We start from the raw sequence: 230,686 nt of genomic DNA on the forward strand, positions 1-230,686 counted from the left end.
TCCTCTAAATCTGCTTCATTCTCAAGTTCAATAACAATCATCCATGCTTTTTCATGCGGTGATTCATTCACAAGCTCTGGGCTGTCTTCCAGTTCTTCATTTACTTCTACCACTTTTCCGCTGACTGGAGCATACAGCTCGGATACCGTTTTAACAGATTCCACACTTCCAAATGGCTCTTCCAGCTCTAAAGAATCGCCGACTTCCGGTAATTCTACGAAAACAATATCGCCAAGCTCATCCTGTGCAAAGTCTGTAATTCCTATACGAACTTTTCCATCTTCTTTTTTTACCCATTCATGTTCTTTTGAATATAAATAATCATTTGGCAAGCTCATTTCGTATCCCTCCAACAAAACTTTATTCTCTTCAACTATACATGGAAGTCAGTTACATTTCTAGCACTATTTCCAGACAGATTCATAGGTTTCTTCTTTAAATCCGACAGTTACTTTCTTGCCGTCGGTTAAGACCGGTCTTTTGATGAGCATACCATCAGAAGCTAAAATCTCCGCCATTTCCTGCGGGGATAAATCATTTATTCTTTCTTTCAAATTTAATTCCCGATATTTTTTACCGCTGGTATTAAAGAATTTTTTAGGCGGCAGGTCGCTTGTTTCCATCCAAGACAGCAGTTCATTCGCACTTGGAGGCTCTTCAGCAATCGGAATCGCCTTATAATCAATTTGGTTTGCATCCAGCCATTTTTTTGCATTTCGACAGGTGCCGCATTTCGAATACCAATAAAAAGATAATGTCATTATTCTTCCTCCGCTTCTTCTATTGATCCTCTTTCGTTGGTCCCATAACGCCGGGCACCTCTAGGCCAGCCTGTCTAAGCAGCACAGTCATCTGACCGCGATGATGGATTTGATGACTGACCAGCATACGTAAAATACTTCCTTTCGGAGCAGGTCCGCCGAAATCACCTACTTCATTTACTAATGCTTCATCCGTCAGCTGCTCTTTTGCTTTCTCTGCAACGCTAGTTGAGATATCCTCATATGCTTCCAGTATGTCACTTGCTTTTGTTGGAACGGCGTCTGGATCATAAGAAGAGTCTAAATCAATTCCGACCAGGCTCATAAAGAAAACAGGACTATTCACCAAATGCCAGCCCAGCCAGCCAAGGCTGTTATGTCCTTCTACTATTGACTGATTTAATTTGTCATCCTCTAAAGCTTTTAATACAGATTTTGTACCATCAGCAGACTGTGACCATTCTGTTAAAAAATCATTTAAATTTCGATACATGCTAGTCCCTCCTAAGATAATGTTTCTTTTTTATTAGCGTACCACGAAACTTCTGCTTTAATCCAATATATTGAATCCATATCTGCTGGCCGTAAATGTAATCAGAAGTGACAAAATAAAAAAGTATTCGTACAATAATAGTTGTGGAAAAAAGAGGTCTTTTAAATTGTAATTCAAATTATTTTACATATCGGATGAACACTTAATAGAGAGAGGATATTTATTATGATAAAAAATTCTTTTCAAGCAAAATGTGCTGCGATTGCAGAAAACAAAATATTTACGAACACGATTATCGGATTAATTATCTTTAATGCTATTATTGTAGGCTTTGAAACGTACCCTGCTATTTCCAATCAATTCCCTTCTATCATTTATTGGCTGGATACTTTATTATTAGCTGTATTTACAATTGAAATTATTATTAGATTAATAGGAAGCTCTTCTCTTACAGCTTTTTTTAAGAGCCCGTGGAATGTGTTCGATTTCATCATTATATCGGCCAGTTTCGTATTCCTCGGCTCAAGTTACATCATGGTATTACGTATCCTGAGAGTTCTTCGTGTATTAAGAGCGATATCGATTATTCCGTCCTTAAGAAAAATGGTTAATGCGTTACTGCTGACGATACCTTCGATGGGAACAATCATGATTCTTTTAGGGCTGTTCTTCTATGTCTATGCCGTTATTGGTACCACTCTTTTTGCATCCATTTCTCCTGAATACTTCGGTTCTTTGCATCGAACCCTGCTCACCTTATTTCAGGTAATTACATTAGAGTCATGGGCAAGTGGTGTGATGTACCCTATTTTAGAACAAGATCCTTCCTCCTGGTGGTATTTTGTAACCTTTATTTTAATTGGCGCATTCGTTATTATTAATTTATTTGTCGGGGTTGTTGTCAATAATGTGGAAGAAGCAAGCCGGGAAGAGACACCATCGCCAACTGATTTAAAGTTGGAAGAAATGGAAAAAGAGCTGAAAGAAATTAAAGCTTTATTAAAAGAAAAATCCACGAGGGATTAGAACACGGGAGCTGTCATCAAATGCATCCTATGCATTTTGCGACAGCTCCTTTGTGTTAGTTAAACAATATATTTTTCTTCCTCAATAATCTTCGCAGCAATGTCACGTTTCTTCTTAACTACATTGATTGGTGTATGCCTTGTCAGCTTACGTAAAGAAGATAGCATGACGCGCAGTGAATCCCCTTCTTCCGCAGTAATCAGAATTTCTTTTGCTGCTGCTTCCATTCTGTTAAATGCTTCCTGTACATACACTTCCGTATATAGTAATTTCAGCTGTGCTTTTTCTGAACCGGCATTGGAAATGGCTTTTTCCGTACGAAGGATAGCAGATTCCATATTAAATACCTCTGCTGTCATGTCTGCTAATTTAACAAGGATTTCCTGCTCCCGGTCTAATTTTTTGCCGTATTTCTGTGCTGCCAATCCAGCTCCGAGCAAGATGAGCTTTTTCGCGTTCCTCAATAAATATTTTTCCTGCTCTAAGGCTTCTGTGCCGACTTCCTCCGGCATCATCATCATTAATTCTTCCTGCAGTCCCTGTGCCTTTTCCAATAATGGCAGCTCACCTTTCATTGCTTTTTTCAGCAATGTTCCCGGCACAAGCAGGCGATTGATTTCATTCGTTCCTTCAAAAATACGGTTAATACGGGAATCGCGATAAATTCTTTCTACTTCGTATTCCTGCATAAATCCGTATCCGCCATGGAGCTGAACGGCTTCGTCCACTGCATAATCCAACAATTCAGAAACCATGTATTTTGCCATCGAGCATTCAATTTGATACTCCGCGATTGCCCTGGCAACCTCACGTCCATCCTGCAGCTGCTCTTCAGATAATGCGCCCATCCGCTGTTCAAATAATCCGACAATCCGGTAAACGGCACTTTCATTGGCATACAGTTTGGAAGCAATCGTTGCTAATTTTTCCTGAGTCAGCGAAAAGCTTGAAATCGGTGTTTGGAACTGCTTGCGCTCACTTGCATATTTTACAGCTAATTCCAGAGTACGCTTCGATGCTCCGATACCGCCGACAGCCAATTTATAGCGGCCGACATTCAAAATATTAAAAGCAATCACGTGTCCGCGGCCTTTTTCACCAAGCAGATTTTCTACTGGAACCTCGGCATCCTCTAAGACCAGTGTTCTTGTAGAAGAGCTCTTGATTCCCATTTTCTTTTCTTCCGGCCCTGTAGATACACCCGGATATTCTCTTTCCACAATAAAGGCACTGAAATGCTCGCCGTCAATTTTAGCGTAGACGATAAAGACATCTGCAAAAGCAGAGTTGGTAATCCACTGCTTCTCGCCATTTAAAATATAATGCGTGCCGGCATCATTTAGTTTGGCTGTTGCTTTTGCACCAAGCGCATCAGAACCTGAACTTGGCTCAGTCAGTGCATACGCAGCAATTAACTCACCAGTGGCTAATTTAGGAAGATATTTTTCCTTCTGTGCATCGTTCCCAAAGAAGACGATTGGCAGCGAGCCGATTCCGACATGTGCGCCATGCGTAATAGAGAAACCGCCGGCGCGGGAGAACTTCTCTGCAATCAAGGAAGAACTGATTTTATCTAATGCGAGTCCTCCATATGCCTCCGGAACATCAGCACCTAATAAGCCTAATTCCCCGGCTTTTTTCAGCAAATCCACGGAATGCTCAAATTCTTGATTTTCCAGATTATCGATTTTAGGAACGACCTCTCCTAATACAAAATCCTCCGTTGTTTTCGCAATCATCTTGTGCTCATCGGTAAAATCTTCCGGTGTGATAATGTCTTCTGCCGTAATATCCTCTACTAAAAAACCGCCGCCTTTAAATAGTCTTTCTTTTGTTTCACTCATCGCAATTTCCCCTTTTCAAATAGATTATAGAAGTTCAAATACACCGGCTGCTCCCATCCCGCCGCCAATACACATCGTTACAATTCCGAATTGCTCGTTTCTCCGCTTCATTTCATGCATTAAACTGACTGTCAGCTTGGTTCCTGTACAGCCCAGCGGATGCCCTAATGCAATGGCACCGCCATTTACATTCACTTTAGCCGTATCTAGATCTAACGCCCGGATAACTCGAAGTGCCTGGGAAGCAAAAGCTTCATTTAATTCAAATAAACCGATATCCGATAATTCCAACCCTGCCATTTTCACTGCTTTCGGAATCGCCTCCACCGGTCCGACTCCCATGATTTCCGGTGCTACGCCAGCTACTGCAAAGGAGCGGAATTTTAAAATCGGTGTGAGTCCTTCCGCTTCTGCTTTCTCTTTATCCATCAATAAAACAGAGGCTGCTCCGTCACTCATTTGAGAAGCATTCCCGGCCGTGACACTGCCTTTTATATGGAAGGCTGGACGCAGGGAACGGAGTGTCTCTGCATTCGTTCCTGCCCGGACGCCCTCATCCATTTCAAAGGAAAATGATTTCTCTTCAATCTTATTGTTCTTCCCGACATAGCGCTCCTTCACCTCTACTGGAACGATCTCCTCTTGAAATAAACCGTCCTCTATGGCTTTAGCAGCACGTGCATGACTCTGTACTGCAAAAGCATCCTGATCGCTTCTTGAAATCTCGAAACGGTTGGCTACTTCTTCGGCAGTATGCCCCATGTTCATATAATATTCTGGTGCATGTTCCACCAAGGCCGGATTAGGCTTAATCACATGTCCGCCCATTGGGATCATCGACATCGATTCAGCCCCGCCAGCGATAATCGTATCTGCAGCGCCAACCATAATTCGTTCCGCACCGTAAGCAATCGTCTGTAATCCGGAAGCACAGTAACGATTTACTGTGATGCCCGGTACATCCTGGCTTAATCCGGCAAGTCCGGCAATATTCCGGGCCATATTCATTCCCTGCTCTGCTTCCGGCATCGCACAGCCAATAATCACATCATCGATCGAACCCTGATAATCGCCAGCTCGTTTTAACGTTTCTTTCACCGTAAGCGCTGCCAAATCATCTGGTCTGACATTCCGCAATGAACCTTTATTTGCTTTTCCTACTGGTGTTCTTGCACCAGCTACAATCACTGCTTCTTTCACGGATGTATCCTCCTTTGAACTTTCTTTAATTCCGTAATGGCTTTCCTTTCACAAGCATATGCTGCATCCTCTGCTGAGTCAGCGGTTCGGCAATAAGACTTAAGAAGGCCTCTCTTTCTAAATCCAGCATGACCTGTTCATCAATCTCCGTACCTTCTTTTATTCTTCCGCCAGATAAGACATAGGCCAGTTTTTCAGCAATTTTTAAATCATGCTCCGAAGCATAGCCGCTGTAATGCAGCGATTTAGCTCCCATGACCATGGCTGCATAGCCCGCCTCTCCGACAACTGGAATTTTCTCACGCGCAGGTTTCTCATATCCCTCATCGGCTAAAGCTAATACACGTTTTTTCGCATCATGGAGAACATGATCCGGATTCCTGCTGATACGGTCATTTTTATTGAGATAGCCATTCTCCATTGCTTCTCTTGCAGAAGTAGAAACTTTTGCTGTTGCTACTTTTTCAAATACATCATTCGCTACCTTGGTTAAATCAATATCTACACCTTCTGGGATATTACGAAGCTCTTTTAAATAAAGCTCTTTCGTTCCTCCCCCTCCAGGAATAAGACCGACACCAAATTCAACCAGCCCCATATATGTTTCCGGAGAAGCCTGAATCGCAGCAGCCGGCAAGGATACTTCTGCCCCTCCGCCTAATGTCATATTAAATGGAGCAGCCACCACAGGTTTATCAGCATATTTAATATTCATCGCCATGTTTTGAAATTGACGGACAACGAGATCTAATTCAAATATATTATCATCCTGTGCCTCCATCAGCATCATTGCTAAATTGGCGCCAACACAGAAATTCTTGCCCTGGTTTCCAATCACCAGCCCTCTGTAATTTTTATTTACTTCCTCAATGGATTCATTGACCATCTGGATAATATCAAGACCGATCGCATTACTTCTGGAATGAAATTCTAATAAAGCAACATCATCCCCGATATCGATTAGACTGGCGCCGGTATTTTTCTTGATGACACCTTTTTGCTCCTTGATTGCCGCTAAGGAGATTTCTTTCTTATTGACGTCCTTTTGTTTATAGGCATCTTCATGAAAGAAGTAAATAGCTCCATTTTCTTTTTTATAGAAGGTTTCGTCCCCTTCCTCCAGCATATCCAGCACCCAGCTTGGCACCGCTGTCTCTTCATCCTGTATTCGTTCCACTGCAGCCCTTACGCCAATTGCATCCCATATTTCAAATGGTCCTGACTCCCAGCCAAATCCCCATTTCATCGCATCATCAATGGAGACGACATCATCGGCAATCTCTCCGACTAAATCAGCAGAATATAATAATACCGGCTTGATAATAGACCAAATAAAATCGGAAGCTTTATCTCCCTTTTGATTAATAAGCGCTTTCATTTTTCTGTTTAATCCTTTTTCCTGCTTAGCTAATTCAACAGCAGCTGTTTTCAGCTTCTTTCTTTCCTGATACTCCAGCGTGCTTGGATTTATTTCTACAATGCTTTTATCCCTCTTCTTTTCATAGAATCCCTTCCCGCTTTTCGCACCAATCCATCCTTTTTCAATCATTTGCTTTAAAAAGTCCGGAACCGTAAAAATGGCTTTCTCTTTCGGGTCGGATACATGGTGGTAAACATTATTCGCAACATGGTAAAAGGTATCAATTCCAACGACATCCAGCGTCCGGAACGTAGCGCTTTTGGGTCTGCCAATAAGCGGGCCGGTAACCGAATCTACTTCACCGACACTTAATCCCTGCTTCTCCATTTCCTGGACAGTTACTAACAGTCCGTAAGTTCCAATCCGGTTTGCAATAAAGTTTGGCGTATCCTTCGCTTCGACAACACCCTTGCCTAATACATCCTCTCCAAATGTTTTCATGAAGGAAAGCACTTCTGCCTTCGTTTTTTCTGTCGGTATAACTTCTAACAGCTTTAAGTATCGCGGCGGATTAAAAAAGTGCGTCCCTAAAAAATGCTCCTGCATATCTTCTGAGGAATCTGCAATCATGGCGTCCACAGAAATCCCGGATGTATTAGAGGTAACCAGGCTACCTTCCCTGCGATGTGCATCCACCTTTTTAAACAGCTCTTTTTTCGCCTCTAAATTCTCAACAATCACCTCGACGATCCAATCTGCTTCAGATAATAATGCCAAATCATCCTCCAAATTGGCAATCCGAATCAAATCTAAGCTTTTTTTTGATGTAATCGGTGACGGCTTTTGTTTTAATAATTTCTTTTTACTCTCACTCACAAGCCGATTCCTGACCTGCCTGTCTTCTAAGGTAAAGCCCTGCTTCTTTTCCTTGTCTGTCAAGGAATCTGGTACTCTGTCAAACATTGTTACAGATATTCCCGCATTTGCTAAATGAGCGGCAATTCCAGAACCCATCACACCTGAACCTATTACTGCTGCATGTTTAATCGAATAAGTCATTTCACAATCCTCCAGCCTCTCTTGAATGAATGCTCATTCATTTTTAAGCCAAAAAATAAAGATATTGGCAAATCGCATATCTCACATTACTTATACTATAACGGATTATTAATTTTTTGGCAATATATTTAGCAATTTTTTGTAAGGGGTTTCAAAGTGAAAGTTTATTATTTTCTTTTTCAAAATAAGGCCTACTCCTGAAAACTGCTGACATGCTCTTCCTTTCATACAGCTTTTATATAAAACCGTTATTCAAAATAAGCGTGAAAAGAATTCCATTGCTATTCCAGCAGTAATAATCGCAGCTAAACATAACGTGTTCCTTCTATATTAATATGCATTTTCATTCAGGTGTTTCTAAAAATCGTAATCGTTCCTATTTACAAACAGAAATCCTTACGATATCATAGGTAGAGTACGAACTTGAAAGTACGTTCCATTATTATTTTAAAATGAATGGGGGAATACGATGACAACACCAGTTGTGTCTATGTCAAATATTAACTTCCATTATGAATCTCGTAAAGTCTTAGATAATATAAACTTTGAAATCCCTCAAGGAGCTTTCATGGGATTAGTCGGACCGAATGGCGGCGGAAAAACAACATTGATCCGGCTCATTCTCGGCCTGGAAAGACCGGAAACGGGAGAAATAATGGTTTTCGGACAATCGATTCAAAAGCTTAAAAATAGAGATCGAATCGGCTTTGTCTCGCAAAAAGCAAATGCATTTAATAAAGGATTTCCTGCAACCGTATATGAAGTAGTTGCTTCCGGGCTTACTGCACAGCTTGGTTATTTAAAATTCTTAACCAAAAAAGATAAGCAAAAAATTCATGGAGCAATTGCCCAGGTTGGTATGACAGAGTATACCAAACAGAACATCGGGAATCTATCAGGTGGTCAGCAGCAGCGCATCTTTATCGCACGCGCTCTGGTCAGCGACCCTGAGCTGATTATTTTGGACGAACCTACTGTAGGAATCGACTATGAAAATGTAAAAATTTTTTATGAGCTGCTTTATAAGCTTAATACAGAATTCAAGAAAACATTACTGCTGGTAACACATGATACAGGCACAATGACCCAATATGCGACAGATATTGTTTGTTTAAATAAAACACTGCATTTTCACGGAAATCCGGATGAATATGCATCACTTACAGAAGCAGACTTTTCTCAAATATATGGTCATCCAGTCAGCCTGGTTACGCATTAATTATCGTTGGAGGAAAGACAATGCTTTTGGATTTTTTAACTTACCCCTTTTTAAGATATACGTTTCTCACAGGTATCTTAATCGGTATCATCGCACCATTACTAGGAACTTTTATTGTTGTCAGAAGACAATCATTAATAGCAGATGCTTTATCGCACGTTACTTTAGCCGGAATTTCATTTGGGCTGATGACTGAGAAGGTATACGGCTGGGTTATCTCACCGATATACAGCGGCATGTTTTTTTCCGTACTCGGCTCTATCTTTATTGAAAAGCTGCGTACCGTGTATAAAGCGTATCAGGAAATTTCCATTCCTATCATTTTGTCGGCCGGCGTCGGCTTGAGTGTTATCTTCATTTCCGTTGCAGACGGGTTTAATACGGATTTATTCAACTATCTATTCGGATCTGTATCTGCCGTAACGGTTAATGATTTTTACGTCATTTCTGGAGTCGCCGCCTTTGTACTTGTCATTATCTGGCTTTTCTTTAAAGAACTATTTACCATGTCCTTTGATGAAGAGCAAGCAACGATTGCCGGACTGCATGTCAAATGGATCAATATGCTGTTTATTGTATTAACAGCGCTTGTCATTGCTGCTTCCATTCGTATCGTCGGCGTGCTGCTGGTTTCCGCTTTGATGACACTCCCTGTTGCAGCAAGCATGCGAATCGCTAAAGGATTTAAACAAATGATATTCCTGTCAATTCTCTTTGGTGAAATTGCCGTGATATTTGGAATTATTTCAGGCTATTATTTAGATATTCCACCTGGCGGAACAATTGTCATGACGTCGTTAATTTTATTATTAATTGCTATAGGAATGAAAAAACTACGAAAGTAAACGGAGGTTTTTTCGATGAATCTTCAAGATGCCATCACTGTTTTAAAAGAAAAAGGATATAAAACTACCGGAAAACGGAAGGATATCTTAGAATTTTTTGCATCCGAGGATGGATATCGTCCTGCTAAGGATTTAATTGTCCATCTCGAAAAAAAATATGGGACAATCAGCTTCGATACCATTTATCGGAACCTGCACCTATATTATGATTTAGGGATATTAGAAAAAACAGATTTAGAAGGTGAAAAGCATTTCCGCCTAAGCTGCAGCCATCATCATCATCACCATTTTATCTGCAAGGATTGCGGTAAAACAAAAGAAATTGAAGTATGTCCAATGGATTCTGCTTCTGCGGAGCTGTCAAATTATGAAATTGAAGATCATAAATTTGAGATTTATGGCAAATGCCCGGAATGCCTTCACGCTTAACATGTTTCAATTAATATAAGAATAAAACATCAGAAAAAAACTGCGGATTCGCTATTGTACGAGCAAACCCGCAGTTTTTCTCATGATTTACACATTTTTTTTGGAAATTCTATTTCTTTATGTCGAAAAGTTATGTATACTACTTTTAGAACAATTATATTAGGAGCAGAGTAGTATGCGTAAAAGTAGTAAATTTCGATTATTGTTATTATTCATCGCAGGAATTATCTTTATTGTATTTGTTTTAGTGATGCAAAGACAATTTAACAATCCAGATTTCGACTTTCAAAATGAAGCATCTGAAGTAAACGAATTGGAAAATGATGAAGAAACGGAAAAAGCAGATGCAGCAGATGAGGATGCAGATACAGATGAGGAATCGGGGGATTCTGAATCGGAGGAGGAATCTGAAGAAACGGATGCGGACACTGGCGACTCCAATGAAGAGGAGTATGAGGTTACTGCAGAGGTATTAAATATCCGAAGCAGCCCCAACGCAGACAGTGAGGTTGTAGAAACGCTGGTTAACGGGGATATTGTCCAGCTTATCGGTGAAGAAGACGAGTATGAATGGGTTGAGATTTCTTATCAAGACGTCACTGGCTATGCAAATGCCGGATACCTGGAAGCTGTTGAGTGATTAAAAAGATTTTTTCTCTTGACTGAAATTATTAAATGGATTATCTAAGCTTCCTATCCTCATAAAAAAAACGAACTTAAATCTCCTTTTCATTTATGGAATGGATAGAGATTTAAGTTCGTTTTTTTATTTATAGAGAAGATAGTTTAAGAGATTTTGCATCATTATCTATTTAATCGAGTACAGTATCTAAAACCTTACTCTCCTCGTGATCCAGCATATTCTTTAAGATGACCTCTTCTATCTCTTTATTCATTTCTGTTTCCAGTGTTTTGGAAGCAGGTGCCTCGCCGACAATGAAAATACGTTTCCATTCTCTGTCTTTTGCCTGCTTATCCAGTTTAGGCGCAATACTTTTATACCATCGATATTGGTTCGCTTCATAGCGGTCATTGAATAGATCTTTTTGTACACTGCTTGCTCCAAGTCCCTGCTTCGCTCTGCCATGACGAGGGCCTTGTTTCATCTTCCATGTATCCTCCTCCACATCCAGTTCATATTCTGCTGTATCCTTTACCTGATTTAGATTGGTGTCCATCAGTTTGACCTGATTTTGCTGCACTAGAATAATTCCTGTTTTCGGATACTTTTCAGACAGTGTCTTTAATTGATCTAATACAGGTGTCTCCTGCCACTCAAATTCATTTTGCAGATGCATTTGTACACGCTCAGCAAACCAGACCTCGCCGTCAGCTGAAGCAATAATGATAACTCCGCGCATGAGATCTCTTTCTATTTCTCCCATAAAATCTTTCACACGCTGTTTTATTTGCCTAAAATTTTTGAGTTCTTCCTGATCATCTGCTTCTTTTAAATAATGCTCAAAATTATTCAAACCATTTTTCAGATGAATCTTCCACTCCCCGCTTTGCTGATCCGGGTCGCTTAAATCTGTATTTAGGTACATGGTAAATATCTTATTTGCTCCTGTTCCTCTCACATTCTCTAACTCTTTCACAATATCTTGAATATCCTTCATGATAAGCCTCCTCGAAAATCAGTATCTATTTAGTGTGTAACCAAAATAAAAGGAGTTTAAACTTTAATATCTGAATAAAGGATATGATAGAGTTATTTTAAGCTATAAAAAAGGAAAGAGCTTCATCACTCTTTCCTTCTTCACCATCAAACTTTATTGTTTCAACTTTTTTTATTTACGTTCTAATCTTGTTCCATTTCTTCTTCTGATAAGGTTTTAGTGATTCTCACTCTTTTAATCTGATACCCGTCTTTTTCAATCAGAGTAAATTCATACCCCTCAACCTCCATCACCGTTCCTACATCCGCTTCAAGGTTATGGGTGAAGAACCAGCCGCCGATGGTGTCCACTTCATCATCTTCCAAAGTAATACCCAGCTTTTGATTGATATCATCCAAGCTGACACGGCCTGCTACTAAATAAGTAGTATCATCAATCGTTTCAAAATCAGGTACTTCGTCTTCATCAAATTCATCCCGGATATCGCCAACGATTTCTTCCAGTATATCCTCAACCGTTACTAACCCGGCCGTACCGCCATATTCATCATTGACAATCGCCATATGGATGCGCTCCTTTTGCATTTTTAAAAGGAGATGACGAATTGGGGTAGCTTCGGATACATGAATAATTGGCCGAATATAATCTTCAATCGTCGCAGGTTCATCCTTGCTCAGCTTTCCAGTAAACACTTCTTTTAAATTTACCAGACCGATAATATTGTCCTTATCCTGATCAGCAACCGGGTACCGGGTAAACTGGCCTTGATGAATCGTTTCTAAGTTTTCTTCAAAACTGGCTTCTGTCGAGAAATAAATCATTTCTGTTCTCGGTGTCATAATTTCTCTGGCTACCCGTTCATCAAATTCAAATATATTGTTTACATACATCATTTCAGATTGATTGATTTCACCACTTTTATAGCTGTCAGCCAGAATTAAACGCAGCTCCTCTTCTGTATGTGTTTCCTCATGCCCGCTCATTGGCTGTAAGCCAACTGCTTTGGTTAATAATCGTGCGGATCCATTTAATAACCAGATAAACGGAAACAACAGGCGATAGAACCAGGTCAGCGGTCTGGCTACAGCCAATGTGACCTGTTCTGCTTTTTGAATTGCTAATGTTTTCGGCGCAAGCTCCCCGACAACCACGTGCAAGAACGTTGCAATCAGGAAGGAAATAAAAATGGAAAGGGTTGTAACAAGACCTGCTCCAAGATTAAATTCCTCCAAAAGGGGATGTAACATTCTCTCAAATGTCGGTTCGGCTAAGCGCCCAATTCCAAGTGCTGTAATTGTAATCCCCAATTGACAGGCAGATAAATACTCATCAAGATGGGTAATGACTTTCTTAGCTGAAGCAGCTGAACCTCTTCCCGCTGCAATATGAGGCTCCAGCTGAGTACTTCGAATTTTTACTATAGCAAATTCTGACATAACAAAAAAAGCAGTTAATGCGATTAAAATAGCAACCGCAAATAAATTAATCATGGTCGATATGTCCAATTAAGATCCTTGTGTAACATTACACAAGGATTTCACCTCCTGAAATTTTAAAAATTATTATAAGTTCATGTTCAAAAATATCCAATTGTGTTTGAAAATCAAGAAGCTTCTTAATACAGGACGGCGATTGCAATTATTCGTCTCACTGAAAATTAATTTACTCCTTCCGCAATTCCATTGGATAAAAACTTTTTGAACATCCTCTTATTATCTTTTCTGCACGCAGATAATCCAAATGATTAGGCGCAATGGATAGTCCTGCATGATAAACATATATAAAGTTCCATATTACCTTCCCATCGAATCACCCTTTCTCTTATTCTTTATTATAATGGAAAGGGGCACACTGTGTCTACTTGACTATGAAAGTGCTGCAGATAAATATTAATACAATAAAATAAACCGGCTGTTATCAAAAAACAGCCGGTTTATTTTATTTCACAGATTATTTTTTTAGCTTGTCGTTCTCTTCTCTCTGCAATATTTTAATAAAGGAAATCATCAGCATGATAATAATTATGACAAAAGGAAGCGCTGATGTGAGAGATGCTGTCTGCAGCGCTTCTAACCCTCCAGCAACTAAAAGGACGACTGCAATAGCTGTAATGAGTCCTCCCCAGATAAATTTTGTAATCAATGCCGGATTCAAACTTCCTCTTGATGTCATGCTTCCTAAAATATACGTTGCAGAATCTGCTGAAGTAACTAGGAACGTAAAAATCAATACTATCGCCATCAACGAAGTGATGGTACTTAATGGCAAGGTACCAAACGTTTCAAATAAGGCGACAGCTAAATCTTGATCAACAGCTTCAGCAATCATCGTTCCATTTTTCAAATCACTATATAAGCTGGTTCCTCCAAAGACAGCGATCCAAATACAGGCAATGGCAGGAGAGGTGACAAGTACGCCAAAGATATACTGACGGATAGTACGCCCTCTCGATACACGAGCGACAAAAGCTCCCACAAATGGCGACCATGAAATTGCCCAAGCCCAATAGAAAATAGTCCAATCTACTACCCAGGTGTCTCCAGTATACGGAGTTAAACGTAAGCTGTATTCGACAAAGTTAGTTAAATAATCTCCTAATCCCAGCACAATGGTTTCTAATATAAATACAGTTGGTCCCATCAGAAAAACAAAGACAAGCAGAATTAAACAAAAGGATAAGTTAATGCTGCTTAACCATTTCATTCCGCGGTTTAAACCACTGACAGATGAACCTAAATAAACAAGAAGCATAGCTAATGCAATTGCAATTTGCATCCATACCCCGTCTGGCAGCCCAAAAACAGATGACAGACCGCCGCTCATTTGCATAATTCCTAATCCTAGAGAAGTCGCTACTCCCATAACAGTAGCAATTACAGCAAGCGAGTTGATAGAAGTGGCCGTAATAGGGTTATTTCCGACAACGGGCTTTACTGCTGTTGAAATTAACCCGTCTTTTCCTTTGCGAAATTGTAAGTATGCAATAACCAGTCCGACTAACGCAAAAACAGACCATTGGCTAATGCCCCAGTTAAAGAAAGCATATCCCATAGCCACCCTCGCAGCTTCTTCTGTTTGCGGTTCCAAGCCTGGAAATGGTGTATTAAAAAAGTGACTCATTGGCTCTGCTACGCCCCAGAATACCAGTCCAGAGCCGAAGCCTGTGGAAAATAGCATTCCAATCCAAGGAAAGAAACCGAATTCTGGTTTCGAATTTTTTGGACCTAATTTTATTTTACCGTATTTACTAATCGATAAGCCAATTAGAAAGAGGACAAACACAAAAACGGATATTAAATAGAGCCATCCAAAATTCTGTGTCGTCAAATCAAATAATAGAGTTGCTACACTTTGAAAGCCTGTAGAATTAAACGCACCAATTATAACGAATGCTAAAATTACTGATGCAGAAATAAAAAATACAGGATTTAAAAAACGTTTATTTCTTTTTTTCATACCTCCATCCTTTCTATGTTTATTTACTGCGAAAATGGGATATATAATTCTATACCCATTAGCCGAGATAGTAAACGATTTAAATGAAGTGGTTAGATTGGTTATTGAAATAGTCTCTTATGAAGGAAGATTATTACCGCATTCATTCAGATAAAATTCAATAACCGCTTGAAATAAATAAATAGATTTAAGGGAGTTTATTTCCATTCATACAGGGAATGGATACATAAAAGAGCCACTTGTCATTAGTTTTTAATTTATTATATAAAAAAGCCCTCACATGAAGCTTATCTTCATGCAAGGACCCTTGGGATTAAATATTTATTGTACGCGACGTACTGTTCCGCTAAATTCTCCGCCCCAGTAGCTTCCTGGTGACATATCAGCAACAGCAACTCCTGTACTGCTTTGTGAACCGATAAATTTATTTCCGCCAAGATAAATACCAACATGGCCATTTGTTCCATTCGTATTGAAGAATACTAAGTCTCCAGGCTGCATATTACTTGCAGATACAGATGTACCTGTATTAACTAATGCACCTGTGTAAGACGGGATGGAATATCCAGCTTGAGCGAATGCCCAAGATACAAATCCGGAGCAGTCAAAACCAGTGCTAGGGCTTTTTCCTCCCCAAACATACGTGTTTTGGTGTGTTTGGCTCTGTGCAGCACTAAGCACTCCACTGATTCCAGAACCGGTTGATGGTGCAGGCTCTTCTGCTTTTTCTTCTTTAGGTTCTGATTTATTTTGATCAGAATTGCTGGAACTACTGTTGGACCCGCTATTAGAGCTTGTATTAGAGCTTGTATTAGAGCTTGATTCATTTGAGCTCGCAGTGCTACTACTGCTTTCAGAATTGTTATTGCTGCTATTATTACTGCTGCTATTATTGCTTTCGCTATTTGAAGAAGTTTCTTCTTGGTCTTCATTGGAAGAAGTTTCTTGCTGTTCTGGTTCACTTGCTTCTTCTTCAGCTTCATTTGCAGATTCAGTTTCTTCTTCAACCTCTGCTTCTGCTTCTTCATTGCTGCTTTCATCGCTAGAGCCTACGCTGACACTTGCTACCAATGTTTCTGGTGCTGGAGCAGTTGCTACTTCCAAACGATCTGCTACATCCTGCTCAATAGCAGCCAAACGGGAATCTTCAATTTCTAAATCTTCAATAAGTGCTGTTAAATCTGCTTCTTTATCTTTTAATGAAGCTTCTTTATCCTCAGCAGCATCTTTTTGCTCTGTAATTGTATTATTAATTCCTGTTAAATCTGTTTTCAATTGTGTTAATTCATCCAATTTTGTTTCAACTGCTTCTTGTTTATCTGCAACTTCTTGTTTATCTGCTTCTTGCTGTTCAAGTAAAGCTAAATCTGAATCAGTAATTTTATTCACTGCAGAAACACGATTTACAAAATCACTGAAATCCTGTGCTCCGAACAATACCTCAATATAGCTAATATCTCCGCCATTTTGCTGTAAAGCAACCGCACGTTCTTTTAAGATATCCGTACGTTTTTCAATTGCTTCTTCTAATTCTTTGATTGCATCTTCCAATTCACTAACTTCATCTTCCGTAGTTGAAATATTTTCTTCTGTTTCATCTAATTTCTGTTCATTTTGTTGAAGAGCAGAATTTAAATCATCAATTTCTTTCTGTAAATCTTGTAAATCAACTAAAACATCTGCTACTTGATTTTCAGCATCTGATAGATTAGATTGAACAGAATCACGATCATCCTGTACTTCAGTCTGTCTGTTTTCCAGGTCTTCTACTGATTCTGCTTTTACCGGCCCTGCAAAAAATACACTGCTCAAACCTACTACGGAAGCCGCAGTCAATGTCATTACTGTCTTTTTCAACTTCTATTCCCCGCTTTCAAATTTTGCACCGCAAATATATTATCTATGTATTTGAGTTCCCGAACATTTGCGATTAGTTTTTTATATTAATATTTTTTATATTCTTCTTCTAATTTGTAACTTTGTAAAGCTTAACATAAGAAAATGTCATGCATATTATAGAAATATTACATTTATGTTTCAATAACGACAAAACTCTTTCAAAATCGTCATAGAATACGCAATAACACCCGTCTGACAATGTTTTTCATTTTAGTAGATTTGTCTGGTGCTCCCCAATAAATATACCTAATCTAATTTTTTTCGTCATTTAATTTACGCAATAAATGATACAATACAATATAATAAATGAAAATATCTTATTAAATTTATTTGTTACAAATTATTTAACATGAGGAAAAGTAGGGATTGACGTGAAGGTTCAAACTATCATTGGAAATAGAGTGATTAAAACGGGGATTGCTGTATTTTTCACAGCGCTTATTTGTAAATGGGTCAATTTCCCGCCGACATTTGCCGTTATTACAGCTATCGTTACAATTGAACCAACTGTGACAGATTCTATTAAGAAAGGACTTGTCCGTTTTCCTGCCTCGGCGATTGGCGCTGCCTATGCCGTTATATTTCTGGCTATATTCGGTAATTCACCGTTTACTTATATGTTAGCTGCAATACTTACTATTTTCACTTGCTTTCGCTTAAACCTTCATGCAGGGTTACTGGTTGCAACCTTAACAGCAATTGCAATGATTGAATTAGTGGACGACAGTTATTTTCTTAGCTTTCTTATTCGACTGGCAACAACAACAATTGGATTGTCTGTCTCCACACTGGTAAATATGTTTGTTTTTCCGCCAAATTACCATCGTTCGATTGATAAACAGATTGTACCTATCCGCAAGCAATTAAGTAATCATATGAAGCGATGTTATTATGAATTGATTTTCACAAAAACACCTCTAGATTTTGGTGTAAATGAAAAAGTCGGCAGTGTATACAAAGAACTTGAAAGAGTAGAGTTGCTTTCACTCTACCAAAAGAAGGATTTGAAATTCCATCATATTTTAGAAAAACGCGAGGATGAATTAACACAATTAAGACAGCAGATTCATTATCTGCGAATGATTCAATATCATGTTACTAATATAGCAGAGCAGCCTACAATGAAATTTGAATGGGATGCACTGAAACAAAAACACGCTTTTGAAACAGTATGTTATTTTGCAAATGTGCTGGCTGGCAAAATCGACTTTGAGAAAGAAGAATGGATTGCTAAACGCGGACAGCTCAATCAGCTATTTCAAGAAATGTTAAAATCCAATCAAATGAGCAGTACAGAAAAATTGCCGATAGAATTAGTTGCTATCTATGAGTTGATTTCTATTGTGGAAATTATAGAAGATTATTTCTCATTGGATGAATAATTTATGAAAAAGAAACAAAATTTTTCAGATAACTTTGTTTCTTTTTCTAATACTTTACCCAAAGATAAAGAGCATAATAATGTTTCTACTCTCTGTCTAATTCTTCTTTTATCATCGCTGTTTCCTTATCTGACATTCCAGTTATATTTTTTACAAATAAATTATCCATCCCTTGTTCAAATAAGTTACGTGCAACGACTTTTCCATAACGGATAACCACCTTCGCCGCTTCCCGATTAGCAAGCACTGCATTTTCTTCTGCTTTTATTCTTTTCTCTCTCTCCTCTATCAGTTTAATTTTTTGCTGTTTATATTGATTTTTCATTTGATTATAATTCAGCTCTGCAACTGCTGCTCTTTCTTCTGCTTCCTGTCTTTTTTCTTCTGATTTTTCTATCTCTTTTAAAAAGTGCTGTTCTATCATATGTCGATACCTGTCCTGATAGGTCAATTGATTTTTTTCCGTATTGCTGATATCTCCCCAGTATTTCATAGCGATATTTAAATCTTGATCAACCATTGCCAGTTTCTCCAGTTCTTTATAGATATCCAGATGAAAATAATTATTACCTGCATCCACCGCAGCTAAAAGCAATAACCATCTCGCTAAAGTATCTTTCTCCAGATTTAACTTTCCTTGTTTCCAGCTGCGGATCAGCTTAGGTATCTCAACAAATTGATTTTCCTGCAGATTGGTCAGCGGGATATTTTTATCTTTATCTGACAATCTGAATACGCTATGGAATTCATCACTTTCATGGAATATTTCAAAATTCATGATGCTTATGGTTACCACGGAATGCTGGCTTTCCAAATCTGAATCTGCTTCAAATTGCCGGCGGTACATTTTTGACCAAAAATATAAAGATTGATTTTCCGGGGTATCTTGATCCGGGAAAAGTATTTCTACAAAAACCGCTTCTTTATCTTCTGTCTCAACAAACAATGATAAAGAAGTGTTCTCGCCTTCGTCAGCTGCATTCTTATTTTGAAATTCAAGATTCTGGATTTGTGCTCTGTCGGAATTGGTAAAAAAAGCATTTAAAAAGGCTATTATAATCTTCTTATTGCGCTCATCACCAAACAGCATTTTAAAGGCATAATCAATTTTTAAGTCCATCAGTCGATTTGGACCATTTTTAGGAATAGCATTTTTGTATACTTCGCCATTTTCGCATATCTGAGGGAATAATAGTGTTGCGTTGCGAGGATAAATCATGGAAACACATCCTTATGTTTTAGTAGAGGACTTACCAAGAAGAGGTTCTAAATACAGTTAACCAAACATATGTTCTTTTGTCAACAAAAAACTTAAAAAAACTGCAGGAACATCCCTACAGTTTTTCTTTCTTTCTTTTCCTGATATACCAGGCAATGAAAATGAATATTCCTGCAATGATAAAGGTATAGACAACATTAGAATAGATATCCATAAAAGCTGCTACACGATGCCAATTCTCTCCCAAAATGGTTCCAATACCGATGAGGATACTGTTCCAAATAATAGAACCTGCTGCTGTTAATAGCATAAACATCCAGAAGTTCATTCTTGCCATCCCTGCTGGAATAGAGATTAAGCTCCGCAGCAGCGGCACCATCCGGCAAAAAAATACAGTCCAATAGCCATACTTTCCGAACCATTCATCTGCCTTATAAATATCTGTTTTTTTCAAACGCAATAGATGCCCGCACCGGTCAACAATTTTCTCCAGCCGCTCCACATCGAGTATCATCCCAATACAATATAAAAGCATGGCGCCAATCAGCGCTCCTAATGTGGCTGCTGTTAATACACCGGTATAGGTTAATGTACTGCCTATTGTCATGAATCCTCCAAAAGGCAGGATGATTTCAGATGGTATCGGCGGGAATAAATTCTCTAACGTCATCATCAGAAAAATTCCAAAATACCCAAATTGCTCCATCATGGCTGTAACCCATTGTCCCATAATATCCTCCATTTACGCTTGTCCTCTTTATTAAGGTATATTCTATCATGCTGCAGCCTATGATTTTTATTTCATTTTGAAAACAAGTGTTAAGAATTTAAGGGATGGCAGCTTTATTTGGTCTGGTTCATTATTTCTGCCAGCTGACGGTAAGAATATTCTCTTGCTTTATACGTTGGCGCCATCGTGAGCACCATTATTTCATCACATTGATATGCTTCCTGCAGTTTCGTGAGTTTTTCTTGTACGAGGGCTTTATCTCCAATAATTTGTTTATCGGCAAATTGGGCTTGCTCCTCCTGATCTGCCTGCGGAGATGGATCCTGCTCTTCTCTTTTGCGCTTTGCTTCTTCTGCTAATTCCAAAGCTTCCTTTTCTGTTTCAGCGCACAGAACAGATACCGCAACGATAGCGGAGGGACTCTCAGCTTGTCTCAGGTAGCCGGCCATAATTTCCGGTCCATTATCAGCGCCCATAAAGTGACCAAAAACATAAGGCAGTTTTTTAGTTACGGCCAGCTGAGCACTCCGCTGGCTTGTCCCCAACAGCCAAGGCACAGGCTGAACAGGAGGTACGGGGGCAGCGGTCACACGTGAATAAAGATGCTCCGGCGAAAAGTCATCCTGAAGGAAATGAAGCAATTCATCTATATAATCCGGCATTGCTTTCACCTTTTCCAAAAAGTTTCCAGCAAGGGCTATAGAAGCTTCTGCGGAACCGCCCGGCGCCCGGCCGATTCCTAAATCTACCCGGTTCGGATACAATGCAGCCAGCATCCGGTAGCGCTCAGCAATATTAAACGGCCGGTAATTCGGCAATAGCACTGCTCCTGAACCGATTCGGATTCTTTCTGTTCTGCTGCCGATAATCCCCAGCAATATATCCGGAGCAGGGCTCGCCAAGCCTTGCATGTCATGATGCTCCGCAACCCAATAACGTTCATAACCTAATTGGTCGGCCAGGACTGCCAGATCCATACTTGCTTCCAGCGCCTGCTTTGCGTCCGCATCTGCAAATAATGGAGATTGATCCAAGATACTTAATTTCATTCTTCGTGCTCCCCTTTCTGCTCTAATTGATCTACCAGGTTTTCCGCTGCCCTGCGGTAAAAGTTACTCATCCCTGTCAGACTGGTAATCAGTAATACTTGTTTTAGATATTCATCATCTACAATATCTTTGTCCAATTCTGTCTCAAATATTTCTTCCTGGTTCTTCATATGTTCTTCAAAACTCGCTGCGTTTCTATCCATTAACTGAATGTAATTGGTATAAAAATTCGCCAGGTCAAAATCATCATCCTGCACTCTCTGATTCATCTCTTCAAATGTTTTCCCGATATCCTTTATAGATAACACACTTTTCATTTGATAAATCATACTAATCAGCAGCAAATGCTCTTTCGAATATTTTTTATTATTGATAGGGAAGAATAACTTAGCCTTCGCATAATTGTTAATCATGGTTTTCGTTAACACTTTATCTTCTTCATACCGCTTGGAAGAAGCAAATTTACTTTCAAAAAGTTGAATAACCTGATCCATATATAAATCTAAATCGGGTATTTCTTCCGATTTCAACTGGTTCTCTAAATGAAGTCCTTCTAATTGCTTTTGTATATCCACGAAATGACCTCTCTCTCATAATATAAAGATAGTAAGCAAAGCAAGAAATTTAATTATTTATCGTTCAGCTATCTACTTTTCATTATAGACGTAATTCGTTAAATTTCAAACATTGACTACTTGATGAAACAGGTATATAGTTATTACATAGTATTTGAAACTACATAACGGATTGGAGATGTTTTTTTGAATAAATTTATTCGGGAACCAATGAATGCTTTTACTCATTTTATTGGGATTGTTTTATCTATCGTCGGACTGATATTACTTGTTGTCAAAGCAGCACGGGTCGGAACGCCATTAGACGTCGGTGCTGTCGCAGCTTTTGGTATTAGTTTAATTCTATTATATACTGCTTCAACGGTTTATCATTCTGTGATTGCCGGTCCAAAAACAATTGCTTTTTTGAGAAGAATGGATCATTCCATGATTTATGTACTGATTGCCGGCACGTATATTCCACTATGTCTGATTGCTCTCGAGGGAACGGTTGGCTGGGTACTATTCTGGGTAGTTACGGGATTGGCAGTCCTTGGCGTTCTATTTAAATTAATATGGTTTCATTCCCCGAGATGGCTGTCTACCCTTCTCTATGTTTTAATGGGATGGATTGCCATATTTTATACAGGCCCGCTTGCTCCAATTATCGGGACTGGCGGAATAACCTGCTTAATTGTGGGAGGAATATTTTATACGATTGGGGCATTTATTTACTGGTTAAAGCCGGAGTTTCTGCGTTCCCGCTATTTCGGCTTCCATGAGATATTTCATATTTTTATCCTGCTTGGCAGTATTTCACACTTCTTGTGTATTTATCTGTACGTCATTTAAATAGGCTAAAACCTCGAATTCATTCTTGGAGAATTCGAGGTTTTTTTCGAGTTTATTCGAATATATTTATTCAAGCACTCTTACTTTATAATACAACTTCTACTTTACTATTTTCGTAACCATTTTAATTAATTCCTGCTGATAATTCTTTATATCAAAGCTTTCACTTTGCAGCAGCATACTCTCACTCGCAGCGCCATTTATCAGTATAGCCGTTGCTTTGGGGTCAAAGTCAGCTGAAAAGATACGTTTCTCCTGTCCTTCTGACAAAATGGTTTCTAATCGCAGGTAAAGCGGATCTTCTTCCTCTTCATTCAATTTATAGTAAGGAATATTATCCTCCGTCCGGGCATTAAAGATGATTTCAATCAGTGCTACATTATTTTCAACATATTCATTTTGGTACGTGAGCGTTGCTGTTATATAAGCCAGCAGCTGCTCAAAGATATCTGTCTCTGCCTTCATCCGTTCTTCAATAAATTCGAGCTGGGCACCAATTAAGTAATTTAAGGTATGCTGGATCAGCTCTTCTTTATCGGCAAAATGATAGGAAATCAATCCCGTGCTGATTTTCGCTTGTTTTGCTATTTTAGCAAGACTTAATTTGACATAGCCAATATCATTCAACACATCAATCGTCGCTTTTAAAATTTGTTCTCTCCGCGCTTCAGAGATAAATGTTTTTTCCTTCGTCACTTCATATCACCCTCTTATCATTCGGACATACTGCCGCTTGTCCTCATCACGAATCACAGCTCCCTTAGCCGCTAAATCCTTCCGCAGCACCGCTGCTTCTTTTACATTATCTTCCCTCAGCACCTTTTCTCTCGCAGCAAGCAAACTGTTCACAGAAGCAGGAAAATCAGGATGCTCCGGAATCCAGCGCTGGTAATCCGCTTGATAAGGATCCTGAGACTTCCAGGGAAAATAGTGTTCCAAAAAAGCTGCTTTTATTTTCGGCTGCTTTACATCTGTTTGCGACCGATACAGCTCCTCTCCTTTTTGGCCTAAAACGACAATATCCTTTCTATCCATATAAATTGCTGAAATATCATTTTTTTGCAAGGTAACTTCTTGATCATACCTTTTCATTGTAACTTCTTGATCTGCAATCGTCATTTTTAATGATTCACTGAAGGCATACACCGCAAAGAGAATTCCTGCAATCAAACCAACAATTACTCCGATAATCGATACCCAGGAGCTATTCCAGGATACAATCCATTCAAAAAACGGACCAAACGGGACAAATGGAATTTTAATCAGCCAGCTCGAAATAATTTGAATAAACCAGCCAATAATTGCTCCAAGAAGCGGACCTCCTATAATAATAATCGCTTTATCCATTTTTGATAAACCAAGTACGGTTTCATTTTGCATATTTTATATTCTCCTCTGGATATAGTTTATTTTTTGATTGGTTAATCAAATTCTAACATAAATAATTAAATTTCACTAGTTAAGAGGAAGCAATCCGTATTTTAAAATAGAATAAAAGGTTAAATTGATTTCAGCCATAAATGGATATGTTTTAATTCACTTAAACCGGGAAAACACATGATAGAACAAACATTAACAGGAAGGATGATTATTCATGAGAAATACACAATATCAGCCAGCAAAAAAGAGAGACATTGCTGACGCTCAAGAGGTCCATTACTCTAAAGAATTTAAGCAGGCAGATATTGCTGGCGGCTATCGGAAACCTCGTGTTAATGAGGCAAAATCCGAGAACCCTAAATTAAAACAATAACTAGTTACCTTTTTGACAATATAAAATTTTTAAAAGGAGCTGCAGCACAATCAGTAACTGATTGTGCTGCAGCTCCTTGATTTTTATCTTAAACTCTGAATTCTTGCATCCCCTTCATGCACCACTATATTTTCGCGAGAATGATAAAGAAAAACCAGAATACCGCTTGGTCTTTAAATCACAGGTGTCCTCGCCAAAGCGATGTCCGCTGCGGGAAGTCGCTTTCCGCGGGCAACGCTTCAGTCTCCTCGGAAGAAAACCGCTTCCTGCGGGGCATAAGTGCGACTATGCTTGTGTCTGTTCCTGCCGGCTTGCCAATCAGCAAGTCTTCTTTAAAGGAGATGAGCTCGGGGCCTATGGAAAGCGTAGTATTTTTCCGCAGCGGCTATATTCAGCTTTTTTTATATACTTTCTTATTCTTTGAAAAAAACAATATTCACGATCAGATTGATCTTTTCTTCATTCTTCCTATCGATTCATTCTTACAATTGCCAAAAAGCTGCCTTTTGCGTTGAACAAAAGACAGCTTCCTGCTTCTTAACGTCTATTAACAATAGTGATTTTCCGCATAAACGGAAAACCTATCAAGTAAAAAACAATACCGATGAAAAACATGCTTACAAAGGTCATTATAGTCACATCAGAGAACAGATTGACAACGGCATCAACCAGCCAGCCTTCAAAAGCACCATATAGGGTAACAACCATCAGGACTCCCAGCACAGTTCCTCCACCGACTAATCCCGTCCGGTAAAATAGTAATGCAATGTAATACAATACAGCCATAATTAGGAACATGACAAGGGCATCCACGACAATCCGCATAATCCAGTTATCTGTCAAAAACATAGCCGGATGAACATAAATATAGTTTGTCACACCAACTGCCTGGAATAACCATTCTGTTACCTGCTGCAGGGTGCTTCCAATAAAAGCTATCGCCAAGGAGTATGCAAACATAAAATACAGCTGCATGACATACATGTTTTTACGGGTAGCTCCCATTTTTAATCCAAACGGAACATTGCCTTTCACTAATTGAAACCCGACAATACCAACGTTAAAGTATGTTGCAAACGGGATGGCGAAATACATTTTAAATTCATCGACTCCCAATAATAAATAACAAATAATAGCTGATGCAATGATGATACCTGTTAATATGGAAAAAAATATTTTAGCGGTTCGAACCACATCAACCGTATAATAATAAAACATGCCTTTTATTTGATTGTTCATGGATTAAGCCCCTTTCTTCTTCTCTGTTAAATGAATCATCAGCTCCTGCACCGGAACACCTTCCACTTCTAGACCGGCTTCTTCTGCTTCTTTCCTGCTGCCGAAAGCATATGCCATGGAGCTGCCTGCTAAATCCGTACGCTGGATAATATCCTTATCCACTAAATAAGCATCCACTTTATCCTTTGGTCCAGAAACAGCGACTGTCTTTGCCCGCAATTCTTCCGAGCTTTCCTGGAGCACGACAGCACCCTTTTTAAGAATAATAACCTCTTCAAACATTAAACTGACTTCATCAATCAAATGCGTAGAAAAAATGATTGTCCGGGGGTTTTCCTGATAATCATCCAATAGGATGTCATAAAACATTTTACGGGAAGGAGCATCCATACCGATATAGGGCTCATCAAATACAGTGATAGGTGCTCTGCTTGCCAGACCGGTTGTAATTCCTAACGCAGACTCCATTCCTTTTGATAACGTCTTTACTTTTGCAGATTGCTTCAAATTAAACGTCTCTAATAATTCTTCCGCCATTTCCTGGTCCCAGTTCGGGTAAAAATAAGCAAAAATCTTCAATACTTGCTTTATCTTTAACTCTGGACTGAAATTATTCGCTTCTTTGATCAGACAGATGGATTCTGTGAGCCGCTGATTTTCAAATGGGTTCTCTCCATCAATGGTGATATCTCCCGAAGATGCTAACATTTGACCACTTAAAATATCCATGAAAGTCGTCTTTCCTGCTCCATTTCTGCCAAGCAGACCATAGATTTTATTTCCTTCCAAAGTAAAGGAAACTTGATCCAAAGCATGATTGTCACCATAGGTTTTACTTAATTGATTCACTTTAATTTCCATGTGCCTCATCCTCTCGATTAAGCATATTAATTAGTTCCTGTCTATCCATTTCCAGCTTCTCCGCTTCCCTTTTCATTGGAAGCAGGTAATTCTCATAAAATGTCTGCTTTCTTTTTTCAATCACAATGCTTTTCGCTTCCTCTGTCACAAACATGCCAACGCCCCGTTTCTTGATTAAAATACCTTCCAGGACAAGCTCATTGATTCCCTTGCCTGCTGTAGCCGGATTAATCTGATAAAATTTCGCAAATTCGTTGGTGGAAGGCGCCCTTTCTCCGCCATTCAATGAGCCATCGATAATGGAATCTTCAATTTGCTCTTTTATCTGCAGGAAAATCGGTTTGTTTTCATCTAATTCTTTTTTCATTAGCCTCATTCCTTAATTGGTTAATTACTTATGTAACTAACCCTATAACATAATCAGTATAAAGTCAACTTGTTTATTTAAAAATAATCTGCTTATATTCGTAGTGAAACCTTGTGTACAAAGGGGGATTTACACACTTTTATTTTTCATTTTGAATTGTACAGTTTTGTTAGAGAGGTCTATTTTTCACGCAAAAAAATAAGACCAGGTAAGGTACCCGGTCTTATTCTTCATTCCATTATTCCTCTGCCATTTCCGACTGCACATAATGATAAACCAAATTCTCCGTATGTTTAAGAGATAATTCGTGTGTGCGTTCGAACGCATGCGATGCATCAATTCCCGGTCCAATTAAGCCATGAACGACATCATATCCAGCTCGGATAGCTGCTGATGCATCGGATTGATAGTACGGATAAATATCTAATTGATATTCGATGCCGTTCGCCTTAGCAATTTCTGTAAGATAATTGCGCAGACCGTAATGGTACGGCCCGGAAGCATCCTTCACACAAATCGATACTGTATATTCATCGGTTCTCTGTCCGTCTCCGATAGCCCCCATATCAACCGCTAGGTATTCTACCGTTTCCGGCGGGATATTCGAATTGCCGCCATAGCCGATTTCTTCATTATTGGAAAAGAGAAAATGTGTTGTGTAAGGCAGCTCTGTCAGATCTGCTGCCAGCTTTTCAATCACGTTAATTAAGATTGCTGCACTTGCTTTATCATCCAAATGACGCGATTTAATAAAGCCGGATTCTGTTAATTCTACTCGCGGGTCAAAGGAAATAAAATCGCCTACTTCTATTCCCAATTTACGGGTGTCTTCTTCATTCTTCACCACTTCGTCAATACGCACTTCCATATTTTCCGTATCTCTTTTCAGTTCGCCTGCTTTTCGATACACATGGACAGCGGTTTGATGCATTAAAATCGTTCCCGTATATTTTTCTCCGCTCACGGTATGGATGGTACAATATTCCCCTTCCACAAAATTTAGCGGGAAGCCGCCGATGACTTGTATTTTCAGGCGGCCGTCTGCTTTGATTTCTTTAACAATGGCTCCTAGTGTGTCTACATGCGCTGTCAAGAAGCGATGTTTTGAAGTATCCTTCCCTGGCAGCGTTACAATCAGACCGCCTTTATTGTTGCGTTTGGTTTGTACGTTACTTTTCGCTAATCGGTTTTCAATAAATAGAATGGCATCTTTAGTATAGCCGCTTGGACTTGCTATTTTCACTAAATCTTTAATTAGTGTTTTTGTTTCCTCTACATTGGGAAAACTACTCATTATATTACCTCCTCCAGGTTTTGAAATGAAGGTGAACTTGTCTATTACAGTTTATCAGAAAACGCAGCGTTCGATAAAGCGCATCTCAACAGCTCATTTCACTTTCTTAGCGGCCTTACGCACAAGTCTTCAGGTGCGCACAAAATTACATTTATACCAAAATAGAAAAGCCTTCCTTTTATGTTTGCCTGGAAATTGCATTGTCATGAATTGTTCATAGTTCAAGGAAATGTTACTTTTTTGATTTGACTATACTTGTCTTACACTTTATTCTGCTATAAGCTTAAATCTGGAGAAATTATACTGAATTCAATAAATAGAAGGAGGAAAAACGATGAAAAAACTTACAGGGGCGTTCGCTTTTGTTGTCTTACTTTTCGCATTTAGTGCAAGTCCTGTCTTTGCACATACACATCTTGATACGTCTGATCCAGAGGAAGGCTCAACGGTAACAGATACGTTAGACGATATTACGCTATATTTTGAAACAGTGATTGAAGATAGTGCTGTGATGGAGCTTCATGCTGAGGACGGCACAGAAATCGCGCTTGATAATCTGACTGTCAATGAAGATGAGTTTTCTGCTGATGTCACGGAGCCTTTAGAAAATGGAACATATACCCTCAGCTGGGATATTATCGGTGTAGATGGTCATCCAATGGAAGACTCTATTTCATTCGAAGTGGACATAGAGGAATCTGCCGTTGAGGAAGAGGAAGACACCAATACTGCGGAAGATGAAGAGAATACAGCGGATACACCCGAAGAGCAGGCTGATGAAAATGAAGCAGCCGCAGAAAATAATGTGCAGGAAGAAGCTGCAGATGATACGAATTCCAATACCTTGCTAATTACTGTGCTGGTTATTGCTATTGTCGCTGTCATCGCCATTGTACTACTAAAAAGGAAGAAATAATGTATGTTTTATGTAACCATTTTTACAGAAACGTTCTTATATCTTTGCCTTGCATTTTTAGCGGGAAGCTTTCTGATTCGACTGCTTCCTGCCACTTCTCATATCAGGGTTAACATATCTTCCAATCTGCAGCTTGCTGCAGTCTGGGGGATTGCTTTATTTGCATTTGTCCCTCTTATCCAGTTAATAACTCATATCGCAGGCCGTTCTACCTTAGGCTCCGCGTTTGAAGATGTTCTATTATCCTTTCGAATTGGAAATGCATGGCTATTCTTATTTATTATTTGTATTCTTTTCAGTGTTTATATTGCTTATATCAAAAATACAGACAGTAAACAGGCAGCTTGGGTCGGAATGGTGTTCACAGGCTTTGCGGCATTTGGAGTCGGCTGGGCAAGCCACGCAGGTTCTTTCGAGGGATTTCTTGGCGTCTTCACACATGGCGTACACATGCTGGCAGTCAGCGCGTGGATTGGAACGCTGTTGATGGCCTCGTGGTTTGTACCAAAGTCTATGGATTGGCAGCGTTTTGTCACCAGCTACCATCCCTTTGCACTTATCTGTTTTGTCATTGTTGTCTTAAGCGGTATTTTATTAGCCCAATTCACCGTGGATTTCAGACAGTATGATGAAGCCCTGCTCGTTTCTTACGGCCAAAGTTTATTCTTAAAACAATTATTTATCATTCCATTAGTCATATACGCTATCTTTAACGGGATTTGGATGAAACGGCGTTTACAGGCCGATGCAAGCCTTCAGGCAAGACCTTGGATACGTGTAGAGTTCTTTATTATTTTATTTATCCTGCTGCTGACAGGCATCATGAATGAGCAATCACCGCCGCTTTACATGGAAAGCCTTATCGAACATAGCGGTTACGCTCCTATTTTAAATATGTTTTATGATGGAACCATGGATGGCGCAGCAATTAGCTTAGCTTTAGACGGCTCTGTTTTCTTCTTTATTGCCTTAGCACTTGCTTGTATTGCCGGCAGTATCTATATTTTTAAAGCTAAAAAACACCCGGCGCTTTCTTGGCTGACCTCGCTGCTCTTTGTCGTCATGGGATACTTTGCTTTTATTCAAAGCATTGTAATCAACTGATTGTCTTTTATTAAACTGAAAAAAGTCTCAAAATGGATAGAAGTGCATTTTGCGACTTTTTTTGATGATAAAAATTTACCTAGATGCAGGTTCTTATTAAAAGTACTCTGACTGCTGATATATCCCTAACAAAAACGCATGTGTTCCAAATAGTATTCAGAACACATGCGTTATATTTACATTATCTCAGTATCGTAACTTTTACATCTTTTCTTCCCCAGCTGAGTGCTTGAGATTGATCCGATACGAATACATCAATTTTATTTCCATTGATTGCTCCGCCGGTATCACGTGCTACAGCTACACCATAGCCTTCCACCTCTACCACACTGCCAAGCGGAATAACGCTAGGGTCAACAGCGATTACTTTTGCACCTGGATTGTTCTTTAAATTAAATCCAGTTGTTGTAATGCCGGTACATCCGCTGCAATCAGCTGTATAAGCTGTTGATGAAACGGTAAATGTTTTACCTGAGCTTTCTTCCTTACTTGAACTCTCTTCTTTTTCTGCAGAATCTTCTTTCGGCTTAGAAGTCTCTTCCTTCGATTCTTCTTTCTTTTCAGGCTCTTCTTTTTCTGCAGGAGCCTCTTCTTCTTCCGGGTCATTTGTGATTGTTTTTGATGCTACACTTGTCTCTTTTTCTTGATGGACTTTAGTTTCTTCTTCCTCTGCTGCTTCCGCTTCTTTAGCTGCTTTTTCTTCTGCGGCTGCGAGCTTAGCCGCTTCCTCTTCTTTTGCTTTTTCTTCCGCCGCAGCAATTTCTGCTTGCGTATCCGCTTCTAAAGAGGCTAATTGGGAATCTGTGATTTCCAGTTCATCTACAAGCGCTTCTAGGTCTGCCTGCTTCGTTTCCAGTTCATCCTTTTGTGCATTGCTGTCAGCAAGTGCAACTTCTACGTTATCTTTTGCAGCGCTTTGCTCTTCTTTTAAGTCATTCAAAGCATTCATTTTTTCAGTTTCTTCTTTTTGCTTGTCTTCTAAAGAAGCAATATCTGTTTCCTGCTGTTCAATTAACTTCGCATCGGAATCTGCTATTTTATTCACTGCATTTGCGCGTGAAATAAAATCTTCAAAGCTCTGTGCGCCGAAGAGAACTTCCAGATAATTGATGTCTCCGCCGGATTGCTGAACAGATACCATCCGCTCTTGTAATAGTTCAAAACGTTCCTCTATCTTTTGTTCAAGCTCTTGCATTTCATCTTCTAAAACAACAATATCGTCTAATAAAGCATCAATCTGTTGATCTGTTTCATCAATCTCCTGCTGCTTTGCTTCTAATTCATTTTCAGTACTTGCGATCTCACTCTTTAACTGCTCCAGTTCTTCTAATACGGAAGCAATCTGTTGTTCAGAATCAGATAACTCTGTTTTAACATCTGAACGCTGATCGCGAATTTCTTCAAGATCATCAGCAGTTTCTGCTTGAACTGGTATAATACTTGAACTCATGAAACCAACTATCATTACTATCGCTAGCAAAAATGATTTCTTCAATTCTACTCCCCCTGTTCCTGCATCACTACTACATAGCTCTCTCTCTGTAAAAGGACATTGATCCTTTTGCTATTATGCAGCTTTGTGAATCATAGGATAAATTTAACACTATATAAATTCCTAATGAAGTGTAACATCTACAGATTGCAGAAAGGTTATAGAAATATTACAGTTTTGTATCGCCGGAAGCTGGTTTTCACCTTAAAGCCTGTCATACGAATGCTTATGGGTGTAATATTACATTCTAATTACAATACAGAATATAAATGAATTTCCCATGGTGAATCCTGGTCTTCAAATGTTTCCTCCAACGATAATCCAATATCTTCCGCATTTTCAATCGGGACAGCAGACAGGATGTAATCTCCTCCCAGATCCTTCATTGCGTCTGTATCAATAGCCAAGTCCTGAATCGGTTCATTTTTGTTTCTAGTATACATATAATCCTTTCCATGCTCGGCTACATACATGTACAGCCTTCCGCCCCATGTATCAAAATAGTGTTCTAATGTCGGACTCTTATCCAGCTCTCCGGCAATTACTTCGCGAAAACGATGCTTATAATCCAGCGGGAAGCTATTGTTATACGTATCCAACGTGTAGAAGCCATTAAATTGAGCGATGGTCGGATGTAATCCGATGCTGACCACGCGGTAATCACTCGGATCTTCTCCAATATAATCTTGAATCGATGTAAACAGGTCCTCTGAATAAAACTCTTTAAAGGTCGGTGTGTTTACTTCCCGGTACTTAAACTCTTCTGACTGCCCGAAAAGCAGTATACTCTGCCAGATAATCAGGACGGCAACAAGAACCTTCCCGACTTTTTTCAGCTGCCACAAAATAAGTAAGGCTAGTGCAAAGGCAATATACCAGATTGGCGGATCCATAAAATGAATCCGTGCAAAATTAAATGTATTCAAAACAGAAATGCTCTCTTTTAATGGCTGCCAGCCTTCCCAATACCAGAAAGCGTACCAGAAGGAGAGGGCTAAATTAATCAAAAACAGGGTGAAGAGCCATTTTGGCTGCCTGTTTTTAAATAAGGCAAGCAAGATAGCTATTAAAATAACCGGAATAATAATATAAGCCTGTACGGCCTCGTCATGGGTGTGCCCATATAAAAAATTCTCCCATGCTAATTCATAGCTTCGTTCAAAGGTATTTCCGCTTAACTCCAGCTCCTCCCGGTGAGAAGTAAAGCTGTCATCGAAAAACATGGAGGTAATCAATAAATAATCCTTCATCACAAAGATACCTGCCATGATGGCAATGGCAGCAAAAAAAGCACCATTCCATTTTTTATTGCGAATCCAGTCAATCAGCCACAGCAAGCCAATAACTGCTAAAAAGAAAACAAAGCTGAGGACAAAATTAGCAAAAAACGGAATCAGGCATAGCAGTATCCATGTATGCTTCGGCGCCTCTGTCCGGTATTTGCGAATCATTAAAAAGACATATAAAGCAAGCGGCATCCCTGCAATGGAAAGAACTCCCGAAGGCCAGTAAGGAAGCATCGCAAAAGCAAGCGAAACGCCTACCGTTATCCAAGGTGTTGTCTCTTTTTTCACAATAAAACGCGTTAATAATAAATACATGCCAAAAAACGCTGCAAAGCGCATAATAGTCTGGCTGATGGTATAGGCTGTAATTGGTTCAAACAGTACATAGAGCCAAAGCGCCGCATCAAAAGCAGACGGCAATGCACTTCTCGGCAATCCGTCAATCGCATACGGCAGCGGCACGTCTGTTAACGTGAAAATAGACCCGCTCTCTGCAAGTACTTTATACCAGACAATATTAGAGTCCATGTTGTCATGGACTCTAATATGTACATCTTCTCCATAAATCACATAAGGAGATAAGTAGGCAAGCAAAACAAGGCAGCCCACCCATATCCATTTATTGTGCATAAAATTGCTGAATGCTTTGAATGACATATGCTACATCCCCTTTACTTATCCCATAGTAAAGTGGTAATCGTATCAAACGTTCACTTTCTATCGTTGTATATCTGTCTTCTCCAGAGAAGACGCCGCATGCTTTTCCTGCGACAGATGAATGCAGCGGGACATAGTGCGTTGCTGTCATAATACCAAGCTGCTTTAAATAACGGATCAATTGACTCCGCACTTCTATATTTCTTGTTTTAATAAAGAATATGTGTCCATTGAAGGCTCTACCTTCTGGAATATAAGGAAGCTCTATCTTTCCTGCATCTGCAAGATCAGCCAATCCTTCTTTATACATTTGCCAGGTTCCGAGACGATTATCATTTATTTCCTTCGCATGCTCCAGCTGTACAGACAGATAAGCTGCATTCAGCTCGCTGAGCAGATACGAGGAACCAATGTCTCTCCAAGAATATTTATCCACTTCTCCACGGATAAACTGTGAACGGTCCGTCCCTTTCTCTTGAATCATCTCCGCACGCTCAACGAGAGAAGGATCATTAATATATAATGCCCCTCCCTCCCCGCAAACATAATTTTTGGTTTCATGAAAGCTGATCGTTCCCATGTGGCCAATCGTTCCCAATGCTTTTCCTTTATAAAAGCTCATTAATCCTTGTGCAGCATCTTCGACCACCCATAGGTTATGTTTCTCTGCAAGCTCCATAATCCGGTCCATATCACAGGATACGCCGGCGTAATGAACGACCACGATGACTTTTGTCTTTTCGGTAATTGCCGCTGCAATTTGTTCCGGGTCGACATTCATTGTCCTTGGTTCGACATCTGCAAAGACAATGTTCGCGCCTCGGAGGGCAAATGCATTTGCTGTCGAAACAAAGGTGTATGAAGGCATAATGACTTCATCTCCTTCTCCAACCTCTGTGAGCAGCGCAGTCATTTCCAGTGCCGCTGTGCAGGATGGAGTAAGCATGACTTTTTTCACGCCCATATTTTCTTCCATCCATTGCACACACTTTTTCCCGTAAGGGCCGTTTCCTGATAATTTCTTTCCTGCGATGGCATCTTTGATTGCTGTATTTTCTTTTCCTATATAACATGGTACATTGAATGGTATCATGGTATCACCTCATTATCAGAATACCTGCTACTACAAAAGCAAAGCCGATGATTTTCTGTGTACTGATTGGTTCTCCAAATAAAAAAACCGAGAATATAAAAACAAGAATAAAAGAAAGACTCATAAATGGATAGGCATAGCTGATATCAAATTTAGTCATCGCAGCCATCCAGCTTAATGCCGCTAAGAAAGCAGCAATAAAACCGGAGAGTATCCAGGGGTTCCAGACAAGCTGAAATAAAAATAGAAATTTATCAAAGAGCCCATCCGGCAATTCCCCTTGCCGATCCATTGTCCACTTAATAATTAATTGTCCATAAACGGTAAACAAAACGGTTCCAGCAATATAAAAATAACCCAAACCTCTCTCCCCCTGACATTCCTTTGTATACTTCTACCGCGATACAAAATAAATGGATATGTGTTTAATAGTATCTGTTTAATAGAAGGAACCGTTCACCTTATGATAAATATCCTTCCCAGCCCGCAACCGGAATCCTAAGCCGATGAAAACATTTAATGACGCCGGATTGCTGGGTGAAATCGATGTAACCAGCTGCTCCCTGCCAGTACGCTCAAATTGCTCTTTGACGCATGCAGAAGTAAAAGGTTTAGCAAATCCCTGTCCGCGAATGTCCTTATGCATTGCTAAAAGCAATACATTTTCTTCCTGATAAGCAAAGAATCCTTTCACACGGCCATCCTGCTTATAAGCAAGAATCAGCTCCTGATCAATCAAGTCCTTTACCCAATTTCGGTAGCGGAGATCGGCCATTTCATTCGGAACATGAAAATCACGGTGATACCTGCCGCCTTGAAATGCTTCTTCGGCAATCGTTAAAATGTCAGCTGCATCATAATTTTCATGGAAGGTAACATCTCCAGCTTCTTCTTCTAAAAATTTATTGCGGTAACAATAGGGCTCCATTAATGTATCTGCATAATAAAAACCATATTTGTGAAGCAATGCCTTATCAGCCAGCGGATCTACTTTAACGGTAAAATGCCCCTCGACATCTGCTGCAGCCTGCAGCGCAGCTTCACTATATTCGGTTAATTGAAAGGTATCAAGCGGGAAATTCCGGCTGTCCCAAGGCGTCGGCTTTAAATATTCACTCATTTTCCTCTTCCTCCCTGTTTCACTTCTAACGTTTCATTTTTTTGGATTTCCCCTTTTATGTCCTTAATTAAATAAATAGGACGGTTCTTCGCTTCGTTGAAAATTTTCCCAAGGTAGAGACCAATAATTCCAAGCTGGAAGAATAGTAAACCGCCAATAAAAAAGATGGACACCATCACACTGGTCCAGCCTTGAACAGGCTCATCCAAAAAGAAATAGCGGGAAAATAAATACAGCGCATAGATAAACGAAGCGAATGCCATCAGAAAGCCTACACCAATCGAAAGCCGGAGCGGTTTATTCGATTGGGAGACAATCGCATCTGTTGCTAAAGCGAATAATTTTTTCAATTGATAGGAGGACTTTCCTTCTTTTCTGGCATCATGCTGTACTTCTATTTTTGTCTGCTGATATCCCATCCATTGAATAAAGAAAGGAAAATAACGATTTTGCTCGCGCAGCTTACGAAAGCTCTCCACTACTTTTTTTCGGGATATACTGAAATTGGCGATTGTTGCATCTGTCTTCTTCCCGGTAAAATAATCATAGACTTTATAGAAGGCTTTTGATGTGAGTTTTTTTACATTCTTATCCTGCCTTTGCATGCGCTGTGCAAAGACAACATCATAGCCGTCCTGGGCCCGTTCGTACAGCGAAGCAATTTCTTCCGGCCGGTCCTGCAAATCACAATCCATCACAACCACCCAGTCTCCTGAGGTAAAGTCAAGACCTGCCGTGATGGCATGATGCTGTCCAAAATTACGGGACAAATTAATTCCTTTTATTTTTTTATCTTTCTGATGAAGCTTAAGCATTGTTTCCCAGGCATGGTCCGGGCTCGCATCATTTACCATAATGATTTCATAATCTGCCGGAATGGACTGGATAGTTTGAATAATGCGTTCTGCGAGCTCGACAAGGCAGCGTTCACAGCCATAGACCGGGACAACAACTGAAATCAAATCGGTATGTTTGTTTTCCATTTTGCTACATACCATTCCACAGTTTTTCTCAGTCCATCCTCTAAATCAACTTGCGGCTGCCAGCCTAGTTCCCTTTGAATTTTACTTGCATCGATGGCGTATCTCTTATCATGTCCTTTTCGATCCGTCACAAAGGTAATCAAATCAGAAAAATGCGCTAAACGATACTTTTGCAGTAAATCTGGTCTTTGCTCGTCTAATAAATAACAAACGGCATTGGTGATGGTGATATTTTCCTGTTCATTATTTCCGCCGACATTATAGGTTTCCATCGTTTTACCCTGATGATAAACCATATCGATTGCTCGGCAGTGGTCCTCAACAAACAGCCAGTCACGGATATTCTTCCCATCCCCGTAAATCGGTATCGGCTCATTTGCCAAAGCCTGCCGGATAATCGTAGGCAGAAGCTTCTCATCATGCTGTCTTGGTCCATAATTATTCGAGCAGGAGGAAATAATCACATTCATCCCATACGTATGACCAAAGCTTTTTACTAAAAAGTTCGCTCCAGCTTTCGATGCGCTGTATGGATTTCTTGGGTCATAGGGCGTGTCCTCTGTAAATTTTCCAGATTCACCTAATGAGCCATAAATTTCATCCGTGGATATGTGATGAAATCTGCGCTCACCAAGCTCTCCTTTTTCCTCCCAATCTGCTCTCGCCGCCTGCAAAAGATTCAACGTACCAACGACATTTGTATCGATGAACGGGCTCGCATCATGAATCGAACGGTCTACATGGGATTCTGCAGCAAAATGAATAACCCCTTCAATATCATACTCTTTGAAAATCGCTGCTACGGTTTTCATATCTGCAATATCGCCATGAATAAATTGATAATTCCCGTTATTCTCGACTTCAGTTAAATTAGCTAAAGAGCCGGCATAGGTTAGCTTATCTACATTAATCAATTGCTGATCAGGATATTTCTGCTGGTAATAGTCGATGAAGTTGGAGCCGATAAAGCCAGCTCCGCCAGTAATTAAGATAGCCCTACTCATTTTCAACCAGTCCTAACATCGGATGATGGTCGATGGTATCCCAGTATTGCTGGCTATGCTTGCGATTGGCAATTTCTATTAAATATTGCCCATAATCGGTTTTTTCCATCGACTTTCCTTTTTCATATAATACATCTCTTGATATATATCCCAGATAGAAAGCAATCTCTTCCAGGCAGGCAATTTTAAATCCTTGGCGCTGCTGGGTCGTTTTGATAAATTCCGCTGCATCAAACAACGACTCCTGGGTGCCTGTATCCATCCACGCAAAGCCTCTGCCTAACAGCTCTACATGAAGCTGATTCCATTTTAAATATTCTTTATTTAAGTCGGTAATTTCTAATTCCCCTCGTTCTGAAGGTTTGAGCTTTTTAGCAATCTTCACTGCTCTGGAATCATATATATACAGCCCTGTTACGGCAAAGTCTGATTTTGGATCATCTGGTTTTTCCTCAATCGAAATTGCTTTTTGATGATGATCAAATTCAACCACACCAAAGCGCTCGGGGTCTTTAACCCGATATCCAAATACAGTCGCATGCTGATGGTTCTTTATCGCATTCCGCAATAAGGTGGTAAACCCTTGGCCATAGAAAATATTATCCGCAAGAATCAGCGTAACATTATCCTTTCCGATGAATTCTTCAGCAAGAATAAAGGCTTCAGGAATTCCTTTTGGTTCAGCCTGTTCTTTATAGACAATTTGAATACCTAATGCCGATCCGTCTCCCAGTAATGTCTCGAAACGAGCAATATCTTCTGGTGTACTAATAATCATCACTTCTTTAATACCACCCAGCATCAAGACAGATAGCGGATAATAAATCATCGGCTTGTCATAAACAGGCAGCAGGTGCTTATTCATACTATCTGTACTCGGAGACAGACGTGTTCCACTTCCTCCAGCCAGAATAATTCCTTTCATGATACACACCCTCCATCAAAATATATTTTTATTGTTTTTAAAACATAGGTCTTGTTATTATCTACATTATTCCTTTAAAGACCGTTTTGTAAACTTACATTCTTGTTTCAAATTTATTTCGTGAATAGAAAAGCTGTTGCAGATTTACCATGAAATTGCCACAATTGTATAGAAACAGGAAATGATGCGGATTTATTTTATCGCAGGTGCCTGTTTTTAATATAATAAACCATCTCTATGTTTGCTAAAAATGTGTATGCGAATAATTTAAAACGCACTATTACAAACAGAAATCTGTTAGAGTAATAGCTAAAATAGAAATAGATTAAGTAAGGAAGATTTTAAATGAACAGACAGCAATTAGAGAAAAACATATACAAATATGCCTCTGAGTTACTTACGGAGAAAGGTTATGTCAGTCCAATCGATGTTTTGATGAAAATGGAGAAATTATCAAAGAAGCAAGCTGAGGATTGGCACTTTAAACGGATTCCTTATTTGGAAAAATGCGGCTATCCCATGCCAAAAAAGCGATATCCTGCTTTAAGAAACTCACAAACGATGAGAGAAAAACAATCGAATTATAGATGGATAGAAAATGACGCAGCCTATGGATTGTACACATAAGCTGCGTCTCTTTGTATTACATTTACCTGCCTATCGTTGAACGCTATCTTTCTCTTTTGCGATACATTTCCTAATATCCATCATCGCCTGCAAATGCATGCCTTCATGAAAAATCGTCCGTATTAAAACCTGCTCGATCGTATATATCCCCATTTCAATCGGTTCAAATTCCTCTGCTAATCGATGCTGATACTGCTTTCTAATGACATTGGGCTGTTCTCTTAATAAATTCTTTAACGCTTCAAAGGTTGGCGTTTCTGAAGTAAAGTGATTAGGTGATGTTCCAAAACCAAACCACTGGTTAAAATATCTCGTTGCTTCGGAGGTCTCCTTTGTCAAAGTCTCTATCCACAAGAATTGGTCTAAATAAATATGTCCGAGATTCCAGCGGATATTATTATTAAAATTCGCCGGCACCATTTCTGCCTGCTCTGCCGTGATGCCCTCTACTGCCATCAACACATCTGTCCGATAAGCTGCAAGCTGGTTAAATAGTACTTCCTGTTCACTGGTCATTATTTTCTCCTCCCTCTTCTATCGTTTTCTGATCCGTTGTTTTTTCCTCGTTATATATTATTTCTACATTATTGAGAGAACTCCTGCCGCGAAGATAAATAAAAGGCATGACGCTCATCTCTTAAAGAGCACCATACCTTTTATTCAACATCTATGCTTCCCTCTTATATTTCTTATCCGCAGCTGACTGCAAAGTTGATTTTTTCTCTGTTATTCCATACCAATACGCTGCACCAATGAAAACTGCCCCGCCGACAAGATTTCCAAGGGATACCGGAATCAAGTTAGCAGCAAGACCTGCAAAAGTAATTGTTTCCGGATGCGGGATCATTAAAGCAGTTGACAGCACAGTCATATTTGCCACACTATGCTCAAAGCCAGATGTGATAAAAGCGAATAAACACCAGAAAATCATGATGAGCTTTGCTGTTTCATCCTTTAATTTAACAGAGCACCAGACGGCCAGACAGACCAGAATATTACAGAGAATCCCGCGAACAAACAGCTCCATAAATGGTCCGCTCATCTTGGCGCTTGCAGAGGAAATAATGAAATCTGCCGTTCCTCCCGTAGCCAATCCCGAATAAAAGAATAATCCAGCTACAACAATAGACCCGGCAAAGTTGCCAAAATAACTGAATACCCATATCCGCAGCACATCTAAAACCCTTGTTTTCTTTGTTAAAAAGCCAATTGTCATTATCATATTATTTCCCGTAAACAAGTCAGATCCAGCCATAATGACCAGACTCAAAGCAATCCCAAAGGAAACACCCATGACAATCGATGTTCCGGCAAACTCTGTCGGAGCAAGCATCCCGCCGATAGTAAAAATTAAAATAATTCCTAGACCGACAAAAAATCCTGCCAGCATCGTCATGATGAGATATTTGCTTTTACTATGATTCAATTGTTTTACCTTGGAAACAGCTGTGTTACTGAAAGTGGTTATGGTCTCCATCATTTTTTGTTCCTCCTCTTTGCATCCCATTCTATCGCATTCTCAGTCCTACTTCTATCCTGTTTTTCCAGCTTCTCTTTCAACTCTTTGGTAAGTACCAGGCCGGCGTCAGATGTTGAAAGTGCCACTGTCAATTTTTCCTGACTGAGTCCTGCTAAAGCAATAAAATTAGATAGCTCATTTTGACTTGTATCATGGACCCACTGGTTATCTGCCGCACATCGGCAAACATACGCGTTGACTGCTTGATTATCCGTTGCCGCAAAAATGAGATGTGCATTTTTTATGTCTTGTGCTTCAAATTTTTTCTGCTTCCAGACCACATCATGCATTTTAAATAGCTCCTCCCGTATCCCCGGACTGATTACGGTGATTTTGGCTCCTGTTCCTGCCAGTTCTTTTGCCTTACGCAGAGCTGTCTCCCCGCCCCCGATAATTGCCACCCTTTTTCTGTCGAGGTTCATCATCACCGGATACATCTTCTCCATCACACGCTTCCTCCATTCGCTTGATTAACGTTTTTTTCATCAGCTCATCAAATTCTAAGTTTGGGCAAATAACAAAAGTATCCTTTGAAGAGAAAACAATCTGTTCTATTTTTTCAAGCTGCAGACCAGTAAATAACAAATATGGCATCACATAAACTTTTTTATATCGATAAGGAAGAAATTCCAATGTTTCTTCCAGGCTGGGTTTCCCCAGCTGCAGGAATGCTGTATACACCGGAATATCCAATTTCTGCTCAACGCTCTTTCCAATCTGCTGCAGCTCTTGAATAGGCCTGAGATGACTGCTCCCGCCGCCAACAAGCATAATTGCTGTATCCTTTTCATTTTTTTCAGCTCCGATACGTTTCACCACAAGATCAACCATATATGGATGTGCTCCAAACGGCTCCGAGATTTCAAACGAAATAAAGGGATATTTCCTTTGAACCGCACGCAGCTCCTCCGGAATATCCAATTGGTGTTGAATTGCTGAAAAAAGAAGAACAGGCACAATCAAAAACCGCTTTGCCCCATCAGCAATTAACTTTTCCATTGTCTCTGCAATGGTCGGAGCGGTTAATTCCAAAAAAGCTATTTCCTGGTTTGGAGAAGCAACCTCCTCCTTCACAGATTCAATAAATCTCTTAAACTGAGCTTCTCCTTCTTCACAACGGCTTCCATGACCAATATAAACCACTGCATCAAACATGTGTATCCCTCCCATTTATTCGATTTATTTTTGGCTGTATCCGCTTCTCCAGTTTTATAGAATCTTTGTTACATCATGTATTCTAATATTCTCACATTTATCAACCTGCTTTTTAGCAGCGATTACACGTCCCGCCAAGATCATTTCGCTTATTCCTTACATTCTTTATACATTATTAAATCTGTAAAATTATTTGTGAATAAATTCACAAATGTAGTTAAAAAAAAAGATACCTTCCAGTTTTTCTTTCCAGAGAATAACTCCCTCACTGTTAGTGTAGCACATTCTATTTTTGAATTGCGTTGATTTTTTGAACAGTTTGTGTCTGGTTTAGTAATGTTGGGTGAATCAGCGGAAAATGCCAGCTGCCAAACAAGCAAGATGCTTCATTCTGATTTCCGGGACACAGATATGTTTAACATCGTGTTTCATATATTCGGCAGGAAAGAAGCATTTCTTCCCTGTCGAAATACAATGCAAATCATCTATTTGCGGATAATAAATACATTCTCATACAGGAACATTTAAGGCCAAAACCCCAGCCATTTCCACCACGTAAAAGCAACAAAAAGCGTTATGAGCGTGCTGGCAAGCGTGGATAATAAACCAGGCAGGTAAAAGTCCTGTTGATTTATCATTCCGGTTCCGTGAACGACAACGTTGGGCATCGTTTCTACAATTAACACATATCCGAATAAAATGGTTAGTGCAGAAGTAAAAGCAATCACTACCGGATCAAGATTTGCCTGAAACGACAGACTGATAAGCACAGGAAGTAATGTAACTACCGCTGTTGATACATTCGTAACCCCTAAATGGTAAAGCTGCGATATTAAAATAACGATAAGTATCGCGAGCCATGGATTCGCAAATATATTTACGATTTGTTCCGAGGTAATCAGCACCTCCAGGATTTCAATGGCTCCGGATTCAATTAAGGCGAAACCTAAAGAGAGCGTTGCTCCAATTAATAGAACTAAATCAAAATTGACACCGACCAGCTTCCGCCATTCTACAAAACCTATTTTAGGCATTGCCATTAAAACGACCGCCATTAAAGCCGGGACGGTGGGGTGATAGCCATGGAGCGGCTCTGTCATCCAGAGAATAACTGTTACCAACAGGATAATCATACATTTCAGTTCTGCACCGTTTATCCTCCCTAATTCTTTCTTTTTCTGTTTCATTTCGTTCGATAAGGTTTCAAAAGAAAAATTTTCAGGCGGGTAGCATTTCCAAACAATATACGGAATAACGATAATTAATAAAGTCCATATTGGAAAAGCATATAACAGCCAGTCTAAATACGATAGGGTGCGCCCTGTATATAATTGTAAAATTTCGATGGTCAAAATATTCCCGATAGCTGCTGTTAAAATGGCTGTCCCGCTGACATTCCCTGCATAAGCTGTTCCTACCAGCATCAGCTTGCTAAAGTTGCTCCCCTTTTTCGCACCTACGGATTTCAAAATAGACAGAACAACTGGAACCATCAGCGAGGCGCGCACTGCAGTTGCAGGTATAAAAAAAGCCTGGATTTGCATAAGTAAAAACAAGCCCATAAAAATCCCTTTAGCTGAAGCTCCCCACTTAGCCAGCAATATGTAAGTAATCCTGTCCATCAAAGAAGTTTCGTTTACTCCTTTGGCAATCATCATGCCAGCCACAATTAAAAATACCGCCGGAGACCCGAAGCCGCTTAAGACAACATCAATGGAGACAGCGTGTAAAAATAGTAATAATACCATGGTAAGAACAGATGTCATTCCAAGCGGAAGGGACTCAAAAGCCCATAACAAAATTCCATACACCATGATGCTGATTGTAGCTTTTGCAGACCAGGGAATCTCTGCCGGCAAAAAAATCAATAAGCCGATAAAAATAATCGTAGATATCAAAAACGTTATAATTTTTCCATTTACATGGATTCGACCTCTTGGTTGGTTCGTTTTTTTCCTGAATAACATAAGAGCAGCCTTCTTTTTATCATTTTAATTTTTCCTATCTCAATGAGCTAAAAACTATTTTAACAGGAAATCCATACCATAACAGTACGGATTTCCAATTTACTAGTCAAGATGAGGCACTGATATCTTCATGTGTCACAGCTTGCCGAGGGTCAGACTTATTAATAAACTTTTGAATACCTATTAATGCAATTGTAAGAATAATCCCAATCACATCTGTCTGAATCCCGGAAAGCATAAACATAATTGCTGCACCTAAAAGAATGATTCGGCTATACCAGCTGGCCGTTTTTCCAAAAAACCATCCCTGAACAGCAGCAGATAATAAATATACTCCTATCAATGCTGTAATAACCGCCAGGATAATGGAGCCGGTTGTCCCGCTTTCCAGCAATAATTCTGGGCTGAAGAAAAACATAAACGGCACAATAAAGGCAGCAAGTCCAATTTTAAATGCTTCTACACTTGTTTTCATAGGATCTGTCCCTGATATACCAGCCGCTGCAAATGCTGCCAGCGCAACTGGCGGTGTAATGGCAGAAATAACAGCATAATAGAAGACAAACATATGTGCAATAATCGGTTCTATTCCTAGATTCACTAATCCCGGGGCAATTACAGAAGCGGCGACAGCATAAGCCGCTGTTGTCGGCATCCCCATGCCTAGAATAATAGAAATGGCCATGGCAAAAATTAAAGCGATAAGAAGATTATTATCTGCTATCGTAAGCAGCATCGAACTAAATCGTTGACCAACCCCCGTTAACGCGATGACACCCACAATAATCCCGGCTGTAGCTACAATGGCAATCAGTTGAATGGCATTTTTCATGCCTAATTCTAGTGCTTCTAAGATCTTCATCAGACCCATTCTATTTTCTTTACTAAATAGACTTAAAATAAAACAAGCCACGATTCCAACAGTACCTGCAAAGATTACAGAAAATCCATTTACTAACAGATAGATTAATAAAACTACTGGCGTAAATAGATAGAATTTCTTCATTAATTTTTTTAAGTTAGGCAGCCGGTCCCGAGATAAACCAACCATTCCACTTTTCACAGCCTGGAAATCTACCATAAAATAAACGGACACAAAATATAAAATCGCTGGAATGGTTGCCGCTATAATAATACTTGAGTAAGGCATTCCAGTAATTTCCGCCATCAAAAATGCGCCAGCTCCCATAATCGGCGGCAGCAGCTGACCCCCTGAGGAGGCAGTTGCTTCTGTTGCTGCGGCAAACATGGGGCGGTATCCAGTCTTTCTCATCAGAGGTATTGTCAAAGATCCAGTCGCAACAACATTACCTGCTGAAGTTCCGTTTATCATCCCCATGAGGCCCGAAGAAACCACAGCAACCTTTGCCGGCCCGCCTCTGAGTCCGCCTGCTATCCTGAAGGCTACATCAATAAAATACTGGCCGACACCAGACATTTGCAAGAATGCGCCAAAGATGATAAAAAGAATAATATATTTGGAGGAGACATCTGTCGTTACCCCAAATACCCCATCTAAACCATATACATATGTTGCGAACCTCTCCAATGAATAACCATTATGATTTAAAATCCCTGGCAAATACGGTCCTGCAAAAGAATACAGAATAAACACAAACGCCAATATAGGTAAAATCCAGCCGCTCGCCCGACGAGTTATTTCTAAAACTAACAATAAACCAAGAGCTGCAACAATAAAGTCCATCGTAGTAGGCGCTACTCCAAACCGAAAGACAAGCTGACTCAAATTGATATAAATATATAAAGCAACGAAAATAGCAACTGCAATAAGCAGCCAATCTATAATAGACACTTTATTTGACTTTGTCTTCCAGCCTTTGTAAAGCATTAAGGCAAGTACTGTGCCAAAAGCCAGATGCGTACTTCGGAATACCCAAGGGTCAATTGGATTAAAATTAAGTATATACAAATGATAGAGTGCTCCAATAACAGCAATAGCTAAAAACAGGTAGCGTACAAATCCAGATAGATTTCGTATCTGCTCTGAAGTTTCTATCTCATCTTCTCCAAGCGTGGTATCTATTTTTTTATTTTCGTTTTCCTCTTTTCTTTCTACCTGCTTTTCACCTTCTTTATTCCAATTTTTTTGTTTTTTCTCTTTTGACATATATTGCCCTCCTTGTTAACACGCCGAAATGATAATATTGAAACTTTATGATAGCTTTTTATTCAAATGGATATTATCTATTGAGCAGGGATATAGGTGGGACTTGGAGGCCCCACCATCCCTTCATGTATATGAAGTACCCTTCTCCCGCTGTTTTATTTAAGCGAATTAACCCTTCCGATAAAACGCTTTCATCCAATTCATCATTGTTTTAAACCTTATTACAATAAAAGCGTGTTTAAGATTTGCTATAACAAAGGCTAGTTATCATTGTGTCAATAAATAAAATTCATATTTTCCTTTTCCTCGCCCGCATTTATTCCCACTCGGGCGGATAAACAGCTTCTGGAAGTTCAATACCAATCTCCTCATAATAGCGAATTGCTCCAGGATGCATCGGATACTCTTCATTTCTCAGAATTGTTTCCGGATCTTCAGATTCTTGAGCTGATGCGTGGGTAGAAATCATTTGATCAATATTCTCATGATATGCTTTCACCAAATCATAGACAAATTCCTCATTCGCATCTTTTTGAACAACACCAAAATTAAACTGAGCTATGGTCTCCTCATCACTATCCAAGGAATCATACGTACCGGCCGGAATGACAAAATCCTCGAAATAAGGCAGTGCTTCTTTTACTGTTTCACGTTCTTCCCCATCGATACCATAAATGTTAATATCCATCTGTGTTTCTACCTCTGTTACCGCAGCAATTGGCATTCCTGCTGAAAAACCAATATGATCTAACTGCCCGTCAAGCATTTGAGATGCTAAATCACTTGCTCCTGCTGCAACCTGTTCACCTGTTTCAATACCAAGCGCATCATAAATCAATGGATTATATGTGCCCGGTGTACCGCCGGAAGGGCCTATACCAACCCGCTCTCCTTCATGTTCTGTAATGCTTGTGACGTCAGAATCTGCGCTGGACCACCAATGGAACGGTGTATCATACATTGGGAAGATAACACGAATATCATCATATTCTTTTTCAGCCCAATCCCCCTCATTATAATATCCTTCAAACAATGGTCCGGTTGTAACCATGCCAAGTTGAACATCGTCCACATCCAAAAGTTGAATATTGTGTACTGGTCCGCCTGTTACTTCTACATTTGACGTAACATCCAGATGATTTTCCAGCAATGTAGCTAAGCCGCCTCCCCAAATGTAATAGGTTCCGCCTTGTGAAGCTGTCCCAATAGTTACCGTAGATGGATAATCTTTTTCTTCAAACTCTCCATTATCTTCTCCACTTGCTTCTTCATCCCCACATGCCGCTAAAAATATAAGTCCTAATATAAATGCGAATAGATATAGCTTTTTTAAACCTTTCATAAGAAATCCCCCTTATATTTTTAAATATTCTGTCAAAAAAACTCAAAAATCTGGCTGTCGTACTTCTTCATTATCAGCTAACTCCAAGGTACTACGAAATAAATTTTCCAACTTAATTTTATTCCGCTTTGAAATCCAGTTCTAGAAAATCTAAGGATCAGATGGCGGTCTCTAAGAAGGCGTCCTTTACTTAAACTGCATGTTCAAAAAACTGCCCGCAGGTAATAGGTCTTTTTGATTAATTTCTTCAAACATTTCGACATTCTTCATCATGCAAATGGTATTCTATTAACTTCCCCCTTTATTCATACCTAAAATAGAATTGATGATATAAAGCGCTTACATTATTATAGGAAATATTTTCGGGATATTGTAGAACTGGATACAATTAATTGTAGAGCATAATAACTATTTTGTAAACTATTTTTAGAATTATTTGTTTTTATTAACTTAACTTGAAAATCTTATTATAGCACCGTTTGATATGCCTTCATCCTTTCATGAAATTAAAATCAATTTCTTTTACATATCAATTCATGGACCATTTCAATCATTCGGTTATATAATTCGAAATCTCTATTAAATTATTATCCGGATCTCGAATGTAAGAAGAAGTTATCGCTCCTAAAGCTCCTGTTCTTTTTACCGGACCTTCTTCAACTATCACTTCATAACTCTTCAAATGCTCTATCACATCTGAAATCGGCACATCGGTGATAAAACATAAATCAGCCGAGCCAGGCATAGGGGTTTTTGCTTTTGGTTCAAATTCTTTACCAGCTTCATGCAGATTTATTTTCTGTCCCCCAAAACGCAGTGCTTTTCTTCCCTCTCCAAATGTAATAACTTCCATTCCTAGAACCTGGCTGTAAAATGCACAGGTTTTATCCATATTCTTTACAGTCAGCACTAAATGATCTAATTTAGAAATTTTCATTGCATCCTTCTTTTTTTCTATTTAAATACATGCTTCAAGAGCAGCTAAAGATTTCCTGGCCAATTAAACCGACTAACGCCAAATCATTCGGCACTGCTTTTAAATGCAGCTTGTGATTCCTTATACCAATCCCTTCCCTCTGCATCATTAATAACCATACAAGGGAAATCTTCTACTTCTAATTTCCGGATTGCTTCCGTACCTAAGTCTTCATATGCTACTAATTCAACAGCTCGGATGCGCTTGGCTAATAAAGCTCCTGATCCGCCTATTGCGGCAAAGTAAACAGCCTGTTTAGCAGAAATCGCATCTATCACTTCCTGACTGCGGTAACCCTTTCCAACCATTCCTTTTAATCCTTTTTCAAGCAAAAATGGTGTATACTTATCCATCCTGCTGCTAGTTGTCGGTCCGGCCGCCCCAATAACTTCTCCCTCTCGTGCCGGAGTCGGGCCAACATAGTAAATAACCTGATTGGTTAAATCTACAGGAAGTTTTTCTCCCTTCTCCAATTGCTCTGCCATCCGTTTATGTGCAGCATCTCTCGCAGTAAAAATGGTGCCGGTCAGCAATACCTGATCGCCGGCCTGCAGTGATTGGATGATTGTTTCATCTTGAAATGGCACACGTATTTTTTTCGGAACCATACGCTCCCTCCTAAGTAAAAATAACGAATCAGATAACCAAATGCTTATGTCTGCTTGCATGACAATTTAAATTAACAGCGACTGGCAAAGCAGCAATATGGCAGGGGGCTGTTTCAATCTTTACATCTAATGTCGTTGTATTGCCGCCTAACCCCTGAGGTCCAATTCCTAATGCATTAATCGATTGAATTAATTCTTCTTCCAATTGAGCAATTTCTCTCTCCCTATGCCGTTCTCCAACTGGTTTAAATAAAGACTTTTTAGCCAGATACGCACAGCTTTCAAAATTTCCGCCGATGCCAATCCCTACCACTAAAGGCGGGCAAGCATTCGGCCCGGCATGCTTTACCGTATCCAGGATAAAGTTTTTTACTCCCTCCAGCCCATCACTTGGTGTAAGCATTTTAAGTGCACTCATATTTTCTGCTCCGCCGCCTTTCGCAGTCATTTGAATTTCTAATTTGTCTCCTTCTGTTAATTCAATATGAATCACAGCAGGTGTATTGTCTCCCGTATTTTTTCTGCTTAAAGGGTCATCCACAATCGAATACCGCAAGTACCCCTCTTCATACCCTTGTTTAACCCCTTCATTAATTGCCTGATATAAGCTGCCGCCTGCAATATGACAATCCTGTCCAAGCTTTACAATAAATACGGAAACGCCCGTGTCCTGACACATTGGAACACGATTTTCACTGGCAATATTGGCATTTTCAATTAATTGTGTCAGCACACCTTTACCTATATCTGAGGATTCTGTTTGAACTGCTTGCTCAAACGCCTGGATAACATCCTGCCCTAAATCATAATTCGCTTCCTGACAGAGCTCTTTTACACGATCAACAATCTCTTGGTAATGAATTTGTCTCAAGAGCAAGCCACTCCTTTTTATTTTCAATCCGGTTTCGCATCATTTCGCTGTCCTTTTTAATGGATTTATTTCACTTTTGCGAATTCAAATAGATGCTCTATCGATTCAGCATTCTCTAATTGTAATAGGTTAGTGGATAGAACATGCTGCTCGTTCTCTGTTAAATCCGTTGTCAGGGACCGAAATTTCTCTAGAATCTCATCTACAGATAATTTATTCTCCGGATCTCCTTTTGGAAAGTCGATTTCCTTTTGAATCTTTTCTCCAGAGGTTAAATTCACTTCTGCGATAGCTCCCCATTTTTCAGGATAATGATTTTGAATATCCTCATCTACGCTTACCTCAATACGTTGCATCAGAGCACGAATCACTTCATCCCAAAGGGCGTCTTCATTAAACGTATCAACACTTCCCTTGCCTTTCAGCAAACTTACAGCTGTACAGAATTGCATGCTGAATTTAGAAGCATATATCGTATCTGGTTCAGGATTATCTGTAATATCGATGGCTACCTGATATGTTTTGACACGGATACTCTCTACATCCTCCAAACGAATATGCCGTTCTTTAGCCAAATCTATCATTAAATCCATCACATGATGTGTGTGCCTGCAGGAAGCATGGACCTTAAAGGAATTTTCTAAGATTTTAAATTCCTCTCCCAGCCTCTCTGTTACGTTTGAAAGGGTATATACCTCACTCATCGCTTCAAAAAAACCACGTTTGCCTTCTAAAATCTGACTAGCTCCAGTAAAGTTTTTTTCTGCCAAAAGCGCACTAATGACACCATTCATTGCAGCTTTTCCTGGATGCAGCTGCTTTGACATCGCTCCATCCTCTATAAATTCCCATAAACCGGCAGCCTGTGTTCCTGCACTTCCAAGCGCATGAATAATTTGCTTTTTATCTAATCCCAGTAATTTGGCTGCCGCCGCTGCTGCGCCAAATGTCCCGCACGTTGCGGTATTATGCCAATAATAGTAATGAGACGGAGTGACAGCTTCACCGATCCGGTAGCATACTTCATAGCCGATCACGATAGATTCAATAACATCTTTGCCAGAAAGGTTTTTCCATTCCGCTACTGCTAATGCAGACGGGATGACAACTGTAGCTGCATGAATAATAGAGGCTTTATGAATATCGTCCTGCTCCATGATGTGACTTGCCGCTCCGTTCAATAATGCTGCATGCGTTACTGATGTTTCTCCACCTGTTATTAAAGAAGCCTGAGGCGTTCCTCCAAGTTCTTTTACCAATTCATCGATTTTTTGCACGGGATATTGGCTTGCTCCTGCAATCGCAGACGAAAAGTAATCTATGATGCATAGCTTGGTAAATTCAACCACTTCCTTTGGCAAATCCTCATAATCTGTATCAATAATATAGTCTGCAAGTTTTTCGCTTAATCCCACAGGAATAACCTCCTACTTTTTTATTTATCACACTTACTATTCAAAAAAAGGGGTTAATATGACCTCGGCATTCCAAGCACATGCTGTCCAAGGTAAGCGAGAATCAGATTATTGTTCACCGGGGCTACCTGATACATCCGCGTCTCCCTGAATTTACGCTCGACATCATATTCATCAACAAAACCGTTTCCTCCGAATGTATTGATGCAAACATTTGCTGCTTCCCAGCTTGCTTCACTGGACAAGAGCTTTGCCATATTGGCTTCTTCTCCGCAGACTTCGCCGGAATCAAATTTTTCTGCAGCTTCATAACGCAGGAGATCAGCTGCTTTAATAGATGCATAGGCACGTGCAATCGGAAATTGAACACCCTGATTCTGGCCGATTTTTCTGTCAAAGACTTCCCGTTCGTTTGCATAATCTACCGCTTTATCAATGAAAAAGTAACCGTCTCCAATCGTTTCTGCAGCAAGCAGAATTCGTTCTGCATTCATCCCGTCAAGTACGTATTTAAAACCTTTTCCTTCTTCCCCGATAATACAGTCATGCGGAACCTTCATCTCCTTATACCATACCTTATTGGTGGCGTAGTTGAACATGGTACGCACAGGTTCAACGACAAAGGAATCGGGCTGATTTTCTCTGACTTCACGTAAATCGACTAAAAAGAGGCTGATTCCATTTGATTTTTTATCTACCTGCCCGAATGGCGTTGTTCTGGCTAATACGAGTATTAAATCAGATTGTAAAACACGGCTGGTCCAGTTTTTATGGCCCGTAATCACGTAGCCGTCCTCTGTTTTTTCAGCGAAGGTTTTGATTCCGGTCGTATTCGATCCTGCTTCCGGCTCGGTTATGGAAAAAGCCTGTAACCGAAGTTCTCCTTTGGCAATCCCAGGCAAGTATCTTTCCTTCTGATCCGGGCTTCCATGTCTTAATAATGCTCCCATCGTATACATCTGCGCATGACAAGCAGCTGCATGCCCGCCGGCCCGATGGATTTCTTCCAAAATAATGGTTGCTTCAGCAATCCCATATCCTTTTCCGCCATACTCCTGAGGAATCAATACGGATAAATAGCCTTCTTTGGTTAAGGCATCTACAAATTCATGCGGGTATTCATGAGGGACATCTAATTTTCTCCAATAAGCGTTTCCGAAAGATTCGCATAATTCACGTACAGATTCTCTTAATTCTTGTCGTTCTGTTTCATTCAATTGAATCGGCTTATCTGTTTGTTTTGCATCAATCATTCCGAACATCTCCTTTATACTTTTACACACTATCGAAACGCAGCTGTTCTATTTCTCCATACTTACTATTTGTTTTGCAGTTCTTTTTCCAGTACCTGTTCCAATAATTTATTCTCCCTTATCGGGGCAGAATCCTTTTTATAAATCATAAATGTTCGTTTAAATGTAATCACAACTTCTCCCCTTTGGTTATAACCGCTTGTTTTAACATTGACAATGCCAACATTGGGCCGGGATTTCGATTCACGTTTATCCTGCACTTCCGAATAGGAATAAATCGTATCTCCCTCAAACACCGGATTAGGCAGACGAACTTCATCCCAGCCTAAGTTTGCCATGGCATTCTGGGAGAGATCCGTCACAGACTGTCCTGTTACCAAAGCTATGGTAAATGTAGAATCGACTAGCGGTTTTCCAAATTCAGTCTGCTCCGAATAATAATCATCAAAATGAATCGGGTTTGTATTCTGTGTCAATAAGGTCATATAAATATTATCTGTTTTTGTTACCGTTCTTCCTAATGGATGCGAATAAATATCTCCTACTTCAAAATCCTCATAAAATCTGCCTTTCCAGCCTTCCTTTATACTCATTGTTATTCCTCCATTTTATTATATTTTTGATTGTGCCAATCCCAGCTCTTCTAAAATAGCTTCGGTATGCTCGCCAAGGTCTGGTATCGGATTCATCACATAATCTATTCCAGCCATAGTCACCGGCGGTTTTAGTGCAGCAATTTCTCCTTGCGGTGTCTGGACCTGCTTCCAACGCTTACGTGCTGTCAGCTGTGGATGCGCGAAGAAATCCTTCATCGTATTTAACCGTGCATTGGCTATTTTGGCCTCTTCTACCCTTTCAATAATTTGATCGGATGTAAATGCTTCAAACTTTGCTTCAATAATCTGTTTTAATTCGTCTTTGTTTGTTGACCGATCCGTATTTGTAATAAATCTAGCGTCTTCACTTAAAGCGGAATCTTCTAAAACAAACTCGCAAAAGCGCTTCCATTCTCTTTCATTTTGTAATCCGATAAATACAGTTTTGTTATCTCCGCATAGAAATGGTCCATACGGATAAATCGTTGCGTGGCTGGCTCCGGACCGTTGAGGCTCTTTTCCGCCATATGCCGCATAATAAGCAGGATAGCCCATCCACTCGCCAAGTGCTTCAAGCATCGATACCTCCATAACAGTTCCTTTTCCTGTTTTCATCCGATTAAATAAAGCAGTCAGAACGCCCGTATAGGCATACATTCCAGCAGCAATATCCGCGATTGAAATCCCCGCTTTTGACGGTGTTTCTTCACTGCCAGTTATTGAAACAAGTCCCGCCTCACATTGAACCAAGAGGTCATATGCTTTCTTCTGCTCATAAGTACCGCCTTTTCCATATCCTGATATACTGCACACAATCAATTCGGGATGCTTCGCAGTTAACTCTTCCGGTGCAAAGCCCATTCTTTCAATTGCTCCAGGAGCTAAATTTTGAATCAATACATCCGCTTTTTCTATTAAACTGCCAAGTATCTCTTTTCCTTCATCTGATTTCAAATCAAGCTCCATTGACTCTTTTGAACGGTTGCACCAAACAAAATGGCTGGACATTCCATTCACCGTAGAATCATAGCCCCTGGCAAAGTCCCCGACATCCGGTCTTTCTATTTTAATGACTCTCGCTCCTAAATCTGCCAATTGCCTCGTAGCAAATGGAGCGGCGATTGCCTGCTCTAAAGCAACAACGGTGATTCCTTCTAATGGCAACATATCCTTCTCCCCCATTTCAAAAACATTCGTTCATTACATGTCAGCATGTGATAGTACCTTTCTTGCCCGTTCAACCACGGGAGCGTCAATCATCTTTCCATCTATCTCAAGCGCACCTTTTCCATTTTTTAAAGATTCTCCATACAAAGCAATAATTTTTTCTGCTTCTTTCACCTGCTCACGTGTAGGTGAAAAAGCATGATGTACAGGCGCAATTTGTTTTGGATGAATAAGCAGCTTCCCTTGGAATCCAGCACACTTTGCACGTTCCGTTTCCTTTTCTAATCCTGCTTCATCTTTAAAATCGACAAAAACAGAATCAACCGGCGGTTCTTTTCCCGCCGCTTTGGAAGCAATCACCAGCTGTGTTCGGGCATACATTAAATTTTCTCCCATTTCCCCTGCATCGATATGAAGGTCAAGCATAAAATCCTCCGCTCCGAAACAGAGACATAAAATCCGATTACTCGCACAGACGATTTCTTGGACATTCTGAATTCCGGAAGCGGTTTCAATTAATGGTACGATAGCAAGCGAGCCTTGTTCTAAACCATACTTTTCCTCCATTTGTCCAAGCAAATAAGCTGCGATGATAATATCGTGTTGATTATTCACTTTAGGCAGAACGATTCCAGAAAGATTCTCTGCGATAATTCCATCTAAGTCTTCTATAAAATAGGGTGTAGTTAAATCATTCACACGTACAAAATTCACTTGGTGACTTATCTTACAAATTGCTTCTTTCACTTTTTGTCTGGCTATTACTTTTTCATTCACTGGTACAGCATCTTCCAAATCATAAATAATCACATCGGCCTGCAAATCCTTTACTTTATTCAGATTTTTTTCTTGATTCCCCGGAACAAATAGCCAAGATCTGTACATCAGAATCTCTCCTTTCCACGTATGTTTCATGGAAACTAATAAATAAGCATTTTCCAGATTGGATATTGGATACAATTTAATAATAATATATACAATGCTTTCTGTAAATGTATTTTTTGATTTTTTTAAAATTTAAGTCTATGTTAACGACTCCCTATACTCTCTTATTCAAGCATACCTGTAATTTTCAGCAATAAGAAATTCAAGTCTGATTATGTATACGGGACAGAACAGAGTTAAACTTTTTCGTTCATCTATCCTTTAACGCTGCTTCTGTCCCTGCTTTTATCATGATATATGCGATAAACTAAATAGATTTTTTTAATGACAACCTTTTTACCACGGAGAAGAACAAAAACTCCCACTGAATGAAGTTTCGTTTTATGGAAACTTCATTATATCTTAATAATAATTCTGGATGACTCCCCTTTCGCCAGCTTATCAAATCCTTCATTTATCTCTTCCAGCTTAATAATATCAGTAAGCAATTTATCAACCGGCAGCCTCCCTTGATTAAATAAGCGAATATAATTCGGAATATCCCGATCTGGAACACAGCTTCCTACATAGGATCCTTTAATACTTTTTTCTTCTGCAGTTAAACTCACATACGGAAAGGAAAAATGATGGTCCGGATGCGGTAATCCTGTTGTAACTGTCGTTCCGCCGCGTTTTGTTATTCCATAAGCCACCTCCATCGCCGGAACGGCTCCAGCAGTTTCAAATGCAAAATCCAGTCCACCATTCGTTGCTTCACGGATCTGTTCGATGACATCAGGGTCCTTCGAATTAAATGTATCCGTTGCACCCAGCTCCTTCGCTTGTTTTAATTTGGATTCATTGATATCTACAGCAACCACTCTGCTCGCACCTGCAGAGATTGCTCCCAGCAAAGCACTTAATCCAATTCCTCCAAGACCAATAATCGCAACAGTACTCCCTAATTTAATATTAGCCGTATTGACAACAGCACCCACGCCGGTAATCACAGCACAACCAAATAGTGCTAGTTTCTCAAAAGGAATCTCTTTAGGGACTTTAATTAATGAATTTCTTGATACGACGGCATATTCGGCAAAAGCGGATACGCCAACATGATGATGGATGGTTTCTTCCTTTTCGTGCATGCGAATTCCTCCGCCAATCAAGGTTCCTGCTGTATTGGATTCCGCTCCAGGTTCACATAATGCCGGACGGCCTTCCTTACAAGGGATACAGTGGCCACAGCTGGGGACGAAGACACAGACGATATGATCCCCTGCTTCTAAATCTGTTACCCCTTCTCCTGCTTCTACAACAACACCGGACGCTTCATGCCCCAGCGCCATCGGCAATGGTCTTGGTCTGCTGCCGTTAATAACCGATAAATCAGAGTGACAAAGGCTGGCCGCTTTTATTTGAATCAATACTTCTCCTAATTCTGGAGCATCTAATTCGACCGTTTCAATTTTAATTGGTTTGCTTTCTGCATAGGGTGTTTCAGCTCCAGAGGTTCGTAACACTGCTGTTTTCACATTCATGATTATCTACCCCTCATTCTATTTTTGTAAATTAGAACATTATATAGTTGTTCGATGCATCCGCGGGTATTGATAAGCCAATCATAAATACTAAAATCAATAGAGCTTTATACCAACAAATTTTGTATCCAGCATGTCTTCTATCGCATATTTAATTCCTTCTTTTCCAATCCCGCTATCTTTGATGCCTCCGTATGGCATATGGTCATAACGCCTGACGGATACTTCATTAATCCAGACTCCTCCTGTTTCAATGGCATCCGCCATACGCATGGCACGGTTGATATCACGTGTAAATACGCCGGCATGCAGCCCTAAATCTGTATCATTTGCATAGGCAACGACTTCTTCTTCCGTAGAAAAGGGAATGACACTTACAATTGGAGCAAAGACTTCCATGCAAACGACCTTCATATTGGGAGTAGTGCTTCCAATGATTGTCGGCTCTAAAACTGCTCCTTTTCGATGTCCTCCGGTTAATAATGCCGCGCCTTGTGCCACAGCTTCTTCTATCCACGACTGTGCCCGTTCTGCTGCTTCTTCTGTAATCATCGGGCCTAATTCTGTCGACTCTTCACGTGGATCGCCAAGCTTTAGAGCTTCTGCTGCTGCAACTAATTTTTCTGTAAATGCCTGATAGACACTGTCGTGGACATACACCCTCTGTGCAGAAACACATGCCTGGCCGGCAAAGGTATAACCGCCTTGCAGGATGGATTGGACAGCAATATCTAAATCCCCATCCTCAAAAATAATATTGGGAGCATTGGATCCTAATTCAAGTGTTACTTTTTTCTTTTTCGCCATTTCGTGAATTTTCCAGCCGACTGCTCCGCTTCCCGTAAACGTCACTTTTTTTACATCTTTATGGGTTACCAGCGGTTCTACAAGCTGCTGTCCCGGCCCCATCACAATATTCAACGCCCCTTTCGGCAGCCCTGCCTCTTCCAATACGTGATAAAGCATCATCGAAGATAACGGTGTTTTTTCTGCTGGTTTAAGAACGACTGTATTCCCGGCTGCTATGGCAGGTGCAATCTTATGAAGCGCAAGATTTAATGGAAAGTTAAAGGGAGTAATTGCTGCAACTACCCCTAGCGGTACACGCTTTGTGATCCCGATTTGATGTTCTCCGCCGATGGCACTATCCATTGGAATCTGTTCACCATAAATCGACTTTGCCCCTTCTGATGCAAAGCGCAGCACTTGAATCGCCCGAATAACCTCCCCGCGGCTTTCGTTGATTGGTTTCCCAGCCTCCAGCGTCAATATATCAGCAAATGCTCCTTCTTGTTCTTCCAAGCGGTCAGCAGCTTTCCGCAAAATAGCAGAGCGTTCATGTGCCGGCATCTTCTTCATAATTTGAACAAAAGTCTGCTGTGCAGTATCAATGGCGTCATGCACATCCTCTGTGGTTGCACATGCTATTTTTCCAATAACCTCCCCATTATATGGATTGGTTACAGCCAGTTCTTCTCTTTCTCCATTTCTTTCTTCTCCATTAATGATGGACCCGGTAATATTTTCATGGATATCAATCATCGTCGTCCCCTCCTTGCCATGCTTTCATAAACAAGCCTCATGACGTTGCTGCATACAGGTCATAAGGCTGTTTATTCTGATTATCGATTACTCATAAAATCCTTCTGTCGATTTTACAAACTCCCTAAATTGCTTGGCATCATGCCCAAACCAGACCTGAGAATTTGTCCTTTCCGCATATTTTCTAATTTTTTCTACCGCATTTAAATATCCGACTGAATCATAAATAATTCCTGGCGGCTTTACAGGAGGACCAAAGCTTTCCGAGGTATAGACTGCATCGGAAGCTAAAATAATTCCTCCCTCACCCGGTAATTCTACATGCAGGCCAAGCAAGCCCCATGCATGTCCGGGACCAAAGTTCAGAATTTTAACCCCTTTCGCCAGCTCCAGTTCATCTTCATTCGGCATAACCGTTTTCCATTTTAAATCATTGGTAATCCAGGCATTGATATCTGCCCAAATGTAAGCTCCCATGTCTTTGGTCATCGCATACTGCTTCATGGTTTTCGAGAGCTCTGTGTCATGGACGATAATGGTTGCATTTGTAAATAATTCCAAACACCCTGCATGGTCTAAATGTAAATGCGAAGCAACTACATATTTAATATCCTCCGGGCGGGTGTTCAATTGTTCTAACCGGTTGATTAAATAGCAGGATTCATCCTGAAAGGACGGAAACATTTTTTGCACGCCCTCCGGCCAGCGCCCCTCTTCTCCCATACCGTCCGGATTACATCCCGTGTCAAACAGGATTTTACCTTCCGGATGATCAATTAACACTGCATATACTGGAAATTCCACAAACTCGGCTGGCGGACTGGGATTATCCACGCTTGCCGGATTGTGCATGGCAATCATATAATTTTTATCCATTTTCATGGTGCCTGTGTCCAAAACAAATAACTTTGGTTTACTCATAAGTCACCCTCCATGTGTTAAATAGATTTTTATTTCTCACCTGATTCTGTTGACTGTTAAAACCAAAATCCAGACGCATAACCCAGCAGTACATTTATATTTAGCCGCTATCACCACCCATAATAATGGTTCCTCTCGTTACCTCTCTTGCTGCCGATTTATCCAATGCTGTTTTAATATCTTCTAATGTAAACGCGGCATCCAGCAATTCATCAAAAGGATATATATCCTTTGTCTGTGAAAGAAATAGCAGAGCCTTACTTAAATACCAAGGGTTATACCTGACAACAGGGATAATCTGAATCGATTTTCTGGTTAGCAGACCTGGATCAAACTCGACCAGCTTTCCAGGTGTTATATTTCCAATCGTGACATATTTACCTCCTGGTCTGATAAAGTGGATACCTTCTGCAAAGGCGGCAGGAACGCCGGCGACTTCTAAAGCAACATCAGCTCCTATTCCATTGGTTAAATCTAAAATAGCATTCGTTCGGTCTTCCACCGTCTCATAGTCATTTATATTTATTGTATAATCCGCTCCAAATTTCTTTGCCTGCTGTAATCTGCTCTCTACTCCATCTATCACAATCACCGTTGCTCCCCGTTCTTTTGCAACAGCTGCCGCATTTAAACCAAGTCCTCCAGCCCCTTGAATGACAATCGATTGATTAAAGGAAATACCAGACTTATCTAAGCCAAAATAAACCTGCGATAAGGCACAGTTGGCACTTGCAGCTGCGGCATCGGATACATCGTCAGGGACTTTATAAAAATACTGATTCGGATGAATATAATAATGGGACGCGAATGTACCATGGAAATGCGGCATTGCCTCTGGCTGCATATTCCAGAAATCATAGGCATGCTCACATAAATGAAAGTGTCCCTCCCGGCAGGCAGCGCATTTTAGACACGTAATATAATAGGCGGAAACAATACGGTCACCTATTTTTACGGGACTGCCTGCATAATCCGTTTCCACGCCTTCTCCAAGCGCATATACTTCCCCAACCATTTCATGCCCGAGCACGCCCCGTTTCTTCGTCGGATGCAGCCCTTTCCATATATGCAATTCAGAACCACAGATATTGGACCGCCGTACCTTTAATAAAACCGCTCCTTTCTCTACCTTTGGAAGCTTATATTCCTTATAGCTTAACTTTTCCGGCTCTTCCATCACAGCTACTCTTCCGTATTGCTCCTCCGATTCCTGTCCCATTATTCATATCCTCCTTTGTAATAGATGAATTTACTTCATAACTGCTAATAAAACAGGTATTCCATTTTTGAAGCGCTTTCATTTACAAACAACAAAACTTTTTGGATATTGTAACTTTGGATACAATTAAATTCTATGATATATTATTTGATTTGTAAACTATCTTTTGAATTTTTTGTTTTTATTTTACTCTATGGCAAACGATTCTCTTTGAATACAAAAAAAGTGAAGTTTATCCTCTCTGATATTCTCCACTCTTTGAATCTATTAATGGCTCTGATTTCATGCTTTTATAAATGTTGTTATTTTATTTCTCCAATATAGCAAGCAGCTCTTCCCCAGTCCGTTGAATGTGCTTTGCAAGTGCGTCCGAAGCCTTTTCAGCATCTCCGTTTTCAATTGCTTCTAAAATCGTCGCATGTTCTTTATTTGATTTTTGAATTTGACCGGGAATGATTTGCGGCGTATCCAATGCAAAGCCCATGGAAATGGTATCAATAAAGCTTACTAAGCGGGAGCTGTCACAACGGCTGATCAACACTTTATGAAATTTCGCATTATTTTCGACATAGGCTTCATTGGATGCAGTATTCAGCATCGATTGATGAAATTCCGATAAGGTTTTGAGATCTGCTTGGGTAAAATGCTCCATACTTTTCTTTAATGCCAACGCTTCTAGAACGGAGCGTAATTCATATATCTCTTGAATATCCGCTTTCTTTATCTCCCGGACGACCGCTCCCTTATGCGGCTCCATGGTAATAAGTCCCTCCAGCTCTAATGTTCGAAGCGCCTCTCTAATTGGCATACGACTTACCCCAATAAGTGAAGCAAGCTCGGTTTGCACCAAACGTTCTCCCGGTTTAAAGTCTCCTTTAAGGATTGCTTGCCGTAACACACTGCATACACGATTATGCAGCATTTCTCTATCACCGATTTCTAAATTTATATGATCAGGCATAAGCTTATCTCCTATTCTCCATTTTGAATATTGTATCCACATATTATAGCAAATGAAGAATCTAAATAAAAGATTTTACTTTTTTAAAAATTTACTAAACTAAAATTAAATAAAAGAAATGAAACAACGATTAAGTTTTCCACTGTGAAATCTTCGTTCTCGTACATATCAGAAAATCTTAACAGAGCATCTTAATCTCCAATAATACTCAACGAAAAGTTCCCACACTTTCCCAAATACCAAGGAAATTTATGTTATGATTAGTAGATTATTATAGTTACAGAAAGAGAGGCGGAGATATGGGCGAAATACCAACTAATTCTAAAAGTATTTTTGTTTTGATCACATTTCTTTTCATAACAATCGGTTTTACATGGCTGTATATCCATTTCAGCAGCACTATTAAAGATGAACCAGTGGAAGAAACGATTGAATTAAAATACAGCAAAAAAGGATTGTATTTATACCCGCGTTATGAAATCCTTGTCTCCAATTCAGATCGGCCAAGCACCGTATCTAAAGAGCAATTTGAATCGATTGAAGCAGGAGATACGATTTCTGGATACATGAAAAACAAAGATACCTTTGTAACAGAAAAAGACATTCAGTTTGAAAAACTATTAGGGATTCCGATTCTTATTGCTTTATATCTAGTTGTGTTCATCTTTGGTGCTGGCTTACTGAAAAATACAACATTTATTAAAAATAAGCTGGCCTATAAAAACATCGTGCAAAAAATATTTATGACAAGCCTTTTAACGCTTTTAGGGCTCTATCTTCTGACAGGGTTAATTCTCATTGCACTAATAACAACAAATATTTTTCATAAAATAAATCCATGGAATCAAACAGAAGTAACAGCGACTGTTTTAGGCGGAGACTATAATGAAACACGATCACAAAGAGGTGCTTCTTACACAACATATGAGCTATTCCTTCATTTTCAAGATCAAGAAGGGAACGATTACATAACCAAAAAAGCAGTCACCGGTACGACATATAATAAATATGATTTGGGCGAAAGCATTCCACTGATTTATCGTAATAATAACGCAGATGATACCTTTATCGCTACGAAAAGTGCCAACGAAATCTGGCCTGCCTTTTTGAATTTATATACTTTTTTTATCGGCTTTTATTTATTTTCCGTATTTGCCATGATTAGAGGATGGCGTAAAAAGAAAAAACGGCAGCAAAAGAAGGATACTGCGCTTCATAATACGATTTGAGACTTGCATGGAATAACTTGACAAGGCTGGTTAGCCAGCTTTATCAAGTCATTCTGCAAATACTTCTCCCTTTGATTTTTTTATTGTATAATAAAGCGTAATCCTATCTATACTCAACTGCCAGGACAGTAGTTTTAATCAATTTACGCTTATATCAATAAATTCGTATTTATTTGTGAATCACGTCACAAATAAATGGAAGGGGAGAAGATAAGTGCAACGACAAATGAAAATGGGGACGATGATTCATGGTGTAGGAGAAAAAATGTCTGATTGGAGACATCCTGAGCTACCGTCAGATGCAAGTGTCAGCCTTAAATTTTATATAGAACAGGCGCAAAAGGCTGAAGAAGGTAAATTTGATTTTGTTTTTATTGCGGATGCGTTACACATTAATGAGCATTCTAATCCACATTATTTGAATCGTTTCGAGCCGCTTACGATTTTATCTGCGCTGGCAGCTGTTACCTCACATATTGGATTGGTTGGCACATTATCAACAACCTATAGCGAGCCTTTTTCAGCAGCACGCCAGTTTGCCTCTCTGGATATGATCAGCGGTGGCAGAGCGGGCTGGAATGTGGTCACATCAGGCCTTGAAAAAACAGCCTTGAATTTTAGCCAAGAGGTAAAAGATCATCCTGATCATGCGGCGCGTTATAGAAAGGCATCAGAATATATCGATGTGATGCAAGGGTTATGGAAAAGCTGGGAAGATGACGCATTTATAAGGGATAAAGAAACAGGAATATTTATGTATAAGGAAAAAATGCATGAATTAAACCATGCTGGAGAGTTTTTCTCGGTTAAAGGGCCGTTGAATATCGGCCGCTCTAGACAAGGTGAACCAGTGATTTTTCAGGCAGGCTCTTCTGCTGATGGGAAGGATTTAGCAGCGAAAAAAGCGGATACCGTATTTGCAATCATCCCATCTATAACAAAAGCTCAAAACTATTACCATGATTTGAAACAGCGCGTCGAACAATATGGAAGAAATCCAGAAGATGTGTTTGTCATGCAAGGAATCTCACCTATTATTGGCAAAACAGATAAGGAAGCTGAGGCAAAATATCAAGAACTCGCTCGTTTAGTAGAGATAGACCAGGCACTGGCATTTCTAAGCAGACTGTTTGAATTTCATGATTTTTCAACATATCCGCTAGACGAACTCTTCCCTGATGTCGGAGATCTAGGGAAGAACAGTTTTAGAAGTGATACAGACCGAATCAAGCGGGAGGCAATCGAGGAAAGCCTTACGCTGCGTGAAGTAGCTTTACGTGAAGCAACACCTCGGCCGCTTTTTATGGGAACGCCTGAAAAAGTAGCGGACCTGATGGAAGAATGGTTTGAATCACGTGCGACTGATGGATTTATCATTATTGCTAATTTGCCAAGTTATCTGGGAGACTTTATTGATGCGGTTGTGCCTATTCTGCAGGAACGGGGCCTTTTTCGAAAGAACTATGAAGCAAATACATTGCGTGAAAATCTTGGACTACGTATTCCAAGACACTGTTCTATGACAGATATTTCCATATAAGGGTAGATTTATATTCGATGCTTCATTTGTAACACTGCTTTTTTACGCGTTTAATAAATGAAGAAGCAAAACAGATTTATAAATAAATTGGAATAAAGAGGAAGATATAGGCAGATACACTGTGCTTGTCTTCCCCTTTATATACTTCACGCTCATAGAGGGCAATTTAAAGAAAATGACTGTGGATAGAATTCAGCATGCTCACTGTTTATTATTAAAATAAAAAGTGCCAAAACCCTATTATCAAGGATTTTGACACTTCATGAAACTAGTCGATAAAACTAAAATGGAGACGGAGGGAGTCGAACCCTCGTCCAGAGATATCGCCACTCAAGTATCTACACGCTTAGTTGGTATATTATCATTCGCTCACATGTCGGCCTGCCAACAGGCTTCCATGGAGCTAGTCTGATTCAGTTCTTCTGCCCATCCTCAGACGGTGGATAGCAGTATAGCCCGCTTCATTTGAGACCCTTCAATCTGCCACACGGGCGATGGCAGGAAGGATCGTTTTAGGCTACTTACGCAGCTGCTAAAACAGGTTGATTGTTTTCTTTGCCAGTTATATTTAGGCGTAACGTTTTACGAGCCGTAACCTCGACGTGCAACTTGAGCTCAATCTATCCCTGTCGAATCCGTAACGTCCCCGTATCATAAAAAACACAGGGAATAATTAAGCAAACTTAAATTATTCAACTGTACCCTGCTATCCTGATAGCAGCTGTTTTCTTCACAGCATACCACGAATAGGGTACCTTTCATTATAACAAACCATACCTAATTGTCAAGTATGCTCCGGATTACCGCATATGATCTTTAATGGCCCTGTCCACATCCCGTTTCATTTGTTTACGTTTCAGGTCTTCACGCTTGTCGTATTTCTTTTTCCCTCTTCCAAGACCAATTAATACTTTTGCATAGCCATTTTTAATATAAATCTTTAATGGAACTAATGCATAGCCCTGCTGCTGGGTTAAGCCGATTAATTTATCAATTTCCTTCCGATGAAGCAGCAGCTTTCTTGAACGGGTCGGGTCGTGATTATACCGGTTCCCCTGCTCATATTCGGCAATATGCAGGTTCACTAATTGCACTTCCCCTTTTCTGTCGATTCGCGCATGGGCGTCCTTAATATTTACTCTGCCATTCCGAATAGACTTGATTTCTGTCCCCTGCAGGACAATGCCTGCCTCGTAGGTTTCTTCAATAAAATAATCGTGGGAAGCTTTTTTATTTTGTGCAATGGTTTTTCCATTTCCTTTTGGCATTTGAAATCATCCTCTTCCATCGAACTTTGAAAAGTTCTTATTCACTCAAAAAGAAATTCATTTCTCCATGAATGAATCCTCATTATAGTTTACCAAAAAATACGCCTTATCTCAAAGCTTTCACATAATTAAAACGTTTCTATCGCTGTGCGAAAAAAACGATAAAATCTCCTGAAAGAGATTCTATCGTTTCGGTTTATTCTTTTTCTTGTTTTTGGGTTTTGCTTTGCCTTTGCCTTTTGGCTTGCTTTTGGATTTTTCGTTGTTCTTTCCAGGAGATTGGATAACTCTTCCTGCGGGCTTCTGCTTTCTTTCCTTCCGGCGCGGAGAACCTAAGGATGTCAATTCGAAGTCGACCGTGTATTCTTCTAAGTTTACATCAGCCACTTTAATATCGACCTCATCGCCGACGCGGAATACTTTGGCCGTCCGCTCGCCGATCATCGCCTGACTGCGTTCATCATAATGATAATAATCATCTGTCAAATAGCTGACATGAACCAGTCCTTCTACCGTATTTTCCAGTTCCACAAACATGCCAAAATTCGTTACCGAGCTGATAATACCAGTAAATTCTTCGCCGATTTTATCTTTCATAAATTCTGCTTTCTTCATATTATCGGTATCACGCTCTGCATCGACTGCCCGGCGTTCCATTTCAGAAGTATGACGGGCGATTTCCGGCATTCTGTCCTTCCAGTGCATCATCGTTTTCTTATCGATTTTCTTCTCAATCAAATAAGTGCGGATTAACCGGTGCACAATCAAATCTGGGTAACGACGGATTGGCGACGTGAAATGGGTATAAAAATCCGTTGCCAGGCCAAAGTGACCCACACTTTGCGGAGAATATTTTGCCTGCTGCATCGAACGCAGCATTAATTTAGATACAATCATTTCCTCAGGGTCATCTTTAATTGATTCTAATACCTTTTGCAGCTGCTGCGGATGAACCTCGTTAGCCGTTCCTTTGACAGAAATGCCCAGACCAGCTAAGAATTCATAGAATTTCTCCAGCTTCCCTTCATCCGGCTCCTCATGGATACGGTGGATAAATGGGACATCCATCCAATGGAAATGCTCTGCAATTGTTTCATTCGCTGCCAGCATAAATTCTTCAATTAATTTTTCTCCGACAGAGCGCTCACGAATAAACACATCGGTTGGATGGCCTTTTTCATCGACAAGCACCTTTGCTTCTTTAAAATCAAAGTCAATGGCGCCGCGTCCAAAGCGTTTCCCGCGTAAAATAGCTGCCAGCTCTTCCATATTCTCAAACATTGGAACAAGCGGCTCATATTTTTGGCGCAGCTCTTCGTCCTTGTCGACTAAAATCTTGTTCACATCCGAATAAGTCATTCGTTCATTTGAATTAATCACACTTTGGAAAATTTCATGGTTAACGACTTGTCCGCTCGTATTGATTTCCATCTGACAGCCAAGTGTCAGTCTGTCCACCTGGGGATTAAGCGAGCATATCCCATTTGATAAGCGGTGAGGAATCATCGGAATCACACGGTCAACTAAATAAACACTTGTTCCCCGCTCAAAGGCTTCCTTATCCAGTGGCGTACCTTCTTCCACATAATGACTGACATCAGCAATATAGACTCCAAGCTGGTAATTTCCATTCTCAAGACGTTTGACGCTTACCGCATCATCTAAGTCCTTGGCATCTGCGCCGTCAATCGTAACGACGACCTCATCACGCAGATCCTTTCTCCCTTGGATATCATCTGGGTCAATTTCTTCAGGAACTTTATTTGCCTGTTCGATAACTTCTTCTGGAAAATCAATCGGGATTCCATGCTTATAAATAATGGAGAGAATATCAATTCCCGGATCATTTTTATGACCAAGAATCTGGATAATTTCTCCTTCTGCACTTTTTCTTCCCTCCGGATATTTGGTAATGCGGGCGAGTACTTTATGACCGTCAATCGCTCCATGGGTATGTCCTTTAGAAATAAAAATATCATTTGGAATCCGCTTGTCATCCGCGATAACAAATCCAAAGGAACGATTATCTTCAAATGTACCGACTACGGTGACGACTGCACGTTCCAGAATACGAATAACCTTTCCTTCTGGGCGCGTGTCCTCCGTATCCTTTTTTTCCAGGCGGACGAGCACTTTATCCTTATTCATGGCAGAGCCCATATCATTTGCATGGATATACACATCTGTTTGGTCTTCATCTTCCGGAATCAGAAAAGCAAAGCCCTTGGCATGCATTTGGAGAGTTCCTTTGACCAAATTCATTTTATCCGGCAGTCCAAATCGATTTTTTCTGGTACGGACAAGGTCTCCCTCTAATTCCAGTTCATTTAAAGCGACAACCAGCTCCTTAAACGCCTCTGCGTTTTCTAAAGCCAGCGCCTCTTCTAATTCTTGGACAGACAAGGGTTTCGTGCTGTTCTCTTTAATATAATCTAAAATGCGTTCTTTCATAACGTTCACCTTCTTTCTGTTTATCTTTCCATCTTTCTACTTTATACTTCCCAATCCAGGCTCTCTAAAAACGCATAAATATCTTCGTGAAGCTGATCTTTTTCTTTATCCATTGTAATCACGTGGCCTGAATTAGCATACCATTTGATTTCTTTTTGTGTGGATTCGACATTGTCATAAATATAATTCGCACTGTCTGTATTAATCATTTGATCTTTTTCAGCCTGTACGACTAAGGTAGGTGTGTAAATCATATCAATATTTGATTTTACTTCCTTCACTGTGTCCCTGACACCGATAAAGAGGTTCTTGGAATTATCCATAATCGTATCAACTTCTTCTTTTATAACCGCTTCGTCCTTTTGTTCCAGCTGTTTAAACTCTTTAGAGAATTCCCGGAATCCTTTGGTCAGTTCTTCCTCATTATCAAAAAACATTGGAGCACACATGGATACCATACCTTTAATTTTCTCCGAATAGGCAAGTTTTAAACCTAATACGCCTCCAAGAGACAGACCGGCAACTGCAATTTCCTGATATCCAAGTTCCTTCAGATGGTTAAAAGCAGCTTTCACATCTGCCCACCATTGATCCGGATTACTTTTGATCAATTCCTCCGGCGGCAGTCCATGTCCGCGATAAATCGGCGCATGGCTTGTGTAGCCTTTCTTTTCTAGAAAACGCCCAAGCATGCGGACATCTGCAGAGTGTCCGGTAAATCCATGCAGTAATAATACAGCACGTTCTCCTGCTTCAAATGTAAACGGCTGTGGTAACTTTATTTTCACAATCATCCATTCCTTTCATCTTCTTGAAAAATAAAACTGTCCGTTAAATTGTGGGAAATCATTTTTCCCAATTCATTTCTAGTATACCCTGTATTATGAAAAGCGAAAATAAAAAAACCTTACCACACTACTGTGATAAGGAATATCATTTATTGTAATACGTACGCTGCCAAGAAAGCTAATAAAAAGAACAGCACCGCTGTAACAATTGTCATACGATGAAGCACCAAATCAATTCCGCGTGCTTTCTGTTTTCCAAATAACTGCTCTGCACCGCCGGAAATCGCTCCTGAAAGACCAGCGCTTTTTCCAGACTGCAATAAGACAAGTGCAATCATCACGATAACGTCAATTACTAATATCACATTAACCACAGTTAACAACATGTTTTCATACTCCTCCTATGTTCCGACAATCCCTATCTTATACTTTATCATACTTTGAATTTGTTGTGCAAGATTGATTTGTGAAATACTTCTTTACTATACACCCCTCGTGATTCATCCCTTATTTGAATTTGTCCAACAACCCGTCTTCAACGTATAATGAATGTAGCAGTCCCGCGTAAATAAAAAAGCATCGTGATTAATGATACCAAGGGGGAAGAAAACATGGAGATGAAAACAGATTGGCTGACAGTGTCTGACGGAACCCGCATCTATATCAAACAATGGCTTCCGGAAAGAAGACCTGTTGGCATCCTGCAGATTGCCCACGGCATGGTGGAACATATTGAACGCTATCATGATTTCGCTTCCTGCTGCACTTCTTTAGGTTACATCGTGATCGGCAATGACCATCGCGGACATGGGAAAACAGGTGATTTAGGAATACAAGGCTACTTTACAGAGAAAAATGGTTTTCAGCGCGTCGTGACAGATTTGTATGAAATCATGCAATATGGAAAAAAAGCTTTTCCTCATCTTCCCTATTACTTCTTGGGGCATAGCATGGGTTCTTTTTTAATGCGGAATTTCATTCAGCATTATAGTAATGAAATGGATGGATTAATATTAACCGGTACAGGACATTATTCCAGACTTCTTGCCACCGCAGGAAAAACAGCAGCATCCCTCCTGCCGTCAAGGAAACCTTCTCCTCTCATGAATCAGCTCGTTTTAGGGAACAGTATGAAACAGGATAAGCATTACAAACACGAATGGCTTACAAGAGAAAAAGCATATGCAGACGCTTATGAAGCAGACTCCTATACCGGCTTTATTCCGACAGCCCGTTTCTTCTATGATTTATTGGAAGGTATCTATCAGACCAGAAAGCAAAGTCTCAATCAAAACATACGTAAAAATCTTCCGCTTCTCCTTATCAGCGGTGACGAGGATCCTATTGGTCAATATGGAAAGGGAGTATGGAAAACAGCTTCTCTCTTTCAAAAAAATGGCCTGGAGAATATTGTCGTTCAGGTTTACGAGGGTGGAAAGCATGAATTATTAAATGATACCTGCCGGGAGGAAGTATATGCGTTTATCGGAGATTGGCTGAAGAATGCTGGTAAAAAATAACGGATTATATTGATTTTAACAATTGAAGAAAACCCTTTAAACTTGCACGTCAGCCCACGCTAATTTAGTATAGATATGTTATAATTAATAAGATAGTTTTATTAAAGAAAGGATGCTCTCATAATGAAAAAATTGAATGGAATTGCTGCATCTAGTGGAATTGCCATTGCGAAAGTATACGAACTGAAAGACCCGGATTTAAATTTTGAAAAAACGTCTATTGATAATCCAGGACAAGAGATTGAGCGTCTTGAAAGCGCATTAGAAGTTTCTAGACAGGAACTGGAAAAAATCAAAGCACATACATTAAAAGAACTCGGGGAAGAGCATGCAGAAATTTTCTCTGCGCATTTGCTTGTATTAGGAGACCCAGAGCTGATTAATCCGATTAAAGATAAAATCAACGATGATAAAGTAAACGCAGAAGCTGCCTTGGACGAAGTTGCTACGATGTTTATCGACATGTTTAAAGCCATGGATAACGAATATATGCGCGAACGTGCAGCAGATATCCATGATGTAACCAAACGTGTCATGTCTCACCTGCTTCAGGTTACCTTCCCGGACCCTGCTTTAATTGATGAGCAAGTGATTGTTATCGCAAGAGATTTAACACCATCTGACACCGCTCAGTTAAACCGTGAATTTGTAAAAGGGTTTGCAACCGATATCGGCGGCAGAACTTCTCACTCTGCTATCATGGCCCGCTCCTTAGAAATTCCTGCTGTGGTAGGTACAAAAGAAATTACCGGCGCTGTGAAAAAGGACGACCAGATTATTGTCGATGGCATTGAAGGTACAGTTATCATCAATCCGACAGAAGAAGAGATTAAAGTATATGAAGCGAAACAAGCTGCATTTGCTAAGCAGCAGGAAGAATGGGCAAAATTAAAGGATGAGCCTACTTTCTCTGCAGACGGTGAACAAGTTGAGCTTGCTGCAAACATCGGTACACCGAATGATGTAGAAGGTGTTCTTAATAATGGCGGCGAGGGCGTCGGACTTTATCGTACCGAATTCCTTTATATGGGTAACTCTGAATTGCCTTCCGAAGATGTTCAATTTGAAGCTTATAAAGCTGTATTAGAAAAAATGGGAGACAAGCCTGTCGTTGTAAGAACACTTGATGTCGGCGGCGATAAGGAAATCAGCTACTTAGATATGCCGCATGAAATGAACCCGTTCTTAGGATTCCGTGCAATTCGTTTCTGTCTGGAAAATGAACATGTCTTCCGCCCGCAATTACGTGCATTACTGCGTGCGAGTGCTTACGGCAACCTGAAAATCATGTTCCCGATGATTGCTACATTGGAAGAATTCCGTCAGGCAAAAGCGTTATTGCTAGAAGAAACAGACAATCTTAAAAAAGATGGCGTTAAAGTTTCCGACAACATTGAAGTAGGAATCATGGTAGAAATTCCATCTACTGCAGTGATTGCAAAACAATTTGCGAAGGAAGTCGATTTCTTCAGTATCGGAACAAATGACTTAATCCAATATACGATGGCTGCTGACCGTATGAATGAACAGGTTTCTTATCTGTATCAGCCATATCACCCAGCTATCCTGAATCTGGTAAACAATGTCATCGAAGCTGCTCACGCAGAAGGCAAATGGGCAGGCATGTGCGGTGAAATGGCAGGAGATTCTACTGCTATTCCATTGCTTCTTGCTCTTGGACTGGATGAATTCAGCATGAGCGCAACTTCTATCTTACCGGCAAGAACTCAGATTCTTAGCTTGAACAAAAAAGAGCTTGCAGCACTTAAAGATGAATTCCTTTCCTTAAGCACTGCAGAAGAAGTGGTTGCATTAGCGGAGAAGACGATTAATAAATAAGTATACTGAAAAACCCTGATTATTGTTTGCACAACAATAATCAGGGTTTTTTATTAATACATCCGCGCCATTCCCGCAGAATTCGGGGCCGTATGACGAAAGCCGAACTGTTCATATAATTTATCAGCGGGAATATCTGCAATCAAGCTGACATAAGAGCCTTTGTAGGTATGGTTATCTAAATAAGCCATAATCTCCTGCATAATGACCTTTCCAAGCCCTTGTCCCTGATAGCTTGGTTTGACCACGATATCTACTACGTGAAAAACAATTCCCCCATCTCCCACTACTCTGCCCATCCCAATCAACGTATCACCGTCATAGATGGATACAGCAAATAACGTATTAGGAAGCCCAATTTCAATCGCTGCTTTTTCTTTATTGCTTAATCCAGCCTCGACACGAAGCTCATTAAATGCTTCGACTGCTGGTGTTTGATGACTGATCTGATAACGTTCATTCATTGATTCCCATCCTTTTCATCCTATTTATTTCTTCTATTTTACCATCTAAGTCTATTTCCTATCATATTTTCTTATCTCCTTTGATTAAAAAACACGATTATCCACAGATAACAAAGAAGACTATAATGAATGATAACAACACCATTCAAGGAGGGAATGCTTTGGATTTTCACAGTAAAGATAATATGTACAGCTATACTGGCCGGGACGCGGATGCAGCGTGGAAAGAAAAAATCAGAGAACTCATTGATATTTCATCCATTCACCATGCTGCGGACATAGGCTGCGGAGGCGGAATTTATTCAAGAGCTTTAGCTGCTATCGGGATACCATCTATCCTAGCCATCGATTCTTCCAAGCCAATATTAGAAGGTGCGAAGAAAGACTGCAGCAGGTACCCGAATATTTCTTTTCAGCTTGGGCTGGCAGACAAAACCGGCCTGGAATCGGAAAGTGTTGATTTGATACTAAGCAGAGCATTGGTCCATCATCTTAAAAATCTTGATTCCGTATTTGCAGAAGCATACAGGGTATTAAACAGCAATGGCTATTATCTTATTCAAGACCGGACATTGGACGATTGTTTACTGGAAGGGAGTAAAGAGCACATCCGCGGATACTTTTTTGAAGCTTTTCCGAAATTAAGAGAATTTGAAAAGAAACGGAGATACTCCAGTGATGATATAAAAATAAGTCTTCAACAGGCTGGTTTTAAAGAGATAACAGCGCATCGCCTCTGGGAGATTAGAAAAACATATCCAAACAAACGAGCACTTCTCGCTGATATTCAATCCAGAACGGGACGAAGTATTTTACATGAATTATCAGATGAGGAGCTGCAGTATTTAAGCGATTATATCGATTATTCGATTGGGGATGATATGGAAGAAGTTGTTGAAAAAGACAGATGGACATTGATTAAAGCAGTGAAATAACTATACTGAATCGTTGAATCTCTATTACTCGAATGCCCGACATAATATCCCCTTTATTCTCTTTCAAAAAACCATTAAATACGTATTGTATATTTATACAATACGTATTATAATTAACCGAAGCTATTTTTCATCTAACCTTAAAAATAACTATAAACAGCTTAGATAAATTATATTTTATGTCTTTTATAATAATGTATATTTATCATACATCTTATGCAATAATTGTTTTATCACGGAGAACCGCCCGTAAAACTCCCGCCTCAAAATAAAGAGCGAAAATAAATTTATTTAGGCGGGAGATAACGGGCGCTAACTCCCTGAATCACTTAACTAATCATTCAGCGGGAGAAGGGCGAAAACTCCCACTGAATGAAGTTTCGTTTTATCGCAATGTAATGAAATGGAGGATTTAAAATGGAAAGAAACCAAAAAGATTGGGAGCATTTAGTTGATTCGATTGGAAACTTCCTTGCTCCGAGTATGGCAAAAGACCATCCTAACTTGCCTGTTGTAAAGGCAGAGGGCTGTTATTACTATGGGACAGACGGCAAAAAATACTTAGATTTCACTTCAGGGATCGCTGTTGAAAATGTTGGACACCGTCACCCCAAAGTCGTGCAGGCTATCAAAGACAGCGCGGATCATTTGATTCATGGACCATCCGGCGTGATTATCTATGAATCTATTTTAAAATTGGCAGAAGAGCTTCAGGAAATACTTCCGCCCAAGCTGGATAATTTCTTTTTTGGAAATAGCGGAACAGAAGCAATTGAGGGAGCCCTAAAACTCGCAAAGCATGTATCTAATCGTCCTTATGTAATTTCTTTCACAGGCGGATTCCACGGACGGACCATCGGCTCACTCAGTGTTTCTACCTCTAAAAGTAAATATAGAAAACACCTTCAGCCTTCCTGGTTAACTTACCAGCTTCCATACGCACATTCGGAAGACTGTCCGGCCGGGGAAGATCCGGAGGTATTTTTTGCAGAAAAGCTTGAAAAAGAAGCAGCGAATTTATTCCGTCATCAGGTTGACCCGGAAGAAGTTGCCTGTATGATTGTAGAGCCTGTGTTAGGTGAAGGCGGCTATGTTATCCCGCCTAAATCATGGCTGAAGAAAATGCGGGAGATTTGTGACCGGCATGGGATTTTATTAATTTTTGATGAAGTACAGACCGGGTTTGGCAGGACAGGAAACTGGTTTGCAGCCCAAACCTTTGACGTGACACCAGATATCATGGCTGTTGCAAAAGGAATTGCAGCAGGGATGCCGCTTGGCGTAACAATTGCTTCCAAGGAATTAATGGACCAATGGCCAATGGGGTCCCACGCAACGACTTTCGGCGGAAATCCTATCGCCTGCGCAGCAGCACGGGCATCCATTGAAGTCATCAAGGAAGAAAAACTTCTTGAAAATGCACGTACTGTCGGGGATTACGCCCTTAACCAGCTGATACAGTTAAAAGATAAATTTTCGATTATTCATGATGTTCGCGGTGTTGGATTAATGATTGGAATTGCGCTAAAAGATGCAGAAACCGGTGAACCTGACGGAGAAGCCGTGATGAATGTATTAAACAGCTGTCTAGAGAAAGGTGTTCTCTTCTATTTATGCGGAAATGCCGGGGAAATTATCCGGATGATTCCTCCATTAACGGTAACAAAAGCACAAGTAGATGAAGGAATAAAAGTACTTGAAGAGGCATTGACTGCTGTTCAAAACGAAAAATAAGCTCACGTTTTTATAAGGAGGTAGACCATTGAACCATAATAGTGAACAAACAGAAGAACATACCGTGTCCGAAAAACATTCCAAAAAAGATTTCCTGAAATTTTTGCTGCCCTCCTTATTTGGTATTTTTATATTTCTTTTTCCCATCGTCGATGGAGATACGTTTAATATACCGCTGGGCATTATAACTGAATTTCTTATTGAACAGCTGGAGAACCTCCTGCCTGGTATCATTACATTTACAATGGTTATTTCTACTGTTCTTACGCTCATTGCAATGCTGCTAAAGCCAGCATTTATCGTAAATTCAGAGTTTCTTTCATCCTTATTTAATGTATCTTTTTTCTGGATGGTTGTCCGAGTGCTCGGAACTATTTTCGCTGTGATGACATTCTTCGGAGCCGGGATTACATTTATCCATTCCGAAATTACCGGGCAAGTGATGTTCGGATTATTGACAACCTTGATTGTCTGGTTTTTTGTAGCCTCCTATCTCTTGCCTTATCTCATTAATTTTGGGGCGATGGAATTTGTGGGGACATTACTTCGGAAAGTCATTAAACCATTATTTACACTGCCGGGCCGTTCTGCCATTGATTTATTGGCGTCATGGGTCGGAAATGTCAATGTTGGAGTTGTTCTTACAAGAGAGCAATATCAGGATGGATTTTATACAGGACGTGAAGCAGCAGCAATTACAACCTGCTTCTCAACCGTCTCTCTGCCATTCTGTCTCGTCATCGCGAATATGCTGAATGTTGGACATATGTTTCCTGTCTTTTATTTAACGATTGTCATTGCAGGAGTCGTAAGTGCCATCATTATTCCGAGAATTCCGCCTGTTTCCAGAATTCCGGATACGTATTATAAAGAAAGTCATTTCCAAGAAGAAATTCCAGCAAACACTTCCCCGCTTAAATGGGGAGTTGATCAGGCTGTCAGAAGAGCAAAAAAAGCAGGCACGTTAACAGATCAATTAAAGCAGGGCTCTGAAATATTTCTGGGAATTATTTTCGTTTTATTGCCGCAAGTCATGGCGATTGGAACCATAGCTCTTATTATTGCTGAATTCACACCTGTTTTCCATTGGATTTCCCAGCCGATGATTCCGCTTTTATATCTATTGCAGATTCCTGAAGCGGCAGCTGCTGCACCAGCATCCATTATTGGCTTTATTGATATGTTTTTACCAGCTGTGCTGGCCTCTGGAATTGAAGCCGAGATAACACGATTTGTGATTGGTGCTTTATCGTTAGTTCAAATCATTTATTTAACAGAGATGGGCACCCTGTTGCTGATTTCAAAAATACCGGTTAAATTATGGCACTTACTCGTTATTTTTATTGAACGTACCCTTATTTCATTACCGATTATTGCTTTAATCGCACATATGATTTATTAATTTTTAGTGAACAACTGGCAGGTGGATAGATTTTGTTATATGTTGAAAAACTTTACGAACAATTAGGCAGGGAAAAAGTAACGCAGCAGGAATCCGAATTAAAAAAGCACAGCAAGGATGAATCGATTCATGAAGCAGTGACCCCGGATGTGGTATGTTTTCCGGAATCAAAGAAAGATATACAAATGATCCTTCGTATCGCTTCCAAATATCAGATAGCTGTGACCGCCTATGGGGCAGGCTCCGGTTTGGAAGGACAGGCTATTCCTGTACAAAAAGGAATCAGTCTCGATTTTCGAAACATGAATCAGATTTTGGACTTTTCTCCAGAGGATATGCGTATTACCGTACAGCCGGGATTGATGAAAAGTGAATTGAATCAGTTTGTCCGTCAGCAAGGATTATTTTTTGCAGGAGGTCCTGATTACGATGCAACCATCGGCGGCATGGCAGCTACAAATGCGAGCGGAACCAGAGCTGTACGATACGGGGTAATGAGAGATCAATTACTGGATTTAGAGGTGGTACTGGCTGATGGAATGACCTTTCATACCGGAACAAAAGCAAAAAAATCCTCTTCCGGGTATCATTTAACCAGCCTTTTTGCCGGCTCAGAAGGCACATTGGGGATTATTACAGAAATCACCTTAAAACTCTATGGCATCCCGGAATATTCAACCGTAGCAAGATGTACCTTTGAAACACCGGAGCTATGTACGATTGCAGCGCAAACCATACAATTAAAAGGCATCCCGGTTATGCGGATGGAATTGATAGATTCTGTCAGCATCGGTATCATCAATGAGCAATGCGGACTTGATTTCCCTGTAAACCATTCTTTATTTTTAGAGTTTGCCGGGCCAAAAAATACGGTTGCGGAAGAGGTAAAGCTCGCTTCCGAAATCATGCATGAGCTTGGCTGCGAGGACTGGGCAGCAGCAAGTGATCCGATCGAGAAAGAGAAGCTTTGGGAAGCGCGGGTAAAATTAGCTGTTTCCTTTCAACATTTAAAAGAATTAAAGGAAATTGGCGGAGATGTATGTGTTCCTATTTCTCAGCTCCCAAAGCTTGTTTCTTTCACCCGTCACAGCATGGATACAAGCGGATTAAAAGGAGCAATCTGGGGGCATATTGGAGATGGTAATTTCCATACCAGCATTATGTTTAATCCAAATGCAGATGGAGAACAAGCATTGGCAGAGCAAACCAATGATGCCATTGTCAAGCTGGCCATTGAATCAGGCGGAACCTGTACTGGTGAACATGGAGTTGGTCTTGGCAAGAAGAAATTTCAGGAAGCGGAGCACGGCACCGCTTTAGAAATGATGCGGCGCACGAAGCAGCTTTATGACTCTAAAGGGATTTTAAATCCAGGGAAGATTTTTTCTTAAACATAAACCTTTTCCCCGTAAATGACTAAAATAAGGCAGTTATTCTTTTGAACCCTTTTAGAGAATAGCTGCTTTTATTCGTGATAACCGTGCTGATTCCTATAAGTTTTTAGTGTTCAAATAACGATATTACGTTTCTGTATAATGCATTTTTATCATCTAAAACCTCATAAGGAACGCCTTCATTGTCAATCACATAGCCTTTTCCTACTGTATAGGATAAACTGTCCCCATTTCTTAATTCTACCTCTATCAGATACTCGTTTTCTTTGTCATCTTTCACCCTATCTACACTATTTATCTGATAAATCCTGTAATCGCTATTAATATATTTGCTTATTTGCTCAGACCCTTCCATCACAAATCTTCTCTCATCCTCTGGAGGGATATAATCCGATAGATTATTAAAATCTTCTGGTATTTTACCAGTCATTTCAATCTCTATTTTTTCAATGTCATTTACGGTAGTTCCCGCGTTATCCTCAACCACCTTATCGAAGGTAGTCGGTAAAGAAAAAGATAAATTAAATATCCACATAATGACTGTTACAACGATTGCCAGTAATAAGATAATGTCAAATAACTTATTTAACCTGGACTTTGGTTCGCGCAAGTTATACCTCCTTTGTTTTCAAATTTTAAATAAATTCATTTATACGAAACGCTAACTTCATACCCTTGTTACTCTATGTATACCCGAATTTTCAACACAATAAAAACCCCCTGCCTACAATGAATTTATCATCGTAAACAGAGGGTTCTGCATGTAAACTGATTTATTATTTATCAGCCAAGTTATAGAAAGAAGTCAATCCGCCATACTCGCCCATGCCAGCTAGTTCATCTTCAATGCGAAGTAACTGGTTGTATTTTGCTACGCGGTCTGTACGGGATGGAGCTCCGGTTTTGATTTGACCGGCATTTGTTGCAACTGCGATATCAGCGATGGTTGTATCTTCTGTTTCACCAGAGCGGTGAGAGATAACAGCTGTGTAGCCAGCGCGTTTCGCCATTTCGATTGCTTCAAATGTTTCCGTAAGTGTACCGATTTGGTTCACTTTAACAAGGATTGAGTTGCCGATGCCTTGCTCGATACCTCTGGAAAGTTTAGCAGTGTTTGTAACAAATAGGTCGTCACCTACAAGCTGTACTTTATCACCAAGACGGTCTGTTAATACTTTGAAGCCGTCCCAGTCGTTTTCATCTAAACCATCTTCAATTGAGATGATTGGGTATTTTGAAATCATTTCTTCATACCAGTCAACCATTTCTTCCGAAGTACGTACCACGCCTTCTCCTTTAAGGTTGTATTTACCATCGTTGTAGATTTCAGAAGCAGCTACGTCCATTGCAAGTTTCACTTCTTCGCCTGGTTTGTAGCCGGCAGCTTCAATTGCTTCTACAATGGTTTGAAGTGCTTCTTCGTTGGAACCAAGGTTTGGAGCAAATCCGCCTTCGTCCCCAACAGCTGTATTGTAGCCTTTAGATCCTAATACTTTTTTCAATGCGTGGAAGATTTCAGCACCAGTGCGCAATGCTTCTTTGAAAGAATCAGCGCCTACAGGCATAATCATGAATTCTTGGATATCCACGTTGTTATCCGCATGCTCTCCACCGTTTAAGATGTTCATCATTGGTGTTGGAAGCGTTTTGGCATTGAATCCGCCAAGATAGTTGTATAAAGGCACTTCCAGGTGATTCGCTGCTGCACGAGCTGCTGCCATCGATACGCCCAGGATAGCATTTGCACCTAATTTCCCTTTATTTTCTGTACCATCTAAATCGATCATTAATGCATCAATGATGTTTTGACGTGTTGCATCTAAACCGATTAATTCAGGAGCGATGATTTCATTAACGTTTTCAACCGCTTTTTCAACGCCTTTTCCTAAATAACGATCTTTATCGCCATCGCGAAGTTCTACCGCTTCATATTCCCCTGTAGAAGCACCGCTTGGTACGATTGCAGAGCCAAAAGCTCCAGATTCTGTGAAAATTTCTACCTCAATAGTCGGGTTACCTCTTGAGTCTAATACTTCTCTTGCGTATACGTCAGTAATATATGGCATTATTTTCTCTCCTTTAATAACATTTATTTTTATTTTTTAATTAAGGATGAACCAGTCATTTCTTCCGGTTTCTCTACATCAAGTAAATCTAATAAGGTTGGTGCTAAATCGGCAAGAATACCGCCATCCCGCAATGTTACGTCATCTTTTGTCACGATAACAGGAACCGGGTTGGTTGTGTGGGCAGTCATCGGTTGATCTTCCAAGGTGATAACCTCATCAGAGTTCCCGTGGTCAGCGGTAATAATCGCATGTCCGCCTAACTCTGTAATTTTATCAACGATTTTACCCAGACATTCGTCTACTGCTTCAATCGCATCGATGGTTGGCTGCAGCATTCCGGAATGTCCAACCATATCCGGGTTTGCAAAGTTTAAAAGAATGGCGTTTTGGGTTCCAGCATCCAGTTCTTTTAATAAAGCATCTGTTACTTCATAAGCGCTCATTTCTGGCTGCAAATCATAGGTTGCTACTTTGGGCGAATCAATCAGAATCCGTTTTTCGCCTTCAAATTCTTTTTCACGTCCGCCGCTCATAAAGAAGGTAACATGCGGATATTTTTCTGTTTCGGCAATACGTAATTGGTTAAGCTTATTCTGTTCCAGAACCTCCCCAACGGTATTGTCGAGATTAACTGGTTTATATGCAACATGGCCATCTACCGTTTCACTGAAGTTGGTCATCATGACGAATTCAAGATTTTTCGGAGCGCTCTCGCCGCGGTCGAAATCTCGGAAATCCTCATTCGCAAACGTTCTGGAAACTTGAATTGCACGGTCAGGACGGAAATTGTAAAAGACAATCGCGTCTTCGTCCTGAATTGTTGCCACAGGCTTGTCATTTTCATCTGTAATCACAGACGGAATAACAAATTCATCATAGATTTCGTTCTTGTAGCTGTCTTCAACCACTTCTGCAGCACTATGATAAGAAGGTCCTTCGCCATAAACCATAGCATCATATGCTTTTTTCACACGATCCCAGCGCTTATCACGGTCCATGGAATAATAACGACCGGATACCGTTGCAATTTTACCTACGCCAAGCTCTTTCATTTTATCCTCTGTCTGCTGCAGATATTCACCGGCAGTTTGCGGACCAACATCACGTCCGTCTAAAAATGCATGTACATATACTTCTTCTAAATCATACTGTTTTGCCATTTTTAATAACGCAAACAGGTGGTTGATGTGGCTGTGTACACCGCCATCAGATAACAGACCGAAAAGATGCAATGCTTTGCCCTTTTCTTTCGCATGTTTTACAGCATTCACAAGCTCTTCCACCTCGAAAAAGTCGCCTTCTTCAATCGACAGATTCACACGTGTCAAGCTTTGATAAACAATGCGGCCTGCTCCAATATTTAAGTGACCCACTTCAGAATTACCCATTTGCCCCTCTGGCAGGCCAACAGCATTTCCAGACGCTGTCAACTGGTTATGGGCATAAGCATTCCAATAGCGATCAAAATTCGGTGTGTTTGCTTGCTTGACTGCATTTCCTTTTTCTTCATCGCGGATCGCAAAGCCATCCAGAATAATTAATGCAGCTAATTTATCTTGACTCATTTTGTACCTGCCTCCACTAATTGAACAAATGATTCAGGCTCTAAGCTTGCGCCGCCGACTAGTGCGCCGTCAATATCTGATTGAGAAAGCAACTCATCAATGTTCGCCGGCTTAACGCTTCCGCCGTATTGAATAACAACTTGATCAGCAATGTCTCCGGAAGTAACTTCTGCAATTACCTTACGTGTTTTTGCACAAACTTCATTGGCATCTTCACTGGAAGCTGTTTTCCCTGTTCCGATTGCCCAAATTGGTTCATAAGCAATAATCGTCTGTGTTACCTGTTCATCCGATAATCCTGCTAATGCTTTTTTCACCTGGCCGCCGACAACATTCATTGTTTCGTTTGCTTCGCGCTGTTCTAACGTTTCACCTACACAAACAATTGGAGTTAAGCCATGTGCAAAGGCAGCTTTTGTTTTTTGGTTAACAGATTCGTCTGTTTCTGCATAATACTCACGACGCTCGGAGTGTCCAATAACGACATGCGTTACACCGATATCTGTTAACATAACTGGGCTCACTTCCCCAGTAAAAGCACCTGATTCTTCAAAGTGCATGTTTTGAGCAGCAACTTTTACATTGGACCCTTTTGCTTTTTCAACAAGAGCAGGTAAATGTACGAAAGGTGCACAAACAATTGCTTCTGTATTCCCGCCTGGAGCTTTTGGAATCACAGCATCCATAAAATCAGTTGCTTCTGCTAATGTTTTATTCATTTTCCAGTTTCCCGCAATAACTACTTTCCGCATGCGCTCACCTCATCCATTCTAAATTTATTATTTATCGTTAAGTGCGTCTACTCCCGGCAGAACTTTTCCTTCCATAAATTCCAAGGAAGCTCCTCCGCCTGTAGATACATGATTCATTTCACTTGCCAGACCGAATTTTTCTACTGCTGCTGCAGAGTCTCCTCCGCCGATAACAGAGAATCCTTCTGTTTCTGCTACTGCATCAGCAACAGCTTTTGTACCGCCGGCAAATGCATTTAATTCAAATACACCCATTGGTCCATTCCAAATAACCAGTTTAGATTCTTTGATAATCGAAGCATATTCTTCGCGTGTTTGAATGCCGATATCCAACGCTTCCCAATCAGCAGGGATTTGATCAATACCTACATTTTTTGTATTTGCATCTTCTGAGAAATCATCAGCTACGACAACATCTGTCGGCAATACAAAGTTAACGCCTTTGTCTTTCGCTTTTTGCATGAATTCTTTTGCTAAATCCATTTTATCTTCTTCTAATAATGACTTCCCAATTTCATGGCCTAACGCTTTTACAAACGTATAAGCTAATCCGCCGCCAATAATCAAATTATCCACTTTATCAAGCAAGTTATCAATCACATTGATTTTATCTTTTACTTTTGCTCCGCCGATAATGGCTGTAAATGGCCGTGCCGGATCTTCCAATGCTTGTCCAAGAACTTCAATTTCTTTTTCCATTAATAGTCCTGCCGCGGCTGGAAGCTTTGTAGCAATACCTGTTGTGGAAGCATGTGCACGATGTGCCGCTCCGAATGCATCATTGACATATACGTCTGCCATTTTAGCGAAGGCATCAACAAGCTCTGGATCGTTCTTCTCTTCACCAGCTTCAAAACGAACATTTTCAATTAATAACACATCGCCATTGTTCAATTGGTCGATGGCTTTATTCACTTCTTCTCCGTAGACTTCATCCGTTTTAAGAACCTCTTTGTTTAAGAGTTCACTTAAACGTTTTGCTACCGGGTCTAAACGAAGTTCATCCACAGCAGTTCCTTTTGGACGCCCTAAATGGCTCGCTAAAATAAGTTTTGCTCCTTTATCCGTCAGCTCACGGATCGTTGGCAATGCAGCACGAATACGCGTATCGTCCGTAATTTCACCGTCTTTTAAAGGCACGTTAAAATCGACACGGCAAAATACGCGTTTCCCTTCTACTTGTAAATCAGCAATGGTTTTCTTGTTCAACGGAATCCCTCCTAGTTTGGTATATGCAACTCTTGTTATTATACCATTTTATCTTGCATTCCTGCTAATTCTACAAAAATGAATGTTCTAAAATGAAAATAGAGGAGGAATTGCTCCCTCCTCTATTTCATACCGTTCGGAGAGGCTTGCCTTACAACGAACGTCAATTATTATTTTACAGTCCTTTTTCAGCCATGAATACAGCTAAGTCTACACAACGGCTGGAGTAACCCATTTCGTTATCATACCAAGAAACAACTTTAACCAGGTTGCCTTCCATTACGATTGTAGATAGAGAATCGAAAATAGAAGAGTGGTTGTTTCCTACGATATCAGAAGAAACGATTGGATCTTCTGTATACTCAAGAATTCCTTTAAGCGGTCCTTGAGCAGCTTCTTTCATTGCATTGTTTACATCTTCAACAGTTACTTCTTTATCAAGCTCTGCAACTAAGTCAGTTAATGAACCATCTGGAGTTGGAACGCGTACTGCGTTACCATTTAATTTACCATTAAGTTCCGGTAATACTAAACCTACTGCTTTTGCAGCTCCAGTTGAAGTAGGGATGATGTTTTGAGCAGCTGCACGCGCACGACGATAGTCTTTATGCGGTAAATCAAGGATTTGCTGGTCATTTGTATAAGAGTGGATAGTAGTCATTAATCCACGTTTGATGCCAAAGTTATCATTTAATACTTTAGCGAATGGCGCTAAGCAGTTTGTTGTACAAGATGCGTTAGATACAACATGGTGCTGAGCTGGATCATATTTATCATCGTTAACACCCATAACGATTGTTAAGTCTTCACCTTTAGCTGGTGCAGAGATGATAACTTTTTTCGCTCCTGCTTTAATATGCTTTTCAGCAGCTTCTTTTTCTGTGAAGATACCAGTAGATTCGATAACGATTTCTACGCCAAGGTCTCCCCATCCAAGGTTTTCTGGATCACGTTCAGAAAGTACGTTGATTTCTTTTCCGTCAACAACAAGATTAGAACCATTTACACTGATTTCTTCTTCTAGTTTGCCGTGAACAGAATCATATTTCAATAAGTGTGCAAGCATGTTAGCATCTGTTAAGTCATTGATTGCCACGATTTCCACTTGGTCATTTTTTAAAGATTGACGAAATACGTTACGTCCAATTCTTCCAAAGCCGTTAATACCAACTTTTACAGTCATATTAAATTCCTCCTAAGAATTTCTTGTTTTTTTATTTATATAAAGAGGTTATCCTCTTAATATCTTTTCTGCAGCACCTTGATCGGTTATCAGCAAATTGCTCTTCCCTTGTTTAAAGTAAGAATGAATGGCATGTCCCTTTGATGAGCCTCCGGCAACCGTAATGATATGCTTGGATTCATCCATATCCTCCAGCTGCAGTCCCACTGTTTTTACTTTGTAAACGACGCGTCCATCTGCGTCAAAGTAATAACCAAACGCTTCTGAAACAGCATTTTCTGACTCCAATACATCAATTACTTTTTCGGAAGACCTTCTTCGTTCTGCCATGCGCAGCGCATCACCAACACCGTGTAAAACAATGTCAGCATTTTTTATGACAGCTAACGCATCAATCACATGTGGTTCCTGAATAATTAATTCATATGTGGAATCACTGATTGGATCTGGTACATAAAGCATTCTATACTGGCCATTTGACCTTCTTGCCATCTCTGAAACAATACGTGATGCTTGATTCTCCACCTTTTCGCCAATGCCGCCTCTTGCTGGAACAAATAATACATCCGTTCCCTCTGGCAATGGTTTCATTGCATCAGCTACTGCCGCTATGGTGCTTCCGCCTGTCACGGCAACGGTATTGTTTTTCTGCAGAGTAGATTGCAAATGCGTCACACATGCTTTTCCCATCTCTGCCTTGATTTGAGGGTTATGATCACTATCACCAGGCACTACAATCACATTATCAATAGACAAGGTGCGTTTTAACTGATCCTCCAGATTTTCTAACCGGGACATATCTCCAATCAAAGCAGCTAACTGATCTAGAACTACTTTTCCCTCATTGGTAATAAACATACCTTTGGAGGTCACTTCGACTAAACCTTGTTCATGCAGAAAATCAATCTCTCCGCGAACATGCCGCTCTGTTAAATTTGTACTTTCTGCTAATGCCCGTCTTCCAATCGGCTGATGTAAATGCACATGCTGTAATAACGTGTACCTTTCCTGCATCAAACTTACCAATTCAGGTACGATTTTTCTCTGTAGGGCCATGATGGATTCCATATTAACCATTCTCCTCCATACGGGATTGAAAACGTCCCATGTGGTTGTTTAGTGTCCCGATTCATTTGTATTATAACATACCTCTTATCAAAAGCAAAGAAAAACTCTTGAAAATAACGCTGTTTCGCACCCCTTTTGTCTAAAAACAAGGAACCTGTCCTGCCGCCAGTTAAATGCGAAAAAGCATAGGAGTGTTTTCGTTATACTTTTGTGATGAAGAGCAATTATGTCCCGGGGTGTGGTTACCTCCTTACCAAAACATCTGCTAAATCTTATAGCATAAAAAGGCATACAGTTTACTATTCCCATTGCATATGAACTTAAACACAGAATCGAATGTTTACAAAATTTTAATGTTTATATGCGTGAAACATTTCTTCCGGGTCAATAATGTCCCGAAATACATGATAAGCGTTTAACCATACACATTCTGTTCTTCCATCCAGACAGGGGTACTTCTATATAACTCAACATTCGCACCTAAGAATAAGCATATATATCTTGCTATTCCAGGATGAGCATGTTCTCCATTACCATGCTTGCTTTTTGGTTAAATATCCGTCCATTTGGGAATTAGTGATGATGCATAGCTCCGCTCCGGCCAACCACTCTCGCTTTCCGACGCAGCGGCGCTCTACACTTCACCTTCTATATCTTTATCAAGGGTGTTAGCGAAGGAACAATCAACTCCTGTTTCTATGGAAATAAAGTTACTTTTTAATGTGTGAAAGTTGAGTATATAATAAAAAGGCATTCTCTAAAGCACTTACATTTGCTTTAGAGAATGCCTTTTCCTTTATTCAGCTAACAGTCTGCTGATATTTTCTATGCTGATATCATTTCCATATAATTCATTATTCTTATAAACGATGACAGGAATCATTAATTGATACGTTTCCAGTAAATCATCTGATTGATAAATATCTATTTCCTCGACAGGAATAGGAGCTGTGTTCAGTAAATCTAATAACCCCTTCGCTTCTTCACATAGCGGACAATTCGTTTTTGTATAAAATTTAATCATTATTTCTGCTCGTTCTCCTTTTGCGCTTGGAGGAAGAGGGAATACCCAGCTCTTCCCGGTATTTCATCACCGTTCTTCTTGCTACATGCACCTGATACAGCTCTTCCAGTTTCCTGCGGATTTTTTCATCAGAAAGCGGGCGGGTCTGGTCTTCCTCCGCAATTATTTGCTGTACATATTGCTTCGCAACCACACGGGCGACTCCTCCCCCTTTCCGGGATTCACGCTGCAATAAATATTTGACTCGGAGGATACCAAAACTTGTCTGCAGATATTTATTGCTGATGGTCCGGCTGATCGTTGAAACATGCAGATCCAATACATCCGCTATCTCCTGAAGGGTTAACGGTTTTAATGCCGTTATCCCTTCTTCAAAAAAGGATAATTGTTTATTGACAATAATATGCAAAACCTGCTCCAAGGTCTTCCCACGGTATTGGATCGCCTGCTCCAGCATCTCTATCTCCTTCTTCTTCTCCTTCAAAAAGTCTGCTCCCTCTTTCGGCATATCAGCCTGCAGGATATCATCCCGAAGCTGAATAGTAGGGCTTGACCAATTGAAAAAGGACAGCTGCCACTCTCCCTTTTCCTTCAACACTGCCGCTTCCGGAATAATATATTCTGTCTCTTCTTCCTCCAATAATTTACCCGGATTCGGATGACAAAGTTTCATATTCGAAATTAATCTGCCAGCTTCCTCTTCTGTAATCCCGTAGGCTTCAGCTAAAGCCTGGGCATCCTCCTCGGCTATCAGGACCAAATCATTTTCAAAAAGCTCCTCTAAAAAGGGATAATCACAATCCATTTCTTTTAATTGCAGCTGGATACACTCCTGTAAGCTCCGGGCTCCAATTCCCGGCGGCTCAAGGGATTGTAAATAGGATAGAGCCTGTTCTATTTCTTCCATGGATAACTGACAGCCGGAAGCCCACTCTTCCATAGTAATATCCAGATAGCCATTTTCATTTAAGGAATCAATTCCAAAAAGAACCGCCTTTTTTAAATTTTCCTCCGAAATAGAAAGCATGTACACATTCTCTTTTAATTGCTCGTACATATTTTTTTTCGAAGCATTCATATTTTCAAATGCGTTTGTCTCTCCATGAAATTGACTGAGCACCTGCTGATCAATGGGACGGATATCCTCAATCAAAGGATTCTCTTCAGCAATTCTTTGTACATGATCATATAATTCAATACCAGAGAGCTGCAGGATTTCAATGGATTGATGAAGCGATTGATTCATTTTCCAAGCTAATGCTTGCTTTAACACCAGACTCTGCTGCATGCTTTAACCTCCATGCATTTCAGTAGGAAATCATTTTTTTCGTATTGCTGCCGTTCCCTGTATTACCCTATACAGATATTATACTTTCTTCACCTGGTTTTCCATAGTTCCAATTCCTTCTACTTCTAACTTCACCCGGTCTCCTTCCTGAAGCAGGCCGGATGGCTCCATTGCTAAACCGACACCATGCGGCGTTCCGGTTAAAATAATATCTCCCGGCTCCAGCGTCATGATTTCAGAAATAAAATTTATAAGGAAAGGGATATCAAAAATAAGATGCGCTGTATTAGAAGACTGGCGCACCTCCCCATTTACATAGGAGCGGATAGCTAATTCATGCGGATTATCCACTTCCTCCTTTGTCACAACCCATGGCCCTACCGGCGTGGTATGATCCAGTGATTTCCCCTGCAGCCATTGCGGCGTCCGTTTTTGCAAATCACGTGCGGAGGTATCATTGGCAAGGGTATAGCCGGCAATATAATCAAAAGCATCTTCTTTTTTCACTTTAGAAGCTGTTTTTCCAATGACAATGGTTAATTCTGCTTCATAATCTAATTTTTCAGTTATTGAAGGATAATAAATATCATCCTCCGGCCCAATAATAGCATTATCAAATTTCGCAAATAAAACAGGAAAATCAGGTATATCTGATTTCATTTCATGAACATGCTCTTGATAGTTTTTTCCAACGCAAATAACCTTTCTCGCTTCTCCGAGCGGCATTCCCAATTGCACATCCTGAAGGGAAAGGTTTTCATATCTGCCCGTTTCTGGAAGTATTTTCTGCAACGCTTCTATGTATTCGGATGCATGTGCATAAAATTCACTAGGATTCGCAGGAAGTGATTTTCCTCCAAATTGCTGCGACAGGCTTTCCACATCTGCAATGGATTCCGCATCTGTTAAAACACCAACACGATAATTTTCATCTTTGTTTTTCCGATAAGCTACTAGTTTCATGTCTATTCCTCCCTTTCCCTCATTATAGTAGAGTTAGAGTTGGAAAGGAATAAATATGTCATAATTTATTCAACCTCTCCTTTGGCTGGTCATGCTATACTAGGTGTCGGGAGACAATAATAGAGAGGGGTATACATAATAATGAAGAAAAAAATATTTTTTATCCTCATCGTTTTGATGGCTGCTTTAGCTGCTTGCTCAAATAATGAAGCGGATACAGCAGAGGAAGATGACACGGATTCCATGGAACTGCCTGTTCTGGAAGTAGATTTCGATGTGCCGGAGCATGTTGAAGTCGGAGAAACCATTGATTTAACAGCTCATGTCACCTTTGACGACGAGCCTGTAGAAGATGCTCGTGAAGTGTTATTTGAGGTATGGACACAGGGGCATGCGGATGACAGTGTGGAAATCGAAGGCGTTCATCAAGAAGACGGCACCTATACAGCCAGCTTTACCTTTGAAGAAGAAGCAGTTTATGAAATGTATGCTCATACTACCGCAAGGGAGCTGCATGTCATGCCATTGAAAACGGTTATTGCCGGTGATGCAGAGCCATCGGAAGAAGAAGCCCATGATGAGATGGATCATGAGCACCATGAACACGGTCATGATGCAGACGAACATAATCAGGAAGAGGAATAATTTAGCATCATTTTTCAAGCCATTCCTGGCCCGCACGCATTCCTTTTTGATTTAAAATTCGTTATAATATGAATATAGAAAAGAACGATTTGGCGGGGGGATATGCTTTGATTCAGGTTTATACAGACGGCGCTACAAACGTGAATACAGAAAAAAGCGGAGCCGGCATTTATATAAAGGCTGGGGAAAAGAAGCTGGAATATACTGTCCCCTTACCTTATATGTCCAATCATGAAGCCGAGTTTCACGCTATCATAGAAGCATTAAAAATTTGTAAGATGAACTTCCCTGAAGAAATCTTATCTTTTCGAACTGACTCTAAAGTAGCCGCAGACGTGATTGATAAAGGACGAACCAAAAACAAACAATTTCTTCCTTTGCTTGAAATCATCCAGGCTGAAGCAGCAGACTTTCCATTCTTATTTATTAAATGGATACCGGAAAAAGAAAATAGCAGAGCAGACCAATTGGCAAGAAAAGCAATCCATCAGCAATCATCGTAACGTGCTGGATGACGAGGGGGAATGTCATATGAGAGAAATACCATTAAAGGAACAAAGTATTGTACTAATTGGATTTATGGGTGTTGGAAAAACAACCATTGGTCAAGCTGTTGCCAAAAAACTGTATCGTGATTTTATTGATATCGATGAAGAAATTGAGCGCAGATTCGGAATGCCTCCGAAAGAGATTTTTGCGAAATATGGAGAAGCCGTCTTCCGTCAGCATGAAAAAGAAATTATTTCTGAAATATGCCATAAGAAATTAAAGGTTATCTCTTTAGGCGGCGGCGCTTTTCTTCAAAAAGAAGTACAGGATGTCTGTCTCGCAACCACTACAATATTCTTTCTCGACCTGTCTTGGGACAGCTGGAAGGATCGAATCAGCCTGCTGATTGACAGCCGCCCCGTTCTACAGGGGAAGAATATGGAGGAAATCAAACAGCTTTTTGATGATAGGCAGCCAATTTATGGACAGCATCACTCCCGTGTAGTGACAGATAATCAAGAAATTGAAGAAATTGCAGATTATATTGCCGATTCCTTAAAATTAGCATGGGAGCTTTACGCTTAAAAACAAGAAATTGCACGTAAAAAACAGGCTAAGGTCACCCTAGCCTGTTTTTTTCGATTTCATGATTTATTAATGTTTACGCTTTGCGCTCAAAGATATCATCTATGATGCCATATTCTTTAGACTGTTCTGCACTCATGAATTTATCACGCTCTGTATCACGTTCAATAACTTCTAAAGGCTGACCAGTATTTTCAGACATGATGCGGTTCATACGTTTTTTAATCTCGATAATTCGATTTGCATGAATCTCAATATCTGTTGCCTGTCCCTGCGTACCGCCTAAAGGCTGGTGAATCATAATCTCACTGTTTGGCAATGCAAAACGTTTGCCTTTCTCTCCGGCATTAAGCAGGAAAGCACCCATAGAAGCTGCCATACCGATGCAGATGGTAGATACATCTGACTTAATAAAGTTCATGGTATCAAAAATAGCCATACCAGCTGTGATAGAACCACCAGGAGAATTAATATATAAAGAGATATCTTTTCCTGGATCTTCTGCTTCTAAGAATAAAAGCTGTGCTACAATAGAGTTGGCTACATTGTCATCAATGCCGCTGCCAAGTAAAATAATCCGGTCTTTTAATAAGCGAGAGTAAATATCATATGCGCGTTCACCACGATTTGTTTGTTCAATAACTGTAGGTACTAAATTCATTTAAAAATCCTCCTTAAGTTGCCAACGTTAATGGCTGATGATTTTTTCTATACTTTATATGATAGCTCATTGGTCAATGAAGGTCAAACAAAAAGTTTCACCAAATTTCTACTTTAACCATCCTTCCCGATTTTATGTTTGTTAAACATGAACCATTTAAACTTATTGAAAGACGCATAAAATAATTTTTCATCTAAATTATATAAAAAGGACTTGTCTCAAAGGAACTTCCTATGTATAATTAAGATTGTGTTTTTAATTCAATGAGATGCGCCCATAGCTCAGCTGGATAGAGCACTGGTTTCCGGTACCAGGTTTGCCGGGGGTTCGAATCCCTCTGGGCGCGCTAGATAAAGTTAATAAAAAGACAAGGGATAAAGATGTTTGCTTCCCTTGTCTTTTTTTCTGTCTTCCAGAAGTTTGGTGCTATCTTTCCTCAAACACCGCCAGGCTTTTCCACTCGGTTGCGAATGAATACTCTATTTTCCTATATGTGATACCGTGATACCCCTTGCCTAATTAAAAAGAGGGACTGCCAGTTGTCGTACCTGACTCTGGCCGGTTAGAATCATTACTTGATTTATAGTTGGACTCAATAGCAGATTTAGCTTTAGCAGGCGCTGATGTCAGTCCCGTTGCCCAGCTTTCTATCGCTCTATCTGTTGATTGTTGAAATGTTTCGCTCCAGTTTACTGAACAAGTTTTTTCATCGCAATGAACACCATTTCCATAATCTGTCGAGGCTGCTTGAACTCCTGAGGTTGAAATAGCGGATAATCCTAACGTTAAGGCTGCTAACCCTAATTTCATTCTCTTTTTCATCACAGGCACTCCCTTTATATAATGATTTGTCTCTCAACCTAACATAACTTTTGCGAAGATTCAACAAGTTACCATGAAGAATGGAAAGCAAAATAGTCCGCCGCAGCGGCGCTTTACACTTCACCTTCTATTATTTAGATAGGGATTTATCCAAGATACGGTCAACTCCTGTTTCTATGGAAATGAAGTCACTTTTTAATAACAGAAAATTAAGTTTATTTATATTTGAAGCAGTCAAATTGTAATACTTATAGGTGCACCAGAAATTATATAATGCTATATAAATAAAAGCCCCCTTAAAATTGAGCAATGTAACTCGCCTTTAAGAAGGACTTTTTTAGCTGAGGTTTTACTATTTAGTGCTTTGTTTATCTGTTAAATAAAGCAAAGTTCGTTATACGGATAGCTTTAAACTTTTTCACGTACAAGGCTTGTTAAATATTCCAGCGCCTCTTCTTCATCTTCTCCTTCGATAATAAGCTTGATTTCTTCTCCTTTTGTCAGAGCCAGGCTCATTAATCCCATAATGCTTTTGGCATTAACCTTTTTATGATCATTCTCTAAAAATATGTGTGAATCAAATCGATTGGCCTCTTGTACAAAATAGGCAGCTGGCCTCGCTTGTAGTCCTGAATCTAATTCGATTTTCACTGTTTTCTCAACCAATAAATTCACTCTCCTGTCTTAAGTAAACGCCTCCATTTTTTTAGGAAGCAGAAAAAATTCTGCGTCTTTCTTTCGGCGATGTTCCATGATATTTACTGCATTATATCATATTCTTCGGATACTAGCATTAATTACCAAGCTGCAGTTCACCACGTTTGATTTTCTCTGCAAATTCATCAATTTTTTTCAAACGATGATTCACGCCTGATTTAGAAATCGTCCCGCTGGTAACAAGTTCCCCTAATTCTTTTAAGGAAACTTCTTCATATTGAATACGGAGCTTAGCTATTTCCTGTAATTTTTCCGGCAGCTGATCCAATCCAACTGTCCGTTCAATCAATTTAATGTTTTCAATTTGACGGAATGCTGCGCCGATGGTTTTATTTAAGTTCGCGGTTTCACAATTCACCAGTCTATTGACAGAATTACGCATATCACGGACAATGCGTACATCTTCAAATTTTAATAATGCTTGATGTGCTCCAATGACACTTAAAAACGTAGTAATTTTTTCGGCTTCTTTGATGTAGACGATATAACCATTTTTGCGCTCTAAGGTTCTTGCATGTAAATCATATGCATTAAACAATGTTTTTAATGCTTCTGCATGCTCCTCATAATAATTAAAAATCTCCAAATGATAGGAGGAGGTTTCCGGGTTATTCATTGACCCGCCAGCTAAAAACGCTCCGCGTAAATATGCTTTTCGGCAGCATTCTTTTCTTAAGTATTTCTCTGAAATGGTCCGGACAATCTGGTATTGATTTTCCATTAGATTCAAATCCTCTAATAAAGATTGAACACCATTTTTCATACGGACGATATATACATTATTTTTCTTCAGCTTCATTTTTTTACGGACAAGCAGCTCCACCGGCAACGTATAATTTTGTTTGATTAATGTGTAAATACGCCTTGCAATTGCTGCATTCTCTGTTTGAACATCCAGTACATAACCTTGCTTTGATATAGAAATAACGCCATTCATTCGAACTAATGCAGCTAGTTCAGCAAACTGACAGCAAGAATCCGATTGAATAGCGGTTAGTTCTTTCTTAATATCTGATGCGAAGGACATTGTATCACGCTCCTTCCCCTTTTCGAACACGCCTTGATACGTTTATTCAATGAAACTGTATTCAGCGGAATAATCCTGCATACTCCGCTGAATCTGACTTCCTTGTCTTTTTCATCGTACTTTTTGAACACTCACTACTATAAAAATTTATAAAGCATTTTAGCTATTTTATCATTATTATGACGGAGAGTTCCATCTTTATGCTTCACGACAATATTACCAGGAAAAACCTGGACATTCATCGCTTCTAAACGGGAACTATCTGCTACTACCGGAAACGCCTGCTCTTCTTTATAAATCTCCTGCGTTTCTGCATCGATTGGCTGATCATGAACAATCACATAATCAACACAATCATCGCCGACATGATCATGAATCGCTTGGACATGATCTGCTGCAGAATAATTCGTTGTTTCTCCATATTGTGTCATGATATTACAAACGTACACAATCTTTGCTTTTGTATTTAATAATGCTTCCTTCACTTCTGGAACAATTAAATTCGGCATAATTGAGGTATAAAGGCTCCCTGGAGAAATTACGATTAAATCTGCTTTTTGAATTGATTCCACAGCGTTAGGTAATGGCTGCAGCGGCTGCGGCTCTAGAAAGACCCGTTTAATCCGTTTGCCGGACAGAGGAATATTGGATTCCCCATGAATAATCTCTCCATCCTCCATAATCGCATGCAAAGACATGTTATCGTTTGAAATCGGATAGATATTTCCTTTTACATTAAGCACCCGGGAAATTTCTTTTATTCCTTGATTAAAATTACCAGTCATGGAAGTCATTGCTGCCAATAATAGATTACCTAATGAATGCCCTGTCAACCCGTTTCCCTGCTGAAACCGATGTTGAAAAAGCTCTAAAAGCATCGGCTCTGCATCAGACAGAGCTGCAATCACATTCCGGATATCTCCTGGTGCCGGCATTTCCATCTCGGAACGAATTCTTCCTGTACTTCCCCCGTCATCTGCTACCGTCACAACAGCAGTCAGATCTACGGGCAAATCCTTCAACCCGCGAAGCAAAACCGGCATTCCTGTCCCTCCGCCAATCGCTGTTATTTTCGGGATATCGCTCATGAGGTTTTGGCCTTTCTCTTTTCAATATCTCTGTGGCTGACATGGGTAATATAATCATCGCTGAATTGCTTGGAGAAGTATTCGGCTAAAGCAACAGAACGGTGCTGTCCGCCCGTACAGCCAATGGCAATAACTAACTGTGACTTCCCCTCTTTTTTATACTGCGGGAGCATAAAACGGAATAAATCATTTAATTTCTCTACAAACAATTTCGTATCTGACCATTTAAACACATAGGAATTTACTTCCTGATTTAGTCCGGTCAATGGCTGCAGTGCAGATACATAATGCGGATTCGGCAGAAAACGTACATCGAAAACTAAATCCGCATCAATTGGAATGCCATATTTAAACCCAAAGGATACAAAATGAGTGGAAAATACTTCTTGTTTTTCTTCCTTGTACAATTGAAGAATCTTTTCACGCAAATCTCTCGGCTTGAGTTTTGACGTATCAATAATCCGCTGGGAACGGCCGCGCAGCTCATCGATAATAATTCGCTCTTGATGGATGCCGTTTAAAGGAAGTCCGCCGACAGCTAATGGATGAGAGCGTCTGGTTTCTTTATATCTTGTCACCAGCGTTTCATCCTCCGCATCTAAAAACAGGATATGGCTTTGAATCCATGGTGTATGGCTGATTGCATCCAATGCCTTGTATAAGGAATCAAAAAATTCTCTTCCCCGCAGGTCCATGACGAGCGCCACTTTTTGAATGGTGTTCGAAGCATCCTTCATTAATTCTAGAAATTTGGGAAGAAGCGCAGGAGGTAAATTATCTACACAATAATAACCTAAATCTTCAAAGCTTTGCACTGCAACTGTTTTTCCGGCTCCTGACATCCCCGTAATAATAACGAGCTTTGTTTCTTTTTCCTGATTCACTAAACTCTCCCCTTTCAGTCCTCTTCCAACACACAATTGCTTTTTACAGGTATAGGTACTGCAGCCCCAAAGAAGTTATCTGAGGTTTTAGCAGCCCGCCCCTTGTTATCGTGCTTCTTACATCTTAGTTCAATTATATTAGAAAACCTGACATTCGCCAAGCCTTTGAGTGAATGCCTTCGTTTGGGCTGCGAACACCGGTACGAAGATATCCCTTCTCTTATATAGCTGACCTGTGAAACTTCGCCGCAGCTGAGACACTCTCCCTTTTTCCATTTAAACAAAAAAATGGACAGGTGAGTCACCTGTCCCAAAACTAATCTATCTATTAAAAGGGGGTCAATTAGTTAACTCTATAATACCCTTTCATTGTTTCATGCGTGTTACAGCAACGTTAAGATGCAGTTACCATAGATTAATTTTTTTATACAAATCCTAACCAAAGATGGATATGATTTGTATTTTCGACAATTTCCAATAACTATCGTATTATGCATCTCCTAAAATACGACAATTTTGCTAATTAATCTTCTAATGTTTCTACATATTTAATTGCTGTTTCCGCTGCGATACTTCCATCGCCTGTAGCTGTAACAATTTGTCTGAGGTCTTTTGCACGGATATCTCCAGCTGCAAAAATACCAGGTATTTTCGTTTCCATATTTTCAGATGTAGGAATATATCCTTCTTCATCCGTAATCCCTAAATCCGTAAATGGATCATTTAAAGGAAGCATACCGACATAAACAAATACACCGCTTGTTGGGAAGTCATATACTTCATCCGTTTTTACATTTTTTAATGAAATGCTGCTGACTTTTCCCTCTGGACCGTTAATTTTTTCAGCTATCGTATCCCAAATAAATTCAATTTTATCGTTGTTAAATGCGCGATCCTGAAGAATGCGCTGTGCCCGCAATTCATCACGGCGGTGTACAATGGTTACTTTGCTTGCGAATCTTGTCAGATACACGCCTTCTTCTACTGCAGAGTCTCCCCCGCCGACAACAACCAGTTCTTTCTCTTTAAAGAAAGCACCGTCACAAACGGCACAATAAGACACACCGCGTCCGCCAAGCTCTTCTTCGCCCGGAATCCCGAGTTTCTTATATTGTGCTCCAGTTGCAATAATCAAAGCTTTAGTATGATAAACTTTTTTTCCTGCATAAATGGTTTTATATTTGCCATGATCTTCAATCGACTTAATATCACCGTATGCATATTCTGCGCCAAACTTTTTAGCATGATCGAACATTTTATTCGACAAGTCCGGTCCTAAAATATGGTCAAATCCAGGATAGTTCTCTACATCTTCTGTATTTGCCACCTGGCCTCCCGGAATTCCGCGTTCCAGCATCAGTGTATCTAAATTTGCCCGTGAAGCATACACAGCAGCTGTCATCCCTGCTGGTCCAGCTCCGGCAATAATCACATCATATATTCTCTCTTCGGACATTCAATCCCGCCCCTTTATCCTTATAATATTCTTATTCCACCGTATAGTGTAATGAAATTAAGATTTAACGTCTATCTTTTTGCTCATTTTTTTATCGCCCAAGGCCCTTCTTCTTCTGACAGCTTGGGATGCCGCTTCAAACCCTCTTCCCATAAACGCAATGCCTTGCTTGGGTTCCCCGATTGATAAGCTGTGATGCTATACCATTTATAATAGGATGCTCTTCTTTTAGCTTGCTCCCCAGAAATATTTTGATACCGTTCATAAGCTAAACCATAATTTGCTGTTTTCGCAAAGACTTCCGCAATCCGCAGCTTTTGTTCTTCATGCATCGGATAAATATTGTTTATAATGTCGATATGCGTCTGATAATCTGCCTCTCCCGTTTCATAATAAAACAGGGCTAAATTCAAATGGCTGTGCAAATTGTTGGGATAGTCCACGAGCATATCTTCTTCAATATGCATCGCCTGTTCTTTTCTTCCTGTATAGAATAAGGCCTGGGCATAATCATGGACAGCCAGCTTCTGCTCCGGAAAGTTTTCCATGAGCTCCTCAATAAACGGAATTGCTTTTTCCCATTCATCATGCTCCATATGATAAAATGCAGTCTCCTGCAGGACAATCAGTTCATCCTCATCCTCCAGAGAAAAATTTTCTTCCTCTTCATCCTCTATTTCAATGAAGTCAAGAAGCTGCGCAGCATCATTACTGAAGTCGCCTTCTGGTTTTTTATCTAAATACATCTGCGCATACTTTTTGGCATCTTGAAGCAATCCAAGATGCGCATAGTTGTTGGCAGCTAAATAATAACAATCAATATACTCTCCAGTCTGCAGCACTTCTGTCAGCAGCTGATTGGCTTTATGATAAGCACCGGTTTCTGTATAAATAATGGATAACTGACATTTATATAAAGGAAAATGAGGCTTGTCCTCAATTGCTTTTTGAATCCATTTAATCGCAATATCAAACTTCCTTTTCTTAAATGCTTCGACACCCTTTGTATAGTAAAAGTCGCCTTCAGGAATAAATGGGGTTACGTTATTTGCAGTTGTCTTCTTATTTTTCCTTCTTAGCATGAATCAATCCCCCGTTCTTAAAGACAGTCGAGAAAAGTATACCATAGAATATAGCAGATTCCCATAAAAAATAAGACGCACGATCTGGCGTGCATCTTATTTTTTGTTTCCTTCATTTATTTATCTGGATGCGTTGTTTCGTATAATAGCTGCTCGAGTTCTTTTCGATAGACTGCTGCTTCTTCCCTGGTCCAGCCGAGCTCTTTTTCCATAAATGGCAGGACAGTATCCATATGCGTCTCCACCCATGGACGGTTGAAGAATAATGCACCGGAGCGGCGAATGAAGAAGTCTACTGCTTTATATGCCATTTCTTCATTTATTGCATATATTACCTGTGCAAATACTGCCGGTTCGATGTTTTCTTTTGCAGCTGCTTCTTTATTCTCTTTATATAGTGTAAAAATTTTATCTACATTTGCGCCATAACGCTGTGTCAGCTCTGCTGCTTCATTTTCTGATAACCCAAGGCTGCTGCCTTCTTTGACTTTTTCTGCTTTAAAATTCTTGAAGCCTTTGGATCCGCCGACTTCTCCGCCGGAAATAGGCAGGTGCTTCGTTTGGCTCTCTGTATATAGGATGCCTTCTTCTTCTTTTAACTGTTTTGCTACCATATTGACAACATGCTCGCCCATTTTGCGGTAACCAGTTAATTTACCGCCTGCCATAGAAAGTAACCCGGAATCTGATTGGAAAATCTCATCCTTACGGGAAATTTCACTTGGACTGCTTGCCCCTTCTTCCGCAATTAACGGACGGATGCCGGCCCAGCTTGATTCGACTTTACTTGCATCAATACCAACAGATGGGAACATATAATTAATGGCATCTAAAATATAATCCCGGTCCTTCTCTGTCATCGTCGGATGCGCAATATCCCCTTTATAATCGGTATCGGTTGTACCTACATATGTTTTGCCGTCACGCGGAATAGCAAAAACCATCCGGCCATCCGGTGTATCGAAATACACTGCTTGCTTCAACGGGAAGACCGATTCATCGAATACAAGATGGACACCTTTTGTTAAATGAAGGGTTTTTCCTTTTTTGGAACCATCTAATTCACGGACATCATCCACCCAAGGCCCGCCAGCGTTAATAATTTTCTTTGCATAGATTGGATGCTTTTCTTTGCTGATTTGATCCTCGGCTACAACGCCGACTACTTTGCCTTCTTCATAGATGAATTCAACTGCTTTGGTGTAGTTGACTGCTTTCACGCCGTTTTCCACAGCTTTTTTAAGCACTTCAATCGTTAAACGTGCATCATCGGTTTTATATTCTACATAAAAGCCTCCGCCGCGAAGCTCCTCTTTTTTTACAAGCGGCTCACGTTCTAATACCTCTGCCGGCTTTAACATCTCCCGACGCTCTGATTTTTTTACCCCTGCTAAAAAGTCATATACACGCAAACCAATACTTGATGTAAACGGTCCTAAATTACTTCCTTTATGGAATGGCAGCAGCATCCATTCTGGTGTCGTCACATGCGGGCCATTTTCATAAACAACCGCACGTTCTTTTCCTACCTCTGCTACCATCTTCACTTCAAATTGCTGCAGATAGCGCAGGCCGCCATGCACCAATTTGGTAGAACGGCTTGAAGTACCGGCTGCAAAATCCTGCATTTCAATCAGGCCCGTACGCAGGCCTCTTGTCGCAGCATCCAGAGAAATTCCTGATCCGGTAATACCGCCGCCGATAACTAATAAATCCAGTTGATTACTTTCTAAGGCCCCTAGTGTTTCTTTACGTTCTTTACTTGAAAAATTATGCATTATTTCCACTCCCACTCCCAGTAATGATCTATTGTTTTTATTCCCTTTATTGAAGACGGTTATTCATCAAATACAGATGAAAAGCATGAATCTGCCCGACGAACATTGGCGGGCGGCTTCATTTCCAGCACAATAAAAAAGACCACAAATGCACTGGTGTCTATACACCAGATACTTTGCGGTCTCTCCTGCTTCTCCGTCCTTTATATTAACTTGATTATATCTTAACACAGATGACTTTTATTGTATAGTCACTTGCTCGATTCGGATTTTATCTATTGCACAGCCGGTATATTACTACGTTGCCGATCAATCCTCTAATTTAAATACACGCGTCGCTTCCACCGCTTTCTTCCAGCCTTTATATAAGCGCTCACTTTCTTCTTTATCCATTGCCTCTTTAAATGTTTTCTCATTTTGCCACTGCTGTGAAATCTCTTCCTGGCTCTCCCAGAACCCAATTGCTAATCCCGCTAAGTAAGCAGAACCAAGCGCCGTTGTTTCCTGAACAACCGGTCGCTCCACGGTCACATCCAGGATATCACTCTGGAACTGCATCAAAAAGTCATTTTTTACGGCGCCGCCATCCACACGAAGCGTTTTCAAATCAATATTAGAGTCGGCAGCCATCGCCTCCATCACATCTCTTGTCTGATAAGCCAGTGATTCCAACGTTGCCCGGATAAAATGCTCCTTTTTTGTTCCTCTGGTTAATCCAAATACAGCACCGCGGGCTGCACTGTCCCAATAAGGCGTTCCTAAACCGACAAATGCCGGCACCACATAAACACCGTCTGTGGTATCAATTCTGCCTGCAAAGTCCTCACTCTCCGGACTCGATTCAATCATTCTTAAACCATCACGGAGCCACTGGATTGCTGAACCGGCAACAAAAATACTTCCTTCCAGGGCATAGGTTACCTTTCCGCCCAAGCCCCATGCAATCGTAGTAAGCAAACCATTTTCTGAACTAACCGGTTTTTCTCCTGTATTCATTAATAAGAAGCCCCCGGTACCGTACGTATTTTTAGCCATTCCCTTTTCAAAGCAGGCTTGCCCAAACAAAGCAGCTTGCTGATCACCAGCAATACCGGCAATCGGAATCTCTTCCCCAAAGAAATGATACGCCACTGTGTTGGTATAAATTTCAGATGACGGGCGCACCTCCGGAAGCATGGATTTCGGTACATCAAAAATGTCCAGAAGCTCCTCATCCCATTTTAAATCATAAATATTAAACATCAGTGTTCTGGAAGCATTGGAATAATCAGTAACATGTGTTTTTCCAGCTGAAAACTTATAAATCAGCCACGAGTCCACTGTTCCAAATAAAAGGTCTCCCGCTTCTGCTTTTTCTCTGGCACCTTCGACATGATCCAAAATCCATTTCACTTTGGTTCCTGAAAAATAAGGATCAATCAGCAGCCCCGTTTTATTACGAACGGTGTCCTCATACCCCTGCTCCCTGAGCTCTTTACAGATACCTTCTGTTTGACGTGATTGCCAGACGATTGCCCTGTAAATTGGTCTTCCTGTATGCTTATCCCATACAATCGCCGTTTCCCGCTGATTGGTGATACCGATTCCTTCTACACTGCTCGGCTCAATCCCTGTTTTATTGATTACTTGAGCTATGCATCCCAATACGGACGTCCAAATTTCATTGGCATCATGCTCCACCCAGCCCGGTTTATCAAAAAATTGCTTAAATTCGTTTTGTGCCGTTTCTACAATATCGCCTTTTTGGTTAAATAAAATCGCACGAGAACTTGTGGTACCTTGGTCAATGGATAGGATATATTTTTCGGTCATGGTAAATTCCTCCTTTTCTAATGTAGCTTCCTAAACTAAAATAAAACAGGGATCAAAAAAAGTTCACAAAGACAAAACCATAATCTTTTAAAAGATATTCTGGCACATGATGAAGGCGCTTTACTTATGCACATGCTTTATCCTATTTATTTATACATTATAATAAATTGAAAGCGGTGTAAATAATTTCAAACCTTCTTATTAATCTGTTATAAAGTTAAGATTAATTAGGTCATTAGATAAATGACAACAGGAACAGTAACCAGACTCAGCACTGTTGATATCAAGGTTGCAGCAGACACATTATTCTCTTGTACTCGAAACTGGATAGCATACATTGTCGTATTTGCAGCAGTTGGTGTAGCAGCTACAATAACCATTATTTGCTTCGTCAATTCATCAAGCGGCAACTGCCATACGATAAATAATGCTAATAAAGGAGACAGCATCAGCCGCATAGAAAGACTGAATGAAAGTAATTTCCAATCCACTTTTCTGATTGTCATGTTTGCTAGTTGCATTCCTAAGGCAATCATAATCACTGGAATTGCAGCATCTGCCATAAAATCAATCCCTTTCATTAAAGTTCCCAAGGGAATATTCAACCAGTTAAATACGATTCCAAGTGTTGCCCCGTAAATCATCGGCATGCGCAAAATCTGTCCTGCTGCATCTATGCTCCCTACATTAAATGGACTCCCTTTCGCCGCATAATAGACTCCTAATGTGCTCATTAGTAATTGCTGTAAAACCATTAATACAATGGCTACCTTCATCCCTTCTGGCCCAAACAAAAAGAGAACTAGCGGCGTACCATAATTCCCATTATTCATAAACGCACTGGATAATATTAATCCACAACGTTGTTCCTCAGAATATTTCAAGACCTTTGTAAATAAAGTAATGAATAAAATACTCAAAAAGCAAAGTCCAAGTAAAAAAATAATAAAATACATAAAGGAACTATCAATCGTCTGTAAATAAAAGGTACGAAAAACTAAAAAGGGAACAAGTATGTAAATCGCCAATCTCGATATCATGACAGTTTCTAACTTGAGAAAGGACTGCGCAATGTAGCCGACAACAAACACAAAGAAAATAGGTAGCATAATTGATAGAATAAACACTTGATCACCTTGCTTATTTTATTTATTGATGGATAACAGGGCTATCCGCTTAGAATAGCCCTGTTATCCGTCTTGCGTTAACGTAATTATTGAAATACGATTAATTTTTCCTCTGTCATTTCTTCCATCGCATACTTCGGACCTTCTTTACCGGTGCCGCTCTTTTTCACACCGCCATAAGGCATGTGGTCTACTCTGTAACCAGAAGTATCATTAATAATCAATCCGCCTACTTCAATCTTCTCGGCTGCTTTCATCACAAAGCTTAAATCATTTGTAAATAACCCTGCCTGCAGTCCATACTCGGAATCATTTACTTTTTCAATCACTTCATCTTCATCATGATACGTATCTACCGCAACTACTGGTCCAAAGACTTCATTTCTGCATACTTTCATTTCCTGATTTACATTTGTCAAAATAGTCGGCTGATAAAAAACCCCGTCGCGTTTCCCGCCAACCTGCAGCTTAGCACCTTGGCTTATCGCTTCATCCACCCAATTTTCAACACGGACAGCTTCTTTTTCGGCAATCATTGGACCAATATTTGTTGAAGCATCCGCAGGGTCACCTACCTTGAGAGCTTTTGTTGTTTCAATCATTTTCTCCAAAAAGGATTCATAAATGGCTTCATGCACAAAAACACGTTGAACCGAAATACAAACCTGACCGGCATTATTAAAGCTTTTTTGCGCAGCCGCTGCTGCACTGATCTCAATATCAGCATCTCGATGAACAATCGTTGCTGAATTATTCCCCAGTTCTAATGCTACTTTTCTTATTCCAGTATTTTCACGTATAATTTGACCTACGCTCGGGCTGCCGGTAAAGGTGTACATGTTTATTTCTTGATTGGAGGTCAGGTACTCACCGATTTCTGCTCCCTCTCCAGTTAACACGTTTAAACGTCCGACAGGAAGACCAGCCTCTTCAAATATTTCCGCCAGCAACAGCGCGGATATAGATGTTTCTTCAGCTGGTTTTAATATCACACTATTTCCCGCAGCAAGACCTGGCCCAACTTTATGACAAACTAGATTTAAAGGAACGTTAAATGGTGTGATGGCAGCTACGACCCCAACTGGTGCTTTTATTGTCAAAGCTTTCCTATTTTCCGAACCCGGTGCTGACTCTATTGGCACTCCCTCTCCATGGATACGCTTTGCTTCTTCTGCCGAAACTTCCAATGTTAACGCCGCTCTTTCCACTTCACCAATTGATTCTGTTAAAGGCTTCCCAACTTCTTGAACAAGGACATTAGCAACGCTCTCTTTTCGTTCCAATAATAATTCAGAAGCTTTTTTTAAAACATGAAAGCGCTCGTAAGGTGGAAATGGTGTTTTTAAAGCCTTTTTAGCTGCTGCAACACTTGCAGTTACATCGCTTTCTTCCGCTACAGAAATTTCAGCAATCACTTCTTGTGAATATTTATTGAAAACCGGAAGCTTTCTATCCCTCTCTGTCCATTTTCCATCAATGAAAAGACCATAGATATTTTTTAACAATACATTATTCATCATAACATCATCCTTTCATAACATAAGGTTACTATCTTTTGTTTTCTTATAAATCCTTTGCTTTTCCTTTGCTTCCAAATACCTTTATTTTTTCCTGAACTTTTTTCTTTAAATAATCTTTTCCGTTTCCTAATGAATTGGCTAAAACAATTTCATCCGGATTCTGTTTAAAAGTTTCTTTTACACCATTTGTAAACGCCTGACGCAATTCTGTATCTACATTAATTTTGGCAACACCTAATTGGATTGCTTTTTGAACCTGTTCATCAGGAACATCTGAGCCTCCATGGAGCACTACGGGACGTTGAACAGCCTTTGAAATAGCATCTAATCTCTCAAATCGTAATTGAGGTGTTTGTTTATACAGCCCATGAGCAGTACCAATAGAAACAGCTAAATAATCTACGTCTGTTGCTTCTACAAAGGCAACTGCTTCTTCTGTCGTTGTAATAAGGGCATCTTTTTCATCGACAGAAATATCATCTTCTGTTCCGCCTATTTTGCCAATTTCTCCTTCAGAACCGATATGAAGCGCTTTTGCTACCTGAACGACATCACGTGTAATGCTGCTGTTTTCTTCAAAAGATCTTGCAGAACCATCAAACATGACAGATTGAAAGCCAAGCTGAACAGCCTGCATTGTTTGCTCAAAACTCCTGCTGTGATCCAAGTGGATAGCGACCGGAATTGTAAATTGTTTTGCATAGATATCTATCAATGCTTTCATTGATTCCATTCCTAATGTCTGAATAACCTTTTGCCCCACTTGGATCATAATTGGCGCCTGTTCTTCTTCTGCCGCCTCTAAAATCCCTAAAATGGTTTCTGCATTATGCGCACTGAAAGCTCCAACGCCATATCCATTCTCATAAGCATGCTGAAGCATTACCTTTCCGTTTATAAATGACATGCTGTGTCCACTCCCTATCTTTTTAATTCAATACTATATTGATATTTATCGCTTCGATATCTTGTTTTGGTATATTCAATTGGACGATCGTCCATTCCATAGCTGACTTTTGTCATTTCTAACAGAGCTTCCCCCGGACGAATCCCTAAATAATCCGCTTCATCCATTGTTGCGTTAATTGCTCTGATGGTTTCTTTTGCACGCTTCAAATAAATATTATGCTGCTCTAAAATTTCATAGTAATGCGCTTCATTCAGATTATGTGTCTGCAATAATTCTCCAATGTCCTTTGGCCAGCAGGATCTTTCAATCGCTATTGGAATATCATCTGCCAGCCTGATTCTTTCCACCAGCAGGATAGGATCTTTTTCAGAAACCTCTAATATATCCTTTTCGAAAAAAAACGTTGATTTAAATTCGCTTCGTAAAACCTTTGCTCTAGGGATTTGTCCTCTTTCTCTTGCTTCTTCTGTAAACCCTTTTAGCTTGCCCAAGTGTCCTACCAGATTTTGCGGCCGGACAACAGTCCCTCGTCCCTGTTTCTTTTCAAGTAAATTATCCTGAACAAGCAAGTTTATTGCTTGTCTTATGGTCGTTCGGCTGACATCAAATTCTGAAATTAATTCTTGCTCTGTAGGAATAAGCGTATCCGCCTTCCAGATACCTTCCTGAATACGTTTATATAATTCTTTCTTCACTTGTAAATACAATGCCTCGCCTTTTTTAGGCTCAAAACGGCTCCCTGACATAACTATCTCTCCTAGGAATCGGTGAAGGATAAGAAGGAAGGTCTTCTCCAATTAATGGAGTCAACCACTCATAATATGCCTGATGATTATCAATAAAATAATCCGGCAGCAACCTTTCTCCCTCTTGAACTACTTCCTTCAAATCGACTGGTATTTTATTTATATTATAGTCGAATTGTTTCGTTCTTTGTAGGGAAACCATGATTTTATTTTTGCCTTCTCTTAACCATTTGCCCCCACAGATTCCAGCTTGAGATGCTTCCTTATAGTCCACTGGTGAAACAGACATGGAAGAACTGCGCTGGTTCATCCCCAGCAGCTCTGCTCTTGCCATTATCTTTAATTCCTTTTTTATTAAAAACTCGATTTCTGAGGAAATCCCGCCAAGTATCTTTCTGCCATCAACAACTTCCTTCTCAATTTGATCTGCTCCTTCCCATTTCACCCCCTCACTCACTACGATTACAGCACAACCATTCTTCTGAATTATTTTATCAACTTCTTTTAAGAATATTTCTTTTTTTACAGGTCTTTCCGGAATTAAGATGATATGCGGACCGTCCTCTTCATATCTGCGAAGAAATCCAGTAGCCAGCGCCAGCCAGCCGGCATTTCTACCCATCGTTTCTAAGATTCGGACCTGTTCAAAATTTCTCATGGAATAAAGATCTCTGCTGATATCTAAGGTTGATTGAGCAACATACCTTACCGCACTGCCAAAACCCGGCGCATGATCCGTTCCTCCCAAATCATTATCCACTGTTTTCGGTAACCCGATAACTTGTAATTCATACCCTGTATTTGCCGCTTCCTGTTCAATTTTACTTAAAGCTTCCATTGTGCCGTTACCACCGATTACGACAAGCGCATCTGCCTGTATGTTTCTTAATTGCTGAACACATTGTTCGATATGCTCAGCTTCCAAAGGAAATCGTCCAGACCCAAGGCAGGCTCCCGGCACATGTTTGTTTTCTACAATCCAGCTGTTTATTTCATCTGTTCCATCCAAAAAATTTCCGTAAACCAGGCCTTCGTAGCCGTTTTGTAAAAAGGTAAGGTTGTATTCATCCATCACTTCCTCTACAAAACCCGCTAATGTTGCATTGATAACAGAAGTTGGACCGCCTGCCTGTCCTATAACAACCTTTTTCATGAAAGAACTTCTTCCGAACGACTGTTATATACCACAGTTTCAATATTCAGCTGTTTGCCCAACTCGATTAATTCATCCGTTATATCTGCATATACAAGGGCGTAATGTGGTTCAAATCCTTCATCCATTAAATCATAAAGCGTATCTGTTACGTTTGTTCCCAATTCTACTTCTACAGAGGTTCCATTAAAACGCTGCGGTGTATCCAATGCTTCTCCTGACATGATAAGCATGCGGTATCCTTCCGGTGTATAGCTTACTCTGAAAATAGTTACTTTTCCCGGTTTTAAACCAAATTCCATGGTAAATCCCAGTTTTCTATTTGGATGGACCCCGGGACGTGCTCCAGTTTTTGGATTTGCTAAAGAATATGCACCTGCCCCGCAATGCCAAAATACCACAGAATTGCTTTCTTCATTAACATGTACCATATCTCCTAAATAAGGAGCACTTCCTCCTGACAGCTGCTGCAGAATTGACATCGAGATAGCCCCATGAATATCCGATTCACAAGCTGAAACGATACCGTCTTCAGTAAATTGTGATAGTGTTGAGCAGGCTGCAGCACCTAATTTATTGAAAAATTCCGGGTAACAACGTACTGCTGTTCCTGTAAGTTCCTCTTGATCAATTTGCTCTTTGACATAGGTGGTGAATTGTGCAAATCGTTCTACTGTTTCATCAGATCTGTTTAATCCAATCACCTGCTTCTCAGCTCTCTCAATGGCTCCAATCCATTTTTCCTTCGGGAGCTCCACACATTTCTCAAACGCTTCATTTAAATCAAAAAATTTCACCGAAACTCCCAGCTGTTCTCCAAGTTTTTCTTCATTTGTACCAGAGAAAAAGAATCCTGGTGGATGATCTCCAAAAACGCCAATTTTAATATTTTGAAGGTCTTTAATAACTTTTTCTACTTCTGATTTTTGTTTCGTATTTACCTCAATCAGGGTATTAATTGTTTTTACGTTTCTTTCCTTTTCTTCTTGAACCCCATTTAGATAGTTCGATAATATTTCTTTGACTCTTGATTCTCCTGCATTGCCAAATACAAAGACATACGGATGTTTCGCAGCTTTTAGGTGATGGCTGGTTGCATTTCCTCCAGTTAGAGAATTTAACCGTAATCTTCCGCCAACACTAGGCTCTCTGACACTCCAGACTATAATCGGAGCTTTCACTACTTGAATCAGTTCTTCCACAGCAGCAGCATCAGCAAAAGTTGCATGTTGATAGACAACGTAGGATATATCATTTAAATCCTCTGTATTCAGAAAATCCATTACATCTTCAGTAGACGTAATAATCTCATTTGGTTCTATTAACGTATCAGCCAATTCATGTAAGAGTTTTGAGCTTTGTTCCCTCTGCTCTTCAGCAGCTTTTAAATCAAACGTTTTTCTTCCAATTGGAATATATACTATTTTATTAACCATGTAACTTCCCCTCTTTCCAAAAACATTTTATAAACACTGAATTAGAAATTGAATTTCAAAGTAACTCAGCTTTTTGAACACCTTCTTTATAGAAGGATTCTTTCTATCAGATTCTTCTTAGTTATTCACCACCGTGTCTTTCGGATTTGCAGCTAAAAAATCATTTATAATTACTTTTTCACCGGTTCTTAATGATTCTTCTGCCGCCAATCCTACAACGATAGACCAGAAACCTTCCTCTACAGTGGCAGTCGAAGTTGTTTTTCCTAAAATATTATCTACAAAGTAAACATGTTCATAATAAGTTGCTCCGCCATGTCCACTTTTTTGAATCTCTGTCGGATAAACCGGCGTAGAAGTTTTTGAAGGACTTCCTCCTGCACGAATAACCTCCAAATAGTTATCTGGTCCTTCTAATGGTACAAACCGTTCTGTTTCAGTAGCTTTCAGACGTCCTTCATTTCCACAAAGCACTAATTCTTCATAAAACATAGGTGAAAACATAGATAAATTAAAATTACATTGAATACCATTTTCATATTTTACAATGACAAAGCCGCTATCAATAATATCTGAACTTTCCCCCTCATATTGGAAGGTTTGAAAGTTTACTGCCTGGCTTCCTGTTGCATATACTTCTACAGGCTTCGATTGCGCAAATAAATTAAATAAATCGAAGTAATGACAGCATTTCTCTACAAATGTTCCCCCTGATTTTTCGGAGAATTTATTCCATTGCCCTACTTTATCAAGGAAAGGTACACGATGCTCCATAATGGAAATCGTTTTAATGTCACCAACTGATTTTCTTTCCAGTGCTTCATGAATTGCTTCTACATAGATTGGTTTATAACGGTATTGCAAACCTATTTGAAAAATACTTGGGTAATCTTTAGCAATCTCCATGATTTCGTATGCATCTTCCAGATTTGTGGTCATTGGTTTTTCTAAAAAAATATGTTTTTTCGATTTCGCCGCTACCCGCACAACATCTATATGCGTATAGTTTGGCGTACAGATTAACAATGCATCCGCTTCCGGATCATTACATGCTTCTTCTAACGATTCAAATACGTTTATATCTCCAGCCTGCAATTCATTAACAAATACGTCTTTCGCCTGCTCAATACTTTTTTCATTTGGATCATATAATCCATTAATGGTTGCCCGGCCTTCCAGTATGGTTACTTTCATATGTTCCTGCCCAATATTCCCTGTACCTATTAAATTGAATTTTAATTTAGGCTGATTCTCTGCGGTCAGATAACGATCTTCCCCTGGTAAATAATCAAATTTTGATTTATCGAAACCCGCTAAAATATCTAATTCCTGTCTTTCTACTGTCATTTCTCCATCTCTCCTTTAAATTTAGTAAATCTTATATCGTTTCTAATTTAAAATTTTCTCCAATAATTCCAGGATAGGCACCTTTAGAAATAAGCGGTGTTCTATCTGGATGTGCAAGCAGCCATTTATTTTTCATAAATAGCAGTTTGTCCTCTTCGGTTATCACTGATTTGCTGAAATCAATAGGTTCATTGGTTCCTTTAGGTAAGATAACCATACACTTAAAACCTTCCTCATTCACTTTACAAGGTGCAAAATGCAATGTAGTCTGATAAATTTCTATCATTGTTCCTTTAGGCAAATAGAAAATATCCAGATTTTCCGTTTTATACTTATTTTTGTGAATATCTCCGGTGTGTCCTAAAATAAGAATTAAATCGGTAACAGCAATGTTGATTTCACTGCCTTTATGATATTCTAACCCATTCAAATGACTATTGGGACCATTACAATATCCAACCTGTATCTCCATTCCTCCAAACAGGGTTGTTTGGATTTTTTCTGTCAGCTTTGCTTTTTCTAAAGCTGTATCAGAAGCAATATATTGATTTACATCCTGAGGAATCTCTATCTGCTTCATGGTTTCATTCCATTCGCTCCAATCAAATCCCGTTAGGATCCTGCCATATTTTTTAAATTTATCCGCTGTAATAGAGTGAATCGTCTTATTTGAATTATTTTCTTGCAATTTCTTTAGTAGATTATTCATCCTCTACCTCCCTCATATATAATGCTAAGCTTCTTTCTTTAGTTGCTCTTCATGACTGCTTAACAGTTTGTCTGCATATTTTTTATTCCACGATTTAAGTGCAATAAGATAAAGAATGATCGTTACAACGATAAGAGCAATCGTTGCCGGCCAGAACCAGCCTGAGATAATATTTTCCGGCGAAGCCACGCCAATTGGCGAGAATAAAATATAACTGAATACCATTGCACTTAATAACAGAATCGTTACTGGCAATGCATATTTCCAAGGAACCATGCTAACCTGCGCGTTAACTTTAAATACAAATGGCTCTTCTAAAGGCTTTACCATTCCAATCACAAGCATAAGCGCAACTTCAATTACAAACATTAACCCTTGAATGTGAATGAAGTTGATAGCTAATTCCACATTAAAGAATGTTGGCAACCCCCAAATCAAGAAATAATATGCTATTACATGGAGTATAATCGTAACTTTCGGCGCTATGGAAGGAACACGTTTAGAAAAAATCCCCACTAACACAATTGCAATAATTGGAATATTGAAAAATCCAGTAAACTGACGAATCAGAGTCCATAACCCGTCAGGAGCATTGATTAACAACGGAGAAATAAAAAACGTTATTAATGCCAAAATCGTTCCAAACCACTGACTGACACGTATCATTTTTCTATCACTGGCATCTTTGTTAATAACTACCTTATAGACATCATATACAAACAACGTAGAAGCACTATTTAATAAGGAGTTAAAGCTGGAAAAAACAGCTCCTAATAATACAGCTAAGAAAAATCCATTTAAAAATGTAGGGAAGATATCACTGATTAATGTTGGATATGCCAGATCCATTGTCTCTAACCCCGGTCCATATAAATGGAAAGCAATAATACCTGGAATCATCATCAAGAATGGAACTAAAATTTTTAGGAAACCTGTAAATAACGCTCCTTTTTGACCTTCTGCCAAACTTTTTGCACCCAGTGTTCTTTGAATAACATACTGATTTGTGCCCCAATAAAATAAATTAGCAAATAGCATTCCTGTAAAAATAGCTCCAAAGGGAACTCCATCATCACTTGATCCGATAGCATTCATTTTTTCCGGATGTTCTGTCGTAATCGTTTTCATTCCTTCGAATAAATTACCATCACCTAGAGCAATGAAACCCAGAACTGGTACAAGCAAACCAACAATCAATAATCCAATTCCATTGATTGTATCCGAAATAGCTACAGCTTTTAAACCGCCAAAAATAGCATAGATAGAACCAATAATACCGATAACCCAAACTACTACCCACATCGATTGCTCAAAACTAATCCCAAGCATATTAGGTATATCGAATAATTGTAATACCGCAATAGATCCCGAATAAAGTACAGAAGGGATTGTAATCAATCCATATCCCAGCATAAACAATAACACAATCAACAATCTCGTACCCTGGTCAAATCGGTTATTGATAAACCCAGGAAGTGTTGTGAAGGCTCCGCCCAAATATCTTGGAAGTAACACAAGAGCCAGCATAATAACAGAGAATCCAGCTGTAACTTCCCAGGCCATATTTGATAAGTTTGCACTATATCCTTGTCCATTTAAACCAATTAATTGTTCGGCAGATAGGTTTGTTAAAATTAATGATCCGGCTATAAACCCGCCGGTCAATCCTCTGCCAGCTAAAAAATAACCTGTTGAATCACTTACTGTATTCTTTGTTTTATGATAAGAATACCAAGCCACCAGTCCCATAAAGAAAGCACATGTTATTAATGTAAATGCAATACTCCCCATCCTTGCTCCTCCTTTTAGATAACACGTTATTTCGTATTTTTAAACGTCCTGCCCCTCGACTGTTTTATTTGTTATCCATTTTTAATTACTCAAATTTAAATCTACCCCCTAGTTAACATCATTATGTTTTAAAAAACATCACTATCTTTAAACATATTATATTGGAAACGTATTCAAAAATGCAAGCTTTTTTTTAATTTTTTTAATGAATTATAGTTTAACAGGGCATATTTATATAGAAAACTGTTGCAGATTCAGACAAAGGTCAGATAAAGAACTGCATTTCGATTATTATTTTTTCTTTATTACTCAACTTTCGCAGCTAGAAACAACGTTCAAATTAATTAGCTGTAAAGCTTATATCTGTTCCATTACGGCCATTGACAAATGAAATAAAGAATACGGTTTATCGACTTTTAAACAAGTCCACCTTTGCCGGGAGAAGATTTTTATTGTACCTGAGCAATCATACCATCAAAAAGTTAACAAACCTAACCGATCATAATTGGCCGAAAACATTGATTGTAGACGATTGTTCGCATAACCGTAACCACAGTAAATTGGTTGAATTATTGGCTCGCTATTTTAACCATTCATCCCAAAAAATGCGCTTTTATAAAGGATTTCGCATGCTTACTCTTGGGTGGCCCGATGGCGCCACTTTCATTCCAGTAGACTTTTCTTTATTAAGCTCGAAGAAAAGCCAAATTAACGACATTTCATCAAAGATTGACAAGCGTAGTTCAGGCTATAAACGCAGAGTAGAAGCACTTCAAACTACAGCCGAACAAATACCTGGTAAGATTGAGCGTGCCATGAAAACAAGCGTGGATGCCTCTTATGTGCTGATGGATTATTGATTCACGTACCAGCCTCTCGGATAGAGATAAAGACCAAGGGCTTGATGTTATTGGCATGGTGAAAACTTGAAACAACGTTACCCCTTTCAAGATAAGCACGTAAGCCTACTTATCAAGATTATTAAATCAGAACTTAGAAGTAGTCAAATAATTAACAAAAGATACATATGGAATAATATACGTAACAATAATATGATAAGATTTACAAGGAATAATAAGCATTTTGGATTTTAAACGTTATATACTTTTATAATGGATGAGTTAAAATGAAGGAGATTTTTCTTTGAAAATTTTCAAAAGAACTATGTTAATCGTTGGAGGACTAGTCTCTCTAGCAGCTATATGTTTTTTTATCTGGTCACAAATCACATATAAGCCTACTAATGAACTTAAAGAGCTTGTTAATCTTTCCGAGGTAACTAATAATGAGGAAGGCTCTACTTATGTTTTTACACCAGAAGAACCATCCAAAGTTGGAATTATATTATATCCTGGTGCTAAAGTAGAAACACTGGCATATAGCTATCTCGCGGAACAACTAGCAAACGAAGGCTATAATGTGTTCATACCATCAATGCCATTAAATTTTGCCATATTCGGGATAGATAGAGCGGATGAAGTCATGCAACTTGATGAATCAATTACAACTTGGTATATTGGCGGACATTCATTAGGTGGATCAATGGCAGCGGCTTATACAAAAAAAAATCCTGACAACGTTGATGGATTATTCTTTCTGGGATCGTATACAAACGATAGCAATAATTTATCAGAGCTAACTATTCCTTCTCTTTCTATCTATGCAGAATTTGATGGATTAAGTACCTTGAATAAAATCGAAAAAAATCGTATCTATAATCCGAAATCAACTGAGTACTTTGAAATTAAAGGTGGAAATCATGCGCAATTTGGTATGTATGGTGAGCAAAAAAATGATTTAGATGCATCTATATCTCCGAAGAAACAGCAGGATTTGGTCATTGAAAAAATCATTAATTGGCTAGAGCAGTTATGATTCTTAATTTAGCTAAATGAAAAATGAGGAGGTAGCACACCGTTTATTTGTGAAGAACTGTTGCTACCTCCTTCTTTAAAAATGCTTCCATTATTTAAACTCATGTTTATAAAATTGACTTTAATAAAGCCGTCTATATATTGAGTTAAGTTTTCCTCTGAAAGTAAGCTGTTCCAAGTAATGAAATGATTAATATCAACTCAAAAAGATTGGTAATAGCACCGCTCTTTATAGGCCACTGAATAGCACTTCCAATTATCATTAATAAAGAGCCAATAAAAAAACAAGCCCATTTCTGTTTAATCCATATGAGGATAGAAACTACAACTAATACGAATGAGACAACCAATATCATGAATGGGGGACCGCTTGAAGGATCTAAGCTCCTATAACTCAGCACTCCAAATTCCCATTTTGCTTCGATGTTAAGATTAAATACTTCAGTAAATAATTCCAAAAACACGAGTAATGCAGTTAAACCTATAGCCAAAATTCGGATAGAAGTCTTTCTTGCCCATTGCATGTTTGCTTGCTCAAGTGTTTTCCAAGCGAATAATACAAGCAATGGCGTAAAGAAAGCATGTATCCAATACCTTGCAATATTTAGGTTTTCTAAGAAATCTCCTTCACCAATAATACGGCCTATAGTAAGGAAGGTATTATCATAGAATAGACCTGCGATAACAGGTAATAAGTATATGGAGCTTTCAACATAAGGTTTCTTTAATAACCTTATGACTAATAGGAGTAATATGAAATAACTGATCGAAAAAATAGCAAAGAAAATAGTATCCATTGGGTTTTCCTTTTGTTCCTAAGTTTTTAGCCAATATATCTTGCTTATATTAACTGTATCCATTTACAGTATACAATAAACCACCTAACACATTTATTTTAATAGCATATGCAAAAATGGTTGAAACAATTCTTTTATTATCATCTGTATTTTCTCGATTTGTTTATGTGTTGGAATTATTGCATATGGAAACCGCAGTAAAAGAATATGAAGGGAACAAAGCAGAAGAAGAGAAAGGAGCATAAATTTCGTAAACTAATTTTAAAACAGGTTCTATAAATAGAAACAATTGGCATTTTTTATTTACACTCCGATACAAATTAACTATATATTCCTCCATTAGGAAGGGTTTTATGTTTCTGTTTCACCGAGTATTGCGTACGCAGAGTGGCAATTCTCCTTAAATGATTAAGCCTTCCCAGATATTATAGAAGCATCTTGTACTACGGCCCCCGGCTGACTTCTGATAGTTCAGTGAACATTCGCATGTTCAGTTACGACTGTGTACCGCATTTCTATCAGGCCTCCCAGGGTAATTACACACTCTTCTTCTTCATGTCCCCACTTCATTTACTCTATGCACCCTTTCGCAGTAAGGCTTGTTTTGCAGTCTTACCCAAGCACCTCTAGCCTTCTATGAAGTTCGTGTTCCTAAGGTTAACCACTACTACTCCCTTCGCAGATCGGGACTTTAACCCTACAGAGTATACGCATGCCTCGTACACAAAAAGGGTGTTGTAACTTCTTCCAACCCGCCCATCTAAATCGCCGCCGCTACCTTTAATCCCAAAGCTTCCGGCTTGAAGTAGAAACAGCAACCGCTCCAGTATCTAATGCTGCTTTCACCTGCTCTTCCTCTTTAATCAAACCGCCGGCAATGACAGGAATATCAATTTCTCCCGTTATCTCTTCAATCACTTCAGGCATCAGTCCAGGCAAGATTTCAACATAATCCGGATGAAATCGCTGAATAAGCTTAATGCTCTGTTCTAACGCCGCACTGTCCAAGATAAAAACACGCTGGATTGCCAGCAATTTATGCTTCTTAGCAGCGGCAATCACATTGCCGCGAGTTGTTAAAATTCCATCCGGCTTTATTTCACGCTGCAGAAATTCCATGCCGTACTCGTCTGCTTTCAATCCTTGGATCAAATCAAAATGGACTAATACCTTTTTATTTGCGCGATGAGCGTAATCAATCATACTCTTGAGCTGAACTAATCTGGATTCTAAAATAATAATATGTTCGTGATTACTTTCCAATACTTTCTCAAAGTCCTTCATCCGCCGTACAGCAGGCAATACCCCATGCATCAAGAATTCCTCCCTTCATGCCCATCCGGTGATTGACGCGATTCCATTTCTTCCTTGGTATAAATAATCCGCATTGGATTCCCCCCTGCAAAAGCTCCAGCCGGGACATCTTTATGAACAAGTGTCGCAGCCGAGACAATCGCTCCATCACCGATATGCACCCCCGGCAATATCGTCGAATTGGCTCCGATCATAACCTCATTGCCAATATGCACCTCGCCCAGACGATATTCTGTAATTAAATATTCATGTGCTAAAATGGTGGTGTTATAACCGATAATGCTGTTATCTCCAACCTTGATTTTTTCAGGGAACATGGAATCAGGCATCGCCATTAAAGCAAAGGATGTACGTTCGCCTACTTTCATGCGCAACAGATGCCGATACAGCCAATTTTTCATTCTTAAAAAAGGGGTATATCGCGCAACCTGAATGACAATAAAATTCTTCACTATTTTAAAAAAAGATACGGTACTGTACATCTGCCATAGAGAATTTGCTTTATGATGAACCTTATACCTTTCCGTTCTCCGCATGCCTATTCACCTGCCACTGTTAATAAATCCCTCATTGTATCCAAATAATAGGTTGGATGATAGCTTTTTAAAAAGGCTTCCGTTTTCTCGGACCAGCTTACTGCCGCCGTTTGTGTGCCTGCCCGCTGTCCGGAAACAATGTCATGAAAATTATCTCCGACCATTAACGTTGTCTCCGGATCGGCATCCAGCAAACTCATCGCTTTTTCCACCGGTTCCGGATCAGGCTTTTTATTTACTACATCATCATAGGTAATGATGACCGAAAAGAAACCCGTCAGCTTGGTTAAATCCAGCCCCATCATCACCGTTTTTTTAATTTTTGTGCTGACGATTCCTAATGTAATATCCTTTTCATACAGCTGTTTGATTGTTTCATATACATCCGGAAAAGCTTCTACATAACGGTCATGCTCTCTCATATTATACTCCCGGTACGCAGCGACCATTTGCTCAGACAGCCCCGGATTTATTTCATAAAAGGTTTCATTTAGCGGCGGTCCGTTAAGATGTTTTATTTCTTCCGGTGTAAACTGCATATCAAATTGTTGAAATGTATGTTCAAATGAAGCACGTATCAGCTCATTTGTATCAATCAACGTTCCGTCCAGATCAAACAGAATGGTACGAATGCTCATGATGCATTTTCCTTTCTTCTTTTTTCCAGAAATAAGCAAGCGTCATCGTTAAAATAATCGCTACCGATAACCGGATAATCAATAATGGCCAAACTGGAATACCAAGCGGAATAAAGACTAGTGTATCTTCGACGACCGCATGGCAGGATACCAGAAAAATCAAGGCTAAATACATATCCTTCTTTGGCACATTATCTTCCTTTACTGCCTGCATCATAAGACCTGCTCCATAAGCAAGTCCAATCGTCAACCCGGCAACCATCGTCATGGAAGCCCGTTTATCTATCCCCAGCAGCTTCATAAACGGAGCGAATTTATTGGATAAAGCTGTCATCCAGCCCAGCTCCCGCATAACCTGCATAATAATCATTAACGGAATAACGATACAAGCTAGTTGAACAATTGCTGTCAGCGCAGCCTGCGCGCCATGGAGTGCAATCTCCCACCAATTATCCAGCACTACTTCATTACTGGAAATGAATCCATATTGAGCAAGCTCTGAACCGCCATTCCAGAATAAATTAATCAGTAGCCCGGAAATGACAGCCAGTCCGACCCGAATACCGACGATGACCCACCATCTTACTCCGACACTGGTTGCTACAGCAGATTCAATAAAAAGATTATGAGAGAACGACAGCATGACTGCCATAATAAAGACTTCCTTCACTGTAAAATCAAAGGAAATAATCGCTGCAATACCTGCATATAAATTCAAGCCATTCCCTAAAACAAGCGGAACAGCGGCTTCACCTGACAAACCGAATAACCCCATAAGCGGGGAGATGATATTCATAAACCAGGGGAAAACTGGTGTAAACTGTAAAATCGTTATAATTAATGTAATGGGGAAAATAACCTTTCCAAGCTTTAGTGTGGTCTTTAACCCCTCTTTCAATCCCCTGTAAAGCATCCCTTTCATTTTCTTACCTCATTTCAACTTAGACAATTCCATTACTTCTTTTTCTTCTTCTTTTTACCTTTATTTTTATTCGACGGCTTTGCCTGTTTCTTTTTCGCAGGCACGTCAAGGTAACGGTCGTTGGATGTTTTTATCAGATACAGCATCATGATAACTCCTGCTACAATCGTTAGTATGGAAACAACCTGCGCCGTTCGCAGTTCACCAATAACATATAAACTGTCTGTCCGGAGTCCTTCGATATAGAACCTTCCAATCGAATAGGTAACGGCATACATTAAAAATACCATGCCGCGTTTTGGATTGATCCTGCGGAAAAACAGCAGTCCGAAAAATATCAGGAAATTCCAGACGGATTCATATAAAAATGTCGGGTGATACATCACACCGTCAATCACCATCTGATTCATAATAAAGTCCGGCAAATACTGATGGAAGCTCTCATAAGCCGCCTCGGAAATTGGCCCGCCATGCGCTTCCTGATTAACGAAATTCCCCCAGCGTCCAATTGCCTGACCTAAGATTAAACTTGGTGCAATCACATCAGCAAGACGCCAGAAAGAAATTTTCTTTACTTTTGTGAACACGATAGCTGTGAGAACCCCGCCGATAATAGCTCCATGGATAGCGATACCGCCCTCCCAGACGGCAATCATCTTCCAAAGCGGACCATTTGCATATTGTTCAAATTCAAAAATGACATAATAGATTCTCGCTGAAATAATCGCAATCGGCACAGCAAAAATAATGAAATCCATAATGGTTTCTTTGCCAAGGCCGACTCTTTCTGCTTCCCTCGTTGCTAAATAAACGGCTAATACGGCCCCAACGGCGATAATAATACCATACCAATAAATGGTTAATGGCCCCAGTTCTAAAAACACGCGATCAATAGGAGCGTCTGTCCCAGTCATCTATATCATCCTCCTATTGTGATTCCAAATCACCTTGTTCAATCATTTTAGTTAACCGATCCGAAAATTCCTCTGCTGTATTCACGCCCATCCGCTTCAGACGGAAATTCATGGCAGCTACTTCGATAATAACAGCAAGGTTTCTTCCTGGTCTGACCGGTATCGTTGCTTTTGGCAAATGAACATCCATGATCTTCATGGTATCTTCATCTAAGCCTAAACGGTCGTACTGCTTCTTTTCATCCCAGATTTCCAATTGAATCACCATCGAGATCCGCTTTTGGCTGCGGATGGAGCTGGCTCCAAATAATGTCATAACATTGATAATCCCAAGTCCCCGAATCTCCAGTAAATGCTCAATCAGAGCCGGCGCATTGCCAATCAGACTCTCATAATCCTCCTGCCGGATTTCCACATTATCATCTGCTACAAGACGATGCCCCCGCTTTACTAATTCAAGCGCTGTCTCACTTTTACCGACACCGCTTTGGCCGATTATCAAGACGCCGACACCATAAATATCGATTAACACACCATGTACCGCAGTAAAAGGCGCAAATTTTGATTCTAAGTAATTGGTTAAACGGCTCAATACACGCGTGGTTGTCCGTGGTGATTGTATGATAGGAACGCCAGAGTGCTTCGATGCTTCAAAAAATTCTTCCGGTACATCCATCCCGCGGGAAATGATGATCCCCGGGGTTACATCCGTACATAGATTTTCAGCACGCTGCTTTCTCTCCGCTGCATTCAAACCCAGAAAATAAGCTAATTCTGTCTTTCCGATCAATTGCAGGCGTTCTCTGGGATAATAATCAAAAAAGCCAGTCATTTCTAATCCCGGACGTGAAATATCACTTGTGATAATCTCACGGTGAACCCCTTCTTCTCCTGCTACCAATTGCAAATGAAACCTGTCCAATAAATCTTTTGTACAGACGGTTGATACCATTTTGAAGCTCCTCTCTTCAACAAAGCTAACTGATATACATTTTAGCATAATCCATTTAAAAAACGTAGGGGAGAAGTTTTGGTGTGATTAAATTATTTTTGTTGAATAGGATAAGCTTTAACAGAGGAAAGTAAGTGTTATTTTGAAAATGCGCTTCCCATAGAACGAAGCTGTTAACAAATGTACCGGATGCATTCGTTGACAGCTTCTTCGTTTGAAAACTTATTCTACGTGCTGCGGCGCCTTTCGCCCCAGCTTCACTGTTACAGCCCCCAATAAATAATAGTGATAGTATGATCAAAAAAGTCATCTCTTCATTAATTTCTCTAACTTTTTCACATTATTTTTATCCAGTCTTTTCATGCTGCTATTAAAAATTTCCCTGCTTCCGATTCAGACGAACACTTATATTTTTTCCTCTTGCACTTCACGTTACGGAAACCGTTATACTTATCTGTAAAGGAGCTGATTCAAATGTATACCATTGGAGAATTTGGAGCAAAAACCGGATTTTCAACACGGACGCTGCGTTTTTATGAAGAGCTTGGAATTCTTTACCCAAGCAAAAGAAATGAGAGCGGTCATCGATTATATGGCTTGGAAGAACTCGCTGCCTTACAGCGTATTCAATCGTTAAAGTTTATTGGCTATTCGCTTCAGGAAATCAAAGAATTGCTCGATAAAGAAGAAATTACCTTAGAAAATTTTGTAGACTCCGTCCCTGTTCAAAGAAAGGTTTTGGTGCATAAGCGCGAAGAATTAAACCGCGCCATTGCAGCTATTGATCATGTGCAAGCACTTTTAGATGATGATTTCCCATTAGATTGGACGGTCCTCACCTCGCTGCTTCACGGGATGGAATTTGAAGAAGAGCAAAAGGCATGGATGAAGGAGCATTTTCCAGATAATTTTGCATCACTTTTCACAGATATCCCAAAGAAAAAACGTGAAAAATTAGATAGAGAATGGCTTTCCATTCTGGCCGAGGTGAAAAGACTGATGCGGGAAAATGTTCCTCCGCATGCCCCAGAAGCGCAGCAGGTATTTTTAAATATCAATGATTTATTTATGAGGATTGTCCCTGAAGATGTTATTACAGAAAATATCGATAAATGGGAGGAGCAATTGGAATCTGCTGAAGCTGATGATTTTGTAGCTCCGACTTTTTGGTCGAAAGAGGAAGAAGCTTATATGGAGGAAATCGCTAAAGCGATGGAACAGAAGTATAAAGAAAGTGAAGGGAAATAATGGACTGAAAAAGTCCGAAAGAGCTCACTATCTACACTGAATCACTTCGGACTTTTTCATTCGATATTTTTATATGTACTTTTCAAGAAAAATATAATTCTGTAAGCCTTCCCCAATCTATTTCATTTGAAACATTGATAAAGTATGGCGCTTGCCATGCTTGTGTTTTTTTTGCAGCGTTATTTAACGACTTTTCCCAAGAAGGATATACTCTTATTGCCATTTTCCCTTTGTTATCAATCGTTCTTAATATTCTTTTTTCTAAAAGCAAGGACTTTGGAAAAATAAACTGACCTTTCAGGTCTTTATCTATAATTGAAATCATTATTTTATCAGGACTTTCACTATACGCATAAGCCTGATTACGCTGATTTACATCTTTTTCCCAGAAAACAACAAAGTAGCCTTTTTTCTTTGGTGTTCGTTTAGCTAAGCGGCTCCTATACATCGTTTCATGAATCGTAAAAGTAGTCCCTTCATATTCCATATTTTGCGGCTCATTCACTATATTTGTGATGTCATCATCTGTGCCAGAAAGCAATGATTTGATTAGGTTTATCGATTTTAGCATTTTTTCTTCTCCTTCCTTTTTTATCCCCCTCGCCCTCAGAGCAGCGGTATCTTGACAATATCCGTTTTAGTACACAAAGAAAAAGCCAGGCAATAACCTGACCTTCCCTTCTATCGTCGTATATCCCGGACAACACTGTTTAAAATCATCGAAATCAATGAAATCACAATCGATGCGATAAACGCCGTTCCAAACCCGTCAATGACAAAGGAAGGTCCGATAAGCGCCTGCGTAATCATCAATATAATCGCATTGACCACAATTAAAAACAATCCAAATGTAATCACCGTAATGGGCAATGTTAAAATAACCAAAATCGGCTTCACAAACATATTCAGGATGGCTAAAATAACACTTGCTAACAGCGCTGTGCCAAATCCATCCAGCTGAAATGAATCAAAAATCTGTGCAACTGCTATCAGCGCGACAGCATTTAATACTAATGAAATAACCCCCCGAAGTAACATTAATACACGTCTCCTCTAGGCATAATAAATGCAGCAATCAGATAAACAATTGCCAATGTAGAAAAGCTCGGGATAAGCAGAATCAAGAAAATAATCCGGAGCAGGGTCGGATCCACATTTAAATACTCTCCTATTCCGCCAAGGACACCAGCTAATATTTTATTGGTTTCGGAACGATATAATTTTTTCATGAAAGTACCTCCTCAGGTAATTGTTTTGCCATCTATTTATTCATGGATATGTGTGCTTCTACTGGTATATACGAAAATAGAAATGAAAAAGTTTCATTTCTATTTTCCCTCTCCCTATTCTTTTTAAACAAAACAATTAGTTGGAGCTGTTCTTTTCAAAATCCCAAGTATAAAAACGTTCCATCGCCTGATGCTCAATCAGTTCATTTTTCACTTCTTCATCGATTTCATCCATCTGTTTAAACCAGCCAAACATGCCTGCTACCTGAGAATCATGAGACAGAACCGTTTGCAGCTTTTTATCAAACGTATCATGGACATCATTCACGATATCAGGGCTTCCTAAATCCTCTTCATGACCATTGGAAAAGGCTTGTGCCCATACTTTTGGTCTTTTCTCAGGAGTCATATCTTCTACAGCCTGAATCGCAGCTGCTCCCAAGGAATTATGATCCGGGTGCACAGCATAGCCGGGATAGTGTGTAATCACAAGAGAAGGTTTAATTTCTTCTAAATAGCTTCTTAAATGATCGGCCACCTCTTGTTTATCTTCAAATTCAATCGTTTTATCACGGTATCCGAGCATTTTCAGTTCCATATCTAACGTTTCACATGCCTGCTTCAACTCTTTTTTACGAATTTCAGGCAAGGATTCCCGATTTGCAAATGTCGGATTCCCCATATTCCTCCCCATTTGTCCTAACGTTCCACATAAATATGTTACTGGCACTCCATCTCTTCGAAACTGTGCGATGGAACCAGAAGCGCCGAATGCTTCATCGTCTGGATGCGGATAAATAACTACTACATGTTTCTCCATTACGTTCACCTATCTTTCTAGAATCAAGCTATATCCTTCGTTTTTTATTGATGAAAAGGCGTCTCACTAATTTCTAATGCCACCATTAACCGGCCTTCTCTGTCATGACCGGCCAGCAGCAATTGGTCTTCCTGATAAATCGTCCAGTCGGTCAGTCCTTCTGCATAAATCCAGCCAAGCTCCATTTTCAAACCAACACGATAGGAGTTCCCTTCTCCTATAATCTTTGCCTGTTTATAGGTTACTTTTGCATTACGTATATATGCACCAACGGTATAGGCATTGGCGTCTAAATGATTCGCATAAGCTCCATTTGTTGTTTCCAAATGAACATACACTTCTTTATTTAAGTAACTGTCCAGCGCCTGCTGAACTTTTTCAATTTCTATCGGCTTCATGTTTCAACCTCCACTTCTTATTCTTTTACTCTATCGAAATGCGGACAAATCGTCAATTAGATAGCTTATTCATACGAAAACAACGCTTTAAGCTGATTTAAAAATTACATTTGCACCCTATTCGTAAGATATTTACGTTTTATTATACCATAGTATTCTGATTGGATTGCAAATGTATGATGAAATAAACTATTTTTTCTCCAACAGCATTGTGATTTGCCTTAAAAACATTGTATCTATCTGCAAATGTTTTTACAGTCTGTGATTCTGTGATAAAACAAAGTCCATCTAAAGAGCAAAATTGCACTCTAAAGATGGACCGGCTATCCTCTATTTACTGCTGACTTTCTCTTTCAGCATGTCCTTCATACGTTCCTTATCGCGCTCTAACACAGGGCCAAGATACTTTCCTGTATAAGAAACATCTGCCTGTTCTGCGATTTTTTCCGGCGTTCCCTTCGCGATAATCTGACCGCCGCGGTCTCCGCCTTCCGGACCTAAATCAATAATATGATCCGCACTTTTGATGACATCCAGGTTGTGTTCGATAATTAAGACAGAATCCCCATTATCTACAAGTCTCTGCAGAACCTCCAGCAGACGGCGGATATCGGCAGAGTGAAGTCCTGTTGTCGGCTCGTCCAGAATATAAAATGTCTTTCCGTTAGAGCGTTTATGCAATTCACTCGCCAATTTCACACGCTGTGCTTCCCCGCCGGATAATGTCGTTGCCGGCTGACCTAACTTAATATATCCTAAGCCGACATCATAGATCGTTTGCAGCTTCCGTTTAATTTTTGGAATCGCAGAGAAAAACTCCAGTGCTTCTTCAATACGCATTTCCAAAACATCAGATATGCTTTTACCTTTATACTTCACTTCCAATGTTTCCCGGTTATAACGTGCTCCGTCACAAACCTCACAAGGGACATACACATCGGGAAGGAAATGCATTTCAATCTTGATGATTCCATCGCCGCGGCAGGCTTCACAGCGTCCGCCTTTAACGTTGAAGCTGAAACGGCCTTTTTTATAGCCGCGTATCTTCGCCTCATTTGTCTGGGCGAACACATCACGAATATCATCAAATACCCCGGTGTACGTCGCCGGATTGGAACGCGGTGTTCTCCCGATTGGAGACTGGTCGATATCAATGACTTTTTCAATATGCTCGATGCCTTTTATGCTTCGATATTTCCCTGGTTTTACTTTTCCTTTATATAATTCTTTTGCTAAGGATTTATAAATGATCTCATTAACCAGCGTACTTTTCCCTGAACCGGAAACCCCTGTGACAACGGTCATCAGACCAATCGGAATTTCAGCTGATACGTTTTTTAAATTATTTTCCGAAGCGCCGGTAACTTTTATTTTGCGTTTATCCGCTTTTTTACGTTTTGACGGCACAGGAATAAATTCTTTTCCAGATAAATAACGGCCCGTTAATGAATTCTCATTTGCCTTCACATTCTCCGGCGTATCACTGGCAACAATCTCCCCGCCATGCTCACCGGCGCCAGGTCCGATATCAATCAGCCAGTCCGCCGCAAGCATCGTATCTTCATCATGCTCCACCACAATCAGCGTATTATCTAAATCACGCATCTGTTTGAGTGTTTCAATCAGACGGTCATTATCCCGCTGATGCAGTCCGATAGAAGGCTCATCCAGCACATAAAGCACTCCTGTCAACGCAGAACCGATTTGTGTCGCCAGACGGATCCGCTGTGCTTCCCCTCCGGAAAGTGTTCCTGCTGAACGGGACAGCGTTAAATAATCCAAGCCGACATTATTTAAGAATGACAGCCGGTTATCTATTTCTCTTAAAATCAATCGTGCAATCTGACGGTCCTTTGCACTCAATTCAAGCTGCTTAAAGAAATCCATTGATTCCAGGATAGAAAAATCTGTTACCTGACTGATATGCTTCCCGTCAATTAATACAGCAAGCGCCTCTTTATTGAGACGGTTCCCTTTACAGGTTGGACAATTTTTCTGCGCCATATATTTTTCTAATGTCTCACGGATAAAATCCGAAGAAGTTTCTTTATATCTGCGTTCTACGTTCTTTAACACACCTTCAAATGCAACATCCTTCGTACGGGAGCTGCCAAAATCATTTTCATAATGAAAGTGGATTTTTTCTTTCCCGCTTCCATATAAAATTTTATCCATTTGTTCCTCAGGGATATCCTTCACTGGAACATCCATCGAAATGCCATAATGGTCGCAGACGCTTTTCAATAGCTGCGGGTAATACTGCGAGCTGATTGGCTCCCATGGTGCGATAGCATGCTCATTTAACGTCTTATCCCAATCCGGAATAACCAATTCCACATCGACCTCCAGCTTGGTGCCCAGCCCATCACAGCTTGGACACGCGCCAAAGGGGCTGTTAAAGGAGAATAAACGCGGCTCTAATTTCCCGATAGAGAAACCGCAAATCGGACAGGCATGGTTTTCACTGAATAACAATTCTTCATCATCAATAACGTCCACGATTGCATTGCCTTCTCCCAGCTTCAGTGCTGCTTCCAGGGAATCACTCAGCCGGCTTTCGATGCCGCTTTTAATAACAATACGGTCGATAACCACCTCGATAGAGTGCTTTTTATTTTTCTCCAGATTAATATCATCCGCAACCTCCATCATATCGCCATCAATTCGAACACGCACATAACCTTGCTTTTTCAAGTCCTCTAATACTTTAACATGTTCCCCTTTTCTGCCGGATACGACCGGAGCCAAAATCTGCATTTTCGTTCTCTCCGGATATTCCAGAACCCGGTCAACCATCTGCTGTACAGTCTGCGAGCTGATCTCGATACCGTGCTTCGGACAGGTCGGCTTCCCTACGCGTGCAAAAAGCAAACGCAAATAATCATAAATCTCGGTCACTGTTCCGACTGTCGATCTCGGATTTTTGCTGGTTGTTTTTTGGTCAATCGAAATTGCCGGAGACAAGCCCTCAATCACGTCCACATCCGGCTTGTCCATCTGTCCCAGAAATTGTCTTGCATAGGCAGACAGCGATTCTACGTATCTGCGCTGTCCTTCTGCATAAACGGTATCAAAGGCAAGGGAGGATTTCCCGGAACCAGAAAGCCCTGTAAGAACCACTAATTTATTTTTAGGAATATCCACATCGATATTTTTTAAGTTATGCGCTCTGGCACCTTGGATTTTTATAGATTTACTTGGCATAAAAAATTCATCCTTCCGCTTTAAGCTCCAAGAGAACATCTCTTAATTCTGCTGCTTTCTCGAAGTCTAGATTTTTGGCTGCCTGCTTCATTTCTTTTTCCATATTTTCGATGACTTTCTGCTTCTCTTTCTTCGTCATCTTCTTCATTTGCTTCGCTTCCGATTCATACGTTTCCGGTGCTTCCGCAGCAATTGTTGCCTGGATAACGTCGCGTACTTCCTTGCGAATCGTTTGCGGGGTAATGCCGTGTTTTTCGTTATATTCCTGCTGAACCATACGGCGGCGTTCTGTTTCATCAATTGCTTTTTGCATCGAATCGGTCATCTTATCAGCATACATAATAACTTTACCCTGTTCATTTCGTGCGGCACGACCCATCGTCTGAATCAGCGAACGCTCGGAACGAAGGAAGCCTTCTTTATCCGCATCCAAAATGGAAACTAAGGATACTTCCGGAATATCTAGCCCTTCCCGGAGCAGGTTGATTCCGACAAGCACATCATATTTCCCGACACGCAAATCACGGATTACTTCAATCCGCTCTAATGTTTTGATTTCCGAATGCAGATAAGCTACTTTTATCCCGATTTCTTTCAGGTAATCTGTTAAGTCCTCTGACATTTTCTTCGTTAACGTCGTAATCAACACGCGTTCATTGCGTTCCGTCCGCTTATTGATTTCACCTATTAAATCATCGATCTGCCCTTCAATCGGACGGACCTCCACCTCTGGGTCCAGTAAGCCGGTCGGACGGATGATTTGCTCTGTCATTTCTGGTGAATGCTCTAATTCATACGGTCCCGGTGTCGCCGAAACATAAACCAACTGATTGGTCTTTTCTTCAAATTCTTCAAACCGCAGCGGGCGGTTATCCATCGCAGAAGGCAAGCGGAAGCCATGATCCACTAATACCTGTTTCCGGGCCTGGTCCCCGTTATACATACCGCGAATCTGCGGCAGCGTCACATGGGACTCATCAATAATTACTAAAAAGTCCTCTGGAAAGAAATCCAGAAGTGTATAGGGCGTTGCTCCCGCTTCACGCAGTGTCAGCGGACGTGAATAGTTTTCAATCCCGGAACAAAAGCCCATTTCCCGCATCATTTCTAAATCATAATTGGTCCGCTGCTCGAGACGCTGCGCTTCCAGCAGCTTCCCGGCATCGTTTAATTCCTTCAACCGGTCTTCTAATTCTTTTTCAATATTTTTAATCGCAATTTTCATTTTCTCTTCACGGGTCACAAAGTGAGAAGCCGGGAAAATAGCTACATGCTCTCTGTCGCCGATGATTTCTCCCGTCAGCGCATCGACTTCACGGATCCGGTCGATCTCATCTCCGAAAAATTCTACCCGGATACAATGCTCCTCATGAGATGCCGGGATAATTTCCACGGAATCCCCGCGCACACGAAACGTCCCGCGCTGAAAATTAATATCATTTCTTGCATATTGAATATCTACTAATTCCCGCAGAAGCTGATCTCTTTCTTTTTCCATGCCAAGTCTAAGGGACAGCACCTGGCTTCTGTATTCTTCCGGGTTACCTAAACCGTAAATACACGACACACTCGCTACGATCAATACATCGCTTCGTTCAAAAAGCGCCGATGTCGCAGAGTGGCGCAATTTATCTATTTCATCATTGATGCTGGCGTCTTTTTCAATAAACGTATCGGTAGAAGGCACATACGCTTCCGGCTGATAGTAATCATAATAGCTCACAAAATACTCTACCGCATTGTTTGGAAAGAACTCTTTAAACTCACTGTAAAGCTGTCCTGCCAGTGTTTTATTATGTGCAATAACAAGCGTCGGCCGGTTGATTTCTTTCACCACATTGGACATCGTAAATGTTTTCCCCGTTCCAGTAGCACCGAGTAACGTCTGATGATGCTGGCCGGCAAGTACCTTATCTACAATTTCCTGAATAGCTGCCGGCTGATCACCCGCAGGCTCATAAGCAGAAACTAACTCAAATTGCTCATTCATCCTATTTCCTCCGTTCCATACCATAGCTATTTTCTATTATATCCTTTTCTCAAAAAACGAACAAGTATTCGTTCTTGTTTTTAAGAAATTATATATTTTTTTATATTATTATTGAAATAACCTCTATTTTCATTATAGCCTTTCTGTCAATCTTTCAATCCTCGTTTTATTGTTATAATCAAATAAGAATGCTTGGATGCAGCAGTAAACCACTGTTCCAAGCATTCTTATGTTAAGAGGCGTTTGTATTCTTTTCTCTTCTAGCTTTAAAAGGCTCTTCAGCAAATTGAAAGCCTAAGGAATGGTGCTCTCCTTCATACAGAGATCCTTGTACAAAACGAACCTCTTCCTCATGGTTCAAAACTTCCATTTTAATATAAGCTCCGCTTCCCTGCAGTGCTTCATAAAAAGCTTGGCTTGTCCGTACGTTTTTCCCGCCGACTCTGTAAATGACCTCGCCAGTCTCTATTTCCAGCCTGTCTGCCGGACTGCCAGGCAGCACGCCAACCACTCTCAGGCCTTTGGCATGCGGCTGATAGTACGGACGGCGCAAACGGTCTCCTTCGCGATAGCGATAATTCAAATACTCTTTTCCGATAATCGCCAAAATTATCGCAGCCAGGGAAAGGTACGGGATAAATACTCCGCCGACAGCAATAAGTAAAATACCGATTGCTAAAAAGGTATTTGCTTTTGCCAGCTTGTAAATCGCATCCTGATGAAAATGTCCTTTTGCTTTATAGTTAAACCCAATCAAAAATGGAATCAGTGCTAAGCCTAAGCTGGATTCTCCAATGGATAAATACGGCCACCAGGGAGCAAAGGAAGTAATTAATCCTTCAGGCACAAGCATCAGCAGAGGAACAACCGTTAATCGTTTGATTTGCTGTTCGCCTACCCAGACACCGCGGTCACTCAGCGTAATTCTTGGAAACGTATCTTGCTTTTCAATACGTTTAATGAACAGGGATTCTACAAAAAGAAGCAATCCCGCTAATACAGCTAACGCCGGAAGACTGCTTTCGTAAAGCAAGGAATAATCAATGACATCTTGCATGTCAATAAGATACGGTGCAAAAAACAAAATAAGAAAAGTCAGCCCAAGTGTATAGCTGGGAGACAATAATGTAAAATGCGTACTGATGCTTAATACAACAAAGCTTAACGCTAAAACGAGAAGTGTTTCATAAGAGAATACCATGCCTGTGCCAATAATGACGGCAGAAATCAGTATTCCGCTGATTAAGGAGACAAGCCAGGTCCGATGCCACTCCATAAACTTCGGATATATTTTTATCCCAAAATCGTACCGCTCCCGTTTGATTCGAAAATAACTTGCCATCGTCAATATAAATAAAAACCAGTATAATGCCGGATTCAGAAAAAATTTGCCTATACCTTTTGCCAATTCAATAAGCCATGCTTCCGCCAATACTCTTCACCTGCTTTGCAAATACAATTTGTTCATCCATCACATAGTGGTGGATGAACAAATCTCTTATTTTATCACGGAGAATCGCCCGTAAATCTTCCGTCTCAAAATAGAAAGTGGAAATATAATTAGTCAGAGGGGAGTTAACGGGCGCTAACTCCCTGAATCATTTAGGCTAATTCAGCGAGAGAAAAGCAACAACTCCCGCTGAATGAAGTTTCGTTTTATTGATAAAGTTCTTCTAAAGAGCGTTCCAGCTGTCGGTCGTCCTCTCCGTCCCGAATCCTTTCAATAACCTGTGTTTCAATTAAACCGCCTGTTTCTTCGTCTACTTCTCCAGTTGTTTCCAAGTCATTATCTTCCTGAAATTCTTCTACAGCTTGCTCTGTTTCTTCACTGAAATAACCGTCTGTTCTTCCAGTATCATATCCCAGTCCAGATAACATCACTTGCATATTTGCCACTGCTTCGCTTGTATGGTCAAACGTGAGCGGCTCGTCATCTGTCACTTGAATCGGAGTAGAGTAGTAGTAATCATCCTGCCTTTGTTCGACGGTCGGTTCCACTCCTTTTCCATCAATCCACTCGCCGCCAGGAGACAGCCATTTAAGAGTTGTCATTTTAATAGAACTGTCATCCCCAAGCGGAATAGCCTGCTGTACGGTACCTTTTCCAAAGCTTGTTTCTCCCACAACATCATAATCAAGCTCTTTCATAGCAACAGCGACAATTTCAGAAGCAGAGGCACTGCCTTCATCAATTAACACGCTGATTGGATAATCTTTCGCCTCATCCAGATTAGACACATACTCTTCTGCATTTCCATTCGCATCCTCGATTTGCAGATAAGGCATATCACTTGGAACAAATTGCTGTAAGATTTCTTCCGCAACATCTAACAGTCCGCCCGGGTTCCCGCGAACATCAATGACTAGACCGTCAATATCCTGCTCTTCCAGATCTGCCAGCTGTTCTTCAAATTCTTCTCCTGTATGTTCAGAGAAGTTTGTGATTTGAATAACTCCTGTATCCTTGCCATCTTCTGATTCCACTTCACTATATACGGTTTCCACCGGAATCGTATCTCTTTGAATCGTTACTTCAAATGGATCCGAAGTACCTGAACGCTGTATTTCTAAAACAACATCGGTTCCTTTTTCTCCGCGGATTTTAGCAACTGCCTCGTTTACATTCAATCCTTCTAAACTCTCTCCGTCCACACTTAAGACCTGGTCATTTGGACGCAGCCCTGCTTTTTCCGCAGGTGATTCTTTCATTGGCGACATAATGGTTATATAGCCGTCTATCTCACTGACCTCCGCACCAATTCCTTCAAACGAAGACTCAATCTGCTCGTTGAACTGCTCCATCATTTCACTATCTAAGTAAGAAGTATGCGGGTCTTCCAGCGTCGAAAGCATCCCTTCTATAGCGCCTTCCACCAGTTCATTATCATCAACATCTTCTATATAGTTTGATTTGATTAAATCAAAGGTTTGAGAAATCTTGTCTAAATCTGCCGGTAATTCAGCAGATGATTCTTCCTCGGCATTATCAGTTTCATTTTCTGAATTCGTTATTTCCAAAGGAGCGTTCCCCTCTGAATTTTGAGCTAATTTAACTCCGCCGTAGCCCCCTAACACACCGATAAGCAGAGCACCAATTAATATCAGTATGATTTTAGTTTGATTAAGCTTCATTTCTACACCTCTTTGTTGCTTCAAAAGCTTCCATCCAGCTCCGAAGTTGAATTAATATATCTATCACAAGCAGCAAATCATTTAGAAAAACTGATATTCGTAAAAATCATTTAAAAAGCGTATGTTCCTATATAAAAATAAAGACACTTCTCAAGTAAAACAAAGCATATTTATTTTCTAATAAAGAAATCATATCATGTTATCCAGTGAATGACTATGATTTTACACACAAACATTATCTAGAACCTTTCTTTTGAATAGACTATTCAGAACATTCTTCTGGCAGCTTTATTTAATAACAAGAAATCCGAACTAATTCACATTCTGCCTAAAAGCAAATGAAGTACTAGTTCGGATTTATTATTTGATAAATTTCTATTTATTTAGCTTTGAATTAATTCAAGTAGCCTGCCGGGTCAACCGGGTTCTTATAGCCTCCAGGGTGAATTTCAAAATGGAGATGGACACCAGTGGAACCTCCCGTATTGCCCATTACAGCGATTTGATCGCCTTGGCTCACCGTCTCGCCATTAGATACCGTAAAGCTATCCAAATGTGCATATAAGGTCGTATACTCCTGGCCGTTTATATTATGCGTAACCATCACCGTATTGCCATAACCACTCATTGAACCAGTATAAGCCACCACACCATCAGCAGCTGCACGAATTACTTTATCCGCTTCTCCGGCTTGCCCAAAATCCATTCCGTTATGCGGTCTGACATCTCCATGTATCGGATGTACACGATTCGGATCAAAAGGAGAAGTGGTCGGCCCGGAGGTTGGTCGAATAAAACCAGAACGATTGCTTGGCGCAGCATCTTCTGATTTCACCTCACCAGAAGCTCCGCTGGCTACTTGCACGTCCACATCACTTTCTTCTTCCTGCTGTTCTGTTTCTTCTTCACTGGAAGTATCTTCACTCTCTGATTCTTCCTCTGCCGGCTGGCTCTCTTGTTCCTGCTCTTCACTTTCTTCTTCCTGCTGCTCTGATTCTTGTTCACTTTCTGCCGCAGCTCGACGCGCTTCTTCCGCCTGACGTTCTTCTTCTGCCTTGCGCTCTGCTTCGGCTTCTGCCTCAGCACGTGCTTTCTCTTCTGCTTCCTTCTGTTCCAGATCATCCTTTTTACTTTGAGCAGACTCTAATGCAGATTGCTTCGCTGCTGCCTGAGCGTCAATCAGCTGCTGCTCCTCCTCAGCTGATAACTTCACTTCTTCCATTTCATCGTACTCAATTTCTAAGTCAGCTAATAACGTTTCTTTATCAGATATTTGTTCATCTAATTGGTCTTGCAATGCAAGCAGGTCATCATGCTGATCTTCAAGCGCTGCTTTATTTTCTTCTACAGCAACCTTATTTTCCTCAACCGTCACTTTACTTGCTTCCAGTTCCCCTTTATCGTCTTCCAGCTGCGCCTTATCATTAGCCTGTTCTTCCATAATAGATCTGTCAGAATCCATTACTTTATTCACCGCGGTACTGCGAGAGACGAATTCACTGAAATTTTGTGCACCAAAAATAACCTCTAAGTATTGAATTTCTCCACCATTCTGCTGAATACTGCGGAGACGGTCTTTAATGAGCGCATCTCGCTGTTCGATTCGCTCTTCTAAATCTACTATGTCTTCTTCTAATTCCTCTATACGATTAGACAATTCCTCTATTTCATCTGTTAAACTTTCAATCTCCTGATTGGTTGCTTCAATCTCGCCTTCTTTATCAGCGATATCTGATTGTGTCCGGCTCAATTCTTCATCTATGGATGAGATTTCACTTTCCACGTCACTTTGTTCTTTTTTGTTTGATTCAAGCTTTTCCTCCGAATCATCTTTCTTTTTCTTTGCTTCCTCTTTTTCCGATTCCAAATCAGACTTCTCTTTCTCCAGTTCGTTAATTTCATCTTCTACATCTTTTACAGACTCTGCTGAAACAGAATGTATTGGTGTCGTGACTGTGAGCAATGTAACCAGGCTGAATGCCGCAAGTGCTCTCAAGCTTCTCATATGTTGTTCCCCTCTCCATTTTGTTTCTGCTTTATAGTAAATTGTGATTTTTTTATCAGCTGAAAACTGCCCCCTATGTCTTTCTGCTCAGCTGACTATTCTATTTTAGAAAAACTCGTATTCACTGCGTTTGCAGCAAATGCGAGTTTTTCTTATTTTCCCTATATGGAACATAATCTTTATTTCTTTTGTATGCTAGACTTTTAAGAATTTACGTACACTCATCACGCTTCCCCAAACGCCGATTACTGCTCCTATCAGCAGTACCATCCCGGACAGCTGCCAAGCAAATGGATTGAATGGCAGAAGGTCTATAAATCGGAAGGTATTCGTTATACCTGGTAAGTTATGATAAATATAATAATAACCTCCCACGATAACGGCCATTGGGGTTATGGAACCAAGTATCCCTAACAGTGCCCCTTCCACAAAGAACGGCCAGCGAATAAAGGAATTCGTTGCTCCTACTAATTTCTGAATGCCAATTTCGGTACTTCTTGCAATAATTGTTATCTTGATTGTATTTGAAATTAAGAAAATAGCTGTAAATACCAGCGCTATAATCAATGCCATTCCAATTGCTCTTGCATAATTATTAAATTGGAAAAGCCGATCAACTACTTCTTGGCCATATAATACATCTTCTACGCTGTCTAACTCGCTGATTTGATTGGCAATAGCCTCTGTTTCCTCAGGAATGCCAGCTTCCACGATATATACATGGTTCAACGGGTTGTCCTGCTCCAGCATGACCCACGCCTGGCCGTCATCTCCCATACTGTCAATTAAGCTTTTTAATTCATTATCATTGGAAGAAAATTGAACCTCTGCCACACCATCTATCTGTTCAATTTCTTCACCGAGTTCGACAATTTGATCTTCATCTGCCGTTAATTCAATTAGCGTACTGATTTGTACATCCTGCTCGATATTCCTTGCCATTTGGTCAAGGTTCAGAACTAAAGCCAAAAATACAGCTACAAGAATTAAGGTTGTGGTTACGGCCGCAATGGAGGCAAAGGTCATCCAGCCATTCCGGAATATGTTTTTCATACCTTCACGTATATGTCTTAACAATGTTCTAAACTTCATAGCCGTAGTCACCCCGCTGTTGATCTCGTACAATATTCCCATCTTCAATTGCAATGACACGACGTTTAATTGTATTAACAATATGTTTACTGTGAGTTGCCATGATTATGGTTGTACCTTTTGAATTAATGTCTTCTAAAACTTCCATAATTCCCCATGAAGTATCCGGGTCCAGGTTTCCTGTCGGTTCATCGGCTATTACAACCTTAGGGTTATTTACAATCGCCCGTGCAATTGCCACACGCTGCTGTTCCCCGCCAGATAATTCACTTGGAATCATTTTTGCTTTATCCTCTAATCCTACAAGCTGCAAGACTTCTGACACTCTGCGTTTAATACTTTTTGGCGACGTTTCGATTACTTCTAAAGCAAACGCCACATTTTCATAGACTGTCAGTTTTTGCAGAAGTTTGAAATCCTGAAAGACAACCCCTATATCACGACGCAAGTATGGGATATGCCTTTCTTTTATTTTACTTAATTCTCGTCCATTAATGATTATCTTACCTTTTGTCGGCTTTGCTTCACGATAAATCAAACGAATAAAGGATGATTTACCAGCCCCGCTCGGCCCGACAAGATAAACAAATTCACCACGATCGATATGTATATTTATATCGTTCAGTGCTGTCACACCATTACTATATGTTTTGGATACATTCTCCATTGTTATCATTTCATGACCACCTAATTTAATATATTATTTCCGCTTATGACTTTAACCGTTACTGATATCTGTCTGATTAACTGCCAAAAAAATACATATTTTGCAAGCTCTATCTATTTATATATTTCTGTTATATTTTTATTTCTGCTATTTTATCTCTATCTTTTTTATATCATTAGAATTCATTTAAATAGATTTAAACGACCAAAAATAATTATAACATCTCTGTGTATTTTATGATGAAAAAATCGTATTACATTTTTATTTCAATTCGACAACTCTTGTAACAATCAAAAAAGAACACTAATTAAGCTCGGCATAGAGCGGTTTAACACAGCTTCTTATAATCGACAATTTTTTATGTTTACTAGTTGAAAAGGTTTTGTTTTAAAGGATAACGGGTAATTGAGCGGTTTGTGCTAAAACGACGGATTTTGGAATTTTTGAAAGGCTGGAGGGTACACTGTATTTCATGAAGAAGATTGATTTTTATCATTATTTCTATTTGAACATTCAAGTAAAAAGCAGCATTAACCCGCTATACCTAATAAACGAAGAACTATGAATGTAAACCTGATAACGACGAAATATCAATGCTTTTAAAATACTTTTTTTAAATAAAATGAGAAGAAGAGACACAGACGCTTGCCGTAAAGCAAACGTCTGTCCGTCCCTATTGTTCAATTAACCAGGATGCCAACTCTTCTAAGTCTTGTCCTTCTACTTGCGACTGCGGCGGCATGCTGCCAATACCTTCTTGGACGATATCCTCAATTTGTTCCTGAGAATATTTTGACCCAATATCAAGCAGTTCAGGACCGCCATTTCCAGAAAGGTCAGCACCATGACAGTTAGCACAGTTATTGCGATACACTTCCTCGCCAGCTTCTAAATTTTCAGCTGAATCGCTGTTGGTATCGTCTGCATTACCGCAAGCTCCCAGAATAATAACCATTCCCAGGAACAAGGCAGCTAATCCTTTTTTCATCGCCTCAATCCTCCTTGCCAGTTGCTACTATTAGTATATCTGCTTCGGTTTCATTCTACATAAATCATTATGAACAAAAAAGGACAATTGGTGTTTATTTCATTTGGGAACGGAGATATCCGTCAATAAATATATCCAGATTACCGTCCATTACTGCCTGCGTATTCCCTGTCTCCACATCTGTTCTATGATCCTTGACCATTGAATACGGGTGGAAAACATACGAACGAATCTGGCTTCCCCAGCCAATTTCCATTTGTTCTCCGCGAATTTCTGCTAGTTCTTGCCGCTGTTTTTCAATCTCCAGCTGATAAAGCTTTGATTTTAACATTTTCATCGCTTGTTCCCGGTTTTTGATCTGGGAACGTTCATTTTGACAGGTAACAATGATATTAGTCGGAAGATGCGTAATCCGTACAGCCGAATCCGTCGTATTGACATGCTGCCCGCCAGCGCCGCTTGCACGATACGTGTCTATTTTTAAATCCTCTGTTTTTACATCAATATCTACGTCGTCGCTCATCTCTGGTGTCACATCACAGGATACAAAAGATGTATGCCGTCTTCCTGAGGAGTCAAAAGGAGAAATTCGGACAAGACGATGAACCCCTTTTTCCGCTTTTAAATAGCCATAGACGTTATGACCTTTGATTAATAACGTAACGCTTTTCACACCAGCTTCATCTCCGGGGAGGTAATCAATGGTCTCCACAGAAAACGAATGGCTTTCCGCCCAGCGCTGATACATACGCAGCAGCATACTTGCCCAATCCTGCGATTCTGTACCGCCTGCTCCTGGGTGCAGCTCTAAAATCGCATTATTCGCATCGTAAGGCTCGCTCAATAAGAGCTGTAATTCAAATTTATTTACTTTCTCTTTAAAATCCTTCAGCTCTGACTGCAGATCTTCAAATAACTCTTGGTCATTTTCCTCTTTAACCAGCTCATAAGATACTTCCAGATTGTCTAATGTTTCTTCAATCTCTTCAAAAGAATCGACGTAGCTTTTTAATCCATTCGATTCTTGAATAACTGTTTGCGCTTGATTCTGATCATCCCAAAAAGCAGGATCGGCCATCAATGCTTCTAATTCAGCAATCCGTGCTTTCTTTTGTTCGAGGTCAAAGAGACCCCCTGAAATCTTCAACACGTGAAGTTATTTTTTCCAGTTCTTGTTTAATTTCGCTTAATTCCATATACTGATTCCTCCTAATATTGCTTTTCCTTGCCATGGTATAACAGGTGCTCTGTGCAGGAAAGCTCTCTGTTTCCCCCAGCCGGGTTTCCCCGCCAATAGCCGTTGTATCCACTATTGAACAGGGGGTTATTTCAAATGAATGCCGATTAGCTTATTGCTTACCATGACAGTTTTTATACTTTTTACCGCTGCCGCATGGACAAGGGTCATTTCGCCCTACGGTATTATTTTTCACAACTGGTTTTCTGGATTTTTTCTTCTGACCGTCACCGCCTCCAGAAACAGCTTGCGTATTTTTAACGACTTCCTGACGCTGCAGATTATCCTGAATCTGTGCTTTCATCACATATTTGGATACTTCCTCTTCAATGCTTGCAATCATTTCTTCAAACATTGTGAAGCCTTCCATTTGATATTCACGCAGCGGATCGTTCTGACCGTAGGCACGTAAATGAATACCTTGGCGAAGCTGATCCATCTGGTCAATATGGTCCATCCATTTTGTATCTACTGTGCGCAGCAGAATAACTTTTTCAAACTCAACAAACTGTTCCGGCGTAAGCTCTGCTTCTTTTGCATCATAACGGCGATTCACTTTTTCCATAATAATGCCGGTTATTTCTTCTGCTTCCTTATCCTGAAGCTCTGCCGTTGTCATATCACCTTGCTCTAATAGGTTACCTTCTATATATTCCACAATAGCATCCAGGTTCCATTTATCTTCATCATTATCCTGTGTATGTGTTGCAACAATTCGCTCTACAGTAGATTGAATCATATTTATAATGATTTCACGCAGGTTGGTTTCAGAATCAATGACGTCAAAACGCTGTTTATAAATAATTTCACGCTGTTCACGAAGCACATCATCATAAGACAGAACCGTTTTACGTGCATCGTAGTTATTCCCTTCCACACGCTTTTGAGCAGATTCTACTGCACGGGAAACCATTTTACTTTCGATTGGCTGGTCATCATCCATGCCAAGCCTTTCCATCATCGCTTTCAAATTATCTGAACCGAAACGGCGCATCAGCTCATCTTCCATAGATAAGAAAAATTGGGATATTCCCGGATCACCCTGACGTCCGGAACGTCCGCGGAGCTGATTATCAATACGGCGTGATTCGTGTCGTTCCGTGCCGATGACAGCCAGTCCGCCGAGGTCTTTCACACCGTCTCCTAATTTAATATCTGTACCGCGGCCTGCCATGTTGGTTGCGATGGTTACTGCACCTCGCTGACCGGCATTTTCAATAATTTCCGCCTCACGGAAGTGGTTTTTCGCATTTAGTACTTCATGCTTTACTCCCGCACGCTTCAGCAGCTGTGAAATCAGCTCGGAGGTTTCTACCGCTACCGTACCGACCAGAACCGGCTGGCCCGTTTCATGGCGTTCTTTGATGTTATTAACAACGGATTTAAACTTGCCTTCCATCGTTTTATAAATTTGATCTGCACGGTCATCTCTTTGGACTGGCTGATTAGTTGGGATAGCAATAACATCCATATTATAGATGCTTCTGAACTCTTCTTCCTCTGTTTTTGCTGTACCTGTCATACCAGACAATTTTTTGTACATACGGAAATAGTTCTGGAAAGTAATCGAAGCAAGCGTCATACTCTCATTTTGTATTTGTAAGTTTTCCTTCGCTTCAATTGCCTGATGCAGACCATCACTATAGCGGCGGCCTTTCATTTTACGTCCAGTAAACTGGTCGATAATAATGACTTCGCCTTCTTCTACCATATAATCCGTATCTTTATGCATGGATACGTGCGCTTTCAATGCCTGATTAATATGATGCGTTAAGGAAACATGTGATAATTCAAATAAATTTTCAATACTGAAGAATTTCTCTGCTTTATCAATTCCTTGTTCCGTTAATTGTACTGCTTTTGTTTTTTCCTCGAAGGTATAATCTGTTTCCTTTTGCAGTGTACGCACAAATCGATCTGCCTGCTGGTAGAGCGATGCAGATTTTTTTGCTGATCCAGAAATAATCAATGGCGTACGGGCTTCATCAATTAAAATCGAGTCAACCTCATCGATAATGGCATAATTCAATGGCCGCTGCACCATCTGTTCTTTATATAACACCATGTTATCTCTTAAGTAATCAAAACCAAATTCATTATTTGTTCCATAAGTGATATCTGCTTGATACGCTTTACGCTTATCTTCCTTGGGAAGACCATTGTGGTTTAAACCGACCGTTAATCCTAAAAAAGCAAACAGCTCTCCATTTTCTTTCGCATCACGATCTGCTAAATAATCATTGACTGTAATAATATGCACGCCTTCACCCGAAAGCGCATTAAGATACGCTGGCATCGTTGAAGCCAACGTTTTCCCTTCCCCTGTTTTCATTTCAGATATATTTCCATTATGCAGCGCTACCGCACCGACTAACTGTGTACGGAAAGGGCGCATTCCGAGCACACGCTTAGAGGCTTCACGAACAACCGCATATGCTTCTACAAGAAGGTTGTCCAATTCTTCTCCATTTGCGACCCGTTCCTTAAATTCCTCTGTTTTCTTCTGTAAATCATTATCTGAAAGCTTCTGCACCTCAGGCTCTAATGCTTCGATCTTGTCCACCTGTTTTTCGATACGCTTCACTTGTTTTTGATTTCCGTCACCAAAAATCTTCGTTAAAATTCCTGCCATTATGAACGCTCCTCAGTTAATTGAAACTTTTATTGCTTATAGAATTACACTTGATTCAAAATTATATGTCATATACCACTATTTAAAGGTAATGATATCGTAGCTGATAAATTTACCATGTCTGATAGGCAATAGTCAATATAAGTAATCATAACACTTCCTAAACCGTTATGACAACTTACATTGTCCGTTTCGTTCCCAGCAGGGTCTCTTTCTGACACAAGCTAATTATCTATATACTGACAGACCTCCTGCATGTATAAAAAAAAGAACTGAAATGTTGATTTCAGTCCTGAATGAAGTGATCTTCCGAGGGTGTTTTGCGAAGAGTAGTACCGATTATAGATACACTACTTTTAAACTTTTTCTTTTTGTTCAGAGGATATCTGTGCAAGATGCTTATTGAGGTTGCCTACAATACGTAATAGCTGCTGAATCGTATGCTCGTGCTGACTTACCCGCTGTTCCAATTCATCCAGCACTCGCTGTGTCGTATACTGCATTTGACTGCCCCCCTTTACTTTCTAATTTATTTATACCACACGCCTTCTTTTCCAGCGAATCCGCAAACTCCATTTTTCAACAGCCAAAAACACAGTTTGTCTAGACAAACTGTGCTTTTGGCTGTAAAAATGACGCGTTTACCCGTATAAACTGAAAAAAAACGCCAGTTTGATGTTTTTTTCGACAAAATTTCATCGATTGGATAAAATTGATAAATTTTTTGGCTTATTTATTCTTCCTTTACCACAACAAAGCCTGTACATACGCACTTTGTGAGCTATTTCTATCATCGCTATATATTTTTTTCTTGATAAAAAAACTTTTTAGCCATCTCGTAAAAAAGCAGGATATTGCTCCCTCCATCGGAAGCAATATCCTGCTTTTTCTATTAATATACTATTTTATTTTGATTTAAACATGCGGTTCAATCAATCCGTATTTTCCATCACGGCGTTTATAAACCACATTGGTTTCTCCAGATTGATCATTAGTAAATACAAAGAAGCTGTGTCCAAGCATATCCATTTGCAGGATTGCTTCTTCAGAATCCATTGGTTTTAAGTTAAAACGTTTGGTACGTACTAATTCAATTTGATTTTCATTTTCTTCAGATGCCAGTTTTGCTTCTTTTTCTAATTCAGCAAAAGCATGCTTAGGAGCGCCGTTTTGTCTGAATTTACGATTGATTTTAGTTTTATGTTTGCGAATTTGTCTTTCTAATTTATCTACGGCTAAGTCTACAGCAGCATATAAGTCAATATGCTGTACCTCTGCACGCAGTAAGAGATTTGTCATTGGGATGGTAACCTCAATGCGCTGTTCATCATTATAGACACTTAGATTTACATGCACATCGCTAGTCGGAGCGGAATCAAAATATCTTTCCAGTTTGCTGATTTTCTTCTCAACATACTCTCGAATAGCGTTTGTAACCTCAATATTTTCGCCTCTAATATTAAATTTCATATAAGTGTCCTCCTTCTTTACTTTTATAAATATATTATAGCACTATTTCACAAACTTCTCTTGTCTAAACCCTTAATTTTCGTAAACGTTTTCTATTCATCCGGCCCAACCCCTGTACATGCAAGGGTTAGAAAGATTAAAATTTTTTGACAAAATTCGAAGTTATGTTTGAATTCGATTTACTAGAATCATATCCTTCTATTCTTTTTCTTCTCCACATCTAAGACAGAAAGTAAAGCATCCTCTCTTCTAAAAAAAGATAACCAGCTTGGCCATTGCTGATTATCTCTTTTTGAAAGGTAACAAACCTTTATTTTTTCTGATCTAAAAACATGCCGTCCATGCTTTGCATATTTTTATATGGATTGGAATAGCTTGATGTTGATTTCTTTTGCTGCTGTACCTGCTTCATTTCATTTTTTAAAGCAAAGAATATAAATTTTATCTTTTGCTCAATATCTTGGTTCATGTGGACGATTGCTTTTCCCAGCTTGTCTTCATCCTTTGTGTATGGAGGAGCTATTGCATCAAGCAGCTCTCCTCTCTCTTCCATCATTTTTTGAAAGGTATTGATAACCTCTTCCCGATTATGTGAATCAATATCCTGGGATAATAGCTGCTGCATGCTCTCTGTTAATTGGTAAATAGGTATGATCCGGTTCATCAGATGGAAGCACCCTGACTGTATTTCTGCTGACGATCCTTTAGAATGACCTGTTTCCAAACATCGCGAAATTCCTTTGCATAGCTGAGCGCCTCTTCTAACTTTTCGGTATCATTTTTTATATTCGCTTCTGTTAATAGATTATGCATATAGTCATATAACGGCATCATCTGATGAGAGATTTCCATATTCATATCCAATGTCACCATGAGTTCATTAATGATTTTTTGCGCTTTTTGGATGTTGGTATTTTTAGCAGCAAAATGGTCATTATCCATCTCTTTCCTTGCTTGTTTAATAAATTTAATACAGCCATTATAGAGCATCAGCGTCAGCTCTCCGCCTGATGCTGTATTAACGGCGTTATTTTGATAGGTTTGATATGCTTTATTACTACTCAAATTGCATCACCCTTCTTTCTTATTGTGCCAGTCCAGGAGCAAAATTCGACATCAGCATATCGGATTGCTGATTCATCATGGAAATAGCACGCTCCATCTCTGAAAATTGTCTCCAATAACGCGATTCAACTTTTTCCAAACGACGCTCGAAATTCTCAATTCGGCTGTTGATTTCTTCCATGCGCTTCCCTAGTGCATACCCATCTAAGGATACACTTGTTGCCGTGCCAGCACGCTGATTAATTTGACCGATTGTATCTTCCACAGCATCTTCCAGACGATTGATTAATCCTCTGCCTTCTCCTTCTGAACTGTTCGAGAAGAGCCTTTGTACACTTTCCGGATCGGCAGCAAGTGCATCCCGCAAATCAGCTTCATTAATAACAAGCTTCCCGCCATCCATATAATCAGATGACGTTTCAATTCCAATCTCTGTTAATGAAGTGAATGCTCCGTCATTTTTAACTGTTCCATACCAGCTTTGGCGCATATTAGTTAATCCACTAGATAAGAATGATTCTCCCCGCAGCATTCCGCTTTTTGCTTTTTCTTCCCAAAGTTCAATTTCACGCTCGGACATATCTGATTTTTGCTCATCTGTTAACGGAGGAAAATCACGGAAAACTTGTTCCCGCTGCGATTCATTAATTTTCTCAACAATTTCATTATAAGCTTCCACAAACTCGGTGATTTTTTCAACGGTATGGTCAATATCATTGGTTACGTTTAATGTTGCTTCGCCTTCTGTTTTATTTAAGAATTGGAAGGTGACGCCATTTAGCTGGTAGTGGTTATCCTGAGTTTCTACTTCATAGGCACCGTTGTATGTGAATTTTGCGTTTTGGGCGCCTTGTTCTCCACCTCTCATTACTCCATCTTCCACTTCTACCGGATCTTGACTTAGTCCTAATTGTGAGAAAAAACTTCCTTCACTATCATCAAATTCTATTTCTTTTCCATTCGGATTATAAACCCCGGTTCTTGTAGCTTCTATAATAACTTTATTTGAATTCTCATCATAAGTCATCCGAACTGGACTATCTACATCATCATTAATTCTCTTGACAACATCGGAAAGTTTGTCTCCATCCCGAATCTCATATTTATGTTCTTTAACCCCGTTATCTCCGTAAGAACTATCTTTTCCATATGTTTTAAATGTGATAGAACCAGTAATTCCTTGCTCACTTAAAGTCTTTTCAGTATCAAATTGAACTTCTTTAGCTCCAACATTAATCGCAGAGGTCGCTAACTGCTCCACATTAATCCGATACGTACCACTATTCGCACCAGCATTCCCCGTAGCACGAACCGCATCCTCCTGTGTCGAGGAAATAATTTTTTTATTAAAAGTTTCACTCAATTTCATATTCAAAATCATATTCTGATCAAAGTTGCCTAATAATTTATTAACGTCCCGGAAAGCATCACGTTTCCATTCCAGCTTTGTCCGGTCCTGATGCATTTTATCAAGCGGGATTCTTTCTGCGTTCATTAAATCTTTAATCATGGATTCTGTATCAATTCCACTTGCCAATCCGCCAATTCGCATATTCACTCACCTCTATATCTTTTTATTGATTAACAGGCCCATGAAGTCGGCCATTTCTGCATACATATCTAATAACTTTTTTGGAGGAATTTCTCGTATAACCTCGTCTTTATCTGCGTCTACAACAGTAACATAATACTTTTCCAATTTATCGTGCATTTCAAACTTTACATTTCTTCTGACCGGCTCTAAAAAGCCATTCATTTTTTCAATAACCTGCTCTACTTGTTCTTTGCTCACTGCTCTGCTCGCTTCTGTCTTGGTTGCTTCTATTTCTTTTGCTTCAGATGGTAAAGCAGCGGGGGATGTAACAGCCTTAATGGGATGAGGAATAAATGAAGGGTCCTGCACTCCAGTTTTATTTACAACCATCAGGTCACAACTCCTTACTGTTTATCTTTTATATCGGCTTCTTTTATGAAATGTAAAGGGTTAAATACAAGTTTTCTAGCATGATTGTCAGGTTTATCTGTACGATAATAAAAGAAGGACGTAAAAGTTATAGTTTTTCTCCTTTTAAGAAATCAAAGAGGGTTTGATCAATCTGTGCCGCTTGATTATTTTGGTTTTTGATATCTACATAAATCTCCTGCCGGTAGATATCTACTGACTTTGGCGCACGAATACCCAGTTTGACCTGATCCCCTTCAATCGCAATTACTTCTACTTCAATATCGTCACCGATTTGGATAGCTTCATTTCTTTTTCTGGAAAGTACAAGCATTATTTTTCCTCCTTTTCATGGGAAGGCCGGTTGATTGGCGTTCTGGATGAATACGCATCCGTTTGAAGGACGACCTGTTTTGCCAAGTTTTCTTTAATGTGAATCACAATTGGCGCTTTCAGGTTAATGGTGCTGTCCGTAAAAGGTTTATTTACAGTGACAATCGTATAGATAGCTACATCATTGCGATCTTTTATTTTTAAAAGGTCAATAGTAGAGGGTTCCAGTTCAAACACATAATCCTGATACAGATAATAGGGGTCGGTAATGATAAAAGCTAATTGCGCATTATCTGCCGATTGTAAAATATGAAACATCTGGTTATCTGGAAATTCCAGTAATACAAATTGTTTGGACTCTGAAAATCCGGGTATTCCGGATGGAAATGTAATTATTTTTGACTCATCGACTTCGATTTCACCTAAGTACGCTGATGTCATCTTCATGGTGCACACTCCTTATATTTTTGTATTGATTACTTCAATTGTTAACTCCGGACGCTGGGCGAGGGAGGTTTCTATGCTTCCAGGTGTATATTGCATGATTGGTTTATTTGCTCTTCCTTCAATCACCGGCTGATGTGTTTGCACCTGAATATCTAAATCTGCCGGTTCATAGGAAGTTTTTACAGCAAAGGTAGAAGGTATAAATGTAATCCCCAATCTTTTTTGCTCTGAAAATGCGTTTTCCATCGCCTGTGCCTTGATGGTATCTGCACTATTTTCAATGCGCATTAATGCATTGCCCTGCCGTGCTCTTCTGGCAGTCCCTTGAGCAGCCGCCTGTTCCCCGGCCTGCGCATTTTTGGCGATGCTTTTTTTCGCACTTAATAAATTCATGTCCTCCCATGCCTGGCTCTGATCGATGTTTAGCTTTCCTTGTTTCGTACGCATGGAGATTTCTGCTTTGGGCTGTCTGATGGTTAAATCACCAGACGTTTGTGACATATGTAATTGTGCCGGCTCTGTTTGAATTTGTATTTTTGCCGGCTGTGAATGCATTCTAATTTGTGGAATCTCCATCTCTTTTCCCTCTCCATCGCATGATTTAGAAAACATTGGCTTGGCTAAGCCTTTGAGTGAATAACATGCTCACATCCGTCTTATAAAAAAACTGTCCTATTTGCTAAAAACACCCTGCTCCAAACAACGTAGTGGGCAGGGTGTTTTATACGTAACAAACTTTCACGTGAACTTGTCCTTATCGTAAAAAGTCAACCAGAGAAGGCTGGATAATACGAGAACCTGCTGAAAGTGCTGCCCGATGTAGACTCTCTTGTGTAATCAGGTTCGTAATTGCCTCTGCAAAATCGACGTCTTCATTATCAGATAACGTTTTTGTCGTGACGATTTTTTGATCGGCTAAGCGGTTTTCGACAAGCTCTACCCGATTCATACGGGCACCGATTTCTGCACGTGAATCAAGAACGCCGCCAATCGAAGCTTCTAATTCGCCAATGCTTTCTTCGATACCTTCTCCGTCTACAAGGCGTGAAATAAAGCTATCTACCGTTGCAAATAAATCTCCATTCTCGCCAAAAACGGTAGATCCATCTGTATTTGCTTTTACGGTAATCCCGCTTGAAACTTCGATAACCACATCATCATCTGCAAAATCAACCGTCAGTTCTCCATCTTCGCCTATTGTTACTGGTTGTACATCCGAATTTGTACCGTTAAAAATATATTTTCCATTCACACTCGTATTCGCTATATCTACTAAATGCTCTTTTAATTGCTTTGCTTCTTCTACAATACTCTGGTATTCATCACTGCTGTTTGTCCCATTGCTTGCCTTTACTGCCAGCTCTTTTAACCGCTGCATCGCATGATTGGTCTGGTCAATGGCAGCATCTGTATTATCCAGCCAGCTGTTCACTTCAGAGGTATTCCGTTCAAACTGTTCGATTCGTGCTAATTTGGAACGGTAAGAAACGCCCTTCATCGCAATCATCGGATCATCAGAAGGCTTGGATATCTTTTTCCCCGTGTACAGCTGATCCATATATTTATTCATTTGCGTACTGTTATGTGATAAATTACGTAATAAGTTATTGGAAAGCATACTTTGAGTGACACGCATTTTTCTAACCTACCTTCCTACTAATCCCATTCGGTTGATAATTGTATCTATTAATTCATCCATCGCTGTCATTCCGCGGGCAGCTGCATTGTATGCATGCTGGAATTTAATCATGTTCGTCATTTCTTCATCCAGAGAAACTGCACTGATCGATTGACGCTGGTTATTGACCTGGTGCTGCAATGTCGCTGTATTATCCAGCATGGTGATGGCATGGTTAGCATCCACGCCGACTTCACCGATAATGGATTCCAGATAACCGTTCACAGAGACACCATCTAAATCCTCATTAGCACTTGTAAAAACATTCGACAAATCTCTTGCCAGGTCTCCTGAATTTCCTTCTCTTGACACATTAACTTCGGAACGGTCTTTTAAAGCAACTGCCATTTTCCCGGCAGCCCCCCGTGCATCAGTTAATTCTTCAAAAAATGGCAGCCCGGAATCCCCTTCTTGATGCAGTTCATTGATGCTGGTCACAATTGCATATGCCAGATTATCCAGCTTTTCAAGCATTTCCGGGAAATCGCCTTTTGCTACCGCGTTATCCCCTTCGCCCTCCGCATATCCGGAAGCATGTACATAGCTTTGGATAGTGCCTCTGGAGGATGTAATATCCACATCGCCTACATTAATGCTTTCAAAAACTTTCATTCCATTAATTTCTGTATAAACCGGGTCATCGATCTGCCGGGTTTCTCCTGTCACCCCATTTACGATATTCACCGGCTCACCGTCTGCAACAATGATATTCACAATGGCGACACCATCCCCCTGCTTCCCGCCCGGAATATGGTCTTTATTGTATGTCACATCAATATTCACAATTTCTGAAAGCTCATCCAAAATATTATCGCGTCGATCATATAAATCATTGGCAGTATACCCATGCGTTTCGAGCTTTTTAATTTGGGAATTGATATCTTTCAGGTTTTCAATCATACTATTTGCCTGATCAATTGTATTCTCTGTCTCCGTTTGTAAATCCGTACGAATCGTATTCATCGAAGACGACAGATGATTGAACGTATCAGCCAGCGCTTCCCCTCTGCTCAGGATGACTGCACGTCCCCCATTTTCGCCCGGGGTGGTAGATGCAGTCTGCAACGCACTCCAGAAATCACTCATTGCTGCTTCGATGCCTGAATCGCTCGGTTCATTCAATAAATTTTCCATTCTTGAAAGTGCCTCTGTCCGTTGAGACCAATAGCCTACAGAAGCATTCTCCGATCGAAATTGTGTATCTAAAAATTGATTGCGGATACGCTGTACAGACCCGGCTTCTACTCCGGTCCCCATCTGGCCAGGCAGATGCGGACTGTTCATCCCCGGCGTCGGGTAAGGATTCATCGCCTGCATATTAACGCGCTGTCTGGAGTATCCAGGTGTATTGGCATTGGAAATATTATGCCCGGTTGTATATAAAGCACTTTGCTGTGTACTCAGTGCCTGACGTGCCATTTCTAATCCTCGGAACGTGCTCATGCCTTCTTCTCTCCTTTTCTACGCTTTCGAATCAAATAAAGAACGGTTGGACATCTTATCAGAGGATGCAGTTCCGTAATTCATTGAGTTGATGGAAGGATTAACTAATTCCATCGAAAGCTGAACAAACTTCATCGATTCTTCCAGTAATGCTTTATTTAATTGCTCTTGTCTTTTTAGCTCTGTCATTGTATCCGTTAGTGCAGCCGCTGCATCTGCTGCCATTTTCTGCTCTTCTCCATCCAGCCTGTCCAAGATTTCTGTAATGGTCAGTGATGCTGCGGCATCAGGCTGTTCTTGATTCCATGCTTCTGCGGCTTCCTGTCTTTGTTGTTCCTGTTTCTCCAGTTGACGGATAAGCTTCTGCTCTTCTAAAAGCAATGCCTGAAATTCATCCAGCTTATTATTCGTCAAAGCTTCTGTCTTTCGCTTGGATAATCCCAGTAAATCTTTGTGTGTTGCGGTTAAATCATTCATTGCGTGAATCAGCTGTATGCCCACACCGTTTCCTCCTTTGACGGTATTCCCTTACTTACCAGTCCAAAAATCATGCATTTTCTGAGCAACCTTCTCATAATTTATTTCATATTGATTGCTCTCGATTTTTTGTTTTATCTCATTGACATATGCTGCCCGCGTTTCATTGGGCTGCTCCTGCTTCTGCAGCTTTTTCGCTTCCGGCGATATCTCAATACTGTCCTTCTTATATGCTTCAGACTCGACTGCCTGTTTATCCTTAAATGCCTGTTTATATGGATTAAAGTTGGTTGGATTTGGTCCATGTATTTTCAATTTCTGCACCCCTTCCAGTAATGCGTGATTTCTTTGGATACTGCATTACTCTTTCTTTGTTCGATTCTGGTATATTAATCTTTCTTCCATTCTCCTTTTGCATAATACGTTGTTTCACTTTCTTCTTTCAGCGCTTTTTCCTGAATGGATTCCACTGCATCATGCCGCTCCAGTTCTTCCTTCAGCTCTGTCTGGCAAGCATCACATAAAGTCCCTTCTGTAATAGGCCGTTGGCACCTTTCACAAGGATAGGACAAATTAGGGAAGTGAGAAGGCTGGAGCCTTTTTTCCCGGATAAATTTATGAAGAATACTTTCATCTACATCTATCGCCTCTACAATCTGCCCAATTGTAGCCATCCGGTTTTCCCGTTTTCTTAAAAAGTTATATACCATTCTAAAATCTTCTTCTTCTTTTTTATAGCATTCGTTGCATATTTCTCTAAATTGCTTCACAAACACACGATTACATCGTTCGCAGTTTGCCAGTTCTCCCATTGCCGTTTCTCCTCTCTGCTCTGCATATTGCCAGGAAGGAATTTATCATTTCATATTTTATTTTCACGAAATACTTTTGCCTACTTATATCATCGTCACTATTGCCGCTATTGTTAATAGTAAATTCGATTTATTTTACGTTCGTTACATTTATTATAACAAATCGTTTCGCAGTTTTGGGAGCAGTTCTATTATTCATCCTGTGCAGGCCTGCCCTTCTAACTTCGTGCTACTGTTAAGGAATACACTGCCGGGCAGCCGTGAAGCTTCAGCTGCTGTGCTGCCTGCCGGACAGTTGTACCAGTTGTATAAATATCATCCACAATCAAAGCTGGCTGCTGGAGGGCCTCTGTGATAAAAAAAGGATTCCCTCTTTTTAAACGCGACTTCCGATTTTTCTTTGCCTGCTTTTCCCCGCTGTTTCTTCCCAACGCATGCTTTACTGGAATATCCAGCATTTCTGCCAGAGCTAATGATTGATTAAACCCCCGCTCCTGCATTCGATTTTTACTTAATGGAATAGGCACGGCCGCTATGGATGGCGTAATCGAAGCAAATTGTTTTTCAAAAGCACGCTGCAGGTCCTTCCGAAAAACCTCTCTTAATACATAATCTCCCCGGAATTTCCATTGGGTAATCAGGTCACGCATCGTTTCATTATAATAGTAAATAGAATAATTCCCTTCTATATTTTCTCCTAATTGCCTCCACTGCTGACAATCAGAACAAATGGCGCCGTTCCACGCCCGGCTGCATACCTCACACCGCTTTCCAGAAATTATTTTGAGTTTTGCGGCACATGTTTCACAAAGAACCGAATTCGCTTCTATCGTCAGCCAATTCGACCATGTCAGGGGCTTTTCTAAGAGGGCATAGCAGTATAAACAAATATTCAACGCTTTCTCCCCCTTGCATTCATATCTAAAATCATCTGCCTGGCTTTTTCCATGGCATATGTTTTCCCATCATGGAAAAAGATAACCTCTCCCGATGGGTCATCCGCACTTCTTCCGGCACGTCCAGCAATTTGCACCAGTGCAGCTTCATTAAATACTTCATGGCCGGCACCCAGCACAACTACATCCACAGAGGGAAAGGTCACTCCCCTTTCCAGGATTGTTGTTGTAATCAAGGCGTGTAATTTCTTTTCCCGGAACTGGTTGATTTTTTCTTCTCGATTCTGATCCGCCGCAAAAACGATTTCTAATTCTTCTGCGGCTGCTATCGTATTGGTTTCAAGCAGGGAAGTGGAAATGACTTCCTTTAATTCCTTTGCCATGACGATTTCCGGCACGAATAACAGCAGCTGCCGCTTCGGATTTTTTCTCTGCGTAAGCCATTTTAATAAGACATGGGGAAGCTTTTTATTTGTCAGCTGACTGGTAAGGTAAAAGGAAAATTTAAATTTGGGGACAGGTAAAAGATGTCCATGGTAACGCAAAGGCACAAAAACATGCGGGAGTTTTCCAAGCTTCATTTGCAGCCTGAAGTTTTTACGAGGGGTGGCTGTGAGGTATAATGTCGTAGCCTGCTTCTTAACAGCTTGCTTGGCAGCATACATCAGGCTTCTATCTAAATAATAGGGAAAAGCATCTACCTCATCAATGATTAATACATCAAATGCCTGATAATAGCGCAGCAGTTGATGCGTAGTGGCTAAAATCAATTGGGACCTGCCAGTACGTTGCTCACTGCCGCCATAAAGAGCTTCTATGGTGATGTTTTGAAAAGCCTGTCTCATTCTGGGGAGTAATTCCCGGATAACATCGACGCGTGGAGAAGCCAGAGCAACACGATCCCCGCGCTTCAATGCCGCAGTAATTGCCGGGAACAGCATTTCTGTTTTGCCGGCACCGCAGACAGCCCAGCATAGATAGGATGGAATTATTTCGTTAACGGCTTGCTCCAGGTGCGCCGCAGCCCTGCTTTGAGCTGGCGTTAACTGTCCTTCCCAGGTTAACGGATTGGCATGCACCGGCCACCGTGCCTCTGCGCCATTCCAACTATACAACGGCTTGCATTCGCTGATCCTTCCCATTTGGATACAGTTCCGGCAATATAAATGGGTTTTCTGGCAAATTCCACAAGAGTATTCGGAAAAATAATGCATGGCTGTATTGCCGCAGCGAGTACATTTTGCTGCTCCTTTATTATTTTCAATTGCAGGAATTGGAATGAGCTGCTTCGTAGATCGGAGTACTTGAAAACAGGCTTGAGGTATGGGGACTTCATCTTCTAATAATCGTTTTCCGGATAAAGCCTGAGCGAGGAGTGCAGGGGTTAGGGGAATCTGTTTGTCCATACGTAATATAACACCTCCGTAAATTGTGGGGAAAAGCATCTATTTAGCAGAAAACTTCATTCAGTGCGCTTTTCTGCTGCTGAATGAAGTTTTATTCTATTTTTTATACCAAGCGACGCCAACAGCGCCTTGTCCGAGATGCGTACCAATAACAGGTCCAAAATAACTGATAGATGTTTCGATTTCCGAATGTTTTTCTTTAAAATCCGCTTCGAGCTTCTCGGCATAAGAACGGTCATTTCCATGAATAAACACTACGCGCAGTTCCTTGCCTCCGTCAACCTCTTCTTCCAGCATGGCAAGGATGCGGGATATCGCTTTTTTCTTCGTGCGGATTTTTTCAAAAGGAACAATCAGCTTATCCTCAAAATGAAGAATCGGCTTGATTTGTAACAGACTTCCTAATATCGCTTGGGCATTCGATAATCTTCCGCCTTTTTGGAGGTTCGTTAAATCATCCACCATAAAATAAGCGCGGGCTGATTTTTTTATTTCATCCAATCTCGCTAAAATAGCCTCTGCGGATGCTCCATTTTGAGCCATTGCCGCAGCTTCAAGCACATAAAAGCCCTGCAGCATACAGCTGATTTCCGAATCGTAGGCATACACATCGATTCCTTCCACCATGTCACCTGTACTTACCATGGTCTGATAGGTTCCGCTTATTCCGCTCGATAAATGAACCGAAATAACAGCATCATAGTCTTCTGCTAATGCTTCTAATTTTTTCGTCATCTCGCCGACAGACGGCTGTGAGGTACTTGGCAATTCTTTGGCGTCAGCAAGCTTCCGGTAAAACTCCTCCGTGGTAATATCTAATTCTTCACGATAGGATCCATCCGGGAAATTGACACTTAACGGAACCATATGAATATTATATTTCTCCCGTTCTTCCGGCGTAATATATGCTGTACTATCTGTCATAACAGCAACTTTCATAGGCAATTACCCCTTTTCTTTTCTGTTACTATACTGTCTTGTTTCTGTATATCCTCATAGAAAACGGCTTACTTGACATTATTCTACACGAAACGGCTGTAAAAATCGAATGCTTTCCGGCAAGATGAACGTCTCTCCTCACCATTATGAAGAAATGAGAGATTCTGCTTGCCCAGAGGGAAAAAAGCGCCCTGACAGACTCAATCAGGACGCTTTTTTGTTTATTATAATTAAATAACCTCTACCCAGCCTTTTCGTATAGCACACACAACAGCCTGCGTACGATCATTCACATTCATTTTTTGAAGAATATTACTTACATGGTTTTTTACTGTTTTTTCACTGATATAAAGCGACTCTGCTACAGCACGGTTGCTTTTCCCCTCTGCCAGCAGCTGCAGCACCTGACATTCACGTCTTGTCAATAAATGAAGCGGCTTGCGGTGCTCTACATGTCTGTTTGCCAGACTGGAAGTATTTTCCCGTGCCAGACGTCGATACTCTTTTACTAAATTATGTGTAATGCGCGGATGTAAATAAGAACCGCCCTCGCTAACTACTTTAATTGCTTCAACAAGTGCTTCTGCATCCATCTCTTTTAGCAGATAGCCTTGCGCCCCCGTTTTCAAAGCATGTGTCACATAATTTTCATCATCATGGATAGACAGAATGATTATTTTTGTATGCGGAAATTGTCTCAGTAAGTCAGCAGTTGCCTGTACCCCGTTAATTTTAGGCATATTGATATCCATTAACACAACATCCGGATTATTATCTCTTACAAGATTAGCTGCATCCGTTCCGTCATCCGCTTCTGCAACTACCTTAAATGCCGGTTCGAATTCTAAAATTCGTTTGACACCTTCGCGAAATAATTTGTGGTCATCAATTAATACGATATTTACTTCTTTTTGTGCGTCCATATATATATCTCCTTTTCTACTAAATGATACTAATTGAACTGTCATGTTGTCTTCATCATTAATAGATAGATAGTTTTCTCTAGATTAAATAAGTCTATTGTAGTATATTTCATCATTATTGTCTCATTTCAGCTCAAACTATTTTTAACAGCTTATTTATTTATGAATGATGACACCCCTATGAAAAAATCCAGATACTTTCTACTTTTCTGCAAAAAGCTCTTTTTTTCTACAATATCTCTTTTTTCATTATATACTTAAGTTAACGAATATGGAACATTAATTGTAACCGTTGTTCCTTTTCCTTCCCCTGTCACGATTTCCAGCTTGCCGTCAAGCATCTCCACGCGTTCTTTCATCCCGATTAATCCAAAGGAATTATCACTTTTTTCTTCCGGATTAAACCCTTTCCCGTTATCGGCTACAATCAGAATCAATCTATCTTTTAAAATTTCTAATTTCACTTTGATTGTTGTTGCTTCACTATGCTTTATCACATTCTGCGCAGCCTCCTGCATTAGCCGGAACAAAGCAACCTCATATTTGGAATCTAATCTTTTTTCTTTCCCAAATACAATAAAATCTACATGAATATTATGATATTCGGTCAATCTGTCAACATATTTCCGGATTGTCGGGATAAGTCCCAAATCATCCAAGGCCATTGGACGCAGGTCATAGATAATTCTCCGCACCTCCTGTAAAGAAGCACGAACATTTTTTCGCAGCGATTTAATTTCTTTGCTCACTTCTTCTGGCGACCCTTTTTTTATGACATAGTCCAAAATATCGGACCGTAACAAGACATTAGCCAGCATTTGAGCCGGTCCATCGTGGATTTCCCGGGAAAGCTTCTTCCTCTCCTCTTCTTGTGCTTCAATGATTTTCAAACCAAATTCCTGTTTTTCTCTGGCATCTTCAATCATCTCATTGACCTGTTTCATGTCATCCATCATAAAATTAAAAATAACCGTCATTTTAGCGGTAAGCTCTTCTCCGCGTTGCAATATATGTGTAAGATTTGTCAATCTGAGCTCTATCTCATCACGCCGCTTCCTTAACAGTTTTTCCTCTTCGCGCATAATGACTAATTTTGTTTGCAGATCATGTGTTTTTTCATAAACCTTCCGCACTTCTTCCTCAGAGTATTTCATAAAGTCTCTGCTGACTGCAGCAAGCTTCTTACGGTGATTTTTGACTTCGTTCTCTAACTGATCACCGTTTTTGATATATTCCTTTACTTTCTTTTTCGTTGATTCTAATTCCCCAGAAAGGTATTCATACTCTTTTCTGCCTTCCTCGGTCATTTCAAATACTTCATCCTTACTCTGGTTTACCATCTGCATTACATTCTCTACAATGTTATCTATCGCTTGACTGCTTAATCTTATTGTCATAAAAAACTCACCAACCTATGTTATAATTATTCGTAGCTTTCCTTGGTTTTATAAGGTTATTTAAAAATTAATTTCACCAAAATCCGGTATATATCTGTTAAATTAAATATGAAGCGAAGATAACAGCTGCTCAAGCGGACTTAAACGGCATTCCCAAAAGACACAGCTGGTTACAATGCCTTAGGGATGTTATGTAATACTTAAAATAATGAGGTGAAAATAAAATGCTATCAACTTATTATACCGTAAATAAACAGGGGACAGACGAAATAACCATTCAAAAGTCACGTTTTATCGCAAATGTTAAAAGGGTGGAATCAGAAGAGGAAGCACAGGAATTTATTCAATCTATTAAAAAGGAACACCGGGATGCGACACATAATTGCTCCGCATATATTATCGGGGAAACCGATTATATCCAAAAAGCGAATGATGACGGTGAACCAAGCGGAACAGCTGGTGTCCCAATGTTAGAAGTATTGAAGAAAAAAGGATTAAAGGATACTGCTGTGGTCGTGACAAGATATTTTGGAGGAATCAAACTGGGAGCCGGCGGGCTTATCCGTGCTTATGGCTCAGCAACCACACAAGGCATCCAAACGACCGGAATCGTCCGCAGAGAACTGATGCAAGGTGTTTCCGTCACTGTCGAATATACACTGCTCGGCAAGCTGGAAAACGAAATTCATCAGCAGTCCAAATATCTTTTGGAGGACATTCATTATCTTGAGAATGTCGCATTTATTATTTATGTCAAAACGGAAGAAACCGATACTTTCCAAGATTGGATAACGGAAATGACAAATGCGCAAGCAGCATTCGAACTGCTCGGCCAGAAATATGTCGACATCGATGTAGAGGATACGCCTTCATAATAAAAAAACTCTGTCAGATTGCTCGATAATCCGACAGAGTTTTTATTTAATAACTTCTTTTTATGTTTGTGGTCGTATTTAATGATAATTCCTTAATAAGTAATTGAATGATTTCATCCATTGAATTTACTTTTTGATTTTCCGTATCATGAATAACCCGTTTCAATATCTTCTGATACTGTTCTTGCTCTCTGCCCATTCATCTACCGCCTTTAAATATTTTTTCTAAAAGTCGTTAACCTATACTCTACATGCAAATATGTAATATTGCACTCTAAGATGAATTTTCTTACTAAACGTAATTCTATATAAAAATAGAAGCGTTGTCTACTAATTTCGATAAATTTTTTAACTCTTTTGATAGATTCATAAATGACAGCGATTTCATCTATTCAAAGGCGTAACCCCCCCGTCAAAACTCCTCTTTACAGCTAATTCAAATCTCACAGCGAATCAAAAGTCCTACCCTCAGGAGAAATAGTACGCACAAAATTTGTTTTAAACATAGACGATTTATCTAATTTTCGATATAATCTATTACAGATTTATTTTTCCTGACAATTAGTAAAAATTTGTTTAAATTAAGGAAAGAATAGAGGAGAATATATTGGTGTCCAGATTAAATGATAGAAGTCGTAAAAGAAAAAAATGGCCATTTATTGTTGGTGGAATCATACTGTTTTTCATTTTAGTCGTCGGCGGCGGGGCCTTTTTTGTGTGGAATCAGGTTGGCAAGGTTGTTGAATCGATGCATAGTCCATTAGAAAGAGATAATGACCCTGAACGGCAGGATGAAATCAACCGGCTCTATAGCGATTCAGATGCAGTTAACATTCTGCTTCTGGGAGTAGATGAACGGGATGGAGATGTCGGACGTTCGGATACGATGATACTGCTTTCCTTAAATCCAAGAACCGACTCCATGCTTATGTTAAGTATTCCTCGTGATACCTATGTAAATATCCCGGATCGGGGAATGGATAAAATCAACCATGCGTATGCATTTGGTGAAGCTGCTCAAACAGGAGGCGGTACTGAATTATCTGTGGAAACAGTAGAAGAAGCCTTTGGTTTGCCTATCCACTCCTATGTACGTGTGAATATGGAAGGTTTCCAGCAAGGTATTGATGCATTAGGCGGCGTTACTGTTCAAAACAGCACAGCTTTTTCTCAAGACGGGCATGATTTCAGCGAAGGAAATCTCACTTTAAATGGCGAGGAAGCTCTTTCTTATATCCGCATGAGAAAAGAAGACAGCCGCGGTGATATGGGAAGAAATGAACGCCAACGTAATGTTATCGTTGCTGCAATGGATGAAGCAGCCAGCTTTTCAAGCATTACCAAAGCAGGCAACATCCTGGACATCTTAGGAAATAATGTCCAAACGGATTTAGATATGAAACGGTTGCAAACATTATTTACAGACTATAGCGGAACAAGAAATAATGTCGAAACAATGGAAATAGAAGGAGACGGTCAAACCATCGGCGGAGTTTGGTATTATGTGGTACCTGATGATGAATTTAACCGTATCCGCTCAACGATTACCGACCATATGGAACAAAAATAAAGAAATGTGTCATTACTGAAACTTTTTTCATAGATTTCAGAACTGCAGACAGCTGATTCCAATTGGAAAACAAAACGTCACCTGGTAAATATACAGCGTGACGTTTTTTCACACAGTCTCTTCCTTTTTCTGATTGGATCAATATACTTTTAAAAATTTCATGTCATTCTATCTATTTTTCTAAAAAAAATGTAGAACGTGGTATACTTTTACGTAAAGAGATATTTTTTAATGGGGGTTAGAAAATGTGGAAAAAAAGTTTATGGATGATTCTTTTTATCGCCCTGTTAGCCGGGTGCTCTGAAGAACAAACCGACCCGACAAATACGTTAAATCAATATGCAGAAGCAGTAGAAGAAGGAGACTATGAATCTCTGTATCATCTTTTTTCTCAGGAAACAAAAGATACATATAGCGAAGAAGAGTCCGCTCTGCGCTTAGGAAAATTATATGATGATATTGCTGCTACGGATATTGAAATAAATATACAGCAATTAGAGGAAAGAGAAGTCGCTAACGCATATGACGACGGCATAGCAACGATTCCCTTCACTGTTAGCATGAACACAATCGCCGGTGAAATTTCATTTGATTACCAGGCAGAACTGACTTTAATCGAAATGGAAGATGAAGAAGACAGCTGGCTGATCAATTGGGATTCCGGCTTTATCTTCCCTGATCTTGCAGATGGCGGAGAAATCCGCATTTCTACCAACGAGCCGGAAAGAGGAGAAATCCTTGACAAAAATCAGATGCCACTGGCAATCAATGATACCGTATACGAATTTGGAGTTATCCCGAGTGAATTGGGAGAAAATGAAGCAAAGCGCGAAGAAATAGCCCGTTTACTCGGAATGTCTGTCGACTCTATTAATTCCAGTATCGAAGCAGAATGGGTGGAAGATGATTTATTTGTTCCGCTGAAAACCATCCTCCCAGATGATTCAGATACCGTACAGGAGTTAAATGCAATCGATGGCGTTTCCTATCGTGAAATAAACGGCAGGGTTTATCCAGAAGGCGAAATAACCGCTCACTTAGTAGGTTATCTCCGCTCCGTAAATGCAGAGGATTTGGAAGAGCTAGACCCGACAGAATACACTTCTTCTGACAGAATCGGAGCACGGGGATTAGAAAGTTTATTTGAAGAAGAGCTTCGCGGTAAAAAAGGAGCGACGATTCAAGTAACAAAAGATGACGGAGAAGATGTGACTTTAGCTGAAACAGAAGCAGTAGACGGAGAGAATATTACAGTAACAATTGATATCAATATTCAGGATGATGTTTTTCAAGGATTTGATGAGGAGCCTGGCAATGCAGCTGTCATCGATCCAAAAACGGGGGAAACATTAGCCTTAGTCAGCAGCCCGTCTTTTGATCCAAACGATATTCTTTATGGCACTGCCCCAAATTATTGGGCAGATATGGAAGAGGATGAGTTACAGCCTATGCTGAATCGTTCTTCCTCCACGTTTGCGCCTGGTTCTGTTATTAAACCGGTCACTGGCGCAATCGGGCTGAAAAACGGTACGATTGAATACGATAAAGGCATTGAAATTGATGGATTGCAATGGGAGGATTACAATGTAACACGTGTATCGACCTCCGACGGACCTGTGGATTTAGATGATGCCCTGGTTCGTTCAGATAATATTTACTTTGCAATGAAAGCCGTTGAAATGGGCGGAGATGCTTTTGTTGAAGGGCTGCATGAATTTGGAGTTGGAGAAGAATTCCCATACACCTATCCGGTTTCAGATTCTACCATTTCTAATTCAGGTGAGTTAGACGACAATTATTTACTGGCACACACAAGCTATGGACAAGGTGAAATTGAAATGAGCGCGCTGCATCTGGCAACTACTTATTCCGCCTTCTTGAATAATGGAGATATGATACAGCCGACATTATTAACAGATGAAGAAACCGGGCAGTTTTGGAAAGAAGGCTTAGTTACGGAAGAACAAGCGAATCAAATCCAAGAGTCCCTTCGTAATGTGGTCACAGAAGGAACTGGTAAACCTGCTGAAGAAGCCGATTTTCCTATCTCAGGTAAAACAGGTACCGCCGAATTAAAATTAACCGGAGAAGACAGCGGAGATGAAAATAGCTGGTTTGTCGGCTACCCGACAGATGACCAGGATCTCATGATCGCCATCATGGTGGAAGGAACCAAAAACAATGACCGCAGCTCCGGAGTGGAGAAAGCTACAGAAATATTAATGGATATTAAAGAGTAGAGCTTCTATAGCAAAAAGGGTTTGAGCACTGGTATTGTTGCTCAAACCCTTTTTTTATAAGCAAAAGAAAGCCATTTAACAGAATAGCATCTGTCAAACAGCTGAAATAGAAATATAGTCATTTTATTGATTGTTTAAGGCACTTGTTAATTCTAAGAATGTTTCTTTGTCATCGTTATCAATCGCTTTATCAATCAGCCTTCTGACATTTTCATACTCCATTTCTGCTATCAGCTGGTCTAAAGCCTTTTGCTGTTCGGAAACCTCCTGCGAATCTTCAGGTAAATAATAGGATTCTGCAATACGGTGAAGCATTTCCAAAAAGCCGGGAATCGAAATCAATTGTGACATGGAGATAGTGAGTACTTCTTTCCCTTTTTGAAAAGCAAAGACATCATCGACATTCTCAATTTTTTTCGTCTTGCGATTAATACGAACTTCCGTAGATTTTACAGGGATAAATTGATATACCTTCTTATTCATGATAATGGAGAAGTATTGATATGCTAAAATAATCCGGATATATTTCTCTTCTGTCTTTACATAATAAGGCTTTAACATTTTAACAGTAACCATCTTATCCCCCCTATTTAGGACACACTCTAAATTTTCTGTTAATTTATTCTACCGGATATAGCTGAAAAAATCAAGCAGAGATTTTTAATTGTTTAGAAAACTTGGTTTTTATTAAAAATTGAAATGATCATGGGCTTCCATTTAACGCTTCTGCTTCTTCCTCTGAAAAAACTCTCGAACGAGTTAAAAATCTTTTTCCTTCAGGTCCTTCTAACGAGAACATCCCGCCCCTTCCATTAACAACATCAATAATAAGCTGCGTATGCTTCCAATACTCAAATTGATCTCTAGATATATAAAATGGGATATCGCCTGGCAGTTTTCCTAATAAGACATCCGACTCGCCGGTTTTTAGCTCTCCAAGCGGATAACACATGGGCGAGCTTCCGTCACAGCAGCCTCCTGACTGATGAAACATAAGCGGGCCATGAATGTCTTTCAGCTTCTCCATCAAGTTCTGCGCATCCTGCGTTGCAACCACTCTGTCTACCATGGAAAATACCTCCTTATTTAAGTAACTGCAGACAAGAGAATCCGTATGTTTCGGCAGGCATACGTATCTAACCTATGCCTGCCATTTTGCTGTTCCTATAACCTTTTTTTATTTTAAAATAAACCAGCCGGGCCTTCGCTGTAGCTGACCAGTAAGTTCTTTGTCTGTTGATAATGATCCAGCATCATTAAATGATTTTCTCTGCCGATTCCTGATTTTTTATATCCTCCAAATGCGGCATGCGCAGGGTACTGATGATAACAATTGGTCCATACGCGCCCGGCTTGAATGCCGCGTCCAAAACGATACGCTGTGTTCATATCACGTGTCCAGATACCAGAACCTAGACCATATAGTGTATCATTTGCGATTTCCAGCGCCTCTTCCTTATCCTTGAATGTAGTTACGGATAATACCGGACCGAAAATCTCCTCCTGGAAAATACGCATCTTATTATTCCCTTTAAAAATTGTCGGCTGCACATAATACCCGGAAGCCAGTTCTCCGTCAAGCTTATTAACATCTCCACCGACAAGAACTTCTGCACCTTCCTGCTTGCCAATATCGAGATAAGACTTAATTTTTTCAAATTGTTCTTCCGAGGCTTGGGCTCCCATCATCGTCTCTGTATCAAGCGGGTGACCAATTTTAATTTGATTGACACGTTCAATTGCTTTTTCCATAAACCGGTCGTAGATTGATTCATGCACAAGGGCGCGGGACGGACATGTACAAACTTCCCCCTGGTTCAGGGCAAACATGACCATTCCTTCAATTGCTTTATCTACAAAGCTGTCATCCTTATCTAATATGTCTTCAAAAAATATATTCGGTGATTTGCCTCCCAGCTCCAAGGTTACTGGAATTATATTTTCAGACGCATATTGCATAATGAGACGGCCAGTCGTGGTTTCGCCTGTAAATGCAATTTTCGCGATACGGCTGTTTGTGGCAAGCGGCTTCCCTGCTTCTACTCCAAAACCGTTGACAATATTCACCACACCGTCTGGCAACAAGTCCTTGATTAAATCCAACAGCACATGAATCGAAGCCGGTGTCTGTTCAGCAGGCTTCAATACAACGCAGTTTCCGGCAGCCAATGCTGGGGCAAGCTTCCAGGTTGCCATTAATATTGGAAAGTTCCATGGAATAATTTGACCGACGACTCCTAACGGCTCATGAAAATGGTAAGCAACCGTATCATTATCAATTTGGCTCAGCGTCCCCTCTTGCGCGCGAATCGTCCCTGCAAAATAACGGAAATGATCGATTGCCAATGGAATATCTGCTGCCAAGGTCTCCCGGACTGCTTTCCCGTTCTCCCAGCTTTCTGCTACGGCCAGCTTTTCTAAATTCTCTTCCATCCGGTCAGCAATACGATTTAAAATCAGTGCCCGTTCTGCGACAGATGTTTGACCCCACGCATCTTTCGCCTCATATGCTGCATCAATCGCCGCATCCACGTCTTCCTTTGTGGAACGGGCGATTTCACAAAACACTTCACCTGTAATCGGAGTTGTATTCTCAAAGTAGTTTCCCTTTAGCGGCGGCTGATACTTTCCCCCAATGTAATTATCATAACGCTTTTCATAGTTTACAATAGCACCTTCTGTGTTCGGATTAGCATACCTCATTTAAACTCCTCCTTATTGTAAGCGATTACATTTTGATGTGAATAATATATTAATTTGTTATTACAGTATAGCAAATATTATCTTACATTTACAATAATTTCAACTATTAAATTTTTTATGTATGAAAATCCTTTATATTTCGTTTGCAAACTGCTCAGCTATAGGTATTTGAACTTGACTATACCACCATATTGAAAATATGCTTTCTATTTCCTGTTTAACGAACGCGAAGATGCAGCGGATCAAAATCAACCCGCTGCATCTTCGCTTCGTTCTATCCTCAGTAAATTATAGAGATACTATTTACTTCAATTCAGGAATTACTCGAACTTCTTTTGCCATTTCAGATTGGCATAAAGGGCAGCTCGGCTCAGCTTCAAAACTAAACGATTCTCTCATCCATCCTTGACAATCTTCTTGAGTGCATGACCAGACGTTTGTTTCCACCTCTGGCACTGGTTCCTTAGGTCCACGCGAAAAAGACATTATAGCATCTCCCTTCCTTATATACAGTATACGCTAAAACTTGAAAGAGTGAAACTTTTGAGCATAACAACTTTTCATACTTTTTTCAAATATTGTACCTTTATTTCCATAAATTCATGTGTCAGCTTCTTCTTATAGCTTGTACTACTTTCCATTTTGATATACTGTTTAAAAGCGAAATGCTCTTTTTTTATTATATGCGCTGAATAGCTATATATGATAAAAAGATTCATATATACAAAAAAGAATTAGACAGCTTTTTGTATACTGCCCAATTCCTTTTGTATTCCCATACATGAAACATATGGATATCATCAATTATTTCAATGCAAATTTTTCAATTGCTTTACCGACACCGTCTTCCAGATTACTGTCTGTTACAGCATTAGCTGCTTCTTTTATTTTTTCTTGCGCATTGCCCATCGCAACACCTACACCTACTTGCTGAATCATTTTCAAATCGTTCAGACTGTCACCGACTGCCATAATTTCTTCCATAGAAATCCCGGTACGATCGCAAAGAAAGGATAATGCATTTGCTTTGCTTACACCTTCAGGGTTAATTTCAATATTTGTCGGCAAAGAGTTTGTTATTTCTAAACCCTCCAGCTCCTTTAACCTATCTTTAACTTCCTGCAGTCTATCCAGATCCTCTGAAGCACATCCGAATTTAAGCCATTGATAATCTTGTATATTTACTGTTTCATCGCCTTGAAATACTCCTTCCGTAGAAATCATCCATCTGTGTACCCCTGCTTCTTCGGTATATTGCTGCAGTTTTTCTACTGTTTCATTAGCCAACAGTTTCTGCTGGAGCAATTCTTTTTCCATTGTCCACACCTGGCCGCCGTTAGCTGTAATCATAAATGTCTGTAATTTTAACTCTTCTGCATAAGGATAGCATGTATCAATTCCCCGTCCAGTACTTAGTACCACTTGGATACCTTGACGCAATGCCTCCTGGATGGCTTCCTTATTACGCTTTGATACCTCAAGTGCCGGATTTAACAATGTTCCATCCATATCCAAGGCAATTAACTTCACCGATTTTGTCATTTTATTCATACCTCATTTCTCTGTTATCTTGTTTAAGTATACTGGAAACCCGGATGCTTTTACTACTAAAACGCAGCTTGGCGCATCCATTAGATTTTGAACTACCCCCGCTTATCCACCTTATAAGTTGCTTGAAGTGGGAGATTCCTAAGAACACCAACCTACCGGTCAGTTATGGATTAGGCTATCCCCGCAGTCCCTGCGGTTAATCGCAATGCTTCTTTACGAAGATTCCTGCTTGCGTTCCTATCTCTTTGGTGATGGCATTGACATGTTTCGTGGTATAGGATTGAACAGAATTCTTTTTTGATTTAAAACGAGGTGCCTTATTCTGTTTCTTATAATAGCGCGTATAGGAATCATTCACGTTTTCCACCGCTTTTTGAAGGGCAATACTATCGACTTCTTTGAAGAAGGGATAGGTTTTCTTTAATTCCCGAACTGCTTTGATTGCCTTATTTTCATTGAAAAATTCGCTCTTCCAATTATTTTGAAGAAGCTGTCCGTGTTGTATCATTTCATTCACCGTATGCCAATAGTGGTCTTTTTGTTTTCCTGTAAAATAGTTGTAGACAAAGCGGGAGCAGCCGATTGTCTTATGGATGAAGGTGATTTGTTTTTTGTTCGGATAGATACGAAAACAAAATGCTTTTTTACTTTCATAGCTTCTTACCTCTCCTGTCTATTATATCAGAAAAAGGATGTTTTTTGGAACGTTTGTTCGATTCCATATTGGACAGTTTAGACACTCAAAAGCAATCTTTTGTGCATGGGAGATTCGTCTCCCCCTTACCTCTACGCGCTTGAAGAGGGAGTTTTCTCTCGTTTTTTTATAAAAAACTGCTGTTTCTACAAATTATCCTATTATATTTCCCAGGAAATACTCTGTTTCTCGTTTTCAAAAAGAAAACACCTAATCAGATATTTCTAATTAAGTGCTTTCTAAACAGCTAGCTTTCGATAGTTTTCCCAGATTCATCTATATCATTGATGATTTCCTGAAGCTGATTTTTTTCGGTGAATTGAATAATCTGCTCCAAATCTAACAGTAAAATAAGTTCATCGTCAATCGTTGCTACACCTAATAAAAAGGTATCTTTTATCTCACCGACAAGCTTAGGGGCAGACTTAATGAAGGAAGCTGGTATATCCTTTACCTCTGTCGCCTGATCCACAACCATCCCAATTTGCATCTCATCAACTTGTACAACGAGCGTTCTGGTCTGGTCTGTGATATCAACACCGCCTAGATTCAATCTTTCCCGTAAATCAATAATAGGGGTCATTACTCCCCGCATTTCCGTAACACCTTTCATAAAACCAGGAGTACGAGGTATTTCTGTTAGAGATAATGCCCGCTCTATGGAAACGATTTGCTGCACATGAACAGCAAAGGTCTGTTCTTTTAATCTGAATATAATATGTTTCTCTGTATCCATTTACTTTCCCCCTTTCTTTAAATGCACTTTAATCAATCAGCGCATTAGGATCAATAATCAAAGCGACCTCACCATCACCTAATATGGTTGCTCCTGATACGGCAAATACTTCTCCAAGATAATTCCCTAGCGATTTTAATACAACTTCCTGCTGACCAATCAGTTCATCGACAATTAATCCCAGCAGTTTTTCTCCCTTTTTGATGATTACAGTAGAATAACGATCTGCTTCCGTATCATAATCAGGAACCTTTAGTACCTTACCTAAAGACAAGACAGGTATAATTTTGCCACGATAATCGATAACATCTGCTCCTTGCGCACACATAATCTTTTCTTTAGGAAGCATAATCGTCTCTAAAATAGAAGTTAATGGAATCGCTAATGTTTCCTTCTTAACATGGACAAGCATGGTAGTAATAATCGATAAGGTCAAAGGCAGCTGGATGGAAAAGGTGCTTCCTTTCCCTGTCATAGTTGTTACGGAAATTTTACCGCCTAATGCTTCGATTTTATTTTTTACAACATCTAAGCCAACACCGCGTCCCGATACATCGGAAATCGTATCAGCTGTACTGAATCCTGAACTCATAATTAACGCTGCAACTTGATCATCGGTTAACTCTTCGGCTTCCTGTGGTGTAATAATATTGTTTTCAATCGCTTTTTCCGATACTTTTTCGCGGTTGATTCCCGCACCATCATCTTCTATTTCGACAAAAACATGATTTCCGCTGTGGTAAGCACGTAATACGAGCTTGCCTTCCTCCGGCTTATTGTTCGCAATCCGCTTCTCCGGCCTTTCAATTCCATGATCACAAGAATTACGAATCAGATGGACCAGCGGATCCCCAATTTCGTCAATGACCGTGCGATCTACTTCTGTTTCTGCACCTTTTATTTCCAGGGCAATTTTTTTATTTAAATCTTTGGATAATTGACGGATCATTCTTGGAAAACGGTTGAAAACCTGCTCGATTGGAACCATTCGCATCGCCAGAATCAGCGATTGCATATCCGAACTTACTCTGCTTAAATGCTCTACAGTCTCTCTTAAATCACTATTGTCTATTGAGGAAACAAGCACCTCAAGTCGGCTTCTATCAATCACAACCTCTTCAAATAAGTTTAAAAGATTATCAATCTTATCGAGATTTACCCGGATATTCTTAGAAGCAGTTTTCTTTCCGTTATTTTGTGCAGCCTCTTTATTTTTCGACACTTCTGCCTTTGTTTCAGACTTCTTCGCTGGTACCTCTGTCACCTTTTCACTGACCGTTTTTTTATTTGCTTGCACGATTTCTTTCTCTGCTGTTTTTTCCTCTGTCTGTTCCTCCGTATCCGAAGCCGTTTCATCCGTTTCGATCACATGTGCTTCAACCGTTTCCACTTCTGATACATTTTTCACTGCTTCCACCAAGGCGTCCGGCTCTTGGTCTGTCAAAAATAAAAGTGTAAATCCTGAATCAAATGTCCCTTCCTCAATCTCTTCTACAGTCGGGGAAGTACGGATAATTTCTCCCAAGTTCTCTAATACTTCAAACACCATAAATGCCCGGGCGCCTTTTAAAATACAGCTCGCTTCAAACGTTACTTTTAAATCATAGGGGGTCATCCCTTGTTCTTTGGCCTGCTGAACAACCGTGAACTGAAATTCATCTAAATCGGATGCTTTGAAATAATTTCCTGTATCTTCCTTTTCTTCCACTGCTGCTGCAGCTGCTGATTCAGAAATACCTTCTCCTTTTTCAATTGCTTCCAGTTTTTTCACATGTTCACTGACATCTTTTTTACCGTCTCCTCCGTTTCGCACAGAATCAACCATATCTTCCAAATCATCAATAGACATAAATAACGTATCGATGATTTCCGTGTTTGTCATTAATTCTTCATTACGAATCAGGTCCAGAACGTTCTCCATTTTATGCGTCAGAGAGGCAATATCTTCATACCCCATTGTTGCTGCCATCCCTTTTAGCGTATGGGCAGAGCGGAATATCTCATGTACATATTCCAAGTTAGAAGGATCTTCTTCTAATTTCAATATAAAATCATTGATTGACTGTAAATGCTCCTGGCTTTCATCTAAGAAAATATCCAAATATTGTTGCGTATCCATAAGATTTCCCCTCTATTCTAATCTTCATTTGTTTCATCCGGAACATTGATCTCATAATTAGGTAAAACCAGAACTTCTACACGTCTGTTCCTTGCTCTGTCTTCTTCTGTATCATTAGGAAAAGCCGGTTCAAATTCTCCATACCCCTTCACGCTAAACAGTGTCGGATCAAGATCATCATTTTGCATCAAAATCTGCATAAAATTCATTGCCCGTGTCACGCTCAATTCCCAATTTGATTCAAAATCTGCGTTATGAATTGGAACATCATCGGCATGGCCGCTGATAACGACCTGATGCGGAGGCTCTGTATGCAGGATTTGAGAAACATCTTCTGCAACCTGTATTCCTTCTTGTTTGACCACTGCACTTCCAGAATCAAACAGAATATCATTGCGCATGGTCACCAGCAGCCCTTCTCCTGTTAAAGTTGTTCCAAATTCTTCAGTAAGACCTGCTTCTTCAATATATATATTAATTTCTTCCTCGACCTGTCTAAGCCTGAGAAGCTCCTGTTCTCCTTCTATATCAGCTTCGTCAGCTGTCTCCTCTTCGCTTCCTTCTTCATCATCTGTGCCCTCTTCCATATAATCTCCTTCGTCCCGACCTTCTTTCATACTGGGCGGAATTGGTTCCGACTCGTAATCTAACAGTCCTGTCCCTGATCCGGATGATAATTCATCACGAAAGACATTAGCAAGCTGGAAATATCTTTCCACATTGACATCACTGGAAGCAAATAAAACTATAAATAAGGCTACTAATAAGGTTAATAAATCAGAATAAGGAAGCAGCCAAGATTCATCTACATGTGATTGTTTTTTCTTTCTTTTTCTTCTAGCCATCGCTATCCCTCTTCTGCAGTTCTGCCAGCTCTTTGGAAGAAAGTAAAGATCCTAATTTTTCCTGCACAATTAAACGGGAATCGCCTGTTGTAATAGACAAGACGCCTTCCACAATTAATTCTTTTTGCAGTACTTCCCGCTTCGATTTTTCACGCAATTTATTAGCGAATGGGTGCCATAAAACATAACCTGTGAAAATCCCCAGCAAGGTCGCCACAAAGGCTGCTGAAATGGCATGTCCCAATGCGTCAATGTCAGACATATCAGCGAGTGCTGCAATCAATCCGATTACTGCACCAAGTACTCCCAGTGTCGGAGCATATGTACCAGCTTGTGAAAATATAGCAGCACCTTCTTCATGCCGCTGCTCCATCGCTTCTATCTTTTCAATCATGACATCTTTGATAAAATCCGGTGATTGTCCATCAATGGCTAATTGCAAACCAGACGAAAGAAAGGGGTCATCTACTTCATTTACTTGGTTCTCTAAAGAAAGAAGCCCTTCTTTACGCGTTTGATCTGCCCAATCCATGAATAAGACAATAAGCTCTTTTGAATCAGTTTGTTTCTCTTCAAAAAATAATTTCTTAAATAATGCCGGGACTTTCTTCAGCGCACTTCCCGGGAAGGCAATCGTAACTGCTGCAACTGTCCCTAACAGGATGATAAGAAATGCTGCCGGCTCAAGCAATGCAGCTAAGTCTGCTCCTTTTAATACCATCCCTACGCCGATAGCAATTAGTCCTAATATTAATCCTATGACTGATGATTTATCCATATGTATCCTCCCGTTTTCCATTGTACCTACTTTTAATATCGGTAAAATTCATAAATTATGAAGTCCCTTGGAAGGTAAATTTCGCATGAATCGACAAGTATTTTACAAATGATTGATTAATCTAAAGAAAAACAGGCTGTGCAAATCAGCACAAACCTGTTTTTCTTTAGTCTACTTGATAGATGACAGCTTGATAAGGTTTGAGTTTTCCCAGCGCTGCCTCTTCGTAATTGTTGATTAGCAATTTTAAGTTTTTATCCTTTAATTTCTCCGGTAATTCATATTCCGTTGCTTTCCCAAAGACATTCACCAAAATAATCCACTTATCTTCTTGATATGTTCGCGTATATGCATATATATCCGGATGTTCCGCTATCATTAGATTATAATTTCCATAGATGAGTCCCTGCTCTTGTTTCCGTAATGCAATCAGCCGTTTATAAAAATTCAAAATTGAATCGGCATGGTCTTGCTGTTCCTCTACATTGATAGCTGTATAATTTGGGTTTACTTTCATCCACGGTGCTCCTGTTGTAAAACCGCCATTTGCTTCATTGTTCCACTGCATTGGTGTACGGGAATGGTCTCGGCTTGTCTTAGCTAATGCAGCCAATATTTGCTCTTTCGGAACGCCTTTTTCCAGCTGCTCCTTATAAAAATTCTTTGAATCAACGGCATCATATTCCTCGATTGATTCAAATGGCGCATTCGTCATTCCAATTTCCTGTCCCTGATAAATAAATGGCGTTCCCTGCATCATAAAATATAGTACAGCGAAAGCTTTTGCCGAAGCTGCATGATACTTTTCCGGGTCTCCCCAGCTGGAAACAGAACGCGGCTGATCATGATTTTCTAAAAATAATGCATTCCAACCGACTTTCTCCAGACCCTTCTGCCATGTGGTAAACACATCCTTCAGTTCTTCTAAATCAAGCCCTTCCCCTGTTTCACGTCCCCAAAGATTGAGATGGTCAAATTGGAAAATCATATCAAATACCCCATGCTTTTCACCAACCCAGTCATCTGCCTGTGAAAGTTTCACGCCGTTAGCTTCCCCAACAGTCATAATGTCATAGTGATCCAGCGTTGCTTTTTTAAACTCCTGAAGGAATTCATGGATGCCCTCCTGATTCATATGTCCTTTAAAGGAAGGAACGTATTTTTTCTTTTTCGGGTTCGGCATATCTGGAAAGCTGGGTTTCTTTTTAATATGCGAGATTGCATCCACACGAAAGCCGTCAATTCCTTTATCCAGCCACCAGTTGACCATTTTGTATAAATCATTCCGGACTGCTTCATTTTCCCAATTTAAATCGGGCTGTTTTTTAGAAAAGATATGCATAAAGTATTCTTTTGTCTGCTCATCATATTTCCAGGCTGAGCCTCCAAAAATAGATTCCCAGTTATTTGGTTCTTCTCCATTCTTTTTTTCTGGATGCCAAATATAATAATCGCGGTATGGATTATTCTTCGATGACCTCGACTCGATAAACCAAGGATGTTCGTCAGAGGTATGATTAATCACTAAATCCATAATCAGACGCATGCCTTTTTGATGTGTTTTTTCAAGAAGCTCGTCAAAGTCCGCCATTGTCCCAAACTCTTTGGCAATCGCTTGATAATTGCTGATATCATAGCCATTATCATCATTAGGAGATTGATAGACAGGGCTTACCCAGATAACATCGATCCCTAAGTCCTTTAAATAATCTAATTTAGAGATAATGCCTTGAATATCGCCGATTCCATCTCCATTAGAATCCATAAAGCTTCTTGGGTAAATTTGATACGCTGTTGCTTCTTTCCACCATTTTTTATTCATTTTTCGACTTCCTTTCTTCGATCGCTGTGTAGGTTATTCGCTTAAACTAAAATAAGTCTATAGTGTTATAATAACATTAATAAACATATAAAAAGACTCTATAAAACAGAAAAATCAAACTCATCAAAAAAATAACGATTACACTTATCATAATCGTTATTAATCGGAAAAACAGCCAAATACTATATATAGCGACACCTATTTAATTGGCAATACTAATTAATATTCAATTAAGACATGAATAAAATAGTATAGGTTCTATTTGATACTATTTTATTTGATATTTTGTCCATAAATTTAATCAGATATATTAAAAGATAATTTCATTTATTTTTTAAACTGGTTTTCACACTCAAAATAAACACTTTTCATCTGTTCAAATCGTTATAATAACAATATAAAGCATATTTACAAAGAAATGAAAAGTTCTATTAAAATTAAAATTTATATTTTTTCACTTTTTTAAACGAACAGATTCACGGTAAACAATATCGTGTGGAATTATAATCCTTTTTCTAGTTAGCTTCTGATTCATGCACATCTTAATAATTGCTTTTGCTGACTCTACACCTAGCTGATAAATTTGAATATCAACAGTTGTCAACGCTGGTTTTATAATCTCTGAAAAATAAATATTATTGAAACTAGCCAACGATATATCTTCAGGAACTTTAAGTCCATATTCCTCTAACATGCTAATAACACCAACACTAATTAAGTCATCACTTACAACTATTGCATCCGGCTTAACTTCAAGTTTTAAAATTTGTTCCACAGCTTCTCTGCCGCCAGACTTTAAAAATTCTGTATGAAGCGCATATTCTTTTAGTACAGGAATCGCAGCTTCCTTCAAAGCCATTTCATAACCCTTTTGCCGATCAATAGTTACAACAAGATCAGCTGCTCCTCCAATAAAGGAAATACGTCTGTGCCCATTTTCTATTAAATACGCGGTAATATCTTTTCCTGCTTTTATGTTGTCGTTATCTACATGAACAATTTCATTTTTATACTCTAAAGGTTTTCCTACTATAACAAACGGAAAATCTTTCTCTTTTAAGAAATCTATAATTGGATCATTTAAACGGGAATAAAGTAAAATTATTCCGTCCACATACTTCCCTAAAACCATTCTTTCAACTTCTTTAAACTTTTCTTGCTCTGTTTGGCCAGTTGATAAAAGTATTGAAAATTGTTCTTGATGAAAGTAAGAACCTATTCCTCTTAAAACCTCTGCAAAAAATGGATTTTGCAGAGATTTATCTGCGGAGGAAGGCATAATGACACCAATTGTCTTTGTAGACTGTACAACTAAATTTCTTGCGGTTAGGTTAGGATGATAACCTAAATCTTGCATTGCTTTTCTAACTTTTTGCTTTGTCTTCTCGCTAATCCTCGAATTATTTGCAATCACTCTTGATACGGTGGATGGAGAACATCCGGTAGCCTTTGCTATATCCTTAATAGTAACAATTTTTATCACCCTCTAATTAGCTGGTTTATACAAATTTAGATTAAAACATTATATATAATATCCTTTCTTATATTTTAACCTATACCCTAGCCTTTTGTACCGCCTGAAGCCAAACCAGAAATTAAGAATCGTTGCAAGAACAAATAAATTGTTGCAATTGGTACAGCAATTAATACAGAACCTGCTGCAAATCTAGTAAAATTATTAGCAAACTGATCATTAATAAAATTATACAACCCTACAGCTAATGTATAATTCTCTTCACTGGATAACACAATAGAAGGAAGTAAGAAATCAAATAATGGAGCCATAAAATTAAATAAAGCAACCACTGCTAGAATTGGTTTTGCTAGTGGTAAAAGAATACTCCAAAAAATCCTAATAGGTCCTGCTCCATCGATTTTAGCGGCTTCATCCAATTCCTTTGGAATCGTATCAAAATACCCTTTTACAAGCCAGGCATTAAATGGTATTTGTCCTCCTAAATAAATTAAAATTAACCCTGTTAAAGAATCTAATAATCCAATCATATTTAAGAAAATGTATAGTGCTACCATCGCCATCATTACAGGGAACATTTGTAAAAGCAAAAAGATGTATAGCCCATTTTTACGTCCTACAAATTTAAACCTTGAAAAAGCATAAGCAACAAATGCTGTCAAAACAACACTTCCAATAGCGTTGGCAAAAGCAACAATTAACGAATTTTTATACCATAATAGATAATCACTTTCCGGACTGAATAGCCATTGATAATGTTCCAATGAAAAATTATCTGGAATAATACTAGAAGAATACAGACTTGTACCCTGATTCAGTGACATACCAATTGTCCAAAGAAGCGGATAAAAAATAACAACGGCAACAACTGCCAATATGAGATAAATAGCAGTTAATTCTAGCTTCGATTTTAATTTTGAATTCATTAAATGTCACCTTCTTCTTTAAAGGATCTTGTTCTACGGAATTGGTAAAAAGCAAATCCCGATACAATCAATCCCATAATAATTGAAATAACAGCTGCCATTGAGTAATTATTTGTATCAAAAGTTAATTTATATACCCAAGATATCAGAATATCCGTTCCACCAGCATTCTGTCCTCGTACAGCAGGACCGCCTTCATTAAATAAATAAATGACGTTAAAATTATTAAAGTTTTGAGCATATTGCATGATCAATAATGGCGCAGTTGCAAACATAACATGAGGAAACGTAATATTTTTGAATTTTTGAATCCGTGAAGCCCCATCAATATCTGCTGCTTCGTACCAATCTTTTGAAATACTTTGTAGTATCCCTGTAAATAGTGCAAAAATAAATGGAAACCCGAGCCATGTTTGTACCATAATAATAGCTACCCGACTATAGAGCGGGTCACTCAGCCAAGCCACCCCATCCCCGCCAAATAAAGGAATAATAATATCTCGGTTAATCGCTCCAAAATCATCATTAAACATCGCAGCAAATACAAGAATGGTCACAAACGCTGGAACAGCCCATGGCAAAATTAAAATTGTCCTAATTAATTTTTTAAATTTTAGTCTTTCATCATTTACCAATACTGCTAGAAAGAAACCTAAAGCAATCTGTAACGTTGTAGCAACTACCGTCCAGACAATGGTCCAGACAAATACACTGAAAAAGGTTTCTTGCCAAATTGGAACAGTAAATAAGTTTTTGAAGTTATCCAAACCGACCCAGTCTACTAAGTTCCGTGGCGGGGAATGGTATAAATCATAATTTGTGAATGCTAATAACAGAGAAAACAATAAAGGAAAAATAACAACAAAAATCATTAAGAATAAACCTGGAAAAGTAATAATATAAGGGAACGAATAGTCATAAACTTCTTTAATAACTTGTTTAAAACTTAATGGTACCCATCCCCTTTTTATTTTTTGGGCTTGTTTTCTGGCATCGAGCACATTAAACACATAAAGTGTAATTGCTATCACTGTAACAATTAAAGACAATACTCCTAATACCAGTAATCGAATGGAATGGTCAACCCCTGGGATAGTACCTAATGTACGTAAACCCCAAAGGCCGTAATTTATCGCCTCTAAAAATGCAAATAGAAATGCTCCTTCGATAACAATAAAGATAGCTCCTTTAATGTATCTGCGGTTATATAACTGACCTAACCCTGCAAATAATATGGAAAGTATAGTAGCAATAGCAGGGTTATGTTTTTGAAAATTCTTTTTTGGCTTTTTTTCTGGAGTAGTCAACCTTCCCCCTCCTTCAACTTTAAGTTAATGTACATAATAAAACCTCTTTTACATGCAGTTTGTTTAAATTAAAAAGAGGAGCTTATCTCCTCTTTTAATTATTCTCCTCCGCCTGCAGATTGTATATTATTATTAATCTGATCTACAGCTTCTTCTAACACTTCTTGGGCATCTTGCCCTTCAGCCAGGAATTGTAATGCATTTTGCATCGGTTCCCACACTTGAGCCATTTCTGGGGAACTCGGCATTGGGACGCCAAACTCGATTTGTTCAGCAAAGTCTGCATACATCGGATCTTCGATATTATTTAAAGCCTCTTCATTCGGAGGTAACTCTCCTGCAATATCATAATAAGTTTGTTGGTTCTCTTCATTTGTAATAAACATTGCTAAATCTTGAGCCCAATCCTTATTATCTGAATAATATGAAACCATCCAAGATTTAACACCTACAAATGTGGCGCTTGGCTCATTATTTATTTGTGGAAAAGGAGCAAATCCTAAATCATCACCTAAAGCGTTTTCATAAACTGGAATACTCCATGGTCCATTTATAACTGCACCTATTTTCCCTTCCGTAAACAATCCGTCAATTACATCTGCATTTGTACCTGCGGGGATTTTCCCAGATCCAAAAAATTCTTGATAAAATTCTCCGCCTTCAATTGCACCATCATTTGCTAAACCTACATCTGTCACATCATAGTCACCAGCTTCTCCCCCAAAGATATAACCGCCATAGTTTACTAAGAATGGATAAGCAAAATAGAAATCATTTGGTCTCATCAAAAATCCGTATTCGTCATTAGAAGCATCCGTATGTTCTTCAAGAATGTCTAACACATCTTCCATTGTTTCTGGAGCTTCACCCACTATACTTGTATTATAAAAAATACCATATGTTTCAATAACTGCAGGTAATCCATATATATCTGTTTCATCATCATAAGTATAAGTTACAGCGTCTACTGCTGCATCTACATATCTATTTAATTCATCATCGGTAACATCAAGAGGTTCTGCTAGTCCTTGCGCAACAATATTTCCAATTTGGTCATGCGGTTGATAGAACAAATCTGGCCCATTCCCTTCAGGTCCAGCTAATGATAACTGCTGTAATTGCTCAACCATTGGTTGTCCTTCTACCCTAACTGATATGCCTTCCTGCTCTTCGTACCTCTCTACAATCTCATTAATGGCTTCCATTTGCTCATCTTGATCATTCATCCAAATCACTAGTTCTTCTGGTTTTTCTTCTTCTCCGCCAGCACTTTCTTCTCCAGGTTCTTCTCTGTCAGGTGCACATGCTCCTAAAATTAGAACAAACAAAAAAGAAACTAATGCAAAGAAACGAACTTTCCCTCTCATATTCCCAACTCCTTTTTTTATTCCACATTTGCGCAAACGTTTGCACAAATATTCTAGAGTTAATACTAATCTATTATTTATTTTTTTGCAAGGGGTTTCAAAAAATATTTTTTTGTTGAATGGAGAAGTGTTAGAAAAATAGTCATTTTTTCCAAAAGAAAAATTTCTATTATATTTTCCTCTTGACTTATGACAGACTTTTTGCCAATAATAGATTTAACTACTTCATGTTTCACTAAAAATTTAAGGGCAATGCTTTGTCATAACAACAACCCCTGTTTTCTTAACCAGAAAGCAGGGGTTGTTTATTTTTAAGGAGGAGTTCCATGTTAAAAGAAGCCATATATCATAGACCGAAAGGGAATTTTGCTTACGCTTACAAAGAGAAAATATTGCATATTCGGCTGAAGACGAAGAAAAAAGATGCAAACAAAGTAAGCTTGATTTACGGTGATCCCTATGATTGGAAGAAGAAAAAATGGACTTATAAGAAAAAGCCGATGTCTATTTCCGCTTCAGATGACTTATTTGATTACTGGTTCATTGAACTTGATGTGCCTACGAGACGCTTAAGATATGGTTTTGAAATAAGCGATGGGAAGAATACATTAATTTATACAGAAAAAGGGTTTTATCCAAATATAGAAACTGACGATATATCCTACTATTTTTGTTTTCCATTCATCAATCCAATTGATATTTTTAAAACACCTGATTGGGTGAAAGAGACAGTGTGGTATCAAATTTTCCCGGACCGGTTTGCAAATGGAAATAAGAAAAATGATCCGGAGAAGGTTTTGCCCTGGGCTAGTGAAGCACCTGCCTTAGACAACTTTTTTGGCGGGGATTTTGAAGGTATCATTAACAATTTGGATTACTTAACTGATTTGGGAATAAACGGGATCTATCTGACTCCTATTTTTAAAGCATATTCCAACCACAAATACGATACCATTGACTATATGGAAATTGATCCGCAATTCGGAGACAAAGAAACGTTTAAAAAGCTTGTGGATGAATGTCATCAAAGAGGAATACGTGTGATGCTGGATGCTGTTTTTAATCATAGCGGTCTGTACTTTGGTCCTTTTCAGGATGTGCTGGAAAATCAGGAGAAATCGAAATACAAAGATTGGTTTCATCTGCATGAATTCCCGGTAAAGGATGTCTATCCACCTAACTATGATACATTCGGATATGTTGAAACGATGCCAAAACTAAACACAGAGAACCCGGAAGTCCGTTCTTACTTTTTAGATGTTGCCGCATACTGGATTGAAGAATTTGATATTGACGGCTGGCGTCTGGATGTAGCAAATGAAGTAGATCATTCCTTCTGGAAAGCATTCCGCAAGAAAGTTAAATCAATTAAACCTGACTTATATATTCTTGGAGAAATATGGCATGATGCACTCCCATGGTTGGAAGGAGACCAGTTTGATGCAGTCATGAACTATCCGTTTACCTTGGCAGGTTTAGATTATATTGCCAAAGAAAAGATTGACACTAAACAATTTGCTGACCGATTATCCAAATCTTATGCTTCTTATATGGAAAACAGTAATGAAGTGGCCTTTAACTTGCTCGACAGTCATGATACTCCTAGAGTTTTGACAGAATGCGGCGAGGATGTTAAAAAGGTTCGTCTATTGTATGCTCTGTTATTCTCTTTCCCTGGCACACCTTGTGTGTATTATGGCGATGAAATTGGTATGACTGGAGGAGAAGATCCCGAATGCAGAAAATGCATGGTATGGGATGAGGAGAATCAAAATACCTCTCTAAAAAACTTTATTAAACAATTTATTCAACTGCGCTTTACTGAAAAAGCATTTACACAAGGGAAGCTATCTATTATTCAGCCAAAAAAAGATGACTATTATTTTCATTTTATCCGAACGGTTGAAGACAGCTCTATTCACTTTTTTATAAACCCTGCGAATCAACCGACTGAGGTATCACTTGACTGTACTTCTACTAATCACGTTTTTAATCTATGGAATCAAAAGAAAATGCCAATTGAAAATAATAGTTTACGCATAGAAGTGCCAGCTAATGATTTCCTTATTTTAAAATTACAAAATTAGTATTATCTAATGATAGAATATATTTTTTAATTTCTTTCACCGGGTGTTATTTAAAATAAATAGTAAAAATAAGGGCTTAAATTTTTTTCATTACGAAATTATATAGAGTAAAAGTAACTGAAAGATATCTGTAATGAAAATGGAAATGTATTAGGATTTGCATTAATGACAATAGACCGCAGAAGGCATATTATTTTTATAAGATATAAAAAAGGAATTTCACATAACATGCGAAATTCCTTTTTTTCTATTTTTAGCTAGTTATATTCTCAGTGTTTTTGTCTTAAGCCCACCACATAGAAGCTGGAGGCTCCACGATATTCACCTGTTTTAAGTTCTTCACTGCAGCTTGAAAACCTTCTTCAACCGACATAATCGGATCTTCATGCTCTATACTAATCACATAATCATAGCCATATGTCCGAAGCGCACTCACAATATTCGACCATTCCTGAATACTATGGCCATACCCTACGGAACGAAAAGTCCAGGCACGTGTCTGCACTTCTCCATAAGGCTGCATATCAGTCAGCCCGTATATATTCACATTATCCTGGTCAATATACGTATCCTTAGCATGGAAATGATGAATGGCACCAGCTTTTCCAAGAATCTTGATTGCTGCTACCGGATCAATTCCCTGCCACCATAAATGACTCGGATCCAGGTTCGCCCCAATGGCATTATTTGTTGCTTCCCGCAGTTTTAGCATCGTATGCGGTGTATGGACGAGAAAACCGGCATGCAGCTCCAATCCTACTTTGACACCATGGTCTTCTGCAAATTGTCCCTGCTCTTTCCAATACGGAATCAATTTTTCTTCCCATTGCCATTTTAAGATATCGGCGTATTCCGTCGGCCAAGGGGTTACCGGCCAATTAGGATATTTCGAATCTTCATGGGAGCCCGGTGTACCTGAAAATGTATTAACAACCGGAACATCCAGCATCTCTGCCAAACGCACCGTTTTGATGAATGTATCATGGCTGGCTTTTGCCTGAGCTTTATTTGGAGAAACAGGATTATCATGACAGCTGAATGCGCTGATGGTTAATCCGCGTGATTCAATCTTATCTTTAAATTCTTTTCGCTTCTCACTGCTTTCCAATAATTCATCGATTTGACAATGCGCTGTACCGGGATTACCGCCTGTCCCTATTTCTACCGTATCCAGTCCAGCACCTTTCACATAATCAAGCATGTCTTCCAGCTTTTTATCTGCAAATAAAACCGTAAATACACCTAATTTCATTTTTCTCAGCCTCCCTTTAATTAATCGAGATACTTTTTCCCTGTTCACTGCTTTCATAAATGGCATCAATGACCTTCGTTACCTGCAGCGCATCCTCTGGACTGCTTTTCAATGTATCTTTCCCCAAGCAGGCATCGACAAAATTCTGTGCCTGTAAAAGGGCCGCTTCCTGTTGATCTTCCTTCGTATCGGCATGTGTCTCCACCATTCTATGATACTTCGGCTGATAGAATTCATAAGGAAAGACATTTACCCCTCCATTTTCGCCGGATATCGAGATATGTGTTTTATCCGCTTTGATATTTGCGGCCCAGGAGCATTCAAATAGCAGGGTGCTTCCATCATCAAAACGGATGTAGGCACTCACATGGTCATCGACGTCAATCGCTTCATGATCATAGCTTCCCCAGTCGTTAACCTGATCTGGCTGCTTACTTAAACACTGATAGGTTTGAGCATTGACCTCTATTGGTTTCGAAGGGGAAACAAGCCAAAGGGCTGTATCAAGTAAATGGCATCCCCAGTCAATCAAGCTTCCTCCGCCTTGAAGCTGTTTGTTTATAAATACACCCCAGCCTGGGACCTTTCTTTGCCGCATGGCTTGCACGCGCGTAACAATAGGTGCTCCCACTTCCGGCATCGACTCTTTTGCCAGCATCACAGAATCTACAAAACGATAATGATATCCAACCATTAATAGTTTATTATTTGCTTCTGCCGCTTCCAGCATGCGCTTTCCTTCATCTGCATTCATTGCCATTGGTTTCTCACATAAAACATGAACCCCTTGATTTAAGGCAGCAACTGCTATTGATTCATGAAATTTATTTGGTGTGCAGATGGTCACCGCATCTACGTGCTTGAACATGTCCAAATAATTTTCATATACATGAGGAATCGCATATTTTTCCGCTACTTCCTTCGCGCGGACCAAGTTAACATCCTGTACACCTGTTATTTCTACTTTATCACTTAATGACTGATAAACAGGGATATGGCGGTTTTCCGCTATTCCCCCTGCTCCAATCAGTCCCATTTTCAAACGCTTCATGATTTGTCACTTCTCCAAGGAATAGATTCTTTTTGTTTCAACGGATTCTAATGCTGCTAAAATAATAGCGAGCGATTTCTTTCCTTCTTCACCGTCGATCAAAGGTGTTGTATCATTTTGAATGGAATCAATAAAATGATCAATGACATGTGTCGTTGTCTGGCCGCCTTCATCATTGGACTGAATGGCGCCCAGCTCGTATTTTACTGTTTCGCCATTCGTATATTGAACAACTAAAGAGTACGTCGGGTCATCTTCTAAACGTAATGTAGCTTTCTCTCCGTAAATAATGGTGGAATTATCTTCTTTCGCTGTATAAGCCCAGCTGGCAGCTAATGTCCCAATCGTGCCTTTTTCTGATTTAAGTATCAGCGTCGCGTTATCATCTACATCTGCATTTTCTTTCGCACTGGTTTCCACGAACGCACCAACTTCTACAAATTCATCCTGTAATAAATAACGGACTAAATCAGCTTTATGCACGCCTAAATCTCCCATTGCCCCAATAAATGCTTCGTCTTTTTTAAAGAACCAGCTATCTTTGCCATCTGCACTCCATCCTTCTGGTCCGCCATGTCCAAATGTGGTACGGAAGCTGTAAACCTTGCCAACCGCTCCAGATGCAATCAGTTCTCTGGCTTTTTGATGCGAGTTGACAAAACGCTGATTATGTCCGATCATTAATTTCTTTCCACTTTGCTGTGCCGCTTCAATCATCTGATCTGCCTCTTCTGCAGAGGTTGCCATCGGCTTTTCACAAAGCACATGCTTTCCGGCATTCAGTGCATCCACACTGACAGGTGCATGTAAGTAATTTGGCAGACAAACGCTGACAGCATCAATGTCATCTTGTTTCAACAGTTCCTTATAATCTGTATATGCCTTTGCTTCATATTTAACCGCTGCTTCTTCTGCCCGTTCCCCGACGATATCGCACACTGCCGTGATTTCCACATGTTTATTTACTGCATATTCCGGCAGATGGCGATGCTTTGCTATACTTCCGCATCCGATAACCGCTATTTTCAAACTCATTTTACCGCTTCCTCTCTCTATCTTGATTTATTTTTCAATCGGCTGATAATTGCCATACGTATGCTTTGGAGTATCTTGATTCTTAGCCCATTCTACTGCATTTTTGATTACTTGCTGGACCTCAGCCTGATGATACGTCGGATAGGTTTCATGGCCAGGACGGAAATAGAATATCTTCCCTCTACCGCGTTTAAATGTTGCTCCGCTGCGGAAGACCTCTCCGCCGGTAAACCAACTGACAAAAACCAATTCATCTGGAGCAGGAATATCAAAATGCTCTCCATACATTTCTTCTTTTTCAATTTCAAAATATTCGCCAATTCCTTTGGCAATGGGATGAGATGGATCTACATTCCATACACGCTCTGTATCATCCGATTCACGCCATTTTAAATCACAGCCTGTCCCCATCAGTGATTTAAAGATTTTAGAGAAATGGCCGGAGTGAAGAACAATTAATCCCATTCCTTCTAATACACGCTGTTTTACGCGTTCCACAATGTCATCCTGTACTTCCCCATGCGCCATATGCCCCCACCAAACCAGGACTTCTGTGTTATTCAGCACTTCTTCTGTTAATCCATGCTCCGGTTCGTCTAATGTCGCTGTTGTTACGTCATGCCCTGCTTCTGTTAAAAAGCCGGCGATTGCGCCATGGATACCTTTTGGGTAAATGGATGCAACGGTTTCATTTGTTTTTTCGTGACGATTTTCATTCCATACAGTTATATTCATTCCTGTACCTCCTAGTTGTCTTATTTGCGTAAAGTAACGATTAATAAATCCAATAGAGAGAAAAACAGATCACAAGGATATAATCGCTTTCATTTACAGATAATCTAATTATTATCATAAAGGATATTCTATCAATTTAACATAAATGATATAATGAAAACATGAACTATTTAATTATAAAAGGAGAAAAATATGAGAGTCAGCTTTTGCGGTTATTCCTATCATAACCAATTATTTCACACGATGCATAAATCTCGTTATGCCTCATATCTGTTTCGATTACAGATCGAAGGTAAAGCGAAAATTAAAGTAAACAATGAAACACATCATATTGAAAAAGGCGATTTATTAATTGTCAAACCCGGGGAAACCTATGAACTGCATGTAGCAGAAGGCCAACAAAGCGGTGACTATTGCTTATATTGTGAAGGCGAAGAAGTTGACCAGCTTTTTCGCCACAGGCCAGTACTTTCCAAAATTACGATGGATCACACCGTCTTAAATTTATGGCAATCCCTCTTTATTGAAGAAAGAAGACCGGAAAAAGAAAAGAATAGTAAATTAACTCACTACTTGCTAAGTGCACTTTGTGTTTCTCTAGAACGCTCATTGGATAAAAAATCAACAGACATTAACAGACCTTATATTGTTACAAAGATGATGCGCTATATTGAAGAAAATGCAACCAAACAAGACTTCAAAATAAATGATATTGCAAATTATTGTAATATGAGTGTGTCAAGATGTGTTCACCTTTTCAAGGAATATATTGGACAAACAATGGTGGAATATGCACAATCGATTCGGATTTCTACCGCAATCAATCAGATGAAATATACAACAATGACATTAGAAAATATTGCCCAAAACTGCGGCTTTGGCTCTTATTCGTATTTTCACCGTGTTTTCAAGAAATTTCATCTTGTTTCTCCAAGGGAATATCGTGAGAAAATGTTTGAATCTTAATGGTTGAATAAGCAAGTCAGTAAATTAAAAATTCCAGTGAACCATCCAAAGCTAAATAGAATTTATACCTTTAAACAGCTATATCTGAATTACTTATAACTCTATACCCCTTTGTTGGCTTATAGCAATAGTACCTTTAAGTATTGCAGCCCAGGAAGTCAAAAATTAATAGTTACTTTTAAAAAAAGTTATTTAATGAACTATGCTGAAGTTCTATTTTAATGGCAATTATCAAATCTCTTATCAAAATAATTTCAGTTATGCCGTGAGAGATTAGATTAGAAAACTCTCAATAAAGAGAAACTTCCTTGTTTTGTGCTAAGAAGTTTCTCTTTTTATCCCTGTATCTTATCTTGGTCGTCTCTCTTTTGTTTCTGGGAATTTAGGAAACGGCTGATGCGGCATTGTTTGATACCAATATGCAACTGATGAAATATCATCTGCACGTTCAAACAATTTAATATCATCATTACCTATTTGTTGAAGCGTCACTGTCAATTTTTCATCAAAACGTATTGGATCCGGTAAATGCCAACGATACAGTCCATGCATTGGCAACGCATCTCTTCCGAATCCATGCGTCGGAATACTATCTTTAGTTGGAAAATTATCCCTTGTATGATCCTCCGTAGATTGAAAAGCATAACCTAAAAACGGTGTATTATAAGTGGATGATCGAATAACTCCATCTTTATGTTTTTTATGAAAAGCCCAAGCTCCGCCAAAATAATCTTCGGTACCTGTGCCGCAAATAGTCGGATATTTTTCATCATCATCAATATAGAATTTAAATTCTCCTTCGCCCCACCAATAACGCTCCAGTGCAGTTAAAGCAAGATAGGTTCCAACATAATGCCCCTTTCCTTCAATATTCCTGACTACCGTATAATCTTTTGCTTCCTTCGTATATTTTTCTCGACGCCATTGTGCATGAAAATATGCTGTATCATCGTCTATTTCGTCTTCTACGGTATAATTAATAGTGTAGAAGAAAGCATCAATATCTCCCTCGTGTTCATTTGTTATTTCGATACGTGCTTTTTTCCTAAATGGCATTGGAAAATAACAATTCATTGCTCCGGATGGATTAACTACGATAGGCATAGAATTAATATCACATCGTGTTCCAAAGCCATTACAGAAGAAGTCTCCCAATGGAGTTTCAACAGATGGTGTTTCTTCATTATCCCAATACATCCGCAATACAAGATCTCTTAGTACAAAGCTTCCGTGTATGGTTGCATCTGTCACTGTCATCCAAATATGACGAATAGTTCCCGGCCCCTCTATTTCTGCCAATGTCAAGGTTTCCCCACTCTTTATTTGGATCATCGGGCTCCCTTTTCTGCTTGGTCCTAACTCACTTCCTTCTTTACCACCTTCTCCGGCTGCTCCAGTAGGATTCTCTGGATTAATAGACCTGCTTTTATTCTTTTTTAACTTTTCAATTCCTTCTAGTGTAAACATTTCAAAACTCCCTTTCTATATTATAATTTATCCTTTTATTGCTCCTCCGGTTAGACCGGAAATAATTCCTTTTCTGAATATAACTGTTAATATAACAATTGGTAGCATTGCAATGATTGAACCGGCAAATATGGTGCCGTATGGAATGGAATATGGACCACTGAATAGTGCAATACCAACCGAAACCGTCCGCATTGACGGATCTGAATTTATAATTAATGCCAGGAAGAATTCAATCCATGTTGCAATATAAGTGAAAATCGCTGCTGTAAATAACCCAGGCTTAATTAAGGGAAGGTATATTTTGTAAAAAATAGTAAATACATTTGCTCCATCAACTCTTGCGCTTTCTAGCAACGAAGTCGGAATCTGTACAAAATAATTTCGTAACAACCAAACTGCGAATGGCAAATTAAAAGCTATATAAGGGATTACCAGTCCAGTATATGTGTTCAACAAACCTAAATTATTCAGCATAATATAGACGGCCGGCGCAACGGTAACTGGAGGAAACATCGATAAAATCAACAGTCCAACCATCATTGGATATTTATTCGGTAATGGCAGTTTTGCTATAGCAAAGGCTGCCATACTTGAAAATATTAGTACAATAATTGTTGCAGATACAGATACAATCATACTGTTGAATAAATTTTCTAAAAAACCAAAATCAACTAATGCTTCCCGATAATGATCTAGTGTCCATGTTTCCGGAATTAAACTGGGCGGATAATCCCCCAATTCAGATGCCGGTTTTAAAGACGTAATAACTATCCAATAGAATGGGGCTATAATAATAGCCAAAAAACTAATCAAAACGGCATAACGGCCAGCAGTGGATAATCGTCGCATAGGTTAAGACTCTCCTTTCACAACAGAGCGAATCAGCGGATAAAATGTAATTGACAACATAATAATGAAAAATACAACGCTTACAGAAATCGCTGAACCTAGACCAAAATTCAAATTCTGAAACAATGATTTTTGTGCTAACATTGCAACTGGTTGGGTAGCGTTACCCGGTCCGCCACCTGTTAATACAAACGGTAAATCAAATACCCCAAAAGCTTGTAATAAGCGAAAAATAATAGAAACTGCAATACTACCTTTAATAGCTGGCAACGTAATCTTCCAAAATTGTTGCCAAACATTTGCTCCATCCATGGAGGCAGCTTCATATTGATCCTTTGGAACCATTTGTAATCCTGCTAATAATATAATGACAACAAATGGGGTGGTCTTCCATATTTCTGCAATCATCATGCTGATAACAGCTGTATCGGGAGTCGCCAGCCAAGCAATTGGGCTGTCAATCAGATGTAGTGTTTCCAAAACATAGTTTAATACGCCATAGACAGCATTGTAGATGTATGACCACATCTGACCGGATACGACAGTGATTAACGCCCATGGGATTAACATAACAACCAGAGATACATTTAATAAACGCTTCACTTTATTAATCGCTAGCGCAATTAACAGTCCTAGCACAATTTCAACAGCAACCGTGACAAAAGCAAAATAGAATGTAAACCATATGCTATCCCAATAAACCGGGTTGGTGAAGATATCAATGTAATGCTGCAGCCCAATAAAATCGAATATATACCCGCTGCTTGAGATATCTACATTGCTTAAGCTCATACGAATGGTGTAAAAAATTGGATAGAACATAATCGCTGCAAGCACCAGAAAAGCAGGAAGTACCATTAAATATCCGGGCACGTTTTTTTTCCATGGTCTATGATGCAAGGGTTGTTGATTCACATTTTTAGTTCTATTTGACATGCCTAAACCTCTTTTCTTGTGTTATAATCCAGATTCATTTGCTGATTTTATTTGTTCTTCCATAACTTCCAGTATTTCCTTAACATCTCGATCTCTGACAAACATATCATTCACATTCATATATATACCTTCAGAAATAGCATTATAGTTTGGAGATTTCGGCCTTGGTGTCGGAACTGCTTCTTGATAAATTTCTAATATAGGATATTCCTGAATCATTTCAGGATCTTCCGTAATACTGATATTGGTCGGAATCATATCATGTTTTTCTACCATCAGCCTTTGAGCTTCTTCACCTGTTAAATAATCCATAAAAGCTAAAGATGCTTCTAGGTTCTCTGTATTTGGGTTGATAAACACATTCCATCCGGATTGTGTTGTGTTACTTTCTCCGCCTTCAAAGGCAGGAAGCGGTACTATTCCTACATTTTCACTTATTGCAGAGGTATCCGGATCCTGTAATTGACCATAGTAACTCATCCAATTACGTAAGAAAGCTGCTGATCCTGAACTAAACGTATTCGTTGCTTCATCTTCATGAAAAGTAGCTACTGCATTTGGTGTTGCACCGCTCGTAAACAACTCTTTTACAAAGGATAAAGCTTTTTCTGTTTCCGGTGAGTTAATCACGACATTCTCATCTTCATCTAAGACATCCCCGCCTGCTGCACGTAAATATTCTAAGAAATTTGTCGTTAACCCTTCATAAGAAGCTCCCTGCCAAACGAACCCGTAGTCCACATATCCCTCTTCTTGTAATTGTATGGAGGTTTCTTGCAATTCTTCCCATGTGCTCGGAACAGGCAACCCCGCTTCTTCTAAAATATCCTCGCGATAATAAAGAACGCCGATATTATCATAGAATGGAGCACCATAGATTCCGCCTTCATAAGTAACAGAATCAATCAATGTTTCTGGAAAACGATTCCAAAATTCCTCTGGCATTACATTTGACAAATCCATTGCAATGTTTGCATTCCCAAATTGTGCTGGCCAATTGGAATCCCCGCTGTAAATATCCGGTGTTTCGTTTTGCCCTCCAATTGTGGTCGTATAATAAGTTTGTGATTGATTTGTAGTAGACGGTGCTTCCTCCAACTCAACATTAACGTTTGGGTATTGTTCTTCAAACCCTTCTATTAATTCTTGTCTTAACCCTAATCCGGAAAGGCCTCCGCTTGACCATACAATTGTTCCTTCTGGCTCAGAATAGTCTACAGGTTCCTGCATATCCTCTTCAGAAGAAGCATTCTCATTATTACTACAACCTACTATTAATAAAAGTAGAATAATATTAGAAAAACAAATGATTTTTTTCATTTTCTTCATCCTCCACGAAAAGTTAAACGTTTAACTTTCGAGTTAAAAATTAATAAGTTTATCAAACTTATTATTTAAATTTTACTTTGAATACACCCGCATGTCTCTCCAATAATCAATTTATTCTTTAACTCCTCTGTCTTTTTATTTTCTCCGTTTTTTATATCTAATAACTTTTGTATTGCTTGCTCCCCTATTCTTTGAACAGGTTGCTCAATAATAGTGATTTGCGGATGTAAAAATTCCATCCATGGTTCTATATCAAATCCTATAACTGCAATGTCATCAGGAATTTTTTTATCTCTTTTTTTCAGCTCTCTATATGCTCCTAAAAGTAATTGGTTATTCGTAATGTAAACTGCTTCTATACGAGGATTTTGGTCCAATAAATTTTTCATTGCTTTCTGACCAGTTTCAATACTTCCGTCACCACAAGCTATAAAGTTGTCTTTTACAGAGAAACCAGCAGATTTCATTGCCTTCATATATCCCTGTTTTCGATCTTCCATAGAGGAAACTTCCGTATTTGCATAAATAATACCTATTTCTTTATAGGAATGTTCGTTGATTAGATGATTGACTGCTTCAACTGAAATTTGTTCATTATTTGTAGCTAACGTATATTCTTCCAGACCAGGCACTTTACGATCCAAAAAAACCATAGATGTGTTATTTAGATAGCGTTTTAATTTTTCCTTTGTCCATCCTTTTGTTGGTGCCATAATAATTCCTTCTGCTCTTTGTTGCATCAGAGAATCAAGAAATGACTGTTGTGCTTCTATGTCTTCCCCTGTACTTCCTACAATAATTTTCCAACCTAAGGCTTCTGCTTGAACCTGTATTCCATTAAGTACATCTGTAAAAAATGGATTATAACCAATGGTTAAAACACCAATTAATTGGCTAGAACCAGATTTAAGCTGGCGAGCGGATGCATGTGGTATATAACCTAATGTTTCAACAGATTTTAACACTTTCTCTTTCGTTTCTTTCTTTACAGATTTTGTACCATGTAATACATGCGATACTGTAGCTGTTGATAAACCGCAATGTTTACTTACATCTTTCAAAGTTACGTTCAAAAGACACCCTCTCCTAAATAAAAAAGTTAAACGTTTAATATTTAATTACATAATAAAGATATCGCTTTCAATTGTCAATAAATATCGAGATTTTTTATTCACTTATATAAGTTGAACTTAATATTTTACCTTTCGGCAACCGCTACAGAAAAACACTTCTTTTCCCATGGTAGTCTCTAGGATTTTTCTCCGCTGGTTACAGTGCTTATCCTTTAAATAAATAGTTAATTTTTAGACACAAAAGAAAGATTTATTAATTCACTTAATATTGATTGCAATAGTAAATGTCTCACTCTTCGGAGTGACACTATACAATGTTTGAATAGAATTTCTTAATAAGTTGCCTAAGTCAACTTATTAAGAAATTCAGCGAACTCTCCTGCTAAAGTCTGACAGTTTATCAAAGGATTCGTTTAATATGCTAGAATTTTATTTATCTTTTATCAATACTATTTTCCAAAAATCTACTGTTAAGTCTCATACTTTTCAAATATTCTTCTAATCATAAAAGAGCTAACGTAAGCAATAAAAGAAAAACCAATAAAAATATCCATATATATTTTTATTACCAGCCATAATGGTGAGAAGAGCATTAACACTCCGGGTCCCAGTATAAAGACAATAATTAATAAAATAAAATACATATTGGCTATACTTATTTTTATTACATTTATACAAGCTTCTTTTATTGTACAGTTATAACGTGCAATATATGGAAAAATCAGTACAAGATATATACAGAAAATGGCCGAGAACATTACTAAACTCATTAAAATTATTGTTGAAAATTTTCCAGTATAAAATTGTAAAAAGAAATAGTTTAATGCTAGAATTATTCCGAATAAAGCTAAAAGCCCCCAAATAAGCGTACTTTGTTTGAAATTATTTTTGAATGCCTGCCAAAACCCGTTGATTAGCCCACCCTCTTCACCCCTAACCATTTTCAACGTAATTGAAAACATAGCAGTAACAGAAGCACCAATTGTTACAATCGGCAAACTGAAAAGGATAAACACTATATTTAGTAAAATCAATTCTACTACTCTAGATAAAAAATGATATACAGGACCGTCTATCCCTAAGATACTCCCCATGTTTTATTCCTCCCCAGTTGACACTATTCTTTAACAGATCCCACAACAATACCCGTTACAAAGTATTTTTGAAGAAAAGGATAAATCAATAATAAAGGAATCGTAGAAACTACTATTTTTGCTGCATTGAGATTCCGATTCTGTACTTCAGCAATATTCTGCAGCGCATCACTACTTGTACCAGACCTCACCAACTCAGAAATATCAATGGTAAGAGACTGAATATAGGTCATAATCGGATAGTTACTTACTTGACTCATATAAATAAGTCCTGTCATAAAATCATTCCAGTTACCTACAATACTAAACAATGCCACTGTTGCTAGAGCCGGCAAAGAAACCGGAATATAGACTTTAGTTAATATTTGCAGTGGACTGGCACCATCAATAATAGCTGCTTCTTCCAAAGATTTTGGGACACCGACAAAGAAATTCATAATTAAAATAACGCTAAAAATTGGTACTGCCCCCGGTAAGACTAAAACCCAAATGGTATCTAATAAATTCAGGTTCCTGATGATAATATAGGTCGGAATTAATCCGCCGCTAAATAACATGGCAAAAATAATGATGTTCATATAGATATTTCTACTCTTGAATTCACGTTTCGTTTTGGATAATGGGTAAGCCATTAACACAATTAATGTCAAGTTAATTACTAAAGCAAGCACCACGCGCTGTACAGATATAAAGAATGATCTCCAGAACTGTGCATCCTCCATAATCATTTCGTAAGCACCTGTTGAAAAATTGACCGGCGTAAGTCCAACTATGTTAGCCGCCACTGCTGCCCCGCTGCTGAAGGATATAGCAACGATATTCCACAAGGGTAATAGACATATTAACCCCAAAAATATAACGATAAGATAAATGATAAATTTTCCCATTTTCGTGGAGAGACTATTTCCTTGTATCATTTATACTCCCCCTTAGAATAATTTTCTTTCTGTGAATTTTTTGGCTATATTATTAGCTGACAGTATTAGAATCAAACCAATTACAGATCTAAACAAACCTACAGCTGCTCCAAAACTGTAATCACGTCCGACCAAACCTTCTCTATATACATAAGTATCAATCGTATCCCCAGTTTCATAAACCATTGGAGAATAGAGGTTATATACTTGATCAAAGCCGCCTTCTAGTACACTTGGGAGACTTAAAATGGCTAAGAGCAGGATAATCGGCAGCATCCCCGGTAAGGTAATATGCCAAACACGTTTCCACCAATTTGCTCCATCCATACTGGCAGCTTCATGCAAGCCTGGATCGATAGAAGCAATAGCAGCTAAATAAATCACGGAGTTAAAGCCAAACTCTTTCCAGACATCCGAACCAATTAATAAGGGCTGAAACCAGGTATTACTTCCAAGAAAATTAATTCTATCCAGACCGAACGAATCTAAAATTTGATTAACCGTTCCGTCCAAACTAAATAAATTGACCACAACCGTTGCCAAAACTACCCATGATAAAAAGTGAGGTAAATAAACAATAGTCTGTACAGATTTTTTAAGCAATTTCACACGAATTTCATTTAATAAAATCGCAAATGCAATTGCAAGCAGCGAACCAAAAATAATTTTCCCTAATGCAATTACAATTGTATTCCGAAACACTTTTCCAATATCAGGAAGGTTGAACATATAACTGAAATGTTCCAGTCCTACAAACTCTGAACCAAAGAAACCTTTTGCCGGTACAAAATCCTGAAAAGCCATGATGATTCCAAACATTGGCGCAAAGCTAAATATAAGCAAAAAAATCATTCCTGGCGCTAGCATAGCGTGGTAGGTTAATTTCGCCTTTTTCACATCTTTCTTACGATCACGTGCAGGTGCAACCTGATTATTTATTGCCAACTTCTTTCCCTCCTTTAAAGAAAACTTGGTATTCGTTAAAGGGAGTCTTGAAAGCGTATTTTGCTTTCTTAGAATCCCTTATGCTCTGGAGTGCAAGCCTTTCGGCGAATGCCTTAGTTGCGCTTATACTTGGTACCTAAAAATTTTTACTACGTCGAATCACTTCTGCGCTAAAATTTTATGCTTTCCTAATGTGTAACAGAGGGGCTGTTGCTCAACCCCTCTTCACTATCTATTCTTGTTGAGTCAGCTCTTCTTCTATTTCATCCAGGATTTCGTTACCGCCTTGATTATGCCAGTTGTCAACAAACGTATCAAAATAATCAACCGGCTCTGCTCCTGTTATAATCTTAATAAAGTCTTCTTCTTCTAACTTTGTTAGATTAGCTCCTTTTTGTTCCATTGTTGGTGTGTTCACCACATAAGCTGCTTCTACCCAATTAAATCGTTCTTCTTCCGTCAGCTTGTTCATTAACCCCCACCCTACAATACGGGAATGATAGCTAGACCAGTTAGAAGTTGGTGCGTCCTCAGGATTTTCCGTATAATTTTCAATTCCATTTATACTTTGTCTAACTTGAGGATTAGTAATTTCTTCAACAGCCATCTCTTCATTCAAAACAGCTTGAACATCTTGATAATCATCCAAATATGTCTGCATTGGAAGAACTACGATGTTAAATGGTTTCGTTGAATCATCGACACCTTGTTCCAAATATTCTGCGACCTCAGGGAACGTATTTTCCATATCCTCTTCTGTTGTATTTTCAATGTCGTCATAAAATAAGTTCAACATTTCGACTGCTTTCTCTGGATGCTCATATCCTTTCCTGACAACGATAAAATTACTGCCTGTTGTTTTTTGTTCGGGTACATTTACTTTGCCCTCATCATCCGCTAATGCATAAGCTGTAAATCTTGCATCATTATCCATCTCTCTAATATTCGATAACCCCCAGTCCGGTATGTGCCAAGGGCCTGTTGCGATACCTGTTTGCCCATTTGTAAGCAAGGCCATAATGTCATCAAATGACCTCGTTCCAAATTGCGGGTCAATGATACCTTCCTCAAACCAGTCATTCATTAATTCAAGTGCTTGTTTTGTACCTTCTGATGTTGATCCATAAGAAATACTGCCATCTTCTTCTATTAAATATTTTTTAGGCTGTCCTTCATAAACCGCAGCAATAGAATTCATCGTAAATGATCCATAATCTCCTGCATTTAAATAATTTTCAAAAGGTATCCCAACCGGATTGCCAGAATCACCTGGATCATTTTCAATGAAAGATTTTGCAACTTCTTCCAATTCGTCCAAAGTAATCAGGCTGTCTCCATCTTCATCTATTGATAAATCTAATTCTTCTAACCAATCCTCACGTATCCAAACCATTTGCGGTGCTGCCAGAGACTCCGTTCCCGGAAGTGCCATAAGGCTGTCCTCAAAGGTCGCATCTTCTAAAGGCTGATTATCATAGGTGGCATAGGTTTCTTTAATATAATCACTCGCATTTTCTTCATATACATCGCTTAAATCTTCAATTAAATCATTATCGACTAAATCTTTCAGCTCCTCTCTGGAAACGATCATCATATCTGGTAAATCTCCAGAAGAAATAGCCAAAGCTACTTGCCTGTTATAGTCTTCTCCCTCTGCTTCGAATGCATTTCGAATCTCTATATCTAATACTTCTTCAGCTACACGAGTATACGCATTATCTTCAAAAGTATCCCCTTCAGGCAGTTTAGGATTGGAGCCTGTCGAACGGCCGATATTGATAATAGGCTTGCCATCTTCTGTTGTTGTTTCCCCATCATTGGAAGATTTCTGTACACATGCAGCTAATGTACTGGTTAGCATTAATAAGATTATTAGTAATTTAATATTTTTCAATGAATCCGTTTTCATTTTCTTATAATCTCCCTTCATATTCTGTCTTTCTAGCAAAATCATGGCCATCGATTTCGTATAAATTTATTTTAATTGATGTTTGATGCATGGGAAATATCAAATAATCCGTTTTCATATACTATTTTCCGGAATATTTTATTATTTTCATGCTTGAATTAAAAAAACCCCACAACTATTTTGTGGAGTTTTTCTCCTATTCATCTACATGGTGAGACAATTGTGTCTCTCCATGAACAATTGGGATAACCAAAGTTACTTTCGTATAGTAATCCATTTCACTTTCATACTTTAAACCGTAAGAAGAACCATAAAATAATTGCACTCTATTATGGACATTTCTAACACCATATCCTTCCGTCTTGGTAGTTAAGATGGACTGTAGCTTCGTTGGTTCTATTCCTGCTCCATTATCAGTCACAGAAAATTCTAATGTATTTTCTATTCTTTTTAATTTGATCATCAATTTCCCACGCTCAGAACTTTCTTTATGGTCGATTCCATGATTAATAGCATTCTCCACTAATGGCTGTAAAAGTAAATTTAACATGGTATAGTGATAAGTTGATTTATCCAGTTCATAATGTACATCAAATGAATTGGAATGCATTAATTGTTGAATATTTATATAAGAAATCACATTTTCAAGTTCTTTCTCTACTTCTATAATACTTCTCCCTTTATTTAAAGTAGTTCGATAAAAGCTGGACAGGTGTTGAGTCATCTGACTGATTTCTTCTTGTTCTGCCATAATAGCTTTACTATTAATCAATGAAAGGCTATTGTAGAAAAAATGCGGATTGATTTGCGCCTGTAAAGCTTTCATTTCATATTCTTGCTGGGCAATTTTACTTTTATATACCTGATTGATCATATTATTTAATTTATTGACCATATCTCCAAATTGTTTGATTAAGCTTCCAATTTCATCCGTACCGCTGTTAAAAACGGAGACTGTCAAATCTCCTTCTTCTATCTTTCGCATATTTTCCGATAGTTTTTCTAGTGGTCTAACCACTACTTTTGCCAATAAATAAATAGATAATACCATAATTAAAATACTTAATAAGATAACCAATACAACCGTTACTCTCATCGGAAGCGTAGCAGCTGAAATAATATCAGTCGGCCGATATAAATAAACAGTCCAACTATAAGAAGGTAATTCAGCTTGTTGAATGACAAAATCAGATTCAATGTTATCAACACCTTCTGCTGACTCTAATAATGAAAATTTACCTTCCAGACTTCTATCAGAAAATGTTTCATATGAATAAACAGGATTTCCGTCACTGTCCAAAATTGCGACACCATAATCCTCTTCAAATAAACTGGACATTGAGTCAAAAAATTGTTGATAATTTATTTCCATTTGAAGAATATTATTATACATTCTGCGTTCATCAAATATTGGATAAATCAGCTTAAATATTTCATCCTCCGATGAAGCTACCAGAGTTGGCCGATTCGAATCCTTAGTACTGTTAAACCAGCTATTTTGATTAATGTCTGCCAGCGGTCTCAGTAATTGATCATAAGGGTTCATTTGATTATCGGTATAAACAGTAATAGAATCAATATCCGTCTGTAAAGTTGGCGGGGTAGCCAATGTAGGAGCCAATGTATCATTATAAAACTTATACATTTCATAGTTGCTATCATACTCTGCAGTTAATCCATTTTTTATTTCTTCATTCCATACAATTTGATTAACTATGTTCAAATAATTATCGATTTTATAATCTATATTTAGAATGGACTGGTTTAATGCTTCAGAAAGATTTTCATTTTCACGGGTAACTAATGAATCTTGTATTTGGTAATACCACATACTTCCTAACGTCATAATAGGTAAGCAGCTGGCAACAATACAAATCAGTAATATTTTCTTGCGGAATTTTAAATTAATAAAGCCTTGTTTAAAAAGATTCATCTCATTCACTTCACCTCTACCTTCTTTTCATCTCCCGGTATTTTTGGGGACTGACACCTAAATGCTCTCTAAAAATTCTAATAAAATAGGAATCGTTTTTATAACCAATCACTTTACTTATAGTATTCACTTTCATATTGGTATTACTAAGCAATTCTTCTGCTTTATTCATCCTTACCTGTTTAATATATTTATTAATTCCTACCCCAGTATCCTGTTTGAACTTATCACTTAAATAACCAGGCGTTAAATATACTTTTTCCGCTAACATGTCTAAACCCAGGTCTTTTTCTATATTCTCTATAATATATTGTTTCACTATTTCAATGACATGCTTCGGTGAATTCTTTTCTTCTTCTAATCCTTTTATTACTTTCCTTTGTACTTCCAGTAAAGTCTGCTTGATGTCAGAGAAATGTTTATAAGAGTAGATTAATTCAATGTATCTATTCATGCTGTCTTTACTGTATTCCGGCATTGTCTGAAAAAATAACTGCAGCAGCCGGGCGAACAAGAAGCGAAGATAACCTTGTGCAGTATTCGTTCTTTTATCGTACTTTTGAATAATTAGACTTATCTTTTGCTCTAATTCTACTGTATCCCCCTGTTGAAGTGCTCTTTCGATTTCTTCTAATAAATATTCATCTTCTTTGTACTCTTTACTATCTGTTAATGGTGTATCAATTGGATAGATAAAGACATCTGAATAAAAAAAGCGATCTTTTAAGTAACCTTCTAACTCATTATACGTTTGAGCTATTTGGACTGGATTCTTCATATGATTACTTACAGAGAGAACACAATTGATGCCATATGTTTCTTGGATTTTTTGTTGTATTTGCATAGCAGCTTCCTTATATGTAAATGGTCTCCTTAAATTATCTTTAAATAGTAAGACGATTTGAAAAGGATTTAGATTAATTACGTCATATTTACTATCTAATGTGGCTCTCTTAATTACTTCATAAAAATATTCATTTTCTTCCTCAAACAAACTATCCAAAAAAGCAGTATCAGAATGGACAAGAATCATTCGATTATAGTCATTTAAAAAATCAAAATTTAAGAAAGGGTATTCATTTTTCAATATATCTATCGGTGTTTGATTTAATAAACGATATAGAATATGCTGTTTTATAAATAATTGATTTACTTCTCTTTTTTCTTGTTCCTCTTTACGTTTTCTAATATTCCTCATTACTTCTGTCATTGTTTGATTAAATTCTTCTGGTTTAACAGGCTTTAATATATAATTATCAGCTCTTAGCGTTAGCGCTTTCTTAACAAAATTAAAATCATCATGACCGCTAAAAAATATAATTTCTATATCATCATAGCGCTCCCTTACTTTCGTTGCTAATTCTATACCGTTTACAAAAGGCATTTGCACATCAGTAAGTAAAATATCAGCAGGGCTTCTCACTAATTCTTCAAAAGCTTCTTTCCCATTAGCCGCTTCTATTATTTCTAACTCGAAATCAAATTTTTTTAATAAAAAACGAATGACGTTTCTTTCATCTTTTTCATCATCTACAATTAGAATACGATACATCATCCGACCTCCTTTATTAAAATATAACATTCATTTAAAGATATGAACTATGTTTATTCTAAATTATCTTTTGAGAAAACTTCATAATTTACTATCATTTGACTGATGTATAACTTAAATAGGATAAATAATGCATAAAATAAATGAAAAAGAACCCGTTTCCGATAAAGTTAATAGTATCACAATTAACTACCGGAAAAGAGTTCTTATAATGGCTGCTTTATTTTTTAAATCACACTTTGTTTCAAACTAAATTAAAATTATTTAACAATCGAGAAGAACTATACTTCAATACCAAGAAAATAGTTTATCATAAATTTTTCAACGATGATAAATCCCCGTATTCCCATTTTTTCATATCTAAAGATACTTCCGTATCATCGGCAAATATTTTAACCCCTTGGCTCTCTTCTTTGGGAAAAATTCTTGTCGTAAAAACAAGTTCCCCATCATTTACAAAAATCTCTATAGAAGAAGTATCTACAAAAATACGTAAAGAAATTTTACTATCTGTATAAGCAGCCTGACGTATTGTACCATAATCTACAGCTACCGGCTCTCCGGAATTGCTGCGATCAAGCACTACTTTTTGAAGCTTCGTGTCTAAATAGAGCAACGTCTCCTCTTCTTTTCCTGTACGAAGCTTTAGTCCGCCTGTACCATCTTCCACCTTCAGATTGCAAACTAACTCATACGTTTTTCCTGAAAAGTTTTCTAGATATTTTTCTTCTTTGCTCAGCTTTCCTTGCCATTCCGTCAGAGAGCCTCTTTTTTCATCTAATTCTTTCACTGGTGACTGATATACCTTATTATTTTTAATGTGCAGTTCTCTAGGTACTGTCAGGCAGTTCGCCCACATATCTTTATCAGCAGGATACGTTGTATCAGGAAGCCCCATCCACCCAATTAAAATCTGACGTCCATCCGGTGCTTTTGTAGTCTGTGGCGCATAAAAATCAAATCCTGCATCCAGCTCCTGAAAACCATCGCTTTGGAAAGAATACTTTTCTATATTAAGACTCCCGATAAAGCATCCGGAGTTATGTACATTTTGATAAAAATCTCCTTCTGATTCAAGTCCTTGAGGAGATAGTAACAGTACATCTTTCCCATCAATTTGAAAGATATCTGGACATTCCCACATGTAACCAAAGTTCTCAAAGTTTGTTTTCAGTTCACCTTCAAAGCTCCAGTTACGTAAATCAACAGATTTATAGATTAAAACACAGCCTGTATGATTTTCTCTTTCTGCTCCGATAATCATATAAAATATATTACCATTCTTCCAAACCTTAGGATCTCGAAAATTCGCAGTATATCCTTCTGGCTGTTTTGGAATAACCGGCTCCTCCTGCTTAGTAAACTTTCCATGCTTATCCATGACAGTAAAGCTTTGAGAAGATTCACGGTTCCAATCCTGATCACGTTTATTCGCTGTGTAGAATAAATACAATAAATCATCTTTGACAATACCTGAACCAGAAAATATTCCATGACTTTCATGCTCGTATTCAGGAGCGATGCCCAGTCCTTTTTCTTGCCAGTGAATTAAATCCTCTGATTCAACATGATACCAATGCTTCATTCCATGAACAGGCCCAAAAGGGAACCATTGATAAAATAAGTGATACTTTCCTTGATAGAAAGTAAAACCGTTGGGGTCATTTAATAATCCATATGGAGGCTGTATATGAAATTTCTGTCTCCAAATGCTATTGTTCACTCTTTCTAATAATTCCTGTTCTTCTACTTCTGTCATTTCACGGTAGTGGCGGTACCGCGTTGCTCTTGTCCAAGACATATTATTTTTCAGTGCTCCCTTCCAAATCCCACGAATCAATCTAAATTTATCATATTTTCATAGGTAAGAAGATACGCTCTCCTCTTACCAGTAAATTACCTCTTAATTTATATGAGTGTGTTCAAAAAGTTCGATACAAAGTAAAGTAGTGCTATTCATTTCAAAGAAACAGCATTTATGCAATTAATACATAAGCTGCAGAAACTAAACGAACAGACTTTCACAGGGTGGTGACGAACTTTTTGAACACACTCTCTAAGCACTTTTCGTTTCCTGTTTTTCGTTCGGTTCACTAAGCAGCTCTTTTGGAACGGCAAAGATAGAAGTCAAAATAAAAGCTAAAACGAAGGTCGCAATCCCTACAACAACATAGGTGACAAATTGATATCCACTGTAAATGTACATTAATGGCGATAAAATAACTGCCAATCCGTATGAATTAGCCTGTATACCCAAGATAGATAACACCATTCCTCCCAAGGCCGAGGATAGAAGCATCACGGTTAACGGACGTGTTCCATATCGAATGGTAATACCGAAGAGTGCAGGTTCACTAACCCCTAATAGCTGTGTAACCCCAGCACTGGTGCCCATTACTTTAATATTCTTTTTCTTGCTGCGCCGGCTGATTGCAAAACATACGGCAGCGTTCGCAAATCCATACATCGCACAAATTGTAATGAGGGGATTAAAACCGGTCGAAGCCAGCAGGGTTGTTTCAATCATAAAGAAAAGATGATGCATCCCTGTCATAACAGCCAACGGATAAATCAGTCCAACGATAAACCCTCCGATTCCTAATGGCACCTCAATCAATGCTGTAACAACATATACAAGCCCACTTTCAACAACATGAAGTACCGGACCAAGTACAAGCAATCCTCCCAGCACACTGATAATAATAACGAAAAATGGTGTAAACATTAAATCAAGAGAATCAGGCATTTTTGCACGTAATCTTATTTCCACTTTTGCTGCTATAAGTCCTACAACAAGTGCCGTTAACACGCTTCCTTGATAACCGACAATTGGAATAAATCCAAAAGCAAGCAGAGGCTCTACACTTGATGCTGCATCCGCTACCTCATAAGCGTTCGGCAAAGCAGGAGATACAAGCATTAATCCGATAACGAAACCAATAATCGGAGTCCCGCCAAATTTCTTATTGGCTGACCAACAGATTAAAGCCGGCAGAAAAGCAAATACCGTATCCGTCAACACGGAAATCAGTGTTAATATAGACTCAGGGATAGCGTCTGGACTTGTTCCAAAGAAACCTAAAACAGTCTCATTTAGGATTACACCTTGTAATCCAAGAAATAGCCCTGTTGCTACAATCCCGGGAATAATTGCAATAAATACATCCGCTAAGGTTCTTACTCCCCGCTGTATTTTTCCCTTGTTTGATTTTTGACTTTGTTCACCTTGGCTCATTTGCTGTCTTTCTTCATTGTCCGTTTCACCAGCAATCGTTTTGTAAACTTTATTTACAATCCCTGTACCAAGGATTACTTGAAATTGTCCAGAATGATAGAAAACACCTTTGACTAATTCTATGTCTTCAATCGCCTCTTGATCGATAGACTCTTTATCCTTGACATTAAAACGCAATCTCGTTGCACAATGAGTTACCGATCCAATATTGTCTTCCCCTATAATTTTTACAATTTTTTCCCCAGTTTGTTTGTATTGATCCTCAGACATTTTGCTTCCCCCCTGCTAACCGATTGTAATTCCCTGATAGGGTTCCATGATAATCTCTTCTCCTGTTATCACGGGCTTAGATTGACTGTGTAAAATAATGTTCTCGGCTGATTCGTTTAATACCACTTTTTTCTTTTCTGTGCTTAAATTAACTAAAATAACTATCCTTTTTTCTTCATCCGCACGCTCATATGCAATGACTTCTTCCGGAACATCTTTTATTTCTTTTATATTTCCAAAAGTTAATACGTTGCTCCATGCACTGTTTCGTCTTAACTGAATCATTTTTTGATAAAATGTATAAACAGAATTATTCACCGCATTGATTTCCGGATATTCTTCTGCCATATCCAGCCATGGTTTTCCTGTTGTAAAACCGCCGTAACGTTCCCCGTTCCACGCAAATGGTGTTCTCGTATTATCACGGCTTCGCATGTTAACAAAGTGAAGTGCTTCCTCTTCCGTAAACCCTTCCTGTATAGAACGGTAATAATTATCAATGCTGGAAATATCGTTAAATGCATCGATTGCAGAACGATTAAAATTTTTCATTCCAAGCTCTTGTCCCTGATAAATAAATGGTGTTCCTCTTAAAAAGAAATACAACATTCCGAATGTTTTTGCAGTTTCTGGTGTTTGCCATTCTTTCTCTCTCACCATCTTAGATAGAACACGGGGCTGATCGTGATTTTCTAAAAAGTTCGCTCCCCAGCCAGCATTTTGTAGTGCACGCTGGGATTGAAATAATAACTCTTTGAATTCGGAAACAGTCCAGTTTGTCCGCTTAAACCAATCCGACCCTGATTCCACATCAATATCTGCATAATGAAAATCAAATATCATTGAAAAATAACCATCTTTGCCAATAAATCGATGAAAATCTTCATATTTTACTCCTGGCGCTTCACCTACTGTGACTGCATCATATTTTTCAAAAGTATTCGCTTTCAACTCATTTAGAAAGTTTTCAATTCCAGGACGGTTTCGTGTTTTATGCTTACAGGAAACAAGGCCATCTGCTCCATCCGCCGGAAGGCTTGCATAATCGCTATCCTTCTTGATAAAAGTGATAGAATCAATCCGAAAACCTTCTACCCCTTTATCCAGCCAGCGATTAATCATAGCATATAATTCCTGACGCATTTCTTTGTTTTCCCAATTCAAATCCGGCTGTTTTTTGTCAAACACATGCAAGTAGTATAAATCTTCATCAGGGAGTTTTTCCCACACAGACCCTCCAAAGATAGAACGCCAATTATTTGGCGGGTTACCGTTAACACCTGTTTTAAAAATATAATAATCCCGGTATTTACTTAACGGATCTTTTAGTGCTTCCTGAAACCAGAAATGTTCATCTGAAGTATGGTTTATAACCAAATCCAATATAATTTTAATATTTCGTTTTTTTGATTCTGCTAAAAGTTGATCAAAGTCATCCATTGTTCCAAATTCCGGATTTATTCCTTCAAAATCAGAAATATCATAGCCATTATCTATCATCGGTGATGAAAAAATAGGGCAGATCCAAATCATTGTAATCCCCAATTCTTCCAGATAATCTAATTTTTTTGTAATCCCTTTCAAATCTCCAATACCGTCACCATTAGAATCATAAAAGCTCTTCGGATAAATTTGATATACTACTTCATCTTGCCACCACTTCGTTTCCAACAGTTTAACCTCCTTATATACTTACCTGTGGAACCGATTCCACATTCATTATATGGAATCGGTTCCATATTTATTATAATAATATATTTAATACTTGGGTAATCTTATCTTTTTCTTTTTGTTTTGTCAATACTATTTTTGGGAAGCACTTGGTAATCAACTTTCATTGTTTCAGGAGTGGCTTTCTTTCCTCTCATACGAACAATGCTTTTAGCAGCAATATGACCCGCCTTATAATAATCATAATGAACGGTTGTCAGTTCAGGAGTCAAGTAGCTGGAAATTTGATAATTACCAAAACCCGTTAGCGAAATATCTTCTGGAATACGAAGATTTTTTTCATATATTGATTTCATTGCACCAATGGCGATATTGTCTGTTGCACAAATTAATAAATCCGGCTGTACTTCACTTAAAAGTTCTTTGGTTTTATACATTGCATTATCAATTGAAAAGTCCGTATAATAAGTCAAGATTTCTTCATTCTGCTCCTGGGCAAATCGGTCAACAAACCCTTTTTTTCTCAAAAAACCAACCGATTTATCCTCTTCCCCTACTCCAAGATAAACTATCTTTGAAAAATTATATGACGTTAAATAATCTGCAAGATCATATGCTGCTTCATAATCCTTATATACAATACAGTTTAATCTTTTATCCTCTTGACCAATAACGATAACAGGAACCTCTATCGCTTCAATCACATGAATATGTTCATCAGTTATTTTTGTAGCTAAGAGTATAATTCCAGCAACCTTCATTTTTGCCAGTCGCTTCAAATATTCAATTTCCTTTTTAGAACTTCTATCTGTATTCTCAATAAGAATATTATAATTTAACTGTTTCAATTCTTTATCGATTCCCTGCAGCGTTGTTGTTACAGAATATGAGTCAAATCTGGGAATAATCACCCCAATTGTGGGATTACTTTCTAAGCGTAAATTTTGCGCATAAGAGTTGGGAATATACTCCAGTTCCTTAATTGTCTGTTCAATCTTTTTTCTTGTTGCTTCACTGACATATCCATCATTTAAATATCTGGACACGGTGCTCTTTGCAACTCCTGCTTTTTCAGAAATATCTCGAATTGTGGCCATAATTTCTATCCTTTCAGCTCTGGTCATCTTCTATTCTTATTAGATATTATATCTTATTATCCTGCCATTTTCACTCATTGTATAATTAACACCTGAATTATTCCTGGAATATTGCAGCCTTACAAATTCTTACCTACCACCGCATAGTCGTTGCAAATAAATAAAGCAATAAGCAATAATATAAGAAATTGCTCATTTAAGTGTTTTTAGCTTACCATTAAAGTTTATTTTAACTTTGATATGGACTAATTTTCATTTCTGTCATTTTCAAAATGACACCCAAAATACCAAATCACATTTATAGAGTGACTTGGTATTTTTAATAAATTAAATCTAATTATACTGTACGCTTAAAGATACATTAAATATAGGAATTAAGTAGATATTCATTATCAAATCTAAAACCAATTAAATAAATCAAACAACACTCCCCCCTCTTTAAGTCCTCCATCGTGCAAATCCGCCTTCTGAATTTATCACCTGCCCTGTAATCCAGGACGCTTCGTCAGTTAACAGCCAGCTTATGAGATTAGCCGTATCACTAGGTTCCCCAAAACGATTAAATGGGAATTTACTTCTTACCTCTTTCCATTTACTTTCTATTAAATAACCTGTGTCTACTGGACCAGGATTCACTGTATTAATTGTAATATTTTTATCAGCTAATTCATCAGCTAACGTAAGGACGATTTCTGCTAATCCGCCTTTTGCAGTAGCATAAGCCACTTCTCCGGGCATCGGGCCTTGCTGCTGTCCGGAAGTCATAAAAATAATCTTCCCAATATTTTTTTCGGATGAATGCTGTTTCATAAATAATCGGGCAAGCAGCAGAGAAGAACGTGTATTTATAATATAGTGTTTGTCAATCATCTCTGCCGTTAGTTCTTCTAAAGGTCCATCGGAACCACTCAAGGCATGATTACAAACTAAACCGTCTACATGTCCACAATGTTTTTTTATTTTTTTGAACAACTCTTCAGGAGCAGAAGCATCCATAAAGTTGCCTTTGAACTCATGAAATGTTGCGTCTTCTACAAGCTCTGCTTTCACTCCCTCTATCACAGCAGCTAAGTCATCAGCTCCCCAATCTTGCTCTCGATCGTGTGCTTGATAATGGTGAATAATAATAGAAGCTCCAAGGGCAGCTGCTTTTCTGGCTATAGCATATCCTATTCCGGCTCGTCTGCTGACTCCTGTAATCAAGATTTTTCTTCCTTTTAATGGATACTGTTTCCTCGTTAATTCGCTCATGATTTTCTCCTTTCTAAAATACAGCTTATAAATGACTTGAAGTTTTTAATTCACCTAAATCATGAAAACGTTTTCTCGAATTATATTTTAACATAAAATATAGGGATAATATGAAAAAAGCACTTGTTTTATAACTTTTATTTTGTTAAATACAATGCCTTGATATGGTTTCGTATGATTTATTGTTTAAATTTGGAGTGAGACTTGGTTTTATGAATAATTCAAGATTGACAATAGTTAAAATTAAATTTAAACTGATATAAATGTAATCGTTTTCATAGGAGGTTTTATTATGGTTAAAAAGCTTAAAATAGCAATTATCGGTTGCGGTGGAATTGCAAATGGAAAACATCTGCCAAGCCTTAGCAAATTGGAGCAAGTAGAAATGACAGCGTTTTGCGATATTGTACTTGAAAGGGCAGAAAAAGCTGCAAAGGAATATGGAACGAAAGATGCGAAGACATATGTGGACTTTAAAGAATTATTACAAGACACATCCATTGATGTTGTTCATGTCTGTACCCCAAACAATGCGCATATGGAAATCACAGTGGCTGCGTTGGAATCTGGAAAACATGTCATGTGTGAGAAACCAATGGCCAAGACAACAGAAGAAGCTAAAAAGATGGTAGAAGCAGCTGAACGCACAGGCAAAAAATTAACGATTGGGTATAATAACCGATTTAGACCCGACAGCCAGCATCTGCATAAGCTTTGTGAGCGAGGAGATTTGGGAGAAATATATTATGCAAAAGCACACGCTATAAGAAGAAGGGCAGTACCTACATGGGGAGTGTTTCTCGACGAAGAAAAGCAAGGAGGCGGACCATTAATTGATATTGGTACACATGCGCTTGACTTAACATTATGGATGATGAATAACTATAAACCCAAATCGGTTATGGGAACGGTCTATCATAAATTAGGGAAAAATGAAAATGCAGCAAATGCCTGGGGACCTTGGGATCCAGAGGCCTTTACAGTAGAAGATTCTGCATTTGGTTTTATAACGATGGAAAATGGCGCAACAATTGTTCTGGAATCTAGCTGGGCATTGAATTCCTTAGACGTGGATGAAGCAAAATGCTCTCTCAGCGGCACGAAAAGTGGTGCAGATATGAAAAATGGATTACGAATTAATGGTGAAGACTTTGGTAAATTATATACTCAGGAAATTGAATTGGAATCAGGAGGAGTGGCATTTTACGACGGTAACTCTGAAAGTGATCCTGATTTAGAAGCAAGAAATTGGATTGAAAGTATTATCAATGATACCGAACCAGTCGTGAAGCCAAGTGAAGCACTTGTTGTCACGCAAATATTGGAAGCAATATACGAATCGGCACGAACGGGGAAAGCCGTTTATTTTAATCAATAGTAAAGTTAAAAAATGAGTTTTGTAGAATATATATTTAGGGGGAAATTGAATTGGTTAATATTGCATTGTTAAGCAGGTGGCATGTACATGCGGATGACTACGCCCGAGAAATTCAAGCTAATGATAATTTATCTATTAAACTCGTGTGGGATGAAAATGCGGACAGAGGAGAAAAGTGGGCAGAGGAATTAGGAATCCCTTTTGAATCGGATCTTCAAAAGGTTTTAACAAATCCATCAATTGAAGGAGTAGTTGTCACTACCCCAACAAATTTGCATAAAGAAGTAATTATCTCAGCTGCAAAAAATAAAAAACATATTTTCACTGAAAAAATTTTAGCTTTTACAGTGAAAGATTGTGAGGAAATTTATAATACGATAGACCAATATGGCGTTAAATTAATGGTTTCACTTCCAAGATTAACAGAAGATTATTATTTATATGCGCAAAAGGTAATAGATAATAACTGGATTGGAAGACTTACTACTATTCGATGCCGTACTGCTCATGATGGGGCGGTTGTAGGGCCGGGAGAAAGCGAGGGCTGGTTACCGAAGCGTTTTTTTGAAAAAGAGCAATCTGGAGGCGGCGCATTAATTGATTTAGGTGCCCACCCCATCTATTTGACTAACCGGCTGGCTGGTAATGTAAAAAAACTGGTTTCCCATATGAATCATACAAACAACCTTGGAGCAGATGACAACGCTGTCGTCTTAGTAGAATATGAATCTGGTGCGATGGGGATTCTCGAGACTGGTTTCCTATCCAAAGGCAGTCCGTTTCAATTAGAGCTCTACGGAACAGAAGGCACGATACTAATCGAAGACAACAAAATCCGCCAGACATTTGGAAATGGGGAGTGGTCCACACCGGATAACCCGCCAGAAGCATTGCCTATGCCTATGGAACAATGGGCATCCGCAATTATAAATGGAACTGCCCCGTCTATAAATAAGTCTGATGTTATTAATCTAACCTTAGTTAACGAAATAGCAATGAAATCAAACAAAGAAGGATGCTGGATAAATCCTTCATGACTCATAACCACAATTACTGAGATGAATTTCTATCACATAGTTAGAGCGGATAACCCTCAAGTTATCCGCTCTAACTATGTTTATTTCTATTCTTTCACAGACCCTGATGTTAAGCCTGAAACAATTCGTCTTTGGAAAATCAATACTAAAATAACAATTGGAATGGTTACAATAACCGTTGCTGCACTGATATCTCCCCAAGGAACAGAATATTCACTTTGGTACATGGAAATTCCAACTGGTACCGTTCTCCATACATCATCACTATTAATTGTTAGAGCAAATAAATACTCATTCCACGCCGCAATGAATACCAGAATAGCAGTCGTAAAAATACCTGGTGTCGCCAGCGGTAAAATAATTTTACGGAATGTTTGAAATGGACTGGCTCCATCAAGTTTAGCAGATTCCTCCAATTCAAATGGAATCTTTTGAAAAAAGGTAGACAGAATCCAAATTGATAATGGTAAACTGATTGTCATGTAAGGAATAACCAATCCCGTATAACTATTACGTAAGCCTAACTCTGTTACGATATTGAAGATTGGCGAAATAACTGCTACTTGTGGAAACATGGAAGCAGCTAAAATAACTCCCAGGAATAAACCTTTCCCTTTTATCGGTAATCTAGTTACTGCGTAAGATGCAAAGGCAGCACAACCTACCGCCAAAATTGTTGTTACCGTTGAAACGACAAAACTATTTAACATATATCGCAAAAGCGGGCGATTCGTTACCGCAGCTTCATAGGATTCGGTCGTAGGATTTGTTGTAAACCATTTAAATGATGTAAATATTTCTCCTACAGGCTTTATCGACGTTAAGAACACCCAAATAAACGGAAACATCACTAAAAATACAAATATGATTAGAAATATATAGAAACCTATACCTGCACGTTTATTCATATTATTTCTCCTTCCTATTTCGTACGTCCTGCGAATAGATCTGAACCAATTAAGCGTACATAAATAAAGCTAATCAATGCTACAGCTAAAAATACAATAACCGATAATACGGAACCTTCTCCAAAGTTCTGTTGCGAGAACAAGGTTATGTATGCGTATATCGAAATAGATTCGGTAGCATTCGCTGGTCCCCCGCCAGTTAGTACATAGATAAGATCGAATACCCGGAAGGCATCAAGTGTTCTAAATAATAAAGCAACTAAAATAGAAGATTTCAACAACGGCAGTGTTATCTTAAAGAACTGTTGAAATTTGTTGGCTCCATCTACATCACTTGCTTCATATAAGGAATTCGGTATGGTCTGCAGTCCAGCTAAGAGCAATAATGCCATGTAAGGTGTCGTTTTCCACACATCGGCAAAAATTATTGAGAACATCCCGCCAGACGAGGTAGACAGCAGCCAAGATGAATTGGGTATCAGGTTCCATTCATTAAAATAATGCGCTATAACACCCGTTTGACCATCTAATAAGAAGCCCCACATCATCGCACCTACTGCAGTCGGGATTGCCCAAGGAATCAGCACGGAGGCACGTACAATACCACGGCCGCTGAAGGTACGGTTAATTAATAAGGCAACAGCCAAACCTAATACAAGTTCAAAAGCAACAGAAGCAATCGTAAATATCATCGTATTACTTAATGATTTCCACATTCGGCCATCCTGAAGATATTTAGCATAATTAGAGAAGCCAATAAAATTAGATTCCAAAATATTTGTGCTGGTAGCCTCAATTAAGGAGCTTGTCTGTTCATAATTCTGTGCTAAATCCTCATTGTCTGCTTCTCCAGCCATCACCTGCAATTCTTCTGAAATAGAAGTCAAAGCAGTTCGATAATCTTCTGCGAAATCATTGTCCAGTTTCGCATATTTCAAATCGCTGTCGGAAATCGGCTCGAAATTCATCAGCATCTCATCAATTTGTTCCATTTTTGCACTGATTTCACTATCTGATGCCAATTCACTATGGAAACCTTCAATTGTTTCTCTAGCCTGCTGAATAGCCGCTATATCATCACCATCAGCACTGCCTTCTAAATTGCTAAGCTGACTGTCGATATAAAAGTAATTATCCACATAGCGTTCCAAATCCATATTGGCACTTAACATCCGCTCCGATCTTGTCGGATCATTTAAGCGATAATCAAATAAACTATTATAAAAGGACTGGGCAACTGGCCACAATGTAATTAATACGACAAGTATGATAGATGGAAGTATCATCAAATAACCCAGCCGCTTTTCATTCAAATGAAATTTCTTCACATTTTTCCCCTCCCTTTCCGTTAAGCACACATTTTGATGTACTTAATAGAAAGAGCAAGATGAAATTCAAAGCGCTCATCTTGCTCACCTCTTTAGAAAGCTTTATTCTTCCATAGCATTTTCGATTTGTGTCTGCATGTTCTCTGCAGCTTGTTCAGCTGTTTGATCACCAGTCAGCACTTGTGAAACCTGAATTTGAATGATATCGGAAATTTCAGGGTAAATCGGTGATACTGGTCGTGGAACAGCTGCACTAAGTCCCTCAACAAATTCTGGATTTTGGAATAAAGGGGCAGCTTCTTGTACTTCTGGATCATCATAAAGCGCTTCGATAGTTGGAGCGTGATTTCCTACAATTGCTCCTGTTTTTTGACCTTGTTCACCAGCTAAATATTTTACTAATTCCCAAGACTCTTCTGGATGCTCTGTATAACGATTAATCATTGCTGTCCAGCCTCCTAATGCCGAAGCACTTCCTTCATCACCGGCAGGTAATGGAGCGATTTGTACGTTATCGACAACTTCAGAACGCTCTTCATCATTGGAAGAAGATTGCATATATGGCCAGTTACGGGCAAATACAGCATCTCCTGCAATCCAAGCATTTTCTGTTTCGATCTCTTGGAAATTCAAGATATTACCTGGTACAAAATCAGATTGTACTATTTCTGCTAATTTCTCTAAACCTTTAATTGTTTCAGGACTATTTACCACTACTTCATTATCTTCATTAATAACTTCACCGCCATAAGAAGCAATGATTTCAACAAAGTTTGTCACCAAGCCTTCATATTGAGATGCTTGTAATAGATAACCAAACTCTGTATCTCCTTCACCTTGCAGTTCACCAGCTTGTTCGATTAATTCATCCCAAGTAGCTGGCGGTTCTTCCGTTACATCTGTACGATAATAGAGGAAGGATGCGTCAATAAATAATGGAAGTGCCCATTGCCTGCCATTAAAATTACCTGCTTGAATCGGTCCTTCAAAGTGCTCTTCTAAATCAATGCCGTCTGCTTCAATGAAACGGTCTAATTCTAATGCATAGTTTGCCTGAGCAAATTCAGCCGGCCAAATGCTGTCACCGTTAAACACGTCGATCTCAGAGCTTTGCGAACTAAACATGGTTACATATTGATCATGCTGTTGTCCTGTATCTGAAGGCATTTCACGATAATCAACTTTAATATTTGGATTTAATTCCTCAAATTCTTCAATTTGTGCTTCTACTTTACCAGTCGTATCCACACCTGTAGCATAAACAATCGTTACTTGCTCACCGTCTTCGGAAGCGCTTTCATTTTCTCCATTACTTTCTGCTTCCGAATCATCTGTCCCTGAACCGCCATCTCCACCACACGCAGCCATAAAAGCAACTAATAAAAATAATACTCCAAACAATAACAATTTCTTTACCTGTGGCATTACAGACCCTCCTCTTTTTGTTAATCGACCACTCTTTGAAATCGATTACATTTATTATAGCAGAATGTTCCTTCCAGTCAATCGTTTCTTTAAAAATTTTCAGTTATTACTTGTTTCTACTATATTTTTCAAATAAAAAAGTTCAATTAAATGATATCAGTAGATGTAACAGACGCTTTTTTCATAAAAAATATACGTAAATAAAAAGCAAGATGAACAACCTTTCACTACTTATCCACCTTGCCTATCATTACTCTTCTAAAGCTGCTTCCAATTGTGCTTCCATATTTTCTACTGCTTCTTCAGCCGTCTGTTCTCCTGTTAATACTCGAGAAACCTCAATTTGAATAATTTCAGATATCTCTGGATAAATCGGGGATACCGGACGCGGCACAGCCACACTTAAGCCTTCTACGAAACTTGGATTTGAAAATAATGGTCCAGCTTCCTGTACCTCTGGATCATTATACAGGGATTCTACAGTTGGGGCACGTGCGCCTTCTACTGCTCCAATTTTTTGACCTTCTTCACTTGCCAGGAACTTTACTAATTCCCAGGATTCTTCTGGATGTTCAGAATATCGATTAATCATTGCCATCCATCCGCCTAATGCTGAAGTGCTTCCCTCATCACCTGCAGGAATAGGTGCAATGTCTACATTTCCTGCGACTTCTGAACGTGCTTCGTCATTGGATGAAGACTGCATATATGTCCAATTACGGGCAAATACAGCATCCCCTGCAATCCATGCATTTTCTGTTTCAATCTCTTGAAAATTCAAGATATTCCCTGGTACAAAATCAGATTGTGCAATTTCTGCAAATTTTTCTAAGCCTTTAATTGTTTCAGGACTATTAATGACTACATTATTATTTTCATCGATAACGCTTCCCCCATAAGAAGCGATAATTTCAATAAAATTGGTTACCATCCCTTCATACTGAGAGCCTTGCATTAAATAACCAAATTCTGTTCCTTCTTCTCCTTGCATTTCTTCCGCTTGCTCAATCAATTCATCCCAAGTCGCAGGCGGTGTATCTGTTATATCTGTACGGTAATAAAGAAAGGAAGCATTCATATATATCGGCAATGCCCACTGTCTGCCATTGTAATTACCTGCTTGAATGGGACCATCAAAGTGATTATCTAAATTAAAGCTGTCTGCTTCTATAAAACGATCTAACTCCAAGGCATAGTTGGCTTGAGCAAACTCCGCTGGCCAAATAATATCTCCATTATATACATCCACTTCCGAACTCTGAGAACCAAACATCGTTACATATTGATCATGCTGCTGGCCTGTATCGGCCGGCATTTCACGATACTCCACGTTAATATGCGGGTATTCTTGTTCAAATGCTTCAATTTGACTTTCCGTGGCACCTGTTGTATCTACACCTGTCGCATAGACAATCGTTACCCGTTCACCGGAAACGCTTTCATTTCCTTCATTACTGTCTGTCTCGGAACCATTATCTCCACTACATGCAACCATAAAAATAACTAATAAATATAATACTCCAAACAGCAATATTTTCTTTATCTGCGGCATTAGAAATCCTCCTCTTTTTATTAGTCGACCCTCTATGAAATCGATTACATTTATTATAGCAGAATGTTCTTCCCGGTCAATTGTTTCTTTTTAAATTTTCAGTCTTTACTTTGAATTAAATCAGCTATTAGTTCATGTGCTTAGCTAGTAATAGGTAGAGTCAGATAAAATAAAACCCCTCTCTGTTGTAACAATAGGTACATCTCTAATCAGGTTGACTCTCTTATAATAAGTTCATGCTCTAAGATTATATCTTCTACCTCTTCGCCCTGTATTTTTTTTATCAGCATGTCCACCGATATCTCTCCCATTTTATACATCGGCTGTGCAACGGTAGTTAAAGAAGGATATGTCATGCTGGTAAATTCAATCTTATCAAATCCCACTACTGCCATCTCATTTGGGACATCAATCCCTCTGGTATTTAATTCTTTCAATGCTCCAATAGCTAACATATCTGAAACAGCAAACACTGCTGTAAGATCCTTGTTCTTATTCAATATAGAACGCATCACCTGCTGTCCCGATTCAAGTGACACATCGTTGGCAGAATAGAACCAGTCTTCTTCCGGTTCAATATGAAATTCTTTTAATGCTCGAAGATATCCTTTTTTTCTATCCCTCGCGTATAGAAATGACTCGCTGACATTTATGAGTCCTATTCGCTGATGCCCCTGTTTTAATAAATATTTTGTTACTTGATAAGCTGCTAATTCACTATCTATTGTTACATAAGGCAAATTTTTCGAACTTACATATTCACTGCATTGTACAAATGGATACCTTTTTGCCATATTAACCAATACTTGACGGTCAATTGTTGGATCCATCGTAATCGCGCCCACAGCCAGTTGATTTTTTAATAAATCAAAATATACTTTTTCCCTTTCCAATTTAGAATGCGTTTGACAAAGCAGAATATTATAACCATACTCAAGTGCTTTTTCTTCTATCCCTTCTACAATTTTCAAATAAAATTGGTTAGATATCTTAGGTAATAACACTAATAACATCTTACTTTCCGCGTTCCGTAAATTCCGACCTAAGATATTTGGTGAATAATCCAATTCCCGGATGGATTGTTCGACTTTCTTGCGTGTTAATTCTGCAACCGATGAAGGATTGTTTAATACTCGCGATACAGTAGCAACGGACACCCCTGCATGTTTGGCAACATCCTGAATTGTCGGCAATATAATCCCCTCTTTTCAACATATAAATATATCTTTTTTATAAACCATATCACCTCTCTAAAAAAGTAATTGAACTAAATGTAATCCTTTACATTGTATTTTTATCATAATACATAATTCGATAAAAGCAATAGAAAACTGTTTTATATGAGGATGAGTCGATTTTTGAATTTACATCTCAGCAATAATTTTTGAGAGTATCACCTAATATTTTCTAATGAAACAGAAAGCTTTATCATGCAAATTTTGATTATTTCTTTTAGATTCAAAAAGCGGTTGCACAATCAGATAATTGATTGTGCAACCGCTTGCTTCTCCCTTATATCCCTAACGTATTCCCTCCATTTACAGATAACGATTGACCAGTGATGAAATTTCCTGCGTCTGAGGCAAGAAATAAAACAGCATTTCCTATATCTTGAGGGACTCCCATTCTGCCAAGTGGAACTCCACTCCGATATTCACTCGTATCTTCTGCTTCATGTCGTTCAACCGGTATAAACCCAGGGTTAATCATATTAACAGTAATACTAAAAGAACCAAGTTCATTTGCCCAGGAGCGTGTCAACCCTAGCTGGGCAGCCTTGGCCATGACATAGTTTGAATGATTAGGAATACCTAATTGAACTACTTCACTTCCGATATTTATAATTCGACCATTCTTTTTTTCTTTCATCCCTGGCAGGACAGCCTTTGTTAATAATAATGGCGCTTTTACAAAGAATTCGAGTTGCGCTAAATAATCTTGCCATGTAAGTTCTTCAATTGATAATACAGGCTGGGGACCAGTAGCGTTATTAACCAATATATCAATACTTCCTTGTGTTTTTTCTTCTGCCTGTTTTATCAGCTTTTCTACTGATTCTTCATCCCGTACATCACCTTGAATGGCTATCGCTCTTCCTCCATCGGATGCAATAAAATCAACCGTATCTTGCGCATTTTTGTAATTATTCGCATAGTTCACGATGACTGTAGCTCCTGCATCTGCTAACGTTTTACTTATATGTTTCCCAAGTCCTCTTGAAGCTCCTGTAACCAATGCCACTTTTCCGTTTAGTCTATGAGACATAAGTATTCTCCTTTATTTTAGTATCGAGCTATTTGCACTTTCTTTCTAAATAAACTCTATTTCATCCTTTCAGTTTGCATGAAAATTAACGTAAAGGGAATCTTTTCCTCCAAAGAACAGAAAGAACTCTGTCGGTAGAGATTCTTAATCGAATTACCAAATATCGGTATTTAAAAACCCAAAAGTTACGTACAAAAGTATTTTTAACATATCAAGTAATATCGTACCCATTCCACGTTTGTAAAAATTTGAAGCACATAACTATGCACCTAAACACATTAACTTCCTTCTATGATATCATAGAAGAAAACACCCCATCAGAAGGAGCATCCCCATGAAAGTAAAAATGAACGTACAAACTGCCTACCACGGAGATTTACTACGTGCCGGCAAAGAATATGAAATCGACGAAGAAACGGCAAAACGCTGGATTGCCAGTAAATTGGCTGAGGAAGTACAAGAAATCTCTGAAGATGAATAACAGGTGCATCGATAAAAATTAGGCTTTCCTGGGTTGATTTTCAAGAGTATCATTAGTATTTTTCATTACTCTATATTTTATATTTCGAACAACCCTTTGAACATTCTATTAGTTCGGTCAGAACATACCAAAATAGCCCGTCTGCTTTTAAAACAGACGGGCTATTTTTATAACGCGCTCCAATCAAAAGTACCTACCGATTCGCAAAAAATTCTTCTGCTTCTTCTAAATACTTCTCTTGATCTGGAGTCAAATCATACTCCTCTTCGATTGCAGATACGGGGCAAACTGCTTTGCATGCGCCGCAATCAATGCAAATATCCGGATCAATATAAAATTGCTTGAGTCCTTCTTCTATACAATCAACAGGGCAAACACTGACGCATTCTCCTGCTTTTTCTCCTCTGCATGGATCAAGAATAACAAAAGCCATGGAAAGAAAACCCTCCTTACATGAATAAACATGGTTCACCTTAAATGATAATTCTTTTAAAGAATGAAGTAAACTGTTTCACCTTTATTTATGTGTATTTTCTGTGAAAAAATAAAGCTTTCACATTATTTGATTTCAATAATCCCTTTTTCTCCAGCATATCCTTCCCTTTTCAGTAATTCGATTTGCCGGCCATCTTCCAGATTGGTAAAGATAATTGGTGTAATCGTTGACTTGGCATTTTTATCGATATATTCTAAGTCTGCATTTAATAAAGGCTGGCCTGTTCCCACTTCTTCGCCTTCTTTTACAAATATGTCAAATCCTTCTCCTTTGAGATGCACGGTATCGATTCCGATATGAATCATGATTTCTTTACCTGTTTCCGATTCCAGACTAATTGCATGCTTGGTAGGAAAGATGTTACTGACTCTTCCATTTACCGGAGAAACAACGATTCCATCTGACGGCTCAACTGCAAAGCCGTCTCCCATCATCCTGCTGGAAAATAGTTGATCAGGAACATTTGAAAGCGGAATGAGTTTTCCGCTTAGAGGAGAAGCAATCCCTTCCACACTATCAGGATGCTGTCTTTGAAGATTTATTTCATCCACAGTATATAAACTCGAACTGTCTAATGCTGGTCTAGGCGTTCTCCCAGATATGATATCTTGCATTTGTCCTTTAATAATTTCCGAACGCGGTCCGAAAATAGCTTGGATATTATCCCCTACCTCTTGTATACCTGTAGCTCCAAGCTGTTTTAGCTGATGCTTATCAACATGTTGAATCGAATTTACTGATGCCCGTAATCGCGTGATACAAGCATCCAAATGCGTAATATTTTCTCGTCCGCCCATTGCCTCCAGTACATGATAAGCTAAATCAGCAGGCTTTCTTTGCTCTCCGCTCTCATTTGATTCCACCGCTTTTTCTCTTCCCGGTGTCATCAGATTAAATTTCTTAATAAAAAAGCGGAATAAGAAGTAATAAAGGATAGCAAACAGAAGCCCGACTATGATCGCTATCCACCATGATTCCTGATTCGGCAAAACACCGAACAGCACAAAGTCTATAGCTCCTCCAGAGAAGGTATAACCGACATTGACACTGAACCATGTCATCAATACAAAGGATAATCCATCTAACACAGCGTGAATAAAGAACAGGAATGGCGATACAAATAAGAATGAAAACTCAAGCGGTTCGGTAATTCCTGTTAGGAAGGACGTTAAAGCTCCTGAAGCCAGCAGTCCCGCAACCAGTTTTTTATTCTCCGGTCGTGCCGTATGATACATCGCAAGTGCTGCAGCAGGCAACCCGAACATCATAATCGGAAATTCCCCGGCCATAAAATTCCCTGCCGTAATCTCTGCATTATCTCTTAATTGCGCAAAGAATATCGTCATATCTCCGCGAATGATTTCACCGGCAAGGTTGGTATATGTGCCAAATTCATACCAAAAAGGAGAGTGAAAAATATGATGCAGTCCAAAAGGAATCAATAGACGTTTAATAAACCCAAACATAAATACAGCAATATATGTACCTTCTTCAATCAGCCAATAGGAAGCGCTGTTCATGATATATTGGATTGTCGGCCAGATAAACATTAATAAAATGCCGGCAAGGAAGGAAACAGCTGCAGTCACGATGGGGACAAACCGTTTTCCTGCAAAGAATCCTAAGTAGGATGGCATCTCCATATGATGAAACCGGTTAAAACAATAGGCAGCTATCACCCCGGCAATAATTCCACCAAATACACCGGTCTGTAAGGTTCCTATTCCAAGCACGCTTGCAAATCCGGGATCCTCCGCTATCAATTCTGGGGTTACCTGCATAAACGAACCCATTACCTGATTCATCACCAAATAACCTACCAGCGCAGCAAGACCGGCCGTACCGTCACTTGCCAGCCCTATCGCCACACCAATCGCAAAAAGCAGCGGCAAATTATCAAATATAATACCGCCGGCGTCTTCCATTACCGTTGCAGTCAGCTGAATCCAATCCGCTTCCAAAAAAGGAAGATAGCCAAGCATGGTATGCTGCTGGGCAGCATTGCCAAATCCAAGCAAAAGACCTGCCGCCGGCAAGAGTGCTACCGGCAGCATAAGCGCTCTGCCGACTTTTTGAAGACCTCCAAACGTTTTTTTGAACATCTCAATCACCTCTTTCGTTTCTTTCCGACAATAAAAAAGACATCAGTAAAAACACAAGGATAGCGCTTATGGATACAGAAATACTGTACCCGCCGTTATCTAAGTATTCCTACTCATGCCTGATCGAATCAGTCACACGTATAAGTGCGAAATAAATTAATTCGTTTTTGATTTTAGCTGGATGTTTTCGTGCAGCCGCTGCAAATGAATTGTCAAATAGACAGATTCCGCATCATAAACAGGTTTTTTTAACGTCTGCTGCATAATTTTAATCAGCTTCCAGGACAAATTATAAAACACGGGATATTCTTCTTTTAGCAGGTCTGCCATTTTTCGCGGCTCCTCTACCTTGTCCCCATTTAAAACCCGTTCTATTGTGTACCGGAGATGTCTGACAAAACGGACATAATCCATACTGTCTCTATCTAGTGTTATATAGAGCTGATCCTCGATTATCTTGATTAAATTAGATACAAGCTGTGAATACCGGTTGATTTCATTTAGTGCTGTTCCCTCCATTGCACTATGAACGTGTAATGCAACAAAACCAATTTCTCCCTCCGGCAAATGAACTGGTAAAAATTGATTCATATATTCTACAATTTCGGAAGCAATTTCATATTCAAATGGATAAAGCACCTTCGTCTCTGCTAAAAATGGATTACGAATTTCTAACCCCTGCTGCAGACGGGCAATCGCGAAAATAATATGATCGGTCAACGCAACCAGCGTATGCTCATCCGTGAATGTATTGATGCGTTTTTTGATTATTTCTATCGAATCCACAATACTCTGCAGTGTTTTTTCATCGATATTGTCAATTATTTTTTTATAATTTTCCTGTTCCTCTCTATCCCGAAGAACAAACAGCTTCTCCACGGTTTTGGATTCAATGAGATCTCGCTTCTTTTTAGCAAATCCGATGCCCTTCCCGATAAGGATAACTTCATTTTGATTCATATCTTCGGCAATAAGAACATTGTTATTGAGTGATTTGATTACAGAAAAGGCATCCATATCAATCATCCCTTCTACATTTTAGCCGTCTCTTCTTCCTATTATATAACACTTAAATCAAACTGCAAATTATGGATTTTTCAGGAAATACGGTCTTTTTACTCAGGTAGATGTTACTGCTGCTTCGTCAGACTTCCTGCTTCCCTTCTCGCTGCGTTTTACTTTTCCAGCAGAAAAGCCCCCGTTTTTCATACGGGGACTTCACTGCCTTATTTATCTTTTAATTTCGCAAGCGCATCCGCAAGTGCGTTATTTTTAAAATCATCCTGCTTTTTCATATACTTATTAACATCTTTTTTAGACACCTTCTGATTCTTTTCCTTCTCTTTTCTCGCTTGGAAGGTGGAAAGTTTTTCACGGTGACCGCAGGAGCACGTAAACATCTGGCCTTCTCCCTCACCACGGAGCTCTAGACGCTTATGGCAATTAGGACAGCGGGCATTCGTATACTTTGCGATATTCTTTTTCCCGCCGCAGCTGCGGTCCTGACAGACGAGTCGTTTCCCGTGCTTGTTTTTTACTTCCAGCATCAGCTTGCCGCATTTCGGGCATTTTGTCCCTGTCATATTATCATGCTTGAACTTTTCCTCACTTGCTTTTATTTCTTGGACTGCCTGTTTGGTATATGTCTTAATTTCCTTTAAAAAGACATCCTTTTTCAGCTTGCCTTCTGCAATCTGTGCTAATTTTTGTTCCCATTCTGCCGTTAAAATAGGAGAACGGAGCTTTTCTGGTGCTAATTCTAGTAATTGTCTGCCGGTTGAGGTCAGATAAATATACTTTCCTTTCAGCTCCATATATTGATTATTGAACAGCTTTTCAATAATATCCGCACGTGTAGCAACTGTTCCAATACCGCCAGTCTGCTTCATTGTTTTCACAAGCTCTTGTTTTTTCGTTTCCATATATTTCGTCGGGTTTTCCATTGCCTGCAGGAGGCTTCCCTCTGTAAACCGTTCCGGCGGTGTCGTCTGCCCTTCTTTGATAGTAAAGCTGAGCGCCATTTCCTCTCCTTTTGTTACTTGAGGGACATTGGAACGAATCTCTTCCTCATCGTCTGCTTGATGCTGGTAAATTTCCTTCCAGCCTAAAGCAACAACTCTGTTTCCTTTTGCTTCAAAGATTTCTCCCGCAGCTTCTACCGTAATACTTGTCTGTTCATATTCATACGGCTTGGAAAGTGCTCCTAAGAAACGTTGGACAATCAGCTGATAAATTTTCCGCTCCTGGTTAGACAGCGCGCTATAATCCACTGTTTCTTCTGTTGGAATAATCGCATGGTGATCGGTTACCTTGCTGTTATCCACAATGGCTTTTCCAGTGCGTAAATCATCTTTTAAAATTTTATTCGCTGCTTTCGCATATTCATCCACACCACATGCCCTTACACGTTCTTTTAATGTAGAGACCATATCCGTTGACAGATGCCTTGAATCGGTTCGCGGATAGGTGACAAGCTTATGCTGCTCATATAATTTCTGCAGTACAGTTAAGGTTTGTTTTCCGGAGAATTGATAAATCCGGTTGGCATCCCGCTGTAAATCCGTTAAGTCATATAAGGTTGGTGCATGCTTTTTCTTATGCTTTTTATCCACATGCTGAATAAATGCTTTTTCCTTCGATACCTTTGCCTTTAATTTATCTGCTGCTTCTTTCGAGAAAATACGGGACTGATTCTTTTTATCCTTCCACGTAACGGCAAACCCGCCTTTTGTTTTTCCCTGCAGCTGATAATAGGTTTTTGGCTTGAATTGATTGATTTCCTGTTCGCGCATCGCAATCATTTCCAGTGTCGGCGTCTGGACGCGGCCGCTGGATAAGGACGCATTATGCTTGGTGGTCAGGGCTCTTGTTGCATTTAATCCGACATACCAATCCGCTTCCGAACGCGCTACCGCAGATTGATACAGATTCCAATACTGATTTCCAGGCTTTAAATTCCGAAAGCCGTCCTTAATTGCTTTATCCGTAACCGAGCTGATCCACAGACGCTGCACCGGCTTCTTAACACGCGCTTTTTCAATAATCCATCTGGCAACGAGCTCTCCTTCTCGCCCGGCATCAGTGGCAATTACAATGTCCCCTACATCCTGACGTGACATTTGCTGCTTCACCGCTTGAAATTGCTTGCCCGTCTTCTTCATGACCACTAATTTCAAATGGTCCGGAAGCATCGGCAAATCTTCCATATTCCATGTTTTATACTTAGGGTCGTACGTTTCGGGATCTGCTAATGTAACTAAATGTCCCAATGCCCATGTCACAATATACTGTTTTCCCTCTTGATAACCATTTCCTTTTTTGTTACATCCGAGGACTCTTGCTATATCTCTGCCTACAGACGGCTTTTCTGCTAATACCACTGTCTTACTCATATCTATCCCTCATTTTATCGATTTCTAGTCTGATACTACTTTAACATATTTCCTTCTAATACGTTCACCCAAGGCACACATTGCACCCAAAAACATAGAATATCATACACAAAAATTACAGGAATGACATGGCTTCATACTCTTTTTTGAAGCTTTTACTTCTACTTATTAGAGGATGTTCAAAAAATCCCCGAATAATAAGCAATGAACGCTTTAATTGACTTTTTTGAGCATGCACTATTAGAAAGAGGATGTTACGTATGATATATACAGGTATGCTTTTACTCGTTATTGCGGTAAGTCTGGATGGATTTAGTGTAGGAATAACCTATGGGATGCGGCAAATCAAAGTGCCTCTTCTCTCTTTATTTGTTATTATGTTCTGCTCCGGATTGATTGTCTTTCTATCGATGGAGGTAGGCGATTTCTTACGTTCCTTTATTTCTCCTCAGGGAGCCAGCATGCTTGGCGGAGGGATTCTTATCTTTTTAGGCTTCTTCTCCCTTATTACCATGTTTCGCTCACGAGAAACGGAAGCAGCCAAAAATGGAGATCACGCTTCTTCCAATGTTAAATTTGAAAATATGAAAACTGTGCTCACTCGTCCAAAAGAAGCCGATTTAGATAAGTCAGGTATTATCTCTATTAACGAATCCATTCTATTAGGTTTCGCTTTAGCTCTCGATGCATTTGGTGCCGGAATCGGCGCTGCGATGCTTGGATACTCCCCGCTGATTACCGCGTTATTAACAGCCGGCATGAGTGGATTGTTTTTATTTAGCGGAATCATGTTCGGAAGTTATTTATGGAGAATACCTGCCTTACAGCGTTTATCTTTTTTACCATCTGTATTTCTGATTACGCTGGGGTGCTGGAATATCTTCAATGTCTAACTTAAGTATCTGTTATCCTGCCTTGCCCATTAAACTTTTCTAAAGCTGTCTAATTAATTCAAAGTCCAATTTAAGGGTTACAGACAAAATCACCGTATCGAATGTATTTTAAAATATAAATTCGATACGGTGATTTTATATTATACTTAAAGATTAATCTTCTGTTTCTGAAAAAAATGTTATAACATCCTTCTTATTTTTTATATTAATCAATTGCTCTACATTTTCTAATTCAGAGCAGCTAGTAGCAATAGAAGACAATATCTCCAAGTGCTCATTTCCTTTTCCAGCAATGCCAATAACTAACCTCACTTCATTTCCGTCCCAATCTATTGGACTTTCATAAACTACGATTGCTAAACCAGATTGGTAAACTACTTCTTTCGCATCATCTGTACCATGAGGAATAGCTAAGAGGTTTCCCATATAGGTTGATACGCTTTTTTCTCTTTCAAGCATTTTCTCAACATATTCTTCAGAAACGTAACCTTGTTCCACAAGGATTCTGCCAGCTTCGGCTATCGCCTGCTCTTTATTCTTCGCTTCACCAGACAGTTTTATATTTTCTTCTGTCAATAGTTTATCAACTTTTTTCTCTCTGTCTAAGCTTCGGGCAGCTTTAATATGTTCTACAACTTCATCATAGGATGGACTGTTTAAGAAGTTATCAATAGATACATGATAAACATCTGGCTGCTTCTTTTTCGCACGGTCTGTAAGCTCTTTATGTGTAAACATAATATCTGCCTCAGTCGGCAAATTGCTGATAGCAATATTTTTAACAGTAATCTCCTCGTACCCTGCATCCTTCAGTTTCTTTTTAACCAATGAAGCCCCCATTGCACTTGACCCAAGACCTGCGTCACAAGCAAATATAATATGCTTTACATTTCCAAAATCGATTGTTTCATTATCTTCTGTCTGGTTTGAATTATTCAAGCCAGAAACAACACTGCTCTTCTTCCCTTTGATCGCTTCCATTTTTTTACTTGCTTCTACCAAATCTTCACTATCGACTTTTTTATCAAACTTAAGAATAACCGATGCAATAGCAAAAGATACTGCAGTAGCAAACAGAACACTTAAAGTAACACCGATATAACTGTCCGTAGCCGTCATTAATAAGATAGAGATAATACTTCCCGGAGAGGCTACACTCACTAAGCCAGCATCAAACATTGTTAACGTAAATATACCTGTCATTCCCCCTAAAATAGCAGCAATAATCAGTGTTGGCTTCATTAATACATACGGGAAATAAATCTCATGGATTCCGCCAATAAAATGGATAATTCCAGCGCCATAAGCTGATGCTTTCGTTGCTCCTTTACCAAAAAGCATAAATGCCAGCAATATACCTAGACCTGGACCAGGGTTGGCTTCGAGTAAATATAGCACAGACTTACCAGTTTCTTCTATCTGACTACTTGCGATTGGATTTAAGATACCTTGATTGATTGCATTGTTAAGAAACATTACTTTTGCCGGCTCAATAAAAATACTGACAAGCGGAAGAAGACCGTGGCTTACTAAAAAGTCTACTCCTGCTCCTAACAACCTGGTAAGCGCATTCACAAATGGACCAATAGCGATTGACCCAAATAATGCTAGTATTGCTCCGATAATTCCAGCTGAAAAATTATTAACCAATAATTCAAACCCCGACTTGATTTTACCTTCAAAGAGCTGATCAAACTTTTTAATTGCTAATCCGCCTAGCGGTCCCATAATCATTGCCCCAATAAACATTGGTATATCTGCTGCAACAATGACTCCCATTGTTGCAACAGCACCTACGACCCCTCCGCGAAAATCATGGAGGATACGTCCACCGGTAAAACCAATCAGTAATGGAAGCAGATAATTTAGCATTGGACTGATAAAATTAGTAAAAAGCTCCAGTTGTGTCGGTACAGCAATCGCTGTTAAGATTCCCCATGCGATAAAAGCTCCAAGATTAGGTATAATCATACTGCTTAAATTACTGCCATACGTTTGAATCCTTGAACGAATACTCTTCTTTTGCCCGCTCATTCGTTACAACCCCTTTTGTTATGATCAGCTTTTTTATTGATCTACTTTCACTGGCTGACCAGTTTCAAGTGATTTTTCAATACTTCTGACAATTTTAACTGCTCTTAAGGCTTCTTCTACTAGAATAGGAAATTCTTTATCATTCAGAACGCTATCTACAAAAGAACTTAGCTCTTCCTTCATGATTCCAGTCTGTGTCCCATATAAATCCACTCCATACATGGTGTCCGGGAACGTAATCTTATTACCTTTTTCAAATACCCGGATAGACTGGTCGAGAATATCAATATTGATAACACCGTCCGTTCCGATAATATCAAGCTTGGCATCCAGTTCTACATGATTATCCGGTAAAACCCAGCTCGTCTCATAGCTGCCAATTGTTCCAGATTCAAATTTTAATGTTGTTATAATAGCATCTGCAACATTAAATTCTTTTAAGCGCTTTCTTACTTCAACTGCAGAAACTTCCACAATCTTATCTTCGGTAATCCATTCAATAGCTTCTAAATCATGAACACCTAAAAACATGACGACAGATGTTCTTCCTTTTAATCTTCTTCCATTCTGATAGGAATTATTACGCCGGGAATGAAGATGGACAGGTTCGCCGATTTTCCCTGCTGCCACCGCCTGTTTCGCATTGTAATATCTCGGATCCCAACGCAATGTGTGACCGACCATCATTTTCACACCAGTTTCTTTCACTTTATCAATAATCCCTTGAGCATCCGCTACATTATCAGCCAATGGTTTTTCAATCAGAATATGTTTATGAAAGTTACAAGCTTTACAGGCAACATCAAAATGCTGATCATCTGATGTACAAATACTGACTGCATGCACATTCTCATCTTTCAACAATTCTTCTAAACTATGAACGGCCGTTGTCCGAAATTGTTCAGCCAAATTTTCTGCATGCTCCTGATTAATATCGTGGACTGCTACTAAATTCACATGAGGAAGCTCCGAATAAATCCTTGCATGTGATTGCCCCATTACTCCCATACCGATTACAGCTACATTTAATTTATTCAACACAAAACATCTCCTTTATATTTGATAGTTCCAATTAAAATACTAAACTTGCTGCACCTATTATCATGGCATCTCCGCCAAGCATTGATAATTCAATCTCTACATCTTTATTGATTTTATTTACTTGATTGCGAACCTGCTTTCGTATATCTGTGATGAATGGTACTAATGAGCCGGATACCCCGCCCCCCAGAATGATTTTTTCCGGATTAAAAATATTTGTCAACGATGTCATTCCAATAGCTAAATTTTCTATATATTGATTGATGATGAAAGCTGCATTCTCATTATCACCTAAAGCCTCTGCAAAAATTTCCTGTCCTTTCTTCACCTCCTTAAAATTTTCTGCATACATTGCTTCTAACGCTGTTCCGGAAGCATACGCTTCAAAGCAGCCTTTATTTCCGCATGGACATTCCCGGCCGTTTGGATATAGAACCATATGTCCAACTTCGCCTGCAGCTCCAGCATGCCCACGCAGGAGTTGTCCATCTGCTATAATCGCTCCGCCAATTCCAGTTCCTATCGCTACACAAAGAAAATTCTTTACATCTCTGCCTGCTCCAAAATACTGTTCTCCTAACCCCATTGCCTGCACATCGTTAACAACAGCAACCCGGTATCCTGTTTCATTTTCTAACCAGGTTTGAATCGGCAGGCCCTGCCAATCACTGAACGTATCTGTCGCTGAAAGTACCTTGCCGGAATGTCCAATCTGCCCAGCCGATCCGATGCCAATACCTGTTGTATTTTCGTCATAGAAGGAAGGGATTCTATCTGTTATCATACGAAGGATTTTCTCACCTTTTTCTTTTCTTAAGGTGGTAAATTCCTCCTTTTTTAATAATATTCCATTTTCTTGAACTAAACCCATCGCTATTTTTGTGCCGCCAATATCTATCCCTATTGCATTTCTCATTTTCTTTTCAGCCTTTCTGCAAATTTTCTCGTGATCAACTGCGGCCTGGTAATTGCTGCACCTACTACGACAAATGCTACACCGATATCCATTGCTTTTTTAGCTTTTTCCGGTGTATCAATATTTCCTTCTGCAATCACAGGTACCTTCAATGTATACACCAAACTTTCCATCAAGCAAAAATCTGGTCTAGGTCTCCCTTTTGTATCTTTTGTATATCCAGATAACGTTGTACCTACCATATCACATCCCAGAGACTCTGCTTGAACCCCTTCCTGAAGCGTTGCCACATCTGCCATCACCAGTTTATTTAGATCTTTTTTTATATATTCAATTAATTTTGGCAAGTCTTCTTTTCTTTTGCCATTTGTTGCATCAATAGCTATAATATCGGCACCAGCTTCTGCAACTAATTTTGCATCTTCTTTTGTACTTGTTATAAAAGCTTGAAAACCAGGATATTGCTTTTTTAAAATACCAATAACCGGTAGATCAACTTTTACCTTAATTGCCTGAATGTCTTCTGGTCCATTTGCACGAATTCCTGCTGCCCCTCCCTGTTCTGCTGCCAGAGCCATCGAAGCCATATGAGATGAGCCATGCATTGGCTCACCTTCTAAAGCTTGGCAGGATACAACTAATCCACCTTCCAAATCCTTTAACATCTCTCCACCTAACCTTCTTTCCATTTGCATGCAATATAATTTTCAAATTTATTTATTTATTTAATGATTTTAAAATTTCATGTAAGGACATATCAGTCATCGAATTTAATTTTAAATGATAATTTTCAAAAGGTAATGCAGCAGTAACTGGATTCGGTATAATTACTGTAGGAAGTTTTACCTCCTGTGCAGCAACTAAACCATTTAAGGAATCCTCAAAAACCACTGCCTCGTGTGCTTCTAAATCTAATTTTTCAAGTGTTTTTAGAAATATGTCTGGCGCTGGTTTCACTCTTTTTACCATATCCTGAGTTACCAAAAAATCAAAATAAGAAAGCAAGTTTAAATTTGTTAAATGTGTTGTTGCCCATTTGGTTGTTGAACTCGTTGCTAGGGAGACCGTTAAACCTTCATTTTTTGCATCTCTCAGATAATCTACCACACCTTCTCTCGCTTTTGCATCACTCACATATTGGCTATGAAGTTTTCGAGCTTCGTTACGAATAAATCCTGTATTCAACTGGTAGTCTAATTCTTTCTGCAGATAAGAAAAAAGCACAGTATCATCTGAACCAACACATTTCACAAATTCTTCAAGCGGTAAATCAAATTGAAATTGATTATGAAGAACCTCTCTATAAGCATCGAACCAAGCAGTTTCTGTATCTAGAATGAGGCCGTCGAAATCAAAAATAGCTGCCTTAATCATTGTCTTCCTCCTTTAATAACGTTTTAAAATTTTTCGTTCCAGTTTTTGCTCCATTAATCTCCAGCCTTCCTCACAAGTCGGTTCCATAAGATATGGTTCAAAACCGTAATTTAAATACATATTAATTGCTTGGAAACTTGTTGTTTGTGTTGTGAGATATGCTTTAGAATGGTATTCAGCCAAGGTGTTCATTGCTGCTGTCATTAAAGGCTTCGCGAGTTTTTTACCTTGATATGCTGGCGTAACGCCTACCCAGTGAATTCTTCCACTGATTTCTCCATCCCCTCTTAAATCACCATGCCAGGCAGTAGTTGTCGCTATTTCTTCTCCATCTTCATTTTCAACAAACAGGCAGCGCTTTGTCATCTCATCTGTAAACAGACCAAATTCCTTCTCAAAGTACGCTAGTGCTGCTGCTTCTTCCTTAAATTCATCGACGCTTGTTTCAATTTTTGCCCAATGACGTTCATCACCTTTTTCATAGAAGCGGATGCTATATCCATCTGGCAAAGAAAACTGAGGAATATCTGACAGATTTTTTCTCAGCATATTCAACGGAATATGTTTCATTTTTTTCAGCCTCTTTCTCCATTTAGTATATATTACCATTTCATTAATAAGCTTTATCAGCTACCGCTTTTGCTGTCGCTTCTTTAAATTGAAGTGCTTCATCTTTTAATTTTCCGGCAACACCATTACACAATATATCAATCACAAATAATTGTGCAATTTTTGCAGACATCGATCCGCCTTGGAGGGCAGTTTCTCTTCCACCAGTTAATAGAACAACGTCTGATAATTTCGTAATTGGTGAACGAGTAAAATGAGTAATGGATAAAATTTTTGCTCCTTTTTCCTTAGCAATCTTTAAAGCATCGACGGTATCCTTTGTGCTACCGCTTACAGAAATGCCTATTGCCATATCTTCCTCTGTTAGTGTTGTTGCAGACATTGCTTGAATATGAGAGTCAACAAATGCTTCGGTGGATTGTCCAATTCGAATAAATTTATCTCTGGCATCTGCAGCTGTATTCCCGGATACCCCCACCCCATAAAAGACGATTCGTTTACTTGTGATAATATACTGAATGGCTTTTTCTAATTCCTTGATATCGAGGATACTCGCTGTCTCTTTTAAAGACTGAACATTATTAGCCAGTGTTTTTTGAACGATAAACTGTACCTCATCTGCTTCATTAAACTCTTCTTTTTTGGCTTCATCAAAAACATCATAGGAAGACTTCGCAACTTCTTTTGTAACAGCCATTTTAAAAGATTGGTACCCTTTAAACCCCATTTTTCTGCAAAAACGTAAAACTGTTGTTTCTCCCACGCCAATACGTTCTGCTAA

At 39.3% G+C, this 230,686-nt stretch carries 209 protein-coding genes, 1 tRNA gene, 1 other RNA gene and 2 pseudogenes (2 of these 213 only partly in view); 36 read left to right on the forward strand and 177 right to left on the reverse strand.

Annotation, left to right across the window (positions count from 1 at the left end):
• From gcvH to ACW0TQ_RS13745, 3 genes are all read right to left on the reverse strand, one after another.
• A protein-coding gene (gene gcvH / locus ACW0TQ_RS13735) for a glycine cleavage system protein GcvH (RefSeq protein ID WP_042530549.1) crosses the window boundary here: on the reverse strand, positions 1 to 338 show its 5' portion. It extends 43 nt beyond the left edge of the window; the window shows 338 of its 381 coding nt (coding positions 1-338); it begins with the start codon at positions 336 to 338; its stop codon lies off the left edge, out of view.
• A 66-nt stretch (positions 339 to 404) separates the two neighbouring features.
• Complete coding sequence (locus ACW0TQ_RS13740) at positions 405 to 761, reverse strand: arsenate reductase family protein (RefSeq protein ID WP_193063575.1); 357 nt, start codon at positions 759 to 761, stop codon at positions 405 to 407.
• A 19-nt stretch (positions 762 to 780) separates the two neighbouring features.
• Entirely contained in the window at positions 781 to 1,254 is a 474-nt protein-coding gene (locus ACW0TQ_RS13745) for a DinB family protein (protein ID WP_042530544.1), read from the reverse strand.
• A gap of 225 nt (positions 1,255 to 1,479) precedes the next feature.
• On the opposite strand from ACW0TQ_RS13745, the gene ACW0TQ_RS13750 reads away from it, so the two are divergent.
• Positions 1,480 to 2,280, forward strand: coding sequence for an ion transporter (locus tag ACW0TQ_RS13750; RefSeq protein ID WP_193063574.1), 801 nt, complete (start codon positions 1,480 to 1,482; stop codon positions 2,278 to 2,280).
• Between the two features lie 59 nt (positions 2,281 to 2,339).
• On the opposite strand, the gene ACW0TQ_RS13755 is transcribed toward ACW0TQ_RS13750, so the two are convergent.
• The 3 genes from ACW0TQ_RS13755 to ACW0TQ_RS13765 are packed head-to-tail and all read right to left on the reverse strand — an operon-like array spanning position 2,340 to position 7,743.
• Positions 2,340 to 4,124: an acyl-CoA dehydrogenase family protein gene (locus tag ACW0TQ_RS13755; RefSeq protein WP_193063572.1), complete on the reverse strand. Its 1,785-nt coding sequence runs from the start codon at positions 4,122 to 4,124 to the stop codon at positions 2,340 to 2,342.
• Positions 4,125 to 4,148: 24 nt separating this feature from the next.
• Positions 4,149 to 5,324, reverse strand: coding sequence for an acetyl-CoA C-acetyltransferase (locus ACW0TQ_RS13760; RefSeq protein WP_193063571.1), 1,176 nt, complete (start codon positions 5,322 to 5,324; stop codon positions 4,149 to 4,151).
• A gap of 25 nt (positions 5,325 to 5,349) precedes the next feature.
• Positions 5,350 to 7,743 (reverse strand): 3-hydroxyacyl-CoA dehydrogenase/enoyl-CoA hydratase family protein, encoded by a 2,394-nt coding sequence (locus tag ACW0TQ_RS13765; protein ID WP_193063569.1) that lies wholly within the window; start codon positions 7,741 to 7,743, stop codon positions 5,350 to 5,352.
• 469 nt (positions 7,744 to 8,212) lie between these two features.
• On the opposite strand from ACW0TQ_RS13765, the gene ACW0TQ_RS13770 reads away from it, so the two are divergent.
• From ACW0TQ_RS13770 to ACW0TQ_RS13785, 4 genes are all read left to right on the forward strand, one after another.
• Positions 8,213 to 8,962: a metal ABC transporter ATP-binding protein gene (locus tag ACW0TQ_RS13770; protein WP_042530535.1), complete on the forward strand. Its 750-nt coding sequence runs from the start codon at positions 8,213 to 8,215 to the stop codon at positions 8,960 to 8,962.
• A gap of 20 nt (positions 8,963 to 8,982) precedes the next feature.
• The gene (locus ACW0TQ_RS13775; RefSeq protein WP_212928765.1) at positions 8,983 to 9,807 is read left to right on the forward strand and encodes a metal ABC transporter permease; all 825 of its coding nucleotides are present in this window, start codon (positions 8,983 to 8,985) and stop codon (positions 9,805 to 9,807) included.
• A 15-nt stretch (positions 9,808 to 9,822) separates the two neighbouring features.
• Positions 9,823 to 10,236, forward strand: coding sequence for a Fur family transcriptional regulator (locus tag ACW0TQ_RS13780; RefSeq protein WP_042530531.1), 414 nt, complete (start codon positions 9,823 to 9,825; stop codon positions 10,234 to 10,236).
• A gap of 175 nt (positions 10,237 to 10,411) precedes the next feature.
• On the forward strand, positions 10,412 to 10,876 hold the full coding sequence (locus ACW0TQ_RS13785) for an SH3 domain-containing protein (RefSeq protein WP_289584333.1): 465 nt from the start codon (positions 10,412 to 10,414) through the stop codon (positions 10,874 to 10,876).
• A gap of 172 nt (positions 10,877 to 11,048) precedes the next feature.
• On the opposite strand, the gene ACW0TQ_RS13790 is transcribed toward ACW0TQ_RS13785, so the two are convergent.
• The 4 genes from ACW0TQ_RS13790 to ACW0TQ_RS13805 form a co-directional block, all read right to left on the reverse strand.
• On the reverse strand, positions 11,049 to 11,855 hold the full coding sequence (locus ACW0TQ_RS13790; protein ID WP_455725779.1) for a VLRF1 family aeRF1-type release factor: 807 nt from the start codon (positions 11,853 to 11,855) through the stop codon (positions 11,049 to 11,051).
• 182 nt (positions 11,856 to 12,037) lie between these two features.
• The gene (locus ACW0TQ_RS13795; RefSeq protein WP_175297016.1) at positions 12,038 to 13,345 is read right to left on the reverse strand and encodes a hemolysin family protein; all 1,308 of its coding nucleotides are present in this window, start codon (positions 13,343 to 13,345) and stop codon (positions 12,038 to 12,040) included.
• 460 nt (positions 13,346 to 13,805) lie between these two features.
• Entirely contained in the window at positions 13,806 to 15,311 is a 1,506-nt protein-coding gene (locus ACW0TQ_RS13800) for a BCCT family transporter (RefSeq protein ID WP_256704955.1), read from the reverse strand.
• A gap of 321 nt (positions 15,312 to 15,632) precedes the next feature.
• The gene (locus ACW0TQ_RS13805; protein ID WP_455725780.1) at positions 15,633 to 17,168 is read right to left on the reverse strand and encodes a C40 family peptidase; all 1,536 of its coding nucleotides are present in this window, start codon (positions 17,166 to 17,168) and stop codon (positions 15,633 to 15,635) included.
• 413 nt (positions 17,169 to 17,581) lie between these two features.
• Between ACW0TQ_RS13805 and ACW0TQ_RS13810 the strand changes: the two genes are divergently transcribed.
• The gene (locus tag ACW0TQ_RS13810; protein WP_256704957.1) at positions 17,582 to 18,592 is read left to right on the forward strand and encodes an aromatic acid exporter family protein; all 1,011 of its coding nucleotides are present in this window, start codon (positions 17,582 to 17,584) and stop codon (positions 18,590 to 18,592) included.
• Between the two features lie 85 nt (positions 18,593 to 18,677).
• Here the strand turns inward: ACW0TQ_RS13810 and ACW0TQ_RS13815 are convergent, their stop codons facing one another.
• From ACW0TQ_RS13815 to ACW0TQ_RS13830, 4 genes are all read right to left on the reverse strand, one after another.
• Positions 18,678 to 19,811: an Rpn family recombination-promoting nuclease/putative transposase gene (locus ACW0TQ_RS13815; RefSeq protein ID WP_256704958.1), complete on the reverse strand. Its 1,134-nt coding sequence runs from the start codon at positions 19,809 to 19,811 to the stop codon at positions 18,678 to 18,680.
• A 115-nt stretch (positions 19,812 to 19,926) separates the two neighbouring features.
• Entirely contained in the window at positions 19,927 to 20,541 is a 615-nt protein-coding gene (locus ACW0TQ_RS13820) for a DedA family protein (protein ID WP_042535833.1), read from the reverse strand.
• A gap of 113 nt (positions 20,542 to 20,654) precedes the next feature.
• Positions 20,655 to 21,590 (reverse strand): MsnO8 family LLM class oxidoreductase, encoded by a 936-nt coding sequence (locus ACW0TQ_RS13825; protein ID WP_193063555.1) that lies wholly within the window; start codon positions 21,588 to 21,590, stop codon positions 20,655 to 20,657.
• Positions 21,587 to 22,165: a DUF1836 domain-containing protein gene (locus ACW0TQ_RS13830; protein WP_042530516.1), complete on the reverse strand. Its 579-nt coding sequence runs from the start codon at positions 22,163 to 22,165 to the stop codon at positions 21,587 to 21,589. The genes ACW0TQ_RS13825 and ACW0TQ_RS13830 overlap by 4 nt, the downstream gene beginning before the upstream one ends.
• Positions 22,166 to 22,351: 186 nt before the next feature.
• Between ACW0TQ_RS13830 and trhA the strand changes: the two genes are divergently transcribed.
• Entirely contained in the window at positions 22,352 to 22,996 is a 645-nt protein-coding gene (trhA, locus tag ACW0TQ_RS13835) for a PAQR family membrane homeostasis protein TrhA (RefSeq protein WP_042530514.1), read from the forward strand.
• Positions 22,997 to 23,095: 99 nt separating this feature from the next.
• Here the strand turns inward: trhA and ACW0TQ_RS13840 are convergent, their stop codons facing one another.
• Together ACW0TQ_RS13840 and ACW0TQ_RS13845 are read right to left on the reverse strand one after the other, a co-directional pair.
• Positions 23,096 to 23,692 carry a TetR/AcrR family transcriptional regulator gene (locus ACW0TQ_RS13840; RefSeq protein ID WP_042530512.1) on the reverse strand — a complete coding sequence of 199 codons (597 nt, stop codon included), beginning with the start codon at positions 23,690 to 23,692 and terminating at the stop codon, positions 23,096 to 23,098.
• A 6-nt stretch (positions 23,693 to 23,698) separates the two neighbouring features.
• Positions 23,699 to 24,376 (reverse strand): YqeB family protein, encoded by a 678-nt coding sequence (locus tag ACW0TQ_RS13845; RefSeq protein ID WP_193063552.1) that lies wholly within the window; start codon positions 24,374 to 24,376, stop codon positions 23,699 to 23,701.
• A 214-nt stretch (positions 24,377 to 24,590) separates the two neighbouring features.
• Here ACW0TQ_RS13845 and ACW0TQ_RS13850 point away from each other — a divergent pair, with 214 nt between their 5' ends.
• Complete coding sequence (locus ACW0TQ_RS13850; RefSeq protein ID WP_139089027.1) at positions 24,591 to 24,749, forward strand: YfhE family protein; 159 nt, start codon at positions 24,591 to 24,593, stop codon at positions 24,747 to 24,749.
• Between the two features lie 537 nt (positions 24,750 to 25,286).
• Here ACW0TQ_RS13850 and ACW0TQ_RS13855 read toward each other — a convergent pair.
• The 4 genes from ACW0TQ_RS13855 to ACW0TQ_RS13870 form a co-directional block, all read right to left on the reverse strand.
• Positions 25,287 to 25,988: a hypothetical protein gene (locus ACW0TQ_RS13855; protein WP_042530506.1), complete on the reverse strand. Its 702-nt coding sequence runs from the start codon at positions 25,986 to 25,988 to the stop codon at positions 25,287 to 25,289.
• Positions 25,989 to 25,991: 3 nt separating this feature from the next.
• Positions 25,992 to 26,849 (reverse strand): ABC transporter ATP-binding protein, encoded by an 858-nt coding sequence (locus ACW0TQ_RS13860; RefSeq protein ID WP_042530504.1) that lies wholly within the window; start codon positions 26,847 to 26,849, stop codon positions 25,992 to 25,994.
• Complete coding sequence (locus tag ACW0TQ_RS13865; protein WP_042530501.1) at positions 26,839 to 27,216, reverse strand: GntR family transcriptional regulator; 378 nt, start codon at positions 27,214 to 27,216, stop codon at positions 26,839 to 26,841. The genes ACW0TQ_RS13860 and ACW0TQ_RS13865 overlap by 11 nt, the downstream gene beginning before the upstream one ends.
• Before the next feature lie 238 nt (positions 27,217 to 27,454).
• Positions 27,455 to 28,510, reverse strand: a complete 1,056-nt coding sequence (locus ACW0TQ_RS13870) for a M42 family metallopeptidase (protein ID WP_455725781.1) — start codon at positions 28,508 to 28,510, stop codon at positions 27,455 to 27,457.
• A gap of 334 nt (positions 28,511 to 28,844) precedes the next feature.
• Here ACW0TQ_RS13870 and ACW0TQ_RS13875 point away from each other — a divergent pair, with 334 nt between their 5' ends.
• Positions 28,845 to 29,426, forward strand: a complete 582-nt coding sequence (locus ACW0TQ_RS13875; RefSeq protein WP_455725782.1) for a copper resistance CopC family protein — start codon at positions 28,845 to 28,847, stop codon at positions 29,424 to 29,426.
• Positions 29,427 to 29,429: 3 nt separating this feature from the next.
• The gene (locus ACW0TQ_RS13880) at positions 29,430 to 30,530 is read left to right on the forward strand and encodes a copper resistance D family protein (RefSeq protein WP_193063542.1); all 1,101 of its coding nucleotides are present in this window, start codon (positions 29,430 to 29,432) and stop codon (positions 30,528 to 30,530) included.
• 181 nt (positions 30,531 to 30,711) lie between these two features.
• On the opposite strand, the gene ACW0TQ_RS13885 is transcribed toward ACW0TQ_RS13880, so the two are convergent.
• The 8 genes from ACW0TQ_RS13885 to rfbA form a co-directional block, all read right to left on the reverse strand.
• Positions 30,712 to 32,025: a PcsB-like coiled-coil domain-containing protein gene (locus ACW0TQ_RS13885; RefSeq protein ID WP_193063540.1), complete on the reverse strand. Its 1,314-nt coding sequence runs from the start codon at positions 32,023 to 32,025 to the stop codon at positions 30,712 to 30,714.
• 248 nt (positions 32,026 to 32,273) lie between these two features.
• Entirely contained in the window at positions 32,274 to 33,965 is a 1,692-nt protein-coding gene (locus ACW0TQ_RS13890) for a DUF6044 family protein (RefSeq protein WP_455725783.1), read from the reverse strand.
• Complete coding sequence (gene rffA / locus ACW0TQ_RS13895) at positions 33,928 to 35,058, reverse strand: dTDP-4-amino-4,6-dideoxygalactose transaminase (RefSeq protein WP_042530487.1); 1,131 nt, start codon at positions 35,056 to 35,058, stop codon at positions 33,928 to 33,930. The genes ACW0TQ_RS13890 and rffA overlap by 38 nt, the downstream gene beginning before the upstream one ends.
• Positions 35,059 to 35,062: 4 nt before the next feature.
• On the reverse strand, positions 35,063 to 35,419 hold the full coding sequence (locus ACW0TQ_RS13900; RefSeq protein ID WP_042530485.1) for an EamA family transporter: 357 nt from the start codon (positions 35,417 to 35,419) through the stop codon (positions 35,063 to 35,065).
• A 78-nt stretch (positions 35,420 to 35,497) separates the two neighbouring features.
• Positions 35,498 to 36,178, reverse strand: coding sequence for a GNAT family N-acetyltransferase (locus ACW0TQ_RS13905; RefSeq protein WP_193063536.1), 681 nt, complete (start codon positions 36,176 to 36,178; stop codon positions 35,498 to 35,500).
• Positions 36,175 to 37,161, reverse strand: coding sequence for a glycosyltransferase family 2 protein (locus ACW0TQ_RS13910; RefSeq protein ID WP_226894828.1), 987 nt, complete (start codon positions 37,159 to 37,161; stop codon positions 36,175 to 36,177). The genes ACW0TQ_RS13905 and ACW0TQ_RS13910 overlap by 4 nt, the downstream gene beginning before the upstream one ends.
• On the reverse strand, positions 37,137 to 38,165 hold the full coding sequence (rfbB, locus tag ACW0TQ_RS13915) for a dTDP-glucose 4,6-dehydratase (protein ID WP_193063532.1): 1,029 nt from the start codon (positions 38,163 to 38,165) through the stop codon (positions 37,137 to 37,139). Before rfbB ends, ACW0TQ_RS13910 begins: the two co-directional genes overlap by 25 nt.
• On the reverse strand, positions 38,158 to 39,090 hold the full coding sequence (gene rfbA, locus ACW0TQ_RS13920; RefSeq protein ID WP_193063530.1) for a glucose-1-phosphate thymidylyltransferase RfbA: 933 nt from the start codon (positions 39,088 to 39,090) through the stop codon (positions 38,158 to 38,160). The genes rfbB and rfbA overlap by 8 nt, the downstream gene beginning before the upstream one ends.
• A 345-nt stretch (positions 39,091 to 39,435) precedes the next feature.
• Between rfbA and ACW0TQ_RS13925 the strand changes: the two genes are divergently transcribed.
• Positions 39,436 to 39,717: a hypothetical protein gene (locus ACW0TQ_RS13925; RefSeq protein ID WP_193063528.1), complete on the forward strand. Its 282-nt coding sequence runs from the start codon at positions 39,436 to 39,438 to the stop codon at positions 39,715 to 39,717.
• Between the two features lie 30 nt (positions 39,718 to 39,747).
• On the opposite strand, the gene ACW0TQ_RS13930 is transcribed toward ACW0TQ_RS13925, so the two are convergent.
• From ACW0TQ_RS13930 to ACW0TQ_RS14025, 20 genes are all read right to left on the reverse strand, one after another.
• Positions 39,748 to 40,233 (reverse strand): DinB family protein, encoded by a 486-nt coding sequence (locus ACW0TQ_RS13930; RefSeq protein WP_193063527.1) that lies wholly within the window; start codon positions 40,231 to 40,233, stop codon positions 39,748 to 39,750.
• 151 nt (positions 40,234 to 40,384) lie between these two features.
• The gene (locus ACW0TQ_RS13935) at positions 40,385 to 41,197 is read right to left on the reverse strand and encodes a formate/nitrite transporter family protein (RefSeq protein ID WP_042530469.1); all 813 of its coding nucleotides are present in this window, start codon (positions 41,195 to 41,197) and stop codon (positions 40,385 to 40,387) included.
• A complete protein-coding gene (locus ACW0TQ_RS13940; protein WP_084612863.1) occupies positions 41,194 to 41,682 on the reverse strand; it encodes a precorrin-2 dehydrogenase/sirohydrochlorin ferrochelatase family protein in 489 nt (162 codons plus the stop codon). The genes ACW0TQ_RS13935 and ACW0TQ_RS13940 overlap by 4 nt, the downstream gene beginning before the upstream one ends.
• Complete coding sequence (locus ACW0TQ_RS13945; protein ID WP_084612862.1) at positions 41,600 to 42,391, reverse strand: sirohydrochlorin chelatase; 792 nt, start codon at positions 42,389 to 42,391, stop codon at positions 41,600 to 41,602. Before ACW0TQ_RS13945 ends, ACW0TQ_RS13940 begins: the two co-directional genes overlap by 83 nt.
• Before the next feature lie 524 nt (positions 42,392 to 42,915).
• Positions 42,916 to 44,358, reverse strand: a complete 1,443-nt coding sequence (locus ACW0TQ_RS13950) for an SLC13 family permease (RefSeq protein ID WP_455725784.1) — start codon at positions 44,356 to 44,358, stop codon at positions 42,916 to 42,918.
• Positions 44,359 to 44,464: 106 nt separating this feature from the next.
• On the reverse strand, positions 44,465 to 46,486 hold the full coding sequence (locus ACW0TQ_RS13955; RefSeq protein WP_455725785.1) for a TRAP transporter permease: 2,022 nt from the start codon (positions 46,484 to 46,486) through the stop codon (positions 44,465 to 44,467).
• A gap of 316 nt (positions 46,487 to 46,802) precedes the next feature.
• On the reverse strand, positions 46,803 to 47,828 hold the full coding sequence (locus ACW0TQ_RS13960) for a TAXI family TRAP transporter solute-binding subunit (RefSeq protein WP_042530465.1): 1,026 nt from the start codon (positions 47,826 to 47,828) through the stop codon (positions 46,803 to 46,805).
• Between the two features lie 550 nt (positions 47,829 to 48,378).
• Positions 48,379 to 48,765, reverse strand: coding sequence for a VOC family protein (locus ACW0TQ_RS13965; RefSeq protein WP_042530463.1), 387 nt, complete (start codon positions 48,763 to 48,765; stop codon positions 48,379 to 48,381).
• A gap of 83 nt (positions 48,766 to 48,848) precedes the next feature.
• On the reverse strand, positions 48,849 to 49,412 hold the full coding sequence (locus ACW0TQ_RS13970) for a Fe-S-containing hydro-lyase (protein ID WP_256704967.1): 564 nt from the start codon (positions 49,410 to 49,412) through the stop codon (positions 48,849 to 48,851).
• Between the two features lie 28 nt (positions 49,413 to 49,440).
• On the reverse strand, positions 49,441 to 50,283 hold the full coding sequence (locus tag ACW0TQ_RS13975; protein WP_084612860.1) for a fumarate hydratase: 843 nt from the start codon (positions 50,281 to 50,283) through the stop codon (positions 49,441 to 49,443).
• Between the two features lie 65 nt (positions 50,284 to 50,348).
• Positions 50,349 to 51,698, reverse strand: a complete 1,350-nt coding sequence (locus ACW0TQ_RS13980; protein ID WP_455725786.1) for an MmgE/PrpD family protein — start codon at positions 51,696 to 51,698, stop codon at positions 50,349 to 50,351.
• 53 nt (positions 51,699 to 51,751) lie between these two features.
• Entirely contained in the window at positions 51,752 to 52,951 is a 1,200-nt protein-coding gene (locus ACW0TQ_RS13985) for an acyl-CoA dehydrogenase family protein (RefSeq protein WP_368901349.1), read from the reverse strand.
• Positions 52,952 to 53,016: 65 nt separating this feature from the next.
• Positions 53,017 to 53,544, reverse strand: a complete 528-nt coding sequence (locus tag ACW0TQ_RS13990; protein ID WP_193063515.1) for a MaoC family dehydratase — start codon at positions 53,542 to 53,544, stop codon at positions 53,017 to 53,019.
• 18 nt (positions 53,545 to 53,562) lie between these two features.
• A complete protein-coding gene (locus ACW0TQ_RS13995) occupies positions 53,563 to 54,714 on the reverse strand; it encodes a CaiB/BaiF CoA transferase family protein (protein ID WP_339179156.1) in 1,152 nt (383 codons plus the stop codon).
• Positions 54,715 to 54,747: 33 nt separating this feature from the next.
• A complete protein-coding gene (locus ACW0TQ_RS14000) occupies positions 54,748 to 55,599 on the reverse strand; it encodes an HpcH/HpaI aldolase/citrate lyase family protein (RefSeq protein ID WP_052484925.1) in 852 nt (283 codons plus the stop codon).
• A gap of 395 nt (positions 55,600 to 55,994) precedes the next feature.
• Positions 55,995 to 57,119: a zinc-dependent alcohol dehydrogenase family protein gene (locus ACW0TQ_RS14005; protein WP_042530449.1), complete on the reverse strand. Its 1,125-nt coding sequence runs from the start codon at positions 57,117 to 57,119 to the stop codon at positions 55,995 to 55,997.
• Between the two features lie 96 nt (positions 57,120 to 57,215).
• A complete protein-coding gene (locus tag ACW0TQ_RS14010; RefSeq protein ID WP_332094377.1) occupies positions 57,216 to 58,661 on the reverse strand; it encodes an aldehyde dehydrogenase family protein in 1,446 nt (481 codons plus the stop codon).
• 87 nt (positions 58,662 to 58,748) lie between these two features.
• On the reverse strand, positions 58,749 to 59,582 hold the full coding sequence (gene ahlS, locus ACW0TQ_RS14015; RefSeq protein ID WP_193063509.1) for an AhlS family quorum-quenching N-acyl homoserine lactonase: 834 nt from the start codon (positions 59,580 to 59,582) through the stop codon (positions 58,749 to 58,751).
• A gap of 100 nt (positions 59,583 to 59,682) precedes the next feature.
• The gene (locus tag ACW0TQ_RS14020; protein ID WP_339179163.1) at positions 59,683 to 60,801 is read right to left on the reverse strand and encodes a zinc-binding dehydrogenase; all 1,119 of its coding nucleotides are present in this window, start codon (positions 60,799 to 60,801) and stop codon (positions 59,683 to 59,685) included.
• 307 nt (positions 60,802 to 61,108) lie between these two features.
• Complete coding sequence (locus tag ACW0TQ_RS14025) at positions 61,109 to 61,762, reverse strand: GntR family transcriptional regulator (protein WP_042530443.1); 654 nt, start codon at positions 61,760 to 61,762, stop codon at positions 61,109 to 61,111.
• Between the two features lie 299 nt (positions 61,763 to 62,061).
• Between ACW0TQ_RS14025 and ACW0TQ_RS14030 the strand changes: the two genes are divergently transcribed.
• Positions 62,062 to 62,991 (forward strand): hypothetical protein, encoded by a 930-nt coding sequence (locus tag ACW0TQ_RS14030; protein WP_455725787.1) that lies wholly within the window; start codon positions 62,062 to 62,064, stop codon positions 62,989 to 62,991.
• Between the two features lie 226 nt (positions 62,992 to 63,217).
• Complete coding sequence (locus ACW0TQ_RS14035) at positions 63,218 to 64,531, forward strand: LLM class flavin-dependent oxidoreductase (protein ID WP_455725800.1); 1,314 nt, start codon at positions 63,218 to 63,220, stop codon at positions 64,529 to 64,531.
• 284 nt (positions 64,532 to 64,815) lie between these two features.
• Here the strand turns inward: ACW0TQ_RS14035 and ssrA are convergent.
• The 5 genes from ssrA to secG all read right to left on the reverse strand — a co-directional run bounded on the left by ssrA (position 64,816) and on the right by secG (position 69,424).
• Positions 64,816 to 65,179, reverse strand: a transfer-messenger RNA (tmRNA) gene (ssrA, locus tag ACW0TQ_RS14040).
• A gap of 152 nt (positions 65,180 to 65,331) precedes the next feature.
• Entirely contained in the window at positions 65,332 to 65,799 is a 468-nt protein-coding gene (gene smpB / locus ACW0TQ_RS14045) for an SsrA-binding protein SmpB (protein ID WP_040978930.1), read from the reverse strand.
• 183 nt (positions 65,800 to 65,982) lie between these two features.
• The gene (gene rnr / locus ACW0TQ_RS14050; protein ID WP_455725788.1) at positions 65,983 to 68,250 is read right to left on the reverse strand and encodes a ribonuclease R; all 2,268 of its coding nucleotides are present in this window, start codon (positions 68,248 to 68,250) and stop codon (positions 65,983 to 65,985) included.
• Positions 68,251 to 68,291: 41 nt separating this feature from the next.
• Complete coding sequence (locus tag ACW0TQ_RS14055; protein ID WP_193063393.1) at positions 68,292 to 69,038, reverse strand: alpha/beta hydrolase; 747 nt, start codon at positions 69,036 to 69,038, stop codon at positions 68,292 to 68,294.
• 149 nt (positions 69,039 to 69,187) lie between these two features.
• Positions 69,188 to 69,424, reverse strand: a complete 237-nt coding sequence (gene secG, locus ACW0TQ_RS14060; protein ID WP_374705727.1) for a preprotein translocase subunit SecG — start codon at positions 69,422 to 69,424, stop codon at positions 69,188 to 69,190.
• 225 nt (positions 69,425 to 69,649) lie between these two features.
• On the opposite strand from secG, the gene ACW0TQ_RS14065 reads away from it, so the two are divergent.
• Both ACW0TQ_RS14065 and ptsP read left to right on the forward strand, forming a co-directional pair.
• Entirely contained in the window at positions 69,650 to 70,558 is a 909-nt protein-coding gene (locus tag ACW0TQ_RS14065; protein WP_341173215.1) for an alpha/beta fold hydrolase, read from the forward strand.
• A 123-nt stretch (positions 70,559 to 70,681) separates the two neighbouring features.
• The gene (ptsP, locus tag ACW0TQ_RS14070) at positions 70,682 to 72,397 is read left to right on the forward strand and encodes a phosphoenolpyruvate--protein phosphotransferase (RefSeq protein WP_193063389.1); all 1,716 of its coding nucleotides are present in this window, start codon (positions 70,682 to 70,684) and stop codon (positions 72,395 to 72,397) included.
• Between the two features lie 53 nt (positions 72,398 to 72,450).
• On the opposite strand, the gene ACW0TQ_RS14075 is transcribed toward ptsP, so the two are convergent.
• Complete coding sequence (locus ACW0TQ_RS14075) at positions 72,451 to 72,861, reverse strand: GNAT family N-acetyltransferase (RefSeq protein WP_042530430.1); 411 nt, start codon at positions 72,859 to 72,861, stop codon at positions 72,451 to 72,453.
• A 161-nt stretch (positions 72,862 to 73,022) separates the two neighbouring features.
• Here ACW0TQ_RS14075 and ACW0TQ_RS14080 point away from each other — a divergent pair, with 161 nt between their 5' ends.
• From ACW0TQ_RS14080 to ACW0TQ_RS14095, 4 genes are all read left to right on the forward strand, one after another.
• The gene (locus tag ACW0TQ_RS14080) at positions 73,023 to 73,796 is read left to right on the forward strand and encodes a class I SAM-dependent methyltransferase (protein WP_244882334.1); all 774 of its coding nucleotides are present in this window, start codon (positions 73,023 to 73,025) and stop codon (positions 73,794 to 73,796) included.
• 417 nt (positions 73,797 to 74,213) lie between these two features.
• Positions 74,214 to 75,530 carry an aspartate aminotransferase family protein gene (locus ACW0TQ_RS14085; protein ID WP_341173216.1) on the forward strand — a complete coding sequence of 439 codons (1,317 nt, stop codon included), beginning with the start codon at positions 74,214 to 74,216 and terminating at the stop codon, positions 75,528 to 75,530.
• A 28-nt stretch (positions 75,531 to 75,558) separates the two neighbouring features.
• Entirely contained in the window at positions 75,559 to 76,932 is a 1,374-nt protein-coding gene (locus ACW0TQ_RS14090) for a YjiH family protein (RefSeq protein ID WP_256704972.1), read from the forward strand.
• 32 nt (positions 76,933 to 76,964) lie between these two features.
• Complete coding sequence (locus ACW0TQ_RS14095) at positions 76,965 to 78,323, forward strand: FAD-binding oxidoreductase (RefSeq protein WP_256704973.1); 1,359 nt, start codon at positions 76,965 to 76,967, stop codon at positions 78,321 to 78,323.
• 109 nt (positions 78,324 to 78,432) lie between these two features.
• Here the strand turns inward: ACW0TQ_RS14095 and ACW0TQ_RS14100 are convergent, their stop codons facing one another.
• The 10 genes from ACW0TQ_RS14100 to ACW0TQ_RS14145 all read right to left on the reverse strand — a co-directional run bounded on the left by ACW0TQ_RS14100 (position 78,433) and on the right by ACW0TQ_RS14145 (position 89,447).
• Positions 78,433 to 78,936, reverse strand: coding sequence for a hypothetical protein (locus ACW0TQ_RS14100; RefSeq protein ID WP_042530419.1), 504 nt, complete (start codon positions 78,934 to 78,936; stop codon positions 78,433 to 78,435).
• A gap of 166 nt (positions 78,937 to 79,102) precedes the next feature.
• Positions 79,103 to 80,392 (reverse strand): phosphopyruvate hydratase, encoded by a 1,290-nt coding sequence (eno, locus tag ACW0TQ_RS14105; RefSeq protein ID WP_042530417.1) that lies wholly within the window; start codon positions 80,390 to 80,392, stop codon positions 79,103 to 79,105.
• 29 nt (positions 80,393 to 80,421) lie between these two features.
• On the reverse strand, positions 80,422 to 81,960 hold the full coding sequence (gpmI, locus tag ACW0TQ_RS14110; protein WP_042530415.1) for a 2,3-bisphosphoglycerate-independent phosphoglycerate mutase: 1,539 nt from the start codon (positions 81,958 to 81,960) through the stop codon (positions 80,422 to 80,424).
• Entirely contained in the window at positions 81,957 to 82,712 is a 756-nt protein-coding gene (gene tpiA / locus ACW0TQ_RS14115; protein WP_042530413.1) for a triose-phosphate isomerase, read from the reverse strand. Before tpiA ends, gpmI begins: the two co-directional genes overlap by 4 nt.
• A 27-nt stretch (positions 82,713 to 82,739) precedes the next feature.
• On the reverse strand, positions 82,740 to 83,921 hold the full coding sequence (locus ACW0TQ_RS14120) for a phosphoglycerate kinase (protein ID WP_193063371.1): 1,182 nt from the start codon (positions 83,919 to 83,921) through the stop codon (positions 82,740 to 82,742).
• 175 nt (positions 83,922 to 84,096) lie between these two features.
• A complete protein-coding gene (gene gap, locus ACW0TQ_RS14125; protein ID WP_042530410.1) occupies positions 84,097 to 85,104 on the reverse strand; it encodes a type I glyceraldehyde-3-phosphate dehydrogenase in 1,008 nt (335 codons plus the stop codon).
• Positions 85,105 to 85,152: 48 nt separating this feature from the next.
• A complete protein-coding gene (locus ACW0TQ_RS14130) occupies positions 85,153 to 86,172 on the reverse strand; it encodes a sugar-binding transcriptional regulator (protein ID WP_042530408.1) in 1,020 nt (339 codons plus the stop codon).
• A 796-nt stretch (positions 86,173 to 86,968) separates the two neighbouring features.
• On the reverse strand, positions 86,969 to 87,196 hold the full coding sequence (locus tag ACW0TQ_RS14135) for a glutaredoxin family protein (RefSeq protein WP_052484923.1): 228 nt from the start codon (positions 87,194 to 87,196) through the stop codon (positions 86,969 to 86,971).
• The gene (gene rpoN, locus ACW0TQ_RS14140) at positions 87,189 to 88,484 is read right to left on the reverse strand and encodes an RNA polymerase factor sigma-54 (protein ID WP_042530404.1); all 1,296 of its coding nucleotides are present in this window, start codon (positions 88,482 to 88,484) and stop codon (positions 87,189 to 87,191) included. The genes ACW0TQ_RS14135 and rpoN overlap by 8 nt, the downstream gene beginning before the upstream one ends.
• Before the next feature lie 78 nt (positions 88,485 to 88,562).
• Positions 88,563 to 89,447: a fumarylacetoacetate hydrolase family protein gene (locus ACW0TQ_RS14145; protein ID WP_042530402.1), complete on the reverse strand. Its 885-nt coding sequence runs from the start codon at positions 89,445 to 89,447 to the stop codon at positions 88,563 to 88,565.
• 141 nt (positions 89,448 to 89,588) lie between these two features.
• On the opposite strand from ACW0TQ_RS14145, the gene ACW0TQ_RS14150 reads away from it, so the two are divergent.
• The 3 genes from ACW0TQ_RS14150 (at position 89,589) to ACW0TQ_RS14160 (ending at position 91,166) form a co-directional block, all read left to right on the forward strand.
• Positions 89,589 to 90,092, forward strand: a complete 504-nt coding sequence (locus ACW0TQ_RS14150) for a FixH family protein (RefSeq protein ID WP_042530400.1) — start codon at positions 89,589 to 89,591, stop codon at positions 90,090 to 90,092.
• A gap of 107 nt (positions 90,093 to 90,199) precedes the next feature.
• A complete protein-coding gene (locus ACW0TQ_RS14155; protein ID WP_042530397.1) occupies positions 90,200 to 90,595 on the forward strand; it encodes an RNase H family protein in 396 nt (131 codons plus the stop codon).
• Between the two features lie 28 nt (positions 90,596 to 90,623).
• Entirely contained in the window at positions 90,624 to 91,166 is a 543-nt protein-coding gene (locus tag ACW0TQ_RS14160) for a shikimate kinase (RefSeq protein ID WP_042530395.1), read from the forward strand.
• Between the two features lie 76 nt (positions 91,167 to 91,242).
• Here the strand turns inward: ACW0TQ_RS14160 and clpP are convergent, their stop codons facing one another.
• Positions 91,243 to 91,827: an ATP-dependent Clp endopeptidase proteolytic subunit ClpP gene (clpP, locus tag ACW0TQ_RS14165; protein WP_040978891.1), complete on the reverse strand. Its 585-nt coding sequence runs from the start codon at positions 91,825 to 91,827 to the stop codon at positions 91,243 to 91,245.
• Positions 91,828 to 92,097: 270 nt separating this feature from the next.
• On the opposite strand from clpP, the gene ACW0TQ_RS14170 reads away from it, so the two are divergent.
• Positions 92,098 to 92,173, forward strand: a tRNA-Arg gene (locus ACW0TQ_RS14170).
• Positions 92,174 to 92,346: 173 nt separating this feature from the next.
• Here the strand turns inward: ACW0TQ_RS14170 and ACW0TQ_RS14175 are convergent.
• From ACW0TQ_RS14175 to ACW0TQ_RS14260, 18 genes are all read right to left on the reverse strand, one after another.
• Complete coding sequence (locus ACW0TQ_RS14175) at positions 92,347 to 92,649, reverse strand: leucocin A/sakacin P family class II bacteriocin (RefSeq protein ID WP_052484915.1); 303 nt, start codon at positions 92,647 to 92,649, stop codon at positions 92,347 to 92,349.
• Between the two features lie 408 nt (positions 92,650 to 93,057).
• Positions 93,058 to 93,315: an HPr family phosphocarrier protein gene (locus ACW0TQ_RS14180; RefSeq protein ID WP_042530267.1), complete on the reverse strand. Its 258-nt coding sequence runs from the start codon at positions 93,313 to 93,315 to the stop codon at positions 93,058 to 93,060.
• A gap of 127 nt (positions 93,316 to 93,442) precedes the next feature.
• On the reverse strand, positions 93,443 to 94,393 hold the full coding sequence (whiA, locus tag ACW0TQ_RS14185; RefSeq protein WP_042530265.1) for a DNA-binding protein WhiA: 951 nt from the start codon (positions 94,391 to 94,393) through the stop codon (positions 93,443 to 93,445).
• A gap of 137 nt (positions 94,394 to 94,530) precedes the next feature.
• Complete coding sequence (locus tag ACW0TQ_RS14190) at positions 94,531 to 95,481, reverse strand: gluconeogenesis factor YvcK family protein (protein WP_042530263.1); 951 nt, start codon at positions 95,479 to 95,481, stop codon at positions 94,531 to 94,533.
• The gene (gene rapZ, locus ACW0TQ_RS14195) at positions 95,478 to 96,365 is read right to left on the reverse strand and encodes an RNase adapter RapZ (protein WP_084612854.1); all 888 of its coding nucleotides are present in this window, start codon (positions 96,363 to 96,365) and stop codon (positions 95,478 to 95,480) included. Before rapZ ends, ACW0TQ_RS14190 begins: the two co-directional genes overlap by 4 nt.
• Positions 96,366 to 96,888: 523 nt before the next feature.
• Positions 96,889 to 97,821, reverse strand: a complete 933-nt coding sequence (trxB, locus tag ACW0TQ_RS14200; protein ID WP_042530261.1) for a thioredoxin-disulfide reductase — start codon at positions 97,819 to 97,821, stop codon at positions 96,889 to 96,891.
• Positions 97,822 to 97,904: 83 nt separating this feature from the next.
• On the reverse strand, positions 97,905 to 98,903 hold the full coding sequence (locus ACW0TQ_RS14205; RefSeq protein WP_042530259.1) for a tetratricopeptide repeat protein: 999 nt from the start codon (positions 98,901 to 98,903) through the stop codon (positions 97,905 to 97,907).
• A 116-nt stretch (positions 98,904 to 99,019) separates the two neighbouring features.
• Entirely contained in the window at positions 99,020 to 100,681 is a 1,662-nt protein-coding gene (locus ACW0TQ_RS14210; RefSeq protein ID WP_042530258.1) for a glycerol-3-phosphate dehydrogenase/oxidase, read from the reverse strand.
• Between the two features lie 309 nt (positions 100,682 to 100,990).
• Positions 100,991 to 102,493, reverse strand: a complete 1,503-nt coding sequence (gene glpK / locus ACW0TQ_RS14215) for a glycerol kinase GlpK (protein WP_042530256.1) — start codon at positions 102,491 to 102,493, stop codon at positions 100,991 to 100,993.
• A gap of 227 nt (positions 102,494 to 102,720) precedes the next feature.
• On the reverse strand, positions 102,721 to 103,620 hold the full coding sequence (locus ACW0TQ_RS14220; RefSeq protein ID WP_139089019.1) for an AEC family transporter: 900 nt from the start codon (positions 103,618 to 103,620) through the stop codon (positions 102,721 to 102,723).
• A gap of 86 nt (positions 103,621 to 103,706) precedes the next feature.
• A complete protein-coding gene (locus ACW0TQ_RS14225; RefSeq protein ID WP_256706333.1) occupies positions 103,707 to 105,137 on the reverse strand; it encodes an aldehyde dehydrogenase family protein in 1,431 nt (476 codons plus the stop codon).
• Positions 105,138 to 105,183: 46 nt separating this feature from the next.
• Entirely contained in the window at positions 105,184 to 106,047 is an 864-nt protein-coding gene (locus ACW0TQ_RS14230) for a class II fructose-bisphosphate aldolase (RefSeq protein ID WP_042530248.1), read from the reverse strand.
• Between the two features lie 14 nt (positions 106,048 to 106,061).
• A complete protein-coding gene (locus ACW0TQ_RS14235; protein ID WP_042530246.1) occupies positions 106,062 to 106,796 on the reverse strand; it encodes a GntR family transcriptional regulator in 735 nt (244 codons plus the stop codon).
• Positions 106,777 to 107,949 (reverse strand): diphosphate--fructose-6-phosphate 1-phosphotransferase, encoded by a 1,173-nt coding sequence (locus ACW0TQ_RS14240; RefSeq protein WP_042530244.1) that lies wholly within the window; start codon positions 107,947 to 107,949, stop codon positions 106,777 to 106,779. Before ACW0TQ_RS14240 ends, ACW0TQ_RS14235 begins: the two co-directional genes overlap by 20 nt.
• On the reverse strand, positions 107,946 to 109,385 hold the full coding sequence (locus tag ACW0TQ_RS14245; protein ID WP_212928323.1) for an L-fucose/L-arabinose isomerase family protein: 1,440 nt from the start codon (positions 109,383 to 109,385) through the stop codon (positions 107,946 to 107,948). The genes ACW0TQ_RS14240 and ACW0TQ_RS14245 overlap by 4 nt, the downstream gene beginning before the upstream one ends.
• Positions 109,386 to 109,502: 117 nt before the next feature.
• Positions 109,503 to 110,732, reverse strand: a complete 1,230-nt coding sequence (locus ACW0TQ_RS14250; RefSeq protein ID WP_212928324.1) for a Gfo/Idh/MocA family protein — start codon at positions 110,730 to 110,732, stop codon at positions 109,503 to 109,505.
• Between the two features lie 31 nt (positions 110,733 to 110,763).
• Positions 110,764 to 111,441 (reverse strand): DUF4867 family protein, encoded by a 678-nt coding sequence (locus ACW0TQ_RS14255; protein WP_042530237.1) that lies wholly within the window; start codon positions 111,439 to 111,441, stop codon positions 110,764 to 110,766.
• A 24-nt stretch (positions 111,442 to 111,465) separates the two neighbouring features.
• Positions 111,466 to 113,232, reverse strand: coding sequence for a solute:sodium symporter family transporter (locus ACW0TQ_RS14260; RefSeq protein ID WP_042530235.1), 1,767 nt, complete (start codon positions 113,230 to 113,232; stop codon positions 111,466 to 111,468).
• Positions 113,233 to 113,627: 395 nt separating this feature from the next.
• Between ACW0TQ_RS14260 and ACW0TQ_RS14265 the strand changes: the two are divergent.
• Both ACW0TQ_RS14265 and ACW0TQ_RS14270 read left to right on the forward strand, forming a co-directional pair.
• Positions 113,628 to 114,200: pseudogene (locus ACW0TQ_RS14265) on the forward strand (transposase); the annotation flags it as partial.
• A 175-nt stretch (positions 114,201 to 114,375) separates the two neighbouring features.
• Complete coding sequence (locus ACW0TQ_RS14270) at positions 114,376 to 115,107, forward strand: alpha/beta hydrolase (protein ID WP_052484914.1); 732 nt, start codon at positions 114,376 to 114,378, stop codon at positions 115,105 to 115,107.
• A 145-nt stretch (positions 115,108 to 115,252) separates the two neighbouring features.
• On the opposite strand, the gene ACW0TQ_RS14275 is transcribed toward ACW0TQ_RS14270, so the two are convergent.
• The gene (locus ACW0TQ_RS14275; protein ID WP_341173221.1) at positions 115,253 to 115,903 is read right to left on the reverse strand and encodes a hypothetical protein; all 651 of its coding nucleotides are present in this window, start codon (positions 115,901 to 115,903) and stop codon (positions 115,253 to 115,255) included.
• Positions 115,904 to 116,019: 116 nt separating this feature from the next.
• On the opposite strand from ACW0TQ_RS14275, the gene ACW0TQ_RS14280 reads away from it, so the two are divergent.
• Positions 116,020 to 116,148, forward strand: a complete 129-nt coding sequence (locus ACW0TQ_RS14280) for a hypothetical protein (protein ID WP_256704976.1) — start codon at positions 116,020 to 116,022, stop codon at positions 116,146 to 116,148.
• Positions 116,149 to 116,683: 535 nt separating this feature from the next.
• On the opposite strand, the gene ACW0TQ_RS14285 is transcribed toward ACW0TQ_RS14280, so the two are convergent.
• From ACW0TQ_RS14285 to hprK, 6 genes are read right to left on the reverse strand one after another with little or no spacing between them, the layout of a single operon-like run.
• On the reverse strand, positions 116,684 to 117,217 hold the full coding sequence (locus ACW0TQ_RS14285) for a glycerol-3-phosphate responsive antiterminator (protein WP_042530231.1): 534 nt from the start codon (positions 117,215 to 117,217) through the stop codon (positions 116,684 to 116,686).
• Entirely contained in the window at positions 117,217 to 117,753 is a 537-nt protein-coding gene (locus ACW0TQ_RS14290) for an acyltransferase (protein WP_042530229.1), read from the reverse strand. Before ACW0TQ_RS14290 ends, ACW0TQ_RS14285 begins: the two co-directional genes overlap by 1 nt.
• A 2-nt stretch (positions 117,754 to 117,755) precedes the next feature.
• Positions 117,756 to 118,391, reverse strand: a complete 636-nt coding sequence (gene ppaX, locus ACW0TQ_RS14295; RefSeq protein WP_042530227.1) for a pyrophosphatase PpaX — start codon at positions 118,389 to 118,391, stop codon at positions 117,756 to 117,758.
• Positions 118,366 to 119,313: a nucleoside recognition domain-containing protein gene (locus ACW0TQ_RS14300; protein ID WP_042530225.1), complete on the reverse strand. Its 948-nt coding sequence runs from the start codon at positions 119,311 to 119,313 to the stop codon at positions 118,366 to 118,368. Before ACW0TQ_RS14300 ends, ppaX begins: the two co-directional genes overlap by 26 nt.
• Positions 119,314 to 119,345: 32 nt before the next feature.
• Positions 119,346 to 120,227 (reverse strand): prolipoprotein diacylglyceryl transferase, encoded by an 882-nt coding sequence (gene lgt / locus ACW0TQ_RS14305; protein ID WP_042530223.1) that lies wholly within the window; start codon positions 120,225 to 120,227, stop codon positions 119,346 to 119,348.
• A gap of 13 nt (positions 120,228 to 120,240) precedes the next feature.
• Positions 120,241 to 121,179, reverse strand: coding sequence for an HPr(Ser) kinase/phosphatase (gene hprK / locus ACW0TQ_RS14310; RefSeq protein ID WP_042530222.1), 939 nt, complete (start codon positions 121,177 to 121,179; stop codon positions 120,241 to 120,243).
• Between the two features lie 474 nt (positions 121,180 to 121,653).
• Here hprK and ACW0TQ_RS14315 point away from each other — a divergent pair, with 474 nt between their 5' ends.
• On the forward strand, positions 121,654 to 122,427 hold the full coding sequence (locus tag ACW0TQ_RS14315) for a MerR family transcriptional regulator (RefSeq protein ID WP_455725789.1): 774 nt from the start codon (positions 121,654 to 121,656) through the stop codon (positions 122,425 to 122,427).
• An 82-nt stretch (positions 122,428 to 122,509) separates the two neighbouring features.
• On the opposite strand, the gene ACW0TQ_RS14320 is transcribed toward ACW0TQ_RS14315, so the two are convergent.
• From ACW0TQ_RS14320 to ACW0TQ_RS14485, 34 genes are all read right to left on the reverse strand, one after another.
• Complete coding sequence (locus ACW0TQ_RS14320) at positions 122,510 to 122,914, reverse strand: MepB family protein (protein WP_455725790.1); 405 nt, start codon at positions 122,912 to 122,914, stop codon at positions 122,510 to 122,512.
• Between the two features lie 194 nt (positions 122,915 to 123,108).
• Positions 123,109 to 123,465, reverse strand: coding sequence for a phage holin family protein (locus tag ACW0TQ_RS14325; RefSeq protein ID WP_042530213.1), 357 nt, complete (start codon positions 123,463 to 123,465; stop codon positions 123,109 to 123,111).
• The gene (locus ACW0TQ_RS14330; protein WP_042530211.1) at positions 123,465 to 123,656 is read right to left on the reverse strand and encodes a PspC domain-containing protein; all 192 of its coding nucleotides are present in this window, start codon (positions 123,654 to 123,656) and stop codon (positions 123,465 to 123,467) included. Before ACW0TQ_RS14330 ends, ACW0TQ_RS14325 begins: the two co-directional genes overlap by 1 nt.
• A 136-nt stretch (positions 123,657 to 123,792) precedes the next feature.
• Positions 123,793 to 124,476, reverse strand: coding sequence for a bacillithiol biosynthesis deacetylase BshB2 (gene bshB2, locus ACW0TQ_RS14335; RefSeq protein WP_042530210.1), 684 nt, complete (start codon positions 124,474 to 124,476; stop codon positions 123,793 to 123,795).
• A gap of 44 nt (positions 124,477 to 124,520) precedes the next feature.
• Positions 124,521 to 124,874 carry a YojF family protein gene (locus ACW0TQ_RS14340; RefSeq protein WP_040978834.1) on the reverse strand — a complete coding sequence of 118 codons (354 nt, stop codon included), beginning with the start codon at positions 124,872 to 124,874 and terminating at the stop codon, positions 124,521 to 124,523.
• A gap of 330 nt (positions 124,875 to 125,204) precedes the next feature.
• Positions 125,205 to 128,078, reverse strand: a complete 2,874-nt coding sequence (gene uvrA, locus ACW0TQ_RS14345) for an excinuclease ABC subunit UvrA (RefSeq protein WP_042530208.1) — start codon at positions 128,076 to 128,078, stop codon at positions 125,205 to 125,207.
• Between the two features lie 7 nt (positions 128,079 to 128,085).
• Positions 128,086 to 130,068 (reverse strand): excinuclease ABC subunit UvrB, encoded by a 1,983-nt coding sequence (gene uvrB, locus ACW0TQ_RS14350; protein WP_193064294.1) that lies wholly within the window; start codon positions 130,066 to 130,068, stop codon positions 128,086 to 128,088.
• A gap of 232 nt (positions 130,069 to 130,300) precedes the next feature.
• Entirely contained in the window at positions 130,301 to 131,500 is a 1,200-nt protein-coding gene (locus tag ACW0TQ_RS14355; RefSeq protein ID WP_042530204.1) for a PDZ domain-containing protein, read from the reverse strand.
• A gap of 224 nt (positions 131,501 to 131,724) precedes the next feature.
• On the reverse strand, positions 131,725 to 133,200 hold the full coding sequence (locus ACW0TQ_RS14360) for a S41 family peptidase (RefSeq protein ID WP_256706334.1): 1,476 nt from the start codon (positions 133,198 to 133,200) through the stop codon (positions 131,725 to 131,727).
• A 394-nt stretch (positions 133,201 to 133,594) separates the two neighbouring features.
• The gene (locus ACW0TQ_RS14365) at positions 133,595 to 135,205 is read right to left on the reverse strand and encodes a murein hydrolase activator EnvC family protein (RefSeq protein WP_212928326.1); all 1,611 of its coding nucleotides are present in this window, start codon (positions 135,203 to 135,205) and stop codon (positions 133,595 to 133,597) included.
• A 195-nt stretch (positions 135,206 to 135,400) separates the two neighbouring features.
• Positions 135,401 to 136,297 (reverse strand): permease-like cell division protein FtsX, encoded by an 897-nt coding sequence (gene ftsX / locus ACW0TQ_RS14370; RefSeq protein WP_042530201.1) that lies wholly within the window; start codon positions 136,295 to 136,297, stop codon positions 135,401 to 135,403.
• Positions 136,287 to 136,973, reverse strand: coding sequence for a cell division ATP-binding protein FtsE (gene ftsE, locus ACW0TQ_RS14375; protein WP_042530199.1), 687 nt, complete (start codon positions 136,971 to 136,973; stop codon positions 136,287 to 136,289). The genes ftsX and ftsE overlap by 11 nt, the downstream gene beginning before the upstream one ends.
• 664 nt (positions 136,974 to 137,637) lie before the next feature.
• Complete coding sequence (locus tag ACW0TQ_RS14380; RefSeq protein ID WP_042530197.1) at positions 137,638 to 137,952, reverse strand: c-type cytochrome; 315 nt, start codon at positions 137,950 to 137,952, stop codon at positions 137,638 to 137,640.
• Between the two features lie 94 nt (positions 137,953 to 138,046).
• Positions 138,047 to 139,148 (reverse strand): peptide chain release factor 2 gene (prfB, locus tag ACW0TQ_RS14385; protein WP_139089017.1). Its coding sequence is split into 2 segments (ribosomal slippage): positions 138,047 to 139,075 and positions 139,077 to 139,148, totalling 1,101 coding nucleotides; the frame shifts between segments, so codons are not numbered across the junction.
• Positions 139,149 to 139,301: 153 nt separating this feature from the next.
• Positions 139,302 to 141,821: a preprotein translocase subunit SecA gene (gene secA, locus ACW0TQ_RS14390; RefSeq protein ID WP_256704978.1), complete on the reverse strand. Its 2,520-nt coding sequence runs from the start codon at positions 141,819 to 141,821 to the stop codon at positions 139,302 to 139,304.
• A 356-nt stretch (positions 141,822 to 142,177) separates the two neighbouring features.
• Positions 142,178 to 142,324, reverse strand: a complete 147-nt coding sequence (locus tag ACW0TQ_RS14395; RefSeq protein WP_175297008.1) for a hypothetical protein — start codon at positions 142,322 to 142,324, stop codon at positions 142,178 to 142,180.
• 412 nt (positions 142,325 to 142,736) lie between these two features.
• The gene (hpf, locus tag ACW0TQ_RS14400; RefSeq protein ID WP_042530193.1) at positions 142,737 to 143,291 is read right to left on the reverse strand and encodes a ribosome hibernation-promoting factor, HPF/YfiA family; all 555 of its coding nucleotides are present in this window, start codon (positions 143,289 to 143,291) and stop codon (positions 142,737 to 142,739) included.
• A gap of 310 nt (positions 143,292 to 143,601) precedes the next feature.
• Complete coding sequence (fliT, locus tag ACW0TQ_RS14405; RefSeq protein WP_042530191.1) at positions 143,602 to 143,955, reverse strand: flagellar protein FliT; 354 nt, start codon at positions 143,953 to 143,955, stop codon at positions 143,602 to 143,604.
• On the reverse strand, positions 143,955 to 144,356 hold the full coding sequence (gene fliS / locus ACW0TQ_RS14410; protein ID WP_256704979.1) for a flagellar export chaperone FliS: 402 nt from the start codon (positions 144,354 to 144,356) through the stop codon (positions 143,955 to 143,957). Before fliS ends, fliT begins: the two co-directional genes overlap by 1 nt.
• Before the next feature lie 19 nt (positions 144,357 to 144,375).
• A complete protein-coding gene (locus ACW0TQ_RS14415) occupies positions 144,376 to 145,908 on the reverse strand; it encodes a flagellar hook-associated protein 2 (protein ID WP_256704980.1) in 1,533 nt (510 codons plus the stop codon).
• 12 nt (positions 145,909 to 145,920) lie between these two features.
• Positions 145,921 to 146,280 (reverse strand): flagellar protein FlaG, encoded by a 360-nt coding sequence (flaG, locus tag ACW0TQ_RS14420; protein ID WP_256704981.1) that lies wholly within the window; start codon positions 146,278 to 146,280, stop codon positions 145,921 to 145,923.
• 127 nt (positions 146,281 to 146,407) lie between these two features.
• Positions 146,408 to 146,632 (reverse strand): carbon storage regulator CsrA, encoded by a 225-nt coding sequence (gene csrA / locus ACW0TQ_RS14425; protein ID WP_256704982.1) that lies wholly within the window; start codon positions 146,630 to 146,632, stop codon positions 146,408 to 146,410.
• On the reverse strand, positions 146,632 to 147,078 hold the full coding sequence (fliW, locus tag ACW0TQ_RS14430; RefSeq protein WP_256704983.1) for a flagellar assembly protein FliW: 447 nt from the start codon (positions 147,076 to 147,078) through the stop codon (positions 146,632 to 146,634). Before fliW ends, csrA begins: the two co-directional genes overlap by 1 nt.
• A 12-nt stretch (positions 147,079 to 147,090) precedes the next feature.
• Positions 147,091 to 147,654 carry a DUF6470 family protein gene (locus ACW0TQ_RS14435; RefSeq protein ID WP_256704984.1) on the reverse strand — a complete coding sequence of 188 codons (564 nt, stop codon included), beginning with the start codon at positions 147,652 to 147,654 and terminating at the stop codon, positions 147,091 to 147,093.
• 178 nt (positions 147,655 to 147,832) lie between these two features.
• Entirely contained in the window at positions 147,833 to 148,714 is an 882-nt protein-coding gene (gene flgL, locus ACW0TQ_RS14440) for a flagellar hook-associated protein FlgL (RefSeq protein ID WP_341173222.1), read from the reverse strand.
• 9 nt (positions 148,715 to 148,723) lie between these two features.
• The gene (gene flgK / locus ACW0TQ_RS14445; protein WP_256704985.1) at positions 148,724 to 150,199 is read right to left on the reverse strand and encodes a flagellar hook-associated protein FlgK; all 1,476 of its coding nucleotides are present in this window, start codon (positions 150,197 to 150,199) and stop codon (positions 148,724 to 148,726) included.
• An 18-nt stretch (positions 150,200 to 150,217) separates the two neighbouring features.
• Entirely contained in the window at positions 150,218 to 150,700 is a 483-nt protein-coding gene (locus tag ACW0TQ_RS14450) for a flagellar protein FlgN (protein ID WP_052484912.1), read from the reverse strand.
• Between the two features lie 27 nt (positions 150,701 to 150,727).
• Complete coding sequence (gene flgM, locus ACW0TQ_RS14455; protein WP_042530177.1) at positions 150,728 to 150,991, reverse strand: flagellar biosynthesis anti-sigma factor FlgM; 264 nt, start codon at positions 150,989 to 150,991, stop codon at positions 150,728 to 150,730.
• A gap of 74 nt (positions 150,992 to 151,065) precedes the next feature.
• Positions 151,066 to 151,488, reverse strand: a complete 423-nt coding sequence (locus ACW0TQ_RS14460; RefSeq protein ID WP_042530176.1) for a TIGR03826 family flagellar region protein — start codon at positions 151,486 to 151,488, stop codon at positions 151,066 to 151,068.
• Between the two features lie 218 nt (positions 151,489 to 151,706).
• A complete protein-coding gene (locus ACW0TQ_RS14465) occupies positions 151,707 to 152,384 on the reverse strand; it encodes a ComF family protein (protein WP_042530173.1) in 678 nt (225 codons plus the stop codon).
• The gene (locus tag ACW0TQ_RS14470) at positions 152,381 to 153,790 is read right to left on the reverse strand and encodes an ATP-dependent helicase ComFA (RefSeq protein ID WP_042530171.1); all 1,410 of its coding nucleotides are present in this window, start codon (positions 153,788 to 153,790) and stop codon (positions 152,381 to 152,383) included. The genes ACW0TQ_RS14465 and ACW0TQ_RS14470 overlap by 4 nt, the downstream gene beginning before the upstream one ends.
• A gap of 96 nt (positions 153,791 to 153,886) precedes the next feature.
• Positions 153,887 to 154,729 carry a DegV family protein gene (locus ACW0TQ_RS14475; RefSeq protein ID WP_042530170.1) on the reverse strand — a complete coding sequence of 281 codons (843 nt, stop codon included), beginning with the start codon at positions 154,727 to 154,729 and terminating at the stop codon, positions 153,887 to 153,889.
• Positions 154,730 to 154,959: 230 nt separating this feature from the next.
• Entirely contained in the window at positions 154,960 to 155,652 is a 693-nt protein-coding gene (locus tag ACW0TQ_RS14480; protein WP_042530169.1) for a response regulator, read from the reverse strand.
• A gap of 257 nt (positions 155,653 to 155,909) precedes the next feature.
• Positions 155,910 to 157,049, reverse strand: coding sequence for a sensor histidine kinase (locus ACW0TQ_RS14485; RefSeq protein WP_042530167.1), 1,140 nt, complete (start codon positions 157,047 to 157,049; stop codon positions 155,910 to 155,912).
• Between the two features lie 224 nt (positions 157,050 to 157,273).
• Between ACW0TQ_RS14485 and ACW0TQ_RS14490 the strand changes: the two genes are divergently transcribed.
• Positions 157,274 to 157,924 carry a YigZ family protein gene (locus ACW0TQ_RS14490; protein WP_256704987.1) on the forward strand — a complete coding sequence of 217 codons (651 nt, stop codon included), beginning with the start codon at positions 157,274 to 157,276 and terminating at the stop codon, positions 157,922 to 157,924.
• A gap of 46 nt (positions 157,925 to 157,970) precedes the next feature.
• Here ACW0TQ_RS14490 and ACW0TQ_RS14495 read toward each other — a convergent pair whose 3' ends face one another.
• A complete protein-coding gene (locus ACW0TQ_RS14495) occupies positions 157,971 to 158,123 on the reverse strand; it encodes a hypothetical protein (protein ID WP_175297007.1) in 153 nt (50 codons plus the stop codon).
• 411 nt (positions 158,124 to 158,534) lie between these two features.
• On the opposite strand from ACW0TQ_RS14495, the gene ACW0TQ_RS14500 reads away from it, so the two are divergent.
• Positions 158,535 to 159,494: an LCP family glycopolymer transferase gene (locus tag ACW0TQ_RS14500; RefSeq protein ID WP_419880332.1), complete on the forward strand. Its 960-nt coding sequence runs from the start codon at positions 158,535 to 158,537 to the stop codon at positions 159,492 to 159,494.
• Positions 159,495 to 159,739: 245 nt separating this feature from the next.
• Complete coding sequence (locus tag ACW0TQ_RS14505; RefSeq protein ID WP_455725791.1) at positions 159,740 to 161,734, forward strand: penicillin-binding transpeptidase domain-containing protein; 1,995 nt, start codon at positions 159,740 to 159,742, stop codon at positions 161,732 to 161,734.
• A gap of 123 nt (positions 161,735 to 161,857) precedes the next feature.
• Here the strand turns inward: ACW0TQ_RS14505 and ACW0TQ_RS14510 are convergent, their stop codons facing one another.
• From ACW0TQ_RS14510 to ACW0TQ_RS14580, 15 genes and pseudogenes are all read right to left on the reverse strand, one after another.
• Positions 161,858 to 162,310, reverse strand: coding sequence for an IDEAL domain-containing protein (locus tag ACW0TQ_RS14510; RefSeq protein WP_193064272.1), 453 nt, complete (start codon positions 162,308 to 162,310; stop codon positions 161,858 to 161,860).
• A gap of 127 nt (positions 162,311 to 162,437) precedes the next feature.
• Positions 162,438 to 162,803 carry a DUF779 domain-containing protein gene (locus ACW0TQ_RS14515; protein WP_193064271.1) on the reverse strand — a complete coding sequence of 122 codons (366 nt, stop codon included), beginning with the start codon at positions 162,801 to 162,803 and terminating at the stop codon, positions 162,438 to 162,440.
• Between the two features lie 113 nt (positions 162,804 to 162,916).
• Positions 162,917 to 164,437 (reverse strand): acetaldehyde dehydrogenase ExaC, encoded by a 1,521-nt coding sequence (gene exaC, locus ACW0TQ_RS14520; RefSeq protein ID WP_042530156.1) that lies wholly within the window; start codon positions 164,435 to 164,437, stop codon positions 162,917 to 162,919.
• A gap of 303 nt (positions 164,438 to 164,740) precedes the next feature.
• Complete coding sequence (locus ACW0TQ_RS14525; protein WP_040978795.1) at positions 164,741 to 164,923, reverse strand: cold-shock protein; 183 nt, start codon at positions 164,921 to 164,923, stop codon at positions 164,741 to 164,743.
• Positions 164,924 to 165,241: 318 nt separating this feature from the next.
• A complete protein-coding gene (locus ACW0TQ_RS14530) occupies positions 165,242 to 165,979 on the reverse strand; it encodes a Cof-type HAD-IIB family hydrolase (protein ID WP_052484911.1) in 738 nt (245 codons plus the stop codon).
• 265 nt (positions 165,980 to 166,244) lie between these two features.
• Positions 166,245 to 166,613, reverse strand: a pseudogene (locus ACW0TQ_RS14535) (helix-turn-helix domain-containing protein); the annotation flags it as partial.
• A 316-nt stretch (positions 166,614 to 166,929) separates the two neighbouring features.
• Positions 166,930 to 167,418, reverse strand: coding sequence for a chemotaxis protein CheW (locus tag ACW0TQ_RS14540; RefSeq protein ID WP_042530151.1), 489 nt, complete (start codon positions 167,416 to 167,418; stop codon positions 166,930 to 166,932).
• Between the two features lie 28 nt (positions 167,419 to 167,446).
• The gene (locus ACW0TQ_RS14545) at positions 167,447 to 169,537 is read right to left on the reverse strand and encodes a chemotaxis protein CheA (RefSeq protein ID WP_042530149.1); all 2,091 of its coding nucleotides are present in this window, start codon (positions 169,535 to 169,537) and stop codon (positions 167,447 to 167,449) included.
• Positions 169,538 to 169,554: 17 nt separating this feature from the next.
• Positions 169,555 to 170,382, reverse strand: a complete 828-nt coding sequence (motB, locus tag ACW0TQ_RS14550; RefSeq protein WP_042530147.1) for a flagellar motor protein MotB — start codon at positions 170,380 to 170,382, stop codon at positions 169,555 to 169,557.
• Complete coding sequence (motA, locus tag ACW0TQ_RS14555; protein ID WP_042530145.1) at positions 170,375 to 171,160, reverse strand: flagellar motor stator protein MotA; 786 nt, start codon at positions 171,158 to 171,160, stop codon at positions 170,375 to 170,377. The genes motB and motA overlap by 8 nt, the downstream gene beginning before the upstream one ends.
• Positions 171,161 to 171,326: 166 nt before the next feature.
• Complete coding sequence (locus ACW0TQ_RS14560) at positions 171,327 to 172,982, reverse strand: glycoside hydrolase family 13 protein (protein WP_332094394.1); 1,656 nt, start codon at positions 172,980 to 172,982, stop codon at positions 171,327 to 171,329.
• A 454-nt stretch (positions 172,983 to 173,436) separates the two neighbouring features.
• Positions 173,437 to 174,456: a LacI family DNA-binding transcriptional regulator gene (locus tag ACW0TQ_RS14565; RefSeq protein WP_042535782.1), complete on the reverse strand. Its 1,020-nt coding sequence runs from the start codon at positions 174,454 to 174,456 to the stop codon at positions 173,437 to 173,439.
• 86 nt (positions 174,457 to 174,542) lie between these two features.
• Positions 174,543 to 175,382, reverse strand: a complete 840-nt coding sequence (locus ACW0TQ_RS14570) for a sugar ABC transporter permease (RefSeq protein ID WP_193064268.1) — start codon at positions 175,380 to 175,382, stop codon at positions 174,543 to 174,545.
• Positions 175,382 to 176,689, reverse strand: a complete 1,308-nt coding sequence (locus ACW0TQ_RS14575) for a sugar ABC transporter permease (protein ID WP_042530140.1) — start codon at positions 176,687 to 176,689, stop codon at positions 175,382 to 175,384. The genes ACW0TQ_RS14570 and ACW0TQ_RS14575 overlap by 1 nt, the downstream gene beginning before the upstream one ends.
• Before the next feature lie 98 nt (positions 176,690 to 176,787).
• Positions 176,788 to 178,056, reverse strand: a complete 1,269-nt coding sequence (locus tag ACW0TQ_RS14580) for a sugar ABC transporter substrate-binding protein (RefSeq protein WP_256704991.1) — start codon at positions 178,054 to 178,056, stop codon at positions 176,788 to 176,790.
• A 326-nt stretch (positions 178,057 to 178,382) separates the two neighbouring features.
• Here ACW0TQ_RS14580 and ACW0TQ_RS14585 point away from each other — a divergent pair, with 326 nt between their 5' ends.
• Complete coding sequence (locus ACW0TQ_RS14585) at positions 178,383 to 180,143, forward strand: glycoside hydrolase family 13 protein (protein ID WP_332094396.1); 1,761 nt, start codon at positions 178,383 to 178,385, stop codon at positions 180,141 to 180,143.
• Between the two features lie 283 nt (positions 180,144 to 180,426).
• Here the strand turns inward: ACW0TQ_RS14585 and ACW0TQ_RS14590 are convergent, their stop codons facing one another.
• Genes ACW0TQ_RS14590 through ACW0TQ_RS14605 form a run of 4 tightly spaced genes read right to left on the reverse strand, consistent with a single transcriptional unit; the run spans position 180,427 to position 184,216 of the window.
• Positions 180,427 to 181,395 (reverse strand): sugar phosphate isomerase/epimerase family protein, encoded by a 969-nt coding sequence (locus ACW0TQ_RS14590; protein WP_332094397.1) that lies wholly within the window; start codon positions 181,393 to 181,395, stop codon positions 180,427 to 180,429.
• 16 nt (positions 181,396 to 181,411) lie between these two features.
• Positions 181,412 to 182,446 carry a Gfo/Idh/MocA family protein gene (locus ACW0TQ_RS14595; protein ID WP_042530131.1) on the reverse strand — a complete coding sequence of 345 codons (1,035 nt, stop codon included), beginning with the start codon at positions 182,444 to 182,446 and terminating at the stop codon, positions 181,412 to 181,414.
• A 6-nt stretch (positions 182,447 to 182,452) separates the two neighbouring features.
• On the reverse strand, positions 182,453 to 183,481 hold the full coding sequence (locus tag ACW0TQ_RS14600; RefSeq protein ID WP_256704993.1) for a Gfo/Idh/MocA family protein: 1,029 nt from the start codon (positions 183,479 to 183,481) through the stop codon (positions 182,453 to 182,455).
• A gap of 27 nt (positions 183,482 to 183,508) precedes the next feature.
• Positions 183,509 to 184,216, reverse strand: a complete 708-nt coding sequence (locus ACW0TQ_RS14605) for a ThuA domain-containing protein (protein ID WP_042530128.1) — start codon at positions 184,214 to 184,216, stop codon at positions 183,509 to 183,511.
• A gap of 192 nt (positions 184,217 to 184,408) precedes the next feature.
• On the opposite strand from ACW0TQ_RS14605, the gene ACW0TQ_RS14610 reads away from it, so the two are divergent.
• Positions 184,409 to 185,182, forward strand: coding sequence for an AraC family transcriptional regulator (locus tag ACW0TQ_RS14610; RefSeq protein ID WP_042530125.1), 774 nt, complete (start codon positions 184,409 to 184,411; stop codon positions 185,180 to 185,182).
• A 348-nt stretch (positions 185,183 to 185,530) separates the two neighbouring features.
• Here ACW0TQ_RS14610 and ACW0TQ_RS14615 read toward each other — a convergent pair whose 3' ends face one another.
• The 16 genes from ACW0TQ_RS14615 to ACW0TQ_RS14690 form a co-directional block, all read right to left on the reverse strand.
• Positions 185,531 to 186,649 (reverse strand): glycoside hydrolase family 172 protein, encoded by a 1,119-nt coding sequence (locus tag ACW0TQ_RS14615; protein WP_332094398.1) that lies wholly within the window; start codon positions 186,647 to 186,649, stop codon positions 185,531 to 185,533.
• A gap of 27 nt (positions 186,650 to 186,676) precedes the next feature.
• A complete protein-coding gene (locus tag ACW0TQ_RS14620; protein WP_042530121.1) occupies positions 186,677 to 187,501 on the reverse strand; it encodes a carbohydrate ABC transporter permease in 825 nt (274 codons plus the stop codon).
• Positions 187,502 to 187,504: 3 nt separating this feature from the next.
• The gene (locus ACW0TQ_RS14625; protein ID WP_332094399.1) at positions 187,505 to 188,437 is read right to left on the reverse strand and encodes a carbohydrate ABC transporter permease; all 933 of its coding nucleotides are present in this window, start codon (positions 188,435 to 188,437) and stop codon (positions 187,505 to 187,507) included.
• A 21-nt stretch (positions 188,438 to 188,458) separates the two neighbouring features.
• Positions 188,459 to 189,757, reverse strand: a complete 1,299-nt coding sequence (locus ACW0TQ_RS14630) for an ABC transporter substrate-binding protein (protein ID WP_332094400.1) — start codon at positions 189,755 to 189,757, stop codon at positions 188,459 to 188,461.
• A 74-nt stretch (positions 189,758 to 189,831) separates the two neighbouring features.
• A complete protein-coding gene (locus tag ACW0TQ_RS14635; RefSeq protein WP_042530119.1) occupies positions 189,832 to 190,839 on the reverse strand; it encodes a substrate-binding domain-containing protein in 1,008 nt (335 codons plus the stop codon).
• A 470-nt stretch (positions 190,840 to 191,309) separates the two neighbouring features.
• A complete protein-coding gene (locus ACW0TQ_RS14640) occupies positions 191,310 to 191,933 on the reverse strand; it encodes a DUF624 domain-containing protein (protein ID WP_368901336.1) in 624 nt (207 codons plus the stop codon).
• Positions 191,934 to 191,956: 23 nt separating this feature from the next.
• Positions 191,957 to 192,850 carry a carbohydrate ABC transporter permease gene (locus ACW0TQ_RS14645; RefSeq protein WP_332094401.1) on the reverse strand — a complete coding sequence of 298 codons (894 nt, stop codon included), beginning with the start codon at positions 192,848 to 192,850 and terminating at the stop codon, positions 191,957 to 191,959.
• A 12-nt stretch (positions 192,851 to 192,862) separates the two neighbouring features.
• Positions 192,863 to 193,717, reverse strand: coding sequence for an ABC transporter permease (locus ACW0TQ_RS14650; RefSeq protein ID WP_084613013.1), 855 nt, complete (start codon positions 193,715 to 193,717; stop codon positions 192,863 to 192,865).
• Between the two features lie 310 nt (positions 193,718 to 194,027).
• Positions 194,028 to 195,704, reverse strand: coding sequence for an extracellular solute-binding protein (locus ACW0TQ_RS14655; RefSeq protein WP_052485102.1), 1,677 nt, complete (start codon positions 195,702 to 195,704; stop codon positions 194,028 to 194,030).
• A gap of 196 nt (positions 195,705 to 195,900) precedes the next feature.
• Positions 195,901 to 197,637, reverse strand: coding sequence for a cache domain-containing sensor histidine kinase (locus tag ACW0TQ_RS14660; protein WP_226894996.1), 1,737 nt, complete (start codon positions 197,635 to 197,637; stop codon positions 195,901 to 195,903).
• Between the two features lie 16 nt (positions 197,638 to 197,653).
• Positions 197,654 to 199,192, reverse strand: coding sequence for a response regulator (locus ACW0TQ_RS14665; RefSeq protein WP_256704998.1), 1,539 nt, complete (start codon positions 199,190 to 199,192; stop codon positions 197,654 to 197,656).
• A 307-nt stretch (positions 199,193 to 199,499) separates the two neighbouring features.
• Positions 199,500 to 200,990: a sucrose-6-phosphate hydrolase gene (locus ACW0TQ_RS14670; RefSeq protein WP_368901334.1), complete on the reverse strand. Its 1,491-nt coding sequence runs from the start codon at positions 200,988 to 200,990 to the stop codon at positions 199,500 to 199,502.
• 255 nt (positions 200,991 to 201,245) lie between these two features.
• The gene (locus ACW0TQ_RS14675; RefSeq protein WP_455725792.1) at positions 201,246 to 202,694 is read right to left on the reverse strand and encodes a PTS transporter subunit EIIC; all 1,449 of its coding nucleotides are present in this window, start codon (positions 202,692 to 202,694) and stop codon (positions 201,246 to 201,248) included.
• A gap of 15 nt (positions 202,695 to 202,709) precedes the next feature.
• A complete protein-coding gene (locus ACW0TQ_RS14680; RefSeq protein ID WP_368901332.1) occupies positions 202,710 to 204,365 on the reverse strand; it encodes an alpha-amylase family glycosyl hydrolase in 1,656 nt (551 codons plus the stop codon).
• A 104-nt stretch (positions 204,366 to 204,469) separates the two neighbouring features.
• Entirely contained in the window at positions 204,470 to 205,462 is a 993-nt protein-coding gene (locus ACW0TQ_RS14685) for a substrate-binding domain-containing protein (protein ID WP_368901331.1), read from the reverse strand.
• 438 nt (positions 205,463 to 205,900) lie between these two features.
• The gene (locus ACW0TQ_RS14690; RefSeq protein WP_455725793.1) at positions 205,901 to 206,713 is read right to left on the reverse strand and encodes an SDR family oxidoreductase; all 813 of its coding nucleotides are present in this window, start codon (positions 206,711 to 206,713) and stop codon (positions 205,901 to 205,903) included.
• A gap of 292 nt (positions 206,714 to 207,005) precedes the next feature.
• On the opposite strand from ACW0TQ_RS14690, the gene ACW0TQ_RS14695 reads away from it, so the two are divergent.
• Together ACW0TQ_RS14695 and ACW0TQ_RS14700 are read left to right on the forward strand one after the other, a co-directional pair.
• Positions 207,006 to 208,091, forward strand: a complete 1,086-nt coding sequence (locus ACW0TQ_RS14695; RefSeq protein WP_455725794.1) for a Gfo/Idh/MocA family protein — start codon at positions 207,006 to 207,008, stop codon at positions 208,089 to 208,091.
• A gap of 50 nt (positions 208,092 to 208,141) precedes the next feature.
• On the forward strand, positions 208,142 to 209,128 hold the full coding sequence (locus ACW0TQ_RS14700; RefSeq protein ID WP_042530104.1) for a Gfo/Idh/MocA family protein: 987 nt from the start codon (positions 208,142 to 208,144) through the stop codon (positions 209,126 to 209,128).
• Between the two features lie 86 nt (positions 209,129 to 209,214).
• Here ACW0TQ_RS14700 and ACW0TQ_RS14705 read toward each other — a convergent pair whose 3' ends face one another.
• The 6 genes from ACW0TQ_RS14705 to ACW0TQ_RS14730 all read right to left on the reverse strand — a co-directional run bounded on the left by ACW0TQ_RS14705 (position 209,215) and on the right by ACW0TQ_RS14730 (position 216,606).
• Positions 209,215 to 210,036: a carbohydrate ABC transporter permease gene (locus tag ACW0TQ_RS14705; protein ID WP_042530103.1), complete on the reverse strand. Its 822-nt coding sequence runs from the start codon at positions 210,034 to 210,036 to the stop codon at positions 209,215 to 209,217.
• A gap of 14 nt (positions 210,037 to 210,050) precedes the next feature.
• Positions 210,051 to 211,322 carry a carbohydrate ABC transporter permease gene (locus tag ACW0TQ_RS14710; protein WP_212928397.1) on the reverse strand — a complete coding sequence of 424 codons (1,272 nt, stop codon included), beginning with the start codon at positions 211,320 to 211,322 and terminating at the stop codon, positions 210,051 to 210,053.
• Between the two features lie 144 nt (positions 211,323 to 211,466).
• On the reverse strand, positions 211,467 to 212,789 hold the full coding sequence (locus ACW0TQ_RS14715) for an ABC transporter substrate-binding protein (RefSeq protein WP_212928330.1): 1,323 nt from the start codon (positions 212,787 to 212,789) through the stop codon (positions 211,467 to 211,469).
• 250 nt (positions 212,790 to 213,039) lie between these two features.
• Entirely contained in the window at positions 213,040 to 214,341 is a 1,302-nt protein-coding gene (locus tag ACW0TQ_RS14720; protein WP_455725795.1) for an ABC transporter substrate-binding protein, read from the reverse strand.
• Positions 214,342 to 214,550: 209 nt separating this feature from the next.
• Positions 214,551 to 215,534: a LacI family DNA-binding transcriptional regulator gene (locus tag ACW0TQ_RS14725; RefSeq protein ID WP_212928332.1), complete on the reverse strand. Its 984-nt coding sequence runs from the start codon at positions 215,532 to 215,534 to the stop codon at positions 214,551 to 214,553.
• A 319-nt stretch (positions 215,535 to 215,853) separates the two neighbouring features.
• Complete coding sequence (locus ACW0TQ_RS14730) at positions 215,854 to 216,606, reverse strand: SDR family oxidoreductase (protein WP_212928333.1); 753 nt, start codon at positions 216,604 to 216,606, stop codon at positions 215,854 to 215,856.
• Positions 216,607 to 216,940: 334 nt separating this feature from the next.
• Here ACW0TQ_RS14730 and ACW0TQ_RS14735 point away from each other — a divergent pair, with 334 nt between their 5' ends.
• Complete coding sequence (locus ACW0TQ_RS14735; protein ID WP_193064245.1) at positions 216,941 to 217,087, forward strand: hypothetical protein; 147 nt, start codon at positions 216,941 to 216,943, stop codon at positions 217,085 to 217,087.
• Between the two features lie 193 nt (positions 217,088 to 217,280).
• Here the strand turns inward: ACW0TQ_RS14735 and ACW0TQ_RS14740 are convergent, their stop codons facing one another.
• The 4 genes from ACW0TQ_RS14740 to ACW0TQ_RS14755 form a co-directional block, all read right to left on the reverse strand.
• Positions 217,281 to 217,520 carry a ferredoxin family protein gene (locus ACW0TQ_RS14740; RefSeq protein ID WP_042530092.1) on the reverse strand — a complete coding sequence of 80 codons (240 nt, stop codon included), beginning with the start codon at positions 217,518 to 217,520 and terminating at the stop codon, positions 217,281 to 217,283.
• 125 nt (positions 217,521 to 217,645) lie between these two features.
• Positions 217,646 to 219,685 (reverse strand): glucose-specific PTS transporter subunit IIBC, encoded by a 2,040-nt coding sequence (gene ptsG, locus ACW0TQ_RS14745; protein WP_212928334.1) that lies wholly within the window; start codon positions 219,683 to 219,685, stop codon positions 217,646 to 217,648.
• Between the two features lie 156 nt (positions 219,686 to 219,841).
• A complete protein-coding gene (gene glcT / locus ACW0TQ_RS14750) occupies positions 219,842 to 220,702 on the reverse strand; it encodes a glucose PTS transporter transcription antiterminator GlcT (RefSeq protein ID WP_212928335.1) in 861 nt (286 codons plus the stop codon).
• Between the two features lie 209 nt (positions 220,703 to 220,911).
• Positions 220,912 to 223,077, reverse strand: coding sequence for a DNA topoisomerase III (locus ACW0TQ_RS14755; protein WP_256705003.1), 2,166 nt, complete (start codon positions 223,075 to 223,077; stop codon positions 220,912 to 220,914).
• A 260-nt stretch (positions 223,078 to 223,337) separates the two neighbouring features.
• On the opposite strand from ACW0TQ_RS14755, the gene ytaF reads away from it, so the two are divergent.
• Entirely contained in the window at positions 223,338 to 223,970 is a 633-nt protein-coding gene (gene ytaF, locus ACW0TQ_RS14760) for a sporulation membrane protein YtaF (RefSeq protein ID WP_256705004.1), read from the forward strand.
• A gap of 153 nt (positions 223,971 to 224,123) precedes the next feature.
• Here ytaF and ACW0TQ_RS14765 read toward each other — a convergent pair whose 3' ends face one another.
• The 7 genes in view from ACW0TQ_RS14765 to ACW0TQ_RS14795 are tightly spaced (at most 52 nt apart) and all read right to left on the reverse strand, a layout consistent with a single transcriptional unit that may run on beyond the window.
• A complete protein-coding gene (locus tag ACW0TQ_RS14765) occupies positions 224,124 to 226,004 on the reverse strand; it encodes a PTS mannitol transporter subunit IICBA (RefSeq protein WP_455725796.1) in 1,881 nt (626 codons plus the stop codon).
• A 33-nt stretch (positions 226,005 to 226,037) separates the two neighbouring features.
• Positions 226,038 to 227,042 carry a Gfo/Idh/MocA family protein gene (locus tag ACW0TQ_RS14770; RefSeq protein WP_256705006.1) on the reverse strand — a complete coding sequence of 335 codons (1,005 nt, stop codon included), beginning with the start codon at positions 227,040 to 227,042 and terminating at the stop codon, positions 226,038 to 226,040.
• A 34-nt stretch (positions 227,043 to 227,076) separates the two neighbouring features.
• Positions 227,077 to 227,961 carry an ROK family protein gene (locus ACW0TQ_RS14775; RefSeq protein ID WP_256705007.1) on the reverse strand — a complete coding sequence of 295 codons (885 nt, stop codon included), beginning with the start codon at positions 227,959 to 227,961 and terminating at the stop codon, positions 227,077 to 227,079.
• Positions 227,958 to 228,626 (reverse strand): N-acetylmannosamine-6-phosphate 2-epimerase, encoded by a 669-nt coding sequence (locus tag ACW0TQ_RS14780; protein ID WP_256705008.1) that lies wholly within the window; start codon positions 228,624 to 228,626, stop codon positions 227,958 to 227,960. Before ACW0TQ_RS14780 ends, ACW0TQ_RS14775 begins: the two co-directional genes overlap by 4 nt.
• Positions 228,627 to 228,678: 52 nt before the next feature.
• Complete coding sequence (locus ACW0TQ_RS14785; protein WP_256705009.1) at positions 228,679 to 229,335, reverse strand: HAD family hydrolase; 657 nt, start codon at positions 229,333 to 229,335, stop codon at positions 228,679 to 228,681.
• 12 nt (positions 229,336 to 229,347) lie between these two features.
• The gene (locus tag ACW0TQ_RS14790) at positions 229,348 to 229,905 is read right to left on the reverse strand and encodes a GNAT family N-acetyltransferase (RefSeq protein ID WP_256705010.1); all 558 of its coding nucleotides are present in this window, start codon (positions 229,903 to 229,905) and stop codon (positions 229,348 to 229,350) included.
• A 43-nt stretch (positions 229,906 to 229,948) separates the two neighbouring features.
• A protein-coding gene (locus tag ACW0TQ_RS14795; protein WP_256705011.1) for a MurR/RpiR family transcriptional regulator crosses the window boundary here: on the reverse strand, positions 229,949 to 230,686 show its 3' portion. It continues 147 nt past the right edge of the window; the window shows 738 of its 885 coding nt (coding positions 148-885); its start codon lies off the right edge, out of view — the gene reads right to left on this strand; it ends in the stop codon at positions 229,949 to 229,951.

This window comes from Oceanobacillus sp. M60, from assembly GCF_053839645.1.

Coding starts and splice junctions, on each gene's coding strand:
- ACW0TQ_RS14705 (WP_042530103.1), bottom strand. CDS start 210,036: ATGAATAAACGTGCAGGTATAGGTTTCTATATATTTCTAATCATATTT.
- ACW0TQ_RS14300 (WP_042530225.1), bottom strand. CDS start 119,313: ATGAAAGGGATGCTTTACAGGGGATTGAAAGAGGGGTTAAAGACCACA.
- ACW0TQ_RS14600 (WP_256704993.1), bottom strand. CDS start 183,481: ATGAGTTTGAAAATAGCGGTTATCGGATGCGGAAGTATAGCAAAGCAT.
- ACW0TQ_RS14720 (WP_455725795.1), bottom strand. CDS start 214,341: ATGCCGCAGATAAAGAAAATATTGCTGTTTGGAGTATTATATTTATTA.
- ACW0TQ_RS13855 (WP_042530506.1), bottom strand. CDS start 25,988: ATGAACAATCAAATAAAAGGCATGTTTTATTATTATACGGTTGATGTG.
- ACW0TQ_RS13795 (WP_175297016.1), bottom strand. CDS start 13,345: ATGATTAATTTATTTGCGGTTGCTATTTTAATCGCATTAACTGCTTTT.
- ACW0TQ_RS13960 (WP_042530465.1), bottom strand. CDS start 47,828: ATGAAAGGTTTAAAAAAGCTATATCTATTCGCATTTATATTAGGACTT.
- ACW0TQ_RS14075 (WP_042530430.1), bottom strand. CDS start 72,861: ATGAATGAACGTTATCAGATCAGTCATCAAACACCAGCAGTCGAAGCA.
- ACW0TQ_RS13905 (WP_193063536.1), bottom strand. CDS start 36,178: ATGAGTGAATATTTAAAGCCGACGCCTTGGGACAGCCGGAATTTCCCG.
- ACW0TQ_RS14650 (WP_084613013.1), bottom strand. CDS start 193,717: ATGCTAGCGCCAGGAATGATTTTTTTGCTTATATTTAGCTTTGCGCCA.
- ACW0TQ_RS14245 (WP_212928323.1), bottom strand. CDS start 109,385: ATGGTTAATAAAATAGTATATATTCCAATTGGAAGAAAAACGTTTGAT.
- ACW0TQ_RS14790 (WP_256705010.1), bottom strand. CDS start 229,905: ATGAAACATATTCCGTTGAATATGCTGAGAAAAAATCTGTCAGATATT.
- fliW (WP_256704983.1), bottom strand. CDS start 147,078: ATGAAGATGACATCAGCGTACTTAGGTGAAATCGAAGTCGATGAGTCA.
- ACW0TQ_RS14570 (WP_193064268.1), bottom strand. CDS start 175,382: ATGAATTCAAAATTAAAATCGAAGCTAGAATTAACTGCTATTTATCTC.
- ACW0TQ_RS14505 (WP_455725791.1), top strand. CDS start 159,740: ATGTGGAAAAAAAGTTTATGGATGATTCTTTTTATCGCCCTGTTAGCC.
- ACW0TQ_RS14205 (WP_042530259.1), bottom strand. CDS start 98,903: ATGCTAAGAAGGAAAAATAAGAAGACAACTGCAAATAACGTAACCCCA.
- ftsX (WP_042530201.1), bottom strand. CDS start 136,297: ATGAAGTTTAGAACATTGTTAAGACATATACGTGAAGGTATGAAAAAC.
- ptsP (WP_193063389.1), top strand. CDS start 70,682: ATGAAAAAATTGAATGGAATTGCTGCATCTAGTGGAATTGCCATTGCG.
- ACW0TQ_RS14005 (WP_042530449.1), bottom strand. CDS start 57,119: ATGAATGTGAAAACAGCAGTGTTACGAACCTCTGGAGCTGAAACACCC.
- ACW0TQ_RS14470 (WP_042530171.1), bottom strand. CDS start 153,790: ATGGACAAACAGATTCCCCTAACCCCTGCACTCCTCGCTCAGGCTTTA.
- ACW0TQ_RS14365 (WP_212928326.1), bottom strand. CDS start 135,205: ATGAGAAGCTTGAGAGCACTTGCGGCATTCAGCCTGGTTACATTGCTC.
- ACW0TQ_RS14515 (WP_193064271.1), bottom strand. CDS start 162,803: ATGGTAGACAGAGTGGTTGCAACGCAGGATGCGCAGAACTTGATGGAG.
- ACW0TQ_RS14340 (WP_040978834.1), bottom strand. CDS start 124,874: ATGAAGCCGATAGAAATTGAAAAAGTTCAGCAGGCGCTGGACAGTTAC.
- ACW0TQ_RS14030 (WP_455725787.1), top strand. CDS start 62,062: ATGGGCGAAATACCAACTAATTCTAAAAGTATTTTTGTTTTGATCACA.
- ACW0TQ_RS14585 (WP_332094396.1), top strand. CDS start 178,383: ATGTTAAAAGAAGCCATATATCATAGACCGAAAGGGAATTTTGCTTAC.
- glcT (WP_212928335.1), bottom strand. CDS start 220,702: ATGGATGCCTTTTCTGTAATCAAATCACTCAATAACAATGTTCTTATT.
- ACW0TQ_RS14250 (WP_212928324.1), bottom strand. CDS start 110,732: ATGACAGTAGAAAGACAGGAATTAGATATTTTAGCGGGTTTCGATAAA.
- ACW0TQ_RS14320 (WP_455725790.1), bottom strand. CDS start 122,914: ATGGAATATGAAGGGACTACTTTTACGATTCATGAAACGATGTATAGG.
- ACW0TQ_RS14490 (WP_256704987.1), top strand. CDS start 157,274: ATGCTATCAACTTATTATACCGTAAATAAACAGGGGACAGACGAAATA.
- ACW0TQ_RS13820 (WP_042535833.1), bottom strand. CDS start 20,541: ATGGGACAATGGGTTACAGCCATGATGGAGCAATTTGGGTATTTTGGA.
- ACW0TQ_RS13755 (WP_193063572.1), bottom strand. CDS start 4,124: ATGAGTGAAACAAAAGAAAGACTATTTAAAGGCGGCGGTTTTTTAGTA.
- ACW0TQ_RS13865 (WP_042530501.1), bottom strand. CDS start 27,216: ATGAAAAAAGAATTAGATGAAAACAAACCGATTTTCCTGCAGATAAAA.
- hpf (WP_042530193.1), bottom strand. CDS start 143,291: ATGAAATTTAATATTAGAGGCGAAAATATTGAGGTTACAAACGCTATT.
- ACW0TQ_RS14010 (WP_332094377.1), bottom strand. CDS start 58,661: ATGATTGATATCCATGAAAATATTACCGGGTCCATCATTAATGGAGAA.
- ACW0TQ_RS14360 (WP_256706334.1), bottom strand. CDS start 133,200: ATGAAGCTTAATCAAACTAAAATCATACTGATATTAATTGGTGCTCTG.
- smpB (WP_040978930.1), bottom strand. CDS start 65,799: ATGCCAAAAGGAAATGGAAAAACCATTGCACAAAATAAAAAAGCTTCC.
- ACW0TQ_RS14085 (WP_341173216.1), top strand. CDS start 74,214: ATGGAAAGAAACCAAAAAGATTGGGAGCATTTAGTTGATTCGATTGGA.
- ACW0TQ_RS13990 (WP_193063515.1), bottom strand. CDS start 53,544: ATGAGTATAAAGGAAGGCTGGAAAGGCAGATTTTATGAGGATTTTGAA.
- ACW0TQ_RS14280 (WP_256704976.1), top strand. CDS start 116,020: ATGGTTGAAACAATTCTTTTATTATCATCTGTATTTTCTCGATTTGTT.
- ACW0TQ_RS14330 (WP_042530211.1), bottom strand. CDS start 123,656: ATGAAAAAATTATATCGTTCCGAAACCAATAAAATATTAGCTGGTGTC.
- ACW0TQ_RS14025 (WP_042530443.1), bottom strand. CDS start 61,762: ATGCCTGATCATATAAATTTAGAAATCGGTGATAGAGAAATGCTGCAT.
- ACW0TQ_RS14175 (WP_052484915.1), bottom strand. CDS start 92,649: ATGAAAAAGAGAATGAAATTAGGGTTAGCAGCCTTAACGTTAGGATTA.
- ACW0TQ_RS14590 (WP_332094397.1), bottom strand. CDS start 181,395: ATGAAATTAGGTGTATTTACGGTTTTATTTGCAGATAAAAAGCTGGAA.
- ACW0TQ_RS14540 (WP_042530151.1), bottom strand. CDS start 167,418: ATGGATACAGAGAAACATATTATATTCAGATTAAAAGAACAGACCTTT.
- ACW0TQ_RS14235 (WP_042530246.1), bottom strand. CDS start 106,796: ATGTCAGGGAGCCGTTTTGAGCCTAAAAAAGGCGAGGCATTGTATTTA.
- ACW0TQ_RS13970 (WP_256704967.1), bottom strand. CDS start 49,412: ATGGTTCCGAAAAAAATACGTGTGCCATTTCAAGATGAAACAATCATC.
- ACW0TQ_RS14740 (WP_042530092.1), bottom strand. CDS start 217,520: ATGGCTTTTGTTATTCTTGATCCATGCAGAGGAGAAAAAGCAGGAGAA.
- ACW0TQ_RS14610 (WP_042530125.1), top strand. CDS start 184,409: ATGAGAGTCAGCTTTTGCGGTTATTCCTATCATAACCAATTATTTCAC.
- trxB (WP_042530261.1), bottom strand. CDS start 97,821: ATGTCCGAAGAGAGAATATATGATGTGATTATTGCCGGAGCTGGACCA.
- ACW0TQ_RS14225 (WP_256706333.1), bottom strand. CDS start 105,137: ATGAATAATGTATTGTTAAAAAATATCTATGGTCTTTTCATTGATGGA.
- ACW0TQ_RS14135 (WP_052484923.1), bottom strand. CDS start 87,196: ATGATTAAATTTTATACAAAAACGAATTGTCCGCTATGTGAAGAAGCG.
- ACW0TQ_RS14480 (WP_042530169.1), bottom strand. CDS start 155,652: ATGGACGCACAAAAAGAAGTAAATATCGTATTAATTGATGACCACAAA.
- ACW0TQ_RS14670 (WP_368901334.1), bottom strand. CDS start 200,990: ATGTCTTGGACAAGAGCAACGCGGTACCGCCACTACCGTGAAATGACA.
- ACW0TQ_RS13940 (WP_084612863.1), bottom strand. CDS start 41,682: ATGGAGAAGATGTATCCGGTGATGATGAACCTCGACAGAAAAAGGGTG.
- ACW0TQ_RS14625 (WP_332094399.1), bottom strand. CDS start 188,437: ATGTCAAATAGAACTAAAAATGTGAATCAACAACCCTTGCATCATAGA.
- ACW0TQ_RS14035 (WP_455725800.1), top strand. CDS start 63,218: ATGAAAATGGGGACGATGATTCATGGTGTAGGAGAAAAAATGTCTGAT.
- ACW0TQ_RS13780 (WP_042530531.1), top strand. CDS start 9,823: ATGAATCTTCAAGATGCCATCACTGTTTTAAAAGAAAAAGGATATAAA.
- ACW0TQ_RS13985 (WP_368901349.1), bottom strand. CDS start 52,951: ATGATTGATGCAAAACAAACAGATAAGCCGATTCAATTGAATGAAACA.
- ACW0TQ_RS14785 (WP_256705009.1), bottom strand. CDS start 229,335: ATGATTAAGGCAGCTATTTTTGATTTCGACGGCCTCATTCTAGATACA.
- lgt (WP_042530223.1), bottom strand. CDS start 120,227: ATGACTGGGACAGACGCTCCTATTGATCGCGTGTTTTTAGAACTGGGG.
- rpoN (WP_042530404.1), bottom strand. CDS start 88,484: ATGCAGCAGAGTCTGGTGTTAAAGCAAGCATTAGCTTGGAAAATGAAT.
- ACW0TQ_RS14160 (WP_042530395.1), top strand. CDS start 90,624: ATGAGAGAAATACCATTAAAGGAACAAAGTATTGTACTAATTGGATTT.
- ACW0TQ_RS14315 (WP_455725789.1), top strand. CDS start 121,654: ATGTATACCATTGGAGAATTTGGAGCAAAAACCGGATTTTCAACACGG.
- exaC (WP_042530156.1), bottom strand. CDS start 164,437: ATGAGGTATGCTAATCCGAACACAGAAGGTGCTATTGTAAACTATGAA.
- ACW0TQ_RS14665 (WP_256704998.1), bottom strand. CDS start 199,192: ATGATGTATCGTATTCTAATTGTAGATGATGAAAAAGATGAAAGAAAC.
- uvrB (WP_193064294.1), bottom strand. CDS start 130,068: ATGAATGAGCAATTTGAGTTAGTTTCTGCTTATGAGCCTGCGGGTGAT.
- ACW0TQ_RS14395 (WP_175297008.1), bottom strand. CDS start 142,324: ATGCAGTATACGACACAGCGAGTGCTGGATGAATTGGAACAGCGGGTA.
- flgL (WP_341173222.1), bottom strand. CDS start 148,714: ATGCGTGTCACTCAAAGTATGCTTTCCAATAACTTATTACGTAATTTA.
- ACW0TQ_RS14145 (WP_042530402.1), bottom strand. CDS start 89,447: ATGAAACTAGTAGCTTATCGGAAAAACAAAGATGAAAATTATCGTGTT.
- ACW0TQ_RS14530 (WP_052484911.1), bottom strand. CDS start 165,979: ATGACAAAATCGGTGAAGTTAATTGCCTTGGATATGGATGGAACATTG.
- ACW0TQ_RS14660 (WP_226894996.1), bottom strand. CDS start 197,637: ATGAATCTTTTTAAACAAGGCTTTATTAATTTAAAATTCCGCAAGAAA.
- ACW0TQ_RS13945 (WP_084612862.1), bottom strand. CDS start 42,391: ATGTTTGATGCAGTGGTTTATATTGGTCATGGAAGCCGTTGTGAAGAA.
- flaG (WP_256704981.1), bottom strand. CDS start 146,280: ATGGTTGTAAATAAAACTGGAGTGCAGGACCCTTCATTTATTCCTCAT.
- rfbA (WP_193063530.1), bottom strand. CDS start 39,090: ATGAAAGGAATTATTCTGGCTGGAGGAAGTGGAACACGTCTGTCTCCG.
- ACW0TQ_RS14255 (WP_042530237.1), bottom strand. CDS start 111,441: ATGAATAATCTACTAAAGAAATTGCAAGAAAATAATTCAAATAAGACG.
- ACW0TQ_RS14510 (WP_193064272.1), bottom strand. CDS start 162,310: ATGGTTACTGTTAAAATGTTAAAGCCTTATTATGTAAAGACAGAAGAG.
- secA (WP_256704978.1), bottom strand. CDS start 141,821: ATGGCAGGAATTTTAACGAAGATTTTTGGTGACGGAAATCAAAAACAA.
- bshB2 (WP_042530210.1), bottom strand. CDS start 124,476: ATGGAGAAACATGTAGTAGTTATTTATCCGCATCCAGACGATGAAGCA.
- ACW0TQ_RS14230 (WP_042530248.1), bottom strand. CDS start 106,047: ATGTCATTTATAAACGGAAAGGTAATGCTTCAGCATGCTTATGAGAAT.
- clpP (WP_040978891.1), bottom strand. CDS start 91,827: ATGAATTTAGTACCTACAGTTATTGAACAAACAAATCGTGGTGAACGC.
- ppaX (WP_042530227.1), bottom strand. CDS start 118,391: ATGAGCATTCGTACCATTCTGTTTGATCTGGACGGAACGTTGATTGAT.
- ACW0TQ_RS14675 (WP_455725792.1), bottom strand. CDS start 202,694: ATGTCTGAGGATCAATACAAACAAACTGGGGAAAAAATTGTAAAAATT.
- ACW0TQ_RS13745 (WP_042530544.1), bottom strand. CDS start 1,254: ATGTATCGAAATTTAAATGATTTTTTAACAGAATGGTCACAGTCTGCT.
- ACW0TQ_RS13875 (WP_455725782.1), top strand. CDS start 28,845: ATGAAAAAACTTACAGGGGCGTTCGCTTTTGTTGTCTTACTTTTCGCA.
- ACW0TQ_RS14685 (WP_368901331.1), bottom strand. CDS start 205,462: ATGGCCACAATTCGAGATATTTCTGAAAAAGCAGGAGTTGCAAAGAGC.
- ACW0TQ_RS14695 (WP_455725794.1), top strand. CDS start 207,006: ATGGTTAAAAAGCTTAAAATAGCAATTATCGGTTGCGGTGGAATTGCA.
- ACW0TQ_RS14130 (WP_042530408.1), bottom strand. CDS start 86,172: ATGGAATCCATCATGGCCCTACAGAGAAAAATCGTACCTGAATTGGTA.
- ahlS (WP_193063509.1), bottom strand. CDS start 59,582: ATGAGTAAACCAAAGTTATTTGTTTTGGACACAGGCACCATGAAAATG.
- whiA (WP_042530265.1), bottom strand. CDS start 94,393: ATGTCCTTCGCATCAGATATTAAGAAAGAACTAACCGCTATTCAATCG.
- ACW0TQ_RS14525 (WP_040978795.1), bottom strand. CDS start 164,923: ATGTCTTTTTCGCGTGGACCTAAGGAACCAGTGCCAGAGGTGGAAACA.
- ACW0TQ_RS13910 (WP_226894828.1), bottom strand. CDS start 37,161: ATGGAAAACAAACATACCGATTTGATTTCAGTTGTTGTCCCGGTCTAT.
- ACW0TQ_RS13765 (WP_193063569.1), bottom strand. CDS start 7,743: ATGACTTATTCGATTAAACATGCAGCAGTAATAGGTTCAGGTGTGATG.
- ACW0TQ_RS14460 (WP_042530176.1), bottom strand. CDS start 151,488: ATGGGAGAACTGGCAAACTGCGAACGATGTAATCGTGTGTTTGTGAAG.
- ACW0TQ_RS14735 (WP_193064245.1), top strand. CDS start 216,941: ATGAAAGTAAAAATGAACGTACAAACTGCCTACCACGGAGATTTACTA.
- ACW0TQ_RS14545 (WP_042530149.1), bottom strand. CDS start 169,537: ATGGATACGCAACAATATTTGGATATTTTCTTAGATGAAAGCCAGGAG.
- ptsG (WP_212928334.1), bottom strand. CDS start 219,685: ATGTTCAAAAAAACGTTTGGAGGTCTTCAAAAAGTCGGCAGAGCGCTT.
- ACW0TQ_RS13935 (WP_042530469.1), bottom strand. CDS start 41,197: ATGATGGAGACCATAACCACTTTCAGTAACACAGCTGTTTCCAAGGTA.
- ACW0TQ_RS13750 (WP_193063574.1), top strand. CDS start 1,480: ATGATAAAAAATTCTTTTCAAGCAAAATGTGCTGCGATTGCAGAAAAC.
- ACW0TQ_RS14615 (WP_332094398.1), bottom strand. CDS start 186,649: ATGTTTACACTAGAAGGAATTGAAAAGTTAAAAAAGAATAAAAGCAGG.
- ACW0TQ_RS13995 (WP_339179156.1), bottom strand. CDS start 54,714: ATGTTGCCATTAGAAGGAATCACCGTTGTTGCTTTAGAGCAGGCAATC.
- ACW0TQ_RS13930 (WP_193063527.1), bottom strand. CDS start 40,233: ATGACCAGTGAACAGGAAGTACTATTTAACCAGCTTGCAGCTTATCGG.
- gap (WP_042530410.1), bottom strand. CDS start 85,104: ATGACTGTAAAAGTTGGTATTAACGGCTTTGGAAGAATTGGACGTAAC.
- ACW0TQ_RS14755 (WP_256705003.1), bottom strand. CDS start 223,077: ATGAGTAAGACAGTGGTATTAGCAGAAAAGCCGTCTGTAGGCAGAGAT.
- ACW0TQ_RS13775 (WP_212928765.1), top strand. CDS start 8,983: ATGCTTTTGGATTTTTTAACTTACCCCTTTTTAAGATATACGTTTCTC.
- uvrA (WP_042530208.1), bottom strand. CDS start 128,078: ATGCCAAGTAAATCTATAAAAATCCAAGGTGCCAGAGCGCATAACTTA.
- ACW0TQ_RS13850 (WP_139089027.1), top strand. CDS start 24,591: ATGAGAAATACACAATATCAGCCAGCAAAAAAGAGAGACATTGCTGAC.
- ACW0TQ_RS13825 (WP_193063555.1), bottom strand. CDS start 21,590: ATGAAATTAAGTATCTTGGATCAATCTCCATTATTTGCAGATGCGGAC.
- ACW0TQ_RS13925 (WP_193063528.1), top strand. CDS start 39,436: ATGAACAGACAGCAATTAGAGAAAAACATATACAAATATGCCTCTGAG.
- ACW0TQ_RS14580 (WP_256704991.1), bottom strand. CDS start 178,056: ATGAGAGGGAAAGTTCGTTTCTTTGCATTAGTTTCTTTTTTGTTTGTT.
- ACW0TQ_RS14325 (WP_042530213.1), bottom strand. CDS start 123,465: ATGTTACTTCGGGGGGTTATTTCATTAGTATTAAATGCTGTCGCGCTG.
- ACW0TQ_RS13785 (WP_289584333.1), top strand. CDS start 10,412: ATGCGTAAAAGTAGTAAATTTCGATTATTGTTATTATTCATCGCAGGA.
- ACW0TQ_RS14765 (WP_455725796.1), bottom strand. CDS start 226,004: ATGAGCGGGCAAAAGAAGAGTATTCGTTCAAGGATTCAAACGTATGGC.
- ACW0TQ_RS14275 (WP_341173221.1), bottom strand. CDS start 115,903: ATGGATACTATTTTCTTTGCTATTTTTTCGATCAGTTATTTCATATTA.
- ACW0TQ_RS14780 (WP_256705008.1), bottom strand. CDS start 228,626: ATGTTAAAGGATTTGGAAGGTGGATTAGTTGTATCCTGCCAAGCTTTA.
- ACW0TQ_RS14290 (WP_042530229.1), bottom strand. CDS start 117,753: ATGCGGAGAACGGAAAGGTATAAGGTTCATCATAAAGCAAATTCTCTA.
- gpmI (WP_042530415.1), bottom strand. CDS start 81,960: ATGAGTCAAGATAAATTAGCTGCATTAATTATTCTGGATGGCTTTGCG.
- ACW0TQ_RS14065 (WP_341173215.1), top strand. CDS start 69,650: ATGGAGATGAAAACAGATTGGCTGACAGTGTCTGACGGAACCCGCATC.
- hprK (WP_042530222.1), bottom strand. CDS start 121,179: ATGGTATCAACCGTCTGTACAAAAGATTTATTGGACAGGTTTCATTTG.
- flgK (WP_256704985.1), bottom strand. CDS start 150,199: ATGAGCACGTTCCGAGGATTAGAAATGGCACGTCAGGCACTGAGTACA.
- motA (WP_042530145.1), bottom strand. CDS start 171,160: ATGGATAAATCATCAGTCATAGGATTAATATTAGGACTAATTGCTATC.
- ACW0TQ_RS14485 (WP_042530167.1), bottom strand. CDS start 157,049: ATGACAATAAGATTAAGCAGTCAAGCGATAGATAACATTGTAGAGAAT.
- ACW0TQ_RS14690 (WP_455725793.1), bottom strand. CDS start 206,713: ATGAGCGAATTAACGAGGAAACAGTATCCATTAAAAGGAAGAAAAATC.
- rfbB (WP_193063532.1), bottom strand. CDS start 38,165: ATGAGTAGGGCTATCTTAATTACTGGCGGAGCTGGCTTTATCGGCTCC.
- ACW0TQ_RS13870 (WP_455725781.1), bottom strand. CDS start 28,510: ATGAGTAGTTTTCCCAATGTAGAGGAAACAAAAACACTAATTAAAGAT.
- eno (WP_042530417.1), bottom strand. CDS start 80,392: ATGCCATATATTACTGACGTATACGCAAGAGAAGTATTAGACTCAAGA.
- fliT (WP_042530191.1), bottom strand. CDS start 143,955: ATGAACCGGATCATACCTATTTACCAATTAACAGAGAGCATGCAGCAG.
- ACW0TQ_RS14595 (WP_042530131.1), bottom strand. CDS start 182,446: ATGAAGCGTTTGAAAATGGGACTGATTGGAGCAGGGGGAATAGCGGAA.
- ACW0TQ_RS13880 (WP_193063542.1), top strand. CDS start 29,430: ATGTTTTATGTAACCATTTTTACAGAAACGTTCTTATATCTTTGCCTT.
- ACW0TQ_RS13845 (WP_193063552.1), bottom strand. CDS start 24,376: ATGCAAAATGAAACCGTACTTGGTTTATCAAAAATGGATAAAGCGATT.
- ACW0TQ_RS14495 (WP_175297007.1), bottom strand. CDS start 158,123: ATGGGCAGAGAGCAAGAACAGTATCAGAAGATATTGAAACGGGTTATT.
- ACW0TQ_RS13815 (WP_256704958.1), bottom strand. CDS start 19,811: ATGATTTATCCTCGCAACGCAACACTATTATTCCCTCAGATATGCGAA.
- ytaF (WP_256705004.1), top strand. CDS start 223,338: ATGATATATACAGGTATGCTTTTACTCGTTATTGCGGTAAGTCTGGAT.
- ACW0TQ_RS14415 (WP_256704980.1), bottom strand. CDS start 145,908: ATGCGAATTGGCGGATTGGCAAGTGGAATTGATACAGAATCCATGATT.
- ACW0TQ_RS14475 (WP_042530170.1), bottom strand. CDS start 154,729: ATGAAAGTTGCTGTTATGACAGATAGTACAGCATATATTACGCCGGAA.
- ACW0TQ_RS14715 (WP_212928330.1), bottom strand. CDS start 212,789: ATGCCACAGGTAAAGAAATTGTTATTGTTTGGAGTATTATTTTTATTA.
- motB (WP_042530147.1), bottom strand. CDS start 170,382: ATGGCTAGAAGAAAAAGAAAGAAAAAACAATCACATGTAGATGAATCT.
- ACW0TQ_RS14710 (WP_212928397.1), bottom strand. CDS start 211,322: ATGATACTTCCATCTATCATACTTGTCGTATTAATTACATTGTGGCCA.
- ACW0TQ_RS13950 (WP_455725784.1), bottom strand. CDS start 44,358: ATGTTATTCAGGAAAAAAACGAACCAACCAAGAGGTCGAATCCATGTA.
- ACW0TQ_RS13965 (WP_042530463.1), bottom strand. CDS start 48,765: ATGAAAATTTCTAAATTAGATCATTTAGTGCTGACTGTAAAGAATATG.
- ACW0TQ_RS14645 (WP_332094401.1), bottom strand. CDS start 192,850: ATGATACAAGGAAATAGTCTCTCCACGAAAATGGGAAAATTTATCATT.
- csrA (WP_256704982.1), bottom strand. CDS start 146,632: ATGCTTGTACTTTCCAGAAAAAGAAATGAAGCTATCCAAATCGGTGAC.
- ACW0TQ_RS14640 (WP_368901336.1), bottom strand. CDS start 191,933: ATGGGGAGTATCTTAGGGATAGACGGTCCTGTATATCATTTTTTATCT.
- ACW0TQ_RS14655 (WP_052485102.1), bottom strand. CDS start 195,704: ATGAAAACGGATTCATTGAAAAATATTAAATTACTAATAATCTTATTA.
- ACW0TQ_RS13955 (WP_455725785.1), bottom strand. CDS start 46,486: ATGTCAAAAGAGAAAAAACAAAAAAATTGGAATAAAGAAGGTGAAAAG.
- ACW0TQ_RS14000 (WP_052484925.1), bottom strand. CDS start 55,599: ATGTACAGATCTTGGCTATTTGTTCCGGGGAATCAAGAAAAAAATCTG.
- ACW0TQ_RS14285 (WP_042530231.1), bottom strand. CDS start 117,217: ATGCATGGGGTATTGCCTGCTGTACGGCGGATGAAGGACTTTGAGAAA.
- ACW0TQ_RS14435 (WP_256704984.1), bottom strand. CDS start 147,654: ATGGAGATTCCACAAATTAGAATGCATTCACAGCCGGCAAAAATACAA.
- ACW0TQ_RS13860 (WP_042530504.1), bottom strand. CDS start 26,849: ATGGAAATTAAAGTGAATCAATTAAGTAAAACCTATGGTGACAATCAT.
- ACW0TQ_RS14260 (WP_042530235.1), bottom strand. CDS start 113,232: ATGGGGAGTATTGCATTTACATTAATAACATGTGCTTTCTTTATGGGA.
- rffA (WP_042530487.1), bottom strand. CDS start 35,058: ATGATACCATTCAATGTACCATGTTATATAGGAAAAGAAAATACAGCA.
- ACW0TQ_RS14560 (WP_332094394.1), bottom strand. CDS start 172,982: ATGAATAAAAAATGGTGGAAAGAAGCAACAGCGTATCAAATTTACCCA.
- secG (WP_374705727.1), bottom strand. CDS start 69,424: ATGTTGTTAACTGTGGTTAATGTGATATTAGTAATTGACGTTATCGTG.
- ACW0TQ_RS14620 (WP_042530121.1), bottom strand. CDS start 187,501: ATGCGACGATTATCCACTGCTGGCCGTTATGCCGTTTTGATTAGTTTT.
- rnr (WP_455725788.1), bottom strand. CDS start 68,250: ATGAAAGAACGCATTTTAGATTATATTAAAGAGAACAGCACGAAACCC.
- ACW0TQ_RS14775 (WP_256705007.1), bottom strand. CDS start 227,961: ATGAGAAATGCAATAGGGATAGATATTGGCGGCACAAAAATAGCGATG.
- ACW0TQ_RS14190 (WP_042530263.1), bottom strand. CDS start 95,481: ATGAGCGATATCCCGAAAATAACAGCGATTGGCGGAGGGACAGGAATG.
- ACW0TQ_RS14150 (WP_042530400.1), top strand. CDS start 89,589: ATGAAGAAAAAAATATTTTTTATCCTCATCGTTTTGATGGCTGCTTTA.
- ACW0TQ_RS13890 (WP_455725783.1), bottom strand. CDS start 33,965: ATGTCATTCAAAGCATTCAGCAATTTTATGCACAATAAATGGATATGG.
- ACW0TQ_RS14210 (WP_042530258.1), bottom strand. CDS start 100,681: ATGCATAATTTTTCAAGTAAAGAACGTAAAGAAACACTAGGGGCCTTA.
- ACW0TQ_RS13740 (WP_193063575.1), bottom strand. CDS start 761: ATGACATTATCTTTTTATTGGTATTCGAAATGCGGCACCTGTCGAAAT.
- ACW0TQ_RS13800 (WP_256704955.1), bottom strand. CDS start 15,311: ATGAAAAAAAGAAATAAACGTTTTTTAAATCCTGTATTTTTTATTTCT.
- ACW0TQ_RS14240 (WP_042530244.1), bottom strand. CDS start 107,949: ATGAAAAAGGTTGTTATAGGACAGGCAGGCGGTCCAACTTCTGTTATC.
- glpK (WP_042530256.1), bottom strand. CDS start 102,493: ATGACCGAAAAATATATCCTATCCATTGACCAAGGTACCACAAGTTCT.
- ACW0TQ_RS14380 (WP_042530197.1), bottom strand. CDS start 137,952: ATGAAAAAAGGATTAGCTGCCTTGTTCCTGGGAATGGTTATTATTCTG.
- tpiA (WP_042530413.1), bottom strand. CDS start 82,712: ATGCGGAAAGTAGTTATTGCGGGAAACTGGAAAATGAATAAAACATTA.
- ftsE (WP_042530199.1), bottom strand. CDS start 136,973: ATGATAACAATGGAGAATGTATCCAAAACATATAGTAATGGTGTGACA.
- ACW0TQ_RS14730 (WP_212928333.1), bottom strand. CDS start 216,606: ATGTCTCATAGACTAAACGGAAAAGTGGCATTGGTTACAGGAGCTTCA.
- ACW0TQ_RS13770 (WP_042530535.1), top strand. CDS start 8,213: ATGACAACACCAGTTGTGTCTATGTCAAATATTAACTTCCATTATGAA.
- ACW0TQ_RS14605 (WP_042530128.1), bottom strand. CDS start 184,216: ATGAATATAACTGTATGGAATGAAAATCGTCACGAAAAAACAAATGAA.
- ACW0TQ_RS13790 (WP_455725779.1), bottom strand. CDS start 11,855: ATGAAGGATATTCAAGATATTGTGAAAGAGTTAGAGAATGTGAGAGGA.
- ACW0TQ_RS14630 (WP_332094400.1), bottom strand. CDS start 189,757: ATGAAAAAAATCATTTGTTTTTCTAATATTATTCTACTTTTATTAATA.
- ACW0TQ_RS14020 (WP_339179163.1), bottom strand. CDS start 60,801: ATGGGACAGGAATCGGAGGAGCAATACGGAAGAGTAGCTGTGATGGAA.